Origin of the sequence: Micromonospora costi (assembly GCF_003626655.1) — a bacterium.
GTDB classification, from domain to species: Bacteria; Actinomycetota; Actinomycetes; order Mycobacteriales; family Micromonosporaceae; genus Micromonospora; species Micromonospora costi.
In genome coordinates, this window is sequence record NZ_RBAN01000001.1 from 800,010 (window position 1) to 1,030,695 (window position 230,686).

The 230,686-nt window shown below is 74.2% G+C and carries 199 protein-coding genes, 2 pseudogenes and 1 riboswitch (1 of these 202 running past the window's edge); of the genes and pseudogenes, 76 read left to right on the top strand and 125 right to left on the bottom strand.

The window, feature by feature from the left end:
* Positions 1-189: 189 nt before the first annotated feature.
* Both D7193_RS03635 and D7193_RS03640 read left to right on the top strand, forming a co-directional pair.
* Positions 190-978 (top strand): LPXTG cell wall anchor domain-containing protein, encoded by a 789-nt coding sequence (locus tag D7193_RS03635; RefSeq protein WP_158674765.1) that lies wholly within the window; start codon positions 190-192, stop codon positions 976-978.
* Positions 979-1,346: 368 nt separating this feature from the next.
* Positions 1,347-2,912 carry an aldehyde dehydrogenase family protein gene (locus D7193_RS03640; RefSeq protein ID WP_120777926.1) on the top strand — a complete coding sequence of 522 codons (1,566 nt, stop codon included), beginning with the start codon at positions 1,347-1,349 and terminating at the stop codon, positions 2,910-2,912.
* On the opposite strand, the gene D7193_RS03645 is transcribed toward D7193_RS03640, so the two are convergent.
* Both D7193_RS03645 and D7193_RS03650 read right to left on the bottom strand, forming a co-directional pair.
* Positions 2,897-3,997: a GNAT family N-acetyltransferase gene (locus tag D7193_RS03645; protein WP_120777927.1), complete on the bottom strand. Its 1,101-nt coding sequence runs from the start codon at positions 3,995-3,997 to the stop codon at positions 2,897-2,899. The two genes, D7193_RS03640 and D7193_RS03645, sit on opposite strands and share 16 nt — an antisense overlap.
* Before the next feature lie 106 nt (positions 3,998-4,103).
* Complete coding sequence (locus D7193_RS03650) at positions 4,104-4,799, bottom strand: ACT domain-containing protein (RefSeq protein ID WP_120777928.1); 696 nt, start codon at positions 4,797-4,799, stop codon at positions 4,104-4,106.
* 149 nt (positions 4,800-4,948) lie between these two features.
* Here D7193_RS03650 and D7193_RS03655 point away from each other — a divergent pair, with 149 nt between their 5' ends.
* Positions 4,949-6,082: a phosphotransferase family protein gene (locus D7193_RS03655; protein WP_120777929.1), complete on the top strand. Its 1,134-nt coding sequence runs from the start codon at positions 4,949-4,951 to the stop codon at positions 6,080-6,082.
* A complete protein-coding gene (locus D7193_RS03660) occupies positions 6,082-7,302 on the top strand; it encodes an acyl-CoA dehydrogenase family protein (RefSeq protein ID WP_120777930.1) in 1,221 nt (406 codons plus the stop codon). Before D7193_RS03655 ends, D7193_RS03660 begins: the two co-directional genes overlap by 1 nt.
* Before the next feature lie 313 nt (positions 7,303-7,615).
* Here D7193_RS03660 and D7193_RS03665 read toward each other — a convergent pair whose 3' ends face one another.
* The 6 genes from D7193_RS03665 to D7193_RS03690 form a co-directional block, all read right to left on the bottom strand.
* The gene (locus D7193_RS03665; RefSeq protein WP_120777931.1) at positions 7,616-8,662 is read right to left on the bottom strand and encodes a LacI family DNA-binding transcriptional regulator; all 1,047 of its coding nucleotides are present in this window, start codon (positions 8,660-8,662) and stop codon (positions 7,616-7,618) included.
* A 78-nt stretch (positions 8,663-8,740) separates the two neighbouring features.
* Positions 8,741-10,174 (bottom strand): GH1 family beta-glucosidase, encoded by a 1,434-nt coding sequence (locus D7193_RS03670; protein WP_120777932.1) that lies wholly within the window; start codon positions 10,172-10,174, stop codon positions 8,741-8,743.
* Positions 10,171-11,040, bottom strand: a complete 870-nt coding sequence (locus tag D7193_RS03675; protein ID WP_206611871.1) for a carbohydrate ABC transporter permease — start codon at positions 11,038-11,040, stop codon at positions 10,171-10,173. The genes D7193_RS03670 and D7193_RS03675 overlap by 4 nt, the downstream gene beginning before the upstream one ends.
* Positions 11,041-11,075: 35 nt before the next feature.
* Complete coding sequence (locus tag D7193_RS03680) at positions 11,076-12,059, bottom strand: carbohydrate ABC transporter permease (protein WP_120777933.1); 984 nt, start codon at positions 12,057-12,059, stop codon at positions 11,076-11,078.
* 128 nt (positions 12,060-12,187) lie between these two features.
* Positions 12,188-13,495, bottom strand: coding sequence for an extracellular solute-binding protein (locus D7193_RS03685; RefSeq protein ID WP_120777934.1), 1,308 nt, complete (start codon positions 13,493-13,495; stop codon positions 12,188-12,190).
* Positions 13,496-13,775: 280 nt separating this feature from the next.
* A complete protein-coding gene (locus D7193_RS03690) occupies positions 13,776-14,321 on the bottom strand; it encodes a plasmid pRiA4b ORF-3 family protein (RefSeq protein ID WP_120779231.1) in 546 nt (181 codons plus the stop codon).
* Positions 14,322-14,471: 150 nt separating this feature from the next.
* On the opposite strand from D7193_RS03690, the gene D7193_RS03695 reads away from it, so the two are divergent.
* The 9 genes from D7193_RS03695 (at position 14,472) to D7193_RS03735 (ending at position 25,645) form a co-directional block, all read left to right on the top strand.
* Entirely contained in the window at positions 14,472-15,218 is a 747-nt protein-coding gene (locus D7193_RS03695; RefSeq protein WP_120777935.1) for a pyrimidine reductase family protein, read from the top strand.
* A gap of 237 nt (positions 15,219-15,455) precedes the next feature.
* Positions 15,456-17,210, top strand: coding sequence for an ATP-binding protein (locus tag D7193_RS03700; protein WP_120777936.1), 1,755 nt, complete (start codon positions 15,456-15,458; stop codon positions 17,208-17,210).
* Between the two features lie 66 nt (positions 17,211-17,276).
* Complete coding sequence (locus tag D7193_RS03705) at positions 17,277-18,425, top strand: exonuclease SbcCD subunit D (protein ID WP_120777937.1); 1,149 nt, start codon at positions 17,277-17,279, stop codon at positions 18,423-18,425.
* The gene (locus tag D7193_RS03710; RefSeq protein WP_120777938.1) at positions 18,425-20,899 is read left to right on the top strand and encodes an AAA family ATPase; all 2,475 of its coding nucleotides are present in this window, start codon (positions 18,425-18,427) and stop codon (positions 20,897-20,899) included. Before D7193_RS03705 ends, D7193_RS03710 begins: the two co-directional genes overlap by 1 nt.
* Complete coding sequence (locus D7193_RS03715) at positions 20,896-21,870, top strand: hypothetical protein (RefSeq protein ID WP_120777939.1); 975 nt, start codon at positions 20,896-20,898, stop codon at positions 21,868-21,870. Before D7193_RS03710 ends, D7193_RS03715 begins: the two co-directional genes overlap by 4 nt.
* Before the next feature lie 249 nt (positions 21,871-22,119).
* Complete coding sequence (locus D7193_RS03720; protein WP_120777940.1) at positions 22,120-22,980, top strand: spermidine synthase; 861 nt, start codon at positions 22,120-22,122, stop codon at positions 22,978-22,980.
* A 346-nt stretch (positions 22,981-23,326) separates the two neighbouring features.
* On the top strand, positions 23,327-24,013 hold the full coding sequence (locus D7193_RS03725; protein ID WP_120777941.1) for a sigma-70 family RNA polymerase sigma factor: 687 nt from the start codon (positions 23,327-23,329) through the stop codon (positions 24,011-24,013).
* Positions 24,010-24,789 (top strand): anti-sigma factor family protein, encoded by a 780-nt coding sequence (locus D7193_RS03730; RefSeq protein ID WP_120777942.1) that lies wholly within the window; start codon positions 24,010-24,012, stop codon positions 24,787-24,789. Before D7193_RS03725 ends, D7193_RS03730 begins: the two co-directional genes overlap by 4 nt.
* A 205-nt stretch (positions 24,790-24,994) precedes the next feature.
* Complete coding sequence (locus D7193_RS03735; RefSeq protein WP_120777943.1) at positions 24,995-25,645, top strand: hypothetical protein; 651 nt, start codon at positions 24,995-24,997, stop codon at positions 25,643-25,645.
* A gap of 76 nt (positions 25,646-25,721) precedes the next feature.
* On the opposite strand, the gene D7193_RS03740 is transcribed toward D7193_RS03735, so the two are convergent.
* The 3 genes from D7193_RS03740 to D7193_RS03750 form a co-directional block, all read right to left on the bottom strand.
* Positions 25,722-27,494, bottom strand: a complete 1,773-nt coding sequence (locus D7193_RS03740) for a stealth family protein (RefSeq protein ID WP_120777944.1) — start codon at positions 27,492-27,494, stop codon at positions 25,722-25,724.
* A gap of 61 nt (positions 27,495-27,555) precedes the next feature.
* The gene (locus D7193_RS03745; protein WP_206611846.1) at positions 27,556-30,285 is read right to left on the bottom strand and encodes a bifunctional glycosyltransferase/CDP-glycerol:glycerophosphate glycerophosphotransferase; all 2,730 of its coding nucleotides are present in this window, start codon (positions 30,283-30,285) and stop codon (positions 27,556-27,558) included.
* 62 nt (positions 30,286-30,347) lie between these two features.
* Entirely contained in the window at positions 30,348-32,162 is a 1,815-nt protein-coding gene (locus tag D7193_RS03750) for a stealth family protein (protein WP_120777946.1), read from the bottom strand.
* 509 nt (positions 32,163-32,671) lie between these two features.
* On the opposite strand from D7193_RS03750, the gene D7193_RS03755 reads away from it, so the two are divergent.
* Positions 32,672-33,589 carry a DNA-3-methyladenine glycosylase family protein gene (locus tag D7193_RS03755; protein ID WP_120779232.1) on the top strand — a complete coding sequence of 306 codons (918 nt, stop codon included), beginning with the start codon at positions 32,672-32,674 and terminating at the stop codon, positions 33,587-33,589.
* A gap of 150 nt (positions 33,590-33,739) precedes the next feature.
* Here the strand turns inward: D7193_RS03755 and D7193_RS03760 are convergent, their stop codons facing one another.
* Together D7193_RS03760 and D7193_RS03765 are read right to left on the bottom strand one after the other, a co-directional pair.
* On the bottom strand, positions 33,740-34,243 hold the full coding sequence (locus tag D7193_RS03760) for a DUF1990 family protein (RefSeq protein ID WP_120777947.1): 504 nt from the start codon (positions 34,241-34,243) through the stop codon (positions 33,740-33,742).
* A 50-nt stretch (positions 34,244-34,293) separates the two neighbouring features.
* On the bottom strand, positions 34,294-34,506 hold the full coding sequence (locus D7193_RS03765; protein WP_120777948.1) for a hypothetical protein: 213 nt from the start codon (positions 34,504-34,506) through the stop codon (positions 34,294-34,296).
* Between the two features lie 134 nt (positions 34,507-34,640).
* On the opposite strand from D7193_RS03765, the gene D7193_RS03770 reads away from it, so the two are divergent.
* The 3 genes from D7193_RS03770 to D7193_RS03780 are packed head-to-tail and all read left to right on the top strand — an operon-like array spanning position 34,641 to position 37,896.
* A complete protein-coding gene (locus tag D7193_RS03770) occupies positions 34,641-35,756 on the top strand; it encodes an ATP-dependent DNA ligase (protein WP_120777949.1) in 1,116 nt (371 codons plus the stop codon).
* 54 nt (positions 35,757-35,810) lie between these two features.
* The gene (locus tag D7193_RS03775) at positions 35,811-37,385 is read left to right on the top strand and encodes an alpha/beta hydrolase (RefSeq protein WP_241562896.1); all 1,575 of its coding nucleotides are present in this window, start codon (positions 35,811-35,813) and stop codon (positions 37,383-37,385) included.
* Between the two features lie 58 nt (positions 37,386-37,443).
* The gene (locus D7193_RS03780; protein ID WP_120777951.1) at positions 37,444-37,896 is read left to right on the top strand and encodes a GNAT family N-acetyltransferase; all 453 of its coding nucleotides are present in this window, start codon (positions 37,444-37,446) and stop codon (positions 37,894-37,896) included.
* Positions 37,897-38,033: 137 nt separating this feature from the next.
* Here the strand turns inward: D7193_RS03780 and D7193_RS03785 are convergent, their stop codons facing one another.
* The 5 genes from D7193_RS03785 to ligD form a co-directional block, all read right to left on the bottom strand.
* Complete coding sequence (locus tag D7193_RS03785; protein ID WP_120777952.1) at positions 38,034-38,837, bottom strand: ABC transporter ATP-binding protein; 804 nt, start codon at positions 38,835-38,837, stop codon at positions 38,034-38,036.
* Complete coding sequence (locus D7193_RS03790; protein WP_120777953.1) at positions 38,834-39,829, bottom strand: ABC transporter ATP-binding protein; 996 nt, start codon at positions 39,827-39,829, stop codon at positions 38,834-38,836. The genes D7193_RS03785 and D7193_RS03790 overlap by 4 nt, the downstream gene beginning before the upstream one ends.
* 1 nt (position 39,830) lies before the next feature.
* A complete protein-coding gene (locus D7193_RS03795) occupies positions 39,831-42,524 on the bottom strand; it encodes an FtsX-like permease family protein (protein ID WP_120777954.1) in 2,694 nt (897 codons plus the stop codon).
* Positions 42,521-45,715 (bottom strand): FtsX-like permease family protein, encoded by a 3,195-nt coding sequence (locus D7193_RS03800; protein ID WP_120777955.1) that lies wholly within the window; start codon positions 45,713-45,715, stop codon positions 42,521-42,523. The genes D7193_RS03795 and D7193_RS03800 overlap by 4 nt, the downstream gene beginning before the upstream one ends.
* 109 nt (positions 45,716-45,824) lie before the next feature.
* Positions 45,825-46,853 carry a non-homologous end-joining DNA ligase gene (gene ligD, locus D7193_RS03805; RefSeq protein ID WP_120777956.1) on the bottom strand — a complete coding sequence of 343 codons (1,029 nt, stop codon included), beginning with the start codon at positions 46,851-46,853 and terminating at the stop codon, positions 45,825-45,827.
* A gap of 47 nt (positions 46,854-46,900) precedes the next feature.
* On the opposite strand from ligD, the gene msrB reads away from it, so the two are divergent.
* Positions 46,901-47,305: a peptide-methionine (R)-S-oxide reductase MsrB gene (msrB, locus tag D7193_RS03810; protein ID WP_120777957.1), complete on the top strand. Its 405-nt coding sequence runs from the start codon at positions 46,901-46,903 to the stop codon at positions 47,303-47,305.
* A gap of 78 nt (positions 47,306-47,383) precedes the next feature.
* Here msrB and D7193_RS03815 read toward each other — a convergent pair whose 3' ends face one another.
* From D7193_RS03815 to D7193_RS03825, 3 genes are all read right to left on the bottom strand, one after another.
* A complete protein-coding gene (locus D7193_RS03815; RefSeq protein ID WP_120777958.1) occupies positions 47,384-47,971 on the bottom strand; it encodes a DUF305 domain-containing protein in 588 nt (195 codons plus the stop codon).
* Positions 47,972-48,044: 73 nt separating this feature from the next.
* Entirely contained in the window at positions 48,045-48,785 is a 741-nt protein-coding gene (locus D7193_RS03820; protein WP_120777959.1) for a lytic polysaccharide monooxygenase, read from the bottom strand.
* Between the two features lie 101 nt (positions 48,786-48,886).
* On the bottom strand, positions 48,887-49,162 hold the full coding sequence (locus D7193_RS03825) for an isoamylase early set domain-containing protein (RefSeq protein WP_120777960.1): 276 nt from the start codon (positions 49,160-49,162) through the stop codon (positions 48,887-48,889).
* A 158-nt stretch (positions 49,163-49,320) separates the two neighbouring features.
* Between D7193_RS03825 and D7193_RS03830 the strand changes: the two genes are divergently transcribed.
* The 4 genes from D7193_RS03830 to D7193_RS03845 all read left to right on the top strand — a co-directional run bounded on the left by D7193_RS03830 (position 49,321) and on the right by D7193_RS03845 (position 51,906).
* Entirely contained in the window at positions 49,321-49,581 is a 261-nt protein-coding gene (locus D7193_RS03830) for a Prokaryotic metallothionein (protein WP_120777961.1), read from the top strand.
* Positions 49,582-49,814: 233 nt separating this feature from the next.
* Positions 49,815-50,819, top strand: a complete 1,005-nt coding sequence (locus D7193_RS03835) for a DMT family transporter (RefSeq protein WP_120777962.1) — start codon at positions 49,815-49,817, stop codon at positions 50,817-50,819.
* Positions 50,771-51,223 (top strand): GNAT family N-acetyltransferase, encoded by a 453-nt coding sequence (locus D7193_RS03840; protein WP_120777963.1) that lies wholly within the window; start codon positions 50,771-50,773, stop codon positions 51,221-51,223. The genes D7193_RS03835 and D7193_RS03840 overlap by 49 nt, the downstream gene beginning before the upstream one ends.
* 191 nt (positions 51,224-51,414) lie before the next feature.
* Positions 51,415-51,906, top strand: a complete 492-nt coding sequence (locus D7193_RS03845; protein WP_120777964.1) for a GNAT family N-acetyltransferase — start codon at positions 51,415-51,417, stop codon at positions 51,904-51,906.
* Between the two features lie 102 nt (positions 51,907-52,008).
* On the opposite strand, the gene hemQ is transcribed toward D7193_RS03845, so the two are convergent.
* Genes hemQ through hemE form a run of 3 tightly spaced genes read right to left on the bottom strand, consistent with a single transcriptional unit; the run spans position 52,009 to position 55,219 of the window.
* On the bottom strand, positions 52,009-52,710 hold the full coding sequence (gene hemQ / locus D7193_RS03850) for a hydrogen peroxide-dependent heme synthase (RefSeq protein WP_120777965.1): 702 nt from the start codon (positions 52,708-52,710) through the stop codon (positions 52,009-52,011).
* Entirely contained in the window at positions 52,707-54,116 is a 1,410-nt protein-coding gene (gene hemG, locus D7193_RS03855) for a protoporphyrinogen oxidase (RefSeq protein WP_120779233.1), read from the bottom strand. Before hemG ends, hemQ begins: the two co-directional genes overlap by 4 nt.
* Before the next feature lie 5 nt (positions 54,117-54,121).
* Positions 54,122-55,219, bottom strand: coding sequence for a uroporphyrinogen decarboxylase (gene hemE, locus D7193_RS03860; protein WP_120779234.1), 1,098 nt, complete (start codon positions 55,217-55,219; stop codon positions 54,122-54,124).
* A 135-nt stretch (positions 55,220-55,354) separates the two neighbouring features.
* Between hemE and D7193_RS03865 the strand changes: the two genes are divergently transcribed.
* Positions 55,355-55,927, top strand: coding sequence for a DUF3000 domain-containing protein (locus D7193_RS03865; protein ID WP_120777966.1), 573 nt, complete (start codon positions 55,355-55,357; stop codon positions 55,925-55,927).
* Positions 55,928-55,943: 16 nt separating this feature from the next.
* Here the strand turns inward: D7193_RS03865 and D7193_RS03870 are convergent, their stop codons facing one another.
* Both D7193_RS03870 and D7193_RS03875 read right to left on the bottom strand, forming a co-directional pair.
* The gene (locus tag D7193_RS03870) at positions 55,944-56,666 is read right to left on the bottom strand and encodes a hypothetical protein (protein ID WP_241562807.1); all 723 of its coding nucleotides are present in this window, start codon (positions 56,664-56,666) and stop codon (positions 55,944-55,946) included.
* Positions 56,667-57,287: 621 nt separating this feature from the next.
* A complete protein-coding gene (locus tag D7193_RS03875) occupies positions 57,288-58,436 on the bottom strand; it encodes a S1C family serine protease (RefSeq protein ID WP_377456423.1) in 1,149 nt (382 codons plus the stop codon).
* A gap of 614 nt (positions 58,437-59,050) precedes the next feature.
* Here D7193_RS03875 and D7193_RS03885 point away from each other — a divergent pair.
* The 4 genes from D7193_RS03885 to D7193_RS34525 all read left to right on the top strand — a co-directional run bounded on the left by D7193_RS03885 (position 59,051) and on the right by D7193_RS34525 (position 65,209).
* Positions 59,051-60,394: a ribonuclease D gene (locus D7193_RS03885; protein WP_120777968.1), complete on the top strand. Its 1,344-nt coding sequence runs from the start codon at positions 59,051-59,053 to the stop codon at positions 60,392-60,394.
* 229 nt (positions 60,395-60,623) lie between these two features.
* Positions 60,624-61,820: a thiolase family protein gene (locus tag D7193_RS03890; RefSeq protein ID WP_120777969.1), complete on the top strand. Its 1,197-nt coding sequence runs from the start codon at positions 60,624-60,626 to the stop codon at positions 61,818-61,820.
* Complete coding sequence (locus D7193_RS03895; RefSeq protein WP_120777970.1) at positions 61,817-63,883, top strand: 3-hydroxyacyl-CoA dehydrogenase NAD-binding domain-containing protein; 2,067 nt, start codon at positions 61,817-61,819, stop codon at positions 63,881-63,883. Before D7193_RS03890 ends, D7193_RS03895 begins: the two co-directional genes overlap by 4 nt.
* 201 nt (positions 63,884-64,084) lie before the next feature.
* Positions 64,085-65,209 carry a hypothetical protein gene (locus D7193_RS34525; protein ID WP_277749890.1) on the top strand — a complete coding sequence of 375 codons (1,125 nt, stop codon included), beginning with the start codon at positions 64,085-64,087 and terminating at the stop codon, positions 65,207-65,209.
* Between the two features lie 63 nt (positions 65,210-65,272).
* Here D7193_RS34525 and D7193_RS33350 read toward each other — a convergent pair whose 3' ends face one another.
* The 3 genes from D7193_RS33350 to D7193_RS03910 form a co-directional block, all read right to left on the bottom strand.
* A complete protein-coding gene (locus D7193_RS33350) occupies positions 65,273-65,704 on the bottom strand; it encodes a VOC family protein (RefSeq protein ID WP_158674767.1) in 432 nt (143 codons plus the stop codon).
* Between the two features lie 171 nt (positions 65,705-65,875).
* A complete protein-coding gene (locus tag D7193_RS03905) occupies positions 65,876-67,108 on the bottom strand; it encodes a sensor histidine kinase (protein ID WP_241562809.1) in 1,233 nt (410 codons plus the stop codon).
* A complete protein-coding gene (locus D7193_RS03910) occupies positions 67,105-67,776 on the bottom strand; it encodes a response regulator transcription factor (protein ID WP_120779238.1) in 672 nt (223 codons plus the stop codon). The genes D7193_RS03905 and D7193_RS03910 overlap by 4 nt, the downstream gene beginning before the upstream one ends.
* 147 nt (positions 67,777-67,923) lie before the next feature.
* On the opposite strand from D7193_RS03910, the gene D7193_RS03915 reads away from it, so the two are divergent.
* Positions 67,924-69,111, top strand: a complete 1,188-nt coding sequence (locus D7193_RS03915) for a peptidase C39 family protein (RefSeq protein ID WP_120777971.1) — start codon at positions 67,924-67,926, stop codon at positions 69,109-69,111.
* A gap of 31 nt (positions 69,112-69,142) precedes the next feature.
* On the opposite strand, the gene D7193_RS03920 is transcribed toward D7193_RS03915, so the two are convergent.
* Both D7193_RS03920 and D7193_RS03925 read right to left on the bottom strand, forming a co-directional pair.
* Complete coding sequence (locus tag D7193_RS03920; RefSeq protein ID WP_147434326.1) at positions 69,143-70,423, bottom strand: outer membrane protein assembly factor BamB family protein; 1,281 nt, start codon at positions 70,421-70,423, stop codon at positions 69,143-69,145.
* Positions 70,420-71,709, bottom strand: a complete 1,290-nt coding sequence (locus D7193_RS03925; RefSeq protein ID WP_120777973.1) for an outer membrane protein assembly factor BamB family protein — start codon at positions 71,707-71,709, stop codon at positions 70,420-70,422. Before D7193_RS03925 ends, D7193_RS03920 begins: the two co-directional genes overlap by 4 nt.
* 106 nt (positions 71,710-71,815) lie before the next feature.
* Between D7193_RS03925 and D7193_RS03930 the strand changes: the two genes are divergently transcribed.
* Positions 71,816-73,717 (top strand): DUF6311 domain-containing protein, encoded by a 1,902-nt coding sequence (locus D7193_RS03930; protein ID WP_120777974.1) that lies wholly within the window; start codon positions 71,816-71,818, stop codon positions 73,715-73,717.
* A gap of 39 nt (positions 73,718-73,756) precedes the next feature.
* Here D7193_RS03930 and D7193_RS03935 read toward each other — a convergent pair whose 3' ends face one another.
* Together D7193_RS03935 and D7193_RS03940 are read right to left on the bottom strand one after the other, a co-directional pair.
* A complete protein-coding gene (locus tag D7193_RS03935) occupies positions 73,757-75,724 on the bottom strand; it encodes a DUF6311 domain-containing protein (protein ID WP_377456407.1) in 1,968 nt (655 codons plus the stop codon).
* Positions 75,682-77,475 carry a DUF6311 domain-containing protein gene (locus D7193_RS03940; RefSeq protein WP_120779239.1) on the bottom strand — a complete coding sequence of 598 codons (1,794 nt, stop codon included), beginning with the start codon at positions 77,473-77,475 and terminating at the stop codon, positions 75,682-75,684. The genes D7193_RS03935 and D7193_RS03940 overlap by 43 nt, the downstream gene beginning before the upstream one ends.
* Positions 77,476-77,956: 481 nt before the next feature.
* Between D7193_RS03940 and D7193_RS03945 the strand changes: the two genes are divergently transcribed.
* Positions 77,957-79,150: a hypothetical protein gene (locus D7193_RS03945; RefSeq protein WP_120779240.1), complete on the top strand. Its 1,194-nt coding sequence runs from the start codon at positions 77,957-77,959 to the stop codon at positions 79,148-79,150.
* A 469-nt stretch (positions 79,151-79,619) separates the two neighbouring features.
* Here D7193_RS03945 and dxs read toward each other — a convergent pair whose 3' ends face one another.
* The 4 genes from dxs to D7193_RS03970 all read right to left on the bottom strand — a co-directional run bounded on the left by dxs (position 79,620) and on the right by D7193_RS03970 (position 86,164).
* The gene (dxs, locus tag D7193_RS03955) at positions 79,620-81,566 is read right to left on the bottom strand and encodes a 1-deoxy-D-xylulose-5-phosphate synthase (protein WP_120777976.1); all 1,947 of its coding nucleotides are present in this window, start codon (positions 81,564-81,566) and stop codon (positions 79,620-79,622) included.
* Positions 81,567-81,649: 83 nt separating this feature from the next.
* Positions 81,650-82,816, bottom strand: a complete 1,167-nt coding sequence (locus tag D7193_RS03960) for an anhydro-N-acetylmuramic acid kinase (protein ID WP_120777977.1) — start codon at positions 82,814-82,816, stop codon at positions 81,650-81,652.
* Between the two features lie 38 nt (positions 82,817-82,854).
* Entirely contained in the window at positions 82,855-84,096 is a 1,242-nt protein-coding gene (locus D7193_RS03965; protein WP_120779241.1) for a class I SAM-dependent RNA methyltransferase, read from the bottom strand.
* Complete coding sequence (locus tag D7193_RS03970; protein ID WP_120779242.1) at positions 84,089-86,164, bottom strand: APC family permease; 2,076 nt, start codon at positions 86,162-86,164, stop codon at positions 84,089-84,091. The genes D7193_RS03965 and D7193_RS03970 overlap by 8 nt, the downstream gene beginning before the upstream one ends.
* Before the next feature lie 158 nt (positions 86,165-86,322).
* Between D7193_RS03970 and D7193_RS03975 the strand changes: the two genes are divergently transcribed.
* On the top strand, positions 86,323-86,988 hold the full coding sequence (locus D7193_RS03975; RefSeq protein WP_120777978.1) for a potassium channel family protein: 666 nt from the start codon (positions 86,323-86,325) through the stop codon (positions 86,986-86,988).
* A 3-nt stretch (positions 86,989-86,991) separates the two neighbouring features.
* Complete coding sequence (locus tag D7193_RS03980; protein WP_120777979.1) at positions 86,992-87,681, top strand: potassium channel family protein; 690 nt, start codon at positions 86,992-86,994, stop codon at positions 87,679-87,681.
* A gap of 48 nt (positions 87,682-87,729) precedes the next feature.
* Here the strand turns inward: D7193_RS03980 and D7193_RS03985 are convergent, their stop codons facing one another.
* The 4 genes from D7193_RS03985 to dut all read right to left on the bottom strand — a co-directional run bounded on the left by D7193_RS03985 (position 87,730) and on the right by dut (position 90,153).
* The gene (locus tag D7193_RS03985) at positions 87,730-88,410 is read right to left on the bottom strand and encodes a DUF3159 domain-containing protein (protein ID WP_120777980.1); all 681 of its coding nucleotides are present in this window, start codon (positions 88,408-88,410) and stop codon (positions 87,730-87,732) included.
* A gap of 23 nt (positions 88,411-88,433) precedes the next feature.
* Positions 88,434-88,814, bottom strand: a complete 381-nt coding sequence (locus tag D7193_RS03990; protein ID WP_120777981.1) for an OB-fold nucleic acid binding domain-containing protein — start codon at positions 88,812-88,814, stop codon at positions 88,434-88,436.
* A gap of 126 nt (positions 88,815-88,940) precedes the next feature.
* Complete coding sequence (locus tag D7193_RS03995; RefSeq protein ID WP_120777982.1) at positions 88,941-89,615, bottom strand: DUF3710 domain-containing protein; 675 nt, start codon at positions 89,613-89,615, stop codon at positions 88,941-88,943.
* A 25-nt stretch (positions 89,616-89,640) separates the two neighbouring features.
* Positions 89,641-90,153: a dUTP diphosphatase gene (gene dut, locus D7193_RS04000; protein WP_174242541.1), complete on the bottom strand. Its 513-nt coding sequence runs from the start codon at positions 90,151-90,153 to the stop codon at positions 89,641-89,643.
* Between the two features lie 87 nt (positions 90,154-90,240).
* Here dut and D7193_RS04005 point away from each other — a divergent pair, with 87 nt between their 5' ends.
* A complete protein-coding gene (locus D7193_RS04005) occupies positions 90,241-90,735 on the top strand; it encodes a DUF3093 domain-containing protein (protein ID WP_120779243.1) in 495 nt (164 codons plus the stop codon).
* Between the two features lie 49 nt (positions 90,736-90,784).
* On the opposite strand, the gene D7193_RS04010 is transcribed toward D7193_RS04005, so the two are convergent.
* Together D7193_RS04010 and D7193_RS04015 are read right to left on the bottom strand one after the other, a co-directional pair.
* Entirely contained in the window at positions 90,785-91,573 is a 789-nt protein-coding gene (locus tag D7193_RS04010) for a hypothetical protein (RefSeq protein WP_120777984.1), read from the bottom strand.
* Between the two features lie 268 nt (positions 91,574-91,841).
* Entirely contained in the window at positions 91,842-92,138 is a 297-nt protein-coding gene (locus D7193_RS04015) for a DUF4193 domain-containing protein (protein WP_007075406.1), read from the bottom strand.
* A 433-nt stretch (positions 92,139-92,571) separates the two neighbouring features.
* Here D7193_RS04015 and D7193_RS04020 point away from each other — a divergent pair, with 433 nt between their 5' ends.
* The gene (locus D7193_RS04020) at positions 92,572-93,084 is read left to right on the top strand and encodes a LytR C-terminal domain-containing protein (protein ID WP_174242584.1); all 513 of its coding nucleotides are present in this window, start codon (positions 92,572-92,574) and stop codon (positions 93,082-93,084) included.
* Positions 93,085-93,205: 121 nt separating this feature from the next.
* Here D7193_RS04020 and D7193_RS04025 read toward each other — a convergent pair whose 3' ends face one another.
* Positions 93,206-94,024 (bottom strand): inositol monophosphatase family protein, encoded by an 819-nt coding sequence (locus D7193_RS04025; RefSeq protein ID WP_120779244.1) that lies wholly within the window; start codon positions 94,022-94,024, stop codon positions 93,206-93,208.
* A gap of 576 nt (positions 94,025-94,600) precedes the next feature.
* Here D7193_RS04025 and D7193_RS04030 point away from each other — a divergent pair.
* Positions 94,601-96,205 (top strand): RNA polymerase sigma factor, encoded by a 1,605-nt coding sequence (locus D7193_RS04030; RefSeq protein ID WP_120777986.1) that lies wholly within the window; start codon positions 94,601-94,603, stop codon positions 96,203-96,205.
* A 247-nt stretch (positions 96,206-96,452) separates the two neighbouring features.
* Entirely contained in the window at positions 96,453-96,686 is a 234-nt protein-coding gene (locus D7193_RS04035) for a DUF7455 domain-containing protein (RefSeq protein ID WP_073835435.1), read from the top strand.
* 256 nt (positions 96,687-96,942) lie between these two features.
* Here the strand turns inward: D7193_RS04035 and D7193_RS04040 are convergent, their stop codons facing one another.
* The 3 genes from D7193_RS04040 to D7193_RS04050 all read right to left on the bottom strand — a co-directional run bounded on the left by D7193_RS04040 (position 96,943) and on the right by D7193_RS04050 (position 99,770).
* Positions 96,943-98,676, bottom strand: coding sequence for a DEAD/DEAH box helicase (locus D7193_RS04040; protein WP_120777987.1), 1,734 nt, complete (start codon positions 98,674-98,676; stop codon positions 96,943-96,945).
* Between the two features lie 178 nt (positions 98,677-98,854).
* A complete protein-coding gene (locus tag D7193_RS04045) occupies positions 98,855-99,511 on the bottom strand; it encodes a trimeric intracellular cation channel family protein (protein ID WP_120777988.1) in 657 nt (218 codons plus the stop codon).
* Positions 99,512-99,551: 40 nt separating this feature from the next.
* Positions 99,552-99,770 carry a DUF3039 domain-containing protein gene (locus D7193_RS04050; RefSeq protein WP_120777989.1) on the bottom strand — a complete coding sequence of 73 codons (219 nt, stop codon included), beginning with the start codon at positions 99,768-99,770 and terminating at the stop codon, positions 99,552-99,554.
* 88 nt (positions 99,771-99,858) lie between these two features.
* Here D7193_RS04050 and D7193_RS04055 point away from each other — a divergent pair, with 88 nt between their 5' ends.
* Both D7193_RS04055 and D7193_RS04060 read left to right on the top strand, forming a co-directional pair.
* On the top strand, positions 99,859-100,791 hold the full coding sequence (locus D7193_RS04055) for a pseudouridine-5'-phosphate glycosidase (protein WP_120779245.1): 933 nt from the start codon (positions 99,859-99,861) through the stop codon (positions 100,789-100,791).
* Positions 100,788-101,687, top strand: a complete 900-nt coding sequence (locus D7193_RS04060; RefSeq protein ID WP_120777990.1) for a carbohydrate kinase family protein — start codon at positions 100,788-100,790, stop codon at positions 101,685-101,687. The genes D7193_RS04055 and D7193_RS04060 overlap by 4 nt, the downstream gene beginning before the upstream one ends.
* Positions 101,688-101,700: 13 nt before the next feature.
* Here D7193_RS04060 and D7193_RS04065 read toward each other — a convergent pair whose 3' ends face one another.
* Positions 101,701-102,060 carry a DUF3099 domain-containing protein gene (locus tag D7193_RS04065; protein ID WP_174242542.1) on the bottom strand — a complete coding sequence of 120 codons (360 nt, stop codon included), beginning with the start codon at positions 102,058-102,060 and terminating at the stop codon, positions 101,701-101,703.
* 103 nt (positions 102,061-102,163) lie between these two features.
* On the opposite strand from D7193_RS04065, the gene D7193_RS04070 reads away from it, so the two are divergent.
* Both D7193_RS04070 and D7193_RS04075 read left to right on the top strand, forming a co-directional pair.
* Positions 102,164-102,451, top strand: coding sequence for a hypothetical protein (locus tag D7193_RS04070; RefSeq protein WP_240033242.1), 288 nt, complete (start codon positions 102,164-102,166; stop codon positions 102,449-102,451).
* A gap of 13 nt (positions 102,452-102,464) precedes the next feature.
* Positions 102,465-102,776, top strand: a complete 312-nt coding sequence (locus tag D7193_RS04075) for a hypothetical protein (RefSeq protein WP_120779247.1) — start codon at positions 102,465-102,467, stop codon at positions 102,774-102,776.
* 105 nt (positions 102,777-102,881) lie between these two features.
* Here D7193_RS04075 and D7193_RS04080 read toward each other — a convergent pair whose 3' ends face one another.
* A complete protein-coding gene (locus D7193_RS04080) occupies positions 102,882-103,460 on the bottom strand; it encodes an HhH-GPD-type base excision DNA repair protein (RefSeq protein WP_120777992.1) in 579 nt (192 codons plus the stop codon).
* Positions 103,461-103,669: 209 nt separating this feature from the next.
* Here D7193_RS04080 and D7193_RS04085 point away from each other — a divergent pair, with 209 nt between their 5' ends.
* Both D7193_RS04085 and dtd read left to right on the top strand, forming a co-directional pair.
* The gene (locus tag D7193_RS04085; RefSeq protein ID WP_174242543.1) at positions 103,670-105,154 is read left to right on the top strand and encodes a DUF7782 domain-containing protein; all 1,485 of its coding nucleotides are present in this window, start codon (positions 103,670-103,672) and stop codon (positions 105,152-105,154) included.
* A 188-nt stretch (positions 105,155-105,342) separates the two neighbouring features.
* Positions 105,343-105,765 carry a D-aminoacyl-tRNA deacylase gene (gene dtd / locus D7193_RS04090; RefSeq protein ID WP_120777993.1) on the top strand — a complete coding sequence of 141 codons (423 nt, stop codon included), beginning with the start codon at positions 105,343-105,345 and terminating at the stop codon, positions 105,763-105,765.
* A gap of 178 nt (positions 105,766-105,943) precedes the next feature.
* Here the strand turns inward: dtd and D7193_RS04095 are convergent, their stop codons facing one another.
* On the bottom strand, positions 105,944-106,732 hold the full coding sequence (locus D7193_RS04095; RefSeq protein ID WP_120777994.1) for a sporulation protein: 789 nt from the start codon (positions 106,730-106,732) through the stop codon (positions 105,944-105,946).
* A gap of 243 nt (positions 106,733-106,975) precedes the next feature.
* Here D7193_RS04095 and sigB point away from each other — a divergent pair, with 243 nt between their 5' ends.
* The gene (gene sigB / locus D7193_RS04100; protein ID WP_377456406.1) at positions 106,976-107,992 is read left to right on the top strand and encodes an RNA polymerase sigma factor SigB; all 1,017 of its coding nucleotides are present in this window, start codon (positions 106,976-106,978) and stop codon (positions 107,990-107,992) included.
* Positions 107,993-108,162: 170 nt separating this feature from the next.
* Positions 108,163-108,570, top strand: coding sequence for a VOC family protein (locus tag D7193_RS04105; RefSeq protein WP_120777995.1), 408 nt, complete (start codon positions 108,163-108,165; stop codon positions 108,568-108,570).
* Between the two features lie 105 nt (positions 108,571-108,675).
* Here the strand turns inward: D7193_RS04105 and D7193_RS04110 are convergent, their stop codons facing one another.
* From D7193_RS04110 to D7193_RS04120, 3 genes are read right to left on the bottom strand one after another with little or no spacing between them, the layout of a single operon-like run.
* Positions 108,676-111,225: a bifunctional acetate--CoA ligase family protein/GNAT family N-acetyltransferase gene (locus D7193_RS04110; RefSeq protein WP_120777996.1), complete on the bottom strand. Its 2,550-nt coding sequence runs from the start codon at positions 111,223-111,225 to the stop codon at positions 108,676-108,678.
* A 24-nt stretch (positions 111,226-111,249) separates the two neighbouring features.
* Positions 111,250-112,431 (bottom strand): acetoin utilization protein AcuC, encoded by a 1,182-nt coding sequence (locus D7193_RS04115; RefSeq protein ID WP_120777997.1) that lies wholly within the window; start codon positions 112,429-112,431, stop codon positions 111,250-111,252.
* A 47-nt stretch (positions 112,432-112,478) separates the two neighbouring features.
* Positions 112,479-113,336 (bottom strand): sulfurtransferase, encoded by an 858-nt coding sequence (locus D7193_RS04120; protein WP_120777998.1) that lies wholly within the window; start codon positions 113,334-113,336, stop codon positions 112,479-112,481.
* 97 nt (positions 113,337-113,433) lie between these two features.
* Here D7193_RS04120 and D7193_RS04125 point away from each other — a divergent pair, with 97 nt between their 5' ends.
* Positions 113,434-114,120 carry an iron-dependent transcriptional repressor DtxR gene (locus tag D7193_RS04125; protein ID WP_120777999.1) on the top strand — a complete coding sequence of 229 codons (687 nt, stop codon included), beginning with the start codon at positions 113,434-113,436 and terminating at the stop codon, positions 114,118-114,120.
* 112 nt (positions 114,121-114,232) lie between these two features.
* Here D7193_RS04125 and D7193_RS04130 read toward each other — a convergent pair whose 3' ends face one another.
* The 3 genes from D7193_RS04130 to D7193_RS04140 form a co-directional block, all read right to left on the bottom strand.
* On the bottom strand, positions 114,233-114,781 hold the full coding sequence (locus D7193_RS04130; RefSeq protein WP_120778000.1) for a hypothetical protein: 549 nt from the start codon (positions 114,779-114,781) through the stop codon (positions 114,233-114,235).
* Between the two features lie 101 nt (positions 114,782-114,882).
* Positions 114,883-115,155, bottom strand: coding sequence for a C1orf53 family protein (locus D7193_RS04135; RefSeq protein ID WP_120778001.1), 273 nt, complete (start codon positions 115,153-115,155; stop codon positions 114,883-114,885).
* Positions 115,156-115,184: 29 nt separating this feature from the next.
* Positions 115,185-116,174: an asparaginase gene (locus D7193_RS04140; RefSeq protein ID WP_120779250.1), complete on the bottom strand. Its 990-nt coding sequence runs from the start codon at positions 116,172-116,174 to the stop codon at positions 115,185-115,187.
* A gap of 237 nt (positions 116,175-116,411) precedes the next feature.
* Between D7193_RS04140 and D7193_RS04145 the strand changes: the two genes are divergently transcribed.
* Together D7193_RS04145 and D7193_RS04150 are read left to right on the top strand one after the other, a co-directional pair.
* Entirely contained in the window at positions 116,412-117,692 is a 1,281-nt protein-coding gene (locus D7193_RS04145; protein WP_158674768.1) for an MFS transporter, read from the top strand.
* Positions 117,693-117,743: 51 nt separating this feature from the next.
* A complete protein-coding gene (locus D7193_RS04150; protein ID WP_120778003.1) occupies positions 117,744-118,301 on the top strand; it encodes a dihydrofolate reductase family protein in 558 nt (185 codons plus the stop codon).
* A gap of 15 nt (positions 118,302-118,316) precedes the next feature.
* Here D7193_RS04150 and D7193_RS04155 read toward each other — a convergent pair whose 3' ends face one another.
* Positions 118,317-119,252 carry a DUF2332 domain-containing protein gene (locus D7193_RS04155; protein ID WP_120778004.1) on the bottom strand — a complete coding sequence of 312 codons (936 nt, stop codon included), beginning with the start codon at positions 119,250-119,252 and terminating at the stop codon, positions 118,317-118,319.
* A 199-nt stretch (positions 119,253-119,451) separates the two neighbouring features.
* Between D7193_RS04155 and D7193_RS04160 the strand changes: the two genes are divergently transcribed.
* Positions 119,452-120,564 (top strand): FAD-dependent monooxygenase, encoded by a 1,113-nt coding sequence (locus tag D7193_RS04160; protein ID WP_241562812.1) that lies wholly within the window; start codon positions 119,452-119,454, stop codon positions 120,562-120,564.
* Positions 120,565-120,781: 217 nt separating this feature from the next.
* On the opposite strand, the gene D7193_RS04165 is transcribed toward D7193_RS04160, so the two are convergent.
* Together D7193_RS04165 and nrdR are read right to left on the bottom strand one after the other, a co-directional pair.
* Positions 120,782-123,691, bottom strand: coding sequence for a vitamin B12-dependent ribonucleotide reductase (locus tag D7193_RS04165; RefSeq protein WP_120778006.1), 2,910 nt, complete (start codon positions 123,689-123,691; stop codon positions 120,782-120,784).
* A gap of 38 nt (positions 123,692-123,729) precedes the next feature.
* Positions 123,730-124,230 (bottom strand): transcriptional regulator NrdR, encoded by a 501-nt coding sequence (nrdR, locus tag D7193_RS04170; protein WP_120778007.1) that lies wholly within the window; start codon positions 124,228-124,230, stop codon positions 123,730-123,732.
* Between the two features lie 610 nt (positions 124,231-124,840).
* Here nrdR and lexA point away from each other — a divergent pair.
* The gene (gene lexA / locus D7193_RS04175) at positions 124,841-125,626 is read left to right on the top strand and encodes a transcriptional repressor LexA (RefSeq protein WP_120778008.1); all 786 of its coding nucleotides are present in this window, start codon (positions 124,841-124,843) and stop codon (positions 125,624-125,626) included.
* A gap of 90 nt (positions 125,627-125,716) precedes the next feature.
* Here lexA and D7193_RS33355 read toward each other — a convergent pair whose 3' ends face one another.
* Both D7193_RS33355 and hflX read right to left on the bottom strand, forming a co-directional pair.
* Complete coding sequence (locus D7193_RS33355; RefSeq protein ID WP_158674769.1) at positions 125,717-127,435, bottom strand: hypothetical protein; 1,719 nt, start codon at positions 127,433-127,435, stop codon at positions 125,717-125,719.
* 50 nt (positions 127,436-127,485) lie between these two features.
* Positions 127,486-128,976 carry a GTPase HflX gene (hflX, locus tag D7193_RS04185; RefSeq protein WP_377456404.1) on the bottom strand — a complete coding sequence of 497 codons (1,491 nt, stop codon included), beginning with the start codon at positions 128,974-128,976 and terminating at the stop codon, positions 127,486-127,488.
* Between the two features lie 130 nt (positions 128,977-129,106).
* On the opposite strand from hflX, the gene D7193_RS04190 reads away from it, so the two are divergent.
* Complete coding sequence (locus D7193_RS04190; RefSeq protein ID WP_120778010.1) at positions 129,107-130,573, top strand: NAD-dependent malic enzyme; 1,467 nt, start codon at positions 129,107-129,109, stop codon at positions 130,571-130,573.
* Between the two features lie 425 nt (positions 130,574-130,998).
* Here D7193_RS04190 and dapF read toward each other — a convergent pair whose 3' ends face one another.
* Genes dapF through D7193_RS04205 form a run of 3 tightly spaced genes read right to left on the bottom strand, consistent with a single transcriptional unit; the run spans position 130,999 to position 133,585 of the window.
* Complete coding sequence (gene dapF / locus D7193_RS04195) at positions 130,999-131,856, bottom strand: diaminopimelate epimerase (RefSeq protein ID WP_120779252.1); 858 nt, start codon at positions 131,854-131,856, stop codon at positions 130,999-131,001.
* 8 nt (positions 131,857-131,864) lie between these two features.
* Positions 131,865-132,827, bottom strand: a complete 963-nt coding sequence (gene miaA, locus D7193_RS04200) for a tRNA (adenosine(37)-N6)-dimethylallyltransferase MiaA (RefSeq protein ID WP_241562813.1) — start codon at positions 132,825-132,827, stop codon at positions 131,865-131,867.
* Positions 132,824-133,585, bottom strand: a complete 762-nt coding sequence (locus D7193_RS04205) for a class III extradiol dioxygenase subunit B-like domain-containing protein (RefSeq protein ID WP_120778011.1) — start codon at positions 133,583-133,585, stop codon at positions 132,824-132,826. The genes miaA and D7193_RS04205 overlap by 4 nt, the downstream gene beginning before the upstream one ends.
* Before the next feature lie 152 nt (positions 133,586-133,737).
* On the opposite strand from D7193_RS04205, the gene D7193_RS04210 reads away from it, so the two are divergent.
* On the top strand, positions 133,738-134,946 hold the full coding sequence (locus D7193_RS04210; RefSeq protein ID WP_120778012.1) for a DUF349 domain-containing protein: 1,209 nt from the start codon (positions 133,738-133,740) through the stop codon (positions 134,944-134,946).
* A gap of 90 nt (positions 134,947-135,036) precedes the next feature.
* Here D7193_RS04210 and miaB read toward each other — a convergent pair whose 3' ends face one another.
* Entirely contained in the window at positions 135,037-136,536 is a 1,500-nt protein-coding gene (miaB, locus tag D7193_RS04215) for a tRNA (N6-isopentenyl adenosine(37)-C2)-methylthiotransferase MiaB (RefSeq protein ID WP_120778013.1), read from the bottom strand.
* A 53-nt stretch (positions 136,537-136,589) separates the two neighbouring features.
* Between miaB and D7193_RS04220 the strand changes: the two genes are divergently transcribed.
* Positions 136,590-136,895 (top strand): DUF2277 family protein, encoded by a 306-nt coding sequence (locus tag D7193_RS04220; RefSeq protein WP_120778014.1) that lies wholly within the window; start codon positions 136,590-136,592, stop codon positions 136,893-136,895.
* Here the strand turns inward: D7193_RS04220 and D7193_RS04225 are convergent.
* On the bottom strand, positions 136,841-137,320 hold the full coding sequence (locus tag D7193_RS04225; protein ID WP_120778015.1) for a hypothetical protein: 480 nt from the start codon (positions 137,318-137,320) through the stop codon (positions 136,841-136,843). The genes D7193_RS04220 and D7193_RS04225 overlap by 55 nt on opposite strands.
* Before the next feature lie 207 nt (positions 137,321-137,527).
* Positions 137,528-138,523: a selenide, water dikinase SelD gene (selD, locus tag D7193_RS04230; protein WP_377456403.1), complete on the bottom strand. Its 996-nt coding sequence runs from the start codon at positions 138,521-138,523 to the stop codon at positions 137,528-137,530.
* Positions 138,524-138,710: 187 nt separating this feature from the next.
* Here selD and D7193_RS04235 point away from each other — a divergent pair, with 187 nt between their 5' ends.
* Genes D7193_RS04235 through D7193_RS04250 form a run of 4 tightly spaced genes read left to right on the top strand, consistent with a single transcriptional unit; the run spans position 138,711 to position 142,122 of the window.
* The gene (locus D7193_RS04235) at positions 138,711-139,466 is read left to right on the top strand and encodes an amino acid ABC transporter ATP-binding protein (protein ID WP_120778017.1); all 756 of its coding nucleotides are present in this window, start codon (positions 138,711-138,713) and stop codon (positions 139,464-139,466) included.
* A gap of 55 nt (positions 139,467-139,521) precedes the next feature.
* Entirely contained in the window at positions 139,522-140,403 is an 882-nt protein-coding gene (locus D7193_RS04240; protein WP_120778018.1) for a glutamate ABC transporter substrate-binding protein, read from the top strand.
* A 43-nt stretch (positions 140,404-140,446) separates the two neighbouring features.
* Positions 140,447-141,154 (top strand): amino acid ABC transporter permease, encoded by a 708-nt coding sequence (locus D7193_RS04245; RefSeq protein ID WP_120778019.1) that lies wholly within the window; start codon positions 140,447-140,449, stop codon positions 141,152-141,154.
* Positions 141,151-142,122: an amino acid ABC transporter permease gene (locus tag D7193_RS04250; RefSeq protein WP_120778020.1), complete on the top strand. Its 972-nt coding sequence runs from the start codon at positions 141,151-141,153 to the stop codon at positions 142,120-142,122. The genes D7193_RS04245 and D7193_RS04250 overlap by 4 nt, the downstream gene beginning before the upstream one ends.
* 87 nt (positions 142,123-142,209) lie before the next feature.
* Here the strand turns inward: D7193_RS04250 and rny are convergent, their stop codons facing one another.
* From rny to D7193_RS04290, 8 genes are all read right to left on the bottom strand, one after another.
* A complete protein-coding gene (gene rny, locus D7193_RS04255) occupies positions 142,210-143,976 on the bottom strand; it encodes a ribonuclease Y (RefSeq protein ID WP_120778021.1) in 1,767 nt (588 codons plus the stop codon).
* A gap of 658 nt (positions 143,977-144,634) precedes the next feature.
* A complete protein-coding gene (locus tag D7193_RS04260; RefSeq protein WP_120779253.1) occupies positions 144,635-145,354 on the bottom strand; it encodes a 3-keto-5-aminohexanoate cleavage protein in 720 nt (239 codons plus the stop codon).
* Positions 145,355-145,660: 306 nt separating this feature from the next.
* A complete protein-coding gene (locus D7193_RS04265; protein WP_120778022.1) occupies positions 145,661-146,356 on the bottom strand; it encodes a regulatory protein RecX in 696 nt (231 codons plus the stop codon).
* 8 nt (positions 146,357-146,364) lie between these two features.
* On the bottom strand, positions 146,365-147,411 hold the full coding sequence (gene recA, locus D7193_RS04270) for a recombinase RecA (protein WP_120778023.1): 1,047 nt from the start codon (positions 147,409-147,411) through the stop codon (positions 146,365-146,367).
* 184 nt (positions 147,412-147,595) lie between these two features.
* Positions 147,596-147,796 (bottom strand): DUF3046 domain-containing protein, encoded by a 201-nt coding sequence (locus D7193_RS04275; RefSeq protein ID WP_120778024.1) that lies wholly within the window; start codon positions 147,794-147,796, stop codon positions 147,596-147,598.
* Between the two features lie 4 nt (positions 147,797-147,800).
* The gene (locus D7193_RS04280; protein ID WP_120778025.1) at positions 147,801-149,171 is read right to left on the bottom strand and encodes an MFS transporter; all 1,371 of its coding nucleotides are present in this window, start codon (positions 149,169-149,171) and stop codon (positions 147,801-147,803) included.
* Between the two features lie 121 nt (positions 149,172-149,292).
* Positions 149,293-149,994 (bottom strand): UdgX family uracil-DNA binding protein, encoded by a 702-nt coding sequence (locus tag D7193_RS04285; protein ID WP_120778026.1) that lies wholly within the window; start codon positions 149,992-149,994, stop codon positions 149,293-149,295.
* A gap of 315 nt (positions 149,995-150,309) precedes the next feature.
* On the bottom strand, positions 150,310-151,650 hold the full coding sequence (locus tag D7193_RS04290) for an aminotransferase class I/II-fold pyridoxal phosphate-dependent enzyme (RefSeq protein ID WP_120778027.1): 1,341 nt from the start codon (positions 151,648-151,650) through the stop codon (positions 150,310-150,312).
* Between the two features lie 34 nt (positions 151,651-151,684).
* Here D7193_RS04290 and D7193_RS04295 point away from each other — a divergent pair, with 34 nt between their 5' ends.
* Complete coding sequence (locus D7193_RS04295) at positions 151,685-152,953, top strand: bifunctional pyridoxamine 5'-phosphate oxidase family protein/GNAT family N-acetyltransferase (RefSeq protein ID WP_120778028.1); 1,269 nt, start codon at positions 151,685-151,687, stop codon at positions 152,951-152,953.
* On the top strand, positions 152,953-153,621 hold the full coding sequence (gene leuE, locus D7193_RS04300) for a leucine efflux protein LeuE (protein ID WP_120778029.1): 669 nt from the start codon (positions 152,953-152,955) through the stop codon (positions 153,619-153,621). Before D7193_RS04295 ends, leuE begins: the two co-directional genes overlap by 1 nt.
* 16 nt (positions 153,622-153,637) lie before the next feature.
* On the opposite strand, the gene D7193_RS04305 is transcribed toward leuE, so the two are convergent.
* The 10 genes and pseudogenes from D7193_RS04305 to D7193_RS04350 form a co-directional block, all read right to left on the bottom strand.
* Positions 153,638-154,561: a sporulation protein gene (locus D7193_RS04305; RefSeq protein ID WP_120778030.1), complete on the bottom strand. Its 924-nt coding sequence runs from the start codon at positions 154,559-154,561 to the stop codon at positions 153,638-153,640.
* Between the two features lie 94 nt (positions 154,562-154,655).
* Positions 154,656-155,720 (bottom strand): hemolysin family protein, encoded by a 1,065-nt coding sequence (locus D7193_RS04310; RefSeq protein WP_120778031.1) that lies wholly within the window; start codon positions 155,718-155,720, stop codon positions 154,656-154,658.
* On the bottom strand, positions 155,717-157,075 hold the full coding sequence (locus D7193_RS04315) for a hemolysin family protein (protein ID WP_120778032.1): 1,359 nt from the start codon (positions 157,073-157,075) through the stop codon (positions 155,717-155,719). The genes D7193_RS04310 and D7193_RS04315 overlap by 4 nt, the downstream gene beginning before the upstream one ends.
* Positions 157,076-157,287: 212 nt before the next feature.
* The gene (mnhG, locus tag D7193_RS04320) at positions 157,288-157,620 is read right to left on the bottom strand and encodes a monovalent cation/H(+) antiporter subunit G (protein ID WP_174242544.1); all 333 of its coding nucleotides are present in this window, start codon (positions 157,618-157,620) and stop codon (positions 157,288-157,290) included.
* Complete coding sequence (locus D7193_RS04325) at positions 157,620-157,883, bottom strand: MrpF/PhaF family protein (RefSeq protein WP_120778033.1); 264 nt, start codon at positions 157,881-157,883, stop codon at positions 157,620-157,622. Before D7193_RS04325 ends, mnhG begins: the two co-directional genes overlap by 1 nt.
* The gene (locus D7193_RS04330; RefSeq protein ID WP_120778034.1) at positions 157,880-158,569 is read right to left on the bottom strand and encodes a Na+/H+ antiporter subunit E; all 690 of its coding nucleotides are present in this window, start codon (positions 158,567-158,569) and stop codon (positions 157,880-157,882) included. Before D7193_RS04330 ends, D7193_RS04325 begins: the two co-directional genes overlap by 4 nt.
* Entirely contained in the window at positions 158,566-160,071 is a 1,506-nt protein-coding gene (locus tag D7193_RS04335; RefSeq protein ID WP_120779255.1) for a Na+/H+ antiporter subunit D, read from the bottom strand. Before D7193_RS04335 ends, D7193_RS04330 begins: the two co-directional genes overlap by 4 nt.
* Positions 160,072-160,099: 28 nt before the next feature.
* Positions 160,100-160,582, bottom strand: a complete 483-nt coding sequence (locus D7193_RS04340) for a Na(+)/H(+) antiporter subunit C (protein WP_120778035.1) — start codon at positions 160,580-160,582, stop codon at positions 160,100-160,102.
* A gap of 46 nt (positions 160,583-160,628) precedes the next feature.
* On the bottom strand, positions 160,629-163,463 hold the full coding sequence (locus D7193_RS04345; RefSeq protein ID WP_120779256.1) for a Na+/H+ antiporter subunit A: 2,835 nt from the start codon (positions 163,461-163,463) through the stop codon (positions 160,629-160,631).
* A gap of 474 nt (positions 163,464-163,937) precedes the next feature.
* A pseudogene (locus tag D7193_RS04350) lies at positions 163,938-164,261 on the bottom strand (hypothetical protein); the annotation flags it as partial.
* A gap of 179 nt (positions 164,262-164,440) precedes the next feature.
* Here D7193_RS04350 and D7193_RS04355 point away from each other — a divergent pair.
* Positions 164,441-169,126 carry an ATP-dependent helicase gene (locus D7193_RS04355; protein WP_377456402.1) on the top strand — a complete coding sequence of 1,562 codons (4,686 nt, stop codon included), beginning with the start codon at positions 164,441-164,443 and terminating at the stop codon, positions 169,124-169,126.
* 113 nt (positions 169,127-169,239) lie between these two features.
* On the opposite strand, the gene D7193_RS04360 is transcribed toward D7193_RS04355, so the two are convergent.
* Positions 169,240-169,848 carry a hypothetical protein gene (locus tag D7193_RS04360; RefSeq protein WP_147434327.1) on the bottom strand — a complete coding sequence of 203 codons (609 nt, stop codon included), beginning with the start codon at positions 169,846-169,848 and terminating at the stop codon, positions 169,240-169,242.
* 152 nt (positions 169,849-170,000) lie between these two features.
* Here D7193_RS04360 and D7193_RS04365 point away from each other — a divergent pair, with 152 nt between their 5' ends.
* Together D7193_RS04365 and D7193_RS04370 are read left to right on the top strand one after the other, a co-directional pair.
* Positions 170,001-170,570 carry a GNAT family N-acetyltransferase gene (locus D7193_RS04365; RefSeq protein WP_120778037.1) on the top strand — a complete coding sequence of 190 codons (570 nt, stop codon included), beginning with the start codon at positions 170,001-170,003 and terminating at the stop codon, positions 170,568-170,570.
* A gap of 10 nt (positions 170,571-170,580) precedes the next feature.
* Complete coding sequence (locus D7193_RS04370) at positions 170,581-171,378, top strand: SAM hydrolase/SAM-dependent halogenase family protein (protein WP_120778038.1); 798 nt, start codon at positions 170,581-170,583, stop codon at positions 171,376-171,378.
* Between the two features lie 93 nt (positions 171,379-171,471).
* Here the strand turns inward: D7193_RS04370 and D7193_RS04375 are convergent, their stop codons facing one another.
* The gene (locus D7193_RS04375) at positions 171,472-172,740 is read right to left on the bottom strand and encodes a hypothetical protein (RefSeq protein WP_120778039.1); all 1,269 of its coding nucleotides are present in this window, start codon (positions 172,738-172,740) and stop codon (positions 171,472-171,474) included.
* A gap of 110 nt (positions 172,741-172,850) precedes the next feature.
* Here D7193_RS04375 and D7193_RS04380 point away from each other — a divergent pair, with 110 nt between their 5' ends.
* Both D7193_RS04380 and D7193_RS04385 read left to right on the top strand, forming a co-directional pair.
* Positions 172,851-173,711 (top strand): DNA-formamidopyrimidine glycosylase family protein, encoded by an 861-nt coding sequence (locus tag D7193_RS04380; RefSeq protein ID WP_120778040.1) that lies wholly within the window; start codon positions 172,851-172,853, stop codon positions 173,709-173,711.
* Positions 173,712-173,958: 247 nt separating this feature from the next.
* On the top strand, positions 173,959-177,633 hold the full coding sequence (locus D7193_RS04385; protein ID WP_120778041.1) for a hypothetical protein: 3,675 nt from the start codon (positions 173,959-173,961) through the stop codon (positions 177,631-177,633).
* A 42-nt stretch (positions 177,634-177,675) separates the two neighbouring features.
* Here the strand turns inward: D7193_RS04385 and pspM are convergent, their stop codons facing one another.
* The 7 genes and pseudogenes from pspM to D7193_RS04420 all read right to left on the bottom strand — a co-directional run bounded on the left by pspM (position 177,676) and on the right by D7193_RS04420 (position 184,208).
* A complete protein-coding gene (gene pspM / locus D7193_RS04390; RefSeq protein ID WP_120778042.1) occupies positions 177,676-178,464 on the bottom strand; it encodes a phage shock envelope stress response protein PspM in 789 nt (262 codons plus the stop codon).
* A 23-nt stretch (positions 178,465-178,487) separates the two neighbouring features.
* Complete coding sequence (locus D7193_RS04395; protein ID WP_120778043.1) at positions 178,488-179,369, bottom strand: PspA/IM30 family protein; 882 nt, start codon at positions 179,367-179,369, stop codon at positions 178,488-178,490.
* A gap of 196 nt (positions 179,370-179,565) precedes the next feature.
* Complete coding sequence (locus D7193_RS04400; RefSeq protein WP_120778044.1) at positions 179,566-180,021, bottom strand: helix-turn-helix domain-containing protein; 456 nt, start codon at positions 180,019-180,021, stop codon at positions 179,566-179,568.
* 289 nt (positions 180,022-180,310) lie between these two features.
* Positions 180,311-180,823 (bottom strand): annotated as a pseudogene (locus D7193_RS04405) (CinA family protein); the annotation flags it as partial.
* A 187-nt stretch (positions 180,824-181,010) separates the two neighbouring features.
* Positions 181,011-181,604 (bottom strand): CDP-diacylglycerol--glycerol-3-phosphate 3-phosphatidyltransferase, encoded by a 594-nt coding sequence (gene pgsA / locus D7193_RS04410; RefSeq protein WP_120778045.1) that lies wholly within the window; start codon positions 181,602-181,604, stop codon positions 181,011-181,013.
* Positions 181,605-181,672: 68 nt separating this feature from the next.
* The gene (rimO, locus tag D7193_RS04415) at positions 181,673-183,172 is read right to left on the bottom strand and encodes a 30S ribosomal protein S12 methylthiotransferase RimO (protein WP_120778046.1); all 1,500 of its coding nucleotides are present in this window, start codon (positions 183,170-183,172) and stop codon (positions 181,673-181,675) included.
* 112 nt (positions 183,173-183,284) lie between these two features.
* A complete protein-coding gene (locus D7193_RS04420) occupies positions 183,285-184,208 on the bottom strand; it encodes an ornithine cyclodeaminase family protein (protein WP_120779259.1) in 924 nt (307 codons plus the stop codon).
* Positions 184,209-184,298: 90 nt separating this feature from the next.
* A riboswitch (guanidine-III (ykkC-III) riboswitch) is annotated at positions 184,299-184,366 on the top strand.
* A 64-nt stretch (positions 184,367-184,430) separates the two neighbouring features.
* On the opposite strand from D7193_RS04420, the gene D7193_RS04425 reads away from it, so the two are divergent.
* Positions 184,431-184,745: a DMT family transporter gene (locus D7193_RS04425; RefSeq protein WP_120778047.1), complete on the top strand. Its 315-nt coding sequence runs from the start codon at positions 184,431-184,433 to the stop codon at positions 184,743-184,745.
* 70 nt (positions 184,746-184,815) lie between these two features.
* Here D7193_RS04425 and D7193_RS04430 read toward each other — a convergent pair whose 3' ends face one another.
* Both D7193_RS04430 and D7193_RS04435 read right to left on the bottom strand, forming a co-directional pair.
* Complete coding sequence (locus tag D7193_RS04430; protein ID WP_120778048.1) at positions 184,816-184,953, bottom strand: VOC family protein; 138 nt, start codon at positions 184,951-184,953, stop codon at positions 184,816-184,818.
* Entirely contained in the window at positions 184,946-187,402 is a 2,457-nt protein-coding gene (locus tag D7193_RS04435; protein ID WP_120778049.1) for an FtsK/SpoIIIE family DNA translocase, read from the bottom strand. The genes D7193_RS04430 and D7193_RS04435 overlap by 8 nt, the downstream gene beginning before the upstream one ends.
* Positions 187,403-187,514: 112 nt before the next feature.
* On the opposite strand from D7193_RS04435, the gene D7193_RS04440 reads away from it, so the two are divergent.
* Both D7193_RS04440 and D7193_RS04445 read left to right on the top strand, forming a co-directional pair.
* Positions 187,515-187,994, top strand: a complete 480-nt coding sequence (locus D7193_RS04440; RefSeq protein WP_120778050.1) for a type III secretion system chaperone family protein — start codon at positions 187,515-187,517, stop codon at positions 187,992-187,994.
* A 98-nt stretch (positions 187,995-188,092) separates the two neighbouring features.
* Positions 188,093-189,688 (top strand): type III secretion system chaperone family protein, encoded by a 1,596-nt coding sequence (locus D7193_RS04445; protein WP_241562898.1) that lies wholly within the window; start codon positions 188,093-188,095, stop codon positions 189,686-189,688.
* A gap of 29 nt (positions 189,689-189,717) precedes the next feature.
* On the opposite strand, the gene D7193_RS04450 is transcribed toward D7193_RS04445, so the two are convergent.
* The 5 genes from D7193_RS04450 to D7193_RS04470 all read right to left on the bottom strand — a co-directional run bounded on the left by D7193_RS04450 (position 189,718) and on the right by D7193_RS04470 (position 195,492).
* Positions 189,718-191,406, bottom strand: coding sequence for a ribonuclease J (locus D7193_RS04450; protein ID WP_120778051.1), 1,689 nt, complete (start codon positions 191,404-191,406; stop codon positions 189,718-189,720).
* A gap of 52 nt (positions 191,407-191,458) precedes the next feature.
* Positions 191,459-192,385: a 4-hydroxy-tetrahydrodipicolinate synthase gene (dapA, locus tag D7193_RS04455; RefSeq protein ID WP_120778052.1), complete on the bottom strand. Its 927-nt coding sequence runs from the start codon at positions 192,383-192,385 to the stop codon at positions 191,459-191,461.
* A 46-nt stretch (positions 192,386-192,431) separates the two neighbouring features.
* Positions 192,432-193,175: an FAD-dependent thymidylate synthase gene (thyX, locus tag D7193_RS04460; protein WP_120778053.1), complete on the bottom strand. Its 744-nt coding sequence runs from the start codon at positions 193,173-193,175 to the stop codon at positions 192,432-192,434.
* A gap of 531 nt (positions 193,176-193,706) precedes the next feature.
* Complete coding sequence (locus D7193_RS04465; protein ID WP_377456401.1) at positions 193,707-194,273, bottom strand: DUF2752 domain-containing protein; 567 nt, start codon at positions 194,271-194,273, stop codon at positions 193,707-193,709.
* A complete protein-coding gene (locus D7193_RS04470) occupies positions 194,263-195,492 on the bottom strand; it encodes a winged helix-turn-helix domain-containing protein (protein ID WP_120778054.1) in 1,230 nt (409 codons plus the stop codon). The genes D7193_RS04465 and D7193_RS04470 overlap by 11 nt, the downstream gene beginning before the upstream one ends.
* 80 nt (positions 195,493-195,572) lie before the next feature.
* Between D7193_RS04470 and D7193_RS04475 the strand changes: the two genes are divergently transcribed.
* On the top strand, positions 195,573-196,127 hold the full coding sequence (locus D7193_RS04475) for a GNAT family N-acetyltransferase (RefSeq protein ID WP_120778055.1): 555 nt from the start codon (positions 195,573-195,575) through the stop codon (positions 196,125-196,127).
* Here D7193_RS04475 and D7193_RS04480 read toward each other — a convergent pair.
* Entirely contained in the window at positions 196,026-197,303 is a 1,278-nt protein-coding gene (locus tag D7193_RS04480; protein ID WP_120778056.1) for a glycosyltransferase family 87 protein, read from the bottom strand. The two genes, D7193_RS04475 and D7193_RS04480, sit on opposite strands and share 102 nt — an antisense overlap.
* Positions 197,304-197,338: 35 nt before the next feature.
* Here D7193_RS04480 and D7193_RS04485 point away from each other — a divergent pair, with 35 nt between their 5' ends.
* Positions 197,339-197,944, top strand: coding sequence for a GNAT family N-acetyltransferase (locus tag D7193_RS04485; protein ID WP_120778057.1), 606 nt, complete (start codon positions 197,339-197,341; stop codon positions 197,942-197,944).
* 46 nt (positions 197,945-197,990) lie between these two features.
* On the opposite strand, the gene D7193_RS04490 is transcribed toward D7193_RS04485, so the two are convergent.
* The 4 genes from D7193_RS04490 to D7193_RS04505 all read right to left on the bottom strand — a co-directional run bounded on the left by D7193_RS04490 (position 197,991) and on the right by D7193_RS04505 (position 202,342).
* Entirely contained in the window at positions 197,991-198,884 is an 894-nt protein-coding gene (locus D7193_RS04490) for a carbohydrate ABC transporter permease (RefSeq protein WP_120778058.1), read from the bottom strand.
* A 1-nt stretch (position 198,885) separates the two neighbouring features.
* Entirely contained in the window at positions 198,886-200,007 is a 1,122-nt protein-coding gene (locus tag D7193_RS04495) for a carbohydrate ABC transporter permease (RefSeq protein ID WP_120778059.1), read from the bottom strand.
* Between the two features lie 69 nt (positions 200,008-200,076).
* A complete protein-coding gene (locus D7193_RS04500) occupies positions 200,077-201,324 on the bottom strand; it encodes a sugar ABC transporter substrate-binding protein (RefSeq protein WP_120778060.1) in 1,248 nt (415 codons plus the stop codon).
* 25 nt (positions 201,325-201,349) lie between these two features.
* Positions 201,350-202,342: a LacI family DNA-binding transcriptional regulator gene (locus D7193_RS04505; protein ID WP_120778061.1), complete on the bottom strand. Its 993-nt coding sequence runs from the start codon at positions 202,340-202,342 to the stop codon at positions 201,350-201,352.
* Positions 202,343-202,487: 145 nt separating this feature from the next.
* On the opposite strand from D7193_RS04505, the gene D7193_RS04510 reads away from it, so the two are divergent.
* Positions 202,488-204,605, top strand: a complete 2,118-nt coding sequence (locus tag D7193_RS04510; RefSeq protein WP_120778062.1) for an amylo-alpha-1,6-glucosidase — start codon at positions 202,488-202,490, stop codon at positions 204,603-204,605.
* Positions 204,606-204,688: 83 nt separating this feature from the next.
* On the opposite strand, the gene D7193_RS04515 is transcribed toward D7193_RS04510, so the two are convergent.
* From D7193_RS04515 to rimP, 18 genes are all read right to left on the bottom strand, one after another.
* The gene (locus tag D7193_RS04515; RefSeq protein ID WP_120778063.1) at positions 204,689-205,168 is read right to left on the bottom strand and encodes a GNAT family N-acetyltransferase; all 480 of its coding nucleotides are present in this window, start codon (positions 205,166-205,168) and stop codon (positions 204,689-204,691) included.
* A 49-nt stretch (positions 205,169-205,217) separates the two neighbouring features.
* On the bottom strand, positions 205,218-205,991 hold the full coding sequence (gene dapB, locus D7193_RS04520) for a 4-hydroxy-tetrahydrodipicolinate reductase (protein ID WP_120778064.1): 774 nt from the start codon (positions 205,989-205,991) through the stop codon (positions 205,218-205,220).
* Between the two features lie 187 nt (positions 205,992-206,178).
* On the bottom strand, positions 206,179-207,618 hold the full coding sequence (locus D7193_RS04525) for a M16 family metallopeptidase (RefSeq protein ID WP_377456400.1): 1,440 nt from the start codon (positions 207,616-207,618) through the stop codon (positions 206,179-206,181).
* A 95-nt stretch (positions 207,619-207,713) separates the two neighbouring features.
* Entirely contained in the window at positions 207,714-210,071 is a 2,358-nt protein-coding gene (locus D7193_RS04530) for a polyribonucleotide nucleotidyltransferase (protein WP_120779262.1), read from the bottom strand.
* Between the two features lie 227 nt (positions 210,072-210,298).
* A complete protein-coding gene (gene rpsO / locus D7193_RS04535; RefSeq protein WP_043962418.1) occupies positions 210,299-210,568 on the bottom strand; it encodes a 30S ribosomal protein S15 in 270 nt (89 codons plus the stop codon).
* A 315-nt stretch (positions 210,569-210,883) separates the two neighbouring features.
* Positions 210,884-211,813 carry a bifunctional riboflavin kinase/FAD synthetase gene (locus D7193_RS04540; protein WP_120778066.1) on the bottom strand — a complete coding sequence of 310 codons (930 nt, stop codon included), beginning with the start codon at positions 211,811-211,813 and terminating at the stop codon, positions 210,884-210,886.
* Between the two features lie 78 nt (positions 211,814-211,891).
* Entirely contained in the window at positions 211,892-212,776 is an 885-nt protein-coding gene (truB, locus tag D7193_RS04545) for a tRNA pseudouridine(55) synthase TruB (RefSeq protein ID WP_120779263.1), read from the bottom strand.
* A gap of 62 nt (positions 212,777-212,838) precedes the next feature.
* The gene (locus D7193_RS04550) at positions 212,839-214,191 is read right to left on the bottom strand and encodes an MATE family efflux transporter (RefSeq protein WP_120778067.1); all 1,353 of its coding nucleotides are present in this window, start codon (positions 214,189-214,191) and stop codon (positions 212,839-212,841) included.
* Positions 214,192-214,242: 51 nt separating this feature from the next.
* On the bottom strand, positions 214,243-214,797 hold the full coding sequence (locus tag D7193_RS04555; RefSeq protein WP_120778068.1) for a P-loop NTPase family protein: 555 nt from the start codon (positions 214,795-214,797) through the stop codon (positions 214,243-214,245).
* A 503-nt stretch (positions 214,798-215,300) separates the two neighbouring features.
* Complete coding sequence (locus tag D7193_RS04560) at positions 215,301-215,510, bottom strand: DUF6186 family protein (RefSeq protein WP_174242586.1); 210 nt, start codon at positions 215,508-215,510, stop codon at positions 215,301-215,303.
* The gene (locus D7193_RS04565; protein ID WP_120778070.1) at positions 215,510-215,917 is read right to left on the bottom strand and encodes a hypothetical protein; all 408 of its coding nucleotides are present in this window, start codon (positions 215,915-215,917) and stop codon (positions 215,510-215,512) included. The genes D7193_RS04560 and D7193_RS04565 overlap by 1 nt, the downstream gene beginning before the upstream one ends.
* 76 nt (positions 215,918-215,993) lie before the next feature.
* Entirely contained in the window at positions 215,994-217,064 is a 1,071-nt protein-coding gene (locus tag D7193_RS04570) for a DHH family phosphoesterase (RefSeq protein WP_120778071.1), read from the bottom strand.
* Positions 217,061-217,546, bottom strand: coding sequence for a 30S ribosome-binding factor RbfA (gene rbfA / locus D7193_RS04575; protein ID WP_120779264.1), 486 nt, complete (start codon positions 217,544-217,546; stop codon positions 217,061-217,063). The genes D7193_RS04570 and rbfA overlap by 4 nt, the downstream gene beginning before the upstream one ends.
* Before the next feature lie 166 nt (positions 217,547-217,712).
* The gene (locus tag D7193_RS04580) at positions 217,713-218,006 is read right to left on the bottom strand and encodes a DUF503 domain-containing protein (RefSeq protein ID WP_120778072.1); all 294 of its coding nucleotides are present in this window, start codon (positions 218,004-218,006) and stop codon (positions 217,713-217,715) included.
* Between the two features lie 91 nt (positions 218,007-218,097).
* Positions 218,098-221,112, bottom strand: coding sequence for a translation initiation factor IF-2 (infB, locus tag D7193_RS04585; protein ID WP_120778073.1), 3,015 nt, complete (start codon positions 221,110-221,112; stop codon positions 218,098-218,100).
* Positions 221,113-221,205: 93 nt separating this feature from the next.
* Positions 221,206-221,538 carry a YlxR family protein gene (locus D7193_RS04590; protein ID WP_120778074.1) on the bottom strand — a complete coding sequence of 111 codons (333 nt, stop codon included), beginning with the start codon at positions 221,536-221,538 and terminating at the stop codon, positions 221,206-221,208.
* A 15-nt stretch (positions 221,539-221,553) separates the two neighbouring features.
* The gene (gene nusA, locus D7193_RS04595) at positions 221,554-222,597 is read right to left on the bottom strand and encodes a transcription termination factor NusA (RefSeq protein WP_120778075.1); all 1,044 of its coding nucleotides are present in this window, start codon (positions 222,595-222,597) and stop codon (positions 221,554-221,556) included.
* Entirely contained in the window at positions 222,594-223,292 is a 699-nt protein-coding gene (gene rimP, locus D7193_RS04600) for a ribosome maturation factor RimP (RefSeq protein WP_120779265.1), read from the bottom strand. Before rimP ends, nusA begins: the two co-directional genes overlap by 4 nt.
* A 232-nt stretch (positions 223,293-223,524) precedes the next feature.
* Between rimP and D7193_RS04605 the strand changes: the two genes are divergently transcribed.
* From D7193_RS04605 to D7193_RS04635, 7 genes are all read left to right on the top strand, one after another.
* The gene (locus D7193_RS04605) at positions 223,525-223,974 is read left to right on the top strand and encodes a hypothetical protein (protein ID WP_174242587.1); all 450 of its coding nucleotides are present in this window, start codon (positions 223,525-223,527) and stop codon (positions 223,972-223,974) included.
* On the top strand, positions 223,971-224,417 hold the full coding sequence (locus tag D7193_RS04610) for a ferritin-like domain-containing protein (protein WP_377456399.1): 447 nt from the start codon (positions 223,971-223,973) through the stop codon (positions 224,415-224,417). The genes D7193_RS04605 and D7193_RS04610 overlap by 4 nt, the downstream gene beginning before the upstream one ends.
* A gap of 78 nt (positions 224,418-224,495) precedes the next feature.
* On the top strand, positions 224,496-225,086 hold the full coding sequence (locus tag D7193_RS04615) for a PadR family transcriptional regulator (RefSeq protein WP_174242545.1): 591 nt from the start codon (positions 224,496-224,498) through the stop codon (positions 225,084-225,086).
* Complete coding sequence (locus tag D7193_RS04620; RefSeq protein WP_120778077.1) at positions 225,083-225,817, top strand: ABC transporter ATP-binding protein; 735 nt, start codon at positions 225,083-225,085, stop codon at positions 225,815-225,817. The genes D7193_RS04615 and D7193_RS04620 overlap by 4 nt, the downstream gene beginning before the upstream one ends.
* On the top strand, positions 225,814-228,624 hold the full coding sequence (locus D7193_RS04625; RefSeq protein WP_120778078.1) for an FtsX-like permease family protein: 2,811 nt from the start codon (positions 225,814-225,816) through the stop codon (positions 228,622-228,624). Before D7193_RS04620 ends, D7193_RS04625 begins: the two co-directional genes overlap by 4 nt.
* A 55-nt stretch (positions 228,625-228,679) precedes the next feature.
* Complete coding sequence (locus D7193_RS04630) at positions 228,680-229,180, top strand: nitroreductase/quinone reductase family protein (protein WP_120778079.1); 501 nt, start codon at positions 228,680-228,682, stop codon at positions 229,178-229,180.
* A 135-nt stretch (positions 229,181-229,315) separates the two neighbouring features.
* Positions 229,316-230,053, top strand: coding sequence for a nucleotidyltransferase domain-containing protein (locus D7193_RS04635; RefSeq protein WP_120779267.1), 738 nt, complete (start codon positions 229,316-229,318; stop codon positions 230,051-230,053).
* A 238-nt stretch (positions 230,054-230,291) separates the two neighbouring features.
* On the opposite strand, the gene D7193_RS04640 is transcribed toward D7193_RS04635, so the two are convergent.
* Positions 230,292-230,686, bottom strand: partial view of a VIT1/CCC1 transporter family protein gene (locus D7193_RS04640; protein ID WP_120778080.1) — the 3' portion only. Its footprint extends 322 nt past the window's final position; only the last 395 of its 717 coding nucleotides appear in the window; the start codon falls outside the window, past its right edge — the gene reads right to left on this strand; it ends in the stop codon at positions 230,292-230,294.

Here is a 230,686-nt window from a genome sequence, read left to right on the forward strand (position 1 = left end):
GAGGCAGGGTGGAGCGTCAGACCGGCCGTATGCGTTACACCGACACGCGCAGGATCGCCCTTCAATTCTCGCGGAATTCGCGTCAGCGGGGACGTATCTGCCCAGGTCAGTCCGATCGACCGATGCCGAGAGCAGGTCCCGCTCATGGGATCATGTGCCGTCCCCTCAATCGATCTCGGAGGAATCCTCATGCCACAGCGTCGGCGCGCGACGCGCGCTGCCGTTCTGACGGCCGCCGCCACGGCCGGTCTCGCCATCGCCGCCCCGGCCTGGGCGGGCGCCGGCAACCCGCACAACCCCCCGGGCGACAACGGCACCGTGAAGATCGACGGTGCGCCGTTCGAGGACAGCGTCGACAACCAGCCGCACGTCGGCTGCGAGTTCGAGCTGGAGTTCTTCAACTTCGACGCGGGCGACACGGCCGACATCACCCTTGCCGCCCAGCCGCCGTCGGGGAAGTTCACGACGGTGAAGTTCCTCGACAACTACGTCATCAGCGACGACCCCGCCTCGGGCGCGGCGAACGACCACGATGCGGTCATCAGGTTCTCCGCCAACGACCTGGCCCTGGCCGGAGTGCAGGCCCACCCCAAGCAGGGTTACCACATCAAGCTCACCGTCGACCTGACCGACGGCAAGGGCAAGGCCAAGCACAAGGTGTTCTGGTTGCAGCCGTGCGAGTCGCCGGAGACGCCGACGACCCCCAACCCGGGTGGAGGCTCGCCCACCCCGACGCCGGGCGGCTCGGAGAACCCCTCCGCGAACCCGTCGGTGAGCCCGTCCGTGCCGGGCACGCCGGCCGGAGGCGGCAGCGGCGGCACCGGCGGCACCGAGGGCAGCGGCGGCAGCGAGGGCAGCCTGCCGCTCACCGGCGTGGCCGCGACCAGCATCAGCCTCACCGGTCTCGCGCTCATCGTCGGTGGGGTTGTCCTGATGGCGCTCCGCCGCCGCCGGGACAAGATCACCTTCACCAGCTGATCGCCGCAGCACCGCGAGCGGCCGCCGGACCCCGGTCCGGCGGCCGCTCGCCGTTCTCCGCTCTCCACTCGACGGCGGGACCCGATCCGCCGCGGTCCGATCCGGGGCGAGCCGGGATCCGTACCCGTCGGCGACCCGGTCGACGGCCGCCCGGAGATACCTCACATCATCGATATTGATAGATGCAGCTCGGCCGTTCGCCCAGCTCGGCGCGCACCCCGAGCCGACGGGAGCCGGCGCTCGCCCGGGACGACCCGTCCTGGCATACGAGCGTACGGTTGCTGGCCCGTCACGCGGCGCGGCACAGTACGCGACACCAGCGGTGCCATCGACGCCGCCGCTCCCCGGTCAACCCTGAGGAGGACGCGATGGCCCTACGACTCGCCGACGGCACCGCCTGGCCCGACATCCTCGCCCGCGCGGCGGCCGCCGCCCCGGAGGCGTTCGCCGCGCCGGTCGACGGCGTCACCACCCTGCACAACCTCGTCGAGGGCGAGTGGCGCGCCGTCGGCGTGCCGACGCCGGCCCGGACCCCGGTCGACAACACCGTCCTGGTCAACCTCGCCCGGCTCGACGCCGACACGGCGCGGACCGCCGTCGCGTACGCCGCCGCCGCGCACCGCGACTGGGCCGACACGCCGCTGACCGAGCGGAAGGCGCGCGTCACGGCGGCACTGGACGCGCTCACCGCCCACCGCGACCTGCTCGCCCTGCTGCTCGTCTGGGAGATCGGCAAGCCGTGGCGCCTCGCCTGCGCGGACGTGGACCGCGCGCTGGACGGCGTCCGCTGGTACGTCGGCGAGATCGACCGCATGCTCGCCGGCGGGCGGGAGGCCCTGCCCGGCCCGGTCAGCAACATCGCGTCGTGGAACTACCCGATGAGCGTCCTCGTGCACGCCGAACTCGTGCAGCTGCTCGCCGGCAACGCCGTGATCGCCAAGACCCCGTCGCAGGGCGGCGCCGTCTGCCTCACCGTGGCGCACGCGCTGATGCGCCGCGCCGGGCTGCCCGCGACGCTCGTGTCCGGCGGCGGCGAGGAACTGTCCGAAGTGCTCGTCCGGGCGCCGGAGATCGGCGCGGTGGCCTTCGTGGGCGGCCGCTCCAACGGCGGCAAGGTGGCTGCCGCGCTGCTCGACTCCGACAAGCGGCACTTCATCGAGCAGGAGGGCCTGAACGCCTGGGGGATCTGGAACTTCTCCCAGTGGGACCTGCTCGCCGGGCACCTCAAGAAGGGCTTCGAGTACGGCAAGCAGCGCTGCACCGCGTACCCCCGGTTCGTGGTGCAACGCGACCTGGTCGACGAGTTCCTCGACATGTACCTGCCGGTCGTACGCTCGGTCCGGTTCGGGCACCCGCTCGCCGTCGAGGACGGCTGGACCACCGGCGACCCGTTGCCCGCGCTGGACTTCGGGCCGCTGATCAGCGCCGCGAAGGCCGACGAGCTGCGGCGCAAGGTGGACGAGGCGGTGCGCGGCGGCGCGGTCCCGCTGCACCGCGGCAAGCTCGACGGCGCGCCGTTCCTCCCCGGGCAGGACACCTCGGCGTACGTCGCGCCGGCGGTCCTGCTGGCCCCGCCCGGCCGGTCCCGGCTCATGCACGCCGAACCGTTCGGGCCGGTCGACACGATCGTCGTGGTCGACACCACCGACGAGCTGCTGGCACAGATGAACGCGTCCAACGGCGCGCTCGTCGCCTCGCTGGCCTGCGACGACGAGGAACTGGCCGGCAAGCTCGCGGTCGACCTCCAGGCGTTCAAGGTCGGCATCAACAAGCCCCGCTCGCGCGGCGACCGGGAGGAGCCGTTCGGCGGCCGGGGCGCCTCCTGGAAGGGCGCGTTCGTCGGCGGCGACCTGCTCGTGCAGGCGGTCACGCAGGGCGGCGACGAGCGCCTGTACGGCAACTTCCCCGACTACAGCCGCTACCCCACCACCTGAGGGTCGGCGCCGGTCACCCGCCGGGTCCCCTGCCGCGTCGGAGGCGTCGGCAGGGGACCCGCCGGTCCGAGCGGGACGGTGAGCGTGAGCAGCGGCCCGTCGTACGCGCTACGGGCGGCCCGGTCGAGCCGGCGCACGGTACGCAGCATCGGGCCGTTCTCCGCCTGCGTGTGCAACACGAGGGCGGCGTACCCAGCCTCCTCGGCGTACCGGACCAGGCGCCGCAGCAGCGCCGACCCGATCCCGCGGCGCTGCCAGTCGTCGCGTACCAGCAGGGCCGCCTCGGCCTCGTCGCCCTCGCCCAGCAGGTTCGCCATGGCGACGACCGACTCCGCGCCGCCGGGGCCGGCGACCGCCGCGACCAGGGTCAGCCCGCGGGCCGGTTCCAGCATCCGCCGCAGCCGCGCCGGCGGCGGCACCGCCGCCCCGCCCAGGTAGCGGCGGTACCGGCTGCGCGCCGAGCAGGCGTCGTGCAGGTCGCGCACGGCCGGCAGGTCGTCGGCGACCGCGGGGCGTACGGTCAGCTCGGCGCCGTCGGGCAGCACGAGGGTGACCTGCTCGGCGGCCCGGCGCACCACGGTGGCCGCCAGCTCGACCAGCGCCTGCGCCCGCGCGTACTCGGCCGGGGTGAACCCGGGCGCGGCCCGCCGCAACGTGAACGTGCCGCCGGACGGGTCGGCGAGCAGCATGGTGGTGTCGGCGACACCCGCGCCGTCCACGGCATCCGGCCGCCAGGTCACCGCGTCGGCGCCGAGCAGCGCGCGCAGCACCTCGCCCGCCGCGTCCGGGTCACGGACGAGTCGGTTGGCCAGCGCGAGCACCCGGGTCGGCTGGTCGGCCAGGCCACGCGCCTCGCTGCGCGCCACCCAGCAGTCCCGCCCACGGCCGCGCTCGACGGCGGCCATCAGGTCGGCCTCGCCGAGCGCGTCGGGCGCGTCGACGAGGAAGTCGTCCACCGCGCCCCGCTCGGTGGTGTGTACCTGGACGGCGAGGATGTTGACCCCGCGCAGCGCGAGGCTCGCCGTGAGCACCGACAGGTACCCCGGCCGGTCGTCCACGGTGGCCCGGATCCGCCACAACGTCATGGTTGGCTCCCTTCCTCGGGTACCACCCTCGCCGCCGGCTGTTGCCGGCCGATTGCTCCCCGGTGACGGCTACGCGATCCACGTCACCCCGCCCGCCGGCACCGGGTCAGGCGGTCAGCGAGGGCGGGCCCACGAGGTCCAGCCGGTCGCCGAGGATCACCGCGCTGGCCCGCACCAGCTGGGCCAGCCGGTCGACCTCGGTGGCGTGGAAGGCGGCCGCGGCCAGCGGCTCGCGGTGCTCGCGCGCCACCACGAGCACGAGCCCGGCCCGGCCGAACGGCGCGACCGCGTAGTGGGTGCCGCCGTGCGCGGTCATCGACCGGGCGCGCAGCGGGGTCACCTCCGGCAGCGGCGGCGGTACGGGAGCGCGCCAGCTGGCGTGCCCCACAGCGGCCGTGCCCCCGCCGCCGCGGGACGCCCAGTCCAGCGGCACCACGGCCGCGACCGCCCAGTCGGCGGCCAGCAGGCCGGGCACCGCGTCGACCAGGGTGGCCACCCCCTCGGCCGGGTTCCCGGCGACCTGGGCCAGCAACTCGGCGTCCTGACCGGTGGTGGTGGGCGCGCCGATCGCCCGCCACACACCGTCCACCCGTACGCCCGGGATGGCCGCGAGGCCGGCCAGCAGGCGCTCGACCCGGGCGGCGCCCGGCCACACGACGGTGAAGTCGTCCACCGCCCGCCCACCGAGGCGCTCCAGCACCACCACCTGGACGATGTCCGCGCCGGACACGCCCAGCGTGCGGGCCACCTGGCCGAGGGTGCCGGGACGATCCGGCAGCGTGACCCGAACTCGCAGCAACATGGTCGTCCCTCCGCTCGGCGGGCCGGCGGTGGTGGCCGGCAGGCTGGTCCCCAGCCTGGCCGTTGCCCATTTCGCCCCTGTTGCAGTGGCATGTCCCGGAGGGAAAACCCGACCTTGACAAGATGGCGGAGCTGCCATCAACTAATCGGATGACCGATCCGGCCGTCGACGCGCTCCGGCCGGGAGCCGCCCCCGGCGCCCCCACCCGGCGCGACCCCGACGCCGCGGGCACGGCCGGCTCCGACGGCGCGCCGCCCGCCGGCGTCGACCTCGACCGGCTCTCCGCGTACCTCGCCGCACACCGGCCCGAGCTGGCTGGCGGGCCGTTGCACGCGCAGCTGATCGCCGGCGGCAAGTCGAACCTCACCTACCTCCTGCGCCTCGGTGACCGCGAGGTGGTGCTGCGCCGGCCCCCACTCGGCCACGTGCTGGCCACCGCGCACGACATGGCCCGGGAGTTCCGGGTGATCTCCGCCCTGGCGCCCACCGAGGTGCCGGTGCCCGGCGCGCTGCTGCACTGCGCCGACCCGGAGGTGATCGGCGCGCCGTTCTACCTCATGGAGCGGGTGACCGGCGAGGTCTTCCGGACGCGGGCGCAGACCGACCCGCTCGGCGACGACCGGCGGCGCGACCTCGCGATGGCCATGATGGACACTCTCGCGGCGCTGCACCGGGTCGACCCGGCGACCGTCGGGCTGGCCGACTTCGGGCGCCCGGACGGCTACCTGGAACGCCAGGTACGCCGCTGGGCCGGCCAGCTGGACCGCTCCCGCAGCCGCCCACTGCCCGGCATCGACGAACTGCGGGACCGGCTGGCGGCCACCGTGCCGGCCGGCGCCAACGCCGGCCGGATCGTGCACGGCGACTACCGGCTGGACAACCTCCTCGCCACCGTCGACCCCGTCGCCGTCCGCGCGGTGCTCGACTGGGAGATGGCCACCCTCGGCGACCCGCTCGCCGACCTGGGCCTCCTGCTGACCTACTGGGACGTGCTCGGCGGCAGCGAGACGGCCGCCGGCAACCCGGTCGCCGACGGGCTCGGCCCGCGCGCCGGCTTCCCGTCCGGCGGCGAACTGATCGAGCGGTACGCGGAGCGCAGCGGTGTGGACGTCGGCCCGCTGCACTGGCACGTCGCGCTGGGCTGCTTCAAGCTCGCCGTGATCTGCGAGGGGATCCACTACCGGCACACGCTCGGGCAGACGCTCGGCGAGGGGTTCGACCGGATCGGCGAGATGGTGGCGCCGCTGATCGCGTACGGTCTGACCGCCGCCGGGGAGCGTTGATGGACTTCGCGTACGACAGCCGCACCGAACAGCTGCGCGCCGAACTGGCCGCGTTCCTCGACGAGCACGTCTACCCGGCCGAGCCGGTGCACGCCGAGCAGGTGCACGCCGCCGGTGACCCGTGGGCCCGTCCGCCGATCATGGCCGAACTGAAGTCCGAGGCGCGCAAGCGCGGCCTGTGGAACATCTTCCTGCCCGACCGCCGCTACGGCGCGGGTCTCACCAACGTCCAGTACGCTCCGCTCGCCGAGCTGACCGGGCGCAGTCCCCACCTGGCCCCCGAGGCGCTGAACTGCGCGGCGCCGGACACCGGCAACATGGAGCTGCTGGCCGAGTTCGGCTCGGAGCAGCAGCGGGACCGCTGGCTGCGCCCGCTGCTGGAGGGCGAGATCCGGTCGGCGTTCTGCATGACCGAGCCGGACGTCGCCTCGTCCGACGCCACGAACATCGCGACCCGGATCACCCGCGACGGCGACCACTACGTCATCAACGGCCGCAAGTGGTGGTCGTCCGGGGCCATGGACCCGCGGTGCGAGATCTTCATCGTGATGGGCAAGACCGACCCGGCGGCCGACCGGCACCGCCAGCAGAGCATGGTGCTGGTGCCCCGGGACACGCCGGGCGTCACCGTCCGGCGGGGCATGACGGTGTTCGGCTACAGCGACGCGCCCCACGGCGGGCACGCCGAGATCGACTTCACCGACGTCCGGGTGCCCGTCGAGAACCTGGTGGGCGAGGAGGGCGGCGGCTTCGCCATCGCCCAGGCCCGGCTCGGCCCGGGGCGGATCCACCACTGCATGCGGCTGATCGGCATGGCCGAGCGGGCACTGGAGCTGCTCTGCCGGCGTACCACCGAGCGGGTCGCCTTCGGCCGGCCCCTGGCCGAGCAGGGCGTGGTGCGCGAGTGGATCGCCGAGTCCCGCGTACGCATCGAACAGGCCCGCCTGCTGGTGCTCAAGACCGCCTGGCTCATGGACACGGTCGGCAACAAGGGCGCGCACACCGAGATCCAGGCCATCAAGATCGCAACGCCGTCGATGGCCGAGTGGGTGATCGACAAGGCCATCCAGGCGTACGGCGGCGCCGGCGTCAGCCAGGACACTCCCCTGGCCGCCCTGTGGGCGCAGGCCCGTACGCTCCGCCTCGCCGACGGCCCCGACGAGGTCCACCGAGCCTCCCTGGCCCGCCGCGAACTACGCCGCTGGACAACCCCGGCCTAACCCCGCGCTCCGGCCCTCGCCCCCGCGGTCCCCACCCCTGCCCCCGCTCCCCACCCCTGCCCCCCGCTCCCTGCCCCGCTCCCCTCGACCCGCGATCTTGCAGTTTCGGCCCCTGGATTGCCCCGCTATGTCCGGGATGTCGGGGCGGAAAGTGCAAGATCGCCGAGGCGGTGCCGCCCCCGCGGGACCCCGCACCCCGACGCTCTCGCCGATCTTGCACTTTCGGCCCCTGAATTGCCCCGTTATGTCCCTGATGCCGGGGCACAAAGTGCAAGATCGCGGGGAAGGGGGAGCGCGGGGAGGGCGTGGCGCGTTAGGCCGAGGCTCGGTTGATCAGGTGGGTGTCCAGCAGGATGTGGGGGGCGGGGAGGTCGTCGCCGCGGATGCGGGCCACCAGCAGTCGGGCCATCTGCCGCCCCATCTCCTCCACCGGCTGGAAGACCGTGGTCAGCGGCGGGTCGGCCTGGCGGGCGATCGGGGCGTCGTCGAAGCCCACGACGGCCACGTCCTCGGGCACGCGCCGGCCGGCCTCGCGCAGCGTACGCAGGGCGCCGAACGCCATGAGGTCGGAGGCCACGAAGACGGCGTCCAGGTCCGGTCGGACCTCCAGCAGCCGCCGCATGCTGGCCGCCCCGCTCTCCTCGCTGAAGTCGCCGTACGCCACGAGGTCGCGGTCGACGCCGCCCAGCGCGGCCGTCACCGCCTCCGTGTAGCCGGCGAGCCGCGCCAGGCCGGCGCCCATGTCCTGCGGGCCGGCGATGGTGGCGATGCGCCGCCGCCCCTGCTCGGCGAGGTACCGCACCGCGTTCCGCGCACCGCCCACGTTGTCGACGTCGACGAACCAGGCCGGCTGCGCACCGGGCTGCAGCATCCGCGCCGGCCGCCCGCCGAGCACGCTGGGCAGCCCCCGCTCCTCCAGCAGGGTGGGCAGCGGGTCGGAGTCGTGCAGGGAGAGCAGCAGGACGCCGTCGACGTGCTGGTTGGTGAGGTGGTGCTCGACGCGTTCCCGTTCCAGGGGCGACTGCACCATGGCCAGCCAGAGCTGCATCGGGGTTTCCAGGAGCGCGGAGCTGACCCCGCGCACGATCGCCGCGAAGAACGGCTCGGTGAAGACCCGCTCGCCGGACTCGGAGACGACCAGCGCCACGGAGTCGGTCCGCTGGGTGACGAGCGCGCGGGCGGCCCGGTTCGGCACGTACCCCAGCTCGGCGATGGCCTGCTGCACGGCGGCCCGCGCCTCCGGGCTGACCTGCGGGGAGCCGTTGACCACGCGGGAGACCGTCCCGCGCCCGACACCGGCGCGGGCGGCGACCGCGTCGAGGGTGGGGCGCCCGAGCGACCGGCTGCGCTGCGTTGTCATTCTCTGCTCCTCCGACGTCGGGCGGTCCGGCGCCGCCGCGGACGGTGGCGCCGGACCGCCCGGTTGGCTGGCCCGAGCCTACTGCGCGGCCAGACCGTTGCGTCGGATCACCTCGGCGTACCACCTGGCGCTGGACTTGGGGATCCGGGCCTGGCTCTCGTAGTCGACGTAGATCATGCCGAATCGCTTGGTGTAACCCCAGGCCCACTCGAAATTATCCATGAGTGACCAGGCGAAATAGCCGCGCAGGGGTACGCCCGCGCCGATGGCCGCGTGCGCGGCGCGCAGGTGGGCGTCGAAGTACGCGAGCCGGTCGGCGTCGTCGACCCGGCCGTCGGCCACCTCGTCGACGAAGGCCGAGCCGTTCTCGGTGACGTAGAGCGGCAGGTCCGTGTACTCGTCGTGCACGCGGCGCAGCGTCTCGACGAGGCCGGGCGCGTCGATCTCCCAGTTCATGTCGGTGACCGGCACGCCCCGGCTCACGAACCGGACGTCCTCGCTGCCCGGCCAGCAGGACGGCGACCGCCAGTACGCCTCGGGCTCGACGCCCTCGACGGGCGCGGCCACCACGTGCCGGCTGTAGTAGTTGATCCCGACCAGGTCCAGCGGGCTCGAGATCACCGCGAGGTCGCCGTCGCGTACGTGGCCGAAGTCGGTGACCTCGCGCAGGTCGGCCATGAGGTCGGGCGGGTACGCGCCGCGCAGCAGCGGGTCGAGGAAGAACCGGTTGGCCAGCGCGTCGATCCGCCGGGCCGCGTCCCGGTCGGCGGGCGCGTCGGTGGCCGGGGTGACCGGGTAGAGGTTGACGGTCACCCCCACCTCGGCCTCCGGCCGTGCCGCCCGCAGCGCCTGCACGGCGAGCCCGTGGCCGAGCATCAGGTGGTGGCCGGCGCGGACGGCGTCGGCGCCGTCGGACCGGCCGGGCGCGTGCGTGCCGGACCCGTAGCCGAGGAACGCCGAGCACCAGGGCTCGTTGAGGGTGGTCCAGTAGCGGACCCGGTCGCCGAGCGCGTCGGCGACGAGCGTGGTGTAGTCGGCGAACCGGGCGGCCGTGTCCCGGGCGGGCCAACCGCCGGCGTCCTCCAGCGGCTGGGGCAGGTCCCAGTGGTAGAGCGTGAGCCACGGCTCGATGCCGTGGGTCAGCAGCTCGTCGATCAGCCGCCGGTAGAAGTCGAGCCCTTCGGGGTTGGCCGGCCCGGTGCCGCCGGGCTGCACCCGCGGCCAGGAGACGGAGAACCGGTAGGAGGTCAGGCCGAGGTCGGCCATGAGCGCGACGTCGTCGCGGAGCCGGTGGTAGTGGTCGCAGGCCACGTCGCCGGTGTGGCCCTCGCGTACCCGGCCGGGCGTGTGGCTGAACGTGTCCCAGATCGACGGCGTACGGCCACCCTCGGTGGCCGCCCCCTCGACCTGGTACGCCGCGGTGGCCGCGCCCCACAGGAAGCCGGGCGGGAAGGTCAGCTCCGGCCGGGGGTCGAGGACGCCGACGGCGGGCGGGCTGGCGGGATTGCTCACGACTTGACGGCACCTTCCATGATCCCGCCGATGATCTGGCGGCCGAAGATGAGGAACACGATCAACAGGGGCAGGGTCGCCAGCGCGGTGCCGGCGAACAGGGCGACGTAGTCCGTCTGGTACGGCCCGGACGAGAGGATCTTCAGGGAGTACTGCACCGTCGGGGTGTCCGGGGTGAGCACGATGAACGGCCAGAGGAACTCGTTCCAGGTCTGCATGAAGGTCAGCAGGCCGAGCACCGCCGCCGCCGGCCGCAGCGCGGGCAGGACGACGTTCCAGTAGACGCGCCAGGTGGAGCAGCCGTCCAGCCGGGCCGCCTCGATCAGCTCGTCGCTGACCGCGGACATCGCGTACTGGCGCATCATGAACACGCCGAAGCCCTGCACGAGGAACGGCACGATGACCGCCTGCAGGGTGCCCGTCCAGCCGAGTTCCACCATCATCAGGTAGAGCGGGATGACGCCGAGCTGGGTCGGCACCATCATGGTGAGGATGATGACCAGCAGCAGCGCGTTGCTGCCCCGGAACTTGAGCTTCGCGAAGGCGAAGCCGGCCAGGCTGGAGAAGAAGATCACCGAGATGGTGACCACACTCGACACGACGGCCGAGTTGACCAGGCCGTAGACGAACGCGGCGTCCTCGTTGGCGAGCATCCGGTCGATGTTGGTGAACAGCTGGTCGCCGGGGGTCGGCGGCATCTCGTAGACCGCGCTGTTGTCCCGCGAGGCGATGATGAACGACCAGATGATCGGGAAGATCGACAACACGGAGCCGAGGATCAGCGCGAGGTACGTCAGCGGGCTGGCCTGCCAGAGCTGGGCGGCGGGGGCACGGCCGCGCCGGCGGCGTCGCGGGGTCGGCGGCAGCGGGGTCACCGACCTGGGAAGGGTCTGCGTGGTGGTCACTTCCTGTCCCCCTTCACCGACCGGCGCACCAGTGCGAAGTTGATCAGCGCGAAGATGATGATCATCATGAAGAGCAGCCACGACATCGCCGAGCCGTACCCGTACTCGGCGTTGCCGGTGAAGGTCTTCTCGTAGATGTACATGGCCAGGGTCTGGAACTGGTGGTCGGCGCCACCGCGGACCAGGCCGAACCCGTACATCAGGGGCTCGGTGAAGATCTGGAAGCCGCCGATGGTCGAGATGATGACGGTGAAGAGGATCGTCGGCCGGATCAGCGGCACGGTGATCGTCCAGAACTGCCGCCACGCCGAGGCGCCGTCCAGCGACGCCGACTCGTACAGGTCCTTCGGGATGGCCTGCATGGCGCCGAGGTAGATCAGCGCGTTGTAGCCGGTCCACCGCCAGTCGACCATGAAGGCGACCGCGAACCAGGAGGCGTAACGGTTGTCGCGCCACGCGATCGGATCGAAGCCGACCGTGCCGAGCAGCCAGTTGATGAGGCCGTACCGGTCCGCGAAGATCAGCGCGAAGATGATGCCGACGGCGGCCACCGAGGTGATGTTGGGTACGACGATGCCCATCCGCAGCAGCGTCCGGCCCCGCATCTGCCGGTTCAGCAGGTTGGCGAGGATCAGCGCCACGATGAGCTGCGGCACCGTGCTGAGCACGAAGATGCCGAGGGTGTTGTAGGCGGCGTTCCAGAACTGGGCGTCCTCCATCAGGACGCGGTAGTTCTCCAGCCCCGTGAACTCCTTGGTCCCGCTCAGCAGTTCGTAGTCGAAGAGCGAGACGTAGACCGTGTAGAGGACCGGGAAGAGGCCGAAGACCCCGAACAGGGCGAAGAACGGAGCGATGTAGAGGTACGGGGAGTACTTGAGGTCCCACCGGCCGAGCCGGTACGACGAGCGCCGCGGCGCCGGGGTGGAGGAGGGTGGCGTGGCCCTGTGCCGTGGCGGTGCCGCGCCGGCAGTGGAACTCATGGCAGGTCCTTCCGGAGGATGGGGCGGCGGTGACCTCTCGCGGCGGCGCCCACACCCTGGCCGGGTGTGGGCGCCGCCGCCGAGCCCACGGGCACCGGATGCCGTGGGCTCGGCGGGTCAACGGCGACTCAGCTGGTCGCCTTCTTGGCCTCGTCGACCGCCTTCTTCCAGGCGGCGTCCGAACTTGCCTGGCCACGCTCGGCCGCCTGCATCTGCGGCTCGAAGATGGTCTCCCAGACCTGCTGGTGCTTGGCACCGAGGAAGACCGGCTTCATGTTCTTGACGCTCTCACCGAAGATCTGACCGATGGGGGCGCCGCTGAAGTAGTCGCTCGTCTTGTCCTTGAACGCCGGGTCCTCGAGGCCGGCGATGTCGGACGGCATGGCGGCCGCCTCCTTGAACGCCGCCAGGTGGCCCTCCTTGCTGGTCAGGTACTTGGCCAGCAGGTAGGCCTCCTTCGGGTGCTTGGTCTGCGCCGGGATGGCGAGGTACGAGCCGCCCCAGTTGCCGCCACCGCCGGGGATCGTGGCGATGTCCCACTTGCCGGCGTTGGCCGGGCCGGAGCGCTGGGCGATGACGCCCTCGGTCATCCACGCCGGGCAGGGCAGCGTGGCGAACGCGGAGTTCTTGAAGGCCGCGTCCCAGTCGGCGCTCCACCGCTGCGCCTTGGCCGTCAGCCCGTCAGCGGCCATCTGCAGGCCCAGGTCCCAGGTCTGCTTGATCACCGGGTTGGTGTCGCCGATGAACTTGTTGTCCTTGTCGAAGAAGAAGGTCTCCGAGTTCTGCATGACGTACGGCTGCATCAGGCTGGTGGCGCTGTCCAGCCAGGCGGCCTTGACCTTGCCGCTGGCCTTGAACTCCTTGCCCAGGGCGATGTAGTCCTGCCAGGTGGTGATCCGCTTGGAGACCTCGTCCCGGTCGGTGGGCAGGCCGGCCTGCTGGAACAGGTCCTTGCGGTAGCACATGGCCAGGCCGCCGACGTCGGTGCCGAGCCCGATCAGCTTCTTGCCGTCCGGCGTCAGGGCGTTGTTCCACTTCCACTCGGGGAAGTTGGCCTTCAGCTCACCGGCGCCCAGGTCGAGCAGGTTGGCGAACTTGTCGTGGTTCTGGACGTACCCGAGCAGGACGCCCTCCTCCAGACCGACCACGTCGCCGGCCCCGCTGCCCGCGGCGAGCCACTGCACCAGCTTCGGCTGGAAGTCCCGCAGCTCGCCCATCTTCTGGTGCTCGACCTTGATGTTCGGGTTGGCCGCCTCGAAGTCCTTGATGGCCTGGTCGTAGCCGAAGTTCTGGAAGGTCTGCAGGACCAGCTTGACCTGGCCGCCCTCGCCGGTCCCCTCGTCGTCGCTCTTGCTGCACGACGCGCTGCCGAGAGCCACGCACGCGGCGATCGCGGCGACCGCGGCCGTGCGGAGCCGTCGCCTGATGACGCTCATCCTGACCCCTCTCAGGTGGATACCTCATGTGGTGGGTGTGTCCCCGGAACGGCGCTCGGGTGGTCCTCGCGGGATTCCGGGCTGCTGGTGCCTTGCCGCGCTCGTGCGATACCTGCCCGCCGACATGTCGGGAGCGCTCCCATGAGATTGCCGGGGCGTTTCAGGGGAGTCAATAGACCGATGGGAGCGTTCCCAGATCGTTACCGGCGAGCAGCTCGACAGCGCCGGGTGGAGTGTGCGGGTCGCGCCCGCGACCGCGGGGCATCCCGCGGTCGTCCCGTCAGCAGAAGCGGCGCAGCAGGGTGCCGGCGCGGCCGGCGTCGAAGGCGGCCGGGTCGAACGCGTCGCCCGCCCACTCCCGCATCGGCCCGTGCTCCGGATGCCGTGGGTCGGCCAGCGCGGCGAGCAGCGCCTGGTAGCCGGCAGGCCCGCCGACGTCCTCCGGCGGGCAGGCCCGCTCACCGTCGAGGCAGGCCGGGTAACGCTCCTCCGGGTCGGCGGTCACCGCGTCCTCGACGACGAGGTCGTGCTCCCACCAGTCGCCGAAGTCGTACGTGTACTGGAACCGGCTGCCCTTGCCGAGCACCGCGTCGAGGCGGACATCCAGCTCGTCGTGGAGCGCCAGCTCGCCGTCCGGGTCGGGTTCGCCGTACTGGAGGCCGTCGATCTCAAACGAGTGCAGGTGGCAGTCGCGCCAACCCATCGCGTGCTGGACCACCCGGTGCAGCCGGTCGAGGGTGTAGCCGGACGGCACGAGCACCCGACGCCAGACCGGCGGGCGGACCCCGGCGAGGGACATCCTCACCTGGAAGATCTGACGCGGCATGCTGTCCACTCCTCCTCGGGCATAGGCTGCGAGCATGATCTGCCGAGCGTGCCGGGCGAGGCGGCACGACGACTGTCCGGGGCGGAACTGGTGCGACTGCCAGCACCGTACCCCCCGACCGACCCCTCCGGTCACCGGTCCGGCCAGCGAATGAGCGTCGGAATCCCGATCAGCCGGCTCTGGCCCCACCCCGCCGCGGAGCCCGTCGACGACGCCACGCTCACGACGCTCTACGGCCGGGCCGACCGGCCACACCTTCGGGTGAACTTCGTGTCGAGCCTCGACGGCGCGGTGAGTGTGGACGGCTACTCGGCGGGGCTCTCCGGCGAGCCCGACAAGCGCGTGTTCGGCCTCCTCCGGATGCTCTGCGACGCGCTCGTGGTGGCCGCCGGCACGCTGCGGCACGAGGGCTACCGGGCGCTGCGGCTGGACGAGCGCCGGCGGGCGTGGCGGCGCGAGCGTGGCCTGCCCGACTACCCGACGCTCGTGGTCGTCTCCGGCAGCCTCGACCTCGACCCGGCGCAGGCCGCGTTCGCCGACGCGCCGGTCCGCCCCCTGGTGCTCACCCGCGCCGGCGCCGTACCGCCGCCGGGGCTCACCGAGGTGGCCGACGTGCTCCCGTTCGGCACCGACCGGGTGGACCTCGCGGCCGGCCTCGGGGAACTGCGCCGGCGCGGCCACGACCAGCTGCTCTGCGAGGGCGGCCCGCTCCTGTTCGGCGCGCTCACGGCCGCCGACCTCGTCGACGAGCTGTGCCTCACGGTCGCCCCGCTGCTGGCCGGGCCGGGCCCGGGCCGCATCACCGCGGGCGCGCCCGCCCCGCCACGGCGGCTCCCGCTGCGGCACGTGCTCGCCGCCGGGGACGGCACGCTGCTGCTGCGCTACGCCCGCGACTGACCACCGGCCCACCGGCGACGCCCGCCGGGCGACGGTCCGCGACCGCGACGGCCCGCGACCGGGGCCCGGTCCGCGGCGCACGGCGGGCACCCAGCGTGCTCGCCACGTGACCGTACGCCCGGCGGATCCGCCGCCCGGCGTGGCGTCCGCCGCGTCGCGTGGCAACCTGTCGTACTCCTCGGGCAGGATGCACCACGTGTGCCCTGACCGCGACGACGAGCCGACCGGAGTTGCCCGATGACCGATGACGGGTTCGACGGCCCGGTCGACGGGGTCGGCCGGGTGCTCGGCACCGCCGACGCCACCCCCCTGCAGTTCTGGACGGCGGTCGCCCCCGGCAGCTACCTGCAACTCGACGACGTGGTGGTGACCCGGCGCGAGCTGCCCGACCGGGAACCGGTGACCATCGCCGGTGTGGTCACGCAGGTGCGGGCCCGGCACGAGGGCGCCCAGTTCGACTCGGACGTCTTCGCCATCGCCGACGGCACCCTGCCCGCCCAGGTGCAGGAGGCGGCCGAGGTGACCACCACGCGCGTCGACCCGGAGTTCTACGTGCCACCGACGCCGGGCGCCGTGGTGCACCGCGCCGAGGGCGACGCCCGGGCCCGGGCGCTGCACTTCGACCGGATGGAACGGCGGATCCCCATGGGCATGGGCCGCGACGGCGTGCCCGTCTACCTCAACGCCGACTTCCTCGACGGCACGCGCGGCGCGCACGTCTCCATCTCCGGCATCTCGGGCGTGGCCACCAAGACCAGCTTCGCCACCTTCCTGCTCTACTCGGTGTTCCGTTCCGGCGTGCTCGGCGGCGACGCGGTCAACGCCAAGGCGCTCATCTTCAACGTCAAGGGCGAGGACCTGCTGTTCCTCGACCACCCCAACGCCCGCCTCGACGAGGCCACGCGGGCCGGCTACGCGCGGCTCGGCCTCGACGCCGGCGCCTTCCCCGACGTGCGCGTCCACGCCCCGCCCCGGGTCGGCGACTCCTCCGGCACCCCGGACGTGAGCAGCCGGCTCACCGGCGTCGACAGCTTCTACTGGACGCTGTCCGAGTTCTGCGCCGACCGGCTGCTGCCGTACGTCTTCGCCGACGCCGACGACGAACGCCAGCAGTACACGATGGTGGTGCACTCGGTGACCGCCCACCTGGCCCGCTACGCGCAGCCCGCCGACGGCGGGGTGAGCATCGACGGCGTGCGGCTCGGCAGCTACGCAGACCTGGTCGACCACGTCGTCGAGCAGCTCAACGACGACGAGACCCGCGCCGAGTGGGCCGGCAGCGCGGTGGGGCTCGGCACGGTCAACGCGTTCGCCCGGCGCCTCATCGGCAGCAAGAAGGACCTGGGTCGCCTCATCCGGGGCGACCTCGCCACGCGCCGGCCGCACAGCATCAACACCGCCGAGAGCGCCCAGGTCACCGTCGTCGACCTGCACAACCTGCCGGACCGCGCCCAGCGCTTCGTCGTCGGCGTCACGCTGCGCGGCGAGTTCGAGCGCAAGGAGAAGGCCGGCACCGCGAAGCCGCTCCTCTTCGTGGTCCTCGACGAGCTGAACAAGTACGCCCCCCGGGAGGGTTCGTCGCCCATCAAGGAGGTGCTGCTCGACATCGCGGAGCGGGGCCGCTCGCTCGGCGTGATCCTGGTCGGCGCGCAGCAGACGGCCAGCGAGGTGGAGCGACGCATCGTCACCAACTCGGCGATCCGCGTGGTCGGCCGGCTCGACCCGGCCGAGGCGTCCCGCCCCGAGTACGGGTTCCTGCCGCCGGCCCAGCGGCAGCGGGCGCTGCTGGCCAAGCCGGGCACCATGTTCGTCAACCAGCCGGACATCCCGGTGCCGCTGTGCCTGGAGTTCCCGTTCCCGGCGTGGGCCACCCGGGTCAGCGAGGCGGGTAGCGCTCCGTCGCAGACGCTACGCTCGATCACCCAGAGCGCCGACCCGTTCGCCGTGGTCGGCTCGGGCGGCGGCACCAGCGACGACGACATCCCGTTCTAGGGCGTGCACCGTGAGCGCGAGGAGTGAGCGTACGAACCGCGCGGTCGCGAACGGAAGGTTGGCACTGTGAAGATCCTGCACACCTCCGACTGGCACGTCGGCAAGGTCCTCAAGGGGCGGTCGCGGGCCGAGGAGCACACCGCGGTGCTCGCCGGCGTCATCGAGGTCGCCCGTGCCGAACGCCCCGACCTGGTGATCGTGGCCGGTGACCTCTACGACACGGCCGCGCCCACGCCGGAGGCGACCCGGCTCGTGACCCGCGCGCTGACCGCGCTGCGCCGCACGGGTGCGGACGTGGTGGCGATCGGCGGCAACCACGACAACGGCGCGGCGCTGGACGCCCTGCGGCCCTGGGCGGAGGCCGCCGGGATCACCCTGCGCGGCGGCGTGCGGGAGGATCCCGACGAGCATGTGATCGACGGCGTGACCGCCGGCGGGGAGCGGTGGCGGGTCGCCGCGCTGCCGTTCCTCTCGCAGCGCTACGCGGTCCGCGCCGTCGAGATGTACGCGTTGACCGCCGCCGAGGCCACGCAGACGTACGCCGACCACCTGCGCCGGGTGCTCGGCCGGCTCACCGAGAGCTTCACCGAACCCGACCGGGTGCACCTGGTGACGGCGCACCTCACGGTCACCGGCGCGGCCACCGGCGGCGGTGAGCGGGACGCGCACACCGTGCTCGGCTACGCGGTGCCCGCGACCGTCTTCCCGGCCACCGCGCACTACGTGGCGCTCGGCCACCTGCACCGGGCCCAGCGGGTCGACGGGCCCTGCCCGATCCGCTACTGCGGCAGCCCGCTCGCCGTCGACTTCGGCGAGCAGGAGAACGTCCCGTCGGTGACGATCGTCGAGGTCACCGCGAGCACCGCCGCCCGCGTCCGCGAGGTGCCGGTGACCGCCGCGGCGGCGCTGCGCACCGTCCGGGGCACCCTCGCTCAGCTCGCCGAGATGGAGCAGCCGGACGCGTGGCTGCGGGTATTCGTGCGCGAGCAGCCCCGGGCCGGGTTGCGCGAGGAGGTGCAGGAGCTGCTGCCCCGGGCGCTGGAGATCCGGATCGACCCGGAGCTGGTGCCCGCGCCGGGCAGCGGCACCCGGGTCGCCCAGCGCTCCGGCCGCTCGCCGCGGGACCTCTTCGCCGACTACCTGGCCGGCCGTGGGCACGCGGACGAAGACGTACAGGAGCTGTTCGACGAGCTCCTCGAGGAGGTCGACCACTGATGCGACCGATCCGGCTCGACATGGCGGGCTTCACCGTCTTCCGGGACGAGACCACCGTCGACTTCACCGACGCGGACTTCTTCGCGCTGGTCGGCCCCACCGGCTCCGGCAAGTCGACGGTGCTGGACGCCATCTGCTTCGCCCTCTACGGCACCGTCCCCCGCTGGGGCGGCACGCGGGGGCTGACCAACGCGCTCGCCCCGTCCGCGGCCGAGGCCCGGGTGCGGCTGGTGTTCGAGTCGGCCGGGGCACGCTACGTGGCCACCCGCGTCGTCCGGCGGGACAGCCGGGGCAATGTGAAGACCGCCAACGCGGGGTTGCAGCTGATGCCGCCCGGGTTCGACGTGACCAAGCTGGACACGGGGCTCAGCCCGGAGGATCTGGGTGAGGTGGTCGCCGGCACGCCCGCCGAGATGGACGAGGCGGTGCTGGAGGCGGTCGGGCTGCCGTACGAGCAGTTCACGAGCTGCGTGGTGCTGCCACAGGGCCAGTTCGCCGACTTCCTGCACGCCAAGCCGGCGACCCGGCAGCAGATCCTGGTCAACCTGCTCGACCTCGGCGTCTACGAGGAGGTGCAGAAGCGGGCCACCGCCCGCGCCGCCCAGGCCGAGGCGAAGCTGGAGGCGGTCGACCAGCTGCTCGCCGGGCTCACCGACGTCGACGACGAGACGCTCAATCGGGTGACCGCGCAGGTCGACCGGATGAGCGAGCTGGCCGAGGCGGTGGCGGGCGCCGTACCCGAGCGGGAGGCGGCCCGGGCCGCGGCGCGGGAGGCGACGGCGGCGCTCGACGCCCTCGACGCCGAGTTGACCGTGCTGGACGCGGTGCGGGCGCCGGCCGGGGTGGCCGAGGTCGCCGGGGCCGTGACGGCCGCCCGGGCCGAGGCGGAGGCCGCGACGACGGCTGTGTCGCTGGCCGAGGAGCGGGAGGAGAAGCTCCGGGGCGAGCTGGCCGCCGCCGGCGACGAGAGCGCGCTGCGGCTGCTGCTGACGGCGTACGCCGATCGGGAGAAGCTGACCGGCCAGGCGGAGGCGGTCCGCGCGGCCATGGACGCGGCCGCCGTGGAGCACGACGCCGCCGCCCGGGCGCTGGCCGAGGCGCGGGACGCGGCGGAGAGGGCCGAAGAGGAGCTGGCGGCGGCCTTCCGGGCCCACGAGGAGGCGAAGGCCGCCGACCAGGCGGCGGCGCTGCGGGCGCACCTGAGCGACGGGGACGCCTGCCCGGTCTGCGAGCAGGTCGTCCCGGCGGTGCCCGCGGTGCCGACCGGTTCCGCGGTGGCCCGCGCAGTCGAGGCGGGCAAGGTCGCCCGGGCCGCGAGCGAGGCGGCCAAGCGGGTCGTGCAGGAACGCGACGCGGCCGCCCGCGAGCTGGACCGCGTGCTGCTGCGCGCCCGAGCCGAACACGACGGGCTCCGGTCCCGGCTCGCCGAGCTGGACGAGCGGCTGGCCGGCGCGGCCACCGCCGAGGCGCTGCGGGAGCGGCTCGCCGAGCACGGCCGGTTGCGGCGGGTGCTCGACGAGGCGACGGCCGCGGTCCGCGCCGGCCGGGAGGCCGCAAGGCGGGCCCGCGCCACCGTGGCCGCGGCCGAGGAAGGGCTGCGGTCGGCCTGGCGGCGCTTCGACGGCACACGCGACGGCCTGGCCCGGTTCGGTCCCCCGGCGGCCGACCGGGACGACCTCGCGGGCGCCTGGGCCACGCTCGCCGGGTGGGCGGGCGCCGAGGCGCGGCGACGGGAGACGGACCGCGCCGGCCTGGCCGCCGCGGTCGACGAGGCGAAGGCGGCGGCGACCGCGGTGGAGGCCCGTATCGCGGGCCTCCTCGCCGACGCCGGCCTGCCGGCCGGTGACGACCCGGTGCGCGCCGCCACGGTGGCGGTCGAGCGGGCCGAGGCCGAGCGGCGCCGGCTGCTGGAGCGACGCGAACAGGCCGCCGAGCTGCGCGAGCAGCGGGCCGGTCACGAGCGCCGCGCCCAGGTGGCCCGCACCCTGGCCGGGCACCTGCGGGCCAACAACTTCGAGCGGTGGCTCCTCGCCGAGGCACTGGACCTGCTGGTCGACGGCGCGTCCCGCATCCTGCGGGAACTGTCCGGCGGCCAGTACGACCTGGTCCACGACAAGGGCGAGTTCTTCGTGGTCGACCACCACGACGCCGGGCTGCGCCGGGGCGTACGGACACTCTCCGGCGGCGAGACGTTCCAGGCGTCGCTGGCGCTGGCGCTCGCGCTCTCCGAGCAGCTCGCCGGCATGTCCACCACCGCGGCGAGCCTGGAGTCGATCGTGCTGGACGAGGGCTTCGGCACGCTCGACGCGGCCACGCTCGACACGGTCGCCGCCACGCTGGAGAATCTGGCCGCCCGCGGCGACCGGATGGTCGGGGTGGTGACGCACGTGCCGGCGCTGGCCGAACGGATCCCGGTGCGGTTCGAGGTACGCAAGGACGCCCGGTCCGCCCGCGTGGAACGGACCGGCCGGTGACGGCGCCCGGCGGGCGGTTCTTCGTCGACGCGTGGGACCCCTCGTACGGCGCCTCGTTCGAGGCGTCCGCCACCGGTCCGGCCTCGCCGAGCAGCGCACAGGTCGAGACCGACGAGGAGCTGCCCGCCGCGGACTGGCGGGCCATCGACGTACGCCCCGGCGTTCGCGCGCCGGCCGTGGTGCTGCTCGTCGACGGGGTACGCCGCATCGACGCCAGCATCTGGACGGCCGAGGACGACGGCGGCTCCTTCCCGGGCCTCGCGGCCTCGTACGCCGCCGGAGTGGTCCGCTGCGACCTGGAGCGGGGTGCCGCGCAGCTGGCCGGCACCCGGGTCGGCCGGGGCCTGTTCACGGCCAGCCCATCGGCGCAGGACGTCGTGGCGGGCAGCGTCCGCTACCCCGTGCACCGGGTGGGCGGCACCGGCGAGCTGACCAAGCTCCCGGCGGCCGTTCAAGGCCCGCTGACCGCGCTCGAGGTGGCCGTCTCCGACGCGGTCCGCACCGACGGGGACCTGCTGGTGGTCGACGGCCCGTTGCGCAGCCGCCGGCAGCTGCCACGCACGCTGGGCTACATCAAGACCCAGCACAGCCAGTACCTGGACGCGCGGCTGACCGCGGTGGTCACCGGCCTGGCCGCCGGCCAGCGCTCGCCGGTGTTCCGGGTCGGCACCGCGTGGGGCGGCTGGTCCTGGTACCTACGGCTGCCGGTCGCGGTCGGCGCTCCGTGGGCGGGCATCGTCCGAGTGGAGTGCTCGGCCGACCTCGACATCGGGGACGCGGTCGAGCTGGCCGACCTGTCGCTGGTCACGCTGCCCCGGTTCGCCTCGACGCCGTACAAGGATCCGCGGGCCCCGCAGAACCTGATCCCGATCGCCGGGCTGGAGCGCCGGCTGCGCGCCCTGCTCGGCGACGCGCGGCTGCTGCACCGCGCACTGGCGGCCGCCGCCCGGGCCGGCGTCACCCGCCGCTGACGTCCGGCGCGCGCCGGGTCTTCGCGGACGCACCCGCGCTCTGTCCCGCGCGCCCCGCACCCACACCCCAGCCCCCGCGCCCCGCACTCGCGGCATGATCGCGCTCGATCCAGGAAGTAGTCCCCTCGGAGCGAGGTGGAGGCCACTACTTCCTCGATCGTGCGCGATCTTGGCTGGTGCCCGCCGGCGCGAGCCGACCGACGCCAGGCGCATCGCGCTCACGCCAGCGTCGGCCGGGATACTGGGCGTGTGGGACGCAGGCGGGGCGGGGACGGCCGGGTGGTCGAGCAGGTGCAGACCGGGCGGGCGGACCTGGTCCCGGACCGGGACCGGGCGGGCGCCTGGACCCTGCTGATCGACGGCGCTCCCCAGTCACACGTGGACCTCACCGACCCCACCCACCTGGAGTTCGAGTACGTGCGGCGGCTCGCCGCCGCGGTCGACCTGATCGCTCCCGCCGGTGCGCCGCTGCGGGTGCTGCACCTCGGCGCCGGGGCGCTCACGTTGCCCCGGTACGTGGCCGCGACCCGGCCCGGCTCGACGCAGCGGGTCGCCGAGGTGGACGGCGCGCTGGTGGAGCTGGTGCGCCGGGTGGTGCCCTGGCCAGCCGACCCGCGCCTGCGGGTGCGGGTCGCCGACGCGCGGGAGGTCGTCGCGGGCAGCCGGGATGCCAGCTACGACGTGGTGATCGCGGACGTCTTCGCGGGCGCCCGCACTCCGGCGCACCTCACCTCCGTCGAGTTCGCCGCCGAGGTGGCGCGGGTGCTGCGCCCAACCGGCTGGTACCTGGCGAACGTGGCCGACGGCCCACCGCTGCGGTACGCCCGCGCGCAGGTGGCCACGGTCCGGTCGGTGCTGCCCCACGCCGCCGTGGTGGGTGACGCCGCCGTGCTGCGCGGCCGGCGGTACGGCAACCTCGTGCTGCTGGCGGGCCGGACGCAGCCGCCGGTGCCGGAGCTGACCCGCCGGGCCGCCGGTGACTGGTTCCCGGGCCGGGTGGTTGCGGACGCCGACCTCGACCGGTTCGCCGGTGGGGCGGCGGTGGTGCGCGACGCCGACGCCACCGACTCGACCCCGCCGCCTCCGGGACTCTTCTCCACCGGCCGCTGACGGCCGCCCGAACCGAGGCCCCGCCGGCCCAGAGCCCCACCGACCCGGAACCCCGCCAGCCCAGGGTCCCGCCGATCTTGCAGTTTCGGCCCCAGGTTCGCGGCTTTCGCCGCTTTCGCCGGGGCAGCAAGTGCAAGATCGCGGGGACCGGGACCGGGACCGGGACCGGGACCGGGACCGGGACCGGGACCGGGACCGGGACCGGGACCGGGACCGGCGACACAGAGTGGGACAGGTACGCCGAAAATTCTTCGTCCATCGTTGATCCGCTCGGGCCGCGGGTGCGTACCACCGGGCGGCCCGCCTGGGTGGGCCGTCGTGGTCACTGGACATCCCGGAGGTCTGCATGCACGCGGTGGCGGCCGGTTGGCACGGCGATGTGGTGCGGGCGGACTGGATGTCCGCGCGGTCCCAGTCGCGGCCGGCCCGGCGGGGGGTCGACTCCCGCCCGACGCCTCGCCAGAATGACCCGGTGACGCCGCGACCGGCGCCCGGGCGCCACCAGGCGGTGTCCACCGAGGCCAGCCACTCCGACCAGTTGGTACGGCTGCTGTACGCGGAGCACGCCGGTCCGCTGCTGGCCTTCGTCATGCGGCTGACCGGGGGTGACCGGCAGCGCGCGGAGGACATCGTCCAGGAGACGCTGCTGCGGGCCTGGCGTAACGCCCACCGGCTCGGCGCGCAGGGGCAGACGTCGCTGCGGCCATGGCTGGTCACGGTGGCCCGCCGCATCGCCATCGACGAGCACCGCAGTGAGCAGGCCCGCCCGGCGGAGACGTACGACCGGGACCTGACCGCGTTCGCCGAGGCGGACAGCACCGAACGGGTCCTGCGCACGATGACGGTGGCGGACGCGCTGCGTACGCTGAGCCAGTCGCACCGGGAGATCCTCGTCGCCACGTACTTCCGGGGGCGGACCGTGCCGGAGGCGGCCGAGGAGCTGGGGCTCCCGCTCGGCACCGCGAAGTCGCGGGTCTACTACGCCCTGCGCGCGCTGCGCACGGCTCTGCAGGAACGGGGGGTGACGGAATGAGCCGGCCCGACCACATGGACGTCGCCGCGTACGCCCTCGGCGTGCTCGACGAGCAGGACACGGAGCGGTTCGAGGAGCACCTCGCCACCTGCTGGGCGTGCGCCGCCGAGCTGGAGACGATGGTGCCGGTGGCCGGGATGCTGTCGGACATCGACGGCGAGACGATGACCGCGCTGGAACAGACGGCCACCGATCCGCGCCTGCTGGACCGTACGCTGGCCGCGGTCCGCGCAGACCGGCGGCGCACCCGGTTCCGGCAGGTGCTCGCCGCCGCGGCCGCGGTGGTGGTGCTCGGTGGCCTGACCGGCATCGGATACACCAGCGTCATCGGCGACGCCGCGGGCCGTGAGGTCGTCGCCGAGCCGACCCTCACGGCGCCCCTCGGCGACCCGCCCACGCCGGGTCCGACGCCGACCGGGTTGGGCATCGGCGGCACCGAGGTGGAGGGCGACGAGATCGCCGCGACGGACCCCACCACCGGTGTGGAGGCGGCCATGTTCCTCCTGGCCCGCGACTACGGCACCCAGATCAATTTCAGCCTCAAGCGGCTGCCCGGGCCGCGCACCTGCCGCCTCGTGGTGGTGCGCAGGAACTCGACCTCCGAGGTGATTTCCACCTGGTCCGTGCCGGCCTCGGGATACGGCACGAACACCCGGAGCGAGGGTCTCGAACTGACCGCCTCGACGGCCGCGAAGCCGGGCGACATCAAGCAGATCCAGGTGCAGTCGGTGGACGCGAACGGGGTGGCGAGCCCGCTGGTCACGGTGCGGCCGTAGCACCGATCCGTCCCGTCGGCGCCGGCCAGTGACACTGGCCGGCGTCGATTTGTCGTACGCGCCGACGATACCGGCGCACGGGCACACGGACGGGCCGTCCGATCGGTTCAAACGATCCCTATGAAATTGACCACTGTTATTGGTTCAACCTTGACACCCGACTCCCCGTACTCCTGGGTGAACTGCCGAGATACGAGGAGGGCACGTGGCACAGATGAAGCGGACGACCGTCATCCTGGCGGGCGCGATGGTCGCCCTGACGGCCTGCGCTCCCGCCGGCTACGACGGAGCGAACCAGAGCGCGGCTGAGCCGGTCGCCGTCGCCGCGGCCGAACCCACCGCGTCGGCGGACCCCGAGGCGTCGGCGGAGGCTCCCCCGGCCGACGCCCCGCCCCCGGCCGACGTGGACCTCACCGAGAAGCTCGTCGGCAAGACGGTGGCCCGGATGGGCAAGGTCGTCACCGACGAGGAAGGGTGGATCCTCTACCGCTTCGACAAGGACACCGCCGACCCGCCCGCCTCGAACTGCGTCGACACGTGCGCGGAGATCTGGCCGCCCGCGCTGACCGACGGCGACCCGCAGCTCAGCGGCGTGTCCGACGACAAGGTCGGCACCATCACGCGCCAGGACGGCACCCGGCAGCTCACCCTCGGCGGCTGGCCGCTGTACCGCTACATCGGCGACAAGAAGCCGGGCCAGTGGAAGGGCCAGGGCGTGAGCGGCACCTGGTTCGTGGTGGCCCCGGACGGCAAGAAGAACCTCACCTGCCTGCCGAAGGGCACCCCGAAGCCGGTCGCCCCGCCCTCGGACAGCGGGGACAGCACGGGCGCAGGCGACTCCGGCTACAACTACTGACCCCGTGGACACGGTGGCCGGTCGCAGCCGGGGAGGGCGCGGCCGGCCATCGTCATGGACCGCGGATGGTCGCCGGTCAGACCTTCTCCCAGGGGCTGGGCACCGGGAAGTAGGTGTCCAGAAACGGCGTGATGATCGTCAACTGCCGCGCGAGGTCCTCCTCGGTGGAGAACGCGTCGTTCAGGCAGAAGACGTGCCGGTCCCGGCGGGCGAGCAGGTGCGCCAACCGGGCGGGCGTGTCCGGGTGGGACAGCTCGGCGATCGTGTACTCCAGGTCCCCCGGCACCGCCCGCCCCGTGTGGAAGGCGTAGTAGTGGTGCAGCGACGAGGCGATCGAGATGTCCGTCATGCTGCGGAAACGGCTCGCCGCCGTCCGGCGGTGCGCGTCCGGGAACTCCCGCTCGATCTCCCACAGCACGCTGCGCCGCAGCGCGTGCGGCATGTGCTTCATCTTCCGGCTGAGCACCGTGCCGAACCGCTCGGCGATCAGCGCCCGGTTGTTCTTCCCCGCCGCGGACGACGGGATGTCCTCGGGGCCCGGTGCGCCCGGCGGCACCAGCGCCGGTGACGGGAAGAACCGGGAGATCCCGTTGGCCAGGAAGAAGTCCCGGGGCAGGACGTCGGTGCCGAGGAACACGTCGTCGTTGAAGTACAGGAAGTGCTCGGCGAGCCCGTCGATGTGGTGCAGCTGGCTCTCGATGGCGTGCGAGTTGTAGGTCGGCAGCACCGACGGGTCGGCGAAGATCTCACGGTGGCTGACCACCCGGAGCCCCGGCGCGGACTGGTCCAGCCAGGGCGGCACCTGGTCGTCGGTCACCAGGTAGATGTGCCGCACCCAGGGCGCGAACAGGTGCACCGAGCGCAACGAGTAGCGCAGCTCGTCCCGGCTGAGGAAGCGGGCCGCGCTCGCCGACTCGGCGTGGTACGGCATGCCGGTCACCTCCGCGCGGCGGCGCAGCCAGTCCGGGTCGGTGCCGTCCACCCACGTGTAGACCAGGTCGATCGGGAAGGTGACATCGTCGGGGAGCCGCCCCGCGAACTCCGGCCGGGTGCGGGCCGTCGCGGGCGCGGTCGCGGGCACCAGGCCCGTGAAGACCGACTCGGAGACCACGACGGACGGCCCCGTGGCGGCCACCTGCTCGGCCACCGGGTTGCGTCGCGGCGCCACCAGCGCGTCACCCTGCCGCGTCCAGAACTCGACGTCGCACCCGTACGCCTGGCCCAGCACCAGCCGTTGCCGGGGATCCGTCCAGTACCAGGTGAGCCGCACGACCGGGGCCTCGCCGAGGCGCCGCCACACCGGCGGCTCGTACCCCGGCGCCGGAGACTGGGGTGCCCGGTCACCGCGGCGCAGCGCCGCGACGTACCCGGGGACCCGGCCGCAGGCCGCCGCGAGGGCCGCGTACACCCGGTCCCGGTCGGCGGCGTCGACGGCCACCGCCGACGAGCGGTCCGACCCGCCGCGGACCCGGAAGTACGCCACGCCCGCCTCGTCGAGCGCCGCGGTGACGGCGGCAAGGTTACCCGCGCGCGCCCGACCTGGCGTGGCGTCCGCCCGGACCAGCGCCACCCGGGGCCCGCGGTCGGCGGCGACCACGGCGCGGTCGCCGCCGGCCAGCAGTTCCGGCTGCCGGCGCGCGAGCCGCTCCCCCCGGCGCCCCATCAACTGCCCGTCGACGGACGCGCGGGCCACCCACTGCTTCAGCTGGTGCCGCGCCTGCGGGCTCACCTTCTTGGCGATGGCCCGACGGGTCTGCGGGCTCAGCACCCGGCGGTAGACGCCGACGAGCCGCGACGGCTCGGCCAACGCCTTCGGGGTCCTGGACGGGCCTGGGCCTGCGTCGGTCATCCGCGTCCTCCGGCGTCACCCGCCCGCGGCGCTCGCGGGTGGGCCGGAACGGGCGGGCGGCTCACCGCTGCGGCCCCGGCAGCGCCGCGATGGCGGTGGCCACGCGCTGGCAGTTGTTCCGGTCCTGGACGGCGAAGAAGTCCGCCACACGGCGCGTGTACTCGTCCTCGCGTACGCACCCGTTCTCGAGGTAGCGGACGATCGCCTCCACCGTCTCCTCCGCGGTTTCGCAGACCGGGCCGAACCCGTCCTCGCGCGCCTCGAAGTAGCCCTTCCGGTACCCGCCGATGGTGAAGAACTCCTCGGCGTCGAACTGTGCGTAGATCAACGGCGTGCCGACGTACGCGACGTCGAACGCCGTGGAGGAGTAGTCGGTGATGAAGAGGTCGCACTGGCGCAGGGCATCCTGCACGGTCCGGCTCGTCTGGTCCGCCATCGCGAAGCAGTCGTCGGCCGGCACGACGTCGGTCAGCAGGCTGCGCATCTCGTAGTGCGGGAGGAACTCCAGCACGTACCCGTGCTCGCGCAGCGCCTGCCGTAGCCGCTCGCTGCCGAACAACTCGGACAGGAAAACCTGGTAGGCCGACCCCTGGAAGGCGACCCGGGGCCGCGCCGCGCTGTTGTACGACGGGGTCACGAGGTAGGTGCGCCAGGTGGGCATGAACAGGATTCGCCGGCGGCCCCGGTCGGGGGTCAGCGCGTCGAACCGCGGCATACCCGTGGTCTTCACCATGTCGCCGTAGTCAAGATCCTTCGAGATGTACTCGGCCTCGCGATGCGACGAAGCCACGAAGAGGTCGAAGGCACCCCGGCCTCGGTGCAGGCCGGCGCTCACGTCCTTCTCGGTGACGCCGTGCTGGAGGAAGACCCGCGACGAGCCGATGCGCCAGTTCAGGTGCTTGAGGAAGGGCGACCGCTCCCACCGGGTCGGCAGCATGTAGGCGTCGATGTCGTACGAGTTGATCAACTTGGTGGCGTGCAGCATCAGGAACTTGTGCCGGAACGAGTCGTACGTGACGACGTTGCCCAGCCCGCGCAGCCGCTGGCGGTCCGGGCTGTCCTTCGTCAGCAGGTAGTAGACGTTCCGCCGACGCTCCACGGTCCGAAGGTGGCGGAAGAGGTGGGACGAGTTGTCCTGCGCCGTGTCCTTACGCTCGCCGATCAGCCAGATGTCACGCCGGGCCATCAGCGGGGCGGTGACGAGCCGCAGCAGGCGGTGCTTCCAGAACGGGCGCCGTGAGGCGGCGTGGCGCAGGTCCTTGCGGATCATCATCTTCTGCCACTTCCGCCGCCCGGCCGCACCAGCCTGTCGTTGGACCAGCAGCTCCGCGTTCTCCCGCGCGGTGAAGGTGGGCAGGATCCAGGTGTCGCCGGCCAGCTTCGCGGCGGCGTCGCGCAGGTACGCGGCGGAGATCAGGCACTGCCGGGACGCCTGGCCGGTCTCCGTCATGAACACCAGGCGGAGGCTGTGCTGGCCGTTGCGCAGCTTGGCCGCGGGGATCTCCGCGGAGAAGCCGCTCCACTCGCGGTTGTCGTCGCCGGCCTTCAGATCGGCGCGGCGCTCCAGGGTGACCGGCACCGTCAGGCCGCTGCCGCGCACCCGAAGCCCCATCGGCGTACGGATCGGGCTGCGCATCGGCAGACCGTTGACCACCATGTGCCCGGACAGCTTGACCGCGTCACCGGACGCCGAGAGCCGGACCTGCTCCAGGCGCGCCCCGACGGCGGTCACCCGGGTCAGCGGCAGCAGCGCCGGGGTGACGGGATAGTCGAGGTGCAGCTCGCCGCCGCAGGCCACGACCCCTGGTAGCCGCTCCCACGGGCGCGCGAACAGCTCGAAGTCGTACGACTTGAAGGCCAGGTAGGCCACCCGGTGACGGGTGTCCAGCGTCCACCGGGCGATGAAGGACGGGTCGACGTCGTGGTAGATCTTCGTGCACTTCTCGAAGATCTTCCAGAGGTCGGCCTCCTCGAACACGGCGTGTGCGCGCATCGCGAAGCCCTGGTAGCTGCGGACCAGGAATCGCTCCAACACCTCGCGGCGGAACACGTCCAGCTCCGGCCGGAGGTCCGCGAGGGTCTCGCAGAGCTCCAGGTGGTCCCAGAAGTTCTGGGTCCGTACGAAGAGGTTGTCCATGATCGAGCTGGCCGCGTCCCGCTTGCGGTACTGGTAGACCACCTCGTCGACGAGGGCGATCCGCTCCGCCTTGAGCAGCATCGGGATCGCAAGGAAGGCGTCCTCGAAGTGGACCCCCTCGCGGAACCGCAGGCCGTGCTCGCGGAGCTGGGCGAGGTCGTAGAGCTTGTGACAGGGCCCTGCATCGAAGATCAGTTCGGGAGCGTCGACCACGGTCTCCAGGAGCCGGTCGCCCTTGCCGAAGGGCTTCTTCCACAGGAACGCGGTGGGCTTCGGGAAGGTGTCCATGTCGCCGATGGCGATGCTCGCCTTGTGCTTCACGATCGCCGTGAGCATCACCTCGATGGCGCGCGGCGGCAGGATGTCGTCGGAGTCGACGAACGACACGTACGGGGTGTCGGCCGTGTCCAGCGCCCGGTTCCGCGCGGCGCCGGGACCGCTGTTCTCCTGCTGGATCGCCGTGACGTTGGTGTGCTCGGCGGCGAACTGCTTGGCGAGCAGGTCGGACCCGTCGGTGCTGCCGTCGTCCACGAGGATGACGCGGCACTGCGCGAAGACGGTCTGCGCGGCGATCGACGCGAGTGTCTCGGGCAGGTAGTCCGCGACGTTGTAGACCGGGACGATGATCGTGACCTGGGGGGCAGGGCCTACCACCACAATGGCTCCACTGGACGATGGGTACGGGGGGTTCGGTGACTTTCGGGCGCGGCCGTCGCTCAGCCGTCCGGGCGCCGCACGGCCGTGAAGTCGGTGACCGTGTTGAGCATGTTGTTCGGCAGCGTCGGCGCGTCGATGGGTGCGGCCCGGCGGGTGCCCGGGATCGGCCGGTAGGAGCGGCGCCACAACGCGGTGGCCCCCAGCTTGCGGCGCTCGGCCACCACGTCGTCCGGCAGCTCGAAGGGCGCGGGGAACGGCAGGTAGCGCGGCAGGAAATCGGCCAGCATGGCCTCCTGCTCGGCCATGGACCGCTCGTCCGAGTCGGTGTCGTTGAGGCAGAACACGTCGCGGTGGCGGCGGGCCAGCAGGTCGGCCAGGCGGGCGGGCGTGGACGGGTGGCCGAGGTCGGCGTACTCGTACTCGATGTCGCCCGGCACGGCCTGCGCCGTGAGGTACGCCCAGTACTGGTGCAGCGCGGACGGGATGGACAGGTCGCCGTGGTGGCGGAACCGGTGCCGGGCCGTCTCGGTCACGTCGGCCTGGAGCACCTGCTCGATCTGGTACATGATGCTGCGGCGCAGCGCGAACGGCGTGTGCTTCATCTTCTGGGTGATGGTCACGCCGAACTGCCGCTGGATGTGGCGCCGGTTGTTCTTCCCCGCCGCGTTCACCGGCAGGTCGTCGGGCCTCGCGTCGCCCAGCCCGAACTGGGCGGGCGAGGGGAAGAACTTCGCGATCCCGTTGGCGTGGAAGAAGTGGGTCGGCAGCAGCGGCCGGCCCAGGAAGACGTCGTCGTTCAGGTAGAGGAAGTGCTCGGCCAGGCCCTCGATGCGGTGCAACCGTGACTCGATGGCGTGCGAGTTGAACGACGACGTCCCGCCGAGGTCGGCGAAGAGCTCGGCGTGGGAGACGACGGTGACCATCGGGTGGTGCGGGTCGAGCCAGCTCGGCAGTTGGCTGTCGGTGACCAGGAAGATGCGCCGCAGCCACGGCGCGAAGCTGTGCAGCGACCGCAGCGAGTATCGCAGCTCGTCGCGGTTGTGGTAGCGCGACGAGTTCGCGGCCACCGCGTGCAGCGGACCGCCGGCCTCGCCGAGCGCCGCCCTCTTGCGGTCACGCCATTCCGGGTCCGAGCCGTCCACCCAGGTGTAGACGGCGTCGATGGGGAAGCCCACCCGGTCGAAGGCGCGGACGGCGAGGTCACGACGGCTGCCGTACGTGTGGTCGTCCGCCTCGGGCACGAAGTGGCTGAGCAGCGCCGCCGCGACGCGGACCGGCTCCGGCTCGACGGGCGTCTCGTCGATGACCGCGTTGTGGCGCGGCGCGCGAACGACGTCGCCGTCCCGCGTCCAGAACTCGATCTCGCAGGCGAACCGGGAGCCCAGCACCAGGCCCGCCCGCGGGTCGGTCACCGGGAACCACACCTGGAACACCTCGGTCGGGGCGAGATCCGGCTGGTGCCGGCCCGGCTGCACCTTCACGGTGCGGACCTCGGCGCCGGACAGCGCCGGCGCCGAGTCCAGGGCGTCGCGGACGGCGTCCCGCTGGTCGGCGACGACCGCCACCGTGCTGCGCAGGTGGTCGTCGTTGCGCAGGCAGTGGTAGCGGACGCCCGCCGCGTCGAGGGCCGTGGTGACGGCCGTCAGGTTGCGGTGCCACATCTCCAGCGGCGTGGCCGCGGCCACCACCTCGGCCCGCGTACGGACCCCGCCGTCGTCGACCGTCACCCGCGACCCGATCGGATGCCGGGTGTCGCCGCCGGACGGGCGGACGAGCGTGCGCACGAGACCGATCCGCCGGTGCGCGGGGAGCATCTGGACCAGCCGGCGTCGCAGCGGGGACGGCAGCAGGCGGTAGACGCGCAGGGCGATCATGCTGACGGCCGTCCCGAACGGACGGCCAGCTCACCGGTACCCACGGTCAGCGCCGGTCGCGCAGAGCCGACCAGACCCGGCGTGATCCTCGTCCACACATCGCACGAGCAGGCATCGCTGATCGACCTTCCTCCGTACATCCCCGTTCGTCGCCGTCCCGCCGACCGCTCGAGGAGGGCTGCGACGTCACGACGGACGAACCGTCCCGACTCCGGCCCGGGCCCGGGGCGCCGAAGGACGGATCATCTCGATGTGAGGGGCGACGGTCGAGACCGTAGCAGTGCGTTCACCTGCGGGCTATCAGCCGGCCACGGAAAAGTCGCCACAGCCGGTGGTGATATTCCACATTTACAGGTTTTGGTCTGTCTTGCGGCAAATATTCCGGCTACCCGACTGACGCAGGACTGCCAGTTCGGCCGATGGAGTCCGACCTCAGCGCCGATGTCCGGAGGGTCACTCGCCCCGGCACCGTCCCGCTCGCGGTGCGCGGGTTCTGGCACAGTGGCGGGATGACCGCGACCGAGCCGACCGCACGTCGGGTGCTGCGCCCGGCGACCGGCTACCGCCTCGCGGGCTCGGTCCGCCCGCTCATCTTCAGCCCGTACGATCCGTGCGCCCGGATCGTGGCGGGCGCCTTCTGGTGGGCGACCCGCACCCCGCAGGGCCCGGCCACGCTGACCCTGCGGCCGTCGGCCGGTGACCTGCTGGCCGAGGGGTACGGCCCCGGCGCCGACTGGGTGGTGGAGCGCGCCGACGCGGTCGCCGGGCTCCGCGACGACCTCACCGGCTTCGCCGACCTCGCGGCGGCGCACCCGGTGGTCGCCCGGCTCGCCCGCGAGCACCGGGGGCTGCGGATGCCGGCCACCGGGCTGCTCTTCCCCCGGATCCTCCGGGCGGTCCTCGAGCAGAAGGTCACCGGCAAGGAGGCGTACCGGGCCTACTCGGCCACGGTCCGGCACTTCCGCGAGCCGGCGCCCGGGCCGGTGCCGCTGCTCCTCCCGCCGGAGCCCGCCGCGATCGCCGCCAGCCCGTACTGGGTCTTCCATCCGTTCGGAGTGGAGCAGCGCCGGGCCGACACGCTGCGCCGCGCCGCCGCCGTGGCGGACCGGCTGGAGCGGTGCGCGGACGCCGCCGAGGCGACCCGCCGGCTCACGGCGGTACCCGGCATCGGCGCGTGGACCGCCGCCGAGGTGGTCCGGGTGGCGTACGGCGACCCGGACGCGGTCAGCGTGGGCGACTACCACGTGCCCAACACCGTGGCGTGGGCCCTCGCGGGCGAGCCGCGCGGCGACGACGCCCGGATGCTGGCGCTGCTGGAACCGTTCCGCGGCCATCGTGGCCGGGTGTGCGTGCTGCTGGAGGCCGCCGGGATCCAGGCGCCGAGGTACGGGCCCCGGGCGCCCCTCCGTTCGTTCGCCCGCTACTGACGCCGAATCGGCGACGGACACGGCCGGCCCGCGCGCGGTCGCATCGCCCTGTCGGCCGGCCCGCGCGCGGTCGCATCGCGTCGTCGGCCGGCCCGCGCGGTCGCATCGCCCGTCGGCCCGGCCGGCGGCCCGCCGGTGCGGGGGGTCCGGTCAGCTCCGCGCGCAGAGCCGGCGCAGGGTCCGCCCGAGCCACCAGGCGTACGCCTGCTGGAAACCCCGCCCGAACGGCCCGGCCAGCCGCATGAGCCACCCCGCCGGCCGGCTGAACGCGACGACCTCGAACCAGACGTGCCCGGCGTCGTCGTGGCTCACCACGAACGCCTCCTCGCCCCGCGCGGGATGCCCGGGCAGCGTGCCGTACCCGAAGCCGATCCGCCGCGCGTCGTCGGCGGCCCACACCACCTCGCACGGCGCCCACAGCCGCAGCCGGCCGACGCCCAGCCCCGACGTCACCCGCACGCCCGGGGCGGCGCGGTCCGCGTCCGCCTCCATCCGGATCCCCGCGGCGCGGTGCAGCCGCCAGCCGAGCACCGCCGCGCCGGCGGACCGGTAGCACCCGTCGGGCAGGCGGACCCGGTGCCGTACGTGCCGCCAGCCGGCCGGCAGCTCGCCGGCGCGGGTGGCGCCGACGTGCGGGTAGGTCAGTGCGGGCATCCGGGCACCTCCGCGGTCGTCTGCGGCCAGCGTACGGACGGCGGCCGGGCTCAGGCGGCCTCGCGGAGGTCGGCGAGGGTGAGCGTGGTGTGCCGGCGCAGCAGGTCCTCCAGCTCGCCGACCGAGCCGACCTCGCCGAGCACGTTCTTGCCGCCGCCGAACTCCCGGGGATAGCGGTGCGCCAGCCGGTAGCGGTAGCGGCCGCGGATCAGCTCGACGCTGACCCGGTAGCGCCCGCAGCAGGCGCAGATCCACTCCGACACCCCGCGAAAGTAGCTCTGACCTGCGGTTTTCCGATTCGCACGGTAGGGACGAGCGGGACGGCGGCGGACACGACGCCCGCAGGCCGGCGGTGATCTGCCTCACCGTGTCGGGGGCGTCTGGTTGACTGGTCGCCGTGGAGCTGCCGATCAATCCCCCGGTCGAGCCGATGCTGGCCAAGAGTGTCCCGCAGATTCCCACCGCGCCCGGGATGACGTACGAGCCGAAGTGGGACGGCTTCCGGTGCATCATCTTCCGCGACGGCGACGAGGTGGAGCTGGCCAGCCGGGGCGGCAAGATGATGACCCGCTACTTCCCCGAGGTCGTCGAGCAGGCCCGCAAGCAGCTGCCGGAGCGCTGCGCGGTCGACGGCGAGCTCATCGTGATCCGGCGGGACGGGCCGGGCGGGCAGCCACGGCTCGACTTCGAGATGCTGGGCCAGCGCATCCACCCGGCCGCGTCCCGGGTGAAGCTGCTGGCCGAGACCACGCCGGCCGACTTCGTGGCGTTCGACCTGCTGGCCATCGACGACGAGGCGCTGGTCGACCAGCCCTACCCGCAGCGCCGGGCCCGCCTCGAGGCCGCGCTGGCCGGGGTACGCCCGCCGGTGCACGTCACCCCGATCACCACCGATCCGGAGACGGCGCACCGCTGGTTCGACGTCTTCGAGGGCGCCGGCCTGGACGGGCTGATCGTCAAGCCGGCCGACCTGCCCTACGAGCCGGGCAAGCGGCTGATGTTCAAGGTCAAGCACGCCCGCACCGCCGACGTGGTGGTGGCCGGTTTCCGCTGGCACAAGTCCGGTCCGGTGGTCGGCTCCCTGCTGCTCGGCCTCTACGACGACGACGGCGTGCTGCACCACGTGGGCGTGAGCGCGTCGTTCAGCATGGCGCGGCGGAAGGAGCTGCTCGACGAGCTGGCCCCCTACCGCGACACCGGCGGCGAGCACCCGTGGGTGCACGGCGACCACGAGCGCGGGCAGCGCATCCCGGGCGGGGTCAGCCGGTGGACCGGCACGAAGAACCTGGAGTGGGAGCCGGTGCGCCCCGAGCTGGTGCTGGAGGTCGGCTACGACGCGATGGAGGGCGACCGGTTCCGGCACACCGCGCAGTTCGTGCGCTGGCGGCCCGACCGCGATCCCCGCTCCTGCCGCTACGACCAGCTGGACCGGCCCGTGCGCTTCGACGTCGACCAGGTGCTGCGCGGCGACCCGACGGCTACCGTCGAACCGGCCGCCGGCGGCCCGGCGTAGCCTGGCGGCGAGACGATCACGGAGGGCCCACTCGTGTCCCGCACCGCCGACCGGATCCGCCGGGTCCGCCGCACCCTCGCCGGTTTCGCCGTCGCCGCCCTGCTCACCGCCGGCTGCACGCTGCCGGCGTTCGCACCGAGCACCGAGTCCGGCAGCGCGACCGACGGCCCGGCCGCCGCGGCGGGCACCACACCGACCTGGCGCCCCTGCCCGGAGGTGGCCGACGAGCTGGTCGGGCGCGGCGCGCCGGACATGCGCTACGAGTGCGCCCGGATCGCCGTGCCCCGCAACTGGGGCACCGGCACCGGCGCCACGACGGGCCCTGGCGCGGGGCAGACCTTCGAGATCTCCCTGCTGCGGGCCCGGTCGACGAAACAGCACGACCGGATCGGCTCGCTGGTGCTCAACCCGGGCGGCCCCGGCGGCTCCGGGGTGGACACGGCCGTCTACCTCTCGTTCGGGCCGACGTTCGGCGGGCTGCCCGCCTCGGTGACCGAGCGGTTCGACATCGTCGGCTTCGACCCGCGCGGCGTCGCCCGGTCCAGCCCCGTGAAGTGCATCCCCGACGCCGACCTGGACGCCAGCTTCGGCTACGACCCCGACCCGCGCAGCCAGGAGTCGTTCGACGGCTTCGTGGCGCTGAACCGGCGCGTCGGGCAGGGCTGCGGCGAAAAGTACGGCGACCAGCTGGCCCTCTACGGCACCGAGCAGGCCGCCCGGGACATGGACGCGGTCCGCGCCGCGGTCGGCGACGAGAAGTTGACCTACCTCGGCTACTCGTACGGCACGCTGCTCGGCGCCACGTACGCCCAGCTCTACCCGCAGCGGGTGCGGGCGCTCGTGCTCGACGGCGCTGTCGACCCGAAGCAGGGCCTGGTGGCCGGCTCGGAGAGCCAGGCCAAGGGCTTCGAGCGCGCCTTCGGCAACTTCACCCGCTGGTGTGCGGCGAACGCGGGGCGCTGCCCGATCGCGCCCGACGCGCGGGCCGCCGTGATGTCGGCGATCGACAAGGCACGGGTCTCACCGGCACGCGGATCGGACGGACGGGAGGCGACCGCCGGCTGGGTGTTCTACGCGATCATCTCCTCGCTCTACACGGAGACCGGCTGGCAGGAGCTGGCCCGCGCGATCGACCGGCTGGAGGGCGGCGACCCGACGGAGGTGTTCCGGCTCGCGGACGCGTACGCCGGCCGGGGCGACGACGGCCGCTACTCCAACCTGTTCGACGCCAACCTCGCGGTCAACTGCGCCGACGAGGACGAGAAGCCGAGCCTCGCGCGGATCCGCCAGTTGCAGTCCGAGTGGCGGCAGAAATACCCGCTGTTCGGGCCGGCGCTGGCCGTGGGCATGCTCGCCTGCGTCGAGTGGCCCGGCGGGCGCGACCCGTACCCGACGGGGGCGGCCGTCGGCGCGCCGCCGATCGTGGTGGTGGGCACCACCGGCGACCCGGCCACCCCGTACGAGCAGACGGGCGCGCTCGCGTCGATGCTCGGCGTCGGCCGGGTGCTCACCTGGGAGGGCGAGGGCCACACCGCCTACCCGCAGACCGCGTGCATCACCGACGCGGTCGACGCGTACGTGGTCGACCTGACGGTTCCCCGCGAGGGCCTGCGCTGCCCCGCCCGCTGACCGGGCGCGTCCACACGGTCCCGCCCATCGGCGGCGGTCGGTGTGCCAGGCTCACCGCATGGCTGACGTGATCTTCCGGGAGGCGGTCCGGGCGGACCTGCCCGCCATCCTCACCCTGCTGGCCGACGACGTCCTGGGCAGGTCGCGGGACGTGACCACGGTCGACGAGGCGTACGAGAAGGCGTTCGCGGACGTGACCACCGACCCGCGCAACCACCTGATCGTGGCCGACGAGGGCGGGGACGTCGTGGGCTGCCTCCAGATCACGTACATCCCGGGGCTGGGCCGGCACGGCGCCGAACGGTCGCTGATCGAGGCGGTGCGGATCCGCTCCGACCGGCGCGGCCAGGGGCTGGGCCGGCAGCTGATGACGTGGGCGATCGACCAGGCCCGGCAGCGGGGCTGCGCGCTGGTGCAGCTCACCACCGACAAGTCCCGCCAGGACGCACACCGCTTCTACCGCAACCTCGGCTTCGTAGCCAGCCACGAAGGAATGAAGCTCCCCCTCTAGTCCCCGCCCTTGACCCCGTCGATCATGCAGTTGTGGTGCCCCGCAAAAGCCGTTAACCGGCACAAAGAGCCAACCACAACTGCATGATCGACGGGCGGGAGGGGCGGGCGCGGCCAAGGACGGTGGGTGGGGCCTGGTCAGGGGGTTAGCAGGCGGCCGTCGCGGAGCGTCAGGGCCCGGTCGGCCAGCTCGATCAGGTTGAGGTCGTGGGTGGCGACCAGGATGGTGGTGCCGCGCGCCTGCACCACCGCCCGGAGCAGGTCCATGATCGAGCGGCCGGTCTCCGAGTCGAGCTGGCCGGTCGGCTCGTCGGCGATCAGCAGGTCGGGGTCGTTGGCGAGGGCACGGGCCACCGCCACCCGCTGCTGCTGCCCGCCGGAGAGCTCGTACGGCCGCTGTGCCGCGTGCCCACCGAGCCCGACCAGTTCGAGCAGCATGGCGACCCGCTCCTCCCGCTCGGCGGGCGGCACCTTCGCCAGCCGCAGCGGCACGCCGACGTTCTCGGCGGCGGAGAGGATCGGCACCAGACCGAACGTCTGGAAGATGAAGCCGACGGTGCCGCGCCGCAGCCGGAGCAGTTCCTTCTCCCCCGCGGCCGTCACATCGTGCCCGGCCACCATCACGCGGCCGCTGTCCGGACGGTCCAGGCCACCGATCAGGTTGAGCAGCGTGGTCTTGCCGGCACCGGACCGGCCTCGGACGGCGAGCAGCTCACCCCGCACCGCGGTGAACGACACGTCGCGGACCGCGTGCACGGCGTGCTCGCCACGGCCGAAGGTCCGGCTGACTCCCTCGACCCGGACCACCTCTTCAACCGACCGCGTGCCGGTCGTGCCGACCGAACCACCAGCCGTCGTGCCGACCAGACCACCAGCCGCCGTGCCGTCCCGGCCACCCGCCGAGCCGTCGACCTGACCGACCGTCCCGCCCCACCCGTTCATGCCTCTGCCTTCCCCTCGCCACGGGACTGCTCGCCCGGCCGCACCTCCACGTGGTCCGGCTCCAGGTTGAGCCGGACCCGGTCCCGCAACTCCAGCGCCTCCACGAACGCGGCCGGCAGCTGCATCCGGCCGGTCCGGTCGAGCACCGCGTACTCCTCGCTCACCAGCTCGGTGCTGCCGTCCGCGCCGATGCGGGCGGTCCGGCGTACCTCCGAGGCGGTCCGGCCGTCGCGGATCGCGACGGTCCGACGGACCTGGGTGGCGACCGCCTGGTCGTGGGTCACGACGACGACGGTGACGCCCAGCTCGGCGTTGATGGTGCGCAGCGCAGCGAAGACGTCCGCGCCGGTGGCCTCGTCCAGCTCGCCGGTCGGCTCGTCGGCGAAGAGCACCTCCGGGTCGTTCGCCACCGCCACAGCCACCGCGCAGCGCTGCTGCTCGCCGCCGCTGAGCTGGCCGGGCCGCCGATCCGCGCAGTAGCCGACGCCGACCATCTCCAGCAGCTCCCGGGCCCGCTCACGTCGCGCCCGGCCACCACGCCGGCCGGCCAGCTGCATCGGCAGCTCCACGTTCTCCAACGCGGTCAGGTACGGCATCAGGTTGCGTCCGGTCTGCTGCCAGACGAAGCCGACCGTCTTGCGCCGGTAGCTCAGCCGCCGCTTCACGGAGAGGTTGAGCAGGTCGTATCCGGCGACCCGGGCGATACCGGCGGTCGGGGTGTCCAGCCCGGAGAGGATGTTGAGCAGGGTGGACTTGCCGGACCCGGAGGCACCGACGATCGCCACCAGCTCACCCCGGTCGATGACCAGGTCGAGCCCCTGGAGGGCGACCACCTCCACTCCCTCGGTCTTGAAGATGCGGACCAGCCCGTCGCAGACGATGTGTCCACGCAGCCGGTCCCGGCCGCCGGCCCGCTCGGCCGCGCGCTGCGCGGCCCGCTTCTGAAGGTCGGCCAGGTCCGGCACGACCGGTGTCGCCGCGGTAGCGGTCATCTCAGCTCTCCTCTCCGAGCCGGAGCACCTCACCGAGGCGCAGCCGGCGGTTGTTCAGGGCCTCTATGGCGACCGCGAAGCCCAGGGCGAGCGCCCCGAGCGCGACGACCGCGGCCACCAGGCCCGGTTCGAACGCCACCCGGACGGGCATGCCGCTGGTGAAGGCGGACAGGCCGAGCAGCGGCGTGAGCAGCAGCGGCAGCAGCGCACCCACGAAAGCGCCGGTGAACACCGCGACGCCGACGAGCGGCGTCAGCTCGACCAGGAGCAGGCCCCGCCACTGCCGGCGGGACAGGCCGAGCGTACGCAGCCGGGACAGCACCTGCCCGCGGGCGCGGGCACCGGCCAGCACGGTGAACGCGATGGCGAGCAGCCCCAGCAGGGTCCCGCCGGCCGCCCCGGAGACGAAGCCGAACGCCAACAGACCGTTGGCCCCGCCCTCGCCGACCCGTTGCCGACTCGTCGCCCAGGTCTGCACCTCCGCGCCGCGCGGCCGCTCGCCGCCCGTCACGACGCCGCCGCTCTGATATCGCTGCTGTCCCTCGTCGGCGGTCCGACGCAGCGCCTCGGTGTCCAGGTCGTCGCCAGCCACCACGAAACCGGTCGGCACCGCGACCGTGCGCCGGTCCGGCAACGCCTGCAGCGGCAGCACGACGAACCGCTCGGTTCCCGGCGTCACCAGCGGAAAGCTCTCCACCGTCTCGGCCACCCGGAACTCGTACCGCTGGCCCTGCAGGGAGAGGAACGCCGACCCGGCCAGGCCGGCCCGGGTGAGGTCGGTCGCGACGGCCGGTGAGACCAGCGCGGGCAGGGGCCCGTCACCCGCCTCGGCGCGCATCGCCGGGGGGAGGGACAGCTCCCGTCCGGCCGTCCTGCCGACCCGGGCCAGGGCCGGGCCGTCGACCGCCAGCACGCTCACCTGGTTGATTCCGGCGTCGAGGCCGGCGATGCTACGCGCCGGCCGCTGCCCTGGTTCGCTGGCCAGCGCCGCCACCGCCCGCACACCGGGCAGACCGCTCAGGGCGTCCGCCGTGTCGGGGGCCAGCCGTTCCCCCGTGATCAGGGCGTCGCCCGGAACTCGCTCGCTCGCGGCCCGGTCCCGGCTGGCTTCGATCCCCGAGGAGACGACCGCGCAGAAGCCCGCGGTGGCGATCGCCAGCACCACCACGACCAGCGGGGTGGACACCACGGAGCGGCCGGCGCGGGCGGTGCCGAGGAACGCGACACTGCCCCGGGCCCGCGCCGCGAGCCGGCTGACCAGCTGCAGCGGCCACGGGTACGCGCGTAGCACCAGCACCGCGACCGCCACCGCGAGCAGGACCGGCACCGCCACCAGCAGCGGGTCCACCTCACCCAGGGTCAGGCCACGTCGGCGCAGAAGCACCACCGCGAGCCCGGCCAGAACCAGCAGTGACGACTCCACGGTGAGCCGCCGCGCGGACGGACGCAGCCGGACCAGGTCGCGGCGACCGACACCGCCGGGCGTGGCGAGGGCGGCAAGGGGCAGGGCCAGGGCGACCAGCGCGGTCGCCACCACGGCGTACGGCACGGTGGTGCCGGGGGCGCCGGGCACGAGCGTCCCCAGCAGCCAACCGATGGCCGCGGCCGGGGCGGCCACCAGCAGCGATTCGGCGAGGGTCCGCCGGGCCACCGTGGTCGATCCGCCGCCGCGCGCCCGCAACAGGGCGAACTCGTCACGGCGACGGCGCGCGGCCAGTCCGGCGGCGAGGAGCACCAGACCGGCCAGCGTGGCGAGCACGCCGGCGGCGATCACCGCGAGCAGCGTACGGGCCGAGGCGAGCGCGTCCCGGAACTCCCGCAGTGGCACGTCCGCCCCCTGCACGACCTTCAGACCGGCCGGCGCTGTCTGGGCCAGACGCTGCAGCTCGTCGATCGTGGCGTCCAGCCGTGTGGCGTCGACCGCGTCGCCGCTGATCCGGTACCGCCAGCTGTGCGTGAGCCACACCCCGTCGGCTGCCTGGTGGTCCAACGCGCTGATGGTGGTCAGCCCGACGGCGATGAACGGCTGACCGTCGCCCTGCGGCTCGGCCGCCCGCAGCAGCTGCGGCAGGCTGTCCCAGACCCCGTCGGACTGGTCGTTCGGGGTGAAGATCCCCACCACGACCACCGAGGCGGGGGGAACCCCGCTGTCCGGCAGGGCGAGCCGCAGCTCGCTGCCGACGCGCAGGTCCAGCTTCCGGGCCGTGTCCGCGCTGAGCGCGATCTGCGTGGGCTCGTCGCGCGGTACCTCGTCCGCCGGCCAGCGCCCGTCGGCCAGCGTGGCGGCGTCCGGGACCGCGGGCATGGCCCGCAGGGCGAGGTCGACCAGTATGTTGTTCCGCTTCAGGTCCGGTCCGGTCAACCGGCCCATCGGGCTGTCGGCGACGTACCACCGCTCCGACACCGCGTGCCGGACCTGGGCCGGCATCGTCTCCTGGAGGACGTCCAGTCTGCTCTGGCCGGCGTGTGCGTTGGACGGGACCGTGCTTCCCGCGTCCTGCGCGATCGTGTACGTGATGTCGCGCCGCGCCGGCAACTGCTGGGCCATGTGCTCCCGCAGCCCTTGCTCGGTGAGCCGGTTCGTGATCCGGGGCACGCCGCTGATCAGCAGCGTGATGACCAGTGTCAGGACTCCGAGGAGCAGGAACTGCCCCCCGTACGCCCGGATCCGGCGGACGACCGCGCCGATGCTCACCGTTCTCCCCCGATCCGCAGCTGTGCCGCAGACACCCGCTGCCGGATGCCGACGGCGATGAAGGTGCTGGCGGCGAGCGCCGCCAGCAGCAGGCCGACCGCGGTCAGGCCGATCGGCAACCACGGCAGCGTGAAGACCGCCTCGGGCACCGGCCGGCCGGCGGCCGGCGTGAGGATCACCAGGGGCGCCATGGTGGCGCCGACCGCCGCGCCGAGCAGCAGCCCCACTCCGACGCCGATACCGGCCAGGAAGGTCTGTTCGGCGAGCAGCGCCCGGGCCAGCAGCCGGGGGGTCGCGCCGAGCGTGTGCAGCACCGTGTACTCGGGCAGCCGGCGTCGGGCGGTGGCCCAGACGTCGACCAGGAGACCGACCAGGGCGAGCAGCACGGAGCCCAACGCCGCGGCGAGCAGGCCGACGTGGGCGCCCCGCCAGTACGGGTCCTCCGCCGCCGCCTCTGCCACCTGCCGGCGGTCGAGGACGGTGATCCCGGACAGCCCGGCGGCGGCCTGGGCCGCCTCCCCGCCGGCCACCGAGTCGACCCACCATTCCGATGTCGGCCGGATCGTCCCGCTGTCCCGGATCAGCCAGTCGACCGCCGCCGGGAGATCCAGCAGCACGCCGTCACCGGCTGTTCCGGGGATCGCCTCCACCTCGTCGATGAGTTTCACCGGCAGCGTGGCGCCGGAGAGCGCCAGGTCCACGGTGTCGCCGATCTGCAAACTCAGCTCTTCCCGAACCCGCGGGGTCATGAGGGCCGGTACGGGCGTCTGCTCGCCCTCGGGCACCACGGCGAACCTCGACGAAGGCTGGAAGGCGAACCGTCCGCCCGGGAGGGTGGTCGCGGACCGGTCGGCGGCGATGCTGGTGCCTGTCGTGTCGGCCCGTCGCGGCACGTCGCTCTCCGCGACGCGGAGCACCCAGGTGTCGCTGAGGTTGGTCGGCTCTGTCGATCCGTCCGCACCGACCAGCCGCAGGTCGCTTATCCGCAGCCGGTAGATGGTTCCCGCCGTGTCGCCGCCGTCGGCCTCGAAGCCGGCCAGCCGCAACGGTACGCCGGCGTCAGGTAGTTCGACATCGAACCGTACGGCGCGGCCGTCGCTGCCGGCGGTCGCCGCCGGCATTCGCCAGGCGTGCCCGTTCGAGCTGGTCACCAGCAGCGACACGGCGACCTGGAAGGTGCGCTCCGCTCGATCGACGGGGGTGCGGAGGACGCCGGTGATCTTCTTGGTGCCGGCTGGCAGGTCGAGCCCGGCCGCGGTGCTGCGCGCGTCGACCATGCGTTGGTAGAGCCGCGACACCGGTTCGTCGGCCAACCGGTCGTTGAGACGCACCGTGCCGGCCGCATTGGCCGTGTCGAGGCTGAGCACGGTGACCGGGAGGTTGGCGCGGCCGATCCGTACCTCGTCCCGCCAGGCCGGCAGGGCCCGGTCGACGCCGGGCAACGCCGCGAGCTGACCGGCCCGGTCGAGCGGGGCAACGCCGTTGCGCTCGGTCAGGCGCAGGTCGGCGCCGACCGTGTGGTCGGCCTGATCGACCTGGGAGCGTTCGCCGGTGGCCACCAGCGACCAGGCGAGAGTGCTGCCGCCGACGGCGAGCGCGAGCAGCAGCACCGGACCGGCGTGCGGACGCCGGCCGGCCTGCCACATGCCGAACATGGTCGCGGTCCACGGCCGCCGGTCCACGAACCGTTCGGCGAACCGGGTGGCCGGCGGCAGCAGCCGCAGCGCCACGACCGCGCCGGCGAGCACGCCCAGCGTCGGCGCCGCGACCAGCAGCGGGTCGATGCCGAGCTGACCGCCGGCCCCGGCCAGCGGTGAGGCGTACTGGTGCAGCTGCACCCAGGCGAGCACGGCGAGGACGACCAGCACCAGGTCGACGCTGGCACGTTGGACAGCCACGCCCCGTGTCGGCCGCGAACGGGCGGCCATGTCGGCGACGTACGTTCCGGCGCCGCGCAGAGTGGGAGCGACCATCGCCACCAGGCAACCCAGGGCGGCGGCCGCGGCGGCCGCCCAGAGCAGGCCACTGGCGCCGGAGGCGACGCTGGCGTTCGCGCCGACCGGCCGCAGGTGCCGCAGCGCCTCCGCGGCGGCCAGCGGGCCGAGCAGCGCGGCCGGGGCGACCACCAGGGTCGCCTCCCGGGCGGCGAGTCCGGCGAGTTGCCGGCGCGCCGCTCCGCGGGCGCGCAGCAGGGCGTTCTGCGCCCGGCGATCCTCGTGCAGCAGCGCGGCGACCAGCACCAACGCGTACCCGCCGAGCACCACGATGAGCAGCAGCGGGGTGGTGAGCGCGGATCGGCCCACCAGGTCGGCCCGGCTGATCCGGTCCAGCAGGTGGTCGATCCGGGTGACGGTCTGAGCGGACGAGCCGAGGTCCGCCGCAGCCGGCAGGTCGGCCGCGGCGTCGACGGCGGCCTGCCGGACCGACGACACTCGGGACGGCTCGACGGTGGTGAGGTCCGGCTCGACCATCCAGGAGGCGGAGACGGAGCCCGGGAAGGTCGCGTCGAAGTCCTCGGGGTCGAGCACGAAGGGGCCGTACGACGTGCCCGAGGTGGCGGCCGCGTCGCCGCTGCCCGTGCCGACGCCCGGCGCGAGTCGCCAGTACGGGGCTCCCGGGTCGTGGGGCCGCCAGGTGCCGGCGAGCACCACCGCCTCGTTCCGTTCCGTCCGGCGGTCCCGCAGCGGCACCCGCTCGCCCGGTTCGAGCCCGAGCGCCGCGGCGACCTTCTCCGGCAGCGTCACCTGCGTGGGCCGGGCACCCGGCACCGGCCACGCGCCGGCGACCAGGTCGGCGTGCCCGGCCAGGTTCTCCAGCGTCGACAGGTTGGCGAAGACCGGGTCCCCGCCGGGGCGGACCGCCGGGCCGAGGTCCCCGGTCAGCTCCCGGCCGGTGCCGTACCGGGCGGCGGCGACGGCGACCCGCGCATCCCCGAGACCGTGGGCGAACTCGTCGCGGACCTTCCGGTCGCGGATCGCGAACTCGTCGGCGTCGGCCCCGGCCGATCCGCTGACCAGCAGGCTCCGCTCCTCCGCCGAGGCGGCCGCCACCAGTGCACGCTGCCCCGCGTCCACCGCTCGGCGGTTGTACTCGGAGAGACCGGTCACGAGCGCCACCGCTACCAGCGCGGCGATCAACGCGGCCGCCAGCAGCCCCCGCGCCTCGCGGGCCCGCCTCCACACCAGCTTCATCCGATGCCCTCCCCTGGCCCCCGTCGGGCCGAACGACCAGGGAAAGCGGTCAACCGAGGAGAAAGGTTCCGCCCGTTACTTGATCGTTACCGAGGGAATCGGGTGGGCGTCAGCGGGGGCGGTCGCGGTCCCGCGAGGGTTGGACCCGCTTCGGCTCGCCGGGCATCTTCGGGTGGTCCGGCGGGTAGGGCATGTCGCCCTGGCCTGCGGCGGCGTCCCGCTCCGCCCAGTCGAGCAATGGCGTGATGTCCCACGACTCGTCGTCGATGCCCGCGTGCGCGTCGCCCCGCTCGGCGAGCCGGGCCGGCACCGTGGCCAGGTCGAAGTCGTCCGGGTCGACGTCGGGCAGCTCGTCCCAGGTCACCGGCGTGGAGACGGTGGCCCGCGCGTTGGCGCGCAGCGAGTACGCGCAGGCGATGGTGCGGTCGCGGGCCATCTGGTTGAAGTCGACGAAGACGCGGGCGCCGCGCTCCTCCTTCCACCACGACGTGGTGACCAGATCGGGCCGGCGCCGTTCCAGCTCGCGGGCGAGCGCGATGGTCGCCCGGCGCACCTCCACGAACGTCCAGCGGGGCTGGATGCGCAGGTAGACGTGCACGCCCCGGCCGCCGGACGTCTTCGGCCAGCCGGCGACGCCCAGCTCGTCGAGGAGGCCACGCAGCTCGCCGGCGGCCTCGGCGGCGTGCGCGAAGTCGGTGCCCGGCTGGGGGTCGAGGTCGACGCGCAGCTCGTCGGGGCGGTCGGGGTCGGCGGCGCGCACCGGCCACGGGTGGAAGACCACGGTGCCCATCTGCGCGGCCCACGCCACGTGGGCCAGGTCGACCGGCCGCAGCTCCGCGGCCGTACGCCCGCTGGGGAAGGTGATCTCGGCGGTGGCCACCCAGGGCGGCACGCCCCGGGTCGGCACCCGCTTGGAGAAGAACGCCTCGCCCTCGACGCCCTCGGGGAAGCGCTGCAGGGTGGTGGGCCGGTCGCGCAGGGCGCGCAGGATCCCGTCGCCCACGGACAGGTAGTAGTGGAAGACGTCGCCCTTCGTGAAACCCCGCTGCGGGAAGATCACCCGGTCCGGGCTCGTCAGCCGTACGGTGTGCCCGGCCACCTCGATCTCGGTGACCGTCGCCTTCGTGGAGCCGCCCATCAGGCGACCATATGCGACGCCTCCGACGTCCGGCGTACCGTTGACGGGTGAGTCTCGACGACACCGATCTGCCCCGCACCGAGGACGAGTGGCGGGTCCGGCTGACCCCGGAGGAGTTCCGGGTCCTGCGGGAGGCCGGCACCGAGCGCCCCTGGACGGGCGAGTACGTGAACACCAAGACCCACGGGGTCTACCACTGCCGGGCCTGCGGCCTGGAGCTCTTCTCCAGCGACACCAAGTTCGACTCGCACTGCGGCTGGCCCAGCTTCGACGACGCCATCCCGGGGCGCGTCCGGGAGATCGAGGACCGCACCCACGGCATGGTCCGCACGGAGATCCGCTGCGCCCGGTGCGACAGCCACCTCGGGCACGTCTTCCGGGGCGAGGGCTTCACCGCGAAGGACACCCGGCACTGCGTCAACTCCCTGTCCATCCGGCTGGAACCGCGCTGACGCGCCGGTAGCCGGAGGCGCCCCCCACCTGCCGCGCCGACCAGCGGCCGGCCCGTCACCGGTCGTGGTCGGCGACGCTCACCGGGACGGCGCCGGCGACGCCGTGAGGAGGCCCACCTCGGCGGTACGCGACTGCTCGATCCGCCGGGCGAGGTCGCGTACCCGCTCGTCGGTGCCGGCGCTCAGGTGCGCCCGGGCCAGGTCGGCGGCCGCCCGTTGGTGCTCGGCGAGCACCTCCCGCAGCACCGCGTCCACCTGGGCGCCGGTGGCCTCGCGCAACCGGTCCAGATCGGCGGCGGAGACGCCGTGGCCGGAGTGGTCGTGCCGCCGGCGCGCCTCGTCCGGCGCCTGGCTCGCGGCGTCCAGCCAGGCGCGTACGGTGGCCAGTTCGTCGGTCTCGGTCACGTCGATCGCGGCGACCAGCGTGTGCAGGTCCGGGTCGACGATCCGGCCGCGGGCCGAGCGCACGATCTCGAGGGTCTGCTCGGTGTGCGCCGCCATCATCGTCAGGAAGAGCAGGTCGATGCCGCTCAGCGCGGCCGGGGCGGAGCCGCCGGGCGCGGGAACCGGCCGCGCCGCGGGGGGCGCGGACGGCGCCGGGCCGGGTGCGCAGCCGGCGGCGAGCAGCAGGGCGGCGAGCGCGGCCACCACGGGCGTGCGGGTCATGCCGGCCTCCGGTGTCGGGCCGAGGGGGTACGGGGGGCGCGGCCCGCTGGCGGGACGGACCGCGCCCGTACGGTCAGACCTGGCTCCACAGCGCCGGCACGTTCGGCGGCTCCCAGCCGGCGATGGCGGTGTGCGCCTGGCGGCAGACGTAGGTCGAACCGCCGTACGTGACCTGGTCGCCGACCTGGTAGGCCCGGCCCACGGTCCAGGTGCCACCGGTCGGCGGCGGCGTGGTGGGGCTGGTGGTGGGCGTCGGGCGCGGGGTGGGCGAGGTGGTCGGGGTCGGGGTGGGCCCCGGCCCGCCGCCGCCGATCTGCAGGTCGATGCAGGAGTAGAACGCGTTGGCGGTGTCGGAGATGTTCCAGATGGCGAGGACCTTCTGCCGGCCGGAGTAGCCGCCGAAGTTCACGGTGTGCGTGACGGTCGCCCCGGGCTGCTGGCCGTTGCCGTTGAAGACCGCGACGCGGGTGTTGCCGATGTAGTACTCCCAGTTGCTGGTGGCGTGCCGGGCGGTGTTGACCCAGGTGAACGTCACCGTGCTGCCCACCGAGGTGGCCGGCCAGCCCCGGCTGTCGTCGTTGAGGACGGCGAAGTGGGCGATGTTCGCGTGGCAGTTGCGCAGGCCCTTGGGCCCCTCGACGCTCTGCGGCTCGTACTTGATCTGACCGCAGTCGGGGACCCGGTTCTGGGCGCAGAGCGCCTGGCGGCTGGGCGGCGACGAGACGTAGCCGTGCGCCTGCGCGGGTGCGGCGACGGCGAGCGACGTCAGGACGGCGCCCGCCGCCATGATCGGGACGATGATTCTTCGACGCATGGTGGCACCTCCACGGCCGGATGACGATGCCACCAACATAAATTAAACTTTGTTAACAGTAAAGACCCTTATCGATAAAACAATCGGCGAGCCTGGATGCGTCAGATCACCAGCGTGCAGCCACGCTCGTCCACCCCGTCGGCGCTGTCGTCGTCGAGCCACACCCCGCCGGTGGCGAGGTAGCGGAAGCGGTACTCCCCCGGGCCGAGCCGCACCGTCACCGTACGGGTGCCGTCCCGGCGGGCGACCAGCTCGTGCCGGCCGGGCTCCCAGCCGTTGAAGCAGCCGACCACGCTCACCGTCCCGGGCGGTGTGTCCCGGGGCAGGCAGAAGGTGACCCGGGTCTGGTTGCCGAACAGCTTGTTGCGCTTGATCACGGAGTACCTCCAGGGGCTCGGGGTGTCTACCAGGCCTAACGGGCGACACGCCGGGGCCGACACGCCGCCGGAGCCGGACGGATTACGGCATTCACGGCGAGCGCGTCCCGTCCTGCCCGCAGTCTGGGCGTACCTGTCCTGAGATCGGGGGTTCTTCCATGGCGACCTGCGAGGTCTGCGGCAACGACTACTGGATGGCGTTCGAGGTGCGGACCGTCAGCGGCGACACCCACACCTTCGACAGCTTCGAGTGCGCCATCCACCGGATGGCGCCGATCTGTGAGCACTGCCAGATCAAGATCGTCGGACACGGCGTCGAGGTCAACGGGCGGTTCTTCTGCAGCGGGCACTGCGCCCGCGCCGTCGAGGGCAGGCAGGGCGCCGAGATCCGCGACGCCGTCGGGGTACGCCCCGCCTGACCGTGACGGCGTACGCCGGGCCGCGCCCCGCCCGACGACGGCCGGCGTAGGTCCCTGCCCGACGGCGGCCTGCGGTACGGTCGTGCGATGCGGCCGTTCCCGGGCGTTCTGCCTCCCCCGCGCTCCTGACCGGAGCGCACCGTCCCACGCCGACCGGCTGACCCGGTCGGCCACACCGCCGTGCGCTCCGCCGACGTCGTCCCCCGTCAGCGGCCCACCTTCGGAGCGCACCCATGCCCGCTTCCCCTACCGCGCCGACCGTGCGTTCGGCGCCGGTCACGCCTGTCCCGCCCGCCCGCGCGGGCCTGATCTCGATCACCGTCGCCGGGGTGCTGTGGGGCACCACCGGCGTCGTCGTCCACGCCGTGCACGACAGCACCGGCCTCAGCCCGGTCAGCATCGGCTTCTACCGCCTGGCGATCGCCGCGCTCGTCCTCGCGGTGTTCACGGCGCCGCGACTGCGGCGGACGCTGGCCGCGGTACGCGCGGCACCGCTGTCCCTCCTGGCCACCGGGGTCGGGCTCGGCGTCTACCAGGCGCTGTACTTCGCCGCCGTCGCGCTCGCCGGCGTCGGCGTGGCCACCGTGGTCAGTCTCGGCCTGGCGCCGGTGCTCGCCGCCGCCTGGGAGTCCGTCCGCGCCCGCCGGCTGCCCGGGCGGCTCCGGGTGGCCACCCTCGTGGCCGCGGTCGCCGGCCTCGCCCTGATCACCGGGGCCTCGGCGACGCCCACCTCGGCGGCGCCCCGGCCCCTGCTGGGGTTGCTCGCGGCGGCCGGGTCCGGCCTCGGGTACGCCGCCACGACCCTCGTGAGCCGGCACGTCTCCCGGCGTACCGCACCGATGACGCTCACCACCCTCTCCACCGCGATCGGCGCGGTGGCCCTCGCACCGGTCGCCCTGGCCGACGGGCTGGCGGTGCCGGCGCGGCCGGACGTCGTGGCGCTGCTGCTCCACCTCGGGGTGGTCACCACCGCGCTGGCGTACGGGCTGTTCTACGCGGGGCTGCGGACCACCGAGGGCAGCGTCGCCGCGGTGGTCACGCTGGTGGAGCCACTGACCGCCGCGGCGCTCGCCGTCGCGCTCCTCGGCGAGCCGCTGCCGCTGCCCGTGATCACCGGCGGGGTGCTGCTGCTCACGGCCGTGGCCGCCACGTACCTGGCGCCCCGGGCAGGGGGACCTACGATCGCAGGATGCCGTCGCAGACGATCGAGGTCCGCACCGCCGCGTTCGCGGACCTGACCACCCGCACGTTCCACGACCTGCTCCGGTTGCGGATCGACGTGTTCGTGGTCGAGCAGAACTGCCCGTACCCGGAACTCGACGGCCGCGACGTCGAGCCGGCCACCCGGCACCTCTGGCTCACCGACGGCGAAGCCCCGCTCGCGTACCTGCGGATCCTGGCCGACCCGGGCGGCATCGCCCGGATCGGCCGGGTGGTGGTGGCGCCCGCGGCGCGCGGCGGCGGGTACGCCGGGCGGCTGATGACCGAGGCGCTGGCCGTGGTGGGTGACCGGCCCTGCGTGCTGGACGCGCAGTCGTACCTGGTCGACTTCTACACCCGGCACGGCTTCACGGTCACCGGCCCGGAGTACGTCGAGGACGGCATCCCACACGTCCCGATGCGGCGCGACCCGATTAATTGACACCGATCTATCTATGTGGAACCCTCCGCAGGCCGCGACCAGCGGCGCCTGCTGATGCTCGCCGGGTCCCCGGCCGGGGACGCGCCCCACTGCCTCCGGGCGCGGCCCCGGCCGGTCCGTCGCCCCCGGCGCGGCTCATCCCGCGGGAAACGGGGTCGCGGGCCGGCCACCACGGCGGGACCATCTCACCCATGATCGAGATCAGGGTGCTCACCCCGGACGACTGGACCTCCTGGCGCGACCTGCGGCTCGCCGCGCTGGCCGACGCGCCGTACGCCTTCGGATCTCGCCTCGCCGACTGGCAGGGCGACGGGGACCGCGAGGAGCGCTGGCGGTCCCGCCTGGCGATCCCCGGTTCGCACAACCTGCTCGCGGACCTCGACGGGCGCCCGGTGGGCATGGTCAGCGGTGTTCCCACGCCGACGGCGGGAACCGCCGAACTGATCTCGATGTTCGTGCGTCCGGACGTCCGTGGCCGGGGCGTCGGGGACACGCTGGTGGAGGCGGTCGCCCGGTGGGCACGACGATCCGGCGCCGACCGGCTGCGTCTGGCCGTGGTGCCGGGGAACAAGGCGGCCGTCCGCCTCTACGAGCGCCAGGGCTTCGTGGCCACCGACGAACTCGGCGATCTCATGCCCGACGGCGTCCACCGCGAACAGATCATGGTGAAGCAGCTGGTTTGACCGGCACCGGATCGCCGGTACGGGCGGTGTCCGGGTGCCCCGGGACACCGTCCGTACCGCCGACAGCGGGTCACCGCCGCGGACCGGTGCGGCGCGGGCGCGTCAGACCAGGCAGGTGACGATGTCGGCGATGGACCGGCGGCGACCGGTGTAGAAGGGGATCTCCTCCCGCACGTGCCGCCGGGCCCGGGAACCCCGCAGGTCCCGCATCAGGTCGACGATCCGGTGCAGCTCGTCGGCCTCGAAGGCGAGCATCCACTCGTAGTCGCCGAGGGCGAACGAGGCGACGGTGTTGGCCCGCACGTCCGGGTAGCCGCGCGCCATCTTGCCGTGCTCGGCGAGCATCTCGCGCCGCTCGGCGTCCGGCAGCAGGTACCACTCGTACGAGCGGACGAACGGGTAGACGCACAGGTAGGCGCGGGCCTCCTCGCCGGCCAGGAACGCCGGGATGTGGCTCTTGTTGAACTCGGCCGGCCGGTGCAGCGCCATCTGCGACCAGACGGGAGTCATGGCCCGGCCCAGCGTGGTGCGGCGGAACCGCAGGTACGCGTCCTGCAGCGCGTCGCTCGACGACGAGTGCCACCAGATCATCAGGTCCGCGTCGGCGCGCAGGCCCGCCACGTCGTACGTGCCCCGGATCGTCACGTCCTTGCCGGCCAGCTCCTCGAAGAGCGCCTCGACCTCGGCGGTGACGTTGTCGCGCAGCGACGGCAGCGGGTGGCTGGCCCGGAACACCGACCACATCGTGTAGCGGATGGTGTCGTTCAGCTCGCGCAGCCGGGCCGCGTTGGTCTGCTCCGTCATGTCCCCGATCCTCCCAGTGCTGTGATGATCTCGTCGGCCGCCGTCTCGCCCGAGCGGACGCAGACCGGGATGCCCACGCCGTCGTACCCGGCCCCGGCCAGGGCGAGCGTCGGGTGGCTCGCCCGCAGCGCGGCCCGCACCGAGGCCACCCGGTCGGTGTGCCCCGGCGTGTACTGCGGCAGCGCGCCGCCCCAGCGCTGGACGTGCCCGGCCACCGGGGCGGGCAGCGGGGTGCCGAGCACCGCCGACAGCTCGCGGTGCACGGTCGCCGCGAGGTCCTCGTCGGGGCGTTGGAGCTGCTCCTCCTCGCGGTACCGGCCGACCGACGCGCGCACGAGGGCCAGCCCGTCGGGCCGGCGCAGGTGCCCCCACTTCGTGGTGAAGAACGTCGACGCCTTGATGAGCAGCCCCTCGGTGCCGGGCACCAGGAAGCCGGAGAGTTCCGGCAGCTCCGGCTCGGGCAGCGCGAGCGTGACCAGCGCGACGCTCGCGTAGTCCAGCGCGCCCACCGTGTCGGCCAGCTCGGGGGCGGACCCGGCGAGGAGCCGGGCGGCCGGCCGCGCCGGCACGGCCAGCACGACCGCCTCGACGTCGACGTGCTCCGGGTCCCGCGTCGGGCCGACGGTCAACCGCCAGCCGGTCGGCGTCGGGTGCAGCTCGCGGACGGTCGCGTCCCGGCGGATGGTCGCGCCGCTCTCCCGGGCGGCCGCCTCCACCAGCGTGCCGAGCCCGCCGGCCAGGGTGCCGAAGACCGGTGCGCCGGGTGTGCGCGGCGCGGCGGCCTGCGCGGCCCGCACCGCCCCGACCAGGGTGTGCTCGACACGTGCCGTGCGGGCCAGGGCGGGCATCGTGGTGACCAGGGAGAGGTCGTCGGCCCGCCCGGCGTACACGCCGCCCAGCATGGGGTCGACGAGCCGGTCGACCACCTCGTCGCCGAACCGGGCCCGCACCAGGGCGCCGACCGCCACGTCCTCGTCCGGCCCGAGCAGCGGGCGGCCGTCGTCGCGGTCGGCCGCCGCGGCCGGCGTCGCCACCGTGGTCACCGTCGCGAGATCCCCGGGTACGCCCACCAGGGTGCCGCCCGGGACCGGCCGCAGGTGCCCGCCCACGGCGAGCGCGGCCTGCCCGACGGTCGGGTGGACGATCCGGTCGGCGAGGCCGAGGCGGCGGACCAGGGCCACCGCGGCGGACTCCCCACCGGCCGGGTCGCGCATCAGGAAGGACTCGGCGCCGAACTCGACGGCCTGGCCGGCCAGCTCGCCGGTGCGCAGCTTGCCGCCGAGCGCGCCGGAGCGCTCGTACACCGTGATCTCGGTGCCCGCGGGGGCGCGGTCGCGCAACCGGACCGCGGCGGCCAGCCCGGCGATGCCGCCGCCGATCACCGCCACCCGCCGGGGCCGCCGCACCTCGCTCACCTCCGGCCGGCCTCGCCCGCCGTGAGGTCGTGGACCAGGGCGACCACCCGGGTCAGCACCTCCGGGTCGGTCTCCGGCAGCACGCCGTGGCCGAGGTTGAACACGTGCCCCGGCGCGGCCCGGCCCTGCTCCAGCACGCGGCGCACCTCGGCCTCCACCACCGGCCACGGCGCGAGCAGCACCGCGGGGTCGAGGTTGCCCTGCAATGCCCGGTCCGGGCCGACACGGCGGGTGGCCACGTCCAACGGCGTACGCCAGTCGACGCCGACCACGTCGGCGCCGGCCTCGCCCATGGCCGTCAGCAGCTCGCCGGTGCCCACGCCGAAGTGGATGCGCGGCACCCCCGCGTCGGCGAGCCCGGTGAGCACGGACGCCGAGTGCGGCAGCACGTAACGGCGGTAGTCCGCCTCGGAGAGCGCCCCGGCCCAGGAGTCGAAGAGCTGCACCGCGGACACGCCCGCGGCCACCTGGACGCGCAGGAACGCGAGCGTCATCTCGGCGAGGCGGGAGCAGAGCGCGTGCCACAGCTGAGGGTCGCCGTACATCAGCGCCTTGGTCTTCGCGTGCGTCCGCGACGGACCGCCCTCGACGAGGTAGCTGGCCAGCGTGAACGGCGCGCCGGCGAAGCCGATCAACGGAGTGGCGCCCAGCTCGGCCACGAGCATCCGGACCGCCTCGTCGACGTACGGCACGTCCTCGGGCGTGATCGGGCGGATCCGCTCGACGTCGTCGGCCGTGCGCACCGGCTCGGCCACCACGGGCCCGGTGCCGGGGACGATGTCCAGCTCGACCCCCGCCGCGGCGACCGGCACCACGATGTCGCTGAACAGGATCGCCGCGTCCACCCCGTGCCGGCGCACCGGCTGGAGCGTGATCTCGGCGACCAGGTCCGGACGGCGGCAGGACTCCAGCATCGCGACGTTCGCGCGGATCTCCCGGTACTCGGGGAGGGAGCGGCCGGCCTGACGCATGAACCAGACCGGTGTGTGCGGGCCCGGCTGGCGGCGGCAGGCCCGGACGAAGGGCGAGTCGCCCGGTCCGGCGGGAGCGGGGATGTCGTCTCGGGCCGCGTCGCCCGTGGTGTCCGTGCTCATCGCGGCCATCGTGCCACGCCCCGCGACGGCCCCGCCGGGCACGGCCCCCACGTGTGACCCGTCCCGCCCGCCGTGTGCCGGCACCGTCGGCGCGCCGTCGCGGCGGCGGGTGGGCGGCGGGCATAGGCTGCCGGCATGGCCCCCCCGATCGCGCTCCCGGAGACGTTCGCCCGCGCGGTCGCCGGGCTACGGTCCGCGGCACCCCGGTCGGAGATCGTGCTGGAGGAGGTCGGCGCCCCCCAGCGGCTCGCGCCGTACGCCTTCGCGCTGGCCGCGAGCGTGCTGCGCGACGGCGACGAGGTGGCCACCGGCCGGCTCATCCTGCTCCACGACCCGGCCGGGCACGAGGCGTGGCAGGGCACGCTGCGGTTGGTCACCTACGTGACCGCCGAGCTGGAAGCCGACATGGTCGCCGACCCGCTGCTGCCCGGGGTGGGCTGGACGTGGCTCACCGACGCCCTCGACGCGCAGGACGCCGGCCACCGGGCCATCGGCGGCACCGTCACGCAGACCATGTCGACCCGGTTCGGCGAGCTGGCCGGCCCGCCCGCCGTGGGCGACATCGAGATCCGCGCCTCGTGGACGCCGGTCGACGACGACCTGGCCCCCCACCTGCTGGCCTGGTGCGCGCTGCTGGCCTCGACGGCGGGGTTGCCGCCGCCCGGGGTGACCGCGCTGCCGGAGCATCGCCCCGCCGGCGCGGCCTGACCCCGTACGGGCGGCGTCAGAGGTAGTTCTCGGCCTCGTCGCAGACCTTATCCAGGCCGCTCATGGCCTTGTCGTACTCGCCCTTGTTGCCGGCCGCCGCCGCGCCGAGGGCGGTGGTCAGCTTGTCGAGGCAGTTGGCGATGACCTTCTTCTGCCGGGCCTGCTCGTCCCGGTCGTTGCGGGTGCCCGTGAGGTCCTGCTCGGTGTCGGACAGCTTGTCCCGGACGGTCTGCAGGTCGACCTTGAGCTTCTCGATCTCCCGGGCGTTCGCGGCGATCGTGCCGTCGCGCTCCCCCACCTGGGCGGTGAGGCGCCGCTCGGTGCGGTCCAGCTCGCTGCTCTTGGTCACGTACAGGCCGGTCATGACACCGCCGAGGACGAACAACAGCCCGGCCACCAGGGCCAGGACGAGCACCGCGCGCCCCCGACCGGCGGCCGGGGCCGGCGGCCCGTACGGCGGGACGGAGCCGGGCGGTGCGGACATCGGCGCGCCGTAGACCGGGCCCGACACCGGCGGCACCGACATCGGCTGGTCGACGCCGACGTACGGGGGCACGCTGGCCGGCGCGGCGTACGCGGCGGCCGGCGGGACGCTGGCGGGGGCGGCGTACCCGGCGGCCGGTGGGGCACTGGCCGGCGTGGCGTACCCCGTGGCCGGCGGGACGCTGGCCGGCGCGGCGTACCCCGCGGCCGGCGGCGCCGAGAACGGCGCGGCGGAGAACGGCGGGGTCGGCGGCACGGGTGGGATCGGGGCCGTGGGATGCGCCCGTGGCACGTGCTGGGTCGGGTCCGCAGCCGGCGCGGGTGGGGTCGGGATCGGCTGGGTCGCCTGCCCAGGCCCGTACCGAGCGGCCTGGGCCGGGATCGGCTGGGTCGCCTGCCCAGGCCCGTAGGGAGAGGCCTGGGCCGGGATCGGCTGGGTCGGCTGCCCGGGCCCGTACAGCGTGGGGGGTTGCGGCGCCGGCGGTTGCCCGGCGGCCGGCGGCTGACCGGGCGGGGCCGGCGGCGGTGCCGGGAAGCCCTGCGGCCCGGTCGGTGGTTGGGTCATCTCTCTTCCTCCAGGTGAGCCGGTCCGCGACGTGGGCGCCACGGACCTTCGGGGGTGCGGGCGGCCGGTGGACGACCCGGCCGGGGTCAGGGGTTGGCCACGGCCGGCCGGGGGCGGCGGCGTGCGGCGTGGCGCCGGCCCGGGCCGGCCGATCCGGCCGACCCTCCCGGGCCGGTCAGGAACGTGCCGATCCGGTCGGCCGGGACGGTCGGAGCCGGGCCGATTTCGGTCGACCGGCCGGGCGGTCGGAGCCGGTGGCCGGCGCCGGTCGGATCCCGGGTTGATCCGGTCGGGGCCGTCCGGCGGCGACCGTCAGCAGATCTTGAAGCCGTCGCAGGCGACCGTGATCGGTACGGCGAGGCCGATGCCCTCGGCATCGCGTGCCTTCGCGGTGGCGATCCCGACCACCTGCTTGTTGCCGTTGATCACCGGTCCGCCGGAGTTGCCGGGGTTGATGGGCGCGTCGAACTGGATGACCGGCCCGGACCCGTCCCTCGCGTCGCGGAACGCGCTGACCACTCCGGTGGTGACGCTGTCGGCCAGGCCGAGCGGCGCGCCGACCACGACGATCTGCTGGCCGGACTTCACGGCCTCCCGGGTGGCGACCAGGCCCGTGAACCGGCCGGTGGTGCGTAGCTGGGCGATGTCGTTGGTCTCGTCGACCTTCACGATGGTGGCCGGGAAGCGCTGGTCGGTGCGTTCCAGGAAGACCTCCCGGCCGCCGCCCTCCCAGACCGCCTCCACCACGTGGAAGTTGGTGAACAGGTTCGTGCCGCCGCCGGAGGCCGGCTTGCCGATCGCGAAGGCGGTGCCGGTGAACTGGCCGGCGCGGACGCGGAACACGCTGGGCAGCGCGGCGCTGGCCACCGCCTCCGGGTTGAACGTGGCCCCGGCCTGCTTCTCCAGCGCCTCCGCCCGCTTCTCCACCCCGTCGAGGCGCGCCGCGTCCGCGCTCTGCGTCTCGGCGAGGCGGCGGTCGGTGGCGGCGAGGCGGTCACCGAGGCGGTCGATCTGGTACGCCTGGAACCCGGCCAGCCCGGCCAGCGCGAGCACGACCAGTACGGCCACGACGGTGCGCCACCGCCCGCGCCGGGGCGCCACCGGCGGTGGGACCGCCACGCCGGTATACCCGGCTCCTCCCGCCGGCCACGCGCTCGGCACCGACCCTCCCGCCGGCCACGCGCTCGGCACCGACCCTTCCGGGAGCGGCCCCGCCGGCGCCGACCCGTCGGGGGCGGCCGGAGGGACGGGCGCCGTACCGGTGGGTCCGGGCGGCGGGAGCGGCCCCGAGACGGGGGCGCCCGCCGGTGCGGCGGGCGTCGGCGTGCCCCACTGCCCGGCGTTCGGCGGCGTCGGCCACTGCCCCGCGTTCGCCGGCGTGGGCCAGGCCCCGGACGGAGCGGCGGGCGGCGCGACCGGCTGCGCGGGAACGCCGGGCGGTGCGGGCACGCCGGCCTGCATCGGCACGCCCGGATGCGCGGACGCCACCGGATGCGCGGACGCCGCCGGATGCGCGGACGCCGCCGGCTGCGCGGACGCCGCCGGATGCGCGGACGCCGCCGGCTGCGCGGACGCCGCCGGATGCGTGGGCGTCAACGGCTGCGTGGGCGTCGTCGGATGCGCGGGGGCGCCGTGCTGGCCGGGGGCGGGTGCGCCGGGCGCGGACCACCCCGGCACGGCGGCGCGGGCCGGCTCGATCCGCGGCGGCAGCGGCCCAGGGCGGTCCCCCACCGAGCCGGCCGGGCCGGGTGGGCCGGGTGGGCCGGGCGGGCCAGCCGGGCGGGGCGGGCCAGCCGGGCCGGCGTCGTCGGGACCGGCGTCCGCCGGCCGCCCCTCCACCCGACCCGAGCCAGCCGAACCGTAGCCAGCCGTCATGATCGCCACGCCCTCCCCCGTCGACGTTCGTACCGCCCGCAGGTCGCCTGACCCGCTGGGGCGGGTATGGACCGTACCGGCGTGAACGGGCTTTGTCTTCCCCGATGTCCGGGCCCCGATGGCCCTTCGCGGGCCATTCGATCGACACACAGGCCCACCGGCTGCACGCGCCGGATCGCGGAGCGCACTAGGGTTGTCAGGTGACCGACGAACCACCCCTGCGCCGTCGGGCCGCCGCGAGCCGGCCGGAGGACGCACCGCACCACCCGCCGTCGGGCCAGCCGGAGCCGACGGACGCGGGCGACGAGCCGGCTGCCGGCGGGCCCGTGCTGCTGACCGCTCCCCGGGAGGGCACCCCCCAACCGGTGGCCACCCCGGAGGCGCTCGCCGAGGTCGTGGCGCGCTTCGCCGCGGGCAGCGGCCCGGTGGCGCTGGACGCCGAGCGCGCCTCCGGCTACCGCTACAGCCAGCGGGCGTACCTGGTCCAGCTGCGCCGCGAGGGCGCCGGCACCGTGCTGATCGACCCGTTGCCGCTACCCGACCTCACGGCCCTCGACGAGGTGATCGGTGAGGCCGAGTGGGTGCTCCACGCCGCCAGCCAGGATCTGCCCTGCCTCGCCGAGCTGGGGCTGCGACCGCGCCGGCTCTTCGACACGGAACTGGCCGCTCGGCTGGCCGGCTTCGAGCGGGTCGGCCTGGCCGCGCTGACCGAGCAGCTGCTCGGGTACGCCCTGGAGAAGCACCACTCGGCCGCCGACTGGTCGAGCCGTCCGCTGCCCGAGTCCTGGCTGACGTACGCGGCGCTCGACGTGGAACTCCTCGTCGACCTGCGCGACGCCCTGGACGAGGAACTGGCCCGCCAGGGCAAGTCGCCGTGGGCCGCGGAGGAGTTCGCGGCGCTGGTCCGCACGGGCGCCCGACCGCCCCGGGTCCGGGCCGAGCCGTGGCGGCGCACCTCCGGCATCCACCGTGTACGGGGCGCGCGGGCGCAGGCCCGCGTCCGCTCGATGTGGTACGCCCGGGACCAGATCGCGGCCCGCCGCGACGCGGCGCCGGGGCGGGTGCTGCCGGACTCGGCGATCATCGCCGCGGCCGAGCTGGACCCGAAGGACGAGAAGATGCTGCTCACCCTCCCCGGGTTCGGCGGCCGTTCGGTACGCCGCCTGGCGCGCACCTGGCTGGCGGCGCTCGACGACGCGCGGCAGCTGCCGGAGGACGCGCTGCCCGTGGCGCCCGTGGTCGAGGGTCCACCGCCGCCGCACCGGTGGGCGGAGCGGGACCCGGTGGCCGCGGCCCGGCTGGCCCGGTGCCGGGAGGTGGTGCTGCGGATCTCCGGCGAGCACCGGCTGCCCGCGGAGAACCTGATCGCCCCGGATTCGGTGCGCCGGTTGGCGTGGGTGCCGCCGGAGGAGGTCACCGAGGAGACGGTGGCCGAGACGCTGCGCGGCTTCGGCGCCCGCGAGTGGCAGATCGCCCTGCTCACCAAGGAACTGGCGGCCGCCCTCACGGACCCGGAACCCCCACCACCGACCCAGCCCCGGTGATCATGAAGTTGTTGCCCCGCCACCCGGCGTGTCGGCGCAACAACTTCATGATCACGGGAGTGGGTGCCGCGGGGACGATGTGGGGTGGGCCACACGGGGGGTGTGGTGTCGGGTTTGGTTACTGACGAGTAGCATCCGAGGGACCACGCCAGTGCCGGCGACCGTCGTCCGGTCCCTCGTGCCCGCCTGCCGGCACGACGCCGGACCACGGGTCGAAAAGGAGGCTCAAGTGCCCCGTGAAGTTCGGGATGTCGTCTTCGTCGACGGCGTCCGTACCCCGTTCGGCAAGGCGGGTGGCATGTACGCCAACACCCGCGCCGACGACCTGGTGATCCGCTGCATCCGTGAGCTGCTGCGCCGCAACCCGCAGCTGCCGCCGGAGCGGGTCGAGGAGGTCGCGATCGCCGCCACCACCCAGATCGGCGACCAGGGCCTCACCATCGGCCGGACCGCCGCCCTGCTGGCCGGCCTGCCCAAGACCGTCCCCGGCTTCGCCATCGACCGGATGTGCGCCGGGGCCATGACCGCGGTGACCACCGTGGCCGGTGGCATCGCCATGGGCGCGTACGACATCGCCATCGCCGGCGGCGTCGAACACATGGGACGCCACCCGATGGGTGAGGGCGTCGACCCGAACCCCCGGATCATCGCCGAGAAGCTGGTCGACCCGTCGGCGCTGGTCATGGGCGCCACCGCGGAGAATCTGCACGACCGGCTCCCGCACATCAGTAAGGAGCGCACCGACGCGTTCGCGCTCGCGTCGCAGCAGAAGACCGCCAAGGCGTACGCCAACGGCAAGCTCCAGGGCGACCTGGTACCCGTCGCGATCCGCGACGAGGAGGGCGGCTGGGGTCTGGCCACGGTGGACGAGGCGCCCCGGGACACCTCCCTGGAGAAGCTCGCCACGCTCAAGACCCCGTTCCGGCCGCACGGCAAGGTCACCGCGGGCAACGCGGCGGGCCTGAACGACGGCGCCACGGCGGGCCTCATCGCCGCCGAGGAGACCGCCCGCGAGCTGGGCCTGCCGGTCGCCATGCGGCTGGTGTCGTACGGCTTCGTGGGCGTCGAGCCCGAGGTCATGGGGTACGGTCCGGTCCCGTCGACGGAGAAGGCGCTGCGCATCGCCGGCCTCACCATCGACGACATCGGCCTGTTCGAGCTGAACGAGGCGTTCGCCGTGCAGGTGCTCGCCTTCCTCGACCACTTCGGCATCGCCGACGACGACCCGCGGGTCAACCAGTGGGGCGGCGCGATCGCCATCGGGCACCCGCTCGCCTCCTCCGGTGTGCGGCTGATGACCCAGCTCGCCCGACAGTTCGCCGAGCACCCCGAGGTCCGCTACGGCCTCACCGCCATGTGCATCGGCATCGGCATGGGCGGCACCGTGATCTGGGAGAACCCGCACTGGGAGGGTGGAGACAAGTGAGCCTCGCCGCACCGAACGAGGTCGTCACCAAGGCGCTGCTGCGCGAGGTGCACGTACCGGGGCTGGAGCGCCCGGCCGCCCTCATCACCCTGGACAACGGCTTCGACCACACCAAGCCCAACACCTTCGGGCCCGGTGGGTTGACGAGCCTGGACGAGGCCATCACGGCCGCCCTCGCCGCCGACCCCGCGTTCATCGCGGTGACCGGCAAGCCGTACGTCTTCTGCGTGGGCGCGGACATCACCGGCCTGCCGCTGCTCGCCGACCGGGAGCAGGCGCTGGAGATCGGCCGGCTCGGCCACCGGGTGTTCGCCCGGCTCAAGGACAGCGCGGTGCCCACGTTCGCGTTCGTCAACGGCGCGGCGATGGGCGGTGGGCTGGAGCTCGCCCTGCACTGCCACTACCGGACGCTCTCCGGCGGCGCCGCGGCGCTCGCCCTTCCGGAGGTCTCGCTCGGTCTGGTGCCCGGCTGGGGTGGCACGCAGCTGCTGCCGAACCTGATCGGCATCCCGGCGGCGACCCAGGTGATCATCCAGAACCCGCTCATGCAGAACAAGATGCTCAAGCCGAAGCAGGCGGCGGAGCTGGGCATCGCCGACGTCCTGCTGGAGCCCGCGGACTTCCTGGAGCGCTCCCTGGAGTGGGCCGCCGGCGTGGTGCGCGGCCAGATCACCGTCACCCGCCCCGAGGTCGACCGGGACATGTGGGCCGGCGTGCTCTACTTCGCCCGGCAGACCCTCGACCAGCGGCTGCACGGCGCGGTCCCGTCCGCGTACAAGGCACTGGACCTGCTCGACACGGCCAAGGACGCCGACTTCGCGGCCGGCACCGCAGCCGAGGACGAGGCGCTCGCGGACCTCATCTTCTCGGAGGAGCTGCGCAGCGGCCTGTACGCCTTCGACCTCGTGCAGCGGCGGGCCAAGCGGCCGGCCGGCGCGCCCGACAAGGGCCTCGCCCGCCCGGTCACCAAGGTCGGCATCGTGGGCGCCGGCCTCATGGCGAGCCAGCTCGCGCTGCTGTTCGCCCGCCGGCTCCAGGTGCCCGTGGTGATGACCGACCTCGACCAGGCCCGGGTGGACAAGGGTGTGGGCTACGTCCACAGCCAGATCGAGAAGCTGGTCAGCAAGGGCCGGATGGACAAGGGCACCGCCGCCAAGCTGTACGGCCTGGTCAGCGGCTCGGTCGACAAGGGCGTCTTCGCCGACGCCGACTTCGTCATCGAGGCGGTCTTCGAGGACCTGGGCGTCAAGAAGCAGGTCTGGGCCGAGCTGGAGAAGATCGTCAAGCCGGAGGCGGTGCTCGCCACCAACACCTCCAGCCTGTCGGTGACCGCCATGGCCGAGGACCTGGAACGCCCCGAGCGGGTGGTCGGCTTCCACTTCTTCAACCCGGTCGCCGTGCTGCCGCTGCTGGAGATCGTCCGGGGCGAGCGCACCGACGACGCCACGCTCGCCACCGCGTTCGCGGTCGGCAAGCAGTTGAAGAAGTCCTCGGTGCTGGTGAAGGACGCCCCCGCGTTCGTGGTGAACCGGCTGCTCACCCGGTTCCTCGGCACGGTCTTCGCGGCCGTGGACGCCGGCACCCCGCTGGACGTGGCGAACAGCGCACTGGACCCGCTGGGTCTGCCGATGCGCCCGCTCGCCCTGCTCCAGCTCGTCGGGCCCGCCGTGGCGTACCACGTGGGCGGGACGCTGCACGCCGCGTTCCCGGACCGGTTCGGGGTCAGCGAGAACCTCAAGCGGATCGCGGACTCCGGCCAGCCCATCGTGGTCGACGACGAGGTGAACCCGGAGGTGGCGAAGCTGCTCGTGGTGGGCGACTCGCCGCTGACCGCCGAGCAGGTCCGGCAGAACGCGCTCGACGCGCTGGCGCAGGAGATCCGGCTGATGCTCGACGAGGGTGTCGTGGCCGAGGCGCAGGACATCGACCTGTGCATGATCCTCGGGGCCGGCTGGCCGTTCCACCTGGGCGGCGTCACGCCGTACCTGGACCGGACCGGCACGTCCGAGCGGGTCACCGGCCGGCGGTTCCTTCCGCTCGGGGCGGCCAGCCTCCCCGCCTGACCCACATCCCCGCTCCCCCGCATCGCGGTGGCCGGCGGCGTCCACAGTGGCGCCGCCGCCACCGCGATCGTCTTTCCTAGGGTGAACGGGCGAGCACCGAGGGCCGTTTTCCGAGGTACGGCGGACCGTTCGGCGGGCAGCGGCGGGCACTGCGGGCTGGCTAAGATCACCCGTTGCGCTTTTCTCGTTTGGAGCTGACCCATGTCGTACCCGCCGGCAGATTCCTACCCTCCACCAACGGGGCCCGGTTCGTACCCGCCGCCCCAGGGCGGCCACCCCGGCCAGCAGGGCTACCCGCCACCCCGTCCCGGTGACCAGCAGGGCCACCCCGGCCAGCGGGCCGGCTACCCGGGCCAGCAGCAGGGCGGCGGCTACCCCGGCCAGCAGGGCTACCCGGGTCAGCAGGGCGGCGGCTATCCGAGCCAGCAGGGCGGCCACCCGGGTCAACAGGGCGGCGGCTACCCCAGCCAGCAGCAGGGCGGCTACCCCAGCCAGCAGGGCGGCCACCCGGGCCAGCAGCAGGGCGGCGGCTACCCCGGCCAGCAGGGCGGCGGCTACCCCGCCCAGCAGAGCGGCTACCCGGGTCAGCAGCAGCCGGCCGGCTACCCGGCCCCCCAGCAGCCCGGTGGCTACCCCGGCTCGCAGCAGCAGCCGGGCGACTACCCGCCGGTCCCGCAGTCGGGCGGCTTCCCGCCGCCGCAGTCGGGTCAGCCGTTCGGCGACCCGGTCTCCGCGCCGCCGCCGAAGAAGTCCAAGGCCGGCCGGATCATCCTGATCGTGGTGGCCGCGGTGCTCGTGCTCTGCCTCGGCGGCGGCGCGGCGATCTGGTTCGCCGTCAAGGACGAGGTGAGCGAGGGCGTGGACGCCGCCCGGACCCGGGTGGAGGCGCCCGCGACGCTCGCCGGCCGGCCGAAGATCACCGACCCCGAGCTCCAGGCGCTCACCGACCAGATGGTCGCCACCATGAAGAAGACGGCGCAGGGCGAGACGAGCACCGTGGGGGCCTTCTACGGCGACCCGGCGAAGCAGGATCTCGTGGTGGCCATCGCGATCTCCGGGCTGATGGCCGACCCGAAGAAGGAGCTGGACCAGACGGTCGGCGAGCTCGCCACGGAGGTCGGCGTCGCCAAGATGACGTCGGTGGACCCCGGCCCGCTCGGCGGTGAGGCCCGCTGCGGCGACGGCAAGACCGAGGGCGCGCCGACGGCGGTCTGCGCCTGGGCCGACCGGGGCAGCCTCGGCGTGATCATGGTGTTCTTCAAGTCGGCCGAGGAGATCAAGGCCGACTTCGTGACGATGCGCGGTGAGATCGAGAAGCGTTCCTGATCCCCCGCGGCTGAGGCCCCGGTCACCGCGGTGACCGGGGCCTCGCCATGTCAGGCCGCCTTGTCAGGCCGCCGTGCCGCCGGCCGGGCCCGCCGCCGCGTCGGCCGAGCTGGCGGGCGTGGTGGCCCGCTCGGCGTCGCTGCGGACGACGCAGAACTCGTTGCCCTCCGGGTCGGCGAGCACCACCCAGCCCGTCCCGTCGGGCCGCCGCTGATCGGCGACCTGCGTCGCGCCGAGACCGAGCAGCCGCTCGACCTCCTCGTCGCGGGTCCGGTCGGTCGGCGACAGGTCCAGGTGGACCCGGTTCTTGATCGTCTTGCCCTCCGGCACGGCCAGGAACAGCACCATGGGGCCGCCCGGCGGCAGCAGGCTGGCCTCGGGGTCTCCCGGGAAGTCCTCCGGCTGGCGGGGGCACTCCAGGACCTGGGCCCAGAAACCGGCCAGGGCATAGGTGTCGTGGCAGTCGATGGCGATGTTGTGGATCCGTACGCTCACGGTCGCTCCTCCGAGCTGGATGGACGCGCCCCGCGGGAGTCGGTGAAGGTCAGCGGTGGCCGGGGCGGGGCGCGGAACTGGTCGTGGTGGACATCGACCACACCCCCTCTCATCCGTCGGGCTGACGGCGATGATCCTGGCAGTCCGCCGCTCGCCGCGCAACCCCGTTCGTCACCGGTCGACGGTCGACTCCGGCCGGCGCCGATCCCCACCGGCCCCGGCCGGGACGACGTCCGCCGACGGCAGCCGGACGGTCACCTCGAGGCCTCCTCCGGGCTGGGCGACCGCCTGCACCGTGCCGCCGTGCGCGTCGCAGACGGCCCGGACGATGGAGAGCCCCAGACCGGAACCACGGGCGCCGGTGCGTTCCCGCCCGCCGCGCCGGAACGGCTCGAACAGCCCGGGCACGTCGGCCGGGTCCACCTCGAAGCCGGTGTTCCCCACCACGAGCCAGGAGTGCCGGCCGTCCGTGCCGGTACGCACCCACATCCGCCCGTGCAGGTGGTTGTAGCGGACCGCGTTCTCGACAAGGTTGCCGGCCAGCCGGTCCAGCAGGCCCGGATCGCCGACGACCGGGGCGGGCTCCAGCGACGTCTGCACCCGCAGCCCGATCCGCTCCACCTCCCGGCGTACCGCCGAGAGCGCGTTCGCGGTGCCGCCGGCCAGGTCGCACTCCGTACGCCGGCCGAGCCGGCGGCCGGCCTGCGCCTCGCTGCGGGCCAGCACGAGCAGCGCGTCGACGAGCCCGTTGGCCCGCTCCGAGGCGTCCCGGACCACGGTGGCCATCCGGCGGTACTCGGCGATGTCCGCCTCGTCGTCGCTGAGCGTCACGTCGATCTCGGTACGCATCACCGCGAGGGGCGTACGCAGCTCGTGCGAGGCGTTGGCCACGAAGCGCCTCTGCGCCTCGAACGCGGCCGTGATGCGGTCCAGCATCGCGTCGAACGTCTTGGCCAGCTCGGCCACCTCGTCGTCGGCGCCCGAGTAGCCGATGCGCTGGTCGAGGGTGGCCTCACCCAGCCGCTGGGCGGTGGCGGTGACCTGGTGCAGCGGTCGCAGCGCCCGGCCGGCCACCGCGTACGCGCCGGCCACCCCGACCACGCTGATCGCGAGCAGTGCCACGAGGCCCTTCGCCAACAGCTCGCCGGAAGCCGCGTGCACCAGCTGCCGCTGCCACTCGCCCGCGTCCAGGGTGCGGCCGTCGGCGAGCACCACGGTGGTGCCGGGCAGCAGCTCGTCGGTGGGGCGCAACGCGTCGCGCACCAGCAGCCAGGCCAGCAGCACGAGGATCGCGCCGGCGCCCACCAGCAGGACGCCGTTTAGCAGGGTGAGCCGCAGCCGCAGGGTGGGACGCAGCCGCCGGCGCCGGGGACCGCCGGCCGCGGTGGCGGGGGACGCGCTCACGCGGCGGCCACCTCGGCCGTGCGGTAGCCGGCGCCGACCACCGTCTCGATGAGCGGGGGGTCGCCGAGCTTCTTGCGCAGCGTCATCACGGTGACCCGGACGATGGTGGTGAACGGGTCGGTGTTGGCGTCCCAGACCCGCTCCAGCAGCTCCTCGCTGGAGACGACCGCGCCGCGCGCCTTGACCAGCTCGCAGAGCACGCCGAACTCCTTGTTGGTCAGGTCGACGGGCGCGCCGGCGCGGGTGGCGACGCGGCGTGCCGGATCCAGCACCAGGTCGGCCACGGAGAGCACCGGCGGCGTGGCCGGGGTGGCCCGCCGGCCCAGTGCCTGCACGCGGGCGACCAGTTCGTCGAAGGCGAACGGCTTGGGCAGGTAGTCGTCGGCGCCGAGCTGCAGGCCCTCCACCCGGTCGGCCACCGTGCCGCTCGCGGTCAGCATCAGCACCCGGGTCAGCGTGCCCGAGGCGACCAGCTCGGCGCAGATCTGGTCGCCGTGCACGCCCGGCAGGTCCCGGTCCAGCACCACCACGTCGTAGCGGGTGACGAAGGCCATTTCGTGCCCGGTGTCGCCGTCGTAGGCGACGTCGACCGCCATGCCCCGCTTGCGCAACCCGCGCGCGATCGCGTCGGCGAGGTTGCGCTCGTCCTCGACCACCAGTACCCGCATGCCGGCCTCCTCGCTGCTGACCACCCGACAACCTAGTGCGGGTCGCCAAACAAGCGTCCCTCGCCGCCCGGCCCGGCGGCCGTTGCCGGCAGCCGCCGCCGTACGCGATGCTTCCGGCAGCCCGCGCCCCCGACGGACGGATGTCACATGAGCACAGCGGCCCCACCCCGGATCCGGGACGTCTCCTACCGGGGGTTCCGCCTCCCCGCCGACCACGGGTCCGGGACCCTCGTGGGGCTCCGCGCCGGGCCGCGCGGGCTGGTGCTCGCCGGCCCGGCCGGCGTCCGGCCGGGCGCGGACGGTGACGACCAGCGGTACGAGTGGGGCACGTGGACCGCGCCGCCCGTGCCCGCCGGCTTCGCCGTCGCCGAGGTGGTGCCGTCGTGGACGGCGGAGACCCCGGACGGCTGCTGGATCGAGGTCGCGCTGCGCGGCTGGCACGCCGACGCCCCGGCCACCGGCTGGTACGTGCTGGGCCGGTGGGCCGGCGACGACCGGACGGTACGCCGCACCTCGGTGCCCGGCCAGCGCGACGCGACCGCCCGGGTGGAGACCGACACGCTGGTGGTCGGCGAGGCGACGGTCACCGGGTGGCAGGCGCGGGTGACGCTCCTCCGGCCGGCCGGCAGCGGGCTCACCCCCGTGCTGCGTACCGTCGGTGCGGTCGCCACCGGTCCCGCCGGCGCTCCCGCGTCCGGTGTCGCGCGTCCCCACGGGTCCGCCCGCGGGAGGGTGCTGGACGTGCCGCGCTACTCGCAGCGGCTGCACGCCGGCGCGTACCCGCAGTGGGGCGGCGGCGGGGACTCCTGGTGCAGTCCCACCTGCACGTCGATGGTGCTGGCCTTCTGGGGGGCCACCCCGCCGGCCGACCGGTACGCGTGGGTCGACCCGCCCGGCCCCCGTCCGGTCGTGGTGCACGCCGCGCGGCACTGCTTCGACCACGCCTACGCCGGGGCCGGCAACTGGCCCTTCAACACCGCGTACGCGGGCCTCCACGGGATGGACGCCTTCGTCACGCGGCTGCGGTCGCTGGCCGAGGCCGAGGAGTTCATCGCCGCCGGCATCCCGCTGGTGGTCTCCGCGGCGTTCCGCGCCGGCGAGGTGCCGGGCCTGGACTACGACACCCGCGGCCACCTGATCGTGCTGGCCGGTTTCACCGAGTCGGGGGACCCGGTGCTCAACGACCCGTACGCGCCGGACGACGAGGCGGTGCGGCGGGTCGTGGACCGGGATCGGTTCGAGGCGGTCTGGCAGGCCGGCAGCGGTGGCATGGCGTACGTGATCCGCCCGCCGGAGGTGCCGCTGCCGCCGGCGCCGGCGCAGGCCAACTGGTGAGGCGCCGGCCCGCGGCCCGGCGGGCCGGCGGTCAGCGGCGCAGCGGCCACAGCCCGTAGTCGCCGTTCACCCGCCGGCACACCAACCGGTCGCTGCTGTTCTGGCACTCCCCGGCGGCGCCCCGCAGCACGTCCAGCGGCCGGGCCGTGCCGGTGACGACGTCCAGCTCGGCGACCAGCAGCCCGCCGCGGTGCCGCCGGGTGCCGATCAGCGGCCCGTCGAGCCGGCTGGGGCGGGACAGCTCCCAGCGACCCAGCTCCCCGAGGACCGTGCCAGTGGTCGCGTCGAGCAGGGCGAACTGCTCGGCGCCGGGCCCGGCGCTTCGCACCGCGCTGGCCACGAGCCGCCCCCGGGTCGCCCAGATGCCGGCCCACCGGTCGTCGGCCCAGAGCCGGCGCCCGGACGCCGGATCGAGGGCCAACAGGCCGCCGGAGCGGCCCTGCAGGCAGATCACGGGGCCGCACTCCGACACGAACAGCGCGTCGGCGACCTGGGTCCGCCAGAGTGGCCGGAGCCGGTCCACGTCGTACGCGGCGACGGTCGCGGGGGTGCCGCCGACGGTGAGCAGCAGGCCATCCACGACCTGAACGTTGACCATGCGCTCGTCGGCGGGCCCCCACAGATCCCCCCGGTTCACCACGGCACCGGTGGCCGCGTCCCGCACCTCGACCCGGCCGTCGGCGGTGCTGTACACCACGCGGTCCACGGCCGAGCCGGTGAGCCGGTAGGCGAGTTGCCCCGGCGGGAAGTCGGCCTCCCAGCGCACACTCCCGCAGCAGGGATCGACCGACCGTAGCGTCCGGCCCCGCTCGTCGTCGCCCGTCTCCATGAGCAGCGCGCCACCGGCGCTCTCCACCGCGGTGGCGGGCTGCTGCCACCGGTACGCCCCGGTCGCCCGGTCCAGTGCCACGGTCACGTTGGTCTGGCCGTCCTGCTGGAAGCCGGTCACCAGCAGGATGTCACCCAGCAGGGACATCCCCCAGTACCGCCCCTGAACCGGCAGCGGGGCCTCCCACGCCAGCTCCCCGCCCGGCAGCCGGTACGCCTCCAACCGCCGCTGCGGCCCGCGCGGCCCGGACGGGTCGATCACCAGGAAGAGGTCGTCGGCCAGCAGCGCCTCCGTGCCCACGACGGCGGGCACGACGACCATGTCGCGTCGCGGTATCGGCGCCCCCGCCGCGAGCGTGGCCAGCGCCACGAGCAGTGCCAGGGCGCAGCGCAGCGGCCGGCCGACGGCCCGCGGGGGCCGGGGCAGCTCCTCGGGCTCCGGCTCGTGCCGCAGCTCGCCGAGGTCGATGACGTGGTCGGTCACGCGGGCCACCGCCACACTCCGAACGAGCCGTCCGGCCGGCGGCACATCATGGCGCTCGGGCCGGCCTGGCACAGCTCGCTCGCGCCCGGGATCGCGTCGAGGACGCGGAGACGGACGTCCGCGAGATCCAGCTCGTAGGGAGTCAGCCGGCCGCCGCGGCCGGGCCGGATGCCGACCAGGGGACCGTCCGGCGCGACCGACGCCAGCAGGGACCAGTCCCCCAGGTCGGCGATCTGCCCGCCGGTGCTGGCGTCCAGCACGCCGTACCGGCTGCGGTTGTCCCGGAGGGTCGCGACGAGCAGACGGCCCGATCGGGCCTCCATCACCGCGTCCCAGCCCGACGTGCGCCACCGGAGGGCGCCCGTCGCCGGGTCGAGCGCCTGGAGGCCACCGTCGCGGACCCAGACGCACAGCACCTCGCCGCACACACCCACGGACTCCACCGCCGGCAGCGGGACCACCCAGCGACGCTCCAGCCGGTCCAGGTCGTAGGCCGTCACCGTCTGATCGTCGATGAAGAGCACGAGGTCGTCGGCGACCAGGCCGGACAGCTCGGCGGACGCGCCCGGGGGCGGGTCGGCACGTGCCAGCACGGCCCCGCTCGCCGGATCGCGCACCTCGACCCCGCTGCCGGGCCCGAACACCACGACCCGGTCCACCGCGCCGTCCCGCAGCCGGTAGTTCGGGCTGCTCCGCAGGTCCCGCAGCGACCAGGCCAGCTGACCCGACCCCGGGTCGACCGCCCGGAGCGTCCAGGCGCCGTCGTCGCGCATCCGCTGGAGGAACAGCGAGCCGGTCCGGCCGGACCGGGCGATGCCGGGCTGCCGCCACCGGACCTGCCCGGTGCGGGCGTGGAGGGCGATCGTCTCGCCGTCCGCCTCGGCCCGGGAGTTGACCGTGAGCAGCAGCGTGTCGTCGTGCGGCTCGATCCACTGGATGTACCCGCCGACCGGTACCCGGACGCGCCACAGCGGCTCGGCGCGCGGGGGCGGGTTCGCCGGCCGCTCAGGCATCGGGTAGGCGGTGAGGTCCCGGTCACCGGAGGTCACCCCGTCCACCGGCTCGTCGACGACCACCAGGTCGCCGACGACGAAGGCCTTCCCCACGGGCGAGCTGGGCACCACGGCCGCGACCCGGCCCGGCGCGGGGGCGGCGCCCGCGAGCGTCCCGAGGACGAGCAGCGACACCAGCGCCGTCCGGAGTGGACGGCCGGCGGCGCGGGGGCGGGGGCGGTCGGGGCTCGGTTTCGGGTGGTCGCGCAGCTCACCCAGGTCGATGACCGTCATCGCCGCCCTCCCGTCACCCGACCCGCCGCGTGGCACGACCGGCAAACCGGCCGTGGCCGTACCGGCCCGGCAAATACGCCCAACCCCGCCTGTACGATGGCCCGTCGTGGCCGTGCCGGTGGTAGACCCCTCGCTGACTCCCGTTGCCGACGCCGAGCGGACCGGGACCGCGCCGGCCGGAAGGCTCCGACGCCGCCCGGCCCGTGCCGATCTGCTGGCCCTCGGAGCCTATGTGCTGCTCGGCGTTTTCGTCTGCCTGCACTACTGGGCAGACGTGCAGGCCCGGGTGTCCTCGCACCTGCCCACCGACCACAGCTGGTTCGAGTGGCTCTTCGCGCACGGCGCCTACTCCGTACGGCACCTGGAGAACCCGCTCTTCACGGTCCGGCAGAACGCCCCCGACGGGGTGAACATGATGGCGAACACCTCGCTGCTCGGGGTGACGCTGCCGCTGGCTCCGCTGACCATGCTGCTGGGCCCGCAGGTGATGTACGCCCTCTACCTCGGCGGGGCGCTGGCGGCCACCGCCGCCACCAGCTACTGGATGCTCTCCCGGCATCTGGTGCGCTCCCGCGCGGCGGCGTTCGTCGGCGGCGCCTTCCTCGGGTTCGCGCCGGGCATCGTGCACCACGCCAACGGCCAGCCGAACTTCGTCTCGAACTTCCTGCTCCCGCTGATCGTGGTGCGCGTGCTCCGGCTCGGCGAGGCGGGCCGGTGGCGGCGCAACGGGTTGGTGCTGGGCCTGCTCGTCGCGTACCAGATCTTCATCAACGAGGAGATGCTGCTGCTCACCGCGCTGGCCTGCCTGGTCGTCGTGCTGGCGTACGCCGTGCAGCGGCCGTCGGCGGCGCGGGCCGTGGCCGGCACGTTCGCCGCGGCGCTCGGCGTCGCGGGCGCGGTGGCCCTGGCGATCACCGCGTACCCGATCTGGTTCCAGTTCAACGGGCCGCAGTCGTACCGGGGTCTGCAGGGCGGCGTGTTCCACAACTGGGGCGAGGACCTGGCGGCCTTCGTGACGTTCCCCCGGGACACCCTGGCCGGCGACCCGGCGGTCGAGCAGACCATCGGCCTGACCGAGCAGAACACGTGGTTCGGCTGGCCGCTGGTGCTGGTGGCCGTGGTGGCCCTCGTGCTGCTGGTCCGGCGGTCGCTGGCGGCCCGGATCCTCGCGGTGCTCGTCGTGGTCTTCGGCGTGGCGGCGCTCGGCCCCCGGATCCGGCTGAACGGCGTGGAGACCACGGTGAACGGCCCGTGGGCGTACCTGCGGGACGACCTGCCGCTGGTCGAGATGATGATGCCGACGCGGCTGGCCCTGGTGGTCGCCGCCGCGGTCGGTGTGCTGCTCGCGCTCGCCTGGGACGCGCTCGGGCGGCGTCCGCGCCGCCCCGGGCCGGTGCGGATCCCGGCGCAGCGCACCGCCGAGGCGGACGCGCCGCCCGCCGAGCCCACCGGCGGTCACGACCCGGACCGCCCGGCCCGGCGGCGGTGGCTGCGCCCCGTGGGGTACGCGGCCATCACCCTCGCCGTGCTGCCGCTCGTCCCCCGGCCGCTGCCGGCGCAACCGGTGGACCCGCCGCCGCACTTCATCACCGCGGGCGGCTGGCGGCCGTACGTCCCGGCGGGACGGACCCTGGTGCCGGTGCCGATCCCCAGCAACGTGCACGGGCTGCCGACGCTGCGCTGGAGCGCGCTGACGGCGCAGGAGTTCCCGATCCCGGCCGGCTACTTCATCGGGCCCAACGAGAAGGGTGAGGGCACGTTCGGCGCGCCGAACCGGCCGACCAGCACCCTCATCTACTCCACCATGGACAGCGGCACGGTCCCGGCGATCACCGAGGAGAACCGCCGCCAGGCCGTGGAGGACCTGCGCTGGTGGCGGGCGTCGGTGGTGGTGCTCGGCGCCCACCCGAGGGAGGCCGTGCTGCGGGACCTGATGACCGCGCTGCTCGGCCCGCCGCAGCGGGTCGACGACGTGTGGCTCTGGGACGTACGCCCCCTGGTGGGCTGACCGCCACGGGCCACCGCCGTCCCGGCGGGCGCGGCGCGCTCAGCCGAGCCGGTCGCGGACGTCCCACACCCGGGCGCCGTCGACGTCCCGCCCGGGGCCGAGCAGCTCGTCGAGCACGCGCCGGACGGGCTCGGAGTGCCGCAGGTCGCCCTGCACCACCACGGCGGCCCGCCAGTGCCGCAGGTCGTCGAGGGCCTGCCGGCGGTCGGCGTCGCCGATCGGCGGCACCTCGCCGGTCTCGGCGACGCGACGCAGGAGGACCGCCGTGGGTCGGTCCGGGGCGCCCCACCGGGCGGCCCGGTCGCCGGGACCACCCGGGCCGATGAAGTACCCGCCCGGCGCCGGGAAGGCGAGCCCGGTCCGGGCCGACCAGAGCATCCCGGGGCTGACCGCGGCGCCGGTCACCGGCGGCACGGGGACGACGGTCCGGCCCGCCGGCACGTACGCCCGCCACCCGCCCTCGGCCACGAACGCCGGTACGGTCACCGACGGCACGGTCCGGATCGGTGTCGGCGTGAGCGGCAGGAGCGCCGCGGCCACCGCCCCGGTCCAGAGCAGTCGCACGGGCACCGCCGGTGCGGGCGGGCCGGTCGGCGTCCGCGCGTCCCCGCCGCCGGCCCCCGACTCCGGGCCGGCCAGCTCGGTGGCCGGCCCGGTATCCGGCTCGGTGGCCGCCGAGAATCGCGCCGCCCACACCCGGTCCAGGGACAGAGCCAGCAGGATGCCGAGCACCGGCACACAGACCAGCGCCAGGCGCGCCGGCACCGCGAGGTCGACCAGGGGCAGGCCGGCCAGCAGCCGGTACGGGCCGGGGACGCCGGTGGACGTACCGTCCACCCGGATCTCCGGCCCGAGCGAGAGCAGCGCGAAGAGCAGGCCGCACCCGGCCAGCGCCCGGACCAGCGGGCGCCGCCACAGCCAGATCACGATCACCACGGCGAGCACCAGCAGTCCGGGCCCGAAGAACGAGTTCTCCTCCGTCGGGTTCGGCGCGAGCAGCCCCGGCCGGTAGTCGTCCCCCACCACGGTCTGCCGGGCCGCGGCCGTGAACGACGCGGCGTCGAGCCGGAAGCCGTCCACGTCGAACGCCATTCCCCGGTAGTGCTGGGGCCCGAAGAACTGGAACCAGAGCGGGTACGCCAGCAGCACGCCCGCCACCAGCGCGCCGACCCCGATCCGCCGCAGCAGCGCGGGTGCCGCCCGGCGGGCCGCGGCCCGGTCGGCGAGCGCGTACCCGAGCACGAACACCCCGGCGGCGAGGGCCAGGAAGACCAGCACCTCCTCGCCGAGGAAGACCTGCCAGGTGACCAGCAGGCCGAGGATCACGCCGTCGCGGCGCACCCGGTCGCGCCCGGGGCGGAACAGCACCGCGAGGATCGCCGGCACCAGGAACTGGGCGGCCATGTGCAGGTGCGCCCCGGCCTGCGCGACCATTCCCGGCGCGAAGCCGCAGAAGAGCCCGCCCACCGCGGCGGCGGCCCGCGAGGCGACCAGCCGGCGGCGCAGCAGCGCGTACCAGGCGGTGGCCGTGCCGGCGAGGCAGACCACCACCGCCACGCAGAACGCGGCCTGCGAGCCGAAGAGCAGCGTGACCGGCGCGAGCGGCACGCCGAGGCCCAGCACCGACGTGTTCGCCATGAGGTTGACGCCGTCCGGCGCGTTCAGCGCGGTGCTGTAGAGCGGGTTCTCGAGCCCGGTCACCGCGCGGGCCGCCCGGGCCAGCATCCACTCGAAGAGGATCTGGTCGCCCGCCTGGTGGAACAACCGGCCCGGGTGACGCCACTGCCCGCCGGTGAGCAGCACGGCCAGGGCCAGGTAGCCGGCGGCGACCACGAGAGCGTCCGGCGTCCACCCCGGACGGCGCGGCCCTCGCGCTCCGGATCCCGTGCCGTCGCGGGGCCGTGGGTCCTTCCCGGGCCGCGCGTCCGTCCCGGGCCGCTCGGGGACGGCGGTGCCGCTGGCCATCAGGGCCGTCGGTCGGTCAGTGTCCGCACGTCCCAGACCCACACGTCCAGCTCGCGGCGGCCGGGGCCGACCAACTGCTCGACGGTACGCCGCAGCGGCTCGACGTTCTGCTGCCGCTCCGGCAGCACGAGGATCGCCGCCCGCCAGTGCCGCAGCTCGTCCAGCGACCGGCGGCGCTGCCGGTCGTCCAGTTTGGGCGTACGGCCGGTCGACGCCACCTCCTCCAGCAACTGCCCCACGCCGCTGGGCCGGCCGCCGAAGCGGCCCGGGTCGCCGGTGTTGCCGTTGCGCGGGGCGAGGAAGTACCCGCCCGGGATCTTGAAGTCGAGGTTCGTGGCGGCCGCCCAGCGCATGCCGTAGGTGTTGCCCATGCTCGGCACCGGGATGGGCACGAGCGTCTGGTCCGGCCCCACGTACGCCCGCCAGCGGTCGGCCGTGATGAACTCCGGCACCGGCGGCCGGGACACGACCCGCAGCGGCAGGGGCGCGATCGGCAGCAGCGCCAGCACGAGGCCGGCGGCGGTGAGCGTCCGGACCGTACGCCGGTCCACCGACCGCAGCGACCAGGCCCGCTCGACGGCGAGCGCCAGCAGGACGCCGACCACGACCGACGTGATGAGCCCGAACCGCGTCGGCACCACGGCGTCGAGCAGCGGCAACCGCACCAGCCACTCCCACGGGCCGGTGACGATCTCGCGGTCCCACCAGGAGACCCGCTCGCCGAGGGAGAGCACCGCGAAGGCGGCGCCGGTCGCCGCGAGTGCCCGGACCAGCACCTCCCTACGCAGCCAGAGCACCACGCCGATGGTGAGCAGCGCGAGGCTCCAGCCGAAGAACGCGTTCTCCTCGGAGTAGTTCGGGGCGAGGTTGACGTTGGCCCGCTCGTCGCCGCCGAGGGTGGGCGAGCCGGGCGCGAAGAAGGCGGCGATGTCGTTGCCGTAGTCCCGCACCGCGTCGCTGAGCCCGTGGTACGCCATCGGCCCGGCGAACTGCACGTACAGGGGGTACGCCAGCAGCGCCCCGGCGAGCACCGCGCACGCCGCGAGCCCGGCGGCCAGCGGGCGCCACGCCGCCGACCAGCGGGCCGGTTCCTGGACGACCACGGCGATCAGGAACACCCCGCAGGCCAGCGCCGTGAAGAGCAGGATCTCCTCGTTGATGAACGCCTGGGCGGTGACCAGCAGCGCCAGCAGCAGCCCGTCCCGGACCGGGCGGCGGGACCGGGTGAGCACCAGCACCCGCCACACGATGAACGGCAGCAGGAACTGGCTGATGATGTTCGGATGCCAGTTGGCGTGCGAGAGCATCGCCGGCGAGAACCCGCAGAACCAGCCGCCGACCGCGGCCGCCAGCGGCGTACGGACCACGTGGCGGGAGAGGACGCGGTACCAGGCCGCCGCGGTGCCGGCGAGACCGAACGTGACCAGCAGCACGAACGACACGGCCGGTCCGAACAGGAGGGTCACCGGCACCATGGGGATGCCGAGCGCGAGGATGGCCGTGTTGGCCATCAGGTTGACCCCGTCCGGGTAGTTGAACTGTTCGGTGTAGAACGGGAACTCGCCGTGCAGCACCACCCGCACCGAGTGGGCGAGGAAGAACTGCACCTGCGCCGGGTCACTGCTGTAGAGCGAGGCGACCCGGCCCGCCGGATCGGCCCAGATCCCGCTGGTCACCCATACCGCGGCAAGCAGGAAGAGGCCGTACGCCGCGAGGTCCCGGCGCCTCCGGGTCCACCGCCACTGCCGGGCGGGAGCGGCGGGCCGGACGCCCTCGGTGTCCGACCCCGCCACGCCACCGGTCGACGGATCGGTCGTCGCGGGATCGGGGGCCGGCGCGGTCTCGACGGCCGGGGCACGGTCGACGGCCGGGGCACGGTCGACGGCCGGGGCACGGTCGACGGTCGGTGCCGCCGGCGCGGCGTCGGCGGTGGGGGCGCGGTCGACGGCCGGCGCGCCGTCGACAGCCGGGGCGTCGTCGACGGCCACGGCCAGGCCGGCCGAGCCGGCGTCGGTATCCAGGGCGGACTCGGCGCGAGACTCGGCAGGGGTCACAGTCGGCGGAGTCTACCCGAGCGGGTAAAAGGCACGGAAATGGCCGGACATCCACACGATCCACTCGACATCCCCGACGGAGTGGACGAGCCGGCCCACCAGGCGTCCTCTGTGGTCGGTCGCCGGTCGGCCCGCCGGGCACGAGGTGCCGGACGGCACTCGTCGGACATCTCGTACTATGGCGCTTCCGACCAACGGGCGATCGAACGGGGGCGTACACGTGGCGCCAGTCCGCCGCCGCGGCACGACGGCCGCCGCGCTGCTGACCGTGCTGCTGACCGCCACCGCCTGCGGGCCGGTCGCCGACCGCCAGCCCGGCACGCTGCCCGTCGGCTACGACAGCCTGGACGGCACGCTGCCCGTGTGGCCGCCCCGGGGTGGGCTGGCCGGCGACGACGCCGTCACCACGGCGGTGACCGAGGCGGTCCGGGCCTGGCGGTCCCCGGCGGACGACCGGGCGCACCTGCCCTCGTCCGGCATTCTCTACGCCGGTGAGGTCGACGGCGCCCCGCTGGCCCTGGTCGCCGCCGACGTGCCCGGCGAGGGCGCCTCCTGGCTGCTGCAGGTCGCCCGCGAGGGCGACCGGTACGCCGTGGTGCGGGCCACCGAGTACACCGACCCCGGCTACCTCGTCTACTCCGACGTGCTGCCCGTGCAGACCCCGGCGGGCCGCCGCTACCTCACCTCCAAGCGGGTACAGCGCCTGCTCGGGCCGGACGGGCGTGGCCTCTCGATGACGGACGGCATGAGCGCCCGGGCCGCCGTACCGTCCTGCGCGGCGGTCCCGGTGACGGCGACCCTGCGAGCCACCGAGTCGCTGCCGCGCGGCCGGGCCACGGACCGCCTGCTCGACCTCGGCACCGGGATCGCCGGCCCGCACTACCCGCTGGTGCGGGACGACACCGGCTCGGGCCGGCGCGCCCTGGCGGGTCTGGACACCTGCCGCCTCGCCGACGAGCGGGGCCCGTTCGGCAGCCTCACCCGCCGGATCAACGACCGGGACGCGCCGGGATCGGTGCCGGAGTCCTGGCCGATGGCGAAGGTGGCCGTCCGCTCGCTCGGCGAGGTGGCCCTCGGCGGTGGTGAGCCGGGCGAGCTGGAGCAGCTGACCTGGCAGAGCGCCGACGACACGATGAGCGCCGTGGTCTACCGGCCGGCCGGCGACGCCGCCCCGGTGGTCTCCCCCGCCGACCGGTCCTCGCCGTTGCAGGCCTACCGGCTGCCGGTGCCGGGCCAGCCGGTGGTCGTGCTGAGCTGGCGGTCCACCCGGGACACCGCGCTGTCGCTGCCGCCGGGCACGCCGACGCTGGTGGAGCGACCGGGGTTGGCCGTCGTGGCGACGACCGACCGGCCGACGACGGTCAGCCTGACCGACGCGGAGAAGACGCACTACCGCTCAGTCGGCGGCCGCTGACCCCGCGCCGGCCCGCCCGGCGGCGCTGCCGAACACCGAGGCGCGGCTACGGCAGCGGTTCGACAAGTTCGCCGGACATGGCCGGTGCTGGTGGTGGTCGACCAGTCGACCTCGACCGGCTCCCTGCCGGTCGCGGTCGCTCGGGGCGTGCGGTCATCAGGTCACCCACCTGCCCAGCCTGGCAATACGCCGGTGGGCCGCGTAGCTGCGGGTCCCCTCACGAGCGTGATGCCTCAGAGGCTTGCCTCTGAGGCATCACGCTAGCGGCGGAGGATGCGCCCCCGACAACCACCAACCCGCACCCCCCAGAATCGGCGAAGACCGACGCTCGCCCGACCGACCCTGTTGATCAAGAGGTTTGCGTCAAATCGGAGATCGAACATGACGCAAACCTCTTGATCAACGCGGAGACCGGCGCGCGGCGCGGAGACCGGCGCGGCGGTCGCCGAAGCACCGGGCGGTCAGCGGGTCAGTTTTGGGCGGCGGTGTCGGTCACCGTGAGCCGGACCGGCGCGCCGTCCAGGCCGGAGATCCAGCCGGTGACGTCCCGGGCCACGTCCTGCGCGGTGAGCCGCAGGTCGGCGAGGATCTGCGCCCGGCTGCCGTGCGGGTGCCAGTCGGCCGGTACGCCGAGGTCGCGCAGCGGCACCCGGACGTCGGCGTCCCGCATCGCCTGGGCGAGGGCGTCACCGACGCCGCCGACGCGTACGCCGTCCTCGACGGTGACCACCAGCCGGTGCCCGGCGGCCAGCTCGACCAGCTCGGCCGGGACGGGCCGGACCCAGCGCGGGTCGACCACGGTCACCCCGTAGCCCTGCTCGGCGACCCGGGCGGCGACCTCCATGCCGAGGTGCCCGAACGCGCCGACCGCGACCAGCAGCACGTCGGTACGCGTCGACTCGGCCAGCACGTCGACCGGACCGACCCGGCGCAGCGCGGGCAGGTCGGCGGCCACGGTGCCGGTGGGGAAGCGGATCACGGTCGGGCCGTCGTCGACGGCGACCGCCTCGCGCAGCTCCTCGCGGAGCGTGGCGGCGTCGCGGGGCGCGGCGATCCGCAGGCCGGGCACCACGCCGAAGACCGACATGTCCCAGATGCCGTAGTGGCTCGGTCCGTCCGGGCCGGTGATGCCGGCGCGGTCGAGCACGAACGTCACCGGAAGCTTGTGCATCGCCACGTCGAGCAGCACCTGGTCGAACGCGCGGTTGAGGAAGGTCGCGTAGACCGCCACGACCGGGTGCAGGCCGCCGAGCGCCAGACCGGCCGCCGAGGTGGCCGCGTGCTGCTCGGCGATGCCCACGTCGTACACCCGGGCGGGGTGCTTGCGGGCCAGCGTGGCGATGCCGGTCGGCTCGCCCATCGCGGCGGTGATCCCGACCACGTCGGGCCGCTCGTCGGCGATCGCCACCAGCTCGTCGGCGAAGACGTGCGTCCACTTGACCGACGGCGCGGCGACCAGCTGACCGGTCTCGACGTCGAACGCGCCACCCGGGCCGTGCAGGCAGTCGGCCTCGTCCTCCTCGGCGGGGCGGTAGCCGTAGCCCTTGCGGGTGACCGCGTGGACGATCACCGGGCCGCGGAAGTTCTTCGCGGCCCGCAGCGCCGACTCGACGGCGGCGACGTCGTGGCCGTCGACCGGGCCCACGTACTTGATGCCGAGGTCCTCGAACATCGCCTGCGGGGCGACCGCGTCCTTGATGCCCTTCTTGACCGCGTGCAGCACCTCGTACATCGGCTTGCCGACCAGCGGGGTCGAGCCGAGGGCGTCCTTGACGGTGTCGAGGACCTTCTCGTAGCCGGGGTTGAGGCGGAGTGAGGAGAGGTGGTCGGCGAGACCGCCGATGGTCGGCGCGTACGACCGGCCGTTGTCGTTGACCACGATGACGAGCGGGTTGCCGGCGGCCGCGATGTTGTTCAGCGCCTCCCAGCACATGCCGCCGGTCAGCGCGCCGTCGCCGACCACGGCGACCACCGCGCGGGACTCGCCGCGCAGGGCGTACGCCTTGGCCAGGCCGTCGGCGTAGGAGAGCGCGGTGGAGGCGTGCGAGTTCTCGACGAGGTCGTGCTCGCTCTCGGCCTGGTTGGGGTAGCCGGAGAGGCCGCCGCGCTGGCGCAGCTTGTCGAAGCCGGCCTGTCGCCCGGTGATGATCTTGTGCACGTACGCCTGGTGGCCGGTGTCGAACAGGAGCCGGTCGCGGGGGGAGTCGAAGACGCGGTGCATGGCGAGTGTCAGCTCGACCACGCCGAGGTTGGGCCCGATGTGCCCGCCCGTGCGGGACACCTTCGCGATCAGGAAGTCACGGATCTCGGCGGCGAGAATGTCCAGCTGCTCGGCGGACATCCGCTTGACGTCCTGCGGACCGCGCACCGTGGCCAGCAGCCGGCCGTGGTTGGCCGTGTCCTCTTCAACACTCATGACCGCAGAGTCTATCGGCCGCCGGACACTCCGCAGCCCGGGCCGACATACGCCCAGCTCAGGACCGGGCGCTGAGCGACCGGTCAGAGGCGGACCCGCAGCCGGCGCGGCGGCACCGTCGGGGTGGCCCGGGGGCCGGGGCCGGCGGGCGTCCAGGAGCCGAGGACGGCGGCCCGGGATGCCCCGGTCACGGACGGTATGGCCCCGGGCAGGCCGTGCCAGGAGAGCCAGCCGAGCAGGGCGAACGCGTACGCCTCCTTGGCCTGCGCCGGGATGCCCAACTCGGCGGTCGTGCGCAGCCGCCAGCGCCCGGCGCCCAGGGCGGCGATCCGATTACGGAGAGTGATGTTTCGCACTCCCCCGCCGGCGGCCACGACCTCCGCGACCCCGTGCCGGTCGCACTCGGCGGCCACCACCCGGGCGGTCAGTTCGGTCAGCGTGGCCAGCACGTCGTCGGCCGGCACGGGCTCGCCGAGCGCGGAGAGCCGCTCGTCCAGGTAGCCGGCGTGGAACAGCTCCTTGCCGGTCGACTTGGGCGCCGGCGCGGCGTAGTACGGCTCGGCGAGCAGCAGCTCCAGCAGCCCCGGGTGCACCCGGCCGGCCGCCGCCCGGGCGCCGTCGAGGTCGCAGGGGCGGCCCAGGAGGCGCCGGGCCGCCGCGTCGAGCAGCGCGTTGGCCGGGCCCACGTCGTACCCCAGCACGGGCGCGCCCGGGGCGACCACGGTGAGGTTGGCGATGCCGCCCAGGTTCAGCGCGGCCCGCGGCGGCGCGTCGGCGTCCGGCGCCAGCAGCAGCGCGTCGAAGGCCGGCACCAGGGGCGCGCCCTGCCCGCCGGCGGCGACGTCGGCCGAGCGCAGGTCGCTGAGCACCGGTACGCCGACGCGGGCGGCCACCCGGGCCACCGCGCCGAGTTGCAGCGTGCCCCGGACCGTCCCGTCCTGCACCCAGTGGAAGACCGTCTGCCCGGGCGAGACGACCAGGTCGGCCGCGCCGCCGGCCAGCTCCAGCCCGACCGCCGCCGCCTCGGCGAAGACCTCGCCCAGGCGGTTGTCCAGCCGGCAGACCGCCTCGATCGTGGTGTTCGCCGGAGGCAGCAGCCCGCCGATGGACGCCCGCAGCTCCTCGTCGTAGTCGATGCCCCGGTGCCCCAGCGGGCGCAGCCAGAGGGTCTCCCCCTCGACGGTGAACTCGGCCGCGGCCACGTCGACCCCGTCGTACGACGTGCCCGACATCAATCCGACGATCTTCACGGCGACAGGCTAGCGGCACCCGGCGCGCCCGCCCGGGGTCAGTCGGGCGGCAGCAGCAGCCCCACCAGCTCGACGTGCTGGGTCATGGGGAACAGGTCGAACCCGCGCACCGCGGCCAGCCGCCAGCCGAGCCCCGTGAAGGTGCGCACGTCCCGGGCGAAGGCGGCCGGGTCGCACGCCACGTACGCGACGGCCCGCGGCCCGGCGGCGACCAGCTCGCGGACCACCCGCGCACCCGCACCGGTGCGGGGCGGGTCGAGCACCACCACGTCGACGGGGCCGGTGATCCGCCGCCGCGCGAGCGCGGTCTCCACCCGGGCCGCGACCACCTCGACCCGGGGCAGGTCCCGCAGGTTCTCCCGCGCCGCGGCAACACCCTGCGCGGCCGCCTCGACCAGGGTGACCCGGCCGGCGTCGCCCACCCGGCCGGCCAGCGCCGCGGCGAACAGCCCGGCACCGCCGTAGAGGTCCCAGGCCGTCTCGCCCGGCCGCGGGTCGACCAGCTCCAGCAACGCACGCACCAGCGTGTCCGCGGCGGCGGGATGGACCTGCCAGAAGGCCGTCGCGGGCAGCGTCCACTCCCGGCCGGCGGCCACCTCACGGACCACGGCCGGCCCCTCGACCTCGGTAGCGACCCCCTCGGCCAGGGCGGTGACGGTCACGTCGCCGCCGGAGGAGGCGACCGTCTCCACCGCCTCGGCCTCCGGCCAGCGGGCCCCGCTGGGCGGCAGCACCGGCAGCCGCTGGATGGCCGGGTGGGCGATCAGGCAGCGGTCGATCGGCACCACCTCGTGCGAGCGGTGCTTGAGCAGGCCGGCCCGGTCCGCCGCGTCGACCGCGTACCGGACCCGGGAGCGCCAGCCCAGTGGCCCGCCCGGCAGCGCCTCGACCCGGACCTGGAGGCGGTCCAGTTCCTCGTCGTCCAGGCCGCCGAGCCGGGTGAGCTGTTCGCGCACCACGGCGGCCTTCCACTCCAGCTGGGCCGGCGGCGCGACGTGCTGCAGGTCGCACCCGCCGCAGCGGCCCGGACGGGCGTACGGGCACGGCGCCTCGACCCGGTCCGGCGACGCCTCCAGCACCGTCACCGCGTCGGCCCGGACGAACCCCCGGTGCACCTCGGTCACCTCGACCACGACCCGCTCGCCGGGCAGCGCGTGCCGGACGAAGACCACCTGCCCGTCGACCCGGGCCACGCAGTGCCCGCCCGGGGCGACCGCGCCGACGGTCAGCTCGACCCGCTCCGCCTCGGCCAGCCCGGGGGCCGCGACCGGCTCAGCCACGGTCACCACCGGTCGGCGCGGACTCGCCCGGCGGCACCGGCACCGCCAGCGGCACGCTCGGCGGCAGCGTGCTGCGCGGCACGACGCGGGGCCCCCGGGCCGGGCCGCGCGACAGCGTGGCGTCGAGGCGGTCCAGGTCCTTGTTGGCGGTCGACGCGAGCTGCCACGGCACGCTGGTCACCATGACACCCGGTTCGAACAGCAGCCGGGTCTTGAGCCGCAGCGCGCTCTGGTTGTGCAGGAAGTTCTCCCACCAGTGCCCGACCACGTACTCGGGGATGAAGACCGTCACCACGTCCCGGGGCGACTCCCGGCGGGTGTTGGCGACGAAGTCCAGGATGGGACGGGTGATCTCCCGGTACGGCGAGTCGACCACGGTCAGCGGCACGGGCAGCTCCCGCCGCTCCCACTCCTCCTGAAGGTCCCGGGTGTCCTTCTCGTCCACGTTCACGGTCACCGCGGTGAGGGTGTCCGGCCGGGTGGCCCGCGCGTACGCGATGGCTCGCAGGGTGGGCTGGTGCAGCTTGCTGACCAGCACGATCGCGTGGTTGCGGGCGGGCAGCACGGCGCGGCCCTGGTCCGGCGGGGTCAGCTCCTCCGCGATCCGGTCGTAGTGCCGGCGGATGGCCAGCATGACCAGGTAGATCACCGCCATGGCGGCGATCGCGATCCAGGCGCCCAGGAGGAACTTGGTGATCAGCACGATCACGAGCACGGTGCCGGTGAGCCCCATGCCGAAGGCGTTGATGGCCCGGGAGCGGTGCATCCGGCGGCGGGCCTCCGGGTCCCGTTCGGTCTTCAGGTGCCGGTTCCAGTGCCGGATCATGCCGGCCTGGGAGACGGTGAACGAGACGAATACCCCGACGATGTAGAGCTGGATGAGCCGGGTCACCTCGGCCTGGAACCCGACGATCAGCACGATCGCGAACGCGGCCAGGAAGAGGATGCCGTTGGAGAAGGCCAGCCGGTCGCCCCGGGTGTGGAACTGCCGGGGCAGGAACCGGTCCTGCGCGAGGATCGAGCCGAGCACCGGGAAACCGTTGAACGCCGTGTTCGCGGCCAGGAACAGGATCAGGGCCGTCATCCCGGCCACCACGTAGAGCAGGATCGACCCGGAGCCGAAGACCGCCTCGCCGAGCTGGGTGGTGACCGTCTTCTGCACGTACCCGTCGGGACCGGAGACGATCTGGAGGGCCGGGTCCTCGACGAACTGCAGGTGGGTCAGCCGCGCCAGCGCGATGATCCCGACCAGGAGGCTCACCGCGATCGTGCCCAGCAGCAGCAGCGTGGTGGCCGCGTTGCGGCTCTTCGGCGCCTTGAACGCCGGCACGCCGTTGGAGATCGCCTCGACGCCGGTCAGCGCGGCGGCGCCCGAGCTGAACGTCCGGAGCAGCAGGAAGACCAGGGCGAAACCGGTCACGCTGTGCTCGGCCTGGATCACCAGGTCGGCGCTCGGCGCCCGCAGCTCGTCGCCCAGCACGAACACCCGCACCAGGCCGGTGACCAGCATCCCGCCGATCACGATCACGAAGCCGTACGTGGGGATGGCGAACGCGGTGCCCGACTCGCGCAGGCCGCGCAGGTTCACGGCGGTCAGCAGCACCACCGCCACCACCGCGATCATCACCTTGTGGGTCGCCACGAACGGCACCACCGAGCCGAGGTTCGCCACCCCGGAGGAGACCGACACGGCGACCGTGAGCACGTAGTCGACCAGCAGCGCGCTGGCCACCCCGATGCCGAACTTGGGGCCGAGGTTGACGGTGGCCACCTCGTAGTCCCCACCGCCGGAGGGGTAGGCGTGCACGTTCTGCCGGTAGCTCGCGACCACGGTCAGCATGACCACGACCACCGCGAGGGCGATCCACGGCGAGAAGACGTACGCGGAGGCGCCCGCGATGGAGAGGGTCAGCAGGATCTCGTCGGGCGCGTACGCGACGCTGGACAGCGCGTCGGAGGCGAAGACGGGCAGCGCGATGCGCTTCGGCAGGAGGGTGTGCTGCAGCCGGTCGGACCGGAACGGTCGACCGAGAAGCAGCCGCTTCAGCAGCGAGGTGGGACTGGCCACGAACGCCAAGGGTACGACCACCCCGCCGCCGGTGCGGGGGTGGGCGATCACCGGGCCCGCGCCCGCACGGTACGGTCGGTCCCCGTTCCCCGCCGGGACGTGGCAGGCTCGCACACGACGGGCCCCGTGCGGACGGGTGCGCACCTTGGGAGGGAAGCGTGCATGTCGTGATCATGGGCTGCGGGCGGGTCGGGTCGACCCTCGCACACAGCCTGGAGTCCCGGGGGCACTCGGTGGCCGTGATCGACCAGGACGCCGACGCGTTCCGCCGGCTCGGCCCCGACTTCGCCGGGATCACGGTGACCGGCGCGGGCTTCGACGGCGACGTGCTGCGACAGGCCGGCATCGAGCGCGCGGACGCGTTCGCCGCGGTCTCCAGCGGCGACAACTCCAACATCATCTCCGCCCGGCTCGCCCGGGAGACGTTCGGCGTCTCCCGCGTGGCGGCCCGCATCTACGACCAGCGGCGGGCGCAGGTCTACGAGCGCCTCGGCATCCCCACGGTGGCCACCGTCCGGTGGACGGCCGACCGGATGCTGCGGCACCTGGTGCCGGAGGGGAACGTGGAGATCTTCCGCGACCCGACCAGCACGGTCTCGATCGTCGAGGTCCCGGTACACAAGGACTGGGTGGGCCGGCCCGTCCACGCGCTGGAGGAGGCCGCCGGGGCGCGGGTGGCCTATCTGATCCGCTTCGGCATCGGCACGCTGCCGACCACGTCGAGCGTGGTGCAGGAGGGTGACCAGCTCTTCATGCTGGTCACCGACGACATCGTGGCGACGGTCACGTCGGTGGCGTCGACGCCGCCGGAAGGGGGGCACTGAGCCATGCGGATCGCCATCGCCGGCGCCGGCAACGTGGGCCGCTCGATCGCCCAGGAGCTGATCGACAACGGCCACCAGGTGATGTTGATCGAGCGGCAGCCCAAGATGCTCCGGCCGGACCGGGTGCCCGCCGCCGACTGGGTGCTGGCCGACGCGTGCGAGCTCACCAGCCTGGAGGAGGCGGATCTCGCCGCGTGCGACGTGGTGGTGGCCGCCACGGGGGACGACAAGGTCAACCTGGTGGTGTCGCTGCTCGCCAAGACCGAGTTCGCGGTGCCCCGCGTGGTGGCCCGGGTGAACCGGGCGGAGAACGAGTGGCTCTTCACCGAGCAGTGGGGCGTCGACGTGGCGGTGAGCAAGCCACGGGTGATGGCCGCGCTGGTCGAGGAGGCCGTCACGGTCGGCGACCTGGTCCGCCTCATGACGTTCCGGCAGGGCGAGGCCAACCTCGTGGAGATCACCCTCCCGCCGAACGCGCCGCACGTGGGCCAGCCCATCCACTCGGTGCCGCTGCCCCGCGACGCCGCGCTGGTGGCCATCCTGCGGGGCAAGCGGGTGCTGGTGCCGAGCCCGGACGACCCCATCGAGGCCGGCGACGAGCTGATCTTCGTCTGCACCTCGGAGGTCGAGGACGACGTCCGGGCGGTCATCCTCGGCCCGGACAGCGTGGAACGCACCCGCGAGGCGAGCTGACCCGCGTCCCTCCGCGGCGCCGCTGCCACCCGGCGGCGGCGCGGGCGGTCAGGCGCCGGGCAGCGGCTCCGGCTGCGGCGTCCGGGTCACCCGGCGCACCGTCCAGACGGTGATCAGCAACAGCAGCGCGTACGGCGGGTAGCCCAGCGCGAGCCGCGCCACGCCGAGCGCCGTGTCCTGGTGGGCGAGGTAGAGCCCCGCCTGCACGCCGACCTTGGCCAGCCAGACGACGCCCCAGAGCACGGTGAGCGCGGTGAACGTCCGCACGAGGCGCGGGTCCTCCCGCCACTCGGACCGCCCCTTGGCGACCAGCACCGACCAGATCCACCCCACCAGCGGCTGGCGGATGGCGGCGGAGAGCAGGAGCACCACCCCGTAGCCGATGCCGTAGAGGATCCCCGGCAGGTAGAAGTCGCGCTCGTTGCCCGTCCGCCAGGCGATCGCGGCGCCGATGGCGATGCCGAAGAGCCCGTTGACGGCGTGCCGGATCGGGCGGCGCTGCGCCAGCCGCAGCACGGCGATGAGGAGCGCCACGGCCACCGACGCGATCACGGCGGGACGCAGCTCGCCGACGATGTTGGCGATCACGAAGACCACCACGGGGATGCTCGACTCCACGAGCCCCCGCCAGCCGCCGAGCTGGTCGGCCATCTGCTCGGCGATGGTGGGCAGCCGCTCCTCGTCCTGCGGCCCGGTCTCGGGCTGGGCGGCCTGCTGTCCGGTCGTCATGGGCCCTCGTCCGTCCGCGTCCGTCACTTCGGCGTGTCCAACTCGTAGTACGGATTGAAGATGACCTTGCGGTCGTCGCGCACGGCCACCCGGCCCCGGGCGGTCAGGTGCCGGCCCGGTTCGATCCCGGCGATGTGCCGCCGGCCGAGCCACACGAGCGTCACCACGTCGCTGCCGTCGTAGAGGTCGGCCTCCAGGGTCGGCAGGTTCGTCCGGGGCGTGTAGACCACGGTACGCAGTCGGCCCGTGACCGACACCACCTGACCGCGGGAGCACTGCCGGGCCGGGACACCGCCGCACTCGGCGCTCTCCCGCTGCAGCTCCTGCGCCTCGATCTCGGCCTCGCTCGCGGTGAGCCGCCGCAGGATGCCCCGCAGGGACACCCGGCTCTCGTCGGTCGTCATGACCTCCGCGTCACCCTCTCCACGCTGGCCGGCCGCGCCGGCACTGGCCCCGGACCCGGAGTCGCCGGGACCGTCCCGCCAGCGTACGCCGACACGGTCGATCCCGGCGCGCCGGTGACTGCCCGGTCAGACCTGCCGCGGCTGCTCCGCCGGGCGGTCGCCGTCGGACTCGGCCTGGTCGGCGACCTCCCGCGGCAGCCGCAGCGGCAGCGGCTCGCGCACCGGCTTGGCCTCCTGGCCCCGGTCCACCACGAGCCCCTCCAGGCACTCGGCGAGCGGGCCGGCGGCCGCCGGGTCCACCGCCGCCGCGCCCTGGAAGACGGCCCGGACCATCCACCGCGGGCCGTCGACGCCCACGAAGCGCAGCTCGGTCGCGCCGTCCTGGGTGTGCACCGTGGCCCGCAGCTCCGGGCCGTACTCGCCCTCGACCTCCCGGGCGGTGGCGCCGTCGTTGACCAGCGACTGGCGGATCTCCGCCCGCACCTCGTCCCAGATCCCCTCGGACCGGGGTGCGGCGAAGACGCCGAGCTGCAGCGCGTTCGTCCCGTGCACCAGCACCACCTGCTGGATCACACCCTGCTGGTCGGCCTGGACGCGGACCTCCACCTCCGGCACGGCCGGGATGTGCAGGCTGCCGAGGTCGAGCCGGGCCACGCCGGACGGGGCCTCGGAGATGTCGTACGGGCCGCGGGCGATGGACGGGGCCAGCCCCTCCTCGGCCGCGTAGTCGTCGAGGACCTCGGTGGTCCGCTCGTCACGGTCGTGCCGCCCCGCATCGGCCCGCTTCCGGGAGAAGATCACTGCGTCCACCCTCCGCTGTTCGTGCTCACCCTGTCACCTCAACGCCCTCGCCGTCGGCCCGCTGCGGGTCCACCGGCGACGGCACCAGACCGGCGTGCCCACCGGTGGAGCCGTGCCCGCCCGTCCCGCGCCGGGACGCCGGCAGGTCGGCCACCGGCTGGAACTCCGCCCGCGCCACCCGCTGCACAACGAGCTGGGCGATGCGGTCGCCACGGGAGATCTTCGCCGGAGCGACCCGATCGTGGTTGATCAGGTTCACGAGGATCTCCCCCCGGTAGCCGGCGTCGACCGTACCGGGCGCGTTGAGCACCGTCACACCGAGCCTGGCCGCGAGACCGGACCGGGGGTGGACGAGGCCCACGTACCCCTCCGGCAGGGCGATCGCCACCCCGGTCGGGACCAGGGCGCGCCCGCCGGGTGGCAGCTCGACGTCCGCGGCGGCCACCAGGTCGGCCCCCGCGTCGCCGGGATGGGCGTACGCCGGAAGCGGCAGCTCGGGGTCGAGCTGCCGTACGGGCACGGGTACGACGTCGGTCACGGTTCCCTCTTCCGTCCGGTTCGGCGGTGACCCTGCCATCCTGCCGGGTACCCGGGCCGCCGTCCGCCGTACCCTCGGACTGTGAGCCTGTCGCCGTCCTCGCCCCCGTCCGCGCCGCCCGTCCCGGCCCGCGCCGGCCACTCGGAGCGGCTCGACCTGCCCTGGTGGCTCTGGCTGGCCGGGCTGGCGGCCGCCGGCCTGCTCGCCGTCGAGATCTGGATGGGCGCGCCGGGAGTGCGGGCCTGGCTGCCGTTCGTGGTGCTGGTGCCGGTCACCGTGGCCGGGCTCTGGTGGCTGGGCCGGATCCGGGTCGCGGTCCGTGACGGCGAGCTGCGGGTCGACGACGCCCGGCTCCCGGTGCGGTACGTCGCCGACGTGGTCCCGCTGGACGCCGCCGGCCGGCGGGAGGTGCTCGGCGTGGGCGCCGACCCGCTCGCCTTCGTGGTGCAGCGCCCGTGGGTCGGCGGGGCCGTCCAGGTGGTGCTCGACGATCCGGCCGACCCCACCCCGTTCTGGGTGGTGAGCACCCGTCGGCCGGTCGAGCTGGCCGAGGCGATCCTCGCCGCGCGCGACGCCCGCTGAAATCCGCTGAAACGCCCGCTTGAACGCCCGTGACGTCGCCGGGCGCGGCTCAGGACGAGCCGGGCAGGGCGCGCTTCGGCACCGGCAGCTCCCGGCGCTTGCGCCGCAGGTCGTCGCGGACCTGGTCGCCGAGCGACCGGGTGGCCCGGCGGTTGAGGTAGCCGGCGACGGCCGCTCCGGTGAGGAACGGCCCGAGCGTGGTGAGGTTGCGCCCGAAGCGGCGGAGCAGCGTGTCCCGCAGTTCCCGGCGGGCAGCCGTGCCCAGCACCGCGCCGACACCCGCGCCGGGCATCATCGGGTTGACGCCCCGCTGGGTGGCCCAGGCGTGCACCAGGGCCACGGCCCGCTGGCCCCGCCCCTCGGGCAGCGCGACGCCGTAGATCTCGTTCAGCTCGCCGATCAGCTTCAGCTCGACCGCCACCACGGCGATCGTCTCGGCGGCCAGCAGGACCGGGGCGGAGAGCAGGGTGGGCGTGACGGCCCACTCCACGGCGGCCACCCCGCCACCGGCCGCGCCCACGCCCGCGGTCGCCCGGGAGGCGTTGCGGACCAGCCGGTCGGCGAGCGCCTCGTCGTCCAGGTCAGGGAAGTGGCGGCGCAGGGTCGCCAGGTCACGGATCGGGACGTGCGGGGCCACCTCGGTGACCGTGTCGACCATCCAGCGGACCGCGGAGCGCGGCTTGAACAGGTCGCCGAGCCCTCGGGCGCGCGCCTGGCTTACCAGCCGCGTGAGCAGTTGCCGGCGCCGCGCCGGGGCGATGTCGTCGGCGGTCAGCGCCGCCACGGTGGCGCCCAGTTCCTCGGAGTCGCCCCCGGGGACGTCGCCTCGCTCGTTCATCGCTCCCGCCCTCCCGGATCGCCGGCCGCGCTACCCGTTCCGAGTCAAGCAGTTCCCCACCAGCGGCGCACGGCGACGCCGAGAGCGGCGGTGCCGTTCGGACCGGCGGGCCGTACCCGCAACGCGGACGGCTCCCGCACGGCGGGCACTGTCCGGGCCGCGGGCCCTGGTCGGCGGGCTGGAGCCCCCGGCGTGCCGGCCGCTCGTGAGCGGGGCGACGCCGACAGCGGCGGCCCCGTCAGGAGGCCGCCGCTGGAATGGACAAGGGTCAGACGCACTCGCGGCAGATCAGCTCGCCGTTGCGCTCGACCGCCAGCTGGCTGCGGTGGTGCACCAGGAAGCAGCGGGCGCAGCGGAACTCGTCCTGCTGCATCGGCAGCACCTTGACCGTGAGCTCCTCGTCGGCCAGATCGGCTCCGGGCAGCTCGAAGCTCTCGGCCACCTCGGCCTCGTCGACGTCCACAGCGCCCGACTGTGAGTCGACTCGCCGGGCCTTGAGCTCTTCCAGGCTGTCCTCGCCGAGGTCGACCTCGTCGCGACGCGGGGCGTCGTAGTCGGTGGCCATCGGTTTCACTCTCCCATATCGATGTTGTCGCTTCCGGTTGTAACGCCGGACGACGCTGTTTCGGTTCCGCTGGCCGGCCACCCGTTGTGTCGGTCACCCGACCCGACCCGTCGGGCCGACGGCCCGCCAGGAAACTCCCCCAGCGAGCGCGGTACCTTACCCCCCCTTTGGGCGAGGCATGTATACCGCCCTCGTGGCAGAGATGTACGCCCCCGCACGCGAAGTTGTTCCCAATGTGACTCAGGCGACACGAAGATAGGGGTAGTAGTACCTGGTTCCCGGGTGGCGCGCCGGCATGTCCGGCTGTTTCCACGCGACGGTCGGACAACCGTTAACCTCAGCGGCGTACCCGACGGCCGGCGGGCGGCGCGGCCCCCGGCGGCCGCCGCCACCCACCTGGAGTCCGGGGAGCGCCCAGATGAGTTTTGCGCGAGTGCGGGCACTCGTTGTCGTCGGCCTGCTGGCGGTCCTCGCCCTGGTCTTCGTCGTGGTAGCGCTGGTGCGCGACACCCAGAGCAACGCCGGCACCGCCGCGGGTTGCCCGGACGGCTGGCCCCTCGCCGACGTGACCCTCCGCGAGCGCAAGGACGTGAAGATCAACGTGCTCAACGGCACGGACCAGCCCGGCCTCGCCCGCCACGTCGCCGACGAGTTCAGCAACCGGCAGTTCCAGGTCAAGAAGATCGCCAACGAGAAGCAGATCGACGACATCGCGGTGCTGCGGTACGGCCCGAAGGGCGTCGGCTCCGCCCACCTCCTGCGGGCCTACTTCCTCAACAACGCCGTCACCAAGTACGACCCCAACCGCAAGGACGACAGCGTCGACGTGGTGCTCGGCAACGGCTTCCAGCAGCTCGCCACCACCACCGAGGTCAACCAGTCCCTGGGCGACCTGGGCGCCGCCGAGGCGCCGCCCGGCACCTGCCCGGTGACCGACGACAAGTAGTCGGCTCCGCCCTCCGCCGCCACGGGCGGTGTCCCCGCCGGGGGCGCCGCCCGTCGCCGTCTCCGGACACGCGCCGCACCCGGCCCGGCCGGCCGGACGCCGGAGGGCCGCCGTCGGCTCGTCACGGACCGCCGGAGGCGTCCAGGGCGGCGAGCCGGTCGTGCAAGGGCGTGAAGAGCGCCGGCGGGGCGGCGATCACCAGGTCCGGGCCGGCCGGCAGCCCACCCAGCCCGGCGACCCGCAGTCCCGCCTCGCTCGCCACCAGGCCACCGGCCGCCTGGTCCCAGGCGGCCAGCCCCTTCTCGAAGTAGGCGTCCACCCGCCCCTGCGCGGCCAGGCAGAGGTCGAGAGCCGCCGCGCCGAGCCGGCGGATGTCGCGTACGTGCGGGATCAGCTCGGCGACCACGCGAGCCTGGTGCGCCCGGCGCTTCGGGTCGTAGCCGAAGCCGGTGGCGACCAGCGCCTGGCCGAGGTCGGTCTCGGTGGAGCCGCTCAGCCGCTCGCCGTCGTGCCACGCGCCGCCGCCGGCCGTGGCCGTCCACTCCTCGCCGGTGCTCACGTTGCGGACCACGCCCGCCACCACCACGCCGTCGACCTCGGCGGCGAGCGACACGGCGCTGTGCGGCAGCCCGTAGAGGTAGTTGACGGTGCCGTCGATCGGGTCGACGATCCAGCGCACCCCGCTCGGCGCGTCGCGGACCTCGCCCTCGCCGTACTCCTCGCCGAGCACCGCGTCGTCGGGGCGGAGCGCGGCCAGCGCGTCGAGCACCTGCCGCTCGACGGCCCGGTCGGCGGCCGTGACCACGTCGGTGACGGTGCTCTTGGTCGCGGCGACCGACACTCCCTCGGCCCGCATCCGGTACGCGGTGGCCGCCGCGTCCCTGGCCACCTCGACGGCGATCGTGAGCAGTTCCCGCGGCGTCGGCGCCGACCTGGTCATGGTTCGCCCTTCCCCGTGGCGGTACACGCGTACGGCACGGTCCTCGACGATCGACGTGCGGTGGAGGAACCGTGCCGGTCGCCTCATCATCGCCCATCCCGTCGTGCGGACGACCGCGGGTCCGGCCGGACCGGGAGCGCCGCTCGGGGCGCCGGCCCGCGCCCCCGGCCATCCGCCCACCACGAGCTGCCGAGTCTGACCAGGCTGCCCCGTTGCGATTGGTAATGTCCGCTAGGTGCCCACCTTCCGGTCCCCGGCATGCGCGTCCGTGCCACCTCCGCGCGGCTCGCTCGCGGTCGGTCCCCTCGGGTCCGCAGCGCCCCCTTCACCCGGGGATACGATCGCTACAAAGTCCACATCTGCGCCGAATCGGCGGTCGCCGCACCTCGTACGCCGTGCGGCACAGGATGATCGCCGCAGACGGCGTTACAATTCACCCCTGCCCACGCGCCACGGACCGCCGACGACCGGCCGGCCCGGGACACGGGGGTTCCTCAACCACATCGCCAGGCGCGGTGGCCCCTGCTGCGCCAGACGACCCGGCCGTGCTCGCTCTTCGCCTCCGGAAGGTCATTCGTGACAGAACCCCGCCAGACCGGCGCCGACGTTCGCTCGCTCACCGACACCCTGATCGCCCACGCGCAGAGCGCCGGCGGCCAGCTCACGTCGGCCCAGCTCGCGCGCACCGTCGAGTCCGCCGAGGTGACTCCGGCCCAGGCCAAGAAGATCCTGCGGGCACTCTCCGAGGCGGGAGTGACCGTGGTCGTGGACGGATCGGCCAGCACCCGTCGTCGGGTCGCCGCCGCCCGGTCCGCCACACCGGCCTCGCGGGCCACCACCGCCAAGACCACCAAGAAGGCCGCCGCGCCCGCCCCGAAGCAGGCGCCCGCCGCCGACGAGGCTCCGGCGCCCGCCCCGCGGAAGGCGGCCGCGCGCAAGGCCGCCGGCACCACCGCCGAGGTGGCCGCGAAGGCCGCGGCGCCGGCCAAGGCGACCAAGTCCACCCGGGCCACCAAGGCGACCGTCGCGGCCGCCGGCAAGGCGGCTCCCGCCAAGGCCAAGGGTGACGAGGGCGCCGAGGGCGACATCGACCCGGAGGAACTCGCCGCCGAGATCGAGGACGTGGTCGTCGACGAGCCGGCCGAGCTCACCCAGGCCGCCGAGGCGGACGCGGCGAACTCCGCGAGCGACAACGACTTCGAGTGGGACGACGAGGAGTCCGAGGCGCTCAAGCAGGCCCGCCGCGACGCGGAGCTGACCGCCTCCGCCGACTCGGTCCGGGCGTACCTGAAGCAGATCGGCAAGGTCCCGCTGCTCAACGCCGAGCAGGAGGTGGAGCTGGCCAAGCGGATCGAGGCCGGGCTCTACGCCGCGGAGCGGCTGCGCGCCGCCGAGGAGGGCGAGGAGAAGCTCACCCGCGACATGCAGCGCGACCTGATGTGGATCTCGCGGGACGGCGAGCGGGCCAAGAACCACCTGCTCGAGGCCAACCTGCGACTCGTGGTCTCGCTGGCCAAGCGCTACACCGGACGCGGCATGGCCTTCCTCGACCTGATCCAGGAGGGCAACCTCGGCCTCATCCGCGCCGTCGAGAAGTTCGACTACACCAAGGGCTACAAGTTCTCCACCTACGCCACCTGGTGGATCCGCCAAGCCATCACCCGCGCCATGGCCGACCAGGCCCGCACCATCCGCATCCCGGTGCACATGGTCGAGGTGATCAACAAGCTGGGCCGGATCCAGCGCGAGCTGCTCCAGGACCTGGGCCGCGAGCCCACCCCGGAGGAGCTGGCCAAGGAGATGGACATCACACCGGAGAAGGTGCTGGAGATCCAGCAGTACGCCCGGGAGCCCATCTCGCTGGACCAGACCATCGGCGACGAGGGCGACAGCCAGCTCGGTGACTTCATCGAGGACTCGGAGGCCGTGGTGGCGGTCGACGCCGTCTCGTTCTCCCTGCTCCAGGACCAGCTGCAGCAGGTACTGCAGACGCTCTCCGAGCGTGAGGCGGGTGTGGTGCGTCTGCGCTTCGGCCTGACCGACGGCCAGCCGCGCACGCTCGACGAGATCGGCCAGGTCTACGGGGTCACCCGGGAGCGGATCCGGCAGATCGAGTCGAAGACGATGTCCAAGCTGCGCCACCCGTCGCGGTCGCAGGTCCTCCGGGATTACCTGGACTGAGCCTGGATCGTCAACCCGGCGTGTCGTTTTGATCACCTGGCGTGCATCGCCGGATGGTGATCCGGCGGTTGCACGATTGTGATCGTTGACGTGGCACCCTTGGTGCACGGCACACTGGTCACCGGCCATGTGTGACCTCGGTCCCCCGCGGGCACACAGGGAAGGCCTGGCGCGACAAGGATGTTGCAGGATAGGTGAGCAACTACCGAAGAGATTGTTCATCGGTGACGACCAGAGGAGGAAGGCGATGACCCCGACCCTCACGCCGCCGCCCGAGACGGTGAGCCCCCCGGCCGCCGATGAACGGTGCGACCGCTGCAATGCTGCCGGCAAGCTCCGCATCACTCTGGCCGGCGGAAGCGAACTGGTGTTCTGCGGGCACCACGCGAACAAGTACGCCGAGGATCTCGTGAAGATCACGGTGCGGTACGCGACGGACCCGGAGTTCAGCTGGCGTGGCGCCGATCTGATGGCGAACTGAGTCCGCAACCCGACATAGAGCCGGCCGGAGGCACCCATGGTGCCTCCGGCCGGCCTTTTCGCGTCCACCCCCGTAACGCCCGCACCCCGCGCCCGCGCCCAGCCCGCCCACCCGGCCCCCGCCCCGCCCACCCGCCCAACCCGGTGATCAAGAGGTTTGCGTCACGCGGACCGCGATTCCTGACGCAAACCTCTTGATCACCGGCTCAGGACCGGACGAGGGGGCGCGGGGGGCGCGGGCGGGCGCGGGCGCGGGGTTAGAGGGTCTGGACCGTTGCTATGCGCTCTTCGAGCTGCTCGATCGTGGCCTGGGCGCTCGGCGGGCCGCCGCACAGCCGGCGCAGCTCAGCGTGGATCTTGCCGTGAGGCACGCCCGTACGGTGGTGCCGGGCGGCCACCAGCGCGTTGAGTTGCCGCCGGAGCGCCACCCGGCGCTGGGCCGCACTCATCGGTGCCGGCGGGGCCGCCGGCGCGTCAGCGGCCGGCTCAGCGGCCCGCGCGGCCGCCTTGCGCCGCTGGGCGGCCAGCTGCTCGGCCTGCCGCTTCGACAGCAGCACGGCCACCTGGTCGGCGGTGAGCAGCCCGGGCAGGCCCAGGTACTCCTCCTCCTCCGGCGTGCCGGCCTGGGCCGCCGTACCGAACGACGCGCCGTCGAAGATCACCTGGTCGAGTTCGGCCGTGGCCGAGAGCGCCGCGAACCGCTTCTCCAGCTCGCCGCTGGCCTGGTCGTCGCGCTGGGCGCGTTCGAGCAGGTCGTCGTCGAAGCCGTCGCGCTCCTTCGGCTTGCCCAGCACGTGGTCGCGCTCGGCCTCCATCTCGCTGGCCAGTCCCAGCAGGTGCGGCACGCTGGGCAGGAAGACCGAGGCGGTCTCCCCCTGGCGGCGGGCCCGGACGAACCGGCCGATGGCCTGGGCGAAGTAGAGGGGCGTGCTGGCGCTGGTGGCGTAGACGCCGACCGCCAGGCGCGGGATGTCGACCCCCTCGGAGACCATCCGCACCGCCACCAGCCACCGTTGCTCGGACGCCGCGAACGCCGCGATCCGCGCGGACGCGCCGGCGTCGTCGGAGAGCACCACGGCCGCCTTCTCGCCGGTCACCTGCTCGAGCAGCTTGGCGTACGAGCGGGCGGTCTGCTGGTCGGTCGCGATCACCAGGCCACCGGCGTCGGGCATGCCGGCGTTACGCAGCACGGTGAGCCGGGCGTCGGCGGCGCGCAGCACCTGGGGCATCCAGTCGCCGGCCGGGTCCAGGGCGGTCCGCCAGGCCTGGGCGATCAGATCCTGGGTCATCGGTTCACCCAGCCGCGCCGCCAGCTCCTCGCCCGCGTTGGTGCGCCACCGGGTCTCCCCCGAGTACGCGAGGAACAGCACCGGCCGGACGACCCCGTCGCGCAGCGCGTCGGAGTAGCCGTAGACGGAGTCGGCACGGGACCGCATGAGCCCGTCCCCGCCGCGCTCGTACGTGACGAACGGGATGGGGTTGTCGTCGGAACGGAACGGGGTGCCCGTGAGCATCAGCCGGCGTACGGCGGGCTCGAACGCGGCCTTCACGCCGTCACCCCAGGACCGGGAGTCGCCCGCGTGGTGGATCTCGTCGAGGATGACCAGCGTCCGCCGGGTCATGGTGCGCCGCCGGTGCACCTGCGGCGCCATGCCGACCTGGGCGTACGTGACCACGGCGCCGTGGAAGTCGGCCGAGGAGTGCAGATCGGCGTTGCGGAAGGCGGCGTCGAGCTGGATGCCCACCCGCGCGGCGGACTCCGCCCACTGCTTCTTCAGGTGCTCGGTCGGGGCGACCACGGTGACCGCCTCCACCGTGCCGTCGGCGAGCAGCTCGGCGGCGATCCGCAGGGCGAACGTGGTCTTGCCGGCGCCGGGCGTGGCGACCGCCATGAAGTCCTCGGAACGCCGGCGCAGGTACTCGACCAACGCCTTGCGTTGCCAGGCGCGTAGTGCCGGAAACGTCTCGATCGCCGGCGTCCGGGCTGCCACGCGAAGGCTCCTCTCCGACCGCACGAAGGCGGACCCGGCGTGAGGGCCACCGGTCCGCACCGCCCATGAAAACGCCTCCGCGCCGAAGATGCCGCGAAGGCCGGTTCAGCATAACCAGGGGGCCGCTCCCGGCCCAGGCGACGCCACGCGGGTCACACCGGCCGCTGCGGCACCGCCGTCACCAGCGGGGGCCCGGCCCGGGGTCGCGGGTGCGCGGTGGCCGCATGGGCGCCACCGGCACGGTCCACCGTCGCCGCAGCGCCACCAACCGCAGTCCGAAGACCAGCAGCGCGGCTGCCGTCAGCGGCAGGGCGCCGCCCTGCCCGAGGCCGTGCAGCACCGCCACGAGGACGGCACCGGCGAGCGCGGCCACCGCGTAGATCTCCCGGCGCAGCACCACCGGGATCTCCCCGGTGAGCAGGTCCCGGCCGAGCCCGCCGCCGATGCCGCTGAGCATGCCGATCAGGCACGCCCCGACCGCGGGGACCCCGGCGTCGAGCGCCTTCAGCGTGCCGGTGACGGTGAACAGCGCGAGCCCGGCCGCGTCGAGCACCAGCACGGTGGTCCGCAGCCGGGCCAGTTGGGGGTGCAGCCAGAACACCGCGGCGGCGGTGACCGCTGCCGCGGTGGCGTACCGCCAGTCGGCGAAGGCGAGCGGAGGGACCTCGTCGATGACCAGGTCGCGGAAAATGCCACCGCCGAGGGCGGCCACGAAGCCGACGAAGACGACACCGAACAGGTCGAGCCGCTTGGCCACCGCCGCGGAGGCGCCGGACGCGGCGAAGACCGCGACGCCGACGAGGTCGGCGAGGAGCAGGGCGGTGGAGGTGGTCACCGCCGAAGGCTACGCGGGCGGTCGGAGAGGCCGCCCCGGATCACTCGCCCCAGGAGTCGTAGATCTCCTTGCACTTCGGGCAGACCGGCGAACCCGGCTTGGCCGCCTTGGTGACCGGGAACGTCTCGCCGCAGAGCGCGACGACGAACGTACCCATCACGGCACTCTCGGCAATCTTGTCCTTGCGGACGTAGTGGAACATCTCGGGACCGGTATCCGCGTCCTTCAGCTCCGGACGCTCGAGAACCTGTGTGCTCACGTCTGCACCTCCAACCGACAAGTTTGGCAGCTCACCGCGGCCCGGTCCACTTCACCCCGTTCCGGCGCAAGGTCGTACGGTGATCGGTGTGACCAACTTTCACATCCGATTCGGTACCGAGGTGGCCGACGCCCTGCGCGACGGTCGTCCCGTCGTCGCCCTGGAGAGCACCATCGTCTCCCACGGTCTTCCGCGCCCCGACAACCTGCGCGTGGCCCGGGAGATCGAGGCGACCGTCCGGGACGCCGGCGCCGTACCGGCCACCATCGGGATGGTCGGGGGCGAGCTGGTGGTCGGCCTCGACGACGCGCAGCTGACCCGGCTCGCGACCGTCGACGGTGTGGCGAAGCTCTCCGTACGCGATCTCGCGGTGGCCGCCGCGACCGGGGCGGACGGCGCCACGACCGTGGCCGCGACCAGCGCGGTGGCCGCGGCGGCGGGGATCGGGGTGTTCGCCACCGGCGGCCTGGGCGGGGTGCACCGGGAGGCGTCGCAGACGTTCGACGAGTCGGCCGACCTCACCACCCTCGCGCGCACCCCGATCGCGGTGGTCTGCGCCGGGGTCAAGTCGATCCTCGACGTGGGCGCGACGCTGGAGCGGTTGGAGACCCTCGGGGTCGGCGTGGTCGGCTACCGCACCCGGCGGTTCCCCGGCTTCTACCTCACGGACGGCGGCTTCGACCTGGACTGGTCGGTGGACGCGCCGGAGACCGTCGCCGACGTGCTCGCCGCCCGGGCGCAGCACGGCGTGCACACCGGCGCCCTGGTCGTCGCCAACCCGCTCCCGGTCGACGAGCAGCTGGACCCGGCGCTGCACGACCGCACCCTCACCGAGGGTCTGGCCCTGCTGGAGCGCGACGGCGTGACCGGCAAGGCGGTGACCCCGTACCTGCTCGCCCACTTCCACTCGGCCACCGAGGGCGCGAGCCTGGCGGTGAACGTCCGGATCATCCTGCGCAACGCCGACCTGGCCGCGCGGATCGCCGTGGCCTCCGCCGCCCGCGCCGCGGCGCGGGCATGACGCCGACGCCCCGCATCGTCGTCGTCGGCGACGTCATCACCGACGTGGTGGCGGTGCTGTCCGGCCCGCTCATGACGGGCTCGGACACCGCGGCCGAGATCCGGTTCAGCGGCGGCGGGCAGGCGGCCAACACGGCGGCGTGGATCGCCGCGCAGGGCACGCCCGTGACGCTCGTGGCCGCGGTCGGTGACGACACGGCGGGCCGGGAGCGGGTGGCGGAACTGGAGGCGACGGGCGTCACCTGCGCGATCGACCGGGTCGAGGGCGCCGCGACGGGCACCGTCGTCGTCCTGGCCGACGACGGCGAGCGGACGATGGTGAGCCAGCGCGGGGCCAACCTGCGGCTGACCGCCGCGCACGTGGACCGGGCCCTCGCCGCGGCGTCCGACGCCGCGCATCTGCACCTGTCCGCGTACACCCTGCTGGACGCCGCGTCGCGCGACGCCGGGCTGCGGGCGCTGGCCGCCGCCCGCGAGCGCGGGCTCACCACCAGCGTCGACGCGGCCTCCGCGGCGCCGCTGCGGCGGGCCGGCGCGGCGGTCTTCCTGGCCTGGGTACGCGACGTCGACCTGCTACTGGTCAACGCGGACGAGGCGACGGTGCTGGCCGGAGGGCTCGACCCGGCGGCGCAGGCGCGAGCGCTGTCGGCGGCGGCCCGTCGGGTGGTGGTCAAGCGCGGCGCGGCCGGCGCGGTCTGGGCGGACCGGGCCGCGACGCTGTGCGCGGCCCCGGCCCGGCGGGTGGCGGTGGTGGACGTCACCGGCGCCGGTGACGCGTTCGCCGCGGGGCTGCTGACGGCCTGGTTGGCCGGCGCCGAGCCGCAGGCGGCGCTCGCCCGCGCGGGTGACCTCGGCGCCGTCGCCGTCTCCACCCTCGGCGCCCGCCCCCGCGCCTGAGCGCCGGGGCCGCTCAGGTCTCGACGTCGATCACCTTGTGGGGGCGCTCTTCGGCGGTGAGGCTCATCGGCGGGGTCTCGTCGCGGTGCCGGTGGTGGAACTTGTTGGCGAGCCGGTGCTCCTCCTTGGGCGGCCGGTCGTTGGCGAGCAACACCGCCAGCCACGGGATGAGGACCATGCCGACAGCGCAGAGCGGCAGCCAGAGCCAGAGCAGGGGTGCGTGCACGCTGGCCAGGATCGCGCCCACCACGAGGCAGGCGACCCGGATGCTCATCATCAGCACGTAGCGTTTCTGACGGCTGGTGAGCTGGTCGTTCTGGCTGCGGGCGGCGTCGGTGATCAGGATCGGTTGGTACGCCTGACGCTTCACCACGGACCTCCTCGGGGGGTTACGCCCCATCCTGTCACTCACCGACCGTGATCAGCGAAGTTCCGCGTGGCGCGCGTTCGTGTTACGTGCGTGGTACGCTCGCCACGTGGGCAGCAGGTTCAGCTTCACCGACGAGGCGCTGGCCAACCTGAAGGTCTACGACGTCACGCCGGGGGAAGTCTGGGAGGCGCTGCACAGCGCACGGCGGGTGATCCGCCACCTGGGCGACGACGTGATGGTCGTCTACGCCGCCGCCCGGCGGGGCCGCCGGCTGGCCGTGCTGCTCGCCGAGGCCGACGGCACCGACAACGACTGGGACATCCTCTCCGCCCGCGAACTGAGCGACGTCGAGTCCAAGCGCTACGACGAGGCCGTGCGGAGAGATCGCCGATGAGGAGGCGGTGACGATGCACCGTGACGACGCGACCAAGCAGTTCCACAGCGGCGACGACCGGCTCGCGGAGCTGATCGACGACAGCCAGCCGGTGGACCTGCCCACCCCCGACACCGACGTGCCGATGGTGAGCCGGTCGGTGCGGTTGCCGCTGGAGACGTACGAGCGGGTGCGGTCCGCCGCCGAGGCGCGGGGCATCGGGGTCACCACCCTGATGCGCCAGTGGATCGAGGCTGGTCTGGCCGACCTCGACGACTCGGCCACCGTCTCGCTCGCCGACGTCCGCCGCGCGCTGGCCTCGCTGGCCCACCCGACCGCCGCCTGAGCGACCGTCACACAGCGGCGTCACCCGGGCGGTGCCGGTCCCCCGGTGGGCGGCACACGCCCGGCTCGGCTCGTTCCTGCGCCGCAAACGTGGCAGCGGCCCGGGTCAGCCGCCCGTCTTCGCCTTCGCCGCGGCCTTCATCTGCTGCTTGTACTCGCGCACCCGGCGCAGCGACTCGGCGTCGGTGACGTCGGCCACCGACCGGTACGCGCCCGGGTCGCCGTACCCGCCGGCCGCCTCCCGCCAGCCGTCCGGCCGGACGTCGAAGCGCTTGCCGAGCAGCGCCACGAAGATCTGCGCCTTCTGCTTGCCGAAGCCGGGCAGCTCGGCGACGCGGCGCAGCAGCTCCGCCCCGTCCGGGGCGTCCGACCACAGGCGCGACGCGTCGCCGTCGTACCGGTCGACCAGCACCCGGCACACCTCCTGCACCCGGGCCGCCATCGCCTTCGGGAAGCGGTGCAGCGCGGGCGGCCGGGCGAAGAAGGCCAGCAGCGCGTCCGGGTCGTACTCGGCCAGTTCCCGGGCGTCCAGGTCGTGGCCCATCCGCTGGGCCAGCACGTACGGCGAGGAGAACGCCTTCTCCATCGGCACCTGCTGGTCGAGCACCATGCCGATCAGCCGCGCGAGCGGGTCGCGTTCCAGCAGCAGGTTGGCCTCGGGGTCGATGGGCAGCACGAGCGTCATGTGCCCATCCTGCCCCGTGGCCGCGCCGCGAGTACACCGACGCCCCGACGCGGCGTGCCGCGGGCCGACGCCGCTGCTCGGCGCTCGGCGCAGATCCGCCGCCCGCCGCCTCCGGCTGCTCGGCGGATCCGTCGCCCTGTCGCCGCCGCTCCCGGGCGGATCTGGCGGGTGCCGCGGAGGCGGGACGCCGCGGGAGGCAGGATGACGACGTGGACGAACACGACATGCTGCTCTCCCCCGCCGGCGTCGAGGCGCTGCGGACCGCGCTGACCCGGGCCCGGTTCACCTCCAACGGCATCGCCGACCGGCTCGGCCCGCAGGCGACCGGCGGCGTGGCCGTCAACGACTACCGGGCCGCGCTGCGTGCCACCGAGGACCGCGACCCGCTCGGCACCCTGATCCGGGTGTTCATCTGCGACCAGACCGAGTCGGAGGCGGTCGTGGCCGCCGCGCTCGCGCCGCTTTCCATGGCGGAGGCGCTGGCCGGCGGGCTGGTCGAGCGGCACGGTGACGGGCTGCGCGCCGGCGTGGACCTGGAGCCGTACGGCGACGAGTGGTGGGTGCTCGCCGACGTGCCGGGCATCGCCCGGCCAGGACGGCCGCTGCACGCCGAGCATGTGCTCGGCATCGGCGGGGCGACCCAGACGCTGATCGGCGCCACCGTCCGGCGTCCCGTCGACACCGCGCTGGACCTGGGCACCGGCTCGGGCGTCCAGGCCCTGCACCTGTCCACGCACGCCCGCACGGTCACCGCCACCGACGTGTCCGCTCGCGCGCTGCGCTTCGCGGCGACCACGGCCGCGCTCAACGGCCAGGACTGGGAGCTGCTGCGCGGCGACATGGTGGCGCCGGTGGCCGGCCGCCGCTTCGACCTCGTGGTGAGCAACCCGCCGTTCGTCGTCGGGCCGGGCACCACCACGCACGTCTACCGGGACTCGGGCCGGGTCGGCGACGCGATGGGCTCCGAGCTGGCCGCCGCCGCGCCCGGCCTGCTCACCGAGGGCGGCACCATGCAGTACCTGGCGAACTGGGTGCACGTGGCCGGCGAGGAGTGGGACGAGCGGGTGGCCGGCTGGTTCGCCGGCACCGGCCTGGACGCGTGGGTCATCCAGCGCGAGGTGGCCGACCCGATGGCGTACGTGAACCTGTGGCTGACCGACGTCGGTGAGGCGGCCGACCCGCAGCGGATGGCCGCCTGGCTGGACTGGTTCGACGCGCACAAGGTGGAGGCCATCGGCTTCGGCATCGTCTCGCTGCGCCGGGGTGGGCACGCCGACCCGGTGGTGCGCGTGGAGGACCTGCGGCAGCGGGTGGAGCCGCCGATGGGCGACCGGATCGCCGCCTGGTTCGACCGCCAGGACTTTCTCCGCGTACGCGACACCGAGGGGCTGCTCGCCGAGCGCTACCGGACCGCCGAGGGCCTCCAGCTGCGCCAGGAGGCCACCATGGGCGACGAGGGCTGGGCGGTCGACCGGCAGGTGCTGGCCATGCCGCGCGGACTGCGCTGGACCGAGGAGGTCGACCCGCTGGTGCTGGCGCTGGTCGGCGGCTGCGACGGGCGACTGCCGCTGCGCGACCAGCTCGCCCTGCTGGCGGTGGCGCACGACGTGGCGGTCGAGGAACTGGCCGAGGCGGCCGGCCCGATCGTGGCTCACCTGGTGGAGCGCGGCATCATCGAGCCGGCGGTCAGCTGACGGAGTCGGCGGCCGGCCGCCGGGGGCGGCTGACGGGGCCGGCGGTCGGCCTCGGGCCGGCTAACGGGGCCGGCTGACGGGATCGGGGGTCGGCGGGGGCCGGCGGTCGGCCTCGGGGTCGGCTGACGGGGCGGCGGGTGCCGGCCCGCGGCGGTCCGGGGCAGCGGCGAGGAACGGGAGGTGCGCGGATGCGCGCGGTGGTGCAGACGGTCGGCCGGGCCAGCGTGACGGTCGACGGTGCGGTGGTCGGCGCGATCGACGACGGCCTGCTCGTGCTGCTCGGGGTGACCCACGACGACACGGCCGAGACCGCCCGCACGATGGCCCGCAAGGTGCACGAGCTGCGCATCCTCGACGAGGAGCGGTCAGCGGCCGACACCGGCGCGCCGATCCTGGTGGTGAGCCAGTTCACGCTCTACGGCGACGCCCGCAAGGGCCGCCGCCCCAGCTGGACGGCGGCAGCCCCGGCCGAGGTCGCGGAGCCGCTCGTGACGGCCGTGGTCGAGGCGCTGCGGGAGCGCGGCGCGAAGGTCGAGACCGGCCGCTTCCGCGCCCACATGCTGGTCGAGAGCGTCAACGTGGGCCCCCGCACCATCCTCCTGGACCTGTAACCACCCCCAACCCGCCCGCCCCGCCGCCCCCACCCGCGCCGGCCCCCCGCCCGCCCACTCGAGCGGTTGATCATGAAGTTATTGCCCGCCTGATCGGCGTGTCGCGGCAATAACTTCATGATCAACGCGGGGAGGGACGGGGATGGGCGGGAGGGCGGGCGGCGGGCGCGGGGTCGGGTCAGGAGAACAGGCCTCGGCGTTGGAGGGACTGGCGCAGCCAGCCGTCCAGCTGGGCGGCCCAGTCGACGCGGTCGACCGTCGCGTGGTCGACCGTGAACCGGCCGAACGCGTCCCGGCCCTCGGTGAACAGCCCGCCGCGCTTGTCCAGCTCCAGCACCACCTGCATCTGCTGGGCGTCGGCGATGAACGTGACCTCCAGCTGGTTGATCGACCGGGCGTACTGCGGCGCCGGGTAGAACTCGATCTCCTGGTAGAACGGCAGCGTCTGCCGTACGCCGTAGATGTGGCCGCGCTCCACGTCGGCCCGGGTGAACCGGAAGCCCAGCCGCAGCAACGCGTCGAGCAATCGCTCCTGCGCCGGCAACGGGTGCACGGCCACGGCGTCCAGGTCGCTCTTGTCGACCGCCCGGGCCACCTCCAGCTCCGTACGCAGCCCCATGGTCATCCCGTGCAGGTGCTGCCCGTACAGCTCGGTGACCGGGGTCTCCCAGGGGACGTCGAAGCGGAACGGGATGTCGTGGCGCTGCCCGGGCTCCAGGCGGAACGGACCGGTCACACGCTGGCGGTGGAACTCCTGGTTGGTGTTGTACTCGTTGTCGCCACTCTCCACCTCGACCCGGGTCACCAGCCCGAGCGCCACGTACTCGACGTCGACCTGGTGGTCGCCGCCGGCCACCTGGACACGGCCCTCCAGCTGGCCGCCGGGGCGGCAGTTCGGGTTGGCCAGGACGGTTTCCACCGACGGGCCGCCCACACCCATCGCCTGCATGAGCCGCTTGAAGACCACAACACCCTCCGTCGCCTGACCTGGGCCGGCCATCCCGGCCGGTCGCTGGCACGGTAACCGGGGCCGGCAAGCCTCCCCGGCCGACACACCCGGTGACGGCGCCGCACCGCTCCGCACCATCCGACCCGATTCCTGTCGGGTCCCCGATCGCCTCACTCCCGTTTCACGCCCCTGCCGCCAAGCTGTTTGTCACCGGCAGCACTCGGCCGGGAACGCACCACACGGACACGGGGAGAGACGAAGATGGCCCTGCAGATGACGGAGCACGGCATGCGCCCGGCCGCGGGCACGGACACCGACCCGGGCGTCGAGGTCCTCACCGACCTGGACGCCACCGACGAGCGTGGTGTCTCCACGGACCTCGTCCGGGCGTACCTCAACGGGATCGGCCGGACGAAGCTGCTCACCGCGGCGCAGGAGGTCGACCTCTCCAAGCGGATCGAGGCGGGCCTCTTCGCCGAGGAGAAGCTGGCCACCTGCACCCCCGTCTCGCCGGAACTGCGCGCCGACCTGGAGCTGATCGTGGCCGAGGGCCGGGCGGCCAAGGACCACCTGCTCGAGGCGAACCTGCGGCTCGTGGTGAGCATCGCCAAGCGCTACACCGGACGCGGCATGGCCTTCCTCGACCTGATCCAGGAGGGCAACCTCGGCCTCATCCGCGCCGTCGAGAAGTTCGACTACACCAAGGGCTACAAGTTCTCCACCTACGCCACCTGGTGGATCCGCCAGGCCATCACCCGCGCCATGGCCGACCAGGCCCGCACCATTCGCATCCCGGTGCACATGGTCGAGCAGGTCAACCGGATGGTCCGGGCCCGCCGCGACCTGTCGGTGACGCTGGGCCGCGAACCCACCGTGGGGGAGGTCGCCCGGGCGCTGGGCATCCCCGAGTTCCAGGTGATCGAGCTGATCTCGTACGACCGGGAGCCGGTGAGCCTGGACCAGGCGGTCGGCGAGGACGGCGAGAGCGCGCTCGGCGACTTCGTCGCCGCGGTCGACCCGCGGGACGAACCGGGCGACGCCACGGCGCAGGGCGAGCTGCGCAACGAGGTGCGGATCGTGCTGGCCACCCTCTCGCAGCGGGAGCAGGCGGTGATCCGGCTCCGGTTCGGCCTGGACGACGGCCGGCAGCGCACGCTGGACGAGGTCGGCCGGGAGTTCGGCCTCTCGCGGGAGCGGATCCGGCAGATCGAGAAGGTGACGCTGCTGAAGCTGCGCGCTCCCGAGCGGGCGCAGCGGCTGGAGGCGTACGCCTGCTGAGCAGGGCGTGTAGCGCGGAAGGTCCCGGTGGTTCACCGGGGCCTTCCGCGTGATCCAGCGGGTACGGCTTCCCACGAACGCGCGCGACGCGAGCCGGCGGTGTTTGACCCAGCCGTCACGGTGCGCTACCAAGACGTGACAGAAATTTCCTGCGGCGTGAGGGACGCGGCGTGAACTGGACGTTGGAAGTCGTGGTGGTGCCCGTGTCCGACCTGGACCGAGCGAAGGCGTTCTACGCCGACCGGCTCGGTTTCACCGTCGACCACGACACCGCCATCGGCGGTCTCGGGCGGGTCGTGCAGCTGACCCCACCGGGCTCCGGCTGCTCGATCGTGCTCGGCACCGGCGTCGTGCCGGAGATGCCGCCCGGGTCGGTCAAGGGACTGCAACTGGTGGTCCCCGACCTGAAGCGGGCGCGCGCCGAACTGGTCGCCCGGGGTGTGGCGGTCACCGAGATCCAGGTGATGGGCGGCACACCCAGTCCGGACCCGCACCCGCTGGACAACGTCGGGTTCGTCTTCCTCTCCGACCCGGACGGCAACACCTGGGCGATCCAGCAGATCTCCAACCGCGCCTGACCGGGTGCCGGGTCGCCCGCGGCCGGCCCCCGCCGCCGGCGCGCACGACCGGGGCACGCCCGGACGACCGGTGCGGGCCCGCACGGGTCGCCGCCGCAGCCTGCGTCAGAGGCGGCGCGGCCCGGTGTCCGGACGGTCGGCGGCGGCACCGAGGCGGACCGTGGCGTGCAGCACCGAGAGGCCGTCCGGGCGGGCGAGCACCGGGTTCATCGTGAGCGCCCGGACCCGGGGCTGCTCGTCGGCGAGCCGCCCCACCCGCAGCAGCAGGTCCACGAGAGCGGCCCGGTCCACCGGCGCGGCACCCCGGTGCCCACGCAGCAGCGGTGCCGCCCGCGGCTCGTCGACCAGCTCGGCGGCGTCCCGGTCGGTCAGCGGCACCGCCCGCCAGGCCCGGTCGCCGAGCAGCTCGGTGGCCACACCGCCCAGACCGAACCCGACCACCGGACCGAACGCCGGATCCTCCACCAGCTCGACGACGCAGGCCACTCCGGGCGCGACCATCGGCTGGACCAGGACGTCCGCGCCGAACACCGCCGACATCTCGGCGTACGCGCGGCGGACCGCCTCCCCGTCGGGCAGGTCGAGCCGGACGGCGCCCAGGTCGAGCCGGTGCCGCAGCCCGGGAGCCGCCGCCTTCACGGCCACCGGGAACCCGAGCCGCGACGCGGCGTCGACCGCCTCGTCCGCCGAGCCCGCCGGCACCGAGTCGACCAGGTCGATCCCGTACGCGGCGAGCAGCCCCGCGACGTCCGGCCCGTCGTGGCGCAGCGCGGCCTGCCCCGCGACCCGGTCGACGCCGGGCAGCTCGGGCAGTGCGCCGGGCGGGCGGCGCAGCCAGTCGGCGTACCGGTGCACACGGGCCAGCGCCCGGACCGCCTCCTCCACACCCCCGTACGCCGGCATTCCGGCCGGCGTCCGTCCGGTCAGGACGGTGGCCACGGCCGGCTTGCCGGTGTCGAGAGCGGCGGGCAGCGCGGCGGTGAGGTCGGCGTCGGCCGGCTGGCCGGGCAGCGGCGGGGCGACCATCACGGCGAGCGCGTCGACCCGGTCGTCCGCGGCCGCCCCGGCGAGCGCGGCGGCGAACTCGGCCGCGGTGGCGTTCGGCCCGAGGTCGTGGGGGTACCCGTCGGCCAGCGTGAGTCCCTGCGCGACGCAGGCCGTGGCGGCCAGCCCGGTGAGCGCCGACGAGTTGCCCACCACGGCGACCCGCGGGCCGGCCGGCAGCGGCTGGTTGGCCAGCAGCACCCCGACGTCGAGCAGTTCGGCCACCGTGTCCACCCGGACGACGCCGGACTGGGCGAACAGGGCGGCGACCGCGACCTCGTCCGGGCCGGCGGAGTCGCCCACGCCGGCCGGGCGGGCCGGCGACGCCAGCGCCACCACGGGCTTGGTCCGCCCGATCCGCCGGACCAGCCGGGCGAACTTGCGCGGGTTCCCGAAGGTCTCCAGGTACAGCATGATGACGTCGGTGCCGGGGTCGTCCTGCCAGTACTGGAGCAGGTCGTTGCCGGACACGTCGGCCCGGTTCCCGGCGGAGACGAAGCTGGACAGGCCCAGCCCCCGCCGGTCCGCCTCGGCCAGCAGCGCCACCCCGAACGCGCCGGACTGGCTGAAGATGCCCACCCGGCCGGGCGGCGGCAGCGCGGGCGCGAGCGTGGCGTTCAGGCGTACGGCCGGGTCGGTGTTCGCGACGCCCAGGCAGTTCGGGCCGATGACGCGCATACCGGCGGTGTGCGCCGCTCGCACCAGGGCCCGCTGCGCGGCCGCGCCCGCCGACCCGGCCTCGGCGAAACCGGCCGAGATCACCGCGAGGCCGTGCACGCCGGCGGCCGCCGCGTCGGCGACCACGGCCGGCGCCGCGTCGGGCGGGACCGCGACCACCGCGAGGTCGATCGGCACGCCCGCGTCGGCCGCGCGTGGGTACGCCGGCAGGCCCGCCACCGACGGGGCGCTCGGGTACACCGGCACGACGGCGCCCGTGAACCCACCGTCCCGCAGGTGCCCGAGCACCGCCGCGCCCACCCCCTGCCCGGTGGCGCTGGCGCCGTAGACGGCCACACCCCTCGGCGCGAGCAGCCGGGCGATCGACCGGGCCTCGGTGCGGTGCTCCCGGCCGCGCTGCACGGCCAGGGTCGCGTCGGTCGGCGCGATGGGGAAGGTCAGGTGTACGACGCCGTCGGCGAACTGCCGCTGGACCTGGTAGCCGAAGTCGGAGAAGACCCGCAGCATCGCCCCGTTGGCCGGGAGCACCTCGGCCACGAAGTGCACGATGCCGACCCGGCGGGCCGCGTCGGCCAGGTGCTCCAGCAGCACCGACCCGATGCCCCGGCCCTGGAAGGCGTCCTCCACCACGAAGGCCACCTCGGCCTCCGGCGCTTCCGGCCCGAGCCGCTCGTAGCGGCCCACGGCGACGATCTGCCCGCCCGCGAGCACCACGAACGCCTCCCGGTCCCGGTGGTCGACCGTGACGAAGCGGCGCAGGTCCCGTTCCGGGATCCGCGGGTACGGCGAGAAGTAGCGCAGGTAGCGGGTGCGCTCGGAGAACCGGGCGTGCATCGCCACGATGCCGGGCGCGTCCTCCGGCCGGATCTGTCGCAACTGGACGGTGGTGCCGTCGCTGAGCAGCACGTCCACCGGTTGGTCCACGGTCGTCACCGGCCGGTCCTCCCTCCGGCCGGCTCAGTCGCGCGGGTCGTGCGGGTCGAGCCCGAGCAGCGGGAAGACCGTCTTGCGGGTGGCCGCGATGGCCCGGTCCACCGCCGTCGGCTCGCCGCTCGGCTGCCACGGCTCGTACGCCGGGTCGATGTCGTCGGTCATCCGCAGCGGCACCTGCCGGCCGGGGCAGCGCGCGGCGGCCAGCTCCCGCCAGGCCGGTGGGGTGAGCGTCGCCGGGTCGAGCGGCGCGCCGGCGGCGACCGCCAGCAGGTGCGTCCACGCCCGGGGCACCGCCTCGACCAGCGCGTACCCGCCACCGCCGGTGGCCACCCAGCGCCCCTCGCACAGCTCGTCGGCGAGCGCCCGCAGCGTCAGGTAGGTGGCGCGCTGCCCGTCCACCGACAGGTTCAGGTCGGCCAGAGGGTCGAGCCGGTGCCCGTCGGCGCCACACTGCGTGACCAGCAGCTGCGGCCGGAACGCGCGCAGCACCGACGGGACGACCGCGTGGAAGGCGCGCTGCCAGCCGGCGTCGTCGACACCCGGCGGCAGTGGCAGGTTGACCGCTGTTCCCTGCGCGCCCGGGCCGCCGGTCTCGTCGGGGAACCCGGTGCCCGGGAAGAGGGCGAGCGGGGTCTCGTGCAGGCTGATCGTCAGCACCCGCGGGTCGTCCCAGAAGACCTGCTGCACGCCGTCGCCGTGGTGCACGTCCACGTCCACGTACGCGATCCGCTCGGCGCCCAGGTCGAGCAGACGGGCGATCGCCACGGCGGGGTCGTTGTAGACGCAGAAGCCGCTGGCGCGGGCGGGCATCGCGTGGTGCAGCCCGCCGGCCACGCTGACCGCCCGGCGGGCCTCGCCCCGCCAGACCGCCTCGGCCGCGGCCACGCTCGCCCCGGTAATGAGCGCGCTGGCCTCGTGCATCCCGTCGAAGACCGGATTGTCCGAGGTGCCCAGACCGAAGCCCGCGAACAGCGGATCGGTCGGCGCGGCTCGCACCGCCGCCAGGTACCGGGGGTCGTGCACCCGGGTCAGCAACGCGTCGTCGGCGGGCTCCGGCTTGACCAGGCGTACGCCCGGACGGTCCAGGACGCCCAGCTCGCGGGCGAGCGCGACGGTCAGCTCCACCCGCACCGGGTCGAGGGGATGGTCACCCATGTCGTAGGCGAGCAGGGACTCGTCCCACACCACCACCGTGTCGTCGGACATGCGCCCATCGTCGCACGTGGACCGGCGCGCGGCAGCGCACGCGCTGGTCAGTGGCCAGGTGTCGTACCGGTGGCGATCGGGCGGGCCGGGTCGGCCACCCAGTTGCTCCACGACCCGACGTAGAGCGCGGCGTCCGGACGGCCCGCGAGGTGCAGGGCCAGCACCGCCTGTGCGGCGGTCACCCCGGAACCGCAGTACGCCCCGACCGGCGCGCCCTCGGTCACCCCGGCCGCCGCGAACCGCTCCCGCAGCGCCTCCGCGGCGGGAAATCGGCCGTCGCCGACGTACTCGGTGGCGGGAAGGTTGACGGCGCCCGGCACGTGCCCGGCCACCGGGTCGATCGGCTCCGTCTCCCCCCGGTAACGGGGGGCGGCCCGCACGTCGAGCAGCACCCCGTCCCCGGCGGCGGCCAGCCGCGCGGCCTCCCCCGCGTCGAGCACGGGCAGCGCGCCGGGACGGACGGTCACGTCGCCCGGCGCCGGCCGCGGCGCCTCGGCCGTGGTGGGCAGGCCGGCCGCCAGCCAGGCCGGATACCCGCCGTGCAGCAGGCGTACGGGCCGGTGCCCCGCCCAGCGCAGCGTCCACCAGGCGCGGGCGGCGGCCATGCCGTCGCCGCCGTCGTACACCACGACGGGGTGACCGGCCCGCACGCCGGCGACCCGCAGCGCGGCCTCGAGGGCGGCGGGGTCCGGTAACGGGTGCCGGCCGGCCGCGCCGGGCGGACCGCAGAGCGCCGTGTCCAGGTCGACGAAGACCGCGCCGGGCAGGTGAGCCGCCTCATAGTCGTCGCGGCCGGGCGGGCCGGTGAGCCGCCAGCGCACGTCGAGCAGGGTGGGCGGGGCGGCGGAGTCGAGCTCGGCGGCGAGCCGGTCGGGCTCGACAAGGAGTTCCTCGGTACCGGACATGGCGTCCAGTCAACACCATGCCGGGAGGGGCCTCGCGTTTCGGCTTCGGTCGTTACACGTTGGGCGCGGTAGCATCGATCACCGGAGGGCCGCTGACGTGAAGCACGATCTCGTTGACACGACCGAAATGTATCTGCGCACCATCCTCGAACTCGAGGAGGAGGGGGTGCCGCCGCTGCGTGCCCGGATCGCCGAACGCCTGAAGCAGAGCGGTCCCACGGTGAGCCAGACGGTCGCCCGGATGGAGCGCGACGGGCTGCTCACGGTCGAGGGCGACCGGCACCTGGTGCTCACCCCGCAGGGCCGCGCCACCGCCGTCTCCGTGATGCGTAAGCACCGGCTCGCCGAGCTGCTGCTGGTGAACGTCATCGGCATGCCCTACGAGGAGGCCCACGACGAGGCCTGCCGCTGGGAGCACGTCATGAGCGACGCGGTCGAGAAGCGGGTCTACGACCTGCTCAACCGGCCGACCCGCTCCCCGTACGGCAACCCGATCCCGGGGCTGGAGGAGCTGGGCTCGCCGGGCCTGGAGGACGCGGCGGTGGCCGACGGCGAGCGCAACCTCGCGTTCCCGGGCCTGTCCGGCAAGGTGGTGGTCCGGCGCATCTGCGAGAGCGTGCAGACCAACGCGGACGTGCTGCGCCAGCTGCACGCGGCCGGCGTCGACCCGGGCGCCACGGTGACGGTGGCGCAGGAGCGCGACGGCGTCTCGATCGACCGCTCGGGCGACCGGGTCCGGCTGCCCCGCGAGGTGGCCTCCCGCGTCTTCGTCGCCGCAGGCTGATCCGCCCCTCTTCCCCGCGATCTTGCAGTTTCGGCCCTCGATCTGGGCCGATCCGTCCGGAGTGCCGGGGCAGAAAGTGCAAGATCGCGGGGCGGGTCGTCCCGCGCGGGCCCTACAGGGCGCGGGTGTTGATCTTTTTTCCCAGCGCCGGTAGTTCGGTCGCGATCTTGTCGACGGCCCCCTTCGCGGTGCCGCGCGCGGTGGTCCAGCGCAGCGTGGCCAGCCGCCCGTCCGTCGAGAGCCAGCCCACCTCGGCGACCGGACCGTGGCCGGACGCCGCGCCGGTGGTCCGCCGGTAGGCCTGCTGGCCGAGCCCCGAGACCTTGGCCGCGGAGTCGGGCACCACGTCGGCCGCGAAGGTGGCCTTGTCCATCGACGTCTCGGTGACCGTCAGGGCCAACTCCGGGAGCGTGGCGCCGCCGGCCCGCACCACGCAGGTGTGGGTGTCGTCCCGCTCGCTGGCCGCCGCCACGTCGAACCGGACCTTCACGTGCTGTTCGATGACCCGGAAGTCGAGCAGCCGGCAGGCGCCGCCCGAGGAGGCGGCGGCCACGTCGACGGCGATCGGCGCCGGTGGCGGCAGCGTCACCGGCTCGCGCTCCGCGCCGCAGCCGGGAACCGCCAGCACCGCCAGCCCGGCGACCACGATCCGCCCGCGCACGCCCCACCCCTCCCATCGTCGATGGCGGGGCGCCGCCCGCCCGAGGTCCGTCGCACACCGTACGGAATGTCCGGCCCGCGCGGAAGACCTCATCCGCCGCTTCATTCCGACGCCTCGTCGGCGCCATCCGAGGGACCGCCGACGTACGGGCAGTGGCGGCAGCCGCGACCGCAGCAGGTTCCCCGGCGCGCCAGGAAGCCGGCCGTGAGGACGAAGAGCCCGGTGTCCGGGTCGAGGTAGCCAGCCTCCCCCGCGGCCAGCGCGTCGGCGTGGGCGGCGAGGATGCGCACCCGGTCGGGGTGGTCGAGCGGCAGCCGGGACGGGTGCGGCTCGGTCAGCGGGCGGGCCGCCAGCGGTCGTCGCTCCCCGGTCACCGACGCAGTCTAGGTACGGCGGGCCGCGGTCAGCGAAAGCGGGCCACCGCGTCGGCGAGCGCCGTGCCGTCCAGGCCCGCGGCGAGCAGCATCCGCAGCAGCACCCGCCCCTTGTGCGGGTCGAGCAGGCCGCCGTTGAGCAGGCCGCGCCGTTGCAGGTCGGTCTCCGAGCCGACCGCCCCGTACGTCTGGCGCAGCACCGAGCCGGCGCCGGAGCGGGAGGTGAGCAGCACCGGCATCCGGCCGGCCAGGTCGCCCAGCAGCGGGGCGAGGCCGGCCGGGACGTGCCCCACGCCGAAGCCCGCGACCACGAGGCCGTGGTGGGTGTCGGCGACCCCGCCGAGGAGCAGGCCGTCGTCGTCCAGGGTCACCGGATAGAGGGCGACCCGCGTCCCGTCGAGCCGATCCCGCTCCACGCGCGGCAGCGGGTCGCGCCGCTCCGGCCGGGTGAGCACCCGCACCTCGCCCTCGATCACGTGCCCGACGGGACCGGCGTTCGGCGAGGCGAAGGTCGCCGTGCTGGTGCTGTGCGTCTTGCGTACCCAGCGGGCCGCGTGCACCTCGTCGTTCATCACGACGAGCGTGCCCAGGTCGCGCGACGCGGCGGCCGCGGCGACCCGGACGGCGGCGAGCAGGTTCGCGGGGCCGTCCGGCCCGGCCAGCGTCGGGTTGCGCATGGCCCCCGTGAACACCAGCGGCGCGGCGTGCGGCCAGACCAGGTCGGCGAGGTACGCCGTCTCCTCCAGCGTGTCGGTGCCCTGGGTGACCACGACACCGGTCGCCCCACCGGCCACCGCCGCCGAGGCGACGTCCACGACGTCGAGCACCTGCCGGTACGTGAGGCTGGCGCTGGGCACCGCCTGGACGTCCCGGACCTCCAGGGACGTGCCGAGGTCGGCGAGGCCCGGAACGGCCGCCGTCAGGTCGGCGCCGGTGAGCCGGGTGACCACGCCGGGCCGTCCCGCGTCCACACCGCCCATGGCGATGGTGCCGCCCAGGGTGACGAGCACGATGGACACACCGACCTCCGTCCCACCGCCCGACGGGCCGGGCGGCCCCCGGACGGTACCGGTACCGCGATCCGCCACCGAGCCCCGGGCGGCGGGCGCTGGCTCCTCGACCAGTCCCGGGCGGCGGGCGCCGGCCCGTGGGTCGCATCCCGGCCCGCAAATTGCCGCGACCGGCGGACGATGCCGCCGATAGGGTCCCCGGGGCCGCCACCCGGCGACCGCCGATCCGCACAGACAGGCACGCACGTGAGCCAGCACGTCGCCGACATCACCGCGCCCGCGTCCGCCCGGCCGCCGTCGCTGCTCCGCAGCCGCAACTTCCTGCTGGTGTGGGGCGGTCAGACCGTCAGTGAGCTGGGCACCCGCATCGCCGGCGTCGCCGTCCCGCTGCTCGCCGCGGACACCCTGCACGCGAGCGTCTTCCAGGTCTCCCTGCTCACCGTCCTGGCCTGGCTGCCGTACCTGGTCGTCTCGCTGCCGGCGGGGATCATCGCGGACCGGGTGAACCAGCGGCGCCTGATGATCCTCTGCGACCTCGGCCGGGCCGCGCTGATGCTGTCGCTGCCGGTGGTCGCGCTGGTCGGGCAGCTCACGCTCGGCTTCCTGTACGCGGTGGTCGGGCTCTCCGGCGTCCTCACCGTGCTGTTCACGGTGGCGTACAAGAGCATGTTGCCGGCCCTGATCCCGGCGGCGCAGCTGGTGGACGGCAACGCCAAGCTCACCATGAGCCAGGACGCGGCCGAGCTGGTCGGCCCGAGCATCGGTGGCGTGCTCGTCGGGCTGGTCGGCGCCGCACGCACGTTCCTCAGCAACGGGCTGGCGTTCCTCGTGAGCGCGCTCACGCTGCTGCTGGTCCGGGATGCTCCCCGACCGCCGGTGCGGCGGGAGCGGGTGCCGCTGCGCGTCGAGATGACCGACGGGCTGCGGTTCGTCCGCCGCGAGCCGATCCTGTGGAAGGTCCTCCTCTGCACGACCGCCTCGAACTTCTGGGTGATGGCGACCAGCTCGATCGAGGTGACGTTCATGCTGCGCGAGCTGCACGCCTCGTCGGTGCAGGTCGGCCTGGTCTTCTCGGTCAGCGCGATCGGCGGCCTGGTGGTGGGCGCGCTGGCGGGCCGGCTGTCGGCGTGGCTCGGCACGGCCCGGGTGATCTGGGTGGCGATGGCCGTCCCCGGGCCGCTCTACCTGCTCATGCCCCTGGCCTGGTCGGGCTGGGGCGTGCTGCTGTACGGCGTGGGGCTCGCCGCGTTCTCCGCCAACGCGGTGCTGTTCAACGTGGCGTCGACGACGTACCGGCAGCGGGTGACCCCTCCGGCGATCCTCGGCCGGGTCAACGCCGCGTACCTGTGGGTCTGCTTCGGCGTGATCCCGCTCGGCGCACTGCTCGGCGGGGCGCTCGGCACGGCGCTGGGCCTGCGTGCGGCGCTCTGGATCTGCGTGCTCGGGACGTGGAGCGCATGCCTGTTCGTGGTGTTCTCGCCGCTGCGCACCATGCGCGACACGCCGGAACCGGTGGTTTCGTCGTAGGGATCGGGCAGGCTCGACCCGGACTTACCGACGGGCGTCGAAGGGATCGGGATGAGAAAGATCGTCGTGCACATGAGCGTGTCGCTGGACGGCTACTTCGAGGGCCCCGGCGGCGACCTGAGCTGGCACCGGGTCGACGACGAGCTGCACCGGCACTTCAACGACGAGCTGCGCACGATGGGCGGCTACCTCAACGGGCGGGTCGCCTACGAGCTGATGGCCGCGTTCTGGCCGACCGCCGACCAGGACCCGGCCGCCAGTGCGCCCATGAAGGAGTACGCCGGTATCTGGCGCGACATGCCGAAGATCGTCTACTCGCGGACCCTGGAGAAGGCCGACTGGAACGCCACGATCGTCCGGGAGGTGGACCCGGCCGAGGTCCGCCGGCTCAAGGCCGAGCCCGGCGGCGACCTCGTCCTCGGCGGCGCCGACCTGATGGCCGCGTTCCTGCGGCACGACCTGGTCGACGAGTGGCGCACGTACGTGCACCCGGTGGTGCTCGGCCGGGGCCGCCCGCTCTTCCCCGAGCGGGACGAGCGCATCGACCTGCGCCTGGTCGAGACGCGGGTCTTCGGCAACGGCGTGGTCCTGCTCCGCCACCAGCGCTGAGCAGGCGTCCCGGCGTCAGCCGAACCAGACCATCGCCTGACCGTGGCCGCGGGTCCAGGCCAGGGGCGTCCCGTCCAGGGCGAGCACGTTGTGCATGGCCCCGTTCGGCGGCTCCGGCAGCCCGTCGTGGCGCAGCACGTCCGGGTCCTCGTTGGCGATCCAGTGGCCGGGGAGGGTCCGCACGAGGTCGACGAAGGCGTCCCGCCGTGGCGGCGGCACCTGGTAGAGCACCGCGGTGTGGAACACCACGAGCGTCGCGCCGGCCGGCGCCTGCGCGGCCAGCGCCGGCAGGTCGTCCACCAGGTCACCGCGTACCAGCAGCGGCGGCTCGGCCGCGGCGACGGCCGCCGCGGCCCGCAGGCGCTCGCGGCGGTGGGTGTGCTCGGGCCAGATGAGAGCCTCCAGCCACGCGACGTCGGCGCCGTCGGTCACGTCGAGCGGGTTGAGGTCCAGCCCGGCCCGCCAGACCACGTCGGGCAGCCGGGTGGGTGGGGTGAGGCCCTCGGCCGCGCAGTCGAGGACCGGGCCGCCGTCGCCGAGCCGGTGGTCGCCGTACCGGTAGGCGTACCGGTCGGGATAGAGGCACAGACCGGCGGACGCGCCGACCTCCAGCAGCGCGAGCGGCTGCGGCAGCCGGGCCAGCGCGGGCAGCAGGACGGCGCACCGGCCGGCCTCGTTCGTCTGCGTGGCCCGCACGCGCATCTGCGCCTCGATGGCCGGCCAGTTCGCCACCGCGAAGTCGTGGAACGCCGCCGGGTCCTCGACCGGGCCGCCGAGCAGCCGTACGACACCGAACAGCAGGTTCGGCTGCCGCTTGGCGGGCGGCAGCGCGCCGATGAGGGCGAGCAGGTCGTCGTCGCCGGCGACGGCGAGCGCGAGCCGCTCGTACGCGGGTGACACCCCGCGCAGCTCGCGGGCGGCGAAGTCGGCGTAGGTGGCGGCGATCGTCATGCCCCCGATGGTCGTCGATCCGCCTTCCCGGCGGCGTGACGCAGGGCACGACGTGACGGACGCGACGTTCGTGCCGCGTCTCACGGGACGTCACCCGGACGCCGTGAGCCGCCCCCGCCGGCTCGTAGAGTGCGGCGTCGGCCGGAACGGGGCGCGGTGGCGCGCCGACCGGCGGGCAGACTTCGGGGAGGAACTTATCGTGCGGGGCGCAGGCATCCGGGTACTGATCGTCGGTGGCGGCGTCGCCGGCCTGGCGGCGTGGCACGCCCTGCGGGACTGGGGCGCGACGGTCGACCTCGTCGAACGGACGAGCGGAGCCGCCGATTCCGGCGCGGGCATCTACCTCACCGGCAACGCGACCCGGGCGCTGGGCGTGCTGGGGCTGTGGGAGCCGGTCGCCGACGTCGCCGTGCCGATCGGGCGGCAACGCAGCGCCAACCAGCGTGCCCGTCGCCTGTTCGACATCGACGTGACCGCGCTGTGGGACGGCGTCGGGCCGTGCGTCTCGCTCCCGCGGGCTGCGCTGCACCGGGCGATGCTCGCTGGCGTCGGGGACGCTCCGATCCGGTGGGGCCGCCAGCCGGTCGCCGTCGTGCGGGAGGGCGAGCGGGTCGCCGTCGAGTTCGACGACGGCGCCGCCGAGCGGTACGACCTGGTGATCGGCGCGGACGGGGTGAACTCGGCGGTGCGGCGGCTCGCCTTCGACGGCACGGGCACCCGGTCCCTCGGCCAGTACGCGTACCGCTGGCTCGCGCCCCGCGTCGACGACGACCCGGTCTGGTCCGTGCTGCTGGGGCGCGGCATCCAGTTCCTCACGATCCCGGTCAGCTCGGACCAGACGTACTGCTACTACAACGACGGCGCGGTGGCCGACCGGCCGGGTTGGCGCGGGGACCTGCGGGCCACGTTCCCCGCGCCCGTCGCCGCGATGGTCGACGCCCTCGACGCCGACGGCAGCACGCTGCACGCCGGCCCCAACCAGGAGGTCGTCCTCGACTCCTGGTCGCGCGGGCCGGTCCTGCTGGTGGGCGACGCCGCGCATGCCACCTCACCGAACATGGCTCAGGGCGCCGCCATGGCCCTGGAGGACGCCATCGTGCTGGCCGACGCGCTCACCACGGCCGGGACCGTCGCCGAGGCGCTGCGCGCGTACGAGGCGCGCCGCCGCCCGCGTACCGACTGGGTGCTGGGCCAGACGCACCGCCGGGACCGGGCCGCGGGCCTCGCGCCGGTGCTGCGCGACGCGGTGATGCGTCACCTCGGCGAGAAGATGTTCCGCGCGAACTACGGTCCGCTGTTCGCGCAGCCCTGACCGGCCTGTCCCGGGGCTTGGCGTGTCACGGCGGCGGGCGATGTCCGCGACGAGCGTGATGCCTCACAGTCATATTTATGCCTCTGAGGCATCACGCTCGCGTGAGGTGCCGTCGCGTGGGCGCCGCTGCGTCAGCCGGCCTCCGCGACATAGCCCCGACGGCAGCTGCCCCGGTCTCCGACGTGGAGACCGGGGCAGCCCGGGTGTTGCGCGTACGTCAGCTGCAGCCGCTGGTGGAGCCGCAGCCCTCGCAGACGTAGCAGCTACCGGCGGGGCGCATCTTCGTACCGCAGGTGAAGCAGAGCGGCGCGTCGGCGGCCTTGCCCATCACGGCCTCCAGCAGTTCGGTGCTGGAACCCACCGACGGCGCCGGCTTCGCGGCCACGATGTCGGCGGTCTCCTCCGCCGGCTGGGCGACCGGGCCGGTCTTCGGCTCCTCCGGCCGGGCCTCGACCGGGGCGGAGGCGGCCATCGCGGTGAGGTCCGCACCGCTCGCCTCCGCCTCCGCCTCGGCCTGGAGCTGGGCGGCCCGCTCCTTGGCGGTGAAGATGCCCAGCTCCGCGCGGCGGTCGTACGGCAGGAAGTCCAGCGCCAGCCGACGGAAGATGTAGTCCATCACCGAGGCCGCCATCCGCACGTCCGGGTCGTCGGTCATGCCGGCCGGCTCGAAGCGCATGTTGGTGAACTTGCTGACGTACGTCTCCAGCGGGACGCCGTACTGGAGACCGATGGAGATGGCCACCGAGAAGGCGTCCATCACGCCGGCGAGGGTGGAGCCCTGCTTCGACATCTTGAGGAAGACCTCGCCGAGGCCGTCGTCCGGGTAGGACGACGCGGTGAGGTAGCCCTCGGCGCCGCCGACCGAGAAGGAGATCGTCTCCGAGGGACGCTTCTTCGGCAGCCGCTTGCGCACCGGCCGGTACTCGACGACCTTCTCGACGACCCGCTCCACCTCGGCCGGCTTGGCCTCGGTGGACGTCTCGGCGGTCGCCTTGTTCGGCTTGGCCGCCGACAGCGGCTGGCCGACCTTGCAGTTGTCGCGGTAGATTGCGAGCGCCTTGAGGCCGAGCTTCCAGCCCTCGAAGTAGATCTTCTCGACGTCCTCGACGGTGGCCTGCTCCGGCATGTTGACCGTCTTGGAGATGGCGCCCGAGATGAACGGCTGGACGGCAGCCATCATCCGCACGTGCCCCATCGGCGCGATCGAGCGCTCGCCCATGGCGCAGTCGAACACCGCGTAGTGCTCCGGCTTCAGGCCGGGGGCGTCCACGACGTGGCCGTGGTCGGCGATGTGCTCGACGATCGCCTCGACCTGCTCCTCCGGGTAGCCGAGGCTGCGCAGGGCGCGCGGCACGGTCTGGTTGACGATCTGCATCGAGCCGCCGCCGACCAGCTTCTTGAACTTGACCAGCGCCAGGTCCGGCTCCACGCCGGTGGTGTCGCAGTCCATCATGAGGCCGATGGTGCCGGTCGGCGCGAGGACGCTGGCCTGCGAGTTCCGCCAGCCGTTCTTCTCGCCGACCTTGTTGCCGAGGGTCCACTGCTTCGTGGCCTCACGCTGGACGGCGGTCGCCACCGTGCCGGTCGGCTTGATCTCGTCGTTGGCGGCGGCGTGCTTGCGCATGACCCTCTTGTGGGGCTCGGCGTTGCGGGCGTAGCCGTCGTACGCGCCCACGATGCCGGCCAGCTCGGCCGAGCGGCGGTACGCGGTGCCGGTCATCAGCGAGGTGATCGCCGCGGCGAGCGACCGGCCCTGCTCCGAGTCGTACGGCAGGCCGGACGCCATCAGCAGCGCGCCGAGGTTGGCGTAGCCGATGCCCAGCTGCCGGTACGCGCGGGTGGTCTCACCGATCTTCTCGGTGGGGAAGTCGGCGAAGCAGATCGAGATGTCCATCGCGGTGATGACCAGCTCGACCGACTTGACGAACTTCTCCACCTCGAAGCCACCGTCGGCGCGGAGGAACTTCATGAGGTTGAGCGAGGCGAGGTTGCACGAGGAGTTGTCCAGGTGCAGGTACTCCGAGCACGGGTTCGACGCGGTGATCCGCCCGGTCTCCGGGCAGGTGTGCCAGTCGTTGATCGTGTCGTCGTACTGGAGGCCGGGGTCGGCGCACTCCCAGGCGGCCTGGGAGATGGTGCGGAACAGCTTCTTCGCGTCGATCGACTCGATCACCGCGCCGTCGAGCCGGCCGCGCAGGTCGAAGCTGCCGCCGTTCTCCACCGCGGTCATGAACTCGTCGGAGACGCGAACCGAGTTGTTGGCGTTCTGGTACTGGACGCTGACGATGTCGGCGCCACCGAGGTCCATGTCGAAGCCGGCGTCCCGCAGCGCGCGGATCTTGTCCTCCTCGCGCGCCTTGGTGACCACGAACTCCTCGATGTCGGGGTGGTCCACGTCGAGGATGACCATCTTGGCGGCCCGCCGGGTGGCGCCGCCGGACTTGATGGTGCCCGCGGAGGCGTCCGCGCCGCGCATGAAGCTCACCGGGCCGGACGCGGTGCCGCCGGAGGAGAGCAGCTCCTTCGAGGAGCGGATCCGGGACAGGTTCACCCCGGAGCCGGAGCCGCCCTTGAAGATCAGCCCCTCCTCCTTGTACCAGTCGAGGATCGAGTCCATCGAGTCGTCGACGGCCAGGATGAAGCACGCGCTGACCTGCTGCGGCGACGGCGTGCCCACGTTGAACCACACCGGCGAGTTGAAGCTGAACACCTGGTGCAGCAGCATCCAGGTCAGCTCGTGGGCGAAGACCTCGGCGTCCGCCGGGCTGGCGAAGTAGCCGTACTCCTCGCCGGCGGTCCGGTAGGTGGTGACCACCCGGTCGATGAGCTGCCGGAGCGACCACTCCCGCTCCGGGGTCCCCACCGCGCCCCGGAAGTACTTGGTGGTCACGATGTTCGCCGCGTTGACGCTCCACGATTCCGGGAACTCCACCCCGCGCTGCTCGAAGTTGATCGAGCCGTCCCGCCAGTTCGTCATCACGACGTCCCGGCGCTCCCAGGTGACCTCGTCGTACGGGTGGACCCCCTCCGTCGTCCAGACCCGCTCGACCTTCAGGCCCGCGCCTGCCTTGCTCCGCGACCTGCTCGTTGTCACGCCGTCGCCCCCCTCGTCTGCGCGGTCACCCACCGCGCGTCCCAAAACAAACTGTCAGAAAACCGAAAAGATCAATTGGTACGGCCGGCGGCCTCGACCGCGCCGGCGGCGCCGTTCTCCCGGGCGCGCGCCGCGGCCCGCAGCGACTCGATCTCGCGTTCGAAGTCGGCGAGCGAGTCGAAAGACCGGTAGACGCTGGCGAACCGCAGGTACGCGATCTCGTCCAGGTCCCGCAGCGGGCCCAGGATGGCCAGCCCCACCTCGTGGCTGGGGATCTCGGCGGCCCCCTTGGCCCGGACCGTCTCCTCGACGCGCTGGGCCAGCAGCGCCAGCGAGTCGTCGTCCACGGGCCGGCCCTGGCACGCCTTGCGCACCCCGCCGATGATCTTCGTCCGGCTGAACGGCTCGGTCACCCCGCTGCGCTTGACCACCGCGAGGACGGCCTCCTCCACCGTGGTGAACCGCTTGCCGCACTCCGGGCAGGACCGCCGCCTCCGGATGAGCTGGCCGTCGTCGGCCTCCCGCGAGTCGACCACCCGGGAGTCGGCATGCCGGCAGTAGGGACACCGCATCGCTGACCTCCTCGATCGACTGCGGCCGCACCGGGCGCTCCCGGGCACGGTCGAACCGGCGGCGCCACCTTCCGGTGACCGCCCGCCGTGTCACCGTACGGGAGTGCGGTCGGTAGTCGGACCCAACCTATGGGCAACTTACGCCCGTGTGACTACTACATCTAGGGGTCGACCGTATGCCGCCAGCGGACCTCGGTCAAGTTGACGGCGTGTCCCGCGTGTCACTCCCGCAACCCGCCCGGACCCGCCCCGCCCGACCCGGTCACCGACGTGGCCGACCGGCCCGCCGGAGAGCCCAACGGGCGGGCCCGCACCCGGTTACCGGTCGTCCGGCCGACGCTTCCGACCGTCCGCCGGATGGACGGCCGGGGCGACGACCCTTCGAACAGGCGTGCCAACCGACGTACCATTTATCAGAACGGGAGTACGAACAATCGACTTTTCCCCGCGACACGCCGGTGACAGGTCGTACAGATGTTTGAAAATGACCGATCTCACCTATACGGTCAGGAACAACCGGTCGCGGCGGAACCGCCGCAACCACGCACACCGGCAACACGCGCGCACCACGGGCGGCCGGGGGCACCCAGCGCCGACAGGGAGGACGGACGTGACCGAGGACCGGGCCAGCCGGCCGACGAACCCGCAGCAGATCGCCGAGGCGGGTCCGCCGGCCACTCGGCGCAGGGGCGCCGCGCGCAGCCGGACGGGCCAGCCCGCCGTGCGCCCGGTCACCCCGGTGGTCAGCGCCTTTCCCGACCCGGCGACGGTCGACCTGACGGCCCGGCAGCGCCGGATCCTCGAGTTCATCCGCACGTGGGTGGAGCGGCACGGCTACCCGCCGAGCGTCCGCGAGATCGGCGAGGCGGTCGGGCTGGTGTCGCCGTCCAGCGTCGCCTACCAGCTCAAGGAGCTGGAGAAGAAGGGCTTCCTGCGCCGCGACCCCAACCGCCCACGCGCGGTCGACGTCCGCGCGCCGAGCGATGTGATCGACGACGAGCTGAGCCGCTCGCAGCGCCCCACCCCGGCGTACGTGCCGATGCTGGGCCGGATCGCCGCCGGTGGCCCGATCCTCGCCGAGCAGGCCGTGGAGGACGTGTTCCCCCTCCCCCGCGAGCTGGTGGGCGAGGGCGAGGTCTTCATGCTCCAGGTCAAGGGCGACTCGATGCTCGACGCGGCGATCTGCGACGGCGACTGGGTCGTGGTCCGGCAGCAGCCCAACGCCGAGTCCGGTGACATCGTCGCGGCCATGCTCGACGGTGAGGCGACCGTCAAGACCTACCGTCGCCGGGACGGGCACGTGTGGCTCATGCCGCAGAACCCGGCGTTCGACCCGATCCCGGGCGACGACGCCACCATCATGGGCCGGGTCGTGGCCGTGCTGCGCCGCATCTGACAGTCGGAGCGGGTGGCCACCCGAGGGGTGGTCACCCGCGTTCCGTGTGGGCGGGCGCCGCGACGCCGACGCGCGCCGCGACCCGGGCCGTCAGTAACGGTCGCCGCGGTAGGAGCGGCCGCCGCCCGGATACTGGCCGTACGGGTCCACGTCCTCCTCGCGGCGGCGACCGCGCTGCCCCCGGTAGTCCGGCTCCGGCCCGCCCCGGCGCGGCGGTTCCGCCCGCCCGCCGCCATAGACGCCACCGCCGCCGGGCTGGCCGCCACCGTGCCCACCGTCGCCGGGGCGTCCCGCGGCCGGAGGCCGCCCGCCACCGCCGTAGACGCCGCCACCACCGGCGCCCGGCCGGCCACCCCCGCCACCCGCGGCGGGCCGGCCACCCGAGCCACCGCCGGCGGGCCGGCCACCGCCGTAGACACCGCCCGAGCCGCCGGCCGGACGGCCGCCGCCGTAGACGCCGCCACCGGCCGGAGCGCCACCACGACCCGCGCCGCCACCCGCCGGAGCGGCGCCGCCACGACCCGGGCCGCCGCCGTAGACGCCGCCACCCGCCGGGGCGCCGCCGTAGACACCACCACCGGCCGGAGCGCCGCCGTAGACACCGCTCCGGGGCCGGTCGGCACCCGGGAAGTCCTCGTCCGTACGGCCGCCGGCCAGGTCGTCATCGCGGTCCGGGCCGTCGGACGCGTCGCTGGCCGGCCGGCGCCGCGCCCGGAGGATGCCGACGATGCCCGCGCCCACGAGCAGCGCGCCGACCACGCCCACCGCGCCGATGAGGTACGTGATGTCCTGGAGGCTGAGGGTGTCGAACCACGACCGGTCCGCCGCCGGCTTGGCCGCCCCGTCCTCGGCGACCGGCGCAGCCCCGGTCGTGGACGGGGTGTAGCTCAGGATCTCGACCGGCTCCTCGTTGCCGGGCTGACCGGCGTCGGACACCGTGAGGAAGGTCTTGCCGTCCGGCGTGTAGGCGATCGCCTCGCCGAACGGGTCGGTCAACGGGGTCACCCGGGGCTTGCCCGTGGTGAGCGCCGCGACGATGTCGCCGCCCGTGACGTCGAACTCGAAGGCGTCGGCGTACGTCCGCAGCACCACCCGGTTGCCGTCGGGCGAACGGGCGGCGCCGGTGATGGCGACCCGCCCGAAGGTGTTGAGCGGATTCTCCGTCTCGGTCTTCGGCAGCGAGATGTCGCCGACCTTCTCCATGGGCACCGGATCGGTGTCGCCGTTCTTGAGTGCCCCCGACGGGCGGTAGATCTCCGCCTTGCCCGACGTCACCTTCGTAATGATCAGCGGCACGTTGTCGTCGCCGACGAGCAGCGCCTCCGCGTCGTGCGGCTTCTTCTCCGGGTACGAGAGACGGTGCAGCACCGGCTGCTTGGCGCCGGTGAGCGGCATCGTCCAGACGGCCACCCGCTCGCGGCGCGTCTTCGAGGTGACGTTGTCGCCCGTGTCGGCGATCCACAGCGTCTTGCCGTCCGGCGAGAGCGCCAGGTCCTCCGTGTCGAGCGGCCCCCCGCCGGAGTAGCGCACGTTCTTGCTGACCTCGCACTTGGAGTCGAGGAAGAAGACCCGCTTGCGCGCCTCGATCTCGGTGCCGTCGTTGACGACGACGTACCCGCTCTTCGTGGCCACCAGCCCGGACAGCTCGCGCAGCTTGTCGTCGGCGATCGCGCACCGCTTCTTGCCGGGCGTGGGCTCGGCGGGGGCGGGAGCGGCCGGGGCGGGCGCCGCGAGGGCGACTCCGGTGAGCGCCACGGTCGCCCCGACGAGTCCGAGGGCGACCGTGACCGAAGAAACAGCGCGGCGCATTGCGCAAGTGTCGCATGCCACGGGTTTCCGCCGGGTGACGCCGGCTTCGGTCACGACGGGGTGACCGTGCGCCCCTCCCGGTAGGGAGCCAGCTCGGCGGCGAGCGCCTCGTTCACCCGGACGTGCAGCCGGGTGCCCTCCGGCAGGTGGGCGGTGCCGAGCACCTCGCCGATGCGGTGCACACGGGCCACCAGCTCACCCCGGTCGTACGGCACGACCGCCCGGACCTCCACGGCGGGGCGCGGAAGCCGCGCCTCGATGGTCGCCCGCAGCTCGTCGACGCCCCGGCCCGAGTGCGCGGAGACGAAGACGGCGTCCGGCCACAGCCGCTTGAGCCGCAGCAGGGTCTCCTCGTCCGTCGCGTCGGTCTTGTTGACCACCAGCAGCTCGGGCAGGCGGTCGGCGCCCACCTCGGCGAGCACCTCCCGGACCGCGCGGACCTGCTCCTCCGGGTCCGGATGGGTGCCGTCGACGACGTGCACCACCAGGTCGGAGTCGGCGACCTCCTCCAGCGTCGAGCGGAACGCCTCGACGATCTGGTGCGGCAGGTGCCGGACGAAGCCGACGGTGTCGGAGAGCGTGTAGACCCGCCCGTCGTCGGTGGTGGCCCGACGGGTGGTCGGGTCGAGGGTGGCGAACAGCGCGTTCTCCACCAGCACGCCCGCCCCGGTCAGCCGGTTGAGCAGGCTCGACTTGCCGGCGTTCGTGTAGCCGGCGATGGCCACGGCCGGCACCGCGTTGCGGGTGCGCCGGGCGCGCTTGGTCTGGCGTACCGTCCGCATGCCCTTGATCTCGCGGCGCAGCCGCGCGATCCGGGTGCGGATCCGGCGCCGGTCGGTCTCCAGCTTCGTCTCACCGGGACCGCGCAGACCCACGCCGCCGCCGGCGCCGCCGACGCGGGCGCTACCACCGGTCTGCCGGGACAGCGTCTCGCCCCAACCGCGCAGGCGCGGCAGCAGGTACTCCAGCTGGGCCAGCTCGACCTGCGCCTTACCTTCCTTGCTCTTGGCGTGCTGGGCGAAGATGTCCAGGATCAGCGCCGTCCGGTCGACCACCTTGACCTTGGTGCGCTGTTCCAGGTTGCGCAGCTGGGACGGGGACAGCTCCCCGTCGCAGATCACGGTGTCGGCGCCGGTGGCGAGCACCACGGAGCCCAGGTCGTCTACCTTGCCCCGGCCGATGTACGTCGCCGGGTCGGGCCGGTTGCGCCGCTGGATGAGCCCCTCGAGCACCTGCGAGCCGGCCGTCTCGGCCAGCGCCGCCAGCTCGACGAGCGAGTTCTCCGCGTCGCTCTGCGTGCCCTCGGTCCAGACGCCGACCAGCACCACCCGCTCCAGGCGGAGCTGGCGGTACTCGACCTCGGTGATGTCGGTGAGCTCGGTGGAGAGGCCGGGGACCCGCCGTAGCGCCTGCCGCTCCGACAGCTCGAGCTCACCGGTGGTGGCCTCGAGCTCCTCATCCTCGAAGGGGAAGACGACGGTGTCCTGGTCGCGCAAACCGATCTCCTGTCCGTTCTGTCGGGTACCGAGCAATCCTGTCATGTGACAACGCCCGACGCACCTGTGATATGCCCGCCGTCCGTACCGGTCGGTAGCGGGGTCGGATGCCGGGCGACCTCGGCAGGCGAGTAGAAATGCGAGTCGAGCCGCTCAGCGTTGACGGAGGGAACCTGTGGCCATCACCCGACTCCCGAGTGCCGGATTCTCGATCACGATCCGGATCGCCGTACCGGCGGACGCCTCGTCGATCGGGCGGCTGACCACCTCCGTCGGGGAGGCCGGCGCGATCGTGACCGCGCTGGACGTGGTCGACTCCGACCCGACCCACGTGCTGGTCGACCTCACCTGCGACACCGCCGACGCCAGCCACGCCGACCAGGTCGTCCAGGCGATCAGCGCGCTCGACGGGGTCGACGTCCGCAAGGTCTCCGACCGGACGTTCCTGCTGCACCTCGGCGGCAAGATCGAGGTGAGCTCGAAGGTCGCGCTGCGGACCCGCGACGAGCTGTCCCGTGCGTACACCCCGGGGGTGGCCCGGGTCTGCCAGGCCATCGCCGAGAACCCGGCCGACGCCCGGCGGCTCACCATCAAGCGCAACACGGTCGCCGTGGTCAGCGACGGCTCTGCCGTGCTCGGCCTGGGCAACCTCGGCCCGGCCGCCGCGCTGCCGGTCATGGAGGGCAAGGCGGCGCTGTTCAAGCGCTTCGGCGGGGTGGACGCCTGGCCGGTGGTGCTCGACACCCAGGACACCGACGAGATCGTGTCGATCGTCAAGGCGATCGCCCCGGCGTACGGCGGGATCAACCTGGAGGACATCGCGGCGCCGCGCTGCTTCGAGATCGAGGCCCGGCTGCGCGAGGCGCTGGACATCCCGGTCTTCCACGACGACCAGCACGGCACCGCGATCTGCGTGCTGGCCGCGCTCACCAACGCGCTGCGCGTGGTGGGCAAGCAGCTCTCGGACGTCCGGGTGGTCGTCTCCGGCGCCGGCGCGGCCGGCACCGCGATCATGAAGCTGCTGCTGCGCCAGGGCGTGGGCGACATCATCGCGTACGACCGGCAGGGTGCCCTGCACCGCGGCCAGGAGGGGCTGAACTCGGCCTGGCAGTGGCTGGCCGAGAACACCAACAAGGAGAACTACTCCGGCGACCTGGCCGGAGCCGTCCGCGACGCGGACGTGTTCATCGGCGTGAGCGCCCCGAACCTGCTCACCGGCGAGGACATCGCGAACATGGCCAAGGACGCGATCGTGTTCGCGCTGGCCAACCCCGACCCGGAGGTCGACCCGCGGGAGGCCCGCAAGTACGCCGCGGTGGTCGCCACCGGCCGGTCGGACCAGCCCAACCAGATCAACAACGTGCTGGCCTTCCCCGGCGTGTTCCGCGGCATGCTCGACGCGCACGCCGAGGAGTTCACCGAGGAGATGGCGATCGCGGCGGCCCGGGCCATCGCGGACGTCGTCGGCGAGGACAAGATCAACCCGACGGTGATCGTGCCGAGCGTGTTCGACGCCCGGGTCGCGCCGGCGGTCGCCGCCGCCGTACGCGCCGCCGCGCAGAACCCGTCCCCCGTACCCGCCGCCGACCCCGGCCCGGCCGACCTGCCCGAGATCGCCGCCGAAGCCTCCGCCACCCCCTGACCCCGGCCCTGACCCGGGCCGCGCGGGGCCCCGCCCCCGGCCCCCGCGATCTTGCACTTTGTGCCCCGGCAAAGGGTGTGATACCGGGCAAATCAAGGGCCGAAAGTGCAAGATCGGCGGGGTGGAGGGGTGGCGGGGTCCGCGCTCAGGCCTTGATCGACTCCGTTTCGCTGAAGTTGCGGGGTTACCGCGCCTGGGATACCGCTACATCAACGATGTGGTGTCGATCAAGCTGCCGGGGTGACCCGCCCAGCCCGGTGACACCGCCCTCCCCGCCCTCCACCCCGTCGATCATGCAGTTGTGGTGGTGGGCAAAATGCGCATATGGTCGCTAACCGCCCACCACAAGTGCATGATCGACGGGGTGGAGGGGGCGCGGAGAGCGAGCCGGGCAGGGTGGTGGGTTACGCGGGCAGGGCGGTGGGTTACGCGGGCCGGGCGGTGGGGAGGGCGGTCGGGGTTATCGTGCCCGTCGCTACCAGCACGGCGGGGCCGGCCAGCCAGCACCCGTCCTCGGTGACCGTCACGGTGACGCGTCCGCCCGGTACGTCGACCGCCACCACCCCGGTGTCCCGGCCCGCGTCCCGCAGGGCCACGGCGGCCACCGCGCAGGTGCCCGTGCCGCAGGACAGCGTCTCGGCAGAGCCGCGCTCGTAGACGCGCATCAGCACGTGTTCGTCGGCCCCGTCGACGGGCGACCCGGGGACCGTGAACTCGACGTTGACCCCGGCCGGGAACACCGCCGGGTCGACGTCCGGCGCCCGGGTGAGGTCCAGCCCGCCGAGGTCGAGCCCCACCGGCAGCGGGCAGACCAGGTGCGGGTTGCCCACGTCCACGGCGGTGCCGGCCAGGGTGAGACCGCCCAGGGCCGCCGTGGAGCCGTCGTACAGCCGGGGGCGGCGCATCTCGACGGCGATGATGTCCCCGTCGACGCGCGCGCGTACGACGCCGGACCGGGTCGCGACCGGCAGCGTCGCGCCGTCGGGCGTGGCGAGCCCCGTGTCGAGCAGGTACCGGACGAAGACCCGGGCGCCGTTGCCGCACATCTCGGCGTACGAGCCGTCGGCGTTCCAGTAGTCCATGAACCATTCGGCCTCACCGGCGAGGGCTGCGCTGTCCGGGTGCTTCGCGGACCGTACGACCCGAAGCACCCCGTCCGCGCCGATTCCCCGCCGCCGGTCGCAGAGCGCGGCGACCAGGCCGGGCGTGAGGTCGAGCGCCCCGTCCGGGTCGGGCAGGATCACGAAGTCGTTGCCGGTGCCGTGCCCCTTGGTGAACTCCACACCCTCCATCATCCCGCAGTGGCCGTGGCGAGCCGCAGGGCATCGGCGACCAGGGCCTGCGGGTCGGTGGAGTCGAGCCAGTGGATCCGCGCGTCCCGCCGGAACCAGGACCGCTGGCGCCGGACGAAACGCCGGGTCGCCCGGATCGTCTCCTCGTAGGCCTCGGTTTCGGTCAGCTCCCCGGCGAGGAAGCGCAGGACCTGCTGGTAGCCGAGGGCCCGGCTGGCCGTACGCCCGGCGGGCAGGCCCCGGCCGACCAGTTCGCGCGTCTCGGCGACCAGCCCGTCGTCCCACATGCGGTCGACCCGCCGGGCGATGCGCTCGTCCAGCGTCGCCGTGTCCAGGTCGACGCCGACCTGCACTGACGGGTAGTACGGCGTGGGTTCCGGGAGCGAGGCGGTGAACGGCGCGCCGGTCAGCTCGATGACCTCCAGCGCCCGGACGATCCGCCGGCCGTTGCCGGGCAGGATGCCGGCGGCGGCGGACGGGTCGGCGGCGCGCAGCCGCGCGTACAGGGGGGCGGGGCCCGCCTCGGCCAGTTCCCGCTCCAGCCGCTCGCGCAGGGCCGGGTCGGTGCCGGGGAACTCGAACCGTTCCAGCACCGCCCGGACGTACAGCCCGGACCCACCGACCAGCAGCGGCACCCGTCCACGGGCCAGGATGCCGTCGACGGCCTCGCGGGCCAGCCGCTGGTACTCGGCGACGCTGGCCGGTTCGGTCACGTCCCAGATGTCCAGCAGATGGTGCGGCACCCCGTCGCGCTCGGCCGGCGTGAGTTTCGCGGTGCCGATGTCCATGCCCCGGTACAGCTGCATCGAGTCCGCGTTGACCACCTCGCCGTCGAGGGCGTGCGCGAGCGCGATGCTCAGGGCGGACTTGCCGGCCGCGGTGGGCCCCACCACGGCCACGACCGTTCCGGCCGGCGGGCGGTCGCCGAAATCGGGCGGCGGGCCGCCGTTCGCGCCGGTCACGCCGGTTCCCAGGTGGCCACGAAGTAAGCAACGCCGTACGGGGCGGCGTCGTAGTGCAGCTCGCCGCGCCAGTCCCCGCCGGTGGCCCGGGCCGCCGCGGCGAGCACCTGCCACGGCGCCCGGCCGGCGACCTTCAGCTCCGCGGAGACCGCCGCGTCGAGGCCGAGCAGGGCGTCGGCGTCCGCGCCGGCCAGGGCCGCGGCGACCATCGAGTCGTACGGCTCGGCGCGCGGATCCTGGTAGCCGGGCGACTTCTCGCCGCGGCAGGCCGACCCGTCCCCGAGCACGAGCAGCGCGGCCCGCTGCGCGACGACCTGTGCGCCGAGGTCGCGTACGGCTGTCGGGTCGGTGTCCGCCGCGACCTGGACGGCGGCCGGCGGTGCCGCGGCGCCGTGCCGGGCCAGCAGCCACGCGCCCACGGTGAGGCTCAGCGGCAGGACGGCGCCCCGGTCGGGCTGCGCGGGGTCGAGCGGCACGTCGAGGTCCACGCCCCACGGTTGCAGCGAACCCGTTGCCGGTGGCCGGATCCAGCCCGTGACCGGCCCGTCACCGACGAGCACCACGACCTCCGGCGCGGCGGCGAGGAGGCGGGTCACGGCGGTGTCGCAGGCGGCGCGGAGGTCGTCGAGTTCCGGCGCGGCGGCGCCGGCCACCTCGGGCACGAGCAGGGGCGGATGCGGGCAGACGGCGGCGGCGACCAGTGGCACCCGTTCACGGTAGCGGGACGCCGCGGTGCGACTGTGCGCCGATCCGGTCATCCGGGCGCTAGGACACCGTATGGTCACGGTCGGCGATAGGCGCTCGACGGGGACGGGGTCGGACCTGTGACAATGCCGGGGAGAAACTTGGCTGCGCCGTGGCGGCGATCGGGATACTGCTCTCCCGACGCCGGGAGAACGAGGATGGGCACATGAGCGACTGGACTGCCTTCGGACGGGTGGACGCGGACGGCACCGTGTACGTCAAGACCGCCGAGGGCGAGCGGGTGGTCGGATCCTGGCAGGCAGGAGCACCGGAGGAGGGGCTGGCCCACTTCGCGCGCCGCTTCGCCGACCTGGTCACCGAGGTGGACCTCACCGAGGCCCGGCTCAACTCGGGAGCGGCCGATGCCGGGCACTCGCTGAGCACGATCCGCCGGATCCGGGCCTCGCTGGCCGAGGCGCACGTGGTGGGCGACATCGACGCGCTGGCGGCACGCCTGGACCGGTTGGCCGCGACGGCCGAGGAGAAGGCCGGTGAGGCCCGCGCGGCCCGGGACGCCGCCCGCAGCGAGGCCCTGGCCCGCAAGACGGCCCTGGTCGAGGAGGCCGAGAAGCTGGCCGCCGAGTCGACCGGCTGGAAGACCGCCGGGGACCGGCTCAAGGAGATCCTCGACGAGTGGAAGACCATCCGGGGCGTCGACAAGAAGACCGACGGGGAGCTGTGGAAGCGGTTCGCCGCGGCCCGTGACGGCTTCACCCGCCGCCGGGGCGCCCACTTCGCCTCCCTCGACGCGCAGCGCAAGCAGGCGCAGTCGGTGAAGGAGGAGCTGGTCACCGAGGCCGAGAAGCTCAAGGACTCCACCGACTGGGCGGTCACCGCCAACCAGCTCAAGGACCTGATGACGCGGTGGAAGGCCGCGCCGCGGGCGTCCAAGGAGGCCGAGCAGCGGCTGTGGGAACGGTTCCGGGCCGCGCAGGATGAGTTCTTCACCCGCCGCAGCGAGGTCTTCTCCGCTCGGGACAACGAGCAGCGGGCCAACCTGGAGCGCAAGCAGGCGCTGCTGGCCGAGGCGGAGGCGCTGGACGTCGACGGTGACCCCAAGGGCGCCCAGGCGAGGCTGCGGGACATCCAGGCGCAGTGGCACGAGGCCGGCCGGGTGCCGCGCGAGGCGGCCGCCGGGCTGGAGCGCCGGCTGCGGGCCGTCGACGAGAAGGTCCGCGAGGTGATGGACTCGGCCTGGCGGCGGACCTCCAAGGAGGACAGCCCGCTGCTGGCCCAGATGCGCGCGCAGGTGGCCGAGGCCGAGGAGCGGCTGGCCCGGGCGCAGGCGGCCGGCGACGCCCGCCGGATCCGCGAGGCCGAGCAGGCGCTCGCCTCGAAGCGGCAGTTCCTGCAGCTCGCCGAGCAGTCCAGCTGACCTGAGAACGGTTACGCCGGAGCCCCGGTCCCCTGGCGGGACCGGGGCTCCGGCGTGTCTCGCCCCGCGATCGACCGCGTCAGGCCTGGGTCAGTGCGCCGCGCAGCCCGAGGTGGGCGCCGGCACCGCGGCGGGGGCGCCGACCGTGGGCAGCCCGAGCAGCACCCCGGGCGTACGCGGCGCGCGACCCGCCTCGGCCGCGTCGCCGGCCCGCGTACGGCGGTGGGCCAGCGGCTCGCCGTCGGCGTTGAGGTGGTGCGGGGCGGCGTACGTGACGGTGGTGTGCAGGATGTCGCCGGGCCGGATCTGCCCCGCGAGGGAGCCGGCCTCGAAGTGCACGAGACGCCCGTCGCGCGCCCGGCCGGACATCCGGCCGGTGCGCTCGTCCTTGCGCCCCTCGCCGACGGCCACCAACACCTCGACGGTCTCGCCCACGAGCTTCCGGTTCTCCGCCCAGGTGATCTCCTCGACCGTGGCGATCAGCCGCTCGTAGCGCTCCTGCACAACCTGCTTGGGCAGCTGGCCCTCCATGGTGGCGGCCGGGGTGCCGGGCCGCTTCGAGTACTGGAACGTGAAGGCCGACGAGAAGCGGGCCTCGCGGACCACGTCGAGGGTGCGCGCGAAGTCGGCCTCGGTCTCGCCGGGGAAACCCACGATGATGTCGGTGGTGATGGCCGCGTCGGGCATCGCCGCCCGGACCTTCTCGATGATCCCGAGGTAGCGCTCGGCCCGGTACGACCGGCGCATGGACCGCAGCACCGCGTCGGAGCCGGACTGCAGCGGCATGTGCAGCGAGTGGCAGACGTTCGGCGTCTCGGCCATCGCGGCGATCACGTCGTCGGTGAAGTCCTTCGGGTGCGGGCTCGTGAAGCGCACCCGCTCCAGGCCCTCGATGTCGCCGCAGGCGCGCAGCAGCTTGCCGAAGGCCAGCCGGTCGCCGAACTCGACGCCGTAGGAGTTGACGTTCTGCCCGAGCAGGGTCACCTCCAGCACGCCCTCGTCGACCAGCGCGCGTACCTCGGAGAGGATGTCGCCGGGGCGGCGGTCCTTCTCCTTGCCGCGCAGAGAGGGCACGATGCAGAACGTGCACGTGTTGTTGCAGCCCACCGAGATCGACACCCAGCCGGCGTACGTCGACTCGCGGCGGGTGGGCAGCGTCGAGGGGAAGACCTCCAGGGATTCGAGGATCTCCACCTCGGCGGCGGTGTTGTGCCGCGCCCGTTCCAGCAGCACCGGCAGCGAGCCGATGTTGTGCGTGCCGAAGACCACGTCGACCCAGGGCGCCTTGCGGACGATGTCGCCGCGGTCCTTCTGGGCCAGGCAGCCGCCGACCGCGATCTGCATCTCCGGGTGCCGGTCCTTGACCGGGCGCAGATGACCCAGGTTGCCGTAGAGCCGGTTGTCGGCGTTCTCCCGCACCGCGCAGGTGTTGAACACCACCACGTCCGGGTGCTCGTCGGCCTCGGCGGCGCGGACGTAGCCGGCCTGCTCCAGCAGCCCGGAGATGCGCTCCGAGTCGTGCACGTTCATCTGGCAGCCGTACGTCCGCACCTGGTAGGTACGCGGGCTGCCCGCCGCTGCGGTAGTCATGACCAGGACAGCGTATCCGGGCCGACCGGATCGACCGGAACCGAGGAGGAGCCGTGTGCCGGAGCATCAAGACCCTGCGTGAGCCGTACACCCCGCAGGTGACCGACGACGACGTCCGGGCGGCGGCGTTGCAGTACGTCCGGAAGATCTCGGGTTTCCGGGCGCCGGCCGCGCACAACGCCGCCGCGTTCGAGGCGGCGGTGGCCGCCGTGGCCGAGGCCACCCGGACCCTGCTCGACCAGCTCGTGGTGCGGGGCGGGGCCGCCGGTCCGGCTGCGGTGGGCGCCGGCGCGTCGGGCGCCGGTCAGGCCGCCGCGAGCGCGGGCGCGACCGTGTCGGGGGCCCAGCGGGAGCGGTGACACTGCGACCAGCCACGGCAGCCGGGGTCGGCCTCGGTGCACAGGCGCTGGTTGCTGAGCACCTCGCCGTCGTCGGTCTCGCGGACGTCGAAGTGCACCGGGCGGATCGTCCCGTCGGGGGCGACCAGCAGGTGCCGGCCGGCGTCGAGCGTGTCGTCACGCAGCAGGCAGTTGCGGTCCAGCAGCCGGGCGAGGGCGGCGATGGTGGCGTGCTCGGAGAGCCGGTCCGGCACCCCGTAGCAGTCCACGATCGTCGCGAACTCGCCCGGCGCCTGCCAGACGTCGCAGATCACCGCGTACGCGGGCAGCCGTGCCGGGTCGGCGACCGCGAGCGGCATCACCACCCGGCCGAGCGCCTCGGCCAACGCCGGGTAGACCTCCACGGGTCGTACCTGGTCGATTCTCCAGTTCCACAGCTCGGTCATGCCGCCTCCTCGCTGCGTTCGTCCCACCGGCCCCGGACCGGGCCTTACTGACGATGGTGCGGTGCATTTGACCTCAGCCGGGGGCAAGTTACCGGTCTGTGACCATTCCGGGCAAAATTGACTGGAGTGGCCCTGCCGCGACCAGCCGGAAGATGACAGTTTATCGGGTAAGGTGCCGCAAATCCGAGATCAACGCGCGTCGTGGCGTCAGCGGACGACGACCATGTGGTCACCCCGGGGCAGCAGCTCACCGACGACCGGCGCGCCCGGGATCTCCCCGGCGACCAGCAGCCCGCCGGAGGTCTGGGCGTCGGCCAGCAGCAGTCGCTCCCCCTCCGTCGCGGCGCCGAAGTCCGTCCACGGGGTGACCCAGTCCAGGTTGCGGCGGCTCCCGCCGCTCACGTACCCGTCCCGCACCGCCTCCCGGGCCCCGTCGAGGTAGGGCACGCGCGACGACTCGATCGCCACGGTCAGGCCGCTGGCCCGGGCCAGCTTCGAGGCGTGACCGAGCAGACCGAAACCGGTCACGTCGGTGCCGCAGCGGATCCCCGCGGCGACGGCGGCCCGGGCGGCGTCCCGGTTCAGCGCGCTCATCGAGGCGACCGCCTGCGGGAAGCTCTCGCCGGTCGCCTTGTGCCGGGTGTTCAGCACGCCGACGCCCAGCGGCTTGGTGAGCGACAGCGGCAGCCCCGGCTGGCCCGCCTCCAGGGTGATGAGGTCCTCGGGGCGTACCACCCCGGTGACGGCCAGCCCGTACTTCGGGCCGTCGTCGTCGACGCTGTGCCCGCCGGCCAGGTGGCAGGCGGCGTCGCGCGCCACGTCCTGCCCGCCGCGCAGCACCTCGCGGGCCAGTTCCAGGGGCAGCACGTCCCGTGGCCAGCAGAGCAGGTTGAGCGCGACCAGCGGGGTGCCGCCCATGGCGTACACATCGGAGAGCGCGTTGGCGGCGGCGATGCGCCCCCAGTCGTAGGCGTCGTCGACGACCGGGGTGAAGAAGTCGGCGGTGCTCACGAGGCCGGTCCGCTCGTCGAGCCGGACCACCGCGGCGTCGTCGCCGTGGTCGAGCCCGACCAGCAGGTCGACGGTGCCGGTCGCGGGGCCGAGCCCGGCAACCATCGCCTCCAGTTCCCCCGGCGGGATCTTGCAGGCGCAGCCCCCGCCCCGGGCGTACCGGGTCAGCCGTACCGGTTCGGTCATCCCCACATGATCGCGCCGGTGTCCACCCGGCGCCACCCACGACGCCCGTTTCCGGGTCGAAATCGGACTCCACGCGCGGATCTTGAGCGGTGTTACCGCTCCGTGACCAACTGAGTTGCGTTCCGCCACAACTCGCCGCCTACAGTTGCCCAACCAGGGGTCGTCGGACCCCGATCGGCAGACGACAGGGACGGTGAACGACGTGACGACGGGCGAACCGCTCATCGTGCTGGACTCGGTCAACAAGTGGTTCGGGCCGCTGCACGTGCTGGACGACGTCTCACTTTCCGTCGGTCGCGGAGAGGTGGTCGTCGTGATCGGCCCCTCCGGCTCCGGCAAGTCGACGCTGTGCCGCACCATCAACCGGCTGGAGCCCATCAACTCCGGGACCATCACGTTCGACGGCCAGCCGCTGCCCGCCGAGGGCAAGGCCCTCGCGAAGCTGCGCAGCGAGGTCGGCATGGTCTTCCAGTCGTTCAACCTCTTCGCGCACAAGACGATCCTCGAGAACGTCACCCTCGGCCCCGTGAAGGTCCGCAAGGAGAAGCCGGCGGCGGTCCGCGAGCGGGCCCTGGCCCTGCTCGACCGGGTCGGCATCGCCAACCAGGCCGACAAGTTCCCGGCGCAGCTCTCCGGCGGCCAGCAGCAGCGGGCCGCGATCGCCCGCGCGCTCGCGATGCAGCCCAAGGCCATGCTCTTCGACGAGCCCACCAGCGCGCTCGACCCGGAGATGGTCGGCGAGGTGCTGGAGGTCATGACCTCGCTGGCCAGCGAGGGCATGACGATGGTCGTGGTCACCCACGAGATGGGCTTCGCCCGGCACGCGGCCAACCGCGTCATCTTCATGGCCGACGGGCAGCTCGTGGAGGATGCTCCGCCGGCCGAGTTCTTCGCCAACCCGCGCAGCGCGCGGGCCAAGGACTTCCTCTCCAAGATCCTCACGCACTGACGTCCACCTGGAGCGCGCCATCCCCCGGCGGGCTTCGTCGAAGAAGGAGAAGAGTATGCGTATCACGCGCGTGGCGGCCGTCGCTGCGGCCGCGACCCTGGCCCTCGGGCTGACCGCCTGCGGTGGCGACGACGGTTCCAGCGAGGGCACCGGCGCGGGGAGCAAGTCGTTCGCCGCCGGCAGCACGATGGAGCGGCTCAACAAGGCCCAGGCCATCAAGATCGGCACCAAGTTCGACCAGCCCGGCTTCGGCCAGAAGGGCCTGTCCGGCAAGCCGGAGGGCTTCGACGTCGAGGTCGCGAAGATCATCGTCAAGGAGCTCGGCATCCCCGAGGACAAGATCGAGTGGGTCGAGGCTCCCTCGAAGGTCCGCGAGGACGTCATCGTGAACGGCACGGTCGACCTCGTCGCCGCGACCTACACGATCAACGACAAGCGCAAGGAGCGCATCGCCTTCGCGGGGCCGTACTACGAGGCCGGCCAGAACATCATGGTGAAGAAGGACGACACCGCGATCACCGGCCCGGACTCCTTCAAGGACGGCACCAAGAAGGTCTGCTCGGTGACCGGCTCGACCCCGGCGGAGACCATCAAGCAGTACGTCAAGGACGTCGCCACCCAGCTGGTGCTCTTCGACACCTACGACAAGTGCCGGGACGCCCTCAAGGGCGGCCAGGTCGACGCGGTCACCACGGACAACGTGATCCTGCTCGGCTACATCGCCAAGGACGAGGCCTCGTTCAAGCTGGCCGGTGACAACTTCACCAAGGAGCCGTACGGCATCGGGGTGAAGAAGGAGGACACCGACTTCCGCAACTTCATCAACGACACGCTGGAGAAGGCCTTCAACGACGGCAGCTGGAAGAAGGCGTGGGACGACACGGCCGGCAAGTTCGGTGCCGAGCTGGGCGCCGCGCCGACCGTCAACCGCTACTGATCTACGTACCGCCGATCTGGAGGGTGGGGAGGAAGACCGAGCCGTGAATGTGCTCATCGACAAGTTCGACGTCTTCGCGGGTGGTTTCTGGCTCACCCTCCAGATCTGCCTACTCGCCGCGATCGGCGCCCTGCTCCTGGGCGCCGTCGTGGCGGTGCTGCGGATCTCTCCCGTCCCGCCGTTGCGGGCGGTGGGCACCGCGTACGTGAACATCTTCCGGAACATGCCGCTCACCGTGGTGATGTTCTTCGCCGCGTTCGGCCTGCCGGCGCTCGGCTCGAACGCCGACTTCCTCCGCCTCCCGGGCCTGGACGCGGTGTTCAACCGGCTCGGCACCGACCTGCCGTACTTCCGCTTCGCGTTGATCGCCCTGGTGCTCTACACCGCGGCGTTCGTCTGCGAGGCGCTGCGGTCCGGCGTGAACGCCGTTCCGCCCGGCCAGGCCGAGGCGGCCCGGTCGCTCGGTCTGACCTTCAGCCAGAACCTGCGCCACGTCGTGCTTCCGCAGTCGTGGAAGGCGTCGGTGGTGCCGCTCGGCTCGGTGATCATCGCCATGATCAAGAACTCGGCGCTCGCCGGCTTCTTCGGCGTCGTGGGCGACCTCGCCCAGACCGCCGACCAGCTCACCTCGGCCGAAGGTTTCGCCTTCGTTCCCGTCGCCATCGGTATCTCGATCGGATATCTGATCATGACCGTCCCCCTCGGCGCCCTGCTCGACCGCATCGAGAAGCGGCAGGCGGTGGCCCGATGAGCCGGCAGACCAGCGTCCTCTACGACGTCCCCGGGCCCCGCCAGCGCCGGATCACGCTGGTCAGCAGCGTCGCCGCCACGCTGCTGCTGCTCGTCGGCGCGTACTTCCTGATCTACCGGCCGTTGGACGACAAGGGCCAGTTCTCGATGGAGCTGTGGGGTCCCCTCATCGACCCCTCCAACGAGAACTTCTCCCAGGTGTGGGACCGGCTCGGCCTCGGCCTCAAGAACACCCTGATCGCGGCGGTGCTGGCCATCGTCTCCTCGCTGGTCGTCGGCACCCTGCTGGCCGTGCTGCGGATCCAGCTGAAGAGCCTCACCCGCCGCCGTTTCGTCGGTTTCGCCACGCCGCTGGCGTACCTGCTGCGCGGGCTGAGCGTCCTGCTGTCGGCCGTCACCCGCGTCTGCGTCGAGGTGTTCCGCGGCCTCCCGGTCGTCATCACCATCTTCTTCGTGGCCCGCGGCTTCCCCGAGTTCGGCGTCAGCTTCGACACGCTGTGGTACCTGGTCATCGGCCTCACCATCTACAACTCGGTGGTGATCGGCGAGATCCTCCGCTCCGGCATGGAGGGTCTGCCCGGCGGCCAGGCCGAGGCCGCGGCGGCGATCGGCCTCTCGCCGCTGCAGTCCACCCGGATGATCCTGCTGCCGCAGGCGTTCCGGATCATGCTCCCGGCGCTGATCAGCCAGCTGGTGGTGGTGCTCAAGGACACCTCGCTCGGCTTCATCATCAGCTACGAGGAGACCCTGAACATCGGCAAGCAGGTCATCGGCGTGCTGGAGAACCCGATCCAGGTGTACGTGGTGATCGCCGTGCTCTTCATCGCGGTGAACTACTCGCTGTCGAAGCTGGCCCAGTACGTCCAGCATCGGCTGTCCCGCGGCCGCAAGACGGCGGGCACCCCGGCGCAGAACCCGCCGCCGGCGGCGCTCATGTCGCAGGCCGAGGGCGCCGGCGGCCCCATCTGATCCCGACGCGCGAAAGGAGGGGCGGCTCTCGATCGACGAGAGCCGCCCCTCCTTTCGTGATCGGGGGCGGGAACGCCGCCCGGCGCCTCAGCGGGCGATCTCGGTGACCCGCGACTCCCGCACCACGGTCACCCGGATCTGCCCCGGGTAGGTCAGCTCCTCCTCGATCTGCTTGGCCACGTCCCGGGCCAGCACGGCGGCGCCGATGTCGTCCACGTCGTCCGGCTTGACCATCACGCGGATCTCCCGGCCCGCCTGCATGGCGAAGACCTTCTCCACGCCGAGCTTGCTGGCCGCGATCTCCTCGATCCGCTCCAGCCGCTTGACGTACGCCTCGAGGCTCTCCCGCCGCGCTCCCGGCCGCCCGCCCGAGCAGGCGTCGGAGGCCTGGGTGAGCACCGCCTCGATGGTCTGCGGCGGCACCTCGTTGTGGTGCGCCTCGATGGCGTGCACCACGTCCTCGCTCTCGCCGTACTTGCGGGCCAGGTCGGCGCCGATGATGGCGTGACTGCCCTCGACCTCGTGGGTGAGCGCCTTGCCGATGTCGTGCAGGAACGCCGACCGCTTGATGGTCGGCACGTCCAGGCGCAGCTCGGCAGCCATGATGCCGGCGATGTGGGCGGTCTCGACCAGGTGCTTGAGCACGTTCTGCCCGTACGACGTCCGGTAGCGCAACCGGCCGAGCAGGGTGACCAGCTCCGGGTGGATCTCGGTGATGCCGACCTCGACGAGGGCGTCCTCGGCGGCCCGGAGGCAGAGCTGCTCGACCTCCTGCCGGGCCAGCTCGTAGACCTCCTCGATGCGGTGCGGGTGGATGCGGCCGTCCAGGACCAGCTTCTCCAGGGTGAGGCGCCCCACCTCCCGCCGGACCGGGTCGAAGCAGGAGAGCAGCACGGCCTCGGGGGTGTCGTCGATGATCAGGTTGACCCCGGTCACCGACTCGAAGGCGCGGATGTTGCGACCCTCCCGGCCGATGATCCGCCCCTTCATCTCGTCGCCCGGCAGGTGCAGGACGCTCACCACGCTCTCCGCGGTCTGCTCGCTGGCCACCCGCTGGATGGCGTCGACCACGATGTGCCGGGCGCGCTGCTCGGCGGTGCTGCGGGCGTCGGCCTCGATGTCGCGGACCAGCAGGGCCGCCTCCCGCTTGGCCTGGGATTCGATCGCCTCGATCAGCTCGGCCCGGGCCGCCTCGGCGGTGAGCCCCGCGACCCGTTCCAGCTCCCGCCGGCGCAGCTCCTCGGCCTCGGTCAGTTCGGTCTCCCGCCGGGCCAACGCGGCCTCCCGGGCCGCCAGCGCGGCACTCGCGGCGGTGAGCTGACGCTCGCGCTCGGCGAGCCGTTCGACCTCCTCGGTGTGCAGCCGCTCCCGCTCGTCCATCCGGGCCGCGCGCCGCTCCACCTCGGCGGCCTGCTCGCGGGTGGTCGCCGCGAGCACCGCCACCTCGCGCTCACCGCCGCGCCGGGCTGCCGCGCGCAACTGCTCGGCGTCCGCCTCGGCCTGCTTGTGGGCCCGCTCCAGGACGGTGTCGGCCTCGGCCCGCGCGTCGTCGAGCACCCGGCGCGCCTCGGCGCGGGCCGCCTTCGCCTCGGCCTTCGCGGCGGCCGCCTCGGCGTGCGCCGCCGCGGCCGCGGACTTCGCCACGTCGATGGTGCTGTTCGCCTCGTCGGCCGCGTTGCGCAGCGCGGCCAGGGACTGCTCCTGGCGGTCCTTCTCGGCCATGAACGCCGGGTCGACGGCCGCCCGGGCCGCTCCGATGCCCCGCAGCGTCCGCACGCCCACCAGCACCGCCCCGACGACCACGACGATCAGGACGAGCACGGCGACGAGGATCACGATGTCGAAGGCGCTCATGCCGGGACCCCGTGGGGACCGCCGGTGAACCTGTGCCACCCCGCCATGGCCGCCTCCCCTGAACGTCGGCGCCGCAGCGACCGTGCCGGAAGGCACGCTCCTGCGGCTCTGGACGCCCGACCGGAGCGGCTGGCCGTGGGTAGCCCTCTCCCGCCGGCGGTGCCCGTGGCGTCGTCGGCGGCCGGGTGCAGTTGTCGCGCCGGCTCCGGACCGGCCTGTCCGGAGCTGGTGCCAGAGGCTGGCTAACCAGCCAAAGTGATGCTGTTCTGTTACGCGATCTATGTTGTGCGCTTAGCCTGCGCTGGTCGGGCAATGTGAGCCTGTATGGCGAGGCTAGGTCGCGAGGGGCGGTCTGGTCAAGAACTCATGATCAAACCCCCCGAACGGAGAGAAGTTGGAGGGTCACCGAGCGCTCATCAGACGCCGGACACCAGTGGACAAACTCCACCGAGGATCCGGCCGTCCGGGCATCGTCACCGCTGCTCACCGCTCCTGACCGCCTCATCCTGAGTTGATCCACTTCGCTGGCGGCGGCCGAGCGATGATCGACTCGCCTTCCAGGAAGTCGCGGTGTCCGTAGCCCTCGGATGCCCCGACTTCACGGAGTGTCGAGTCGATCACACCGCCGAACGGGTGGGACCAGCCGGCGGGCGGTGGCTCAGTGAGCGCCGGCTGCGCGGGCCGCGGCGACGAGCGCCGCGTTGTCCGGGGTGAGCGTGCCGTCGGGCAGGTGGAGCGTGTCCTCCAGGCCGATCCGGGTCGACAGGTCCCGGCGCACCGCCTCGGCGAGCACCACCCAGGTGGCCGGCCCTTCGGCGTGCAGCAGCACCGGCGGCACGCCCGGCGGGGCACCCGCGACGCCGAGCAGGGCCAGCATCCGGGCCGCGTCGGCCAGCGCCACGGCCGGGTCCTCAGCCATGCACTCGACCAGGATCCGCCCGGCCGGGACCGGCCACCGCCGGTACGCCTCGATCGCGTCCGGCGTCCAGAGGCCCGCCTCGACCATCACGCCCCGCTCGTGCAGCGCCGCGGCGACGGCCTCCGCGCCCTCCTCGTGGGCGTTGACCGAGGCGAAGTCCGGTAGCACCGGCCAGGCCCGGACGGCGGCCACACGGGCGGCCGGGTCCGGTTCGATCCAGGCGCCGGTGCTCACCCCGACCGGCAGCCCGGGCCGGGCGGCCCGGATGGCGGTCAACGCCTCGGCCACCGCCTCGGGACGCACCGACTCGGCGCCGGTCTCGTCGCGGGGGTGGACGTGCACGGCGGCGACGCCCAGCGCGGCGCAGCGGGCCGCGTCGGCGGCCAGCTCGGCCGGGGTGACCGGCACGGCGAGGTGCTCGTCACGGCGTCGCCCACCGTTGAGGCACGCCTTCAGCATCGCCCCCACCGCCACGACCCTCCCGACCGCGAAGCGGCCCGACCACACCCGCACGACCCGCCCGGCTGCCACGTCGCGTGGCCGCGACCGGCCGTCGGAGAGCACCCCGGCCGGCAGGTGCGAGCAGCAGGCCGCCACCCAGGTAGCCCGGCGCCGGCAGCCCGGCACGTACACGCGACCGCCCGAGCACACCCGCACGACCGCCAAGCCGCACGCCCGCGCCCGCACGACCGCCGCGCGGCCCGGTCACACGAACGGGCCGGCCGCCACCGGAACACTCGGGCGGCCGGACGGTCGCCGGAACCATCACTCGACGGCCCGGGTGTCGCGGTCCAGCTCGCCCTCGGCCTCGGCGAGCGCGTCAGCGTCGATCTGCTCGGCGAACTCGGCGGCCTCGGCGCTCTGGGCCGCGAGCGCGTCCTTCACGGCCCGGATCGCCACACCGGGCGGGTAGCCCTTGCGGGCCAGCATCCCGACGAGCCGCCGGAAGATCGCGTCGGGCTCGCCGCGGGCGGTGCGCAGCTTCCGCTCGACCAGGGCCCGGGCGGTCTCCGCCTCGGTCTCCTCGCTCAGCTCGCCGAGGGCCTCGGTCGCGACGTCACCGTCGACGCCGCGCTGCCGCAGCTCGTTGGCGAGCGCCCGGCGGGCCAGACCACGACCGGTGTGCCGACTGCTCACCCAGGCCCGGGCGAACGCGGCGTCGTCGATGATGCCGACCTCGTCGTAGCGGTCGAGGACCTGGGCGGCGACCTCCTCGGAGATGCCGCGCTTCGCGAGGGCGCCGGCCAGCTCGGCCCGGGTGCGTGGCCGCACGGCGAGCTGCCGCAGGCAGATCTCCCGGGCCACCTCGGCCTCGTCCCGGGGCGGGGCGGGCGTCGTCTCCGGGTCGGGTTGCTCGGCGCGCCCCCGGCGGCTCCGCCGGGGGCGCGGCGTGGTGGCATCGCCCGGGCGGGGTGGACTGGCATCCCAGCCGCGCCCCGTCCGGGCCCGTCGTCCTGCCACGGGTCAGATCAGAAGTCGACCGGCGGCAGCTCCGGGCCACCGGCCGCGTCGCTCGCGCCGATCCCCACGCCGAGCTTCTCCAGGATCTTCTTCTCGATCTCGGCGGCCACGTCCGGGTTCTCCCGGAGGAACTCGCGGGCCTTCTCCTTGCCCTGGCCGAGCTGGTCGCCGTCATAGGTGTACCAGGCACCGGACTTGCGGATGATCGCCTGCTCGACGCCCACGTCGATCAGCGAGCCCTCGCGGGAGATGCCCTTGCCGTACATGATGTCGAACTCGGCCTGCTTGAACGGCGCGGCGACCTTGTTCTTCACGACCTTGACCCGGGTGCGGTTACCGACCACGTCGGTGCCGTCCTTGAGGCTCTCGATCCGGCGGACGTCGAGCCGGACGGACGCGTAGAACTTCAGCGCCCGACCACCGGTCGTGGTCTCCGGGCTGCCGAACATCACGCCGATCTTCTCGCGAAGCTGGTTGATGAAGATCGCGGTGGTGCCGGTGTTGTTGAGCACACCGGTGATCTTCCGCAGCGCCTGGCTCATGAGCCGGGCCTGGAGGCCGACGTGGCTGTCGCCCATCTCGCCCTCGATCTCGGCGCGCGGCACCAGCGCGGCCACCGAGTCGATCACGATGATGTCGAGCGCCCCGGAGCGCACCAGCATGTCGGCGATCTCGAGCGCCTGCTCACCGGTGTCGGGCTGGGACACGAGCAGCGCGTCGGTGTCGACGCCGAGGGCCTTCGCGTACTCCGGGTCGAGGGCGTGCTCGGCGTCGATGAAGCCGGCGATGCCGCCCGCCCGCTGGGCGTTGGCCACCGCGTGCAGGGCGACCGTGGTCTTACCGCTGGACTCGGGACCGTAGATCTCGACGACCCGGCCGCGGGGCAGACCGCCCACGCCGAGCGCGACGTCGAGCGCGATGGACCCGGTCGGGATCACCGCGGTCTGGATGACCGGACGCTCCCCCAGACGCATCACCGAGCCCTTGCCGAACTGCTTGTCGATCTGAGCGAGAGCAAGGTCGAGTGCCTTCTCCCGGTCAGGCGCTGCCACCATCGTTGCCACCCCTGCCTTCGCCGGCGTCTTTGCTGAGCTTCGCGTCACGCGGACACGCTAGGCGCTGGGTCCGACAGAAAACCAGCCGACGGGCCGCGAGCTGTGGACGAGCACCCCGCTGTGGACAATAGCCGAACAGGTGTACGACTCGACAAGCGACACGCGGATCGGCGGAAATCGCTGCTCAGCGTAGTCGGGCGGGCACCCGGTCGGGATAGGCCGCGCAGACCGCCCGCCACACCACGTGCGTCTCCTCACCCGCGGCGAGGGCCTGCGCGATGGTCCGCCCACCGAGCTGGGAGAGCACCTGGTCGCTGGCGATGCTGGCCGCGTAACCGGGGCCGAACGCCTCCTCCAGCCGCGCCCAGAAGTCGGTCAGCCGCACGTGATCAGTCCTCCTCGTCCGGTGCCCCCGCCGGCACCGGACGCAACGCTAGCGCCACCAGAGGGACGGTCGCGACCGCGGCGAGCAGGGTGAGGACGGGATAACCGGCGGCCCGCATGACAAACCCGCTGACCGCGGCGGCCGCCGCGCCGGCGAGCCCCATCGTGAGATCGGAGAAGCCCTGCACGCTGGGGCGTACGGCGGCCGGCACCGACTCGGACAGCAGCGTGGAGCCCGCGACCATGGTGCCGGACCAGCCCAGCCCGAGCAGGACCAGACCGATCGAGAGCCGGGGCGTGTGGTGCCCCGCCGTGCCGGCGACCGCGCACGCGGCGAGCAGCAGGGCGACGCCGGTCAGGATCACGGCCCGACGGCCGAGCCGGTCGGTGAGCCAACCCACCACCGGCGAGAGCGCGTACATGCCGGCGATGTGCAGGCTCAGCACGAGGCCGACCACCCGCAGCACGTCGGCGTCGCCGTGCGACTCGCCGAGCCGCACGGGCGTCATCGACATGACCGCCACCATGACGGTGTGCCCCACGGCGACCGCGGCGATGCCGAGCCGGGCGGCGGGCCGGCCGCGTACCACCTGCCACGCCGCCCGCATCCCGGCGCGCCGGGCGGGCGGCGCCGGCGCGGCGACGGCCCCGGGCGGCGGGGTGACCTCGGGCCCGGCGGCGGCCTCCACGCCCACGCCGGACGCCACGGCGGCGGGAGCCGCGGTGCGGGCCGCCGCGAGCCGGCGCGCGGTGAGCAGCGGGTCGGGCCGCAGCAGCACCAGGAGTACGCCGGCGGCGAGCACGAACGCGACGGCGCTGAACGCGAACGGGCCGGCCAGCGGCGGCAGACCCCAGCCGCTGGTGGTGTGGTCGGCCAGCGCGGCGAAGTTCGGCGCCGCCACCGCGCCGATGGTGGTGGCCCAGACGATCAACGAGAGCTGGCGGCCCCGGCGGGCCGGCTCGGCGAGGTCCACGGCGGCGTAGCGGGCCTGGAGGTTGGCCGCCGTGCCGCCGCCGAAGAACAGCATGCCCAGGAAGAGCAGCGGCACGACGTGGGTGACCGTGGCGAGCACGACCAGCACCGCGCCGACCGCGCCGGCCAGGTACGCGATGGCCAGCCCCGGCCGGCGACCGTGCCCGTTCATGACCCGGGTGACCGGGACCGCCAGCAGCGCGCCGCCCACCACGGAGGCGCTCTGCGCGACACCGGCGAGCGCCGTGCCGGCGACCCGCGCGGCGAGCAGCGCGCCCACCGAGATGCCGATGGTGACGCCGATCCCGCCGATGATCTGGGTGCCGAAGAGCAGGCGCAGGGTCCGCCGCTGGATCGGCGCGACGTCGGGTGCGGCGACCGGCGCGGTCAGGTCCGTGGCCATCGGGCAGCTCCTGCGGTGCGGGGGGGGTGGTGACGCCGCCCATCCTCGCGCAGTCACCGCTCCCGGTGGCACCCGGTTTCGCCGACGGCCGAAGCGCCGGCCCGTCGGCCGCCGTCGCGGATCAGGCGAGGGCGCGGGCGGCGACGGTCAGGTCGGTGACCAGCCCCTCGTACGCCTTGTCCTGGTCGTCGGCCCGCAGCACCGCCGACGGGTGGATGGTCGCGAGCAGCCGGGACGGCGGGGTGTCGGCCCGCTTCCCGGCGCTGTCGACGGGCACCTGCTGGAAGTCCTCGGGGTGCTGCGCCGACGCCGGCCACGGCAGCAGCTCGCCGCGCTGCTTCGTCACCCGGAAGGTCGGGCCGAGCAGCGCCTTGGCGGCCGTGGCGCCGAGCACCACGACGATCTCCGGGTGCAACCGTGCGAACTCCGCGACCAGCCACGGACGGCAGGCGGTGATGTGCACGCGGTCGGGGGTCTGGTGGATGCGCCGCTTGCCGCGCAGCTCGAACCGGAAGTGCTTCACGGCGTTGGTGAGGTAGATGTGCCCGGGGTCGAGGCCGGCGTCGTCGACCGCCTTGCGCAGCAACCGGCCGGCGGGCCCCACGAACGGCAGGCCCTTCTGGTCCTCCATGTCGCCGGGCTGCTCGCCCACGAAGACCACCCGGGCGCTCTCGTCGCCCCGGCCGAAGACCGTCTGCGAGGCGTCCCGGTAGAGCTCGCAGCCCCGGCAGCCGGCGGCCGCCGCCCGGAGCTCGTCGAGGGTGTCCGCCTCGGGTGGGATGAACCGCTGGGCGCCCGGGGCGCTCTCGGACTGCTCGGCCATGCCGACTGTTATATACCCGTTCGCGGGAGCATGCCGGGTACCCGCCGGCCGGCCGGGCCGTCAGGACCGGCCGGCGCTGCCGCCCGACATCAGCGAGATGAACACGATGATGACCACGACCGCCGCCACGGCGATCACGACCCCGATGGCCCGCTTCAGACCCGGCGACACAACCCCACCCCCGCTCCCGCTCCCTCGGGCCGCGCATACCCACGGCGCACACCCCCATCCCTTCCGCGATCTTGCACTTTCAGCCCCGGCGAACCGGGGCATCAGCGACATTCCAGGGGCACAAACTGCAAGATCGCGGGGGACTCACGCGGTGAAACCCCGCTCGGGTGGCGGCAGGGCGGCCCCGGCCAGGGCGTCGGCGAGGGGCGTGATGTCGGCGTCGGTCAGCGGGCTCACGGTGATGCGCAGGCCGGGGGCGGCCGCGATGCGGTAGAGCGCGCCGGGGGCGACCGACCAGCCGGCGTCGCGCAACGCGGTCACCGCGCGGGTCTCGTCCGGTACGGGGAGCCAGACGTTGATGCCGCTGCGCCCGTGGGCGGCGATCCCCCGCTCGGCCAGCGCGGCGAGCAGCGCCTCGCGCCGCCGGTCGTAGCTCCCCGCGGCGCGGTGCACCAGCGCGGCGACCGCCGGATCCCGCCAGAGCCCGAGCAGCAGCCGTTGCAGCACCGTGGACACCCAGCCGGCGCCGACGCGGGCACGCCCGGCCACCCGGGCCACCGTGGTCTCGTCACCGACGAGGACGGCGAGCCGCAGATCCGGGCCGAAGGGCTTGCTGGCCGAGCGGAGGAAGGCCCAGCTCGCCGTCGCCCCGGCCAGCGGGTGCAGCGGTACGCGGGCCAGCTCGGCCGCGTGGTCGTCCTCGACGAGCAGCAGGTCCGGCCAGCCGGCGAGCAACTCGCGCAGCGCGGCGGCGCGGGCGGCGGACACGGCCGCGCCGGTCGGGTTCTGCGCCCGGCTCGTCACGATCAGCGCACGGGCACCGGCGGCCAGCGCGGCCGCCACCCCGGCCACCATCGGCCCCTCGTCGTCGACGGGCACGCCGATCGGGCGCAGCCCGAGCGCCGCCACCAGGTCGAGCAGGTTGGCCCAGCCCGGGTCCTCGACCGCGACCGCGTCGCCGGGGCGCAGGTGGGCGCCGAGCAGCCGCTCGATGCCGTCCAGCGCGCCGCCGGTGAGGGTCAGTTCCCCGGCCGGCACGCCGTCGGCGGCGAGCCGCGCCCGGGCCGCCTCGGCCAGCTCGGGGAGCACCCCGGCGCCCGAGTAGCTGATCGGCGGGCCGGCCTCGGCGGCGAGGGCCGCCAGGTGGGGCCCGAGCGGCGGCAGCAGCGTCGCGTCCGGCTCGCCGGCCGAGAGGTCGCGCAGGCCGGGAGCGGACGGCGGGCGCAACGCCGAGCGGCGGGCGGCCACGGGCGGGCGGGGGCGGACACGGGTGCCGTGCCGGCCGGCGGTAGCGACCAGGCCCCGCTGGCGCAGCTCCTGGTAGGCCCGGGCGACGGTGGCCGGGCTGACGGACAGGTCGGCGGCGAGCGCCCGGACGGGCGGCAGCGCGGCGCCCGGCGGCAGCGCGGCCGTACGGATTCCGGACTCGATGCTGGCCGAAATCTCGACGGCCGTGGTCCCGGTGACCTGATAGCGTGCTGACACAAATCAAGGATTGTACTAGAACAAAGGCGGACTCATGACCCCGGAGACCGACCCCGGCACCACGTACCCCCCGACCGCCCGGACGACGGCCACCCGCTCCCGGGACCGGATGAGCTACGACCGCGCTGCCGTCCACGCGGTGCTCGACGAGGCCTACCACTGCACGCTCGGGTTCACCCGGGACGGCGAGCCGCGGGTCCTGCCGACCCTGCACGTCCGCGTCGGCGACACGCTCTACCTGCACGGCTCCACGGGGAGCCGGCCGCTGCTCGCCGCCCGGGGCGACGGGCTGCCCGTCTGCGTGGCGGTGACCCTGCTCGACGGGCTGGTCTACGGCCGCTCGCAGTTCCACCACAGCGCCAACTACCGGTCGGTCGTCGCGCACGGCACCGCCCGGCTCGTCACCGACGAGCGGGAGAAGGCCGACGTGCTCACCGCCCTCGTGGAGAAGGTCGGCGCGGGGCGCAGCGCCGACAGCCGACCGCCGAACCGCAGGGAGCTGGCCGAAACGGCCATGCTGGCGCTGCCGCTGCGCGAGGTCTCGCTGCGCGTCCGCGCCGGGGGCGTCCGCGAGGACGAGGCCGACCTCGCCCTGCCGCACTGGGCCGGGGTGGTGCCGCTGCGGCTGACGCCGGGCCGTCCCGAGCCGGACGCGGGCGTGACCGTCCCCGTCCCGGCGTACCTGCGTGCGGCCCGCTCCCCCTGGCACGAGCCGGCGGTGCTGCGCGGCGACCACGTCGTGCTGGAGCCGCTCGACCTCGCGCACGCCGACGAACTGCACACCGCCACCGCCGACCCCGAGGTCTGGGCGCACCTGTGGCGGCCCCTCCCGGCCGACGCCGCCGGCACGGCCGCCGTCGTCACGGAGGCGCTGGCCGCCCACGAGCGGGGCGAGCGGGTGCCCTGGGTGCAGCGCTGCGCGGTGACCGGCGCGGTGGTCGGCAGCACGTCGTACTACGAGGTGGACCCGCAGCGCGGGTCGGTGGCCATCGGCTACACGTTCCTGGGCCGGCCCTGGTGGCGGACCGGGATCAACACCGAGGCGAAGCTGCTGCTGCTCGCCCACGCCTTCGACGACCTGGGCGCGGCGCGGGTCGTCTGGCACACCGACATCCGCAACGAACGCTCGCAGCGGGCCATCGAACGGCTCGGCGCCACCCGCGAGGGGGTGCTGCGCAAGCACCGGCGGCGGCCGGACGGCTCCTGGCGGGACACCGTGCAGTACGCCATGACCGTCGACGAGTGGCCGAACGCACAGGTCACCCTCCGGGAAAGACTTCGCCGTACGGCACCGGTGGCGTGATGATGTCCGGCGTGCTGGGGATCACCGACATCGGAACGTACGTGCTGGGCACCGTGGCGATCATCCTGCTGCCCGGGCCCAACTCTCTCTTCGTGCTGTCCACCGCTGCCAAGCGCGGCGTGGGCGCGGGCTACCGGGCCGCCGGTGGCGTCTTCCTCGGCGACGGGGTGCTGATGGTCCTCTCCGCCGCCGGGGTGGCGTCGCTGCTCAAGGCGTACCCCCCGCTCTTCCTCGTGGTGAAGTACGCCGGCGCGGCGTACCTCGGCTACGTGGGTCTCACCATGCTGCGCGGGGCCTGGCGCCGCTGGCGCGACCGCAACGACCCGGCCTCGCCGCGCCTCATCGACGCGGCGGAGCCGGCGGCGATGCGCTCACCGTTCCGCAAGGCGCTGGTGATCAGCCTGCTCAACCCGAAGGCGATCCTCTTCTTCATCTCGTTCTTCATCCAGTTCGTCGACCCGACGTACCACTGGCCGGCCCTGTCCTTCCTGCTGCTCGGGCTCATCGCGCAGCTGACCAGCGCGCTCTACCTGACCGTGCTGATCTTCACGGGTACCTTCCTCGCCGCTCAGTTCCGCCGGCGCCGCCGGCTCGCGGCCGGCGCCACCACGGGCGTGGCCGCCCTGTTCCTGGGCTTCAGCGTCAAGCTCGCCACCGCGAGCATGTAGGCGGGCGGCGCGGCGCTCACGTGCCGTCGCCGCCACCCCCGCCGACCCCCGCGCCGCCCGCGGTGCCGCCGAGACCGAACCCGGGCGGCACCGGGTCGTCGGGCGGGCGGCTCACGTGGGCGGACTCGGTGATGGTCGCCGACCAGTCGCTGTGGGCGGCGACCGCGGCGTGCCGGTTGATGGCCTGGCGCAGCCAGCCGTCCACCGTGGAGACCCAGTCCCGCCGGTCGGCGCCGACGTGCCAGACCCGGAACCGGCTGATGCTCTGGTGGGTCACCCCGGCCAGGGCCAGCCGGCGGTCCAGCCAGAGGATCACCTCCAGGCCGGCCTCGTTCGCCACGAAGATCAGCTCGAGTTCGGTGATCGGGCCGGCGTAGAGCGGCGCGACCCAGTACCCGATCCGCTGGTGCAGCGGCAGCGCCTGCTCCACCCCGGGCAGCCGGGCGTCGACCAGCCCCGCCTGGCGCATGCTGAAACCGAGCGTGTCCAGCGCCGCGAGCACGTGCGCCTGCGTCGGCAGCGGGTGCACGAAGACCGGCACCATCGCGCCCTGGTCCAGCCGCGCCTCAATGGCCACCTCGGTGCGCAGCCCCATCCGGAGGCTCAGCAACGGCACCCCGCCGACCGTCGTCACGGGGGTCTCCCAGGGCATCGGGAACTGGAACGGGATGGTCCGGCCCCGCCCCGCCCGCAGCACGAACGCGCCGGTCAGCGACGCCTCGTGGAACTGCACGAGGCGTCGCGGCGCGGACGGGTCGTCCGGCTCGGCCGTCGTCACCAGACCGAGCCGGACGTGCAGCACCGGCACGTCGACCCGGCCGGCGGTGACCGTCACCCGGCCGGGCAGTCGCAGGCCCGGCAGGGTGCTCGGGTTGGTGAGGGCGGTGCGTACGGTCAGGCCGGTCCAGCCCGACTCCGGCGACACCCCCGTGACCCGCACCGGACCCCCTCACCCCGCCGCCGAGCGCGCACCCCACCCCCACTGTGGCGGAGAGCGCACCCGGCCGGCCGGGGTTCGCCGAAAGCGTCCGGCCTCAGCGCAGCCGGCGACCCCGCGGAACCGGGTCGGTCTCGTCGTCGAACTCGCCGATGACCTCCTCCAGCAGGTCCTCCAGCGCCACGAAGCCGACCGGCCGGGCCGGGCCGCCGCCGTTGCGCACCAGGGCGAGCTGCGACTGGCGGCCCCGCATCGCGGCCACCGCCTCGGTCACCGACGCCTCCGCCGGCAGGGTGAAGGCGTTGCTCATGAGGTCACCGGCGGTCGCCGGCTGGCCCGTGGTGACGGCACGCACCGCCTCCCGGACGTGCACCAGGCCGCAGACGTCGCCGGCCGCGTCCAGGACCGCCAGGCGTGACCGGCCGCTGTCCCGGCTGACCTCCTCGATCCGCTCGGCCGAGTCGCCGCGGCGGACCGTCACCATGGTCGAGAACGGCTCCATGACCTGGGACACCGTGGTGCCCTGCAACTCCAGCATGCTGGTCAGCAGCTGGTGCTGCTCGGCGCCGAGCAGCCCGTGCTCGCGGGACTGCTCCAGCAGCATCCGCAGTTCGTCCGGCCCGTGCACCTGGGCCAGCTGGTCCTGCGGGTTCACCCGGGCCAGCCGCAGGATCGAGTTGGCCAGCGCGTTGAGCGCGGACAGCACCGGCCGGGCCACCCGGGCGAACGCCCGGAACGGCAGGGCCAGCACCATGGCCGAGCGCTCCGCGTCGATGATCGCCCAGGACTTCGGCGCCATCTCCCCCACCACGAGGTGCAGGAAGGTGACCAGCGCCAGCGCGAACACCAGCGCCACCGCGTGGCTGGCCGCGTCCGGCAGGCCCACCGCGTGCAGCAGCGGGCTGATCAGGTGCTCGATCGCCGGCTCGGCGAGCGCACCCAGGCCCAGCGTGCAGAGCGTGATGCCCAGCTGGGCGCCCGCGAGCATCAGCGACAACTCGCGGACCCCGTCCAGCGCGGCCCGGGCCGCCCGCCCGCCGCCCGCCGCGGCCTGCTCCAGGCGGTACCGCTTGCTCGCCACCAGGGCGAACTCGGCGGCCACGAAGAAGCCGTTGAGGGCCAGCAGCACCACCGAGGTGAACAGCGCGACACCCGGGCTCATGCGGACACCTCCGAGCGCTGGCCCGGCTCGGTCACCCGCAGCCGGACGGAGTCGGCCACGTGCCGGTCGACGGCCAGGACCTCGACCAGCGCGCGCGGCTCCACCTCGCCGTCCTCGCCGTCGGCGAGCAGGCTGATCTCCAGCCGGTCGCCGACCTCGGGCACCCGGCCCAGCTCCCGCATCACGAGGCCGGAGAGGGTGTCGTACTCGGGGGCCTCGGGCAGCGCGATGCCGGTGCTGTCGGCGACCTCGTCGATCCGCCAGCGGGCGGGCACCACCCACGAGCCGTCGGCCTGCCGGGCCGGTGCTCGCTCCGGCGGGTCGTCCTCGTCCCGGATGGGGCCGACGAGTTCCTCGGCGATGTCCTCCAGGGTGATGACGCCCGCGAAGCCGCCGTACTCGTCGACCACGCAGGCCAGCTGCCGGTGGCCGGAGCGGAGCCGGTCCAGCACCGTGGGCAGCGGCAGCGTCTCGGGCACCAGCAGCGGCGGTACGGCGATCGCGCTCACGCGGGTGGTGGCGCGCTCGTGCGGCGGCACCCGGAGCACGTCCGCGATGCCGACCACACCCACGAGGTCGTCCACGCCCTCGGCCCCCCGGACGGGGAAGCGCGAGTGGCCGGTGTCCAGCAGCTCGACGACCCGGCTGACCGGTTCGTCGGCGCGTACGGTGTGCACGTCCACCCGCGGCACCATGGCCTCGCCGGCGGACAGCTCGCGGAAGTCCAGCCCCCGGTCGAGCAGGGTGGACATCTCCACGTCCAGGTGCCCCTCCTGCCGGGACTCGGCGATGATCTGCTCCAGGTCCTCCGGTGTGGCGCCGCTGGGCAGCTCCTCGATCGGATCGATGCCGACCCGGCGCAGCAGCCGCACGGCGGCCCGGTCGAAGAGCCGGATCACCGGGCCCGCCACCCGCAGGTAGATCAGGGTGGAGCGGGCGAGCGCCCGCGCGATCGGTTCGGCGCGGGCGATGGCGAGGTTCTTCGGGGCGAGCTCACCGAGCACCATCTGCACCACGGTGGCGATGACGAGGGCCAGCACCACGGAGAGCGTGACGCTGACGGTGTCGGAGATCCCGGTCAGACCGAACAGCTCGGCCAAACCGGCGCCGAGGTACGGCTCGGCGGCGTAACCGACCAGCAGGGCGGTCACGGTGATGCCGAGCTGCGCGCCCGAGAGCATGAACGAGAGTCGGTGGGTCACGTCGAGCGCCCGGGCGGCGGCCTGGTCGCCGGCGTCGGCGAGCTGGCGCAGCTTGCCACGATCCACGGCGACGTAGCCGAACTCCTGGGCCACGAAGTAGCCGGTGAGAGCGGTGAGAACGATGATCAGGGCGAGGCCCAGGACGATCAACACGGGAGGCTCAGGGCTCCTCGACGCGTCGTCGGGGCCATCGGATGCCGGGCACGACCCGGCTGGCTACTGCTGCCCTCCGGGGCAGGAGAGTCGATCATGCGGCCATTTTATCGGCGCTCCCTGTACGCCCGCTGAAGGTGGGCCGAAGCCCCCGGGTTGTCCGGTTCACCCAGCCGTGGCCGCGCTGGCCCGGCTCGACGCGGGACGGTGCGTCAGCGGTCGGCAAGTTCGTCGGCGTCGAGCAGGCTGCGGTCCACCCGTCCGGACCGGTACGCGGCGCGCGCGATCATCTGGGCCGCCACCGGGGCGGTGGCCAGCTGGAACACCGCGACCAGCGCCACCATGCCGAGGTCGCGGGGCGTACGCAGCCGCAGTGCCAGCCCGGCCAGCAGGAGCAGCACGCCGAGCACCTGCGGCTTCGTGGCCGCGTGCATGCGGTCGAGCACGTCCGGGAAGCGCAGCACGCCGATCCCGGCGGCCAGGGCGAGCAGCGCGCCGCCCACCAGGCAGGCGGCGCCGAGCCAGTCGGCGGCGGTGGCCAGCATCAGGCCCCGTCCCGTACGGCGAACCGCACCAGCGAGACCGAACCGACGAAGCCCAGCAGCGAGAGCACCACCAGCACCGGCAGGGTGCTGGCGTGCCGGTTGACGGCCGCCTCGGCGCCCACGGCAGCCACCATCGTGGCGAGCAGCATGTCGGCGGCCACGACCCGGTCCAGCAGTGACGGGCCGCGGTAGAGCCGGACCAGCACGAGCAGGGTGGTCACCGAGAAGAGCACGGTGAGGACGGCGGCGAGGAACGTGGTCACGGTCGGTTCTCCTTGTCGGTGGGATCGACGGGATCGGGGCCGGCGGGACCGCCGGGATCGGCGGGATCGGTGGAGCCCCCGGGGTCGGCGGGCCCGCCCGGGGCGCGGTCGGCGGACGGCTCGTACACCCGGCGCAGCTCCGCGGACGAGCCGATGGCCCGGACGAGCCGCCGCTCGACCGTGAGGACCCGCCTCCGGTTGGCGACCAGGTCCTGCGGCCCGCGTACGTCCATCACGTGCAGGTAGAGGGTCCCGGTGGCCCGGTCCGCCTCGATGACCAGCGTGCCGGGCACCAGCGACACCAGTTCGGCGGTGAGCGCCAGGTTCAGGTCGGTGGGGACGCGCAGCGGTACCGCGATGACGGCGCTGCGCGGGACGTAGCCCGGCTGCACGGCGATCCGGGCGATGTGCGCGCTCGCGACGACCAGTTCGACGACGAAGCGGCCGGCGAGCACCAGGAGCGCCGCGGGGCGCAGCCGGCCGGCGAAGGTGACCGACGGCAGGGGGAAGAAGACCAGCACCGCGGCTCCCATCAGCAGCCCGGCCAGCAGGTTGCCCCAGGTGAACTCGCCCCAGAGCAGGTTCCAGATCAGCACCAGCCAGCCCAGTGCGACGGCCTGGTCGCGCCAGCGCCGGACCCCGAGGCGTACGCGCCCGGCCCGCGCCTCGCCCGGACCCGCGGTCACGGCGTGCCGCCCGGGAAGACGGCCCGGACGTACGGGGTGCGGTCGCGCAGGTCCGCCGCGGCGTCGGCGGTCACGTCGAACAGCGGGCCGGCCGCCACGGTCAACGCGAGGCCGAGCGCCACCAGGGCGACCGTGGCGCCCACCATCAACGTGGGCAGCCGGACGGTGGGCTCGGCGGTGGCCAGCCGGGGTGCCCGCCAGAAGGCGATGTTCCACACCCGGGAGGCGACGTAGAGCGTGAGCAGGCTGGTCGCCGTGCCGGCCGCGACCAGCGCGGCGGGGAGCGCGCCGCCGGCCGCCACGCCGGCCTGGAGCAGGCCGAGTTTGCCCAGGAAGCCGGAGAGCGGCGGGACGCCGGCCAGGTTCATGGCCGGGACGAAGAAGAGCACACCGAGCAGCGGCGCCACCCGGGCCAGCCCGCCGAGCCGGCGCAGGTCGGTGCTGCCGGCGCGCACCTCGACCAGGCCCGCGACCAGGAAGAGCGTGGTCTGGATGGTGATGTGGTGCACCACGTAGAAGATCGCGCCGGAGAGCCCCGCCAGGGTGCTGAGCCCCACCCCGAAGATCATGTAACCGATGTGGCTGACCAGGGTGAAGGAGAAGAGTCGCTTCATGTCCGACTGGGCCACCGCGCCCAGGATGCCGATCAGCATGGTCAGCCCCGCCACCACCAGGAGCAGCGTTCCGACCTGCCCGCCGGGGAAGAGCAGCGTCTCGGTCCGGATGATCGCGTAGACGCCGACCTTCGTGAGCAGGCCCGCGAAGACCGCCGTGACCGGGGCCGGCGCCGTCGGGTAGCTGTCCGGCAGCCACGCCGAGAGCGGGAAGACCGCCGCCTTGACACCGAAGGCGAGCAGCAGCATCAGCTGCAACGCCAGTCGTACGCCGCCGGGCAGGGCGTCCAGGCGCTCGGCGAGCTGGGCCATGTTGAGCGTCCCGGTGGCCGCGTACACGAGCCCCACCGAGGCCAGGAACACCATCGAGGAGAGGATGCTGACCACCACGTACGTCGAGCCGGTCCGGATCCGCGTCTCGGTACCGCCGAGCGTGATGAGCACGAAGCTCGCGGCCAGCAGGATCTCGAAGCCGACGAAGAGGTTGAACAGGTCCCCGGCGAGGAACGCGTTGGTGACGCCGGCGGTCAGCACCAGGTACGTGGGGTGGTAGATGGTGATCGGGGCGTTCTCGCCGATGTCCGCCTGGCCCTGGCCGATCGAGTAGAGCAGCACGCAGAGGGTCACCGCCGCGGAGACGACCAGCATCAGCGCGGCGAGCTGGTCGGCGACCAGCACGATGCCCACCGGAGGCGGCCAGCCCCCGATCGCCAGCACCACGGGTCCGTGCCGGTATGCCTGCACGAGCAGCACGGCCGCCACCGCCAGCGTGGTGGCGAGCCCGCCCACGCTGATGGCCCGTTGCAGCCTCGGCCACCGGCCCAGCACCAGGGTGAGCGCGGCGCCGAGCAGCGGCACCACCACCGGCAGCGGCAGCAGCCGGTTCACGGTGTCACCCGACCGTACGCGTACGCCGTCACCCGGCACCGTCCCCGCGCCGCAACCGCCGCCGCGCCGGCTCCGGGTCGACCTGCTCGGGGTCGCCGTTCGCCCCCTCGCCGCCGCGGTCGCTGGTCGCCACCTCGTCGCGCTCGGCCCGGCGGACGATCTGCCGGTCCTCCAGGTCGTCCGGCACCTCGTCGTCGCCGGTGAGGTACCAGCTGCGGTAGCCCACCGCGAGAAGGAACGCGGTCAGCCCGAAGGTGATCACGATCGAGGTGAGGACCATGGCCTGTGGCACGGCGTCGCTCATCCGGTCGGTCGGGCTGAGGCCGACCACCGGGGGAGCGCCGGGCCGGCCGCCCAGCAGGATGAGCAGGTTGACGCCGTTGCCGAGCAGGATGATGCCGAGCAGGATCCGGGTCAGGCTCCGCTCCAGCAGCAGCGTCACGCCGCAGCCCACGAGCACGCCGACCGCGAGGACCAGCACCAGACTCGGACCCGTACCGTTCGCGCTCACGGTGCGTCACCCCCGCCCGCACGGCCCACCGGCACTCCGCTCGCGGTCATCGGACCTCGCCCCGCTCGACGGCCGGTCCCCCGGCGCCCGGCGCGGCCGCCTCGATGTGCCGGTCGACCTCGGCGCCCAGGCTTCGCAGGATGTCGAGCATGAGCCCGACCACCACGAGGTACACGCCGACGTCGAAGAAGAGGGACGTGACGACGTAGAAGTCGCCGATCGCCGGCAGGTACAGGCTGATCTTGGCGCTCTGCAGCGCGGATCCGCCGGCCAGCAGCGCGACCGCCCCGGTGCCGACCGAGACGGCCAGCCCGGCGCCCAGCACCGTGCCGGCCCCGACGGGCGCCGACTCCGCCAGCTCCCACCGGCCGCCGGCCAGGTAACGGACGACCAGCGCGAGGCTCGCCACCAGGCCGCCGGAGAAGCCGCCGCCCGGGGCGTTGTGGCCGGAGAACAGCAGGAACAGGGAGAAGAGCACGACGGTGTGGAAGATAAGCCGGGTGATCACCTCCAGCACGATCGAGCGCCGCCGCTCGTGCAGCCGGGCGCCGCCGCGCAGCCACACCGGCCGGTCGGGCCGCTGGGCACGGGTGCCGCGCTCCTGTCGCCGAGGCCGGGGCCCGGTGCGGGAGCGCTGGAAGATGAGGCTGGCCACGCCGGTGGCCGCCACCACGAGCACGGCCATCTCGCCCATCGTGTCCCAGGCGCGGATGTCCACCAGGGTCACGTTGACCACGTTGCGTCCGTGCCCCTCGCTCACCGCAAGGGCCGGGAACGCGTCCGAGATGGTCGGCGCGCGGCGGGCACCGGCGGCCACCAGCGCGAGACCGGCGGCCACCACCCCGACCGCCACGCCGATCCCCCGGCGCAGCCACCGGCTGCGCCGAAACGGCCGGGCCGAGAACCGTTCCGGCAGGCGGCGCAGCACCAGGACGAAGATCGCGATGGTCGCGGTCTCGACGAGAAACTGGGTCAGCGCCAGGTCCGGCGCGCCGTGGAGCACGAACATCATGGCGGAGCCGTAGCCGGTGACGCCGACCAGCAGCATGGCGGTCAACCGCCGCCTGGTGCCCACCGCGAGCACCGCCGCCACGGCGAGCACCACGGCCACGACCAGCTGCAACGGGTTGTCCCACGCGACGGGCCGGTCCTGCCAGGGGCGCGCCGCGAGCATCGCGCCGCCGGGCAGCAGGACGAGCACGACGAGGATCGTCCCGAGGTACTGCGGGAGGGAGCCCCGCTGCGTGGCGCCGGTGACCTCGACGGCGAACCGGTCGAAGCGGTGGATGACCCACTCGTACCCCGCGTTGCCGCCGACCGGTGCACGCAGCCGCGCCAGCGCCGGGGCGAGCGGGCCGCGGAGCGCGAAGAGCACCCCGCCGCCAACCAGGACGAGGGCGGAGAGGCCGAGCGCCGGGGTCGGTCCGGGCCACAGCGCCAGGTGCGCGTGGACCGTGCCGAACAGTTCGGCGTACGGGCGGAGCACGACGTCCAGCCCTCCGGCGAGCGGGCCGCCGGCCAGCCCGGCCGCGGCCAGCAGCGCCGGCGGAGCCAGCAGCGGCGCGGCGACGTGGCCGAGGCGGGCGGGCGCCACGTCCGGCCGGTCGGCGAAGGCCCCCCACAGGAACCGCGCGCTGTAGGCCACCGTGAGGACAGTGCCGGCGACCAGCCCGGCGAGGACGACCGGCCGGTCGAGGTACGCCGCGAACACCGCCTCCTTCGCCACGAAGCCCACCAGCGGCGGCACGCCGGCCATGGAGGCGGCCGCCAGCACCGCCACGACGACCAGCGGGGTGGCGCCGTGCCGTAGCCCGGACAGTTCGCGCAGGTCGCGGGTGCCGGCGCCGTGGTCGATCACACCGACGACCAGGAACAGCGCCGCCTTGAACAGGGCGTGCGCGAGCAACATCGCCACGCCGGCGAGCGCGGCGTCCGGGGTGCCCGTCCCGGTCAGCACCACGAGCAGGCCGAGCTGGCTCACCGTCCCGTACGCCAGCAGCAGCTTCAGGTCGGTCTGCCGCAGCGCGGCCCACCCTCCGACGATCATCGTGGCCAGGCCCGCGACCAGCACCACGGGCCGCCACGGCCCGACCGTGGCGAGCGCCGGCGCGAGGAGGCCGATCAGGTAGACGCCGGCCTTCACCATGGCCGCCGCGTGCAGGTACGCGCTGACCGGCGTGGGGGCCGCCATGGCCACCGGCAGCCAGGAGCTGAATGGCAGCACGGCCGACTTGGACAGCGCCCCGATCAGGATGAGCAGCACCGCGGCCACCAGGTGGCCACCGCCGTCCAGCGGGCGGGCCGCGATCTCCGACCACCGGTACGTGCCGGCGTGCTCGCCGAGCAGGATGAAGCCGACCAGCATGGCGAGCCCGCCCATGGTGGTGACGGTCAACGCCTGGGCCGCCGCCCACCGGCTGGACCGCCGCTCGGTGCTGTGGCCGATCAGCAGGTACGAGAAGACCGTGGTCAGCTCCCAGCCGACGTAGAGCAGCAGCAGGTCGTCGGCGAGGACGACGCAGAGCATCGCCCCGGCGAACGCGACCAGCACGGTGGCGAAGCGGGCCAGCCCGATCGAGCCCGGGCTGAAGTAGCGGGCGCAGTAGACCAGCACGAGGGCGCCGACGGCGCCGACCAGCAGGGTCATGAGCCAGGACAGCGTGCCGAGCCGGAACACGAGGTCGAGGCCGAGCTGCCCGATCCACGGGTACGTCTCGACGACCGCGCCACCGTGACGGACCGTGGCGGTGTGCGCCAACGCCCAGCCGAAGGCGGCGGTCGGGGCGAGAGCGAGGGCGAAACAGGCTCGCGGACCCCACCACCGGACGAACAGTGGCGCGAGGAGTGCCGCCACGAGGTGGAGGATCAGCAGTACGAGCACCCGCACTCCCGGTCTCGGTGGCAGCGGTGGGCGCTTCCGGCGGGTCGGCGCCTAGGTGCGATCAGACGCCAGTTCCGGGCTCCGCGGGCGTATTTCCCCGAAATCCCCCACACTGTCCGCTCCGCCAGCTCCGCACACACGCCGCACGCCACCCCGCCCGCCAGACCCGGGGCCCCGCCCGGCCCGAGGCCCCGCCCGACGCCGCCCGAGCCCTCCACGGGCGCCGGGCGCCGCCCGAAGCCCCCACCGGCGCCGATCATGCAGTTGTGGTGGCGGATAAAAGCCATGAACGAGGTCAGGCCGGGCACCACAACTGCATGATCGACCGGAGAGGTCGGCGCGCCGCCCGCGTCAGCGGGGGGCGGGACCGGGGTCGGCGGTGAGCAGGTCCGCTTTGAGCAGGTCGGTGGCGGCGCGGTCCGGGCGCGTGGACGGCGGCATCGGCCTCGTCGACACCGGCGGCGTCGACGCCGTGTCGGCCAGCAGGTCGGCGCGGCCCAGCTGGCGGGCGACGCGCTGCACCACGCGTTCGGCGGCGGCCAGCGAGCGCACCGACAGCAGCCGCCCGCGGCTCTCCCGCCGGAGCACGAAATAGTGCACCGCGGCGCGGACCTGCCCACGGTCGGCGGCGCTCGCGTGCGCGGTGGAGATCACGAGTTCGCGGAGGCAGCGGGCGAGCCGCTCGGCGAGTTCGAGGTCCGGGCCCTGGAGACCGACGCGGACCGCGGCGAGATGACTGTCGACCTTGCGGATCAGCACGTCGGTGCCGGGCTCGACGCTCCGCTGCTCGACGGCCATCCGATCCCCTCCACCCGATCCTTGTCGCGAGTGAAGTTACTTTATGTTGTGCGTCACAAGCAAGCAGTTAAGTGAGACTTAATGCCTCAAGCGTCGCATTGCGCATGTGAACGGCGCAGCCGGACATAATCGGCCGCCGCGCGGTGGGGGTTGTCGCACCGGCGCGGCAGGATGGACGGGTGGCGGATGTGACGGCCGGCCCCGAGGGCGGCAACGGGGGTGGCAGCGAGGTGCTGGCCGGGTTCGGCCCGGCCACCCGGGAGTGGTTCAACGCCGCCTTCGCCGCGCCCACGGCCGCTCAGGCCGGCGCCTGGGCCGCGGTGTCGGCCGGCCGGAACGCGCTCGTGGTGGCGCCCACGGGCTCCGGAAAGACGCTCGCCGCCTTCCTCTGGTCACTGGACCGGCTGGCCCGCGAGCCCGCCCCCGCCGACGCCCGGCAGCGGTGCCGGGTGCTCTACGTGAGCCCGCTCAAGGCGCTCGCCGTCGACGTCGAACGCAACCTGCGCGCCCCGCTCACCGGCATCCGGCAGGCCGCCACCCGGCTCGGCGTCGCGCCGCCCGAGATCACCGTGGGAATGCGCACCGGCGACACGCCGGCCGACGAGCGGCGGGCCTTCGCCCGCACCCCGCCGGACATCCTCATCACCACGCCCGAGTCGCTTTTCCTGCTGCTCACCTCCGCCGCGCGCGACTCGCTGCGCGGGGTCGAGACGGTCATCGTCGACGAGGTGCACGCGGTGGCCGGCAGCAAGCGCGGCGCGCACCTGGCCCTCTCCCTGGAGCGCCTGGACGAGCTGCTGCCCGCCCCGGCCCAGCGGATCGGCCTCTCCGCGACGGTCCGGCCGATCGACGGCTGCGCCCGGTTCCTCGGCGGCGCCCGGCCGGTCGACGTGGTCCAGCCGGCCACCCCGAAGACCATCGAGGTCGCCGTCCAGGTCCCGGTGGAGGACATGACGCGGCTCGACGAGCAGGAGGAGCCCGTCGAGGACGACCTGGGCGGCCCGGGGCCGCGCCGCGCCTCGATCTGGCCAGCCGTCGAGGAGCGCGTCCACGCCCTGATCCGAGCGCATCGCTCGACCATCGTCTTCACCAACTCCCGGCGCAGCGCCGAGCGGCTCTGCGCGCGGCTCAACGAACTGGCCGCCGAGGAGCTGGCCGACGGCACAGGCGCGGCCACGGACAACACAGGCTCGGCCACGGACGGCGGCGGCGCTCGGCGTACGGCCACGGGTGGTGGCGGGGGCGGCTTCGCCGGGCCGCTGGGCCCGCTGCGGGCGCCACGGCAGCCGGCCGAGGTGATGGCCCAGTCCGGGGCGGCCACCGGCGCGCCACCCGTGATCGCGCGGGCGCACCACGGCAGCGTCTCCCGCGAGGAGCGCAAGCACATCGAGGAGGCGCTCAAGTCGGGGCAGCTGCCCGCCGTCGTGGCCACGTCCAGCCTGGAGCTGGGCATCGACATGGGCGCGGTCGACCTGGTGGTGCAGATCGAGGCACCGCCCAGCGTGGCCGCCGGGCTGCAACGGGTCGGCCGGGCCGGGCACCAGGTGGGCGCGGTCTCCCGGGGTGTGGTCTTCCCGAAGCACCGGGGCGACCTGCTCTCCTGCGCGGTGGTCGCCGAGCGGATGACCGAGGGCGCCATCGAGGAGCTGCACGTCCCGCGTAACCCGCTCGACGTGCTGGCCCAGCAGATCGTCGCGATGGTGGCGCTGGAGCCCTGGCGGGTCGGCGACCTCGCGGCCGTGGTCCGCCGCGCGGCGCCCTTCGCCGAGCTGCCCGACTCCGCGCTGCACGCGGTGCTCGACATGCTCTCCGGCCGCTACCCGTCGACCGCGTTCGCCGAGCTGCGTCCCCGGCTGGTCTGGGACCGGGCCACCGACCTGCTCACCGGCCGGCCCGGCGCGCAGCGCCTCGCGGTGACCAGCGGCGGCACCATTCCCGACCGGGGCCTCTTCGGTGTCTTCCTGGCCGGCGCCGAGCGCGCCGCCCGGGTCGGCGAGCTGGACGAGGAGATGGTCTACGAGTCGCGGGTGGGCGACGTCTTCCTGCTCGGCTCCTCCTCCTGGCGGATCGAGGAGATCACGCCCGACCGGGTGCTCGTCTCGCCGGCGCCCGGGCAGGCGGCCCGGATGCCCTTCTGGAAGGGCGACACGCCGGGCCGGCCGGTCGAGCTGGGTCGGGCCATCGGGTCGCGGGTCCGCTCGCTGCTGCGGTTGGACGACGAGGCGGCCATCGCCGCGCTGCGCTCCGGCGGGCTGGACGACTGGGCGGCCGGCAACCTTATGGCGTACCTGCGCGAGCAGCGCACCGCCACCCGGTCCCTGCCGGACGACCGCACGATTGTGGTCGAGCGGTTCCGCGACGAGCTGGGTGACTGGCGGCTCGCGGTGCACAGCGTGCTCGGTGCCCGCGTGAACGCGCCGTGGGCACTGGCCATCGCGCGCCGGCTGGCCGAACGCTACGGCGTGGACGCGCAGGTGATGCCGTCGGACGACGGCATCGTCGTACGCCTTCCGGACACCGCCGACGAGCCGCCCGGCGCCGACGTGGTCGCGTTCGAACCCGACGAGATCGCCCAGCTCGTGGAGGAGTCGGTCGGCACGTCCGCGCTGTTCGCGGCCCGGTTCCGCGAGTGCGCGGCCCGTTCGCTGCTGCTGCCCCGCCGCGACCCGCGCCGCCGGCAGCCGCTCTGGCAGCAACGCCAGCGCGCCGCGCAGCTGCTCGACGTCGCCCGGGAGTACGCCGACTTCCCCGTCACCCTGGAGGCGGCCCGGGAGTGCCTGCAGGACGTCTTCGACCAGCCGGCGCTGGCCGAGCTGATGCGCGACCTGGCCGCCCGCCGGGTCCGTCTCGTCGAGGTGGAGACCACCCAGCCCTCCCCGTTCGCCCGGTCGCTGCTGTTCGGGTACGTGGGCGCGTTCCTCTACGAGGGCGACGCCCCGCTCGCCGAGCGGCGCGCGGCCGCCCTCGCGCTGGACTCGGCGCTCCTCGGCGAGCTGCTGGGCCGGGTCGACCTCCGGGAGCTGCTGGACCCGGCGGTGCTCACCGAGACCGAGCGGCAGTTGCGTTGGCTCACCGAGCAGCGCCGCCCGCGCGACGCCGAGGACGTGGTGGAGCTGCTCCGGGTGGTCGGTGACCTCACCGCGGCCGAGCTGGCCGAGCGCGGCGTGCCGGGCGACTGGCTCGTCGAGCTGGAGGCCGCTCGCCGGGTGCTGCGCGTACGCGTCGCCAGTGAGGAGCGCTGGGTGGTGATCGAGGACGCGGCCCGCCTGCGTGACGCGCTCGGCGTGGCCCTGCCCGTCGGGGTCGCCGAGGCGTACCTCGCGCCGGTCGCCGACCCGCTCGGCGATCTCGTCGCCCGGTACGCCCGCACCCACGGCCCCTTCGCGGCGGCGACCTGCGCGGCCCGCTTCGGCCTCGGCGTGTTCGTGGTGGAGCAGGCGCTGCGCCGCCTCGCCGCCGCCGGCCGGGTGGTGTCCGGCGAGTTCACCCCGGAGAGCGTGGGCACGCAGTGGTGCGACGCCGAGGTGCTGCGGCTGCTGCGCCGCCGCTCGCTGGCCGCGTTGCGGCGGGAGATCGAGCCGGTGCCGCCCCGGGCACTGGCCTCGTTCCTGCCGCGCTGGCAGCAGGTCGGCTCGTCCGCCCGCGGGGTGGAGGCGCTCGCCGCGGCCGTCGAGCAGTTGCAGGGCGTGGCGGTGCCGGCGTCGGCCCTCGAGCGGCTCGTGCTGCCCGGCCGGGTCGCCGACTACTCTCCCGCCCAGCTCGACGAGCTGTGCGCCAGCGGCGAGGTGGTCTGGGCGGGCTCCGGCGCGATCTCCGGCGGGGACGGCTGGGTCACCCTGGCGTACGCGGACACCGCGCCGCTGCTGCTCCCCCCACCCGACGAGGCGCTCACGCCGACGCCGCTGCACGAGGCGGTGCTCGACGCGCTCGCCGACGGGCAGGCGCTGTTCTTCCGTTCGCTCTCCGACCGGGTCGGCTCCACCGACGACGCGGCACTGGCCGCGGCCGTGTGGGACCTGGTCTGGGCCGGTCACCTCACCAACGACACGCTCGCCCCGCTGCGTACGGTGCTCGGCGCGGGCGGGGCGCACCGGTCCCGGCCGTCCGCCCCGCGGACGCGCTACCGCCGCCCCGGCCGGCTGGCGATGCCGACCCGCAGCGGCCCGCCGACCATGGCCGGGCGCTGGTCCCGCCTTCCCGACCGGGACACCGACCCGACGCGCCGGGCCGCCGCCCTGGCCGACGTGCTGCTCGAACGGCACGGGGTGGTCACCCGGGGCGCGGTCGTCGCGGAGCAGGTGACGGGCGGCTTCGCGGCCGTCTACCCGGTGCTCTCGGCCCTGGAGGAACGCGGGGCGGCCCGCCGCGGCTACTTCGTGGAGGGGTTGGGCGCCGCGCAGTTCGCGGTGCCCGGCGCGGTGGAGCGCATCCGGGCCCTCGCCGAGCCGGCCGACGGCCTCCGGGGGCGGGGCGGGCCGACGCTGGTGCTGGCCGCCACCGACCCGGCCAACCCGTACGGGGCGGCGCTGCCCTGGCCGGAGCGGGCGGTCGACTCCGGCGACGGGGACACCCCGGCGACCGGACACCGGGCCGGCCGCAAGGCGGGCGCCCTGGTCGTCCTGGTCGGCGGTGACCTGGTGCTCTACGTGGAGCGCGGTGGGCGCACCGTGCTCTCCTTCACCGACGACGCCGAGGCGCTCGCCGCGGCGGGCAAGGCCCTCGCCGACGCGGTCCACACCGGAGCGCTGGGCGCCATCTCGGTGGAACGTGCCGACGGCGAGGCCGTGCACGCCTCACCGCTGCGGGACGCGCTGACCGCCGCCGGGTTCCGCGCCACGCCACGCGGCCTACGCCTGCGCGGCTGACGCACCCCGACCGCGCCGCCGGCCGGCCCACGCCTGTCCGACCGAGGCACCACGCCACGCGGCCCACGCCTGTCAGGCCGACGCACCCCGACCGCTGCCGGCCCGGCCCGTCGTCACGACAGCCCGGCGAGGACCTGCTCGTAGCGGGCGCGGGCCGCCGCCGGCGTCCGTGCCTCCAGGTAGTTGAGCACCACGGCACCTCGGCGGTACGACTGCCCGCTCCAGGTCTGTGCGATGTCGCCCGCGCTCGTCTCGTCGGGGAACACGTAGACGGTGACCGCGTCGGTGGCGACGACCTCCGAGCAGCCCAGGCCGAGCCCGTCCGGCCCGCAGTCGACGGACCGGTCCCGCGCGTTGGGCACCGCGAGCCCGGCGGCGCGGAACGCGTCGACCACCTGCCGCGCGCCGGGAGCCCCGGCGGGGCGGAGCGGCAGCACCACCGGCGGCGGGCTGGCCGGACGCCGTTCGGTGGGTTCCTGGACGGCGGGGGCGTCACCGGCCGGTGACACGGCGGGTGGAGCACCGGAGGACGCCGGGGCGGAACGGCCGGGCGTCGGCGAGTCGGCGGCGGTCGGCGTGGCCACCGGCGACCCGGTCGCGGGCGGCGAGGTGGCGGGCAGGAGGTGCTCGCCCTCGTCGTTCCCGCACCCGCCGAGGGCGACGGCGGCGCCGAGCGCGACGGCGGCGAGGACCACGACGGCGGGGAGGCTCCGAGGTGTCACCAGGGCAGTCTGCCCAACGCCACGGGGTGGCGGCAGGGGCTGGCCGGCCAGGGCCGCTGTCCCATATCCGGCACCTCGAAACTCCCGCGTCGGGCCCGCCGTACGCCGGTACCATGCCCGCCGCGGCCGGTGGGCCGGCGAGGGAGGACGACATGGACGCGATCAGCGTACGGGCGGCACGGCCGGGCGACCGGGCGTCGGTCGACGCGCTGCACGAACGGGAGTGGGGCGGGCCGTACGTGGTCGCCCACGACACCCGCTACGACCTGCGTACGCTGCCGACGCTGGTGGCCGTGGACGGTGCCGGCGCCGTGGCCGGCGCGCTGGCCCACCACGTCGACGGCGGCGGGCTGGAGGTGGTAAGCCTCGTGGCGGCCGTACCCGGCGGTGGGGTGGGCGGGGCGCTGCTGGACGCCGCCGCGGCGCTCGCCCGGGACGCCGGCCTGCCCCGGCTCTGGCTGATCACGACGAACGACAATCTGCGGGCGCTCCGCTTCTACCAGCGGCGCGGCCTGCGGCTGGTCGCGGTGGACGCGGGCGCGGTGGACCGGGCGCGGCGGCTCAAGCCGGGCATCCCCCTCGTGGGCGAGGACGGCATCCCGCTGCACGACGAGTTGGTCCTGGAACTGCGCACCGCGCCCGGGCCGGCTCCCGTACCGCGATCCGGTGGCGAGGGCGCCGCCCACCCCGAACCGGCGCCGGGCTGCGGCACCGGCGGATAGCCTGCGAGGCATGCCGGGCAAACTCTGGATCTCGCTGACCACCGACTACGGCCTCTCCGACGGCTTCGTGGCCGCCTGCCACGGGGTGATCGCCCGCATCGCGCCGGGGGTCCGGGTGATCGACGTGACCCACCTGGTGCCGCCCGCCGACGTGCGCCACGGCGCGGCCGTGCTCGCCCAGACAGTGCCGTACCTGCCGTTCGGGGTGCACGTCGCGGTGGTCGACCCGGGCGTCGGCACCGCGCGCCGGGGCGTGGCCCTGGACACTCCCGGCGGGATCCTCGTCGGCCCGGACAACGGGTTGCTGTGCGACGCCGCGGACGCGCTGGGCGGGGTCCTGACCGCGGTCGAGCTGACCAACCCGGACTGGCTGGCGCCGCAGGTGTCCCGCACGTTCCACGGCCGCGACGTGTTCGCGCCGGTCGCCGCGCGGTTGGCGCTCGACACACCGCTCGCCGAGGCCGGTCCCGCGTTCGACCCGGCGCAGCTGGTACGGCTGCCCGCGCCCCTCGTGTCGGCAGACGGCGACGGGGTCACCGCCGAGGTGCTGACCGTCGACCACTTCGGCAACGTGCAGCTCGCCGCCACGGCCGACCTGCTGGAGCGGCTGCCGGCGACCGTCCGGCTGGCGGCGAACGGGGACGCCGGCCGGGAGGCCCGGCACGGGCTGACGTTCGGTGACGCCCCGACCGGCGGGCTCGTGGTGTACGCCGACTCGGCCGGCCGGATCGCGGTGGCGGTCAACGGCGGGCGGGCCGTGGACCTGCTCGCCGTGTCGCCGGGCGACCCGGTCCGGATCACCGGCTGAACGGAAACCGAGCGCCGACCGGGTCGGAACCGCTGGTCCCTCACGTCCGGCCGGGCGCGGTCCGGGACGCGTGCCCCGGACCGCGCCCGGACCTCAGCAGGCCGACACCGTGCCGCCGTAGACCGCGGAGATGTACGCGTGGCTGACGTACTGGCCGGTGGCCAGGCGGTTCCAGCGGTTGGTGGTGCGGAAGGGGCCGCTGACCGTCTGGCCGGTCACGTAGCACTGGATCGGCACGTTGGCGAAGCGGGCGGCGAGCCCGCGCGACGGGTACGTGGTGCTCGCGCCGGTGCGGATGTTCAGCGGCCCGTCGCCGACGACCCCGCGCGGTCCGGAGCCGGTCCACAGGTACGCCACGTCCACCCACGCGTTCGTGGTGAGCAGCAGCGCGTCCCAGAACGTGCCGTCGGCGAGGTCGATGCCGGCGGGGTTGAGGACGGTACGGCCGAACTGGTCCCGGCCGCCGTTGTAGCCGCTCTGGTAGGCGGCCTGCGCCTCGGGCCGCCCCTGCGGCAGGTCCTTCCAGTTCTCCCGGACGGGGCTCGGGTTCCAGTAGTCGTCGCGGGTGTTCCACGGCCCGACGTCCCACACCGGGGCGTACGTGCAGCGGCTGCCACTGGTGGTGCACACCCGGACCGTGTAGTCGCCGCTGTTCAACGGGGAGAGCCCGCGCCGCGACGGCAGCGCCGCGAAGTGGTCCCGTGGCTGGATGGTCCGCCCGTTGGCGGTCACCTCGCCGACCAGCCCGATCCGGGTGGCGAAGACCTGGTAGGTGAGGCCGGGAGTGGCGGCGGTGGTGACGGCCAGCGAGTCGGCGGTGAGCCGTACGCCGCGGACCGTGGCGACCGACCGCGCGTCCCGGGCGGTGAGGACCACGCGGGCCTGCACCCGGGTGACGGGCTGGTCGAAGACGGCGGTGGCCGGCCGCCACTCGCTCCAGCCGCTCGCCCGCCACGCCCGGACCTGGGTCTCCACCGTGGCGCCCGGCACGACCCGGGCGTCGATCTCGGCCCGGACCCGGGTGGCCGGGCGCGACAGGGTGCGCGGCGCAGTGATGAGCATGCCCTCGGCGAGGGCGGAGCGGGGGCCGCGCGACCGGGCGGCGCCCCAGCGGGCGTCACGCAGCCGGAGCCCGGTCCCGGTGGGCCGGACGTTGACGTCGTCGGCGTCGACGACGGACAGGTCGAGGCTCCACCGGTCCCCGGTGGCCGGAGCACCGGCGCGGGAACCGGTCGGTACGGCGGTGGTTGGGGTGGCCGCGGCGGCCGCGACGGGGCCGGTGGCGGGCAGGAGGGCGGCGGTGAGGGTAGCGGTCAACGCGAGGCGCAGGATGGGACGGACACGACGATGAACATGTTTCATGGGCAATCTCCTCAGAACTCCCTGATGGTGCCCATATCGGGAGATCAAGCGGAACCGGGCTACAAATAGCGACACACGCGAATCCGGCTCGACCGAGGGAGGATGGGAGGATGCCCGAAGGCGACACCGTCTGGAACACGGCCCGCGTCCTGCACCGTGCGCTGGCCGGCGCGACACTGACCGCGAGCGAGTTCCGAGTGCCGCAACTCGCCACGGCCGACCTCGCCGGCTGGACCGTGCGCGAGTCGGCCGCGCGCGGCAAGCACCTGCTGCTCCGGCTGGAGGCGCCCGCCGGCACCGCACCGGCCGGCGCCGGCGGCACCGCATCGGCCGTCGCTGGGGGCGGCGACGCGCCCGCCGGGCGGTGGACGCTCCACTCGCACCTGCGGATGGACGGCGCGTGGCGCGCGTACGCCCCGGGCGAACGCTGGGCCGCCCGGCCCGCGCACCTGATCCGGGCGGTGCTGCGCAGCTCGGGCGCGGTGGCCGTCGGCTACCACCTGCACGAGCTGGCCCTGGTGCCCACCGAGCAGGAGGAGACGCTGGTCGGCGGCCTCGGCCCCGACCTGCTGGGCGCGGACTGGGACCCGGCCGAGGCGGTGCGCCGCCTCGCCGCGCACCCGGACGAGACGATCGCCGAGGCGCTGCTGGACCAGCGCAACCTGGCCGGGATCGGCAACCTCTACAAGTGCGAGGTGCTCTTCCTGCGCGGCGTGTCGCCGTGGACGCCGGTCGGCGCGGTGCCCGACCTGCCCGGCCTGGTGGCGCTCGCGCAACGGCTGCTCGCCGCCAACCGCGGGCGCTGGACGCAGAGCAGCACGGGCTCGCTGCACCGCGGCCAGACCACCTACGTGTACGGCCGGCGCGCCCAGCCGTGCCGCCGCTGCGGTACGGCCGTCCGCAAGGAGGAGCTGGGCGAGCGGGTCACCTACTGGTGCCCGGTCTGCCAGCCGGAGCGACCCGCCGGCTGACCCTCGCGTCGTGGCCGCCCGGCGATAGTCGTGGCCGCCCGGCGACAGCGGAACCGGGCGGCGTCCGAGGCCGCCCGGCCGCGACGGTCGACCCACCGCCGCCCAGATACGGACGATTGGGTAATTCCTAACGCACCCCCCGGCGTCGCATGCTGCGGTTGGACGCTCACCGATCGTCAGCAGAGCCGGCCCGACCGGGTCGCCACGCCGGGGTGGCGGCGGTCGTGCCCCGACCCCGGGGAGAGCCATGGCGATGTTCCGCAGACTCCGGACCACCTGGACCGACCGCGTGGCGCGCGGCGGCAACGGCCGGGTCGCCGAGGCGGACCGGACGGCGGTCCCGACCGCCCGCACCGCCGAGGACGTGACCGCACCGGCGCCGGCCAGCCTCGATCCGGCCGCGGTCCCGCGATGTTTCGGCCCGGTGCCGAACTTCGCCCGCAGCCCGCTGCCGGTGTGCGACGCCGACGGGCGCGTGCAGCCCGGCACCGGCCTGCGCAAGTTCGTCGACCCGCTGCCCCGCCCCGGCCCACTGGGCCGCACCGAGCTGGGCGGGTACCTGCCGGTCGCCGTGCCGGACACCATCACCTACCCGGGCTGCGACTACTACGAGATCGGCCTGCAGCAGTACGCGCAACGGCTGCACCGGGACCTGCCGGCCACCCGGCTGCGGGGATACCGGCAGCTGAACCTCGGCACCGACCCGTCCGGGCACAACACCGTGGCGCCGCCCGGGCGGCCCTGGTACCTCGGCCCGCTGATCCGGGCCCGGCGCGGCCGTCCGGTGCGGGTCAAGTTCATCAACCAGCTCCCCACCGGCCGCGCCGGCGAACTCTTCCTGCCCGTCGACGAGACCGTCGAGGGCGCCGGCATCGGGCCCCTGGACGGGCCGGCGCCGTACCCGCAGAACCGGGCGGTGCTGCACCTCGCGGGCGCGCAGACCGGCTGGACCAGCGCCGGCAACCCCTGGCAGTGGATCACGCCGGCCGGCGAGATCACCCCGTACCCGACCGGGGTGGGCCTCACCCACGTCCCGGACATGCCGCCGCCCGGAGTGGGCGCCACCACGCTCTACTACCCGAACGAGCAGAGCGGCCGGCTCCTCTGGATCCACGACAACACCCTCGGCCTGTCCCGGCTGACCGTCTACTCCGGGCAGCTCGCGCTGTACCTGCTCACCGACCCGGTCGAGGAGCAGCTCGTGGCCGACGGGGTGCTGCCCGAGGAGGAGCTCCCGCTGGTCGTCGAGGACAAGACGTTCGTGCCCGACGACACCCAGCTCGCCGGGGAGGATCCGACGTGGGACCGGGACCGGTGGGGCGCCCGCGGCAGCCTCTGGCACCCGCACGTCTACCAGCCCCGGCAGAACCCGTACCGCGGCGGCGGGACCAACCCGACCGGGCGCTGGGACTACGGGCCCTGGTCGCGTACGGCCGACGGGGGGCCCGACCTCGACGGCCGTCCGGCCGGCAGCGGCCCGAACGCGGCGCTCCCCCATCCCGGCCCCGGCCCGGTGCCGAACCCGCACCACGACCCGCTGGCCGCCGCCGAGGAACCGCCGCTGACCCCGGGCGTGCCGCATCCGAGCGCGGTCCCCGAGGCGTTCGGCGACACCCCGCTGGTCAACGGGATCGCGTACCCGTACCTGGAGGTGCGGCCGCGCGCGTACCGGTTCCGGATCCTCAACGCCTGCCCGGACCGCAGCCTCAACCTCCAGCTCTACCGTGCCTGCTCGGACGAGCCGATGTGGGACGACGAGGGCAACCTGCTCGAAGCCGAAGCCGGGGAGGTGCCGATGGTGCCCGCGGCGCGGGCCCCCGGCCGGCCGGCGGACTGGCCGGCCGACGGGCGCGACGGCGGCGTGCCCGACCCGCGCGCCGCCGGGCCGGAGCTGATCCAGATCGGCAACGACGGCGGGCTGCTGCCCGCGCCCGTGCTGATCCGCAGCCGCCCGGTCGGCTACCGGTACGACCGCCGGGACCCGACCGTGCTCAACGTGGACGCGCACGCCCTGCTGCTCGCGCCCGGCGAGCGGGCCGACGTGGTGGTGGACTTCTCCTCGGTGCCGCCGGGAAGCACCCTGATCCTCTACAACGACTGCCCCGCACCGCTGCCCGGCTTCGACCCGCGCTACGACCACCACACCGACGCGCCGGACCGCACGGCCGAGGGCGGCGCACCCCGCACCCGACCCGGGTACGGCCCGAACACCCGTACGCTCCTGCAGTTCCGGGTCCGGGGCACGCCGGCCGCGCCGTACGACGTGGCCCGCCTCCGCGAACGGCTGCCCCTGGCGTACGCGGCCGGCCAGCGCCCGCCGATCGTCCCGCAGCCGGCGTACGACGCGGCGATCGGCACCCGCACGCCGGCCGAGACCGTGGTGCCGGTGCACGCCACGACCGTCACGTTCACACCGGCGGGTGGCGCCGTGCCGGTCACCGTGCCGATCGCCGTGAAGGCCGTCCAGCAGGTGTTCGAACCCGCGTACGGCCGGCTGGCCGGCCGGCTCGGCGTCGCGCACCCGCACGCCGGGCCGCTCGCCCCCGCCACCCTACCGCTCGGGCCCACCGACCCGGCGACCGAGATCCTGTTCGCGGCCGACCCCGCGGTGCCGATCGGTGCACCGGCCGACGGCACCCAGGTGTGGCGGATCGTGGGGAACAGCCGGCAGACGGAGGCCGTCCGCCTGGACGGGTGCGACCTCCAGGTGGTCAACCGGGTGGGCTGGGACGGCACCATCCGCCCGCCGGACGGCGGCGAACTGGGTTGGAAGGAGGTCGTCCGGGTCAATCCCCGCGAGGACGTGATCGTGGCGTTGCGCCCCGTCGCCCCGATCCTCCCGTTCAAGATCGGCGACAGTGTCCGCCTGCTCGACCCGACCCGCCCGGCCGGCACCCGCACCGGCTCGACCCCGATCAGCCCGGTGGACGGGCGGCCCGCGCTCGTGGTGAACCAGCTCGTGAACCTCGGCTGGGAGTACCGCTGGCACAGCCAGCTCGCCGGTCACCGCGACGTCGGGATGAGCCGGCCGCTGGTGCTGCGGGTCTCCCCCAAGGCGCCCACCGGGTTGACCGCCACCCCCGCGCCGGGATCGGCCACCGCCCTGCCGGCCATCACGCTCACCTGGACGGGCAACGGCGGCCGCCCGCCGGCCACCAGCCACCTGCTGCAACGCGCCACCGACGCCGCCTTCACGGCCGGCCTCACGGCCATCACGGTGGCGGCCACCGCGACCCGGTACACCGACGCCACGGTCACACCCGGCGTCACGTACCACTACCGCATCCGCGCCGAGAACGCGGTCAGCTGTTCGGCCTGGTCCAACAGCGTCCCGGCGTCGGTGCAGCTCAGCGCCCCGACCGGGCTGGCTGCCGCGATCCCGCCGGCGGCGCCGCTGCGCGTCGGGCTCCGCTGGTCGAACCGCTCGTTCGCGACCGGCATCGACGTGCAGCGGGCCACCAACCCCACGTTCACCAGCGGCCCGGGCACCACGGCGATCGGCGTCGGCGGCACCCACCTCGACCCGGCGGTCGCACCGGACACCACGTACTACTACCGGGTGCGCACCACCTACCTGGGCGCCGCCTCACCCTGGTCGACGGTCGCCACCGTGACCACCCCGCCCGCCCCGCTCACGCCGACGGGCGTGACCGTCACCGCCAGCGCCCCGGGCCCGGACACCGCGACGGTGATCCTGGGCTGGTCGGCCGGACCGGCGGCCGGGCCGGGCGCCGGGTTCATCGTCCAGCGCGCCGTCGACGCGGCGTTCAGCCGGGAGGTCGCCACGTTCACCGTCACGGGCCGGGGCTTCACCAACAGCGGGCTGGCGCGCGGCGTCACGTACCACTACCGGATCCGCGCGTTCAACGTCGTGGGCAGCTCCGGTTTCACGGCGCCGGTGGCGGTCACCACCCCGCCGTGAGACGCGCGCGGATGGCCGGGCCGCGCCTGGCCCGCCGCGGGGTCAGCGGGTCGGGGCGCGCAGCGGGTCGCCGACGCCGCGCAACTCGGCCAGCGCCGCGGCGACGCCGTGCAGCAGGTCGGTCGCCTCGGTCAGCCGGGACGCGGCCGGGTCGGCGCCGCCGCCGGGCCGCGCGTCCTCGGCGACGTACCCCGCCGCGGCCACCACCAGCCGCTCGTACGCGGCGACACCGCTCTCCAACTGCTCGGTGAGCACCCGGTGGGTGTCCGCCAGCGGCGCGCGGGCCTCCGCCGGGGCGAGCCGCATCGCGCGTTCCACGCTCGCCACCCGATGGGCGAGGTCCCGCAGCGACCGGTCCGCGTCCGTGGCCTCCTGCACGGCCGGTCCGGCCAGCCCGGTGAGCCGCTGCGTCATCCCGGCGAGGGTCAGCGAGGCCCGGTCCAGCCGGGCCCACGGCTCGGCCGCGCTGGTGCCGCGCAACGCCACCCGGGAGCGGACCCGGCGCACCTCGGCCAGCACACCCGGGCCGGCGGGCAGCCGTTCGACGGCGGCCACGAGCCGCGCCCGGGACCGCGCGGCGGCCTCGGCCGGGTCCGGCGCCGGTGGGGCGGGCCGCGCGGCCAGCGCCCGCAGGTCGACCCAGCGCCAGGCGGCGAGCGCCAGGGCGCTGCCCGCAGCGCCGGCCCAGGCCGCGTCGGGCAGACCGAGCCCGGCGTACGGGGTCAGGACGGCAGCCGCACCGCCGAGCCCACCGGCCAGCACACTCCACCGTCGGGCGGACCGGCGCAGCCGGGCCAGGCTCCGGAAGTACCGCGTACGCTCGTCTGCCACCCTGACCTCCTCGTGCCGGCCGCTCAACCGGCGGCGGTGGTGTCCCCGGTGCCCCGCTCACGGGCCATGGTCGCCCGGATCTGGTCGAGCCGGGCCGCGGCGGCCGGGTCGGCGGCCGCCGGTTTCGGCTGCTCGGCAGCCTGCCGCTGCTCCACGCCCTGCCGCTGCTGGGCGCCGAGCTGCTCGCCGGCCATGCTGGACCGGATCTGCTCCAGCCGGGCCGCGCCGGCCGAGTCGAGCGTCGCCTTCTGGATCTCCAGCATGCGTCCCTCGGTGGAGTTACCGGCCAGTTCGGCACGACCCATCGCGTTGGCGTAGCGGCGCTCGATCCGGTCGCGCACCTCGTCCAGCGAGGGGGTGGTGCCGGGGGCGGTCAGCTGCGACATCGACTCCAGCGAGCGGGCCACGCTCTCCTGCATCTTGGCCTGCTCCAGCTGGCTCAGCAGCCGGGTGCGCTCGGCGAGCCGCTGCTGGAGGATCATCGAGTTGTTCTCCACGGCCTTGCGGGCCTGCGCGGCGGCACCGAGCGCCTGGTCGTGCAGGGTCTTCAGGTCCTCGGCGCCCTGCTCGGCGGAGACCAGCTGGGTGGCCAGGGTCTGGGCGGTCTGCTCGTACCGGCCGGCCTCGGCCTCGTCACCCCGGGCCCGGGCCTGGTCGGCCAGGACCAGCGCCTGCCGGGCGTTGCCCTGGAGGCGCTCCACCTCCGACATCTGCCGGGACAGCTTCATCTCCAGCTGCCGCTGGTTGCCGATCACCGCGGCGGCCTGCTGCACGAGCTGCTGGTGCTGGCGCTGCGCCTCCTCGATGGCCTGCTGGATCTGGACCTTGGGATCGGCGCGCTCGTCGATCCGGGCGCCGAAGAGCGCCATCAGGTACTTCCACCCCTTGACGAACGGGTTCGCCATCTCCGCGGTATCCCCTCAGTCGCGTCGCTCCGCCTGCGCGTGCCGGACGGGTCGACGGGCCACCGGCGCGGCAGCCTCTCCATCGTCCCAGCCGGGCGCCAGACCGGCACCCTTACCGGATGAGTGGAGGGCCGACACCGTACGCGATCAAGCGTACGCGCGCCGGGCGAGGGAGGCCACGGAGCGGAAGCGGAGGTCAGGCCGCGCAGACCACGTCGCGGTCACGCTCGGCCGAGCGGACACGCGTGCTGCGCAGGGTGGCCTTGAGCGGCGAATCCTGGCGGACCGACACGGCGACCGTGCCGTCGGAGCTGACCTGGCGTACGGCCCGGTTGGTGGCCTTGGCGGCGGGCGCCGCGGGCACGGTGGCCGGCTCCGCCGGCTCGTCCTGCACCGGGACCAGCACGTTCGGCATCTGCTCGGCGAGCGCCACGGTGTCGCTCACCTCGCGCAGCAGCTCGGAGAGACGCGCGCCGAGCGCGTCGCAGATCGCGGCCAACAGCTCGCTGGAGGGCTCCTTCTGGCCGCGCTCGATCTCGGACAGGTAGCCGAGGCTCACGTTGGCCGCGGAGGAGACCTCGCGCAGGGTGCGGTGCTGCCCCTGCCGGCGCGCCCGTAGTGCGTCACCGATCACTCGGCGTAGCAGGACCATCGCACCTCCCCCTCAGGGCCGTACCTTCTCCGGCGGCCGTCCGGCCGGACGCGGTGGAACGCGCCCGCCCCGACCATCGGAGCCTTCCCGCAACCGTACCCGCTGCCGGCCCCGGCGACATCCCGCCCCGCCCGTCGGATCCGTTACGGCCGCGCTCCGGCGCCCCTCAGCGGTGGCCGGCACCGGCGCCGGCGGTGTCGCCCGCGTCACGGCGGGCCTCCCCGTCCAACTCGCCGTCGGCGCCGGCGTCGTGGGCGCGGACGCCGTCGGCGGCGTCGGCGTCCTCGTCGGCGGCGTCGGCCTCGTGGATCCGCTCGGCGAGCAGCCGCAGCGCCTCGACCACGGCGGCGGAGCGGATGTGGTCACGGCCGCCGTCCAGGTCGAGCTGCCGCACGGTGGTGCCGTTCGGCCCGGCGGTCGCCACGTAGACCAGCCCGACCGGCTTCCCGTCCTGCGGCTCCGGCCCGGCCACACCGGTGGTGGCCAGGCCCCAGTCGGCCCCGCACCGACGCCGGCCGCCCTCGGCGAGCGCCACGGCGACGTCCGGGTCGACGGGGCCGCGCTCGTCCAGCAGCCCGGAGGGTACGCCCGCCAGTTCCGCCTTCAACTCGGTGGCGTAGACCACGAGTCCACCCCGGTAGACGCCGCTCACGCCGGCGATCTCCACGATGCTGGCGGCGAGCAGGCCGCCGGTGAGCGACTCGACGGTGGCCACCGTCTCGTGCCGCTGGGACAGGCTGTGCACCACTCCCGCCGCCGGGCTACCGACCGGCCGCTCCCCGTTTGCGTCGCTCTCCACCATGCCCCCATCCTTCCCCGCCACCACTCCCACAACCATCCCCACCCCCGCCCTGCCCCCGACCCCTCTCCCCGCCGATCTTGCACTTTCGGCCCGGGCAAAGGCCCCTGTCGGGGACAAAACAGGGGCAGAAACTGCAAGATCGCGGGGAGGGTCGGGGGGGACGGAGCCCCGAGGGCCGCGGGGCGGGTCAGGGTTTGGGGCGGCGGAGGCGGAGGGCCTGGGCCACGTAGTCGAAGCCCGTGACGACCGTCACCACGACGGCGGCGCCCATGATCCAGGGGCCGATCGGGGCGAGCGTGGGCGGCATCGGCCAGAGGTACCAGGCGATGGCGAGGATCTGCAGCGCCGTCTTGATCTTGCCGCCGCGGCTGGCCGCGATGACGCCGTGCCGGATCACCCAGAACCGCAGCCCCGTGATGCCCAGCTCGCGGACGAGGATGGCCGCGGTCACCCACCAGGGCAGCCGGTCGTACCAGGACAGCAGCACCAGGGCGGCGCCCGTGAGCGCCTTGTCGGCGATCGGGTCGGCCACCTTGCCGACCGACGTGACCAGCCCGAATCGGCGGGCGATCCAGCCGTCGACCAGGTCGGTTGCCGAGGCCACCGCGAAGATCAGGCAGGCGGCCATCCGCCAGCCCGCGTGCGTCATCGCGGAGACGACCACCGTGGCCCCGAAGACCGGTACGAGCACCAGCCGCAGCGCGGTCAGGGCGTTCGCGGCGTTGAGCAGCGGCACACGACCGACCACCCGGGCCGGCGTGGACTCGGTCGCCCCGGTCACCGGCTCGGCCCGCCGTGGCGTTCCCGCTGTCCCACCGCGTGGCCTCCCCGCTCCGTCCGGGCCCGCCGTCACCGTGCCGCGCCGGGCGCCGCCGAGATCATCTCATCCGGCACCGCGATCAGATCCACCCCTTCGGTGGCTGTCACCGTGGCGCGTACCAGGTCACCGGGTCGCAGCGCGGCCAGGTCCACGCCGCCGCCCTCCGGGGCGACCAGCGTGGTGGAGCCGTCCACCTCGGGCGCCTGGTGCGCCGCCCGACCCTCGACGATCCCGTCGGCCACGGAGTCCACGAGCACCTCGACCGTCGAACCGAGCCGCTCCTCGGCCCGCTGCGTGCAGAGTTCGTCGGCGAGGGCGCTGAGCTTGTCGTACCGGCGCTTGATCGTCGCGGCGGACACCTTGCCGGGCAGCCCGGCGGCCTCGGTGCCGTCCTCGTCGCTGTAGTCGAACACGCCGATCGCGTCGAGGCGCGCCTCGGTCAGGAACCGGACCAGCTCGCTGACGTCGGCCCGGGTCTCGCCGGGGAAGCCGACGATGAAGTTGCTCCGCGCGCCCGCCTCCGGGGCGAGCGCGCGGGCGCCGGCCAGCAGTTCGAGGAACCGGTCGGTGGAGCCGAAGCGCCGCATCCGGCGCAGCACCGGCTCGCTGGAGTGCTGGAACGACAGGTCGAAGTAGGGGGCGACGCCGGGTGTCGTGGCGATCGCCTCGACCAGGCCGGGCCGGGTCTCGGCGGGCTGGAGGTAGCTCGCCCGTACCCGCACGATCCCGTCGATCGCCGCGAGCTGCGGCAGCAGCTTCTCCAGCGCCCGCGGGTCGCCCAGGTCCTTGCCGTACGAGGTGGAGTTCTCGCTGACCAGCACCAGCTCCCGGACACCGGTCTTGGCCAGCCACTCCGCCTCGGCGAGCAGCTCGTCGGGCGTACGCGACACGAACGCCCCGCGGAACGCGGGGATCGCGCAGAACGCGCACCGGCGGTCGCAGCCACTGGCGAGCTTGAGCGACGCGACCGGGCCGCTGTCGAGCCGGCGGCGGAGCACCTGGCGCAGGTGGGCCGGGGTGTGCGCGTCGGTCTCGACGGTGACGCGGGTCGGGGTGCCGTGGCCGGGGAGCGACACGGCCGCCTCGCGGCGCTTGACCGGGGTCAGCGGGAGCAGCTCGCGCCGGTCGCGCGGGGTGTGCGCGGCGACCTGCTCGCCGGCGAGCACCGCGTCCAGCCGGGCCGCGATGTCCGGGTAGTCGTCGAAGCTCAGCACCGCCTGCGCCTCGGGCAGGCTGTCGGCCAGCTCCCGGCCGTACCGCTCGGCCATGCAGCCGGCCGCGACCACCTTGGCGCCCGTGTCGGCGGCGGCGAGCAGCGTCTGGATCGAGTCCTGCTTGGCCTTCTCCACGAAGCCGCAGGTGTTGACGACCACCACGTCGGCGCCCTCGCCGTCGGTGGTGACCTGCCAGCCGTCGGCGTGCAGCCGGGCGGCCAGTTCCTCCGAGTCGACCTCGTTGCGGGCGCAGCCCAGGGTCAGCAGGGCGACGCGGCGGCCCTCAGCGGTGGGACGGGAGGTGGCAGACACCATCCGAGGGTACCGGGCCGGCCGGGAGCGCCCGCGCACGGCGGGCCGCCGGCATCGGCCGGCTCACATCCGGGCGCGACGCGCGGTCGCGGCCACGTCCCGGGGCGGGCCGCGCTCACACGGCCGCGGCGCCGACCCGGACGAGGCGGTCGAGCAGGAAGACCTCGGTGCCCGCGAGGCCGACCGAGCAGAAGACCGAGATCTGCTCCGGGTCGGTGCGGCCGACCTCGGCGCCGGCGAGGACCGCGCCGAGGTCGCGCAGCCGATCGGCGTACGGGGGCTCGGCGGCGAGCATCGGCGGGGCGTACGCGCACGCCTGGGCCGGCGAGTCGGTGGCCAGGACGTCGGCGGCGGCGAGCAGGTCCGGCCCGAACTCGGCGCGGTCCCGCTGCTTGAAGCCGACCGCGTTCACGTGCGTGCCCGGGCTGAGGTGGGCGGCGTCGAGCACCGGGGTGGGGCTCGTGGTGGCGAGCACCACCACGTCCCGGCCGGTCACCGCGGCGGCCGGGTCGTCCACGGCCCGCGCCACGACGCCCAGTTCCGCGTCGACCCGCGCCGCGAACGCCTCCCGCCGGGCGGCCGAGCGGCTGTACACGGTCACCTCGCGCAGCGGTCGCACCGCGGCGGCCGCCCACACCTGCGTCCAGGCCTGCCGGCCGGAACCGATCACGCCGAGCGTCGTGGCGTCCGGCCGGGCCAGGGCGTCGACCGCCACCCCGCCCAGGCCGCCGGTGCGCCGGGAGCCCAGCTCCTCGCCGACGGCGACGGCCCGCACCGCGCCGCTGCGCCCGTCGTGCAGGACGACGAGCTGCTGCGACTCGGGATGACCGAACGTGTCGTACGAGCGGTAGCCGTACCACTCGCCGGTGAGGTGGCCGGCGGTCAGCACCATCCGCCCTCCGCCCAGCGACGCCGAGGCCCGCGGCGGGGCGACCAGGCGGCCGTCGTACGCGGCCAGCAGGGCGGCCCGCATGGCGTCGACCGTTGTCGCGGCGTCCAGCGCGGCGGTCACCTCGGTGTCGGAGAAGAGGACGGTCATGGCCGCCATACTGCAAGTTGAAGTGAGGTTCAGGTCAACGCGAGGTGGCCCGACTCACGGACCCCGGGCCGCCCCGGTGCTACCGTCGGGCCCGATGGCCAGTGCCGGCCATCCCGGACGAGCGGCGGGCGTACCCGGTCAGGCCAAGACGCCCCGACACGTACCGACCCGACTCGTCCCGGCCCCGGTGGTCCGGGCGCTCACCACAGAGGTGGAATCACCATGGCCTGGATCGTGCTCGTGTTCTCCGGACTCCTGGAGACGGCGTGGGCCGTCGCCCTCGACCGCAGCGCCGGGTTCAGCCGGCCCCTCCCGTCCGTGATCTTCGTGGTGACGCTGGTGCTCAGCATGGCCGGCCTCGCGTACGCGCTGCGGGAGATCCCGGTCGGCACCGGGTACGCGGTCTGGGTCGGCATCGGCGCGGTGGGCACCGCCCTGGTCGGCATGCTCGCGCTGAACGAGTCGTCCAGCCTGCCCCGGATCGCCTGCCTGCTCCTGGTGATCGCCGGCGTGGTCGGCCTGAGGATCTTCCACTGAGCCGCGCCCGTCCGGGCGCTCACGCGCGGCGCGCGGGCGCCCGGCCGGGCGCGCGCCTCGACCGTGCCGGTCAGCCTCGTTCGGCCACCAGCACCCGGTTGCCGTCGGGGTCGCGTACGACCGCCATCCGCTCGCCCCACGGCTGAGCGGCCGGCTCCGCCACCACGGGAACGCCGGCCGCCCGCAGCCGCTCCACGGCGTCACCCATCGCCGCCGCGCAGGCCCACCAGGACCTCCTCCAGCTCGTCGGGCTTGACCAGCACGTCGCGGGCCTTGGAACCCTCGGACGGCCCGACGACCCCCCGGGTCTCCATGAGGTCCATGAGCCGGCCGGCCTTCGCGAAGCCGACCCGCAGCTTGCGCTGGAGCATCGACGTGGAGCCGAACTGCGAGGTGACCACCAGCTCGACCGCCTGCACGAGCAGGTCGAGGTCGTCGCCGATGTCCTCGTCGATCTTCTTCTTGCCCTCCTGCGCCACGGTCAGCACGTCCGGGCGGAACTCCGGCTCGCGCTGGTCCTTGCAGAACTTCACCACGTCGGCGATCTCGCGCTCGGTGACCCAGGCGCCCTGGATGCGGATCGGCTTCGAGGCGCCCATCGGCAGGAAGAGCCCGTCGCCGCGGCCCAGCAGCTTCTCCGCGCCCGGCTGGTCGAGGATGACCCGCGAGTCGGCCAGCGACGACGTGGCGAACGCCAGCCGGGACGGCACGTTCGCCTTGATGAGACCCGTGACCACGTCGACGGAGGGGCGCTGGGTGGCGAGCACGAGGTGGATGCCGGCGGCCCGGGCGAGCTGCGTGATCCGGACGATCGAGTCCTCCACGTCGCGGGGGGCCACCATCATGAGGTCGGCCAGCTCGTCCACGATCACCAGCAGGTACGGGTACGGCCGCATCTCGCGCTCGCTGCCCGGCGGGGCCTTGATCTCGCCGTTGCGGACCTTGCGGTTGAAGTCGTCGATGTGCCGGACCCCGTTGGCGGCGAGGTCGTCGTAGCGCATGTCCATCTCGCGGACGACCCACTCCAGCGAGTCGGCCGCCTTCTTCGCGTTGGTCACGATCGGCGTGACGAGGTGCGGGATGCCCTCGTAGCCGGTCATCTCGACGCGCTTCGGGTCGATCAGCAGCAGCCGCACCTCGTCCGGGGTCGCCCGGGTGAGGACCGACACGAGCAGCGAGTTGAGGCAGGACGACTTGCCCGCGCCGGTCGCGCCGGCGATCAGGATGTGCGGCATCTTGGCCAGGTTGGCCACCACGAAGCCGCCCTCGATGTCCTTGCCCAGGGCCACCACCATCGGGTGGTGGTCGCTGGTGGCGGCCCGCGAGCGCAGCACGTCGCCGAGCGCCACATTGTCCGGATCCGTGTTGGGGATCTCCACCCCGACCGCGCTCTTGCCCGGGATGGGGCTGAGGATCCGGACGTCCGGCGACTTCACGGCGTACGCGATGTTGCGGGAGAGCTGGGTGATCCGCTCGACCTTGACGCCCGGCCCCAGCTCGACCTCGTAGCGGGTGACTGTCGGGCCGCGGGTGAAGCCGGTGACCGCCGCGTCCACGTCGAACTGATCGAAGACGCCGGTGAGCGCCGCGATCACCTCGTCGTTGGCCTTGCTCCGGGACTTCGGCGCGGCACCGGTGCTCAGCAGGTTCGCCGGCGGCAGCGTGTAGTCGCCCGCGAGGCCGGTCAGCGCGAGCTGCTCGGCCCGGGTGGGCAGCGGCGAGTGCTCGGGCGGCTCGACCGGCTTGCGGCTGGCCGGCACCTTGCTCGGCGGCGTGCGGGTGAGGACCAGGGTGTCCTGCAGGTCGACGCCGTCGAGGTCGTCGGAGAAGGCGTCCGGGTCGACGGGCGGTGGCGTCCGCTTGGCCGGCCGCTTCCGCGCCGGCTTGGCCGGGGCCTCCTCCTCGTCCTGGCCGGACGGTGGGGCCACCAGCGTGCCGGCCAGCAGGCCGAGCCGCTCCGGGATCTTGTTGATCGGCGTGGCGGTGACCACCAGCAGGCCGAAGAGGAGCAGCAGGATGAGCAGCGGCATGGCGACCCACGCGGTGACCGCCCGCTCCAGCAGGCTGCCGACGCCCGCCCCGATGAGACCGCCCGCGTAGTCGCGCTGCACCGGGTCGACCGGGTTCTGCCCGATGTGGAGCATGGCCGCCGTGGCGACGAGCATCGAGCCCCAGCCCACGAGCCCGCGCCCGCGGTGCTCCGCCTCGGCGGACTGGCGCATCAGCCGCCACGCGCCGATGCCGAGCAGCACCGGCACCACCACGGAGATCGCGCCGAGGAAGAGCCGCACGGTGTCGGCCAGCCGGGCCCCGACCGGGCCGGCGCCGGAGAACCAGATCCCCACGGCACTGAGCAGGGCGAGGCCGAAGAGCAGGAGCCCGGCGCCGTCGCGGCGGTGCTCCGGGTCCAGGTCCCGGGCCGTGGCGGCCTGCCGGCCGGCCGCCCGCACCGCCCAGCCCACGCCGTGTGCCAGCCCCATCCACAGCGCGCCGACCGCGCGTCCGACGTAGACGGCGGGACCGGGACGGGCCGCGCGGGTGCGCCGCCGCACGGGCGCGCGCGTGGTCTTCTTCGCCGGCTGGCGGGCACGGCTGTTCGCCGCGCCGCGCGGCGACGCGCCGCGCCGCCGGCTCGCCTGAGAGGTACGGCCCGCCATAGCATCACCGTAACGGCGCGACCCGGTGGATCGCCGCTTTCCGGGTCGTGTCCGCGCGTCGCAGCACGGACTTCGCCGCATGCCGTGATATCTGCCTCAGAAGGGATGCCCGATGGCGTCGCCGGGATTCGAGGACGGTCCGGACGACCCCCTGACCGGGCACCCGCGACACCTGCGACCGCTGACCGGCGAGCTGATCGCCGCGGTGCTGGGCAACCGGGGCTACACGGTCGCCGCCGACGCCGAGGGCGACCTGGTCGGCCGCTGGGACGACAACCTCGTCTGGTTCCTGCGGCTGGGCGAGGCCGGCGAGCTGCTCCAGATCCGCACCATGGTCGCCCCGACGTTCCCGATCGAGCGGGTGCCCGCGCTGCACGAGTTCTGCAACACGTGGAACCACGACCGGCTCTGGCCGAAGGCGTTCGTCCACGTCGACGACGACGGCCGTGCGCGTGTCTGCGGCGAGGTGATCGCCGACCTGGAACGTGGCGTCACCCCGCACCAGCTCGACCAGCTGCTCGACTGCGGCATCTCCACCGGCTGCCAGCTCGCGGCCGCCGTCGGACGGCTGCCCGGCGGGGTGACCTCGTGACCGGCCGGGACGAGCGGCGCGGCGGCGGCCCGGGCAGTGACGGGAAGCGGCGGGGCCCGGGCGGTGACGGCGGGCGGCGCGGCGGCCGGCTGGCCGACCTGGACCTGATCGGCCGCAACCGCCCGCCGGCGGCCCGGAACCGCGAGCTGGTCGCCGCGCTCGCCGACGCCCGGGATCTGCCCGACGGCCCGGCCCGCCTCGTCGAGCTCGAACGGATCGCCGCCCAGGCCGACGCGGCCCGCGACGACCGTTCGGCCGTCGACGCCCGGCTCGCGCTCGTCGAGGCCGCCCTGCTGCACGGCGACCGGTGGCGGCTGGTCGAGCCGGTGCGGCGTTGCCTCGCCGTCCTCGACCGCCGCCCCGACCTGTTCACCGACGCCGAGGTCGACCTGCTGACGCGCTACCAGCGGTTCGCCGTGGAGGCGCTGCTGGGCACCCCGCGGGTCGGGCTCGACCAGGCGCGGGCCGTCGACGACCTGGCCCGGCGTGTGGGCCCCGACGCCGAGGCGGTGGCCGAGCTGCGCTGCCGGGTCGCCGACCACCTGGGCGACGAGCCGGCCGCCCGCGAGTGGTACGACCGGTGGGCGTCCGCCGAGCCCGGCCCGGCCGGCGGTTGCCCCGGCTGCGCGCCGGCCCGCCGGGCGGAGCTGCTCGCCGGGTGGGGTGAGCACGCCGCCGCCCTGGCCGAGCTGCGGGCGGCGCTGGACGGCGCCGTCGACTGCACCGACCAGCCCGAGCGGTCCCTCACGGCGGCGCTGCTGCCCTGGCTGCGGACCGGCGAGCCGGAACGGGCCGGCGCGGCGCACGTGCGCGCGTACCGCCGCCACCGCGGTGAGCGCAGCGCCTTCCCACACCTCGCCACCCACCTGCGGTTCTGCGCGCTCGCCGGGCATCCGGGGCGCGGTCTGGACCTGCTCGCCGAGCAGCTGCCCCGGCTCGACCACCCGTACGACGACCTCTCCGTCATGGAGTTCGCCGCCGCCGGGGCGCTGGTGTGCGGGCTCGCGGTGGAGGCCGGGCTGGGCGGGCGCACCGTGCACCGGCCGGCGTACGGTGACCGTCCCGCCGCCGACCTCGACGTCGCGACGCTCGGCGCCGTGCTGCTGGCCCTCGCCACCGAGCTGGCCGGCAGCTTCGACGCCCGCAACGGCACCGGCCACCAGTCCGGCCGGATGGCCGCCTGGCTGGCCGAACGACCGGTGGGTGGGCCCGTGCCGCTGCCCGCCGACGACGGCTCGGCGGACGACGACGGCGACCCGGGACCGGATGATCCGGAGCCCGCCGAGCGGGAACCCGCGCCGCTCACCCTCGCGCTCATCACCGCGGCCCTGGACCGCCGCGGCGACCGGTACGCGGTGGACGCCGGCGCGACGGTGGTCGGCCGGTGGGGCGACGCGGTGATCCAGTTCCGCCAGCTCGGCGAACGCGGCGAGATCCTGCACGCACGGGCGCTGGCGACCCGGCGGCTGCCGGTCGGCCGGCGGGCCGAGGCGTACGCCTTCTGCAACGCGTGGAACCACGACCGGCTGCTGCCCAAGGCGTACGTGCACGACCTCGGCGACGAGCTGGTGCTCGCCGGCGACGTGAGCACGGACCTCGCGTACGGCGTGGCCCCGGCGCAGCTCGACGTGCTGCTGAACGCCGCCGTCACCACCGGCGTCGCGTACGCCGAGGCGGTCGCGGCCCTGCCCTGAGCACCGGCGGGGCCGCGACGGCGCCGGTGTCAGACCTCGACGACCGTGGGCACGATCATGGGCCGGCGGCGGTACGCGTCGTTGACCCAGCGCCCCACCGTCCTGCGGACGATCTGCTGGAGCTGGTGCGGGTCGGTGATGCCGTCCGAGGCGGCCCGGTTGAGCGCCTCGGTGACCAGCGGGATCACGCCGTTGAACGCCTCCGGGTCCTCCGAGAAGCCCTTCGCGGAGACGGTCGGGCCGGCGACCACCTTGCCGGTGACCGAGTCGACGACCACGGTGGCCGCGATGAAACCGCCGTCGCCGAGGATCCGCCGCTCGGTGAGCAGCGACTCGCTCACGTCACCGACCGCGAGACCGTCGACGTAGACGTACCGGCTCTTCACGTGGCCGACCAGGCTGGCGCGCCCCTCGACGAGGTCCACCACGTCGCCGTCCTCGCAGAGCACCACCCGGTCGGGGGCGACGCCGGACTCCACGCCGAGGCGGGCGTGCGCCCGCAGGTGGCGCCACTCGCCGTGCACCGGCATCAGGTTGCTCGGCCGCACCACGTTGAGCAGGTAGAGCAGCTCGCCGGCCGGAGCGTGACCGGAGACGTGGACCTTCGCGACGTCCTTGTGCACGACCACCGCGCCGGCCCGGGCGAGCCGGTTGATCACTCGGTAGACGGAGGTCTCGTTACCCGGGACCAGCGACGAGGCGAGCACCACGGTGTCGCCGGGGGCGATGGTGATGTGGCGGTGGTCACCGCTGGCCATCCGGCCCAGGGCGCTCATCGGCTCGCCCTGCGAACCGGTGGACATGAGCACGATCCGCTCCGGCGGCATGGTGGTGGCCTCCTCCAGGCCGACGACCAGGCCGGGCGGGATGTTGAGCAGCCCCAGGTCCCGGGCGATGCCCATGTTGCGCACCATCGAGCGGCCGATGAGCGCCACCTTGCGGCCGTGCTCGGCGGCCGAGTCCATGACCTGCTGGACCCGGTGCACATGCGAGGCGAACGACGCCACGATGATCCGGCCGCGCGCCTTCTGGAAGATCGAGTCGAGGACCGGCCCGATCTCCCGCTCGGGGTTCACGAAGCCGGGGATCTCCGCGTTGGTGGAGTCCGACAGCAGCAGGTCCACGCCCTCGGCGCCGAGCCGGGCGAAACCGGCCAGGTCGGTGATCCGGCCGTCGAGCGGAAGCTGGTCCATCTTGAAGTCGCCGGTGTGCAGCACCAGGCCGGCCGGCGTACGCACGGCCACCGCGAGCGCGTCCGGGATCGAGTGGTTCACCGCGAAGAACTCGCACTCGAAGGGCCCGAGCTGTTCCCGGCCGCCCTCTCGCACCGTCAGCGTGTAGGGCTGGATCCGCCGCTCGGCGAGCTTCGCCTCGACCAGAGCGAGCGTGAACTGGGAGCCGACCAGGGGGATGTCCGGCTTGTGCGCGAGCAGGTACGGCACCGCGCCGATGTGATCCTCGTGACCGTGGGTGAGGACGATGGCCTGCACGTCGTCGAGCCGGTCCAGGATCGGCCCGAAGTCGGGCAGGATCAGGTCCACGCCGGGCTGTTCGACGTCGGGGAAGAGCACCCCGCAGTCGATCACCAGCAGCTTGCCGTCGTACTCGAAGACGGTCATGTTCCGACCGATGGCGCCGAGCCCGCCGAGCGGGATGATCCGCAGCCCACCCTCGGGCAGCGGTGGGGGGAATTCCGCCTCGATGTGCGCCTCGGTCACGCGTTCACCTCATTCTGGGACGCCGTCATCGGGCGTCCGTCGTGTCGTTCGATCATTCGGGCAGCTCCAGATCCGCCGCCGCGCAGTCGGCGCGCAGCTGGGCGATCTCGTCGTCGGTGGCGTCGACCAGCGGGGGCCGCACCGGCCCGGCGGGCAGGCCGGCGGCCGCCAGGCCGGCCTTGACCAGGATGACGCCCTGGGTGCGGAAGATGCCGGTGTAGAGCGGCAGGAGCCGACGGTGCAGGGCGAGCGCGGTGGCGTTGTCCCCCGCGTCGTACGCCTCGATCATCCGCTTGGTCAGCGCGCCGGTGAAGTGGGTGGACGTGCCGACGACGCCGACCGCGCCCACGGCGAGCGCCGGCAGGGTGAGCGAGTCTTCGCCGCTGTAGAAGGCGAGGTTCGTGCGGCTGGTCACCCAGCTGGTCGCGGTCAGGTCGCCCTTCGCGTCCTTCACCGCAACGATCCGGCCGTGCTCGGCGAGGCGCACCAGCGTCTCGGTGGCGATCGGCACCCCGGAGCGGTGCGGGATGTCGTACAGCATCAGCGGCAGGCCGGTGGCGTCGGCGACGGCCGTGAAGTGGCGCAGCAGGCCGCTCTGCGGCGGCTTGTTGTAGTACGGCGTCACCACCAGCAGCCCGTGCGCGCCCGCCTTCTCGGCGGCGGCGGCCAGCTCGATGGTGTGCCGGGTGTCGTTGGTGCCCACCCCGGCCACCACCTTGGCCCGGTCGCCCACCGCCTCCACGACGGCCCGGATGAGGCGTTCCTTCTCCGCGTCCGTGGTGGTCGGCGACTCGCCGGTGGTGCCGTTGACCACCAGCGCGTCGTTGCCCTGCTCGTCGACCAGGTGGGCCGCGAGTCGCGCGGCGCCGTCGAGGTCGAGCGACCCGTCGGAGGTGAACGGGCTCACCATGGCCGTGAGCACTCGCCCGAACGGGCGGGACACCGCCCGAGCGGGGGTGTCAGGGTGGTCGTGCGTCATGTATCCAACCTAGCGGACGACCCCGGAGAGCCCGCCGGGGAAGGGCTCAGGAGAGCTGGGCGTACGGGCTCGTCGCCACCTCCGTGCCGTCCGGCAGGGTGGTGATCGAGAAGTCCGAGAACACGTTCGGGGCCACGTTCTGCAGCTGGCGCAGGCACTCCACGGCCAGCTCGCGGATCTCCACGTCGGCCTGCTCGGTGGCGCGCATCGCGATGAAGTGCCGCCAGGCCCGGTAGTTGCCGGTCACCACGATCCGGGTCTCGGTGGCGTTGGGCAGCACGGCGCGCGCCGCCTGGCGGGCCTGCTTGCGCCGCAGCGTGGCGTTCTCCACGTCGGCGAAGCGCTGCTCCAGCCCCTCCAGCAACTCGGTGTACGCCCGGACGCTCGCCTCGGCGGCCTCGACGAACCTCTTGTGCAGCTCCGGGTCCTCGGCGATCACCCGGGGCTCGACCATGGCCGCGTCGCGCTCGGGGACGTAGCGCTGGGAGAGCTGGGAGTACGAGAAGTGCCGGTGGCGGATCAGCTCGTGCGTGAAGGAGCGGGAGATCCCGGTGAAGTAGAAGGTCACCGAGCCGTGCTCCAGCACCGACAGGTGACCGACCTCGAGGATGTGCGCCAGGTAGCCGGCGTTGGTGGCGGTCGCCGGGTTGGGCTTGCGCCACGACTGGTAGCAGGCCCGGCCGGCGAACTCGGCGAGCGCCTGGCCCCCCTCGGCGTCGGTGGACCACGGCACGTCGTCCGGCGCCTCGAAGTGGGTCCACGCGATCAACTTCACCTGGGGCTGCACCATGTCCGGCATTCCTCGGACTGTAGTGGGAGCCGCCGCCGGCCCCAAGTCGCCTCGCCCCCGTGCAACGTCGGTCACGCCGGAACCGGCCCTGCCGGACCGTGCCGGCCCGCGCCCTCTGGTGCCGGATCGCCCGCGGCGTCACCCTCTGCCGGCAGCCGTCGGGTAGGCGAACAGCAGCCTGGTTGATCGTCACGAACGAGTTCAGCTCCCTCAGGGAGCACGTCCCCAGCCCACTGTCGAGCTGCCCCAGAAGTGGGGCACCCGACGGAGGCCGGGCAGCCCGGGAAGGGTCGCCCCAGGCAGCCAGCGACACCGACAGCTACAGCGACAGCAAGAGCGACGGCTGCCCCAGATCTGGGGCAGCTCGACAGGCCCCGAGCGTGGCACCGGGAGCAGCACGAGCCCGCGGCGGGCGTCGGCGGATCGCGGGCCGGCGGACCGCGGAGGACCGACGACCAAGGGCGCAGGCCGAGGACCGAGGGCACAGGGCTGACCAACCAGGGCCCGGCCCCGGGGCGGGGGCGGCAGGCGTCAGACGTACAGCGAGGTGAAGGGCGCCCAGGGCAGGTTGCGGAGCACCGAGAAGGCCATCCAGGCGGCCAGGAAGCCGCCGATCACCTTGCTGCTGATGCGCAGCTCCGGAAGGCGCCAGCCGAACGCCTGCTGCCCCGCCCAGGCGACGAAGAGGTACGCGAGGAAGGGCAGCGCGAAGACGAACAGGAAGTGGTGCCGGGCGGCGGCCGGCAGGTCGCCGTGCACCACGTACCAGAGCGCGCGCGTGCCGCCGCACCCCGGGCAGTCCAGGCCGGTGGTGAGCTTCAACAGGCAGCTGGGCGCGGCGTCGGGCGCCGAGCGGGTGGGGTCGCTGATCAGCGTGTAGGCGATGCCGGCCGCGACGCAGCCGAGCGCGGCCAGCGGCACGGCCCACCGCGGCGAGCGGTCGTAGAGGCGCATGACGAACCGGGTGAGCCGGTCGGGCTCCGCCGCCGGGTAGGGCTGCGCCGGATCGGGCTGGACCGGATCGGGCGGCAGTGCCTGGGTCGCCGAATGCGGCGGGACGGCCGGCCCGTCAACGCTCGTCACGCGCTCACCGTACACCGGCAACGCCCACCAGCGCGGCGGCCAGCGGGCCGGCCAGGTCACCGGCGGTCGGCGGGGCCACCGCGTCGAGCCCGAGCCACCCGGCGAGCCGGTAGAGCTCGGCGGCGAGCGCCACGGCGGTCTCGCCCGGGTCGGCGCCGGGCTCCACCCAGGCGGAGGGCACCAGCAGCGCACCGGCCTTCCGGTCGGCCTTGAGGTCGACCCGGGCGGTGAAGCGCTCCCCCTGCAGGAACGGGAGCACGTAGTAGCCGTACACCCGCTGCGGGGCCGGGACGTAGATCTCGATGCGGTAGCTGAAGTCGAAGAGCCGCTCGGTGCGGTTGCGCTCCCAGACCAGCGGGTCGAACGGGCTCACGAGCGTGTTGCCGCGCACCCACCGGGGCAGCCGCGCCTGGGCGTGCAGCCACGCCGGCTGCCGCCAGCCCGCCACCGTGACCGGCACCAGCTCGCCCGCCTCGACCAGCTCGGCGATCGCCTGCCGGGCGCCGGCCAGGGGCAGCCGGAAGTAGTCACGCAGCTCCGGCTCGGCGGCCACGCCGAGCGACCGGGCGGCGACCGCCACCAGCGTGCGGTACGCCTCGGCGTCGGTCGGCGTCGGCGCGTTCAGGGCCGCGGCGGGCAGCACCCGCTCGGGCAGGTCGTAGCGGCGGGCGAAGGAGGTCGTGCGCTCGGCCGCGGCCACCTCGCCGGCCCAGAACAGGAACTCCAGCGCCCGCTTCACCGCCGACCAGTTCCACCCCCAGTTGCCGGTCTCCCGGGGCGCGTCGTGCTCGATCTCGGCGGCCGTCAGCGGCCCGCGGGCGGCCACCTCGTCGCGGACCCACGCGACCAGCTCGGGCTGCTCCTGGGCGATGCGGCGCATCCCGCCCCAGGACTCGCTGTGCGCACGGGCCATCCGCCACCGCAGCGCCGCGTGCAGGCCGACGGGGACGAGCGACGCCTCGTGCCCCCAGTATTCGAAGAGCTCGCGGGGGCGGCGGTAGGCGGCGGTGTCGAGCAGGCCCGTCGGGTAGGGACCGAGCCGGCTGTAGAGCGGCAGGTAGTGGGCCCGCTGGAGCACGTTGACCGAATCCATCTGGATCAGACCGACCCGGTCGAGCACCCGGCGCAGGTGGCGACGGGTGGGCGCGCCCGTGGGCGCCGGGTCGGCGAACCCCTGCGCGGCGAGCGCCACGCGGCGGGCCTGGGCGAGCGAGAGCGATTCCGGTGCGGCCATCGCGGGCGACCCTAGCCCAGGCGTACGACACCGCGGCGCGGATACTGGACGCAACGCCCGCCGGGGCATAGAACGGTGCGATGCGCACCATCCGCCCGGAGGAGCCGGACGACGCCGAGGCGGTCGCCCGGGTGCATGTGCACGGCTGGCAGGCCGGCTACGCCGGCGTCATGCCCGACGAGGTGCTGCGGCGGCTCAACGTGGCCGCCTGGGCGCAGCGCCGGCGCGACGTCGGTACGGCCGACCCGGAGCACCCCTTCACCACCCTGCTCGCGGAGGCGGACGGCGACGGCGTGGTGGGGTTCACCTCCTTCGGGCCGTACCGGATCGACCAGGACCGCGCGACCCTCGACCCGACCTGCGGCGAGATCCTCTCCCTCTACGTCGAGCCGGCGCACTGGGGCGACGGCACCGCCCGCGCGCTGTTCGCGGCCGCCCGGGCGGGACTGGCCGCGCGGGGCTGGTCGGCGTACCGGCTGTGGGTCCTGGAGGAGAACGGCCGCGCCCGCCGCTTCTGCGCGCGGGCCGGCCTGTCACCGGACGGAGAGAGGTCGACCTACCCGGTGCCGCTCTCCGGCGGGCGCCCGCCGGTCGGGCTGGTCGAGCTGCGGTACGCCGGACGCCTCGACGGGTGAGCCGGCCGGCGCCGCCGCGCGGCGGATCGGCACGAAGGCCAGCAGCGCGAGGCTGATCCAGACGTAGGTGTTGCTGCCCAGGAAGCCGTCCAGCCCCGTGAAGTCCCGCTCCCAGGCCCAGACGATCCGGCTGATCAGGAACCCGTACCCGACGCTCGCGGCGGCCAGCAGCAGACGCCGCCGGCGCCCGCGGGCGGGCGCGGCCATGGCGTTGTCCACCAGCAGGATCAGCGCGGGCAGCAGCCAGACCAGGTGGTGGACCCAGGTGACCGGGCTCACCAGGCACATCACGGCGCCGGTCAGGGCCAGCCCGGCGGCCTCGTCGCCGGCGGCCGCGGCGGCCCGGGACCGCCAGGCCCACAGCGCGAGCGTGCCGAGCACCAGGACCAGCCAGGCGACCGTGCTCGGGTGCTCCGGATCGAGCCGGGCGACCACCCCGCGCAGCGACTGGTTGGAGACGAACGCCAACTCCCCCACGCGGTTGGTGTTCCACAGCGCCTCGGTCCAGAACTCGCGGGAGGCGTCCGGGAACAGCGCGGCGGCCACCAGGGTCGCCCCGGCGGCGGTGGCCATCGACGTGAACGCCGCGCGCCAGCGCCGGGTCACCAGCAGGTAGACGATGAAGATGCCGGGCGTCAGCTTGATGGCGGTGGCCAGGCCGATGCCGACGCCCGCCCAGCGGTTGCCGGCCGGCAGCAGCCGGAGCAGGTCCACCGCGACGAGGAAGAGCAGCAGCATGTTGACCTGGCCGAAGTTGACCGTCTCGCGCATCGGCTCGAACGCCGCGGCCAGGCACAGCGCCACCGCGAGGGCCAGCCAGCGGGTCCACCCCGCCCGGCGGGCGATCGGGTCGACCAGCCACCAGAACAGCACCACGGTCACCGCGACCGTGGCGGTCACGCTGATGACGATGGCGACGAGCCACGGCACGTACGCCATGGGGAGCATGACCAGGGCGGCGAAGGGCGGGTACGTGAAGCCGTACTGGGTGAACGGCCGCAGGTAGTCGTAGATCTCGCCGCCGTCGCGCGCCCACCAGCGGAGCGCGCCGTAGTAGACCTGGAGGTCGAAGAAGCCGTGCCGGACGGCGGCCACGGCCAGGAAGGCGGTCACCGCGACGGCGAGCAGGACCACGCCGACGACCTCCGCGATCGTCCTTCTGGCACCCTGCGCCACCGTCGCCTCCCTCGCCCTGCGTAGGCTCACGTCCCATGGCTCTCGGGTACGTCCGCCCGGCGCGTCCGGAAGACGCCGGCGAGATCGCACGCATCCAGCTCGCGACCTGGCGGGTCGCCTATCGCCGGATCCTGCCCCGGCACGTCCTCGACAACCTGGACGAGGCGTGGCTCACGCGGCGGTGGGCCGCCGCGGTGCAGGAGCCGCCCTCGGGCGCCCACCGGGTGCTGGTCGCCGTCGAACAGGCCGAGCAATCGTATCTGGTGGGGTTCGCGGCCTCCGGTCCGGCCGACGCGGAGGCGCTCGCCCCGAACGAGCCGGCCGAGGCGCTCGGGGACGACGTCGTGGCGGTCACCGACCTGCTGGTGGAGCCACGCTGGGGGCGGCGCGGGCACGGCAGCCGGCTGCTCGCCGCGAGCGTGGACCTGTGGCGCGAGGACGGCTTCGGCCGCGCGGTGGCCTGGGCCTTCGACGGCGACGCGGCCACCCGGAAGTTCCTCGCGAGCGCCGGTTGGGAGCCCGACGGCGCCGGCCGGGCGCTCGACGTGGACGACATGCTCGTCCCGCAGCTCCGCCTGCACGTGACGCTGCCGGCCGCCGGCGAGCCGGCCGCGCCGGCGCAGGCCGCGCCGGCCGACTGACCGTCCCGGTCACCCCCGCCGGCCCGTGCCGGCGGGGGCGCGCCGGTCAGCCCTTGTCGGAGCCGTCGTTGGCGTCGCGTACGAAGTAGCGCTGGAACACCACGAAGATGATCGCGACGGGGATGGTGGCCAGCAGGGCGGCGCCCAGCTTCAGCGGGTACTGGCTGCCCTTGCCGAGCGAGCCGCTCACCAGGTCCGCGAGCCCGCGCGGCAGCGTGAACAGGTCCGGGTCCTGCACGGCCACCAGGCTGTGCGGGAACTCGTTCCAGGAGCCCTGGAACGACAGGATGGTCAGGGTGATGAGCGCCGGCTTCGCCATGGGCAGCACCACCGACCAGAAGGTGCGGAAGACGCTCGCCCCGTCGATGCGGGCCGCCTCCTCCACGCTCACCGGGATCGACTCGAAGAACTGCTTCATGATGAACACGCCGGCCGCGTCGGCGAGCAGCGGCACGATGAGCCCGGTGTAGCTGTTGTACATGCCGAGCTGGTTGAGCACCAGGAACTTCGGGATGAGCAGCACCACCGGCGGCACGGCCATGACGGCGACCACCCCGGCGAAGAGCCCGGCGCGGCCGCGGAAGGTCAGCCGCGCCAGCGCGTAGCCCGCGAGCGAGTCGAAGAACACCCGGCCCAGGGTGACCAGGACGGTGACGAGCAGCGAGTTGCCGAGCCAGAGCGGGAAGTTGGTGCCCGCGAAGATCCGCTCGAAGCCGGCCAGCGACAGCGGGTCGGGGATCGGCGAGAGCGGGTTGGCCGCCGCGTCCGGCTCGGTCTTGAAGGAGTTGCCGAGCTGGATGACGAACGGGTAGAGGAAGACGAGCCCGAAGAAGACCAGCGTCGCGTACCCCAGGATCCGGGAGACCAGGGTGCGCCGGTCGCGGCGCCGGCGCGGCGCGGGCGCCGCCGCGACCGGCGGGCGGTCGGTCAGCACGGCCATGTCAGGACCCTTCCGGTGCGCGTCGACGCCACCAGCCGCGGCGCCGCCCGACCGGGTCCCGGTCGGCCATGACCCGGCGCTGGATCAGCGTGAACACGATGATGATCAGGAACAGCACGAACGAGATGGCCGCGCCGGAGCCGTAGTCGAAGTCCCGGAACGCGGTCCGGTACGACAGGTACGCCGGCGTGAGGGTGGTCTTCGCCGGATCGCCCTGGCTCATCACGTACACCTGGTCGAAGACCTGCCAGGAGCCGATCAGGCCGAGCGTGACCACGAGGAACGTGGTCGGCCTGATCAAGGGCAGGGTGACGTGGCGGAACCGCTGCCACCGGCTCGCGCCGTCGAGCGTGCTGGCCTCGTCCAGCGTCACCGGCACGTTCTGGAGCGCGGCGAGGAACATCAGCATGAACGTGCCGGAGGTCGTCCAGATCACCAGCGTGATGATCGAGACCATGGCGACGCTCGGCCCGGAGAACCAGTCCCACCAGCTCAGGCCGAACGGGCCGCCGCCGGTCAGCGCGGCCGGCGGGGTGTCCACGCCGAGCGCGCCGAGGAGCAGGTGCAGCACGCCGCGGGAGTCGGCGAACCACTGCGGTCCGGTGACGCCGAGGAGGCCGAGCAGCTTGTTGACCGCTCCCGAGTTGGCGAACAGGAACAGGAACACCACGCTGATCGCGACCGAGCTGGTGACCGACGGGAAGTAGAAGGCGCTGCGGAAGAAGCCCTTGCCCTTCAGCATCCGGTTGTTGACCACCAGCGCGAGACCGAGGGCCAGCACGGTCTGCGCCGGCACGACGATCCCCACGTAGTAGATGTTGTTGCGGATGCTGGTCATGAAGTCGCGCCGGTCCAGGCCGTCCTCGGCGAACAGCCGGGTGTAGTTGTCCGCCCCGACGAACGGCACGTCCCCGGTGAACGGGCTGCCCTGGCCGTTCCAGTCGGTGAGGCTCACCCAGAGCGCCATCAGGATCGGCAGCAGCAGGAAGAGCCCGAGGATCACGACGACCGGCGCGACGAAGAGCCAGCCGGCGAGGTTCTCGTTGCTCCGGGTGCCGCGACCGCGCCGCCGGGGTGCCCTGCCGCGTACGGCGGCCGGCACCGCGGGTGCCTCCGTTGCCATCTCCCCTCCCTGTCCTCCAGTGGGAGGTGCGCGGGGACCCCGGGTTCCGGCCGGGGCCCCCGCACCACCTCAGCCGCCGAGCGCCGCCTTGGCGTTCTTGTCGAAGTTCGCGAGGATGGTCTTCGGGTCACCGGTGCCCAGGCCCTGGAGGCCGGCCTCGAGGTCCCGCAGCACGCTGTCCATCTTCGGGGCGTTCACCGGGCCCTGCGCGTACGCGACGCCGTCGATGAACGGCTTGTCGGCCGGGAATGCGGTGGTGTACTGGTCGCGGACGGACTGCCGGGACGGCATGACGCCGAACGCGGTCGCGAAGGCCATCTGCTGCTCGCCGCTGGTCATGGCCTCGACGAACTTGATCGCCTGCTCCTTGTACTTCGACTTCGCGGCGATGCCCCAGCACTGGGTGAAGGAGAGCGTGCCCTGCCCCTTCGGGCCGGCCGGCAGCGGGACGACCTTGTACTTCACGTTCGGGAAGTCGTTCTGCAGGGCGCCCTTGATCCAGTTGCCCTCGATGGTCATCACGGCCTTGCCCTTGCCGAACGCCTCACCGGACCAGCCGGCGTCCAGCTGCTTCGGGTACTGCGCCAGACCGCTGGTCAGCAGGGTCTTGACGTACTGGAGGGCGGCCAGGTTCTCCGGGGTGTCGGCGGTGGGCTGCTTGCCGTCGTCGCTCATGAGCCAGCCGCCGTTCTGCACCATGAACGCGCCGATCCGGTCGCGGGTGTCGCCCAGGGCCAGCGGCACCTGCCCCTTCGCCTTGATCTTCTGGGCGGTGGCGGTGAGCTGGTCCCAGGTGGTGGGGACGTCGGCGTCGGTGAGGCCGGCCTTCGCCCAGAGGTCGGTGTTGATCTCCAGCGCGAGGGTGGAGAAGTCCTTCGGCGCGCAGTAGAGCTTGCCGTCGTACGTGAAGGCGGTGCGCAGGCTCTCGTAGAAGTCACCGGTGTTGCTGATCTTGTCGCCGTACGGCTCCAGCGCGCCCACGCTCGCGTAGTCGGCGAACCGGGTGGCGTCGACGTAGAAGACGTCGGGCGGGGTGCCGCCAGCGAGGGCCTGGCCGAGCTGCTGGGTGAGGTCCTGCGCGGGCGTCACCGTGGCGGTGTTGCCGGAGCTGCTGGCCCACTTCGCCGCCGCGTCCTGCACCGCCTTGGTCTCGGCGTCGCCGGAGGAGCCGATCAGGATCTGCAGGCTGGCCGGGCCACTGGACTGGTTGGCGTCGCCGGAGTTGTCGTCGAAGCCGCTGCCACAGGCGGCGGTGCCGAGCAGCGCGACGGCGGCGAGGCCGGCCACCGCCGCCCGGGCGAGGTGTCGAGGTGCCATCTGGTTCTCCTGGTTGGGGGATGGGTTACGCGGTGTGCCGACGTACCAGCGAGGGCTGGAGCAGCACGGGTGCGGGTGTCTGCTGGTGGCCGTCGAGGACCGCGGTGAGCAGGTCCACGCAGCGCGCGGCGGCCTCGCCGAGGGGCTGGCTGACGCTGGTCAGCCCGATCGCGGCGGCGACCGGGGTGTCGTCGAAGCCGACCACCGCGGCCTCCACCCCGGCCGCGCGTACGGCCTGGAGCGCGCCGAGGGCGAGCGAGTCGCTGGCACAGACCACGGCGGTCGGCGGCTCGGCGCCGGAGAGCAGATCGCGCATCGACCGCTCGCCCTCGGCGATGCTGTCCTCGGTCTCCCGGTCGAGCCCGGCCGGGTCGACCCCGGCCGCCCGGAGCGCCGCCCGCCAGCCGGAGCGCCGGTCGTCGCCGACGCCGGAGCCCGCGGGCCAGCCGAGGAAGCCGATCCGCCGGTGGCCGTGGGCCAGCAGGTGGTCGGTGGCCTGCGCCGTGCCGGCCGCGCCGTCGACGTCGACCCAGGGGTGGGCCGCGGGGTCGTCCCAGGGGCGGCCGAACGTCACGAACGCCACGCCCCGGTCGGCCAGCCACGCCGTCCGCGGGTCGCCGTGGTCGGTGCCGGTCAGCACGAAACCGTCCAGGTCGTACGCGCTGAGCAGGTCGTCGTACGTGGTGATCTCCCGCTCGGTGTCGCTCGCGGTGTAGAGCATCGTGCGGTAGCCGGCCGCCTCCGCGGTCTCGGTGAGGCCGTGCAGGAAGCGGTCGAGCACCGAGCCGTTGATGCCGTCACGGGTCGGCTCGATACGGACGGCGATCAGGCGGGAACGGCCGGTACGCATCTGTCGGGCGGCCTGGCTGGCGCGGTAGCCGAGTGCGGAGATCGCCTCCTGGACCCGCTGCCGGGTCTCCTCCCGCACGATGTGCGGCGCGTTGAGCACGTTGGACACGGTCTGGCGGCTCACACGGGCGTGCCGGGCCACCGTCGCGATGGTCACCTTTTCGGCCACAAAATCCCTCTCGCCATCTTGAACGATCCAAATTGGATACGGCAGGATTAGATCGTTCAAGTTTCTGGAATGTTTCGCACTCTGCACCGACGAGGAACGAGTTGTCAAGACGTCGTTCCGCAGCGACAGGATCTGGAGCCACACCGTGACCGAACGCCAACTGCAACCCCTGCTGCACGAGCTCGTGGGGGTCGTGCTGGCCCCCACCAGCACGCTGGGGGACGCGGCCGGGCAGATCCGCCCGACCGGAGTCCAGGGCGTCTTCCACGCCGACGCCCGGGTGCTCTCCCGGGCCGAGCTGCGCGTCGACGACCGGGAACCGGAAGGGCTCACCCGGGGCCCCGCCGGGCCGCACGGCGTACGCTTCGTCGGCCTCGCCCGCTGGCTCGGCGACCCGGGGCCGGACCCGACCGTCCGGGTCGAACGCCTCCGCCGCGTCTCGCCCGGCGGGCTCACCGAGGAGCTGCGGATCGTCTCCACCGCCTCGGTGCCGGTACGGGCCACCGTCACCGTCGAGCTCGGCTGCGACCTGGCCCCCATCGAGGTGGTCAAGACCGGCGGCGCCACCGAGCCGCTGGAGGCCAAGACCGGCCAGCCCGGCCGACTCGTCTGGTCGGCCGCGGGCATCACGGTCACCGTGACCGCCGAGGGCGCCACGGTCGACGCCACCGGCGTGCGGGCCACCGCGCCCCGGCTGAGCTGGCCGGTCGACCTGCCACCCCGTGGCGAGTCGGTGCTGCGCTGGGGGCTCACGGTCGAGGACCCGCGCGCCGTGGTGGTCTGCCCACCCGGAGAGCCCGCCTGGTCCCGGGCCACGTTGCGCGCCGACGACCGGCGGCTCGTCCGCCTCCTCGACCGCAGCCTCGACGACCTGCGAGGGCTGCGGCTGGCCGAGACCGGCGCCCCGGCGGACGTCTTCCTCGGCGCCGGGGTGCCCTGGTTCCTCACCCTGTTCGGCCGCGACAGCCTCTGGGCCGCCCGGATGATGCTGCCGCTGGGCACCGACCTGGCCGCCGGCACGCTGCGGGTGCTCGCCCGGCGGCAGGGCACCCGGGTCGACCCGGCCAGCGGCGAGGCGCCCGGCAAGATCCTGCACGAGCTGCGGCGGCACGAGTTCGCCCCCGGCGACGGCCTGCGGCTCCCGCCCGCCTACTACGGCACCGTCGACGCCACCATGCTCTGGGTCAACCTGCTGCACGACGCCTGGCGCTGGGGGCTGCCCGCCGACCAGGTCGAGCCGCTGCTACCGCACCTCGACGCGGCGTTGGGTTGGCTCGCCGAGCACGCCGACGCCGATGGCGACGGGCTCGTCGAGTACATCGACACCCTGGGCCACGGCCTGGCCAACCAGGGCTGGAAGGACTCCGGCGACGCCGTCCGGTTCCGCGACGGCACCCTGGCCGCGCCGCCCATCGTCCTGGCCGAGGTGCAGGGGTACGCGCACGAGGCCGCGGTGAACGGCGCCGCGCTGCTCGACGCGTTCGGTCGGCCCGGCGGCGAGCGCTGGCGCGAGTACGCCGCGCGGCTGGCCGGGCGGTTCCGGGCCGCGTTCTGGGTGGACGGGCCGTACGGGCCGCAGCCGGCGCTCGCCCTCGACCGGGACAAGCGGCCCGTCGACTCGCTGACCAGCAACATCGGTCACCTGCTGGGCACCGGCCTGCTCACCGCCGACGAGGAGGCGCAGGTGGCCCGGCTGCTCGCCACCGAGGCGCTGTCCGGCGGGTACGGGCTGCGCACCATGTCGACCGACGACGCCGGCTTCAGCCCGCTGTCGTACCACTGCGGTTCGGTCTGGACCCACGACACCGCGATCGTGCTCGCCAACCTGGCCCGGGCCGGCTTCCGGGACGCCGCACTCGGCCTCGCCGACGGGCTGCTGGGCGCCGCCGAGTCGTTCGACTACCGCCTGCCCGAGCTGTACGGCGGTGACGACCGTGAGCTGCTGGGCCGCCCGGCACCGTACCCGGCGGCGTGCCGCCCGCAGGCCTGGGCCGCGGCCGGGGCGGTGCTGCTGCTCCAGGCCGCCGCGGGGCTCTACCCCGACGTGCCGGGTGGCACCGTCCGGCTCGCCCCGCTGGCCGGCCCGGAGCTGGGCGCGGTCGCGGTGGAGCGCCTGACGGTCGCCGGCGCCCCGGTCGGCGTGACCGTCGACCGCACCGGCCACCCGACGGTGACGGGCCTGCCGGCCCACCTGACGGTGGAGACCCCCGCTCCCGTCCCGGCCCAACGCCCGGCCCCGACCGACCGCCCCGTCCCGGCGTAGCCCCTCGGTCTCCCGCGGCCTTCCCCTGTCGATCATGAAGTTGTTGTCGCCCGCCTCGGCGTGTCGCGACAACAACTTCATGATCACCGGGGTGGGGCGCCGAGTTCGGCGACGACTTCGTCGTCCTCCATGGCGCCCGTCGGGTGGAAGCCGAGGGCGGTGTAGAGGGCGGCGGCCGCGGTGTTCTCCGGGTGGTACGCGAGCCGGACGGCCGGGTGCCCCTCGCGGGCGGCCAGCCAGCCGGCGAGCGTGGCCACCGCGGCGCGTCCGATCCCCCGCCCCTGCTCGGACGCGTCGATGACCATGCCACCGATCCAGTGCGAGCCGTCGTCGTCGACGCCCCACATGACGTGGCCCACGACCGTCTCGTCCGCGTACACGGCGAGGGACGTCCACACGTCACTGCGCATGGTCAGCAGCAGGTACCGGGCGGCGAGGGCCGGCACCCAGTCGCGCTGGTCGTCGCGGGGCGCCACGTCGGCCACGACCCGCCAGTTGTCGTCGTCCACCGGTCGCAGGGTGACGGCGCGCCCCGCCCGGTCGTGGTGTCCGGCGTCGATCATCGGGGCAGCCTAGGGTCCGCCCCGGCGCGACGCCACCGGCTTTCGCCGCTCAGTCGAGCAGGGGGTCCAGGCCGACGGTGAGACCGGGGCGGTTGCGCACCGCGCGGACGGCCAGCAGCACTCCGGGCATGAACGAGGCCCGGTCGTACGAGTCGTGCCGGATGGTCAGCGTCTCGCCCGTGGTGCCGAAGAGCACCTCCTGGTGGGCGACCAGCCCGGTGGCCCGTACGGCGTGGACGCGGATCCCGTCGATCTCGGCGCCCCGGGCACCCGGCACCTCGTCCTTCGTGGCGTCTGGCACCGGCCCGAGACCGGCCTCGGCGCGGGCCTGGGCGATCTGGCGGGCGGTGTGAGTGGCGGTGCCGCTCGGCGCGTCGAGCTTGCGCGGGTGGTGCTGCTCGATGATCTCGACGGACTCGAAGTGCCGGGCCGCCCGCGCGGCGAACTGCATCATGAGCACGGCGCCGATGCCGAAGTTGGGCGCGATCACCACGCCCACCCCGGGCTTGCGGGCCAGCCAGCCCCGCACCCGCTCCAGCCGCTGCTCGGTGAAGCCGGTCGTGCCGACCACCGCGTTGATGCCCTGGTCGATGCACCAGTGCAGGTTGTCCATGACGACGTCCGGGGTGGTGAAGTCCACGACCACCTCGGCGGCGGCGTCGGACGCGGCGAACAGGCCGTCGCCCTGGTCGATCATGGCCACCAGCTCCATGTCGGCGGCGGCGTCGACGGCCTTGCACACCTCGACGCCCATCCGGCCCCGGGCACCCAGGACGCCGACCCGCAGCGGCTCGGCCGGGTTTCTCTCCTGCTCGTCAGTCACGGGGCACAACCTATCCCAATCAGGACGCCCTCACCCCGCCGGACCAACCCCAGCCCCACCCGTGGTCGCCCGCGCGGGCCGCGACGCGCCCACCCCGTCGATCATGCACTTGTGGTGGGTGACAAAGGACGCAACACCGGGCGAGCCAGGCACCACGACTGCATGATCGACGCCGCGGTGGGGCGGGTCAGGGCGTTGTGAAGTCGCTCTGGCCGAAGGGGCCGACCACCGCCAGGGACATCGGGCGGGCCAGCAGGTCGGCGGCGAGCCTGTTGACGTCCTCGACGGTCACCGCGTCCACCCGGGCGAGCAGTTCGTCCACCGGCATGAGGTCGCCGTACAGCAGCTCACCCTTGGCCAGGCGGCTCATCCGCGAGCCGGTGTCCTCCAGGCCCAGCACGAACGACCCCTTGGACATCCCCTTGCCCCGGGCCACCTCGGCCTCGGTCAGGCCCTCGGCGGCCACCCGGGCCAGCTCGGCGCGGGTCAGTTCCAGCACCTCGTCGACCTTGCCCGGCGCGCAGCCGGCGTAGACGGCGAACAGGCCGGCGTCGGCGTACTGGCTCGCATAGGAGTAGACCGAGTAGGCCAGGCCCCGCTGCTCGCGGATCTCCTGGAACAGCCGGCTCGACATGCCACCGCCGAGCACGTTGTTCAGCACACCGAGGGCGAACCGGCGGTCGTCCATGCGGTCGATGCCCGGGCAGCCGAGGATGATGTGGGCCTGCTCGGTCTCCTTCGGCTCCACGAGCGTGGTGGCGGGCCGGGTGCGTACGGCCGGGGTCGCCGCGCGGTGCGGCGCCGGCGCGGCCGGGTCGGTGTCCAGCGGGGTGCCGCGAAGCGCCTGCCGGACCAGCTTGACCACGGCCGCGTGGTCCAGGTTCCCGGCGGCGGCCACGACGATCTGCGGGGCCGCGTAGTGCCGGCGGTAGAAGCTCTGGATCTGCCGCCGGGTCATCGGGGTGACCGTCTCCTCGGTGCCGGAGATCAGCCTCCCCAATGGGTGGTCGCCGTAGACGACCCGGGCGAAGAGGTCGTGCACCTCGTCGCCGGGCTCGTCGTCGTGCATGGCGATCTCCTCGAGGATCACGCCCCGCTCGGTCTCCACGTCCGCCGCCTCCAGGACGGAGTCGGCCACGAGGTCGCACATGACGTCGATGGCCAGCGGCAGGTCCTCGTCGAGCACCCGCGCGTAGTAGCAGGTGTACTCCTTGGTGGTGAACGCGTTGGTCTCGCCGCCCACCGCCTCGATGGCCGAGGAGATCTCCAGCGCGCTGCGCTTGCGGGTGCCCTTGAAAAGCAGGTGCTCCAGGAAGTGGGCCGCCCCCGACTGCGGGCCGGTCTCGTCGCGGGAGCCGACCGACACCCAGATGCCGAACGAGACGCTGCGCATCGCCGGGATCGCCTCGGTGAGCACGCGCAGCCCGCTGGGCAGCACGGTACGGCGTACCGTGCCGCCCAACGGGTCCTCGCTGATGGTCCGGGTCACTGCCCGGCCGGCGCCGCCGGAACGGGCCGCGCCACCGGAACCGGCCTCACCACCGGAACGGGCCGGGCCGGCTGCGCGGGCCGACGCGCCAAAGTGGGAAGGCCCGCCGGGGTGGGAAGCCCCGCCGAACGGCGCCACCCCCCGTCGATCCCGTGGAAACGGCGCACGATCGGCCCGACTCACGTATTGCTCCCAGATCGACGAGGGGTGGGGGTGCTGCGCTGCGGAACCGGTCAGCTGTGCCGGGTCCGGCGGCGCGGACGCGACTCGCCGCCGCCCTCGCCGCCCTCGCCCCGCTCCGGCCCACGGCCGCCGCGCTCCCGGTCACCGCGGTCACGCGGGGCCCGGTCGCCGCGGTCGCGGCCGGCGGGGCGCTCGCCACCGGCGGCCTCGGGGGCGGCCGGCGCCTCGGCGCCCTCGGGGCGGACCTTGTCCAGGTAGATCTTGCCGCGCTGGTCGATGTCGGCGATCTCCACCTCGACGCGGTCACCCACGTTGAGGAAGTCCTCGACCTTCTCGACCCGCTTGCCGTCGCCCACCTTGGAGATGTGCAGCAGGCCGTCCCGGCCCGGCAGGAGCGAGATGAACGCGCCGAACGCGGCCGTCTTCACCACCGTGCCGAGGAACCGGTCGCCGACCTTGGGCAGCGTCGGGTTCGCGATCGCGTTGATCCGCTCCACGGCCGCCTGGGCGGACGGGCCGTTGGTCGCACCGACGTAGATCGTGCCGTCGTCCTCGATCGAGATCTCGGCGCCGGTCTCGTCCTGGATCGCGTTGATGGTCTGGCCCTTGGGGCCGATCACCATGCCGATCTTGTCGACCGGGATCTTCACGGTGGTGACCCGCGGCGCGTAGTCGCTCATCGTGGCCGGGCCCTCGATCGCCGACTGCATCACGTCGAGGATCGTCTGCCGGGCCTCGTGCGCCTGCTGGAGCGCGCCGGCCAGCACGTCCGAGGGGATGCCGTCGAGCTTCGTGTCGAGCTGGAGCGCGGTCACGAAGTCCCGCGTGCCGGCGACCTTGAAGTCCATGTCGCCGAACGCGTCCTCGGCGCCGAGGATGTCGGTCAGCGTCACGTACTGGGTCTTGCCGTCGACCTCGTCGGAGATGAGGCCCATGGCGATGCCGGCCACCGGCGCCTTCAGCGGCACACCCGCGGAGAGCAGACCCAGGGTCGACGCGCAGACCGAACCCATCGAGGTCGAGCCGTTGGAGCCGACCGCCTCGGAGACCTGCCGGATGGCGTACGGGAACTCCTCGCGCGACGGCAGCACCGGGATGAGCGCCCGCTCGGCGAGCGCGCCGTGACCGATCTCGCGCCGCTTCGGCGAGCCGACCCGGCCGGTCTCACCGGTCGAGTACGGCGGGAAGTTGTAGTTGTGCATGTAGCGCTTGGACTTCTCCGGGGAGAGCGTGTCCAGTGCCTGCTCCATGCGCAGCATGTTGAGCGTGGTGACACCCAGGATCTGGGTCTCGCCGCGCTCGAAGAGCGCCGAGCCGTGCACGCGGGGCAGCACACCGACCTCGGCGGTCAGCGGGCGGATGTCGCGCGGGCCGCGGCCGTCGATGCGGACCTGCTCGCGCAGCACCCGGCTGCGGACCTCGGACTTGGTCAGCGAGCGGAACGCCGCGGAGAGCTCCTTCTCCCGGCCCTCGAAGCGCGGGCCGAGCTCCTCGGCGACCCGGGCCTTGACCCGGTCCAGGGCCTCCTCGCGGTCGGCCTTGCCGGCGATCTTGAGAGCCTCGGCGACGTCGGCGCGGGCCAGGTCGGCTACGGCGTCGTACGCGTCGTCCTGGTAGTCCAGGAACACCGGGAACTCGGCGACCGGCTTGGCGGCCACGTCGGCCAGCTCGCTCTGCGCGCGGCACAGCTCACGGATGGCGGGCTTGGCGGCCTCGAGGCCGCTGGCCACGATCTCCTCGGTCGGGGCGGGGGCGCCACCGGCGACCAGCGCCACGGTGTGCTCGGTGGCCTCGGCCTCGACCATCATGATCGCGACGTCGCCGTCGGGCAGGGCGCGGCCGGCCACCACCATGTCGAAGGTGGCGCGGGCCAGCTCCTCGTACGTCGGGAAGGCGACCCACTGGCCGTCGATGTGGGCCATCCGGGTCGCCCCGATCGGGCCGGAGAACGGCAGGCCGGACAGCTTCGTCGACATCGAGGCGGCGTTGATCGCCACCACGTCGTACGGGTGCTGCGGGTCGAGCGCGAGGACGGTCTCGACGACCTGGACCTCGTTGCGCAGGCCCTTGACGAACGACGGGCGCAGCGGCCGGTCGATCAGCCGGCAGGTGAGGATCGCGTCCTCGCTCGGCCGGCCCTCGCGGCGGAAGAACGAGCCGGGGATCCGGCCCGCGGCGTACATCCGCTCCTCCACGTCCACGGTCAGCGGGAAGAAGTCGAACTGCTCCCGCGGCTGCTTGCTGGCGGTGGTGGCGGAGAGGACGACGGTCTCGCCCAGCTGGGCGACGACCGAGCCGGCGGCCTGGCGGGCCAGCCGGCCGGTGGAGAAGGTGATCTCACGGGTGCCGAAGGACCCGTTGTCGATCACGGCGGTGCGGGATTCGGTGCCGAGTTTGGTCTCGGTCATGGTGCGGTCGTGCTCCTTCACGTCGGGGGCTCGCGACGCGGGGGGCTGCTCAGACGGCCGGTCTTCGATCGAAGCGCCCGGGATTCGGCGGGGTGCCGGGACCCGGAGGCCACTACCGGAGACCGGGTACTGACCGGCTCCCTGCTCGGGTGGTCGCGTTGCCCTGGTCTCTTCCTGTGGTGTGCGGAAACGGGGGGAGCGGCCGGATGGCCACTCCCCCCGTCACGTCACCGACGCAGACCGAGCCGCTCGATGAGCGACCGGTAGCGGTTGATGTCCTTCTTCTGGACGTAGTTGAGCAGCCGACGGCGACGGCCGACCAGCAGCAGCAGCCCACGGCGGCTGTGGTGGTCGTGCTTGTGCACCTTCAGGTGCTCGGTGAGCTCGGCGATCCGCTTGGTGAGGACCGCGACCTGCACCTCCGGCGAACCGGTGTCGCCCTCGGCGGTCGCGTACTCCGCGCGGATCTTGGCCTTGGCTTCCTGGTCGAGCGCCATGTTCTCCCTGTTTCGATGGGTTGATCAATGAGGTCCGTCGTTCCGGTCGATGGACCGGACCCGGACCGGCACCTCGCACCCGCGGCGTCGAGCAGGCACGCGAGGCCCCACGTCGGTCGTCCGACGTCCCCGTCAGACTACCAGCCATCGCCGGCACGCCCCGGTCAAGGGCCGCGCGCACGGGCGTGCCGTACCCCGAAGATCCCGTGGGAGCGCGACCAGGCCACCAGGCCGACGCGACCGAACCGGCCCGCCGACGCGACCAGGCCCGCCCGCGGCCAAGCCGGTCCGCGCGGCGCGGCGGGTCGAGCACGGTCAGGCGAGCGCGGCCCGGGCCCGCTCCACGTCCTGGTGCATCTGGGCGATCAGCGGCTCGACCGAGTCGTACCGGATCTGGCCGCGCAGGTGCGCCACGAAGTCCAGCGCCAGCCGCTCGCCGTACAGGTCGCCGTCGAAGTCGAGCACGTACGCCTCGACCCGCCGCTCCCGGCCGGAGAACGTGGGGTTGGTGCCGACCGAGACCGCCGCCATGAGCGGCTCCCGCTGGCCCCGGCGCACCAGGCGGGCCGCGTACACCCCGTCGGCCGGGATCGCCGCGTACCGGTGGCAGAGCAGGTTGGCGGTGGGGAAGCCGAGTTCCCGCCCCCGCTGGTCGCCCCGGACCACCACGCCCTCGACCCGGTGCGGCCGGCCCAGCGCCGCCGCGGCCGCGCCCACGTCGCCGGCGTCGACGCACGAGCGGATGTACGTCGAGGAGAAGACAGTGCCGTCCCCGGCCACCAGCGGGGCGCCCTCCACCCCGAAGCCGAAGGTGCGGCCCAGGCGTTCCAGCAGCGCCACGTCACCGGCGGCGCGGTGGCCGAAGCGGAAGTTGTCCCCCACCACGACCAGCGCCGCGTGCAGGTGCTCGACCAGGACGTCGTGCACGAACGCCTCCGCCGGGAGGCGCGAGAAGTCCGGCGTGAACGGCACCACGCAGAGCACGTCGACGCCGAGCGCCTCGATCAGCTCGGCCTTGCGGGCCGGCTCGGTGAGCACCGCCGGGTGGGATCCGGGCCGGACGACCTCCGCCGGGTGCGGGTCGAAGGTGACCACCACCGACTGCACACCCAGCTCGCGGGCCCGCGCGACGGCGTGGCCGATGGTCGCCTGGTGCCCCTTGTGCACCCCGTCGAAGACACCGATGGTCACGACCGAGCGCCCCCACCCGCCGGGCGCCGCGTCGTACCCCCGCCACCGCTGCATGCCGCTCCTTCCCTGCTTCCTGCCGACTCCACCGCCCGGTCCCGTGACCGCTCCGCCGGCTCTCGCCGGCGGGCGCCGTCAGGCCGGGGCGAGCACGATCTCCGCGCGGGCCCGGCCCTCCCGCTCGCTGACGATAGCGATCAAGCCGCCGGCCGGGTCGAACACGGCGTACGGCCCGGCGATGCCGGCCGGATCCAGCGGCCCGCCGTGCGAGAGCACCGTGGCCTCCGCCGCGCTCGCGTCGCGGCGGGGGAAGAACCGGTCGGCCGCCGCGGCGAGCGGCAACGTGACCACCTCCGGCGCGCGTTCCTCCAGCTCGTCGAGCGTGGCGGCCTCGGCCAGCGTGAAACCGCCGACCGCGGTACGCCGCAGCGCCGTGAGGTGCCCGCCGACGCCGAGCGCGAGGCCCGCGTCCCGGGCGATGGCCCGGATGTACGTGCCGGAGGAGCAGGTCACGTCCACGTCCACGTCGACCACGTCGGGCTCGTCTCGCCGGACCGCGAGCAGGTCCAGCCGCGACACGGTGACCCGCCGGGCCGGCAGGTCGACGCTCTCCCCCTCGCGCACCCGCTTGTACGCCCGCTGTCCGTTGACCTTGATGGCGCTCACGGCGCTCGGCACCTGGTCGATCTCGCCGGTCAGCGCGGCGAGCGCGCCGCGGATCGCCTCGTCGGTGACCCGCCCGGCCGGCGTGGTGCGGACGACCTCGCCCTCGGCGTCGTCGGTGACGGTGGCCTGGCCGAGGCGGATCGTGGCCGTGTAGCTCTTCCCCGCGCCGATCACGTACGTCAACAGCCGGGTGGCGCGACCCACGCCGATCACGAGGACCCCGGTCGCCATGGGGTCGAGCGTGCCGCCGTGCCCCACCCGCCGGGTCCGGGCCAGCCGGCGGATCCGGGCCACCACGTCGTGCGACGTCATGCCACCGGGCTTGTCCACCACGATCAGACCGTCTGCGCTCACGACCGCCAAGCCTGCCAGACGCCTTCGGGCGTCCCGCGCGGGACACCGCCGAGCGGCGGAGGTCACGCCGGCGCGCGCGTCCGGCTGTCGTCCCGGACCGCGCCGACGACCACCCAGCCGCCGGAGCGCAGCCGCAGCAGCAGCGCCACCAGCCGGAGCACCACGAAGAGGGTGAGCCCGGCCCAGATGCCGCCGAGCCCCAGGTGCAGGCCGTGGGCCAGCCAGATCGCCGGGAGGAACCCGCCGAGCGCCGCCACCACCGTGAGGTTGCGCAGGTAGCGGACGTCGCCCGCGCCGATCAGCACGCCGTCCAGGGCGAACACCACTCCGGCCAGCGGCTGCATGGCGACGAACCAGGGCCAGGCCACCATGGCCTGCTCGCGTACCAGCGGATCGGAGCTGAACCACGACGGCACGATGCCCGCGCCGGCGGCGATGACCACCGCGAACGCCACGCCGCAGACGCCGCCGAAAAGCGCGATCCGGCGGGCCAGCGCGCGGGCGCCGGCGTCGTCGCCGGCCCCGAGGGCGGCGCCGACCAGCGACTGCGCGGCGATCGCCAGCGCGTCGAGGACCAGCGCCGTGAAGAACCACAGCTGGAGGGCGATCTGGTGCGCGCCGACCGCCGCCGCGCCGAAGCGCGACGCCACGGCGGTCGCGGAGAGGAAGCTGGCCTGGAAGGCCGCGCCGCGGATCAGCAGGTCCCGGCTGAGCACCAGTTGCTGGCGGATCAGCCGCGGCCGGGGCCGCAGCGGGACCCGCTCGGCCACGAGGGCCGCCGCGAAGAGCCCACCGGCGAGCGTCTGGGCGAGCACGTTGGCCACGGCCGAGCCGGCCAGGCCCAGCCCGACCGGGTAGACCAGCAGGGGGCACAGCAGCGCGGAGAGCAGGTTGGGCCCGAGCACGAACAGGAGCGGGCGGCGGGTGTCCTGGATGCCGCGCAGCCACCCGTTGCCGGCGGCCGCGAGCAGCAGGCCCGGTGCGCCGAGCGCCGCGATCCGCAGCCACAGCGCCGCCGCGTCGGCCACCTCGCCGGGGCCGCCCACGAGCGTACGCGCGAGCACCCCGCCGCCGAGCTGCATGCCGACCGCGACCAGGAGCCCGACGCCGAACGCGAGCCAGGACGCCTGCACCCCCTCGGCGACCGCGGCGGCCCGGTCCCCCGACCCGAACCGGCGGGCCGAGCGCCCGGTGGTGCCGTACGCCACCACGGTGCCGAGCCACGCGGTGAGCGTCATGACGGTGCCGCCGACGGCGAGCGCGGCCAGCGGCACCCGACCGAGGTGGCCGACCACGGCGGTGTCGACCAGCACGTAGAGCGGCTCGGCGGCGAGGACGACGAGGGCCGGCAACGCGAGCGCGGCGATCCGGCGCGGCGAGGCGATGGAGGCGGGAGCGGGGGCGGTCTGGCTCATCGCCGCCGATCCTGACACGGGCAACGTAAGGATCGCAAGGCAGGTGATGGCTTACCGCCGATCGCGGACCGGTCCGGCGTCAGCCGGACCCGACGGGTCCGCGGAGAGGGTGTCGACCCAGCGGCGCACCTCGGCGCGGCCGCGCAGCCGGACCATCGGCACCTCCGGGGCGGACGACGCCACCGCGGCGAGCAGACGGGGCCGGGACCGGCGCGGGTAGCGCCACACGTAGCGGAGGAACTGTCCGTCCACCCGCTCGGGGCAGCCGGGCGGCAGGTCGGCGCGGGGCACGCGGCGGTGGAGCCAGCGGCGTCGCAGTACCCGGTACAGGCAGAGCAGCCGGGGCAGGTCGCAGAAGACGAGCAGGTCGGCTCGGGGCAGGCGGAGGTCCAGGGTGCCCGCGTAGTTGCCGTCCATCACCCAGGCGGGCGCGGCGGCGAGCCGGGCGACGCGGTCCCGCCAGAGCGCCGCGTCGGGCGGCGTCCAGCCGGGCTGCCAGTAGTGCGCGTCGAGGTGGACCAGCGGGAGATCGAGCCGGCGGGCGATCTCGCGGGCGAGGGTGGACTTGCCGGCGCCGGCACTGCCGACCACGAGGATCCGGCGCATACGGCGACGGTAACGGCGGCCGGCGAGGACGGGAAGCGGTGCGGGACGGCGGGCGGATGGCCGTCAGGGGACGGGCGAGAGGGCGGTGACGCTGTCGGCGCGGCGCGTCGGCGGCGTCACCGCCGGCGGGTACGCGTCACTGACGGGTGTCCATCGAGGTCTGCAGCGCCCGGCGGGCCTGCTCGCGGGCTTCGTCGGTGGTCTCGGGCTTGGAGGTGGGCTTGCTCGACACGGCGGTGCTCCTTCCAGGGTGCGAGCCGCCGACACACGGCGGCCCTCACGGGCGGTCCTGCGGGACGCCACCGCGGCGGTCCGGGGTCACCGGAGCGGCCGGTCGGGCGGCGTGAGCCCGGGTCGGTCGACCCTGGAGGAGAGCGGCGCCGGGTGCGGCACCACCCTCGACGACCTGCGCCGTCGATGCGACGCCGGCCGTTTCCCAAATTATCGTTCAGGTCCACATGCTGCGCCCGGTTCCCGCCATGTGGACGCCCGGGTGGGTGACGTCAACGCGCCAGGAAGTGCCACCCCAGCCACCACCAGAAGCCGAAGAGTCCGATCCGGCCCACCGGCACGGACCCCACCTCGTAGCGCATCACGTACGCGCAGACCTCGCCGAGCGTCGGGATGCGGGAACCCTCGCGGCGGGCCAGCCACTCGATGGCCGCGAAGAGCGCCAGCGCGGTGACGAAGCCACCGATGGCGAGCGCGCGCATCATCGCCGCACCAGCCCCCAGAACGCGGCCAGCCAGGCGAACCAGGCCCCGGAGCGGACCAGATGGCCCTCCAGGAGCGGGTCGGCGAGCCGGGAGAAGGTGGGGAACTCGTCCCCCACGGCGAGCACGAAGGTCGCCCCCTCGAAGACGCCGAACACCACCACCGGCAGTGCCCACCAGGCCGCTCCGGCGTGGAGCCGCTCCGGCGCCGGCCGGCGCGGCATCCGGTTGCTCAGACCGAGCCAGATCAGCACGCCGCCGGTGCCGAGGGTGTAGAGGTTGGCCTCGGTGGAGAAGGAGGCGAACCGGCCGCCCACGAGGGAGAGGCAGAGCAGTACGGGGATGGAGACGGCGGGACGGTCCCAGGTGCGGGGCATGTCGACCACGAGGTCGCGGGGCTGCTCCATTCCGTGATTCTCCCCGTCCCCAGCGTGCACGGGAAGGCCGACCTGCCCGGAGTCGACCCTGATCCTCTCGGGACGGTCAGTCGGCGGCGGGGATCACGGCGGTGTCGAGCTGCCCCCGGATCCGGTCGACGACCTCCTCGACCGTGCCGCGGCCCGTGAACCCGGCGGCGAACCGGTGCCCGCCCCCGCCGAGCGCGACGGCCACCCGGCTGACGTCGACCCCGCCCTTGCTGCGCAGGGACACCGCCCACTCGGCCGGCGTGGTCTGCTTCACCACGCAGCTCACGTCGGCCTCCGCCGTGCAGCGCACCGAGTCGATGAGCGCCTCCAGCACGTACGGTCGTTGGCCGTGCCGCGCCAGGTCGTCCAGGCCGGCCCAGGTCCAGACGAACCCCCGGCCGCCCGCCGCGGCCGGCTCCAGCCGGGCGCGGCCGAGCGCCTCCCCGAACAGGCGGACCGCGCCGAACGGCCGCGTGTCGAACACGCGCCGCGAGATGTCGCCGGGACGGATGCCCGTGGCCAGGAGTCGGGCGGCCAACTGGTGCACCGCCGGTGTGGTGGCCTCGAACCGGAACGAGCCGGTGTCGGTGGTGAGGGCCACGTACAGGCACTCGGCGATCTCGGCGTCGAGCACCACGCCGAGCCGGCTCAGCAGCTGCTCGGCGACCACGGAGGTGGCCGCGGCACGCGGGTCGACCAGGTTCACCCCACCGAAGCGGGTGTTCGAGGCGTGGTGGTCGAGCACGAGCGCCGCCCCGGCGGTGTCCAGCCGGTCGACCAGCTCACCGAGCCGCGACTCGCTCGCCGCGTCGAAGCAGATCACCAGCTCCGGGTCGGGGTACGCCTCGATCGCCGGCACCAGCAGGTCGAGCCCCGGCAGGCCGCGCAGCGGCTCCGGGACCTCCGGCGGCCCCGGGAACGTCGCCTGCATCCGGTGTACGCCGAGTGAGCGCAGGCCGAGACCGAAGCCGAGCATGCTGCCCAGCGCGTCCCCGTCCGGGTTCACGTGACAGATCAGCAGCACCCGCGCGTCGGCCGACAGGCCGCGGAGCAGCGACTCGGCGGCGGCCCAGTCGTCCGGGGTCGGCCCGGAGCCGGCCGGGGCCGCCTCGACGACGACCCCCGCCGGCCCACCCGACCCGCTCACCGCTGAGCCCCGCCGGCGGGCGGGGTGTCGTCCTCGGTGTCGTCGTCGGAGTCCTCGTCGGTGTCCTCGTCGAGCCGGTACGGCTGCGCGTCACCGGCGTACTGGGCGCTCGCGGCGAGCCGCTGCACCTCGGCGTCGGCGGTGCGGGCCGCCGCGAGCAGGTCGTCGATGTGCTTGACCTGGTCCTGCACGTCGTCGAGGACGAAGGTCAGCGTCGGCGAGTGCCGCAGGCCGAGGGCCTTGCCCACGGTGCTGCGCAGCATGCCCTTGGCGCTCTCCAGCGCCGCGGCCGTGCCCGACTGGGCCGCCGCGTCGCCGAGCACCGTGTAGAAGACCGTGGCGTCACGCAGGTCGGCGGTGATACGCGCGTCGGTGATGGTGATCATGCCGAGCCGCGGGTCCTTGATCTGGCTCCGCACCACCGACGCGACCAGCTCACGCACACGCTCCGCGTGCCGGCGAACCTTGGCCGGATCCGTCATCTCCGCCACCTCCACGGTCTCCCGTTCCCGGCCGGAAACGAGCGGCGCAGCACGCCGCCCCGGGCCCGACCGGCCACCATCTCGAACACTACCCGCGCGCCCTCACCCGGCGCGCGGTGCCGGCGGTGGCGTCACCGGCCGGGCCGGCAGCGGCCACCGCCGCAGGTCAGTCGTCCTCGCCGTAGAGCCGGCGGCGGACGGACAACAGCTCCGTCTCCGGCCGGCCGGCGACCAGACGCTCGCACGAGTCCAGCACCTCGCGCACGTGGGCGGCCTCGGCGGCCACCACGGCCACCGCGATCTCGGCCCGACCGTGCAGGTCGAGCGCACCCACCTCGGCGGCCGAGACCTCGAAGCGGCGCAGCGCCGCCACGATCGGCCGTACGTAGGATCGCTTCGCCTTGAGCGACCGGGAGTCGCCCGGCAGCAGAAGGTCGAACACGGCGGTTCCGGTAAACATCGCCCAGGACGATACCCGCAACCCGCCACACATGATCAAGGGGTTTACGCCTTCCGGCGTAAACCCCCCGACCAGTGTGTTCAGCGCGCGATCAGGCTCGCGGCTTCTCCCGCATCTCGAAGGTCTCGATGATGTCGCCGACCTGGATGTTGTTGTACCCACCCAGGGTCAGACCACACTCGAAGCCCTCCCGGACCTCCGTGGCGTCGTCCTTGAACCGCTTCAGCGAGTTGATCGTGAGGTTGTCCGCCACGACCGCCCCGTCCCGCAGCAGACGCGCCTTCGCGTTGCGGCGGATGAGACCGGAGCGGACGATACAACCGGCGATGTTGCCGATCTTGGACGACCGGAACACGTCGCGGATCTCCGCGCTGCCCAGCTCGACCTCTTCGTACTCCGGCTTGAGCAGCCCCTTGAGCGCGGCGTCGATCTCCTCGATGGCCTGGTAGATGACCGTGTAGTACCGGATCTCCACGCCCTCGCGGTCGGCGATCTCCCGGACCTTGTTGGCGGCCCGGACGTTGAAGCCGATGATCGTGACCGCCTCGGTCGAGGCGCTCGCGAGCATGACGTCGCTCTCGGTGATGGCACCGACGCCCCGGTGGATGATCCTGAGCTGGACCTCCTCGGGGATGTCGAGGTTGAACAGCGCGTCCTCGAGGGCCTCCACCGAACCGGAGACATCGCCCTTGAGCACCAGGTTGAGCGAGGTCTTCTCGCCCTCCTTGAGCTGCTCCATGAGCGTCTCGAGAGTCGCCCGGCCACGGGAGTTGGCGAATGCCGCCGCCCGCCGCCGTGCCTGCCGCTGCTCGGCGATCTGGCGCACCGTGCGGTCGTCCTCGGCCGCCAGGAACGTGTCGCCCGCCCCCGGCACCGCGGTCAGACCGAGCACCATCACCGGACGGGCCGGACCCGCCTCGGCGACCTGGTTGCCGTTCTCGTCGAGCATCGCCCGGACGCGACCGTGCGCGCCACCGGCGACGATCGAGTCGCCCGCCCGCAGGGTGCCCTTCTGCACCAGCACCGTCGCCACCGCACCGCGGCCCTTGTCCAGGTGCGCCTCGATGGCCACACCCTGCGCCGGCCCGTCGATCGGAGCGGTCAGCTCCAGCGACGCGTCGGCGGTCAGCAGGACGGCCTCGAGCAGGTCCTCGATGCCGATGCCCGGCTTGGCGGCCACGTTGACGAACATGGTGTCGCCGCCGTACTCCTCGGCGACCAGGCCGTACTCGGTCAGCTGCTGGCGGACCTTGTCCGGGTTCGCCTCCGGCTTGTCGACCTTGTTGACCGCCACGACGATCGGCACGTCCGCCGCCTTGGCGTGGTTGAGCGCCTCGATCGTCTGCGGCATCACGCCGTCGTCGGCCGCGACCACCAGGATCACGATGTCCGTGACCTGGGCACCACGGGCACGCATGGCGGTGAACGCCTCGTGACCCGGGGTGTCGATGAAGGTGATCGCCCGGTCCTCGCCGTCGTGCGGGACGTGGACCTGGTAGGCGCCGATGTGCTGGGTGATGCCACCCGCCTCGCCGGCCACCACGTTCGCCTTGCGGATCGCGTCGAGCAGCTTGGTCTTACCGTGGTCGACGTGACCCATGACGGTCACCACCGGCGGCCGGCTGACCAGGCGGTCCTCCGCCACCTCGGCGTCCAGGTCGATGTTGAACTGCGCGAGCAGCTCGCGGTCCTCGTCCTCCGGGCTGACGATCTGCACGTCGAAGCCGAGGTGCTCACCCAGCAGGAGCAGGGTGTCGTCAGAGCAGGACTGGGTCGCGGTGACCATCTCGCCCAGGTTGAACATCTCCTGGACCAGCGAACCCGGGTTCGCGTTGATCTTGTCGGCGAAGTCCGAGAGCGAGGCGCCACGGGAGAGCCGGACGACCTGACCCTGACCCCGGGGAGCACCCGAGGACATGGTCGGGGCCGACAGGTTGTCGAACTCCTGTCTGCGCTGCTTCTTGGACTTGCGGCCACGGGTCGGCCGGCCACCCGGACGCCCGAAGGCACCCGCGGCGCCACCGCCACGGCCACGACCGCCGCCACCGGGACGACCGGCGCCACCGGCCGGGGCACCCGGGCGGAAACCGCCGCCGGGAGCACCGCCACCGCCGCCACCGGGACCGCCGCGGTAGCCACCGCCACCGCCGCCACCGGGACCGCCACGGAAGCCACCGCCACCGCCGCCACCGGGACCGCCACGGAAGCCACCACCGCCGCCGGGACGACCTGCGCCGCCACCGGGGCCGCCGCGACCGCCACCGGGGCCGCCGGGGCGACCGGTGGTGGGACGCTGGCTCGGCATGGAAGCCGGGCTGGGCCGCGGCGGCATGGAAGCCGGGCTGGGCCGCGGCGGCATGCCGGCCGGGCTCGGCCGGGGACCGCCGGCACCGGCGGCCGGCGGCCGCTGCTGCTGGCCACCCTGGATGCCGAACGGGTTGTTACCGGCACCGCGCGCCGGCGGACGACCACCCGGTCGGGGACCCGGACCCGGGGTCGGGCCACCGGGACGACCGGCGGCCGGGGTGCCCGGACGCGGCGGCACCGCGTTCGGACCCGGACGCGGACCCGGACGGGGACCACCCTCGGTCGGGGGCTCCCGGCGGACGTTCTCCCGCTGCTGCTGGCGGGCGGCCTGCGCGGCCTTGACCGCGGCCTCCTGCTCAGCCTTGAGGGCGGCGGCGCGTGCCTCGGCAGCCGCCACCTCGATGTCGTGCGCGCTCGCCGGCTTGGCCACCGGGGCCGCCGGCTGCGGCGGACCGGGAACCGGGCCCTTGGGCCGCGGTCCAGCGGGCGTCGCGGCCGGCCGCCGGGGCGGCATCGGCCGCGCCGAAACCCGGGGGGCACCCGGGGTCGGCGTCGGGGAGGGCGTCGGGGTCGGCGCCGGGCTTGCCGGGCTCGGGGCGGCCGCCGCCGGGGCGGACGGCGCCGACGAACCACCGGCGGACGCGACGAATGCGCCACGCAGCCGTCGGGCGACGGGCGCCTCGACGGTGCTGGACGCGGACTTCACGAACTCGCCCATCTCCTTGAGCTTGGCGAGAACGGTCTTGCTTTCGACCCCGAGCTCCTTCGCGAGCTCGTGTACGCGGGCCTTACCTGCCACTGCACTCCTCACTCCGAGGTCGTGCGGGCAGCACCCGCAGCGACCTCACTCGTGCACTTGAAGCCTGGTCATTTCTGCGACTTCATCGTGTGCTCATGTCGGTCGTCCTACCTTGCTAGCGACCCGCGCCCGGTCGGGTTGACCGGACGTCGTGGTTGGCGCATCGATGTGCTCCGCGAGCTCACCGTGGTCGAGGACCGCGGTGACGCGCAGCGCCCGCCCGAAGGCGCGACGCCGAACTGCCAGCGCGAAGCAGGCCGGATCCGGGTGCATGTTCGCGCCCCGACCCGGCAGTCTGCGGGCCGGATCGGGCCGGAGGCTGTAGCCAGCCTCGTCTCCGACCGCCACGACCCGCAGCAGTTCGCCGGCCGGCGCCCGCCGCCGGCAACCCACACAGGTGCGTTCCGGCCGCGCGCGTCGTGCCACTGAGAAAGTCTACCCCTAGCTGCCGGAGATCGCGCCGCCCGGCTCCGGGACGTGATCAGCTCCGCTCCGCGCGACCGGACTCGTCTGCTCGGCGTCCGAACGGATGTCGATGCGCCAACCGGTCAGACGGGCGGCCAACCGGGCATTCTGCCCTTCCCGGCCGATGGCGAGCGAGAGCTGGAAATCCGGGACGGTGACCCGGGCGGTCCGGCTCGCCAGGTCGACGACCTCGACCCGCAGGGCCTTGGCCGGCGACAACGCGTTGCCGACGAAGGTGGCCGGGTCGTCCGACCAGTCGATGATGTCGATCTTCTCACCGTGCAGCTCGCTCATCACGGCACGGACCCGCTGGCCCATCGGGCCGATGCAGGCGCCCTTGGCGTTGACGCCCGGAGCGGTCGAACGTACGGCGATCTTCGTACGGTGACCTGCCTCACGTGCGATGGCGCCGATCTCCACGGTGCCGTCGGCGATCTCCGGCACCTCGAGCGCGAAGAGCTTCTTCACCAAGGCCGGGTGGGACCGGGACAGGGTGATCTGCGGGCCGCGCAGGCCCTTGGCCACGTGCACGACCACGCACCGGATGCGCTCGCCGTGCGCGTACCGCTCACCGGGAACCTGCTCCGACTGCGGCAGCACGCCTTCCAGCTTGCCGAGGTCGACGCTCACGATGCCCTTCTCGGCACGCGCCTCGTGCGCCTGTACCACACCGGTGACCAGGTCGCCGTCGCGGCCCACGTACTCGCCGAAGTGCGCCTCGTCGGTGGCCTCCCGCAGCCGCTGGAGGATCACCTGCTTGGCCGTCATGGCGGCGATACGCCCGAAGTCGTGCGGGGTGTCGTCCCACTCCCGCACCACGGCGCCCTCGGCGTCCACCTCCTGCGCGTACACGGAGGCCGCGCCGGACTTGCGGTCGATCTCCACCCGCGCGTGCGGCTCGGCGCCCTCGGTGTGCCGGTACGCGGTCAGCAACGCGGTCTCGATCGCCGCGAGGATCGTGTCGAACGGGATCTCCCGCTCGCGCTCCAGTGCGCGCAGCGCCGCGAGGTCGATGTTCACCTCTCCTCGTCCTCCACATCATCATCGTCGTCGTCGATGTCGTCTGAATCGCCGGGCTCACCGGCGTCGTCGAACTCGTCCGCGTCCTCGATCTCGTCGAGGCGGCTGAACTCGACCTGCACCCGCCCGGGGCCCAGGTCGGCGTAGGTCCACTCCGCGCGGCCGGCGTCGGTCTCCAGCGCCACGCGCTCGTCGTCGGCCGCGGCGATCCGGCCGGTCACCTGGCGGTCGCCGGCGGGCTGCTCACCGCGCTGCCCGGGCAGGACGGCCGCGCCCCGGACGGTCACCTTGACCAGCCGGCCCACGTTGCGCCGCCAGTGCCGGGGCAGGGTGAGCGGCCGGTCCACGCCCGGCGAGCTGACCTCGAGCTGGTACTCGCCGGCCACGATGTCACCACCGGCCTCCTCCGCGGCGTCCAGCGCCGCGGAGACCGCCCGGGAGACGTCGGCCACGGCGTCCAGGTTGATCCCGCCGTCGGCGTCCACCATCACCCGCACCACGTGCCGGCGGCCGGCCCGGGAGACGGACAGGTCCTCGAGGTCGTAGCCGGCCTCGCTGACCACCGGCTCGATCACGTCCCGCAACCGGTTGCGCCGCGCCGCGAGGTCGCCACCGCGCGGCCGGTCGGTACCGCGGGCCCGCTCGCCACCGCGAGGCCGCCCCGTCGACCTGGTGGCACGGCCACGCTGCGTCATGTGCGCACCCTTCTCGTGATCGACGGCGACCCACTCGTCGCCCCATGCCGGCACGCCACCGGGGCGGACGCGCCCGGTGGCTGCGCAGAGCGTAACGCGCCTGACGACCACCCGGCCGAGCGGCGCACCGACGGCGGTGGCCCGCGTACCGCCCGACATGGTGTTGACTTGTGCGGTGGCGACAGGCACGACTGCACAGCGCACCGACGCTCCCGGGCATTCCCGGCGCGGCCTGCTGCGCGCCGGAGGGGCGTTGGCCCTCGGCGCCGCGGCGGTGCCGCTGACGGGCTGTGATCTTCTCGGCGGGGACGACGGGCCGCCACCGGCACCCGATCCGCTGCGCCCGCTGTTGGACGAGGCGCTGGCGCTCGCCGCCGGCCACCGGGACGCCGCCACGGCCCACCCGGACCTGGCCGCACAGCTCACCCCCATCGCCGACGCGCACCAGGCGCACGCCGCCGAGCTGGCCCGGATCATGGGGGTCTCCTTGCCCTCCGGCACGCCGGTGACGACCGGCGCCCCCACGACCGACCCGGACGCCACGCTCACCGACCTGCGCGGACGGGAACGGGCCGGGCGGGACGCCGCCGTCGCGGCCTGCGCCGCCGCGCCCGCCGAGCGCGCCGCCCTGGTCGGGTCGATCGCGGCCGCGCGGGCCACCCATGTGGAGGCGCTGAAGTGATCGAGCGAGTGGCACCCGCGCCCGGCGAGGCGCTCGGCGCGGCACTGACCGCCGAGTACGCGGCCATCTACGCCTACGGGCCGATCGGCGTACGGCTCAGCGGCACGGCCCGTACGGCGGCCCGGCAGGCCGAGGCCGCCCACCGGCGCCGGCGGGACGCGCTGGTGATGCAGCTCAGCACCACCGGAGCGGCGGTGCCGGCGGACCAAGCGGGGTACGCGCTGCCGTTCCCGATCACCGACCGGGCGAGCGCGCTGCGGCTCGCCGTCGAGGTCGAGGAGCGCACCGCGGCGCACTGGCGGGCGGCGCTGGCCGCCACCACGGGTGCCGACCGGGACCAGGCCCTGGACGCGCTGCTCGACTACGCGGTACGCGCCACCCGGTGGCGGAAGACGGCAGGTATGACCCCGGTCACGGTGGCCTTCCCCGGGCGTCCCACCTGAGCCTCCTGGCGGGGTAGTCCGGATCACGGGAGACGACCCCCGGTTGCGACCCGCATACCAGGTATGCATACTCCGGCCATGTCCATCCGTCACGGGCTGCTCGCCCTGCTCGAACGCGGCGAGATGTACGGCTACCAGCTCCGCGCCGCGTTCGAGGAGTCGACCGGCTCGACCTGGCCGCTGAACATCGGGCAGGTCTACACCACCCTGTCCCGCCTCGAACGGGACGGGCTGGTGCGCTCGCTTCCGGAGAGCGAGGCCGGGCAGCGCCCGTACGAGATCACCGACGCCGGCCGCGCGGACCTGGCGCTCTGGTTCGCGACCCCGGTGAGCCGGACCGACCGGCCTCGCGACGAACTGTCGATCAAGCTGGCGCTGGCGCTCACCACTCCCGGTGTCGACGTGCGGTCGGTGGTGCAGACCCAGCGTGCCGCCACCATGCGGGCGCTGCAGGAGTTGACCCGGTTGAAGTACGCGAGCGACCGCCCGGAGGACCTTCCCTGGCGGCTGGTCCTGGACGCCATGGTGTTCCAGGCCGAGGCGGAGGTGCGCTGGCTGGACCACTGCGAGACCAGCCTGGTGCGCTACCGGCCGCCCGTCCAGGACCCGCAGGCCCCGGCCCGGCCGGCCGGGGTGGTGCGACCGACCGACGAGGAGGCGCGGCGGTGAGCGGAGCGGACGACGCGGTGCTCGACCTGCGCGACGTCCACCGCACCCACGGCGTCGGCCCGGCCGCCGTGCACGCCCTGCGCGGGGTGAGCCTGACCGTCCGGGCCGGCGAGCTGGTCGCCGTCATGGGCCCCTCCGGCTCGGGCAAGTCCACCCTGCTGGCGCTCGCCGGCGGCCTCGACGGCCCCACCTCCGGCGAGGTACGCGTCGAGGGACAGCCGCTGGCCGGGCTGGACCGCCGCGGCTTGGCGCAGCTGCGCCGCCGCCGGATCGGCTACATCTTCCAGAACCTCAACCTCCTGGGCAGTCTCAGCGCGGTGGAGAACGTCGCGCTGCCGCTGGAACTCGACGGCACCGGCGTCCGCCGGGCCCGCGCGCTGGCGCTCGCCGCGCTCGCCGAGGTGGGCCTGCCCGACCTCGGCGACCGCTTCCCGGACCAACTGTCCGGCGGCCAGCAGCAGCGGGTGGCGATCGCCCGGGCGCTGGTCGGCGAGCGGCGGCTGGTGCTGGCCGACGAGCCGACCGGCGCGCTGGACTCGCAGACCGGCGAGGCCGTGCTGCACCTGCTGCGCCGCCGGGTCGACGCGGGAGCGGCCGGCCTGCTGGTCACCCACGAGGCGCGGCACGCCGGCTGGGCCGACCGGGTGGTCTTCCTGCGCGACGGCGTGCTGGTCGACTCGACGGCGCCGCTGGGCAGCGTCGAGCAGCTGCTGAGCGGCACCGGCCGGTGACGGTCCGGCCCGGTGGCGGGGTCCGGTTCCGGGCCGGCCCGGGACCGGCGGCCGGCCGGGCGGCTCCCCAGCCCGCCCCGGGCGCCTCGCGGGGCGGCCGGCGACGCGCGGCCGAGCTGGTCGGCTCGTGGCGTGCGGCGCTGCGCATCGCGCGGCGCGAGGCGCGCCGCGCCCGCGGCCGGACCGCGCTCGTCCTGGCCATGATCGCCCTGCCGGTCCTCATGCTGACGTTCGTCGCGGCCAGCTACGACATGGCGCAGCTGACCCGCCAGGAGAGCATCGACCGCCAACTGGGCGATGCCGACGCCGCGCTGCGGTGGATCAGTGACGTCCCGGTCGTCCAGGACGAGAACGGCGAGGGCTGGGTCGCGCGGGACGCCGAGCAGGTGGGCCCCGTCGTGCCCGCCACGGCCGAACAGGTCGGCGCGCTGCTCGGGCCGGGCGCCCGGGTCACCGAGGTGAAGCGGTGGGTCCCGGTCAGCGTGCGCAACGGCGACGAGGACGAGGCGATGCGGGGGCGGGTGATCGACCTCGGCGACCCGCTCGCCCTCAGCACCGTACGCATGCGCGGCGGTCGCGCCCCGGCCGGTCCCGACGAGATCGCGGCCAGCCCCGCCGCCCTCCGGCGTCTCCACGTCCGGGTCGGCGGCACGGTCACGGCCGCCGACGGCTCCCGCCGGTACCGGGTGGTCGGCGTGGTCGAGTTCCCCGACGACCTCGGCCCGGTGCTCGCGCTGCAACCGGGCTCGTTGCCGCCACCGGACGTGGGTACGGAGTCCACCTGGCTCGTCGACGTGCCCGGGCCGGTGGACGACGCCCTGATCCGCCGGCTCAACGAGCACGGCGTGGTGGTGACCGCCCGGGGCGGGCCGGAGGAGAGCCGGGTCCTCACCCTCTGGCCGGGGACGAACTCCGGCGCCGACGTGAACGAGATGGGCACCGGCGTGCTGGTCGGTGGGCTGGGCCTGCTGGAGGTGGTGCTGCTCGTCGGGCCGGCCTTCGCGGTGGGCGTACGCCGTCGTCGCCGGGACCTCGCCCTCGTCGCGGTGGCCGGCGGCGACGCGGCGCAACTGCGCCGGGTGGTCCTGGCCGACGGGGTGGTGCTCGGCTGCCTCGGGGCCGTCGCCGGCCTGGCGCTCGGTGTCGCCGCGGCCTTCGCGGCCCGCCCCCTCGTCGAGCAGTACATCTTCGGGGCCCGCTTCGGCGGCTACCGCTGCTGGCCGGTCGCCCTCGTGGTGATCGCCGGGGTCGCGGTGCTGGCCGGAGTGCTCGCGGCCCTCGCGCCGGCCTGGACCGCGGCGCGGCAGGACGTGGTCGCCGGGTTGGCAGGCCGGCGCACCCCGCCCCGCAACCGGGGCCGGTGGCTGGCGGTGGGCCTGGCCCTCGCCGCCGGCGGCGCGGCACTGGCCGCGCTCGGCGCCGCCCGGACGGCCCCGACCGTGATCCTCGTGGGGCTGATCCTCGGCGAGCTGGGCCTGGTGTTCTGCACACCGACCCTGATCGGCCTGCTCGCCCGGCTCGGCCGGCGGCTGCCGCTGGCGCCCCGGATCGCTCTGCGTGACGCCAGCCGCAACCGCGCGTCCGCGGCGCCCGCGATCTCCGCGGTCATGGCCGCCGTCGCGGCGAGCGTCGCGCTCGGCAGCTACCTGGCCAGCGAAACGGCCCGGGGCGCCCTCTCCTACCAGGCCACCATGCCGACCGGGAACCTCCAGGTGCAACAACCGCCGGACCAGCGCCCCGTTCCGCCTGCCGTGGTGGCCGAGGCCGCCCGGACCCACCTGGACGCGGACGCCGTCGCCCCGGTGCACACCCCGACCTGCGATCCGACGCGCGGCGCGACCGTGATCTGCGAGATCGTCCCGGTGCTGCCACCCGAGCGGACCTGCCCGTGGCAGCCGAGCGACGGGCTGAGCGCCGCGGACCGCCGGCAGGCCCGCGCCGACCCCCGCTGCCAGCTCCGGGCCCGGGACTACTACGGGGGGTACGTCCAGGTCATGGTGGACGACGGCGCGGCGCTGCCGATCCTCACCGGTGTGGCACCGGCGACCGCGGCGACCGCCAACGCCGTGCTGCGGGCCGGCGGCGCGGTGGTGACCGACCCCCGGTACGTGGTCCACGGCCGGGTGGCGGTCGCGGTCGACCGGGGCGACGGGGAGTCCCGGTCGACGGACGGGACGGTCAGCCTGCTGACCGCGTACGCGCCGCCGGGCGCCGTCGGCCCGGCCCGGCTGCTGCTCTCCCCCGCCGCGGCCAGCCGGCTCGGGCTGACCTGGTCGGTCAGCTCCTGGGCCGTCTCAACACCGGCGACACCCGACGAGCGGCAGCAGCGGACGTTCAGCGCCGCGCTGCGCCCGTACGGCTCCTTCTACCTGGACGTCGCGCAGGTAGGGCCGCCCGCCGAGGACGCCCCGCTGCTGCTCCTGCTCGCCGCGGCCGCCGGCCTCATCACGGTCGGCGCGGCCGGCATCGCCACCGGGCTCGCCGCCGCCGAGGGGCGCGCGGACCTGTCGACCCTCGCGGCCGTCGGGGCCAGTCCGGGCGTACGCCGGCTGCTCGCGCTCTGTCAGGCCGGGGTGATCGCCGGCCTCGGTTCGGTGCTCGGCATCGTGGCCGGCCTCGGCACGGCGGTGCTGGTGCTGTCCTCGACCAACCGCCGGTACGCGGCCAGCTGGCCGATCGAGGACCCGTACCCGTTGGTCGTCCCCTGGTCGGCGCTCGGTGTCCTGGTGCTGGTGCCGCTGGTGGCGATGCTCGGCGCCGGGCTGTTCACCCGGTCCCGCCTGCCGGTCGAGCGGCGCCTGGACTGAGCCGGGGCGCGGGCGAGGGTGTCGTCCCGGGCCGCCGACCGGCACACTGTTCCCCGTGTCCGTGCTCGGAACCATCGCCCGCCGCGTCGGCCACCACCGCTGGTTCGGCACGGCCGCCCGCCTGCTGGTCCCGGCCGACCGGGCGGTGGGGCGGCTCACCCGTGGCCGGATCGTCGCCCTCGGGCTGGCGCCGTCGCTGATCCTGACCACCACCGGCCGCCGGTCGGGCAAGCCGCGCAGCAACCCGCTGCTGTACGTGCGCGACGGCGACGCGTACGTGGTGATCGGGTCGAACTGGGGCCAGACCCACCAGCCCGGCTGGTCGATGAACCTGCTCGCCGATCCCGCCGCGGAGGTGGCCGTGAAGGGCCGGCGCATCCCGGTACGCGCCGAGGTGGCCACCGGCACCGAACGCGACCGGCTCTGGGAGCTGCTGGTGACCGCGTGGCCGGCGTACCGGGCGTACGTGCGCCGGGCCGGCGGCCGGGAGATCCGCGTCTTCCGGCTGGTGCCGGTCGGGCGCGGCGCGGCCGGTGACAGCACCCTGCGTGGCTAGGGTCTGAGTCGGAGTCCTCGGTCGAGCCGAGGCGGAGTCCAGGCGGCGACCGGCGGGCCGGGCCGGCCGGCGGCGCCCTGACGGGCGGCGCGCGCCGCGGAGACCCACGACCGTCGCGAGGCAGGAGTGGTCGGCGTGAACGCGAGCAGCGAGGACGCCGGGGTCGACCGACACCTGGCCGACCCCCGGTGGACGGTCGCCGAGCGGGTGGCCGAGGCCGCACAGCGCCGGTTCCCGGCCGACGTGCTGGCGATCGCGGTGCACGGCCCGCTGGCCCACGGCGACGACGACGGCGGCGGTGACGGCGAGCTCGGGCTGCTGGTGGTGACCTACCGGCCGGACACCGGGCCACCCGCGGCCGCGCGGCGGGTGGACGGGGTGCTCGTCGACCTGACCGTGGCCGGCGCCGACGACTACCTGCGACAGGCCCGCGCGATCGGCCCGCTGTGGCCGCTCACCGCCGACCGGTACGTCACCACCCGTCCGCTGTACGACCCGACCGGCTGGCTGCGGACCCTGCGCGACGAGCACCTCGGGCGGTTGGCCCGCGCCCGGCCCGCGGAGTTCAGCGCCGCCGCCCGGCGGGCCTGGTACCGGGGCTGGGCGGCGCACGCCCGGGCCGCCCGGCTGGCCGAGTGGTACGAGACCGACCAGGCCCTGCTCATGCTCGGCGAGGCCCGGCTCGCGGCCGCCACCGTGAACGGCCTGCTCAGCCGCACCTACTTCCGCGACCCCGGTGACGCGGTCCGGCGTACGGGGCTGGCCGGGGCGGACATGACCGAGGTGGGCGCGGTGCTGGCCCGGCAGGCCGAGGAGCTGACCGCCCGCGGCCAGCCGGTAGACGGCACAGTAGAAGACCTGCTGACAAGCTGACCTCCGCGCGGCGCCACGCCCCCGCGGCGCCACGCCCCCGCGGCGCCACGCCCCCGCGGCGCCACGCCCCCGCGGCGCCACGCCCCCGCGGCGCCACGCCCCCGCGGCGCCACCCCCCCGCGGCGCCACGCCCCCGCGGCGTCATGCCCCCGCGATCTTGCAGTTTCGGCCCTTGATATGGGGCCTTTTTCCCGGTTCGTCGGGGCAGAAAGTGCAAGATCGCGGGGGTGAGGTCGGGTCAGCCCAGGCCGCCCTGCACGCCGATCAGGACGCCCACCAGGTACGTCGCGGCGGCGGCCGCAGCGCCGAGCAGCAGCTGCCGCAGGCCGCTCGACCACCATCGGCGGTTGGTGAAGCGGGCCACCACGGCACCCGCCGCGAAGAGGCCGAGCCCGCCCACACCCAGCGCGAGCCCGAGACTCGTGAAGCCCACGAGGTACGTGATCAGCGGCACCAGCGCACCGACCGAGAAGAACAGGAACGAGGAGATGGCCGCGGCCCAGGGGCTGGGCTGGTCGTCCGGGTCGACGCCCAACTCCTCGCGGACGTGCACCCGCAGCGCCTCCTCGGGATTGCGCCGCACCGCCTCGGCCACCTGCATCGCGAGGTCCCGCGGCAGCCCGCGCGCCACCC

Coding starts and splice junctions, on each gene's coding strand:
- D7193_RS03635 (WP_158674765.1), top strand. CDS start 190: ATGCCACAGCGTCGGCGCGCGACGCGCGCTGCCGTTCTGACGGCCGCC.
- D7193_RS03640 (WP_120777926.1), top strand. CDS start 1,347: ATGGCCCTACGACTCGCCGACGGCACCGCCTGGCCCGACATCCTCGCC.
- D7193_RS03645 (WP_120777927.1), bottom strand. CDS start 3,997: ATGACGTTGTGGCGGATCCGGGCCACCGTGGACGACCGGCCGGGGTAC.
- D7193_RS03650 (WP_120777928.1), bottom strand. CDS start 4,799: ATGTTGCTGCGAGTTCGGGTCACGCTGCCGGATCGTCCCGGCACCCTC.
- D7193_RS03655 (WP_120777929.1), top strand. CDS start 4,949: ATGACCGATCCGGCCGTCGACGCGCTCCGGCCGGGAGCCGCCCCCGGC.
- D7193_RS03660 (WP_120777930.1), top strand. CDS start 6,082: ATGGACTTCGCGTACGACAGCCGCACCGAACAGCTGCGCGCCGAACTG.
- D7193_RS03665 (WP_120777931.1), bottom strand. CDS start 8,662: ATGACAACGCAGCGCAGCCGGTCGCTCGGGCGCCCCACCCTCGACGCG.
- D7193_RS03680 (WP_120777933.1), bottom strand. CDS start 12,059: ATGAGTTCCACTGCCGGCGCGGCACCGCCACGGCACAGGGCCACGCCA.
- D7193_RS03685 (WP_120777934.1), bottom strand. CDS start 13,495: ATGAGCGTCATCAGGCGACGGCTCCGCACGGCCGCGGTCGCCGCGATC.
- D7193_RS03690 (WP_120779231.1), bottom strand. CDS start 14,321: ATGCCGCGTCAGATCTTCCAGGTGAGGATGTCCCTCGCCGGGGTCCGC.
- D7193_RS03695 (WP_120777935.1), top strand. CDS start 14,472: ATGAGCGTCGGAATCCCGATCAGCCGGCTCTGGCCCCACCCCGCCGCG.
- D7193_RS03700 (WP_120777936.1), top strand. CDS start 15,456: ATGACCGATGACGGGTTCGACGGCCCGGTCGACGGGGTCGGCCGGGTG.
- D7193_RS03710 (WP_120777938.1), top strand. CDS start 18,425: ATGCGACCGATCCGGCTCGACATGGCGGGCTTCACCGTCTTCCGGGAC.
- D7193_RS03725 (WP_120777941.1), top strand. CDS start 23,327: ATGCACGCGGTGGCGGCCGGTTGGCACGGCGATGTGGTGCGGGCGGAC.
- D7193_RS03730 (WP_120777942.1), top strand. CDS start 24,010: ATGAGCCGGCCCGACCACATGGACGTCGCCGCGTACGCCCTCGGCGTG.
- D7193_RS03740 (WP_120777944.1), bottom strand. CDS start 27,494: ATGACCGACGCAGGCCCAGGCCCGTCCAGGACCCCGAAGGCGTTGGCC.
- D7193_RS03750 (WP_120777946.1), bottom strand. CDS start 32,162: ATGATCGCCCTGCGCGTCTACCGCCTGCTGCCGTCCCCGCTGCGACGC.
- D7193_RS03755 (WP_120779232.1), top strand. CDS start 32,672: ATGACCGCGACCGAGCCGACCGCACGTCGGGTGCTGCGCCCGGCGACC.
- D7193_RS03760 (WP_120777947.1), bottom strand. CDS start 34,243: ATGCCCGCACTGACCTACCCGCACGTCGGCGCCACCCGCGCCGGCGAG.
- D7193_RS03780 (WP_120777951.1), top strand. CDS start 37,444: ATGGCTGACGTGATCTTCCGGGAGGCGGTCCGGGCGGACCTGCCCGCC.
- D7193_RS03785 (WP_120777952.1), bottom strand. CDS start 38,837: ATGAACGGGTGGGGCGGGACGGTCGGTCAGGTCGACGGCTCGGCGGGT.
- D7193_RS03790 (WP_120777953.1), bottom strand. CDS start 39,829: ATGACCGCTACCGCGGCGACACCGGTCGTGCCGGACCTGGCCGACCTT.
- D7193_RS03800 (WP_120777955.1), bottom strand. CDS start 45,715: ATGAAGCTGGTGTGGAGGCGGGCCCGCGAGGCGCGGGGGCTGCTGGCG.
- ligD (WP_120777956.1), bottom strand. CDS start 46,853: ATGGGCGGCTCCACGAAGGCGACGGTCACCGAGATCGAGGTGGCCGGG.
- D7193_RS03815 (WP_120777958.1), bottom strand. CDS start 47,971: ATGACCCGCACGCCCGTGGTGGCCGCGCTCGCCGCCCTGCTGCTCGCC.
- D7193_RS03820 (WP_120777959.1), bottom strand. CDS start 48,785: ATGCGTCGAAGAATCATCGTCCCGATCATGGCGGCGGGCGCCGTCCTG.
- D7193_RS03830 (WP_120777961.1), top strand. CDS start 49,321: ATGGCGACCTGCGAGGTCTGCGGCAACGACTACTGGATGGCGTTCGAG.
- D7193_RS03835 (WP_120777962.1), top strand. CDS start 49,815: ATGCCCGCTTCCCCTACCGCGCCGACCGTGCGTTCGGCGCCGGTCACG.
- D7193_RS03840 (WP_120777963.1), top strand. CDS start 50,771: ATGCCGTCGCAGACGATCGAGGTCCGCACCGCCGCGTTCGCGGACCTG.
- D7193_RS03845 (WP_120777964.1), top strand. CDS start 51,415: ATGATCGAGATCAGGGTGCTCACCCCGGACGACTGGACCTCCTGGCGC.
- hemQ (WP_120777965.1), bottom strand. CDS start 52,710: ATGACGGAGCAGACCAACGCGGCCCGGCTGCGCGAGCTGAACGACACC.
- hemE (WP_120779234.1), bottom strand. CDS start 55,219: ATGAGCACGGACACCACGGGCGACGCGGCCCGAGACGACATCCCCGCT.
- D7193_RS03865 (WP_120777966.1), top strand. CDS start 55,355: ATGGCCCCCCCGATCGCGCTCCCGGAGACGTTCGCCCGCGCGGTCGCC.
- D7193_RS03875 (WP_377456423.1), bottom strand. CDS start 58,436: ATGCAGGCCGGCGTGCCCGCACCGCCCGGCGTTCCCGCGCAGCCGGTC.
- D7193_RS34525 (WP_277749890.1), top strand. CDS start 64,085: ATGTCGTACCCGCCGGCAGATTCCTACCCTCCACCAACGGGGCCCGGT.
- D7193_RS03910 (WP_120779238.1), bottom strand. CDS start 67,776: ATGCGGGTACTGGTGGTCGAGGACGAGCGCAACCTCGCCGACGCGATC.
- D7193_RS03915 (WP_120777971.1), top strand. CDS start 67,924: ATGAGCACAGCGGCCCCACCCCGGATCCGGGACGTCTCCTACCGGGGG.
- D7193_RS03925 (WP_120777973.1), bottom strand. CDS start 71,709: ATGACGGTCATCGACCTGGGTGAGCTGCGCGACCACCCGAAACCGAGC.
- dxs (WP_120777976.1), bottom strand. CDS start 81,566: ATGAGTGTTGAAGAGGACACGGCCAACCACGGCCGGCTGCTGGCCACG.
- D7193_RS03980 (WP_120777979.1), top strand. CDS start 86,992: ATGCGGATCGCCATCGCCGGCGCCGGCAACGTGGGCCGCTCGATCGCC.
- D7193_RS03985 (WP_120777980.1), bottom strand. CDS start 88,410: ATGACGACCGGACAGCAGGCCGCCCAGCCCGAGACCGGGCCGCAGGAC.
- D7193_RS03990 (WP_120777981.1), bottom strand. CDS start 88,814: ATGACGACCGACGAGAGCCGGGTGTCCCTGCGGGGCATCCTGCGGCGG.
- D7193_RS04010 (WP_120777984.1), bottom strand. CDS start 91,573: ATGAACGAGCGAGGCGACGTCCCCGGGGGCGACTCCGAGGAACTGGGC.
- D7193_RS04015 (WP_007075406.1), bottom strand. CDS start 92,138: ATGGCCACCGACTACGACGCCCCGCGTCGCGACGAGGTCGACCTCGGC.
- D7193_RS04025 (WP_120779244.1), bottom strand. CDS start 94,024: ATGACCAGGTCGGCGCCGACGCCGCGGGAACTGCTCACGATCGCCGTC.
- D7193_RS04035 (WP_073835435.1), top strand. CDS start 96,453: ATGACCCCGACCCTCACGCCGCCGCCCGAGACGGTGAGCCCCCCGGCC.
- D7193_RS04060 (WP_120777990.1), top strand. CDS start 100,788: ATGACGCCGACGCCCCGCATCGTCGTCGTCGGCGACGTCATCACCGAC.
- D7193_RS04075 (WP_120779247.1), top strand. CDS start 102,465: ATGCACCGTGACGACGCGACCAAGCAGTTCCACAGCGGCGACGACCGG.
- D7193_RS04080 (WP_120777992.1), bottom strand. CDS start 103,460: ATGACGCTCGTGCTGCCCATCGACCCCGAGGCCAACCTGCTGCTGGAA.
- dtd (WP_120777993.1), top strand. CDS start 105,343: ATGCGCGCGGTGGTGCAGACGGTCGGCCGGGCCAGCGTGACGGTCGAC.
- sigB (WP_377456406.1), top strand. CDS start 106,976: ATGGCCCTGCAGATGACGGAGCACGGCATGCGCCCGGCCGCGGGCACG.
- D7193_RS04115 (WP_120777997.1), bottom strand. CDS start 112,431: ATGTCCGACGACACGGTGGTGGTGTGGGACGAGTCCCTGCTCGCCTAC.
- D7193_RS04120 (WP_120777998.1), bottom strand. CDS start 113,336: ATGTCCGGTACCGAGGAACTCCTTGTCGAGCCCGACCGGCTCGCCGCC.
- D7193_RS04150 (WP_120778003.1), top strand. CDS start 117,744: ATGAGAAAGATCGTCGTGCACATGAGCGTGTCGCTGGACGGCTACTTC.
- D7193_RS04155 (WP_120778004.1), bottom strand. CDS start 119,252: ATGACGATCGCCGCCACCTACGCCGACTTCGCCGCCCGCGAGCTGCGC.
- nrdR (WP_120778007.1), bottom strand. CDS start 124,230: ATGCGGTGTCCCTACTGCCGGCATGCCGACTCCCGGGTGGTCGACTCG.
- D7193_RS33355 (WP_158674769.1), bottom strand. CDS start 127,435: ATGCGCCGCGCTGTTTCTTCGGTCACGGTCGCCCTCGGACTCGTCGGG.
- hflX (WP_377456404.1), bottom strand. CDS start 128,976: ATGACAGGATTGCTCGGTACCCGACAGAACGGACAGGAGATCGGTTTG.
- D7193_RS04205 (WP_120778011.1), bottom strand. CDS start 133,585: ATGACCGGATCGGCGCACAGTCGCACCGCGGCGTCCCGCTACCGTGAA.
- D7193_RS04210 (WP_120778012.1), top strand. CDS start 133,738: ATGAGCGACTGGACTGCCTTCGGACGGGTGGACGCGGACGGCACCGTG.
- miaB (WP_120778013.1), bottom strand. CDS start 136,536: ATGACTACCGCAGCGGCGGGCAGCCCGCGTACCTACCAGGTGCGGACG.
- D7193_RS04225 (WP_120778015.1), bottom strand. CDS start 137,320: ATGACCGAGCTGTGGAACTGGAGAATCGACCAGGTACGACCCGTGGAG.
- D7193_RS04240 (WP_120778018.1), top strand. CDS start 139,522: ATGCGTATCACGCGCGTGGCGGCCGTCGCTGCGGCCGCGACCCTGGCC.
- D7193_RS04250 (WP_120778020.1), top strand. CDS start 141,151: ATGAGCCGGCAGACCAGCGTCCTCTACGACGTCCCCGGGCCCCGCCAG.
- rny (WP_120778021.1), bottom strand. CDS start 143,976: ATGAGCGCCTTCGACATCGTGATCCTCGTCGCCGTGCTCGTCCTGATC.
- D7193_RS04260 (WP_120779253.1), bottom strand. CDS start 145,354: ATGCTGAAGGCGTGCCTCAACGGTGGGCGACGCCGTGACGAGCACCTC.
- recA (WP_120778023.1), bottom strand. CDS start 147,411: ATGGTGGCAGCGCCTGACCGGGAGAAGGCACTCGACCTTGCTCTCGCT.
- D7193_RS04280 (WP_120778025.1), bottom strand. CDS start 149,171: ATGGCCACGGACCTGACCGCGCCGGTCGCCGCACCCGACGTCGCGCCG.
- D7193_RS04285 (WP_120778026.1), bottom strand. CDS start 149,994: ATGGCCGAGCAGTCCGAGAGCGCCCCGGGCGCCCAGCGGTTCATCCCA.
- D7193_RS04295 (WP_120778028.1), top strand. CDS start 151,685: ATGACCCCGGAGACCGACCCCGGCACCACGTACCCCCCGACCGCCCGG.
- leuE (WP_120778029.1), top strand. CDS start 152,953: ATGATGTCCGGCGTGCTGGGGATCACCGACATCGGAACGTACGTGCTG.
- D7193_RS04310 (WP_120778031.1), bottom strand. CDS start 155,720: ATGAGCCCGGGTGTCGCGCTGTTCACCTCGGTGGTGCTGCTGGCCCTC.
- mnhG (WP_174242544.1), bottom strand. CDS start 157,620: ATGCTGGCCACCGCCGCCGACTGGCTCGGCGCCGCCTGCCTGGTGGGC.
- D7193_RS04365 (WP_120778037.1), top strand. CDS start 170,001: ATGGACGCGATCAGCGTACGGGCGGCACGGCCGGGCGACCGGGCGTCG.
- D7193_RS04370 (WP_120778038.1), top strand. CDS start 170,581: ATGCCGGGCAAACTCTGGATCTCGCTGACCACCGACTACGGCCTCTCC.
- D7193_RS04375 (WP_120778039.1), bottom strand. CDS start 172,740: ATGAAACATGTTCATCGTCGTGTCCGTCCCATCCTGCGCCTCGCGTTG.
- D7193_RS04380 (WP_120778040.1), top strand. CDS start 172,851: ATGCCCGAAGGCGACACCGTCTGGAACACGGCCCGCGTCCTGCACCGT.
- D7193_RS04385 (WP_120778041.1), top strand. CDS start 173,959: ATGGCGATGTTCCGCAGACTCCGGACCACCTGGACCGACCGCGTGGCG.
- D7193_RS04395 (WP_120778043.1), bottom strand. CDS start 179,369: ATGGCGAACCCGTTCGTCAAGGGGTGGAAGTACCTGATGGCGCTCTTC.
- D7193_RS04400 (WP_120778044.1), bottom strand. CDS start 180,021: ATGGTCCTGCTACGCCGAGTGATCGGTGACGCACTACGGGCGCGCCGG.
- rimO (WP_120778046.1), bottom strand. CDS start 183,172: ATGGTGTCTGCCACCTCCCGTCCCACCGCTGAGGGCCGCCGCGTCGCC.
- D7193_RS04420 (WP_120779259.1), bottom strand. CDS start 184,208: ATGACCGTCCTCTTCTCCGACACCGAGGTGACCGCCGCGCTGGACGCC.
- D7193_RS04425 (WP_120778047.1), top strand. CDS start 184,431: ATGGCCTGGATCGTGCTCGTGTTCTCCGGACTCCTGGAGACGGCGTGG.
- D7193_RS04430 (WP_120778048.1), bottom strand. CDS start 184,953: ATGGGTGACGCCGTGGAGCGGCTGCGGGCGGCCGGCGTTCCCGTGGTG.
- D7193_RS04435 (WP_120778049.1), bottom strand. CDS start 187,402: ATGGCGGGCCGTACCTCTCAGGCGAGCCGGCGGCGCGGCGCGTCGCCG.
- D7193_RS04440 (WP_120778050.1), top strand. CDS start 187,515: ATGGCGTCGCCGGGATTCGAGGACGGTCCGGACGACCCCCTGACCGGG.
- dapA (WP_120778052.1), bottom strand. CDS start 192,385: ATGACGCACGACCACCCTGACACCCCCGCTCGGGCGGTGTCCCGCCCG.
- thyX (WP_120778053.1), bottom strand. CDS start 193,175: ATGGTGCAGCCCCAGGTGAAGTTGATCGCGTGGACCCACTTCGAGGCG.
- D7193_RS04470 (WP_120778054.1), bottom strand. CDS start 195,492: ATGGCCGCACCGGAATCGCTCTCGCTCGCCCAGGCCCGCCGCGTGGCG.
- D7193_RS04475 (WP_120778055.1), top strand. CDS start 195,573: ATGCGCACCATCCGCCCGGAGGAGCCGGACGACGCCGAGGCGGTCGCC.
- D7193_RS04485 (WP_120778057.1), top strand. CDS start 197,339: ATGGCTCTCGGGTACGTCCGCCCGGCGCGTCCGGAAGACGCCGGCGAG.
- D7193_RS04490 (WP_120778058.1), bottom strand. CDS start 198,884: ATGGCCGTGCTGACCGACCGCCCGCCGGTCGCGGCGGCGCCCGCGCCG.
- D7193_RS04495 (WP_120778059.1), bottom strand. CDS start 200,007: ATGGCAACGGAGGCACCCGCGGTGCCGGCCGCCGTACGCGGCAGGGCA.
- D7193_RS04500 (WP_120778060.1), bottom strand. CDS start 201,324: ATGGCACCTCGACACCTCGCCCGGGCGGCGGTGGCCGGCCTCGCCGCC.
- D7193_RS04515 (WP_120778063.1), bottom strand. CDS start 205,168: ATGATCGACGCCGGACACCACGACCGGGCGGGGCGCGCCGTCACCCTG.
- D7193_RS04530 (WP_120779262.1), bottom strand. CDS start 210,071: ATGACCGAGACCAAACTCGGCACCGAATCCCGCACCGCCGTGATCGAC.
- rpsO (WP_043962418.1), bottom strand. CDS start 210,568: ATGGCGCTCGACCAGGAAGCCAAGGCCAAGATCCGCGCGGAGTACGCG.
- D7193_RS04540 (WP_120778066.1), bottom strand. CDS start 211,813: ATGCAGCGGTGGCGGGGGTACGACGCGGCGCCCGGCGGGTGGGGGCGC.
- D7193_RS04550 (WP_120778067.1), bottom strand. CDS start 214,191: ATGAGCCAGACCGCCCCCGCTCCCGCCTCCATCGCCTCGCCGCGCCGG.
- D7193_RS04555 (WP_120778068.1), bottom strand. CDS start 214,797: ATGCGCCGGATCCTCGTGGTCGGCAGTGCCGGCGCCGGCAAGTCCACC.
- D7193_RS04560 (WP_174242586.1), bottom strand. CDS start 215,510: ATGCGCGCGCTCGCCATCGGTGGCTTCGTCACCGCGCTGGCGCTCTTC.
- D7193_RS04565 (WP_120778070.1), bottom strand. CDS start 215,917: ATGGAGCAGCCCCGCGACCTCGTGGTCGACATGCCCCGCACCTGGGAC.
- rbfA (WP_120779264.1), bottom strand. CDS start 217,546: ATGACGGATCCGGCCAAGGTTCGCCGGCACGCGGAGCGTGTGCGTGAG.
- D7193_RS04580 (WP_120778072.1), bottom strand. CDS start 218,006: ATGTTTACCGGAACCGCCGTGTTCGACCTTCTGCTGCCGGGCGACTCC.
- rimP (WP_120779265.1), bottom strand. CDS start 223,292: ATGACGCAGCGTGGCCGTGCCACCAGGTCGACGGGGCGGCCTCGCGGT.
- D7193_RS04615 (WP_174242545.1), top strand. CDS start 224,496: ATGTCCATCCGTCACGGGCTGCTCGCCCTGCTCGAACGCGGCGAGATG.